General features: G+C 67.1%; 233 protein-coding genes, 2 tRNA genes, 2 pseudogenes and 1 riboswitch (2 of these 238 cut by a window edge). Of the genes and pseudogenes, 132 read left to right on the top strand and 105 right to left on the bottom strand.

Annotation, left to right across the window (positions count from 1 at the left end; all coding sequences use genetic code 11):
• The 6 genes in view from OG976_RS11165 to OG976_RS11140 are tightly spaced (at most 60 nt apart) and all read left to right on the top strand, a layout consistent with a single transcriptional unit that may run on beyond the window.
• On the top strand, window positions 1-262 hold the end of the coding sequence (locus OG976_RS11165) for a TadA family conjugal transfer-associated ATPase (protein ID WP_328361897.1). 905 nt of this gene lie to the left of the window's left edge; 262 of the gene's 1,167 nt are visible here — the last part of the coding sequence; its start codon lies off the left edge, out of view; the stop codon is at window positions 260-262.
• A gap of 14 nt (window positions 263-276) precedes the next feature.
• Window positions 277-1,032, top strand: a complete 756-nt coding sequence (locus OG976_RS11160) for a type II secretion system F family protein (RefSeq protein WP_328363422.1) — start codon at window positions 277-279, stop codon at window positions 1,030-1,032.
• Complete coding sequence (locus OG976_RS11155) at window positions 1,029-1,607, top strand: type II secretion system F family protein (protein ID WP_328361894.1); 579 nt, start codon at window positions 1,029-1,031, stop codon at window positions 1,605-1,607. Before OG976_RS11160 ends, OG976_RS11155 begins: the two co-directional genes overlap by 4 nt.
• Before the next feature lie 60 nt (window positions 1,608-1,667).
• Entirely contained in the window at window positions 1,668-1,826 is a 159-nt protein-coding gene (locus OG976_RS11150) for a DUF4244 domain-containing protein (protein WP_328363419.1), read from the top strand.
• 32 nt (window positions 1,827-1,858) lie between these two features.
• A complete protein-coding gene (locus tag OG976_RS11145; protein ID WP_328363416.1) occupies window positions 1,859-2,149 on the top strand; it encodes a TadE family type IV pilus minor pilin in 291 nt (96 codons plus the stop codon).
• Window positions 2,150-2,180: 31 nt separating this feature from the next.
• The gene (locus OG976_RS11140) at window positions 2,181-2,459 is read left to right on the top strand and encodes an Rv3654c family TadE-like protein (protein WP_442930525.1); all 279 of its coding nucleotides are present in this window, start codon (window positions 2,181-2,183) and stop codon (window positions 2,457-2,459) included.
• Here the strand turns inward: OG976_RS11140 and OG976_RS11135 are convergent.
• Together OG976_RS11135 and OG976_RS11130 are read right to left on the bottom strand one after the other, a co-directional pair.
• Entirely contained in the window at window positions 2,452-3,477 is a 1,026-nt protein-coding gene (locus OG976_RS11135; RefSeq protein ID WP_328361888.1) for a PAS domain-containing protein, read from the bottom strand. The two genes, OG976_RS11140 and OG976_RS11135, sit on opposite strands and share 8 nt — an antisense overlap.
• A gap of 303 nt (window positions 3,478-3,780) precedes the next feature.
• Window positions 3,781-6,120: a DEAD/DEAH box helicase gene (locus OG976_RS11130; RefSeq protein ID WP_328361885.1), complete on the bottom strand. Its 2,340-nt coding sequence runs from the start codon at window positions 6,118-6,120 to the stop codon at window positions 3,781-3,783.
• 297 nt (window positions 6,121-6,417) lie between these two features.
• On the opposite strand from OG976_RS11130, the gene OG976_RS11125 reads away from it, so the two are divergent.
• The 3 genes from OG976_RS11125 (at window position 6,418) to topA (ending at window position 10,251) form a co-directional block, all read left to right on the top strand.
• Window positions 6,418-6,621, top strand: a complete 204-nt coding sequence (locus tag OG976_RS11125; protein WP_003925183.1) for a cold-shock protein — start codon at window positions 6,418-6,420, stop codon at window positions 6,619-6,621.
• Between the two features lie 127 nt (window positions 6,622-6,748).
• The gene (locus OG976_RS11120) at window positions 6,749-7,327 is read left to right on the top strand and encodes a hypothetical protein (RefSeq protein WP_328361866.1); all 579 of its coding nucleotides are present in this window, start codon (window positions 6,749-6,751) and stop codon (window positions 7,325-7,327) included.
• Between the two features lie 113 nt (window positions 7,328-7,440).
• Window positions 7,441-10,251 carry a type I DNA topoisomerase gene (gene topA / locus OG976_RS11115; RefSeq protein WP_328361863.1) on the top strand — a complete coding sequence of 937 codons (2,811 nt, stop codon included), beginning with the start codon at window positions 7,441-7,443 and terminating at the stop codon, window positions 10,249-10,251.
• 79 nt (window positions 10,252-10,330) lie between these two features.
• Here topA and OG976_RS11110 read toward each other — a convergent pair whose 3' ends face one another.
• Complete coding sequence (locus tag OG976_RS11110) at window positions 10,331-11,950, bottom strand: adenylate/guanylate cyclase domain-containing protein (protein WP_328363413.1); 1,620 nt, start codon at window positions 11,948-11,950, stop codon at window positions 10,331-10,333.
• Between the two features lie 73 nt (window positions 11,951-12,023).
• Here OG976_RS11110 and OG976_RS11105 point away from each other — a divergent pair, with 73 nt between their 5' ends.
• Window positions 12,024-13,235, top strand: coding sequence for a DNA polymerase III subunit delta' (locus tag OG976_RS11105; protein ID WP_328361860.1), 1,212 nt, complete (start codon window positions 12,024-12,026; stop codon window positions 13,233-13,235).
• Window positions 13,236-13,294: 59 nt separating this feature from the next.
• Window positions 13,295-13,370, top strand: a tRNA-Thr gene (locus OG976_RS11100).
• Between the two features lie 377 nt (window positions 13,371-13,747).
• Here OG976_RS11100 and OG976_RS11095 read toward each other — a convergent pair.
• Window positions 13,748-14,116, bottom strand: a complete 369-nt coding sequence (locus OG976_RS11095) for a carboxymuconolactone decarboxylase family protein (RefSeq protein ID WP_328361857.1) — start codon at window positions 14,114-14,116, stop codon at window positions 13,748-13,750.
• A 30-nt stretch (window positions 14,117-14,146) separates the two neighbouring features.
• Window positions 14,147-15,943: a hypothetical protein gene (locus tag OG976_RS11090; protein ID WP_328361854.1), complete on the bottom strand. Its 1,797-nt coding sequence runs from the start codon at window positions 15,941-15,943 to the stop codon at window positions 14,147-14,149.
• A gap of 37 nt (window positions 15,944-15,980) precedes the next feature.
• On the opposite strand from OG976_RS11090, the gene OG976_RS11085 reads away from it, so the two are divergent.
• Window positions 15,981-16,916, top strand: a complete 936-nt coding sequence (locus tag OG976_RS11085; RefSeq protein WP_328361851.1) for an NAD-dependent epimerase/dehydratase family protein — start codon at window positions 15,981-15,983, stop codon at window positions 16,914-16,916.
• Here the strand turns inward: OG976_RS11085 and OG976_RS11080 are convergent.
• Genes OG976_RS11080 through OG976_RS11060 form a run of 5 tightly spaced genes read right to left on the bottom strand, consistent with a single transcriptional unit; the run spans window position 16,913 to window position 24,479 of the window.
• Window positions 16,913-17,251, bottom strand: a complete 339-nt coding sequence (locus tag OG976_RS11080) for a DUF2304 domain-containing protein (RefSeq protein WP_328361848.1) — start codon at window positions 17,249-17,251, stop codon at window positions 16,913-16,915. The genes OG976_RS11085 and OG976_RS11080 overlap by 4 nt on opposite strands.
• Window positions 17,248-17,949, bottom strand: coding sequence for a glycosyltransferase family 2 protein (locus OG976_RS11075; protein ID WP_328361845.1), 702 nt, complete (start codon window positions 17,947-17,949; stop codon window positions 17,248-17,250). The genes OG976_RS11080 and OG976_RS11075 overlap by 4 nt, the downstream gene beginning before the upstream one ends.
• A 25-nt stretch (window positions 17,950-17,974) precedes the next feature.
• Complete coding sequence (locus OG976_RS11070; RefSeq protein WP_328361842.1) at window positions 17,975-19,255, bottom strand: lipopolysaccharide biosynthesis protein; 1,281 nt, start codon at window positions 19,253-19,255, stop codon at window positions 17,975-17,977.
• The gene (locus OG976_RS11065) at window positions 19,252-20,589 is read right to left on the bottom strand and encodes a M1 family metallopeptidase (RefSeq protein WP_328361838.1); all 1,338 of its coding nucleotides are present in this window, start codon (window positions 20,587-20,589) and stop codon (window positions 19,252-19,254) included. Before OG976_RS11065 ends, OG976_RS11070 begins: the two co-directional genes overlap by 4 nt.
• Window positions 20,586-24,479 carry a Pls/PosA family non-ribosomal peptide synthetase gene (locus OG976_RS11060; RefSeq protein WP_328361835.1) on the bottom strand — a complete coding sequence of 1,298 codons (3,894 nt, stop codon included), beginning with the start codon at window positions 24,477-24,479 and terminating at the stop codon, window positions 20,586-20,588. The genes OG976_RS11065 and OG976_RS11060 overlap by 4 nt, the downstream gene beginning before the upstream one ends.
• A 216-nt stretch (window positions 24,480-24,695) precedes the next feature.
• Here OG976_RS11060 and OG976_RS11055 point away from each other — a divergent pair, with 216 nt between their 5' ends.
• Window positions 24,696-25,664, top strand: a complete 969-nt coding sequence (locus OG976_RS11055; RefSeq protein WP_328361832.1) for a TerC family protein — start codon at window positions 24,696-24,698, stop codon at window positions 25,662-25,664.
• Window positions 25,665-25,730: 66 nt separating this feature from the next.
• Entirely contained in the window at window positions 25,731-26,147 is a 417-nt protein-coding gene (locus OG976_RS11050; RefSeq protein WP_328361829.1) for a hypothetical protein, read from the top strand.
• Between the two features lie 15 nt (window positions 26,148-26,162).
• Here OG976_RS11050 and OG976_RS11045 read toward each other — a convergent pair whose 3' ends face one another.
• From OG976_RS11045 to OG976_RS11030, 4 genes are all read right to left on the bottom strand, one after another.
• The gene (locus OG976_RS11045; RefSeq protein ID WP_328361826.1) at window positions 26,163-27,125 is read right to left on the bottom strand and encodes an alpha/beta hydrolase; all 963 of its coding nucleotides are present in this window, start codon (window positions 27,123-27,125) and stop codon (window positions 26,163-26,165) included.
• A gap of 10 nt (window positions 27,126-27,135) precedes the next feature.
• On the bottom strand, window positions 27,136-28,155 hold the full coding sequence (gene alc, locus OG976_RS11040; RefSeq protein WP_328361823.1) for an allantoicase: 1,020 nt from the start codon (window positions 28,153-28,155) through the stop codon (window positions 27,136-27,138).
• A 54-nt stretch (window positions 28,156-28,209) separates the two neighbouring features.
• Complete coding sequence (locus tag OG976_RS11035) at window positions 28,210-28,746, bottom strand: 2-oxo-4-hydroxy-4-carboxy-5-ureidoimidazoline decarboxylase (RefSeq protein WP_328361820.1); 537 nt, start codon at window positions 28,744-28,746, stop codon at window positions 28,210-28,212.
• A 79-nt stretch (window positions 28,747-28,825) separates the two neighbouring features.
• Window positions 28,826-29,314, bottom strand: coding sequence for an inorganic diphosphatase (locus OG976_RS11030; protein WP_167097186.1), 489 nt, complete (start codon window positions 29,312-29,314; stop codon window positions 28,826-28,828).
• 160 nt (window positions 29,315-29,474) lie between these two features.
• Between OG976_RS11030 and dacB the strand changes: the two genes are divergently transcribed.
• The 5 genes from dacB (at window position 29,475) to OG976_RS11005 (ending at window position 33,930) form a co-directional block, all read left to right on the top strand.
• Window positions 29,475-30,860 carry a D-alanyl-D-alanine carboxypeptidase/D-alanyl-D-alanine endopeptidase gene (gene dacB, locus OG976_RS11025; RefSeq protein ID WP_328361813.1) on the top strand — a complete coding sequence of 462 codons (1,386 nt, stop codon included), beginning with the start codon at window positions 29,475-29,477 and terminating at the stop codon, window positions 30,858-30,860.
• A complete protein-coding gene (locus OG976_RS11020) occupies window positions 30,857-31,918 on the top strand; it encodes a zinc-dependent metalloprotease (RefSeq protein ID WP_328361810.1) in 1,062 nt (353 codons plus the stop codon). Before dacB ends, OG976_RS11020 begins: the two co-directional genes overlap by 4 nt.
• On the top strand, window positions 31,897-32,859 hold the full coding sequence (gene tilS, locus OG976_RS11015; RefSeq protein WP_328361807.1) for a tRNA lysidine(34) synthetase TilS: 963 nt from the start codon (window positions 31,897-31,899) through the stop codon (window positions 32,857-32,859). Before OG976_RS11020 ends, tilS begins: the two co-directional genes overlap by 22 nt.
• 30 nt (window positions 32,860-32,889) lie before the next feature.
• Window positions 32,890-33,465, top strand: a complete 576-nt coding sequence (hpt, locus tag OG976_RS11010; protein WP_328361804.1) for a hypoxanthine phosphoribosyltransferase — start codon at window positions 32,890-32,892, stop codon at window positions 33,463-33,465.
• A gap of 75 nt (window positions 33,466-33,540) precedes the next feature.
• Complete coding sequence (locus OG976_RS11005; protein ID WP_328361801.1) at window positions 33,541-33,930, top strand: MmpS family transport accessory protein; 390 nt, start codon at window positions 33,541-33,543, stop codon at window positions 33,928-33,930.
• Between the two features lie 9 nt (window positions 33,931-33,939).
• Here OG976_RS11005 and OG976_RS11000 read toward each other — a convergent pair whose 3' ends face one another.
• Complete coding sequence (locus OG976_RS11000; RefSeq protein ID WP_328361798.1) at window positions 33,940-34,665, bottom strand: SIMPL domain-containing protein; 726 nt, start codon at window positions 34,663-34,665, stop codon at window positions 33,940-33,942.
• A 34-nt stretch (window positions 34,666-34,699) separates the two neighbouring features.
• On the opposite strand from OG976_RS11000, the gene OG976_RS10995 reads away from it, so the two are divergent.
• Window positions 34,700-35,488, top strand: coding sequence for an MBL fold metallo-hydrolase (locus tag OG976_RS10995; RefSeq protein ID WP_328361795.1), 789 nt, complete (start codon window positions 34,700-34,702; stop codon window positions 35,486-35,488).
• Here OG976_RS10995 and OG976_RS10990 read toward each other — a convergent pair.
• Window positions 35,485-36,660, bottom strand: a complete 1,176-nt coding sequence (locus OG976_RS10990; RefSeq protein ID WP_328363410.1) for an LLM class flavin-dependent oxidoreductase — start codon at window positions 36,658-36,660, stop codon at window positions 35,485-35,487. The two genes, OG976_RS10995 and OG976_RS10990, sit on opposite strands and share 4 nt — an antisense overlap.
• Window positions 36,661-36,662: 2 nt before the next feature.
• Window positions 36,663-37,628, bottom strand: a complete 966-nt coding sequence (locus OG976_RS10985; RefSeq protein WP_328361792.1) for an alpha/beta fold hydrolase — start codon at window positions 37,626-37,628, stop codon at window positions 36,663-36,665.
• Window positions 37,629-37,803: 175 nt separating this feature from the next.
• On the opposite strand from OG976_RS10985, the gene ftsH reads away from it, so the two are divergent.
• The 12 genes from ftsH to OG976_RS10925 all read left to right on the top strand — a co-directional run bounded on the left by ftsH (window position 37,804) and on the right by OG976_RS10925 (window position 48,923).
• Entirely contained in the window at window positions 37,804-40,116 is a 2,313-nt protein-coding gene (gene ftsH / locus OG976_RS10980; RefSeq protein WP_328361789.1) for an ATP-dependent zinc metalloprotease FtsH, read from the top strand.
• Between the two features lie 18 nt (window positions 40,117-40,134).
• The gene (gene folE, locus OG976_RS10975; RefSeq protein WP_328361784.1) at window positions 40,135-40,737 is read left to right on the top strand and encodes a GTP cyclohydrolase I FolE; all 603 of its coding nucleotides are present in this window, start codon (window positions 40,135-40,137) and stop codon (window positions 40,735-40,737) included.
• A 29-nt stretch (window positions 40,738-40,766) separates the two neighbouring features.
• Window positions 40,767-41,594: a dihydropteroate synthase gene (folP, locus tag OG976_RS10970; RefSeq protein WP_442930524.1), complete on the top strand. Its 828-nt coding sequence runs from the start codon at window positions 40,767-40,769 to the stop codon at window positions 41,592-41,594.
• Window positions 41,587-41,988 carry a dihydroneopterin aldolase gene (folB, locus tag OG976_RS10965; protein WP_328361781.1) on the top strand — a complete coding sequence of 134 codons (402 nt, stop codon included), beginning with the start codon at window positions 41,587-41,589 and terminating at the stop codon, window positions 41,986-41,988. The genes folP and folB overlap by 8 nt, the downstream gene beginning before the upstream one ends.
• The gene (gene folK, locus OG976_RS10960) at window positions 41,985-42,536 is read left to right on the top strand and encodes a 2-amino-4-hydroxy-6-hydroxymethyldihydropteridine diphosphokinase (protein WP_328361776.1); all 552 of its coding nucleotides are present in this window, start codon (window positions 41,985-41,987) and stop codon (window positions 42,534-42,536) included. Before folB ends, folK begins: the two co-directional genes overlap by 4 nt.
• On the top strand, window positions 42,536-43,006 hold the full coding sequence (locus OG976_RS10955) for a DUF3180 domain-containing protein (RefSeq protein ID WP_328361773.1): 471 nt from the start codon (window positions 42,536-42,538) through the stop codon (window positions 43,004-43,006). The genes folK and OG976_RS10955 overlap by 1 nt, the downstream gene beginning before the upstream one ends.
• 65 nt (window positions 43,007-43,071) lie before the next feature.
• On the top strand, window positions 43,072-44,295 hold the full coding sequence (locus OG976_RS10950) for a DUF6779 domain-containing protein (RefSeq protein WP_328361770.1): 1,224 nt from the start codon (window positions 43,072-43,074) through the stop codon (window positions 44,293-44,295).
• Between the two features lie 92 nt (window positions 44,296-44,387).
• Window positions 44,388-45,326 (top strand): Rossmann-like and DUF2520 domain-containing protein, encoded by a 939-nt coding sequence (locus OG976_RS10945; protein ID WP_328361767.1) that lies wholly within the window; start codon window positions 44,388-44,390, stop codon window positions 45,324-45,326.
• Complete coding sequence (gene panC, locus OG976_RS10940; RefSeq protein WP_442930523.1) at window positions 45,326-46,255, top strand: pantoate--beta-alanine ligase; 930 nt, start codon at window positions 45,326-45,328, stop codon at window positions 46,253-46,255. Before OG976_RS10945 ends, panC begins: the two co-directional genes overlap by 1 nt.
• A complete protein-coding gene (gene panD, locus OG976_RS10935; protein ID WP_328361761.1) occupies window positions 46,255-46,671 on the top strand; it encodes an aspartate 1-decarboxylase in 417 nt (138 codons plus the stop codon). The genes panC and panD overlap by 1 nt, the downstream gene beginning before the upstream one ends.
• A 2-nt stretch (window positions 46,672-46,673) precedes the next feature.
• Window positions 46,674-47,489, top strand: a complete 816-nt coding sequence (locus tag OG976_RS10930) for a type III pantothenate kinase (protein WP_328361759.1) — start codon at window positions 46,674-46,676, stop codon at window positions 47,487-47,489.
• A 21-nt stretch (window positions 47,490-47,510) separates the two neighbouring features.
• Window positions 47,511-48,923 carry an MFS transporter gene (locus tag OG976_RS10925; protein WP_328361757.1) on the top strand — a complete coding sequence of 471 codons (1,413 nt, stop codon included), beginning with the start codon at window positions 47,511-47,513 and terminating at the stop codon, window positions 48,921-48,923.
• Here the strand turns inward: OG976_RS10925 and OG976_RS10920 are convergent.
• Complete coding sequence (locus OG976_RS10920) at window positions 48,834-50,243, bottom strand: hypothetical protein (RefSeq protein ID WP_328361754.1); 1,410 nt, start codon at window positions 50,241-50,243, stop codon at window positions 48,834-48,836. The two genes, OG976_RS10925 and OG976_RS10920, sit on opposite strands and share 90 nt — an antisense overlap.
• A gap of 33 nt (window positions 50,244-50,276) precedes the next feature.
• Complete coding sequence (locus tag OG976_RS10915) at window positions 50,277-51,557, bottom strand: alanine racemase (RefSeq protein WP_328361752.1); 1,281 nt, start codon at window positions 51,555-51,557, stop codon at window positions 50,277-50,279.
• A 23-nt stretch (window positions 51,558-51,580) separates the two neighbouring features.
• Between OG976_RS10915 and lysS the strand changes: the two genes are divergently transcribed.
• The 7 genes from lysS (at window position 51,581) to OG976_RS10880 (ending at window position 58,608) form a co-directional block, all read left to right on the top strand.
• Entirely contained in the window at window positions 51,581-53,116 is a 1,536-nt protein-coding gene (lysS, locus tag OG976_RS10910; RefSeq protein ID WP_328361749.1) for a lysine--tRNA ligase, read from the top strand.
• Window positions 53,117-53,232: 116 nt separating this feature from the next.
• Window positions 53,233-53,574, top strand: a complete 342-nt coding sequence (gene lsr2 / locus OG976_RS10905; RefSeq protein ID WP_328361746.1) for a histone-like nucleoid-structuring protein Lsr2 — start codon at window positions 53,233-53,235, stop codon at window positions 53,572-53,574.
• 254 nt (window positions 53,575-53,828) lie between these two features.
• Complete coding sequence (clpC1, locus tag OG976_RS10900; protein ID WP_328361744.1) at window positions 53,829-56,357, top strand: ATP-dependent protease ATP-binding subunit ClpC; 2,529 nt, start codon at window positions 53,829-53,831, stop codon at window positions 56,355-56,357.
• Window positions 56,358-56,507: 150 nt separating this feature from the next.
• Complete coding sequence (locus tag OG976_RS10895) at window positions 56,508-56,876, top strand: YbjQ family protein (protein WP_328361741.1); 369 nt, start codon at window positions 56,508-56,510, stop codon at window positions 56,874-56,876.
• Window positions 56,877-57,076: riboswitch (cobalamin riboswitch) on the top strand.
• 7 nt (window positions 57,077-57,083) lie between these two features.
• Entirely contained in the window at window positions 57,084-57,236 is a 153-nt protein-coding gene (locus OG976_RS10890) for a CbtB domain-containing protein (RefSeq protein WP_442930453.1), read from the top strand.
• Between the two features lie 23 nt (window positions 57,237-57,259).
• A complete protein-coding gene (locus OG976_RS10885; RefSeq protein ID WP_328361736.1) occupies window positions 57,260-58,060 on the top strand; it encodes a CbtA family protein in 801 nt (266 codons plus the stop codon).
• Complete coding sequence (locus tag OG976_RS10880) at window positions 58,057-58,608, top strand: histidine phosphatase family protein (protein WP_328361733.1); 552 nt, start codon at window positions 58,057-58,059, stop codon at window positions 58,606-58,608. Before OG976_RS10885 ends, OG976_RS10880 begins: the two co-directional genes overlap by 4 nt.
• On the opposite strand, the gene OG976_RS10875 is transcribed toward OG976_RS10880, so the two are convergent.
• Both OG976_RS10875 and mhuD read right to left on the bottom strand, forming a co-directional pair.
• On the bottom strand, window positions 58,599-59,978 hold the full coding sequence (locus tag OG976_RS10875; protein WP_328361730.1) for a serine hydrolase: 1,380 nt from the start codon (window positions 59,976-59,978) through the stop codon (window positions 58,599-58,601). The genes OG976_RS10880 and OG976_RS10875 overlap by 10 nt on opposite strands.
• A complete protein-coding gene (mhuD, locus tag OG976_RS10870; protein ID WP_328361727.1) occupies window positions 59,953-60,270 on the bottom strand; it encodes a mycobilin-forming heme oxygenase MhuD in 318 nt (105 codons plus the stop codon). Before mhuD ends, OG976_RS10875 begins: the two co-directional genes overlap by 26 nt.
• 55 nt (window positions 60,271-60,325) lie before the next feature.
• On the opposite strand from mhuD, the gene OG976_RS10865 reads away from it, so the two are divergent.
• A complete protein-coding gene (locus OG976_RS10865; protein ID WP_328361724.1) occupies window positions 60,326-61,102 on the top strand; it encodes an alpha/beta fold hydrolase in 777 nt (258 codons plus the stop codon).
• Here the strand turns inward: OG976_RS10865 and OG976_RS10860 are convergent.
• Window positions 61,073-61,345 carry a hypothetical protein gene (locus OG976_RS10860; RefSeq protein ID WP_328361722.1) on the bottom strand — a complete coding sequence of 91 codons (273 nt, stop codon included), beginning with the start codon at window positions 61,343-61,345 and terminating at the stop codon, window positions 61,073-61,075. The genes OG976_RS10865 and OG976_RS10860 overlap by 30 nt on opposite strands.
• 71 nt (window positions 61,346-61,416) lie before the next feature.
• Between OG976_RS10860 and OG976_RS10855 the strand changes: the two genes are divergently transcribed.
• Window positions 61,417-62,376 carry a helix-turn-helix domain-containing protein gene (locus OG976_RS10855; RefSeq protein WP_328361719.1) on the top strand — a complete coding sequence of 320 codons (960 nt, stop codon included), beginning with the start codon at window positions 61,417-61,419 and terminating at the stop codon, window positions 62,374-62,376.
• Between the two features lie 3 nt (window positions 62,377-62,379).
• Here OG976_RS10855 and OG976_RS10850 read toward each other — a convergent pair whose 3' ends face one another.
• Complete coding sequence (locus tag OG976_RS10850; protein ID WP_442930452.1) at window positions 62,380-63,306, bottom strand: A/G-specific adenine glycosylase; 927 nt, start codon at window positions 63,304-63,306, stop codon at window positions 62,380-62,382.
• Between OG976_RS10850 and OG976_RS10845 the strand changes: the two genes are divergently transcribed.
• Both OG976_RS10845 and OG976_RS10840 read left to right on the top strand, forming a co-directional pair.
• Entirely contained in the window at window positions 63,305-63,922 is a 618-nt protein-coding gene (locus OG976_RS10845) for a carbonic anhydrase (RefSeq protein WP_328361713.1), read from the top strand. The genes OG976_RS10850 and OG976_RS10845 overlap by 2 nt on opposite strands.
• Window positions 63,923-64,002: 80 nt before the next feature.
• Window positions 64,003-64,755, top strand: a complete 753-nt coding sequence (locus tag OG976_RS10840) for a hypothetical protein (protein WP_328361710.1) — start codon at window positions 64,003-64,005, stop codon at window positions 64,753-64,755.
• Here OG976_RS10840 and disA read toward each other — a convergent pair.
• From disA to OG976_RS10825, 3 genes are all read right to left on the bottom strand, one after another.
• A complete protein-coding gene (disA, locus tag OG976_RS10835; protein WP_328361707.1) occupies window positions 64,752-65,867 on the bottom strand; it encodes a DNA integrity scanning diadenylate cyclase DisA in 1,116 nt (371 codons plus the stop codon). The two genes, OG976_RS10840 and disA, sit on opposite strands and share 4 nt — an antisense overlap.
• On the bottom strand, window positions 65,858-67,306 hold the full coding sequence (gene radA / locus OG976_RS10830) for a DNA repair protein RadA (protein ID WP_328361704.1): 1,449 nt from the start codon (window positions 67,304-67,306) through the stop codon (window positions 65,858-65,860). Before radA ends, disA begins: the two co-directional genes overlap by 10 nt.
• A gap of 63 nt (window positions 67,307-67,369) precedes the next feature.
• Window positions 67,370-67,927, bottom strand: a complete 558-nt coding sequence (locus OG976_RS10825) for a hypothetical protein (protein WP_328361701.1) — start codon at window positions 67,925-67,927, stop codon at window positions 67,370-67,372.
• A 283-nt stretch (window positions 67,928-68,210) separates the two neighbouring features.
• Between OG976_RS10825 and carD the strand changes: the two genes are divergently transcribed.
• Genes carD through rlmB form a run of 5 tightly spaced genes read left to right on the top strand, consistent with a single transcriptional unit; the run spans window position 68,211 to window position 72,242 of the window.
• Window positions 68,211-68,699 carry an RNA polymerase-binding transcription factor CarD gene (carD, locus tag OG976_RS10820; protein WP_046362860.1) on the top strand — a complete coding sequence of 163 codons (489 nt, stop codon included), beginning with the start codon at window positions 68,211-68,213 and terminating at the stop codon, window positions 68,697-68,699.
• A 5-nt stretch (window positions 68,700-68,704) separates the two neighbouring features.
• Window positions 68,705-69,379, top strand: a complete 675-nt coding sequence (gene ispD / locus OG976_RS10815; RefSeq protein WP_442930522.1) for a 2-C-methyl-D-erythritol 4-phosphate cytidylyltransferase — start codon at window positions 68,705-68,707, stop codon at window positions 69,377-69,379.
• Window positions 69,376-69,876, top strand: a complete 501-nt coding sequence (ispF, locus tag OG976_RS10810) for a 2-C-methyl-D-erythritol 2,4-cyclodiphosphate synthase (RefSeq protein ID WP_328361695.1) — start codon at window positions 69,376-69,378, stop codon at window positions 69,874-69,876. Before ispD ends, ispF begins: the two co-directional genes overlap by 4 nt.
• Window positions 69,877-69,895: 19 nt before the next feature.
• Entirely contained in the window at window positions 69,896-71,314 is a 1,419-nt protein-coding gene (gene cysS / locus OG976_RS10805) for a cysteine--tRNA ligase (protein WP_328361693.1), read from the top strand.
• On the top strand, window positions 71,304-72,242 hold the full coding sequence (gene rlmB, locus OG976_RS10800; RefSeq protein WP_328361691.1) for a 23S rRNA (guanosine(2251)-2'-O)-methyltransferase RlmB: 939 nt from the start codon (window positions 71,304-71,306) through the stop codon (window positions 72,240-72,242). Before cysS ends, rlmB begins: the two co-directional genes overlap by 11 nt.
• 28 nt (window positions 72,243-72,270) lie before the next feature.
• Here rlmB and OG976_RS10795 read toward each other — a convergent pair whose 3' ends face one another.
• The 6 genes from OG976_RS10795 to OG976_RS10770 are packed head-to-tail and all read right to left on the bottom strand — an operon-like array spanning window position 72,271 to window position 77,827.
• Window positions 72,271-73,500 (bottom strand): SLC13 family permease, encoded by a 1,230-nt coding sequence (locus OG976_RS10795; RefSeq protein WP_328363398.1) that lies wholly within the window; start codon window positions 73,498-73,500, stop codon window positions 72,271-72,273.
• 12 nt (window positions 73,501-73,512) lie between these two features.
• Window positions 73,513-74,433 (bottom strand): MBL fold metallo-hydrolase, encoded by a 921-nt coding sequence (locus OG976_RS10790; protein ID WP_328361688.1) that lies wholly within the window; start codon window positions 74,431-74,433, stop codon window positions 73,513-73,515.
• Complete coding sequence (locus OG976_RS10785) at window positions 74,433-75,191, bottom strand: LamB/YcsF family protein (protein WP_328361685.1); 759 nt, start codon at window positions 75,189-75,191, stop codon at window positions 74,433-74,435. Before OG976_RS10785 ends, OG976_RS10790 begins: the two co-directional genes overlap by 1 nt.
• A 40-nt stretch (window positions 75,192-75,231) precedes the next feature.
• Window positions 75,232-76,098, bottom strand: a complete 867-nt coding sequence (locus tag OG976_RS10780; protein ID WP_328361682.1) for a metal ABC transporter permease — start codon at window positions 76,096-76,098, stop codon at window positions 75,232-75,234.
• Window positions 76,091-76,903, bottom strand: coding sequence for a metal ABC transporter ATP-binding protein (locus OG976_RS10775; RefSeq protein ID WP_328361679.1), 813 nt, complete (start codon window positions 76,901-76,903; stop codon window positions 76,091-76,093). The genes OG976_RS10780 and OG976_RS10775 overlap by 8 nt, the downstream gene beginning before the upstream one ends.
• A 9-nt stretch (window positions 76,904-76,912) precedes the next feature.
• Window positions 76,913-77,827 carry a metal ABC transporter solute-binding protein, Zn/Mn family gene (locus OG976_RS10770; protein WP_442930521.1) on the bottom strand — a complete coding sequence of 305 codons (915 nt, stop codon included), beginning with the start codon at window positions 77,825-77,827 and terminating at the stop codon, window positions 76,913-76,915.
• A 92-nt stretch (window positions 77,828-77,919) separates the two neighbouring features.
• Here OG976_RS10770 and OG976_RS10765 point away from each other — a divergent pair, with 92 nt between their 5' ends.
• The gene (locus OG976_RS10765) at window positions 77,920-79,020 is read left to right on the top strand and encodes a LacI family DNA-binding transcriptional regulator (protein WP_328361673.1); all 1,101 of its coding nucleotides are present in this window, start codon (window positions 77,920-77,922) and stop codon (window positions 79,018-79,020) included.
• Here the strand turns inward: OG976_RS10765 and otsB are convergent.
• Window positions 79,020-79,784, bottom strand: a pseudogene (gene otsB, locus OG976_RS10760) (trehalose-phosphatase); the annotation flags it as partial. The gene OG976_RS10765 and the pseudogene otsB overlap by 1 nt on opposite strands.
• Before the next feature lie 5 nt (window positions 79,785-79,789).
• Entirely contained in the window at window positions 79,790-80,389 is a 600-nt protein-coding gene (gene kstR, locus OG976_RS10755) for a cholesterol catabolism transcriptional regulator KstR (protein ID WP_328363395.1), read from the bottom strand.
• Between the two features lie 270 nt (window positions 80,390-80,659).
• Between kstR and OG976_RS10750 the strand changes: the two genes are divergently transcribed.
• On the top strand, window positions 80,660-82,768 hold the full coding sequence (locus OG976_RS10750) for an acyl-CoA dehydrogenase (RefSeq protein ID WP_328361670.1): 2,109 nt from the start codon (window positions 80,660-80,662) through the stop codon (window positions 82,766-82,768).
• A gap of 9 nt (window positions 82,769-82,777) precedes the next feature.
• Here the strand turns inward: OG976_RS10750 and OG976_RS10745 are convergent, their stop codons facing one another.
• Window positions 82,778-83,845 carry a ferredoxin--NADP reductase gene (locus OG976_RS10745; protein WP_328361667.1) on the bottom strand — a complete coding sequence of 356 codons (1,068 nt, stop codon included), beginning with the start codon at window positions 83,843-83,845 and terminating at the stop codon, window positions 82,778-82,780.
• Between the two features lie 145 nt (window positions 83,846-83,990).
• Here OG976_RS10745 and hsaA point away from each other — a divergent pair, with 145 nt between their 5' ends.
• The 3 genes from hsaA to hsaB all read left to right on the top strand — a co-directional run bounded on the left by hsaA (window position 83,991) and on the right by hsaB (window position 86,715).
• Window positions 83,991-85,181, top strand: a complete 1,191-nt coding sequence (gene hsaA, locus OG976_RS10740; RefSeq protein ID WP_328361664.1) for a 3-hydroxy-9,10-secoandrosta-1,3,5(10)-triene-9,17-dione monooxygenase oxygenase subunit — start codon at window positions 83,991-83,993, stop codon at window positions 85,179-85,181.
• Window positions 85,182-85,270: 89 nt separating this feature from the next.
• Window positions 85,271-86,146, top strand: coding sequence for an iron-dependent extradiol dioxygenase HsaC (hsaC, locus tag OG976_RS10735; protein ID WP_328363392.1), 876 nt, complete (start codon window positions 85,271-85,273; stop codon window positions 86,144-86,146).
• Between the two features lie 2 nt (window positions 86,147-86,148).
• On the top strand, window positions 86,149-86,715 hold the full coding sequence (gene hsaB, locus OG976_RS10730; protein WP_328361661.1) for a 3-hydroxy-9,10-secoandrosta-1,3,5(10)-triene-9,17-dione monooxygenase reductase subunit: 567 nt from the start codon (window positions 86,149-86,151) through the stop codon (window positions 86,713-86,715).
• On the opposite strand, the gene OG976_RS10725 is transcribed toward hsaB, so the two are convergent.
• Window positions 86,712-87,485, bottom strand: coding sequence for an alpha/beta fold hydrolase (locus OG976_RS10725; protein ID WP_328361658.1), 774 nt, complete (start codon window positions 87,483-87,485; stop codon window positions 86,712-86,714). The two genes, hsaB and OG976_RS10725, sit on opposite strands and share 4 nt — an antisense overlap.
• Window positions 87,486-87,636: 151 nt before the next feature.
• Between OG976_RS10725 and OG976_RS10720 the strand changes: the two genes are divergently transcribed.
• Both OG976_RS10720 and OG976_RS10715 read left to right on the top strand, forming a co-directional pair.
• Complete coding sequence (locus OG976_RS10720) at window positions 87,637-87,999, top strand: nuclear transport factor 2 family protein (RefSeq protein ID WP_328361655.1); 363 nt, start codon at window positions 87,637-87,639, stop codon at window positions 87,997-87,999.
• A 3-nt stretch (window positions 88,000-88,002) separates the two neighbouring features.
• On the top strand, window positions 88,003-88,848 hold the full coding sequence (locus tag OG976_RS10715) for an SDR family NAD(P)-dependent oxidoreductase (RefSeq protein ID WP_328361651.1): 846 nt from the start codon (window positions 88,003-88,005) through the stop codon (window positions 88,846-88,848).
• A 7-nt stretch (window positions 88,849-88,855) separates the two neighbouring features.
• Here OG976_RS10715 and OG976_RS10710 read toward each other — a convergent pair whose 3' ends face one another.
• Together OG976_RS10710 and OG976_RS10705 are read right to left on the bottom strand one after the other, a co-directional pair.
• Window positions 88,856-89,674, bottom strand: coding sequence for a MerR family transcriptional regulator (locus OG976_RS10710; RefSeq protein WP_328361648.1), 819 nt, complete (start codon window positions 89,672-89,674; stop codon window positions 88,856-88,858).
• Between the two features lie 132 nt (window positions 89,675-89,806).
• Window positions 89,807-90,196 (bottom strand): hypothetical protein, encoded by a 390-nt coding sequence (locus OG976_RS10705; RefSeq protein ID WP_328361645.1) that lies wholly within the window; start codon window positions 90,194-90,196, stop codon window positions 89,807-89,809.
• A gap of 72 nt (window positions 90,197-90,268) precedes the next feature.
• On the opposite strand from OG976_RS10705, the gene OG976_RS10700 reads away from it, so the two are divergent.
• Window positions 90,269-90,805, top strand: coding sequence for a TetR/AcrR family transcriptional regulator (locus OG976_RS10700; protein WP_328361643.1), 537 nt, complete (start codon window positions 90,269-90,271; stop codon window positions 90,803-90,805).
• Window positions 90,806-90,821: 16 nt separating this feature from the next.
• Here OG976_RS10700 and OG976_RS10695 read toward each other — a convergent pair whose 3' ends face one another.
• Genes OG976_RS10695 through fadD3 form a run of 6 tightly spaced genes read right to left on the bottom strand, consistent with a single transcriptional unit; the run spans window position 90,822 to window position 97,490 of the window.
• A complete protein-coding gene (locus OG976_RS10695; RefSeq protein ID WP_328361640.1) occupies window positions 90,822-91,985 on the bottom strand; it encodes a pyridoxal phosphate-dependent aminotransferase in 1,164 nt (387 codons plus the stop codon).
• Between the two features lie 5 nt (window positions 91,986-91,990).
• Window positions 91,991-92,875, bottom strand: coding sequence for a patatin-like phospholipase family protein (locus tag OG976_RS10690; RefSeq protein ID WP_328361637.1), 885 nt, complete (start codon window positions 92,873-92,875; stop codon window positions 91,991-91,993).
• 10 nt (window positions 92,876-92,885) lie between these two features.
• Window positions 92,886-93,845, bottom strand: coding sequence for an acyl-CoA dehydrogenase IpdE2 (gene ipdE2, locus OG976_RS10685; RefSeq protein WP_328361634.1), 960 nt, complete (start codon window positions 93,843-93,845; stop codon window positions 92,886-92,888).
• On the bottom strand, window positions 93,842-94,798 hold the full coding sequence (locus OG976_RS10680; protein WP_328361631.1) for an acyl-CoA dehydrogenase: 957 nt from the start codon (window positions 94,796-94,798) through the stop codon (window positions 93,842-93,844). The genes ipdE2 and OG976_RS10680 overlap by 4 nt, the downstream gene beginning before the upstream one ends.
• Window positions 94,795-95,949 carry an acyl-CoA dehydrogenase family protein gene (locus tag OG976_RS10675; protein ID WP_328361628.1) on the bottom strand — a complete coding sequence of 385 codons (1,155 nt, stop codon included), beginning with the start codon at window positions 95,947-95,949 and terminating at the stop codon, window positions 94,795-94,797. Before OG976_RS10675 ends, OG976_RS10680 begins: the two co-directional genes overlap by 4 nt.
• Window positions 95,949-97,490 (bottom strand): 3-((3aS,4S,7aS)-7a-methyl-1,5-dioxo-octahydro-1H-inden-4-yl)propanoate--CoA ligase FadD3, encoded by a 1,542-nt coding sequence (gene fadD3, locus OG976_RS10670; RefSeq protein WP_328361625.1) that lies wholly within the window; start codon window positions 97,488-97,490, stop codon window positions 95,949-95,951. Before fadD3 ends, OG976_RS10675 begins: the two co-directional genes overlap by 1 nt.
• A gap of 91 nt (window positions 97,491-97,581) precedes the next feature.
• Here fadD3 and ipdE1 point away from each other — a divergent pair, with 91 nt between their 5' ends.
• From ipdE1 to fadA6, 4 genes are read left to right on the top strand one after another with little or no spacing between them, the layout of a single operon-like run.
• A complete protein-coding gene (gene ipdE1 / locus OG976_RS10665) occupies window positions 97,582-98,730 on the top strand; it encodes an acyl-CoA dehydrogenase IpdE1 (RefSeq protein ID WP_328361622.1) in 1,149 nt (382 codons plus the stop codon).
• 8 nt (window positions 98,731-98,738) lie between these two features.
• Window positions 98,739-99,521, top strand: coding sequence for a (5R,7aS)-5-hydroxy-7a-methyl-1-oxo-2,3,5,6,7,7a-hexahydro-1H-indene-carboxyl-CoA reductase (ipdF, locus tag OG976_RS10660; RefSeq protein ID WP_442930519.1), 783 nt, complete (start codon window positions 98,739-98,741; stop codon window positions 99,519-99,521).
• Window positions 99,518-100,108, top strand: a complete 591-nt coding sequence (kstR2, locus tag OG976_RS10655; protein ID WP_328361616.1) for a TetR family transcriptional regulator KstR2 — start codon at window positions 99,518-99,520, stop codon at window positions 100,106-100,108. The genes ipdF and kstR2 overlap by 4 nt, the downstream gene beginning before the upstream one ends.
• Window positions 100,109-100,118: 10 nt before the next feature.
• Entirely contained in the window at window positions 100,119-101,276 is a 1,158-nt protein-coding gene (gene fadA6 / locus OG976_RS10650; RefSeq protein WP_328361613.1) for a steroid 3-ketoacyl-CoA thiolase FadA6, read from the top strand.
• A 113-nt stretch (window positions 101,277-101,389) separates the two neighbouring features.
• On the opposite strand, the gene OG976_RS10645 is transcribed toward fadA6, so the two are convergent.
• Genes OG976_RS10645 through echA20 form a run of 7 tightly spaced genes read right to left on the bottom strand, consistent with a single transcriptional unit; the run spans window position 101,390 to window position 106,734 of the window.
• A complete protein-coding gene (locus OG976_RS10645; RefSeq protein ID WP_328361610.1) occupies window positions 101,390-102,130 on the bottom strand; it encodes a hypothetical protein in 741 nt (246 codons plus the stop codon).
• On the bottom strand, window positions 102,130-102,774 hold the full coding sequence (locus OG976_RS10640) for a SatD family protein (protein ID WP_328361607.1): 645 nt from the start codon (window positions 102,772-102,774) through the stop codon (window positions 102,130-102,132). The genes OG976_RS10645 and OG976_RS10640 overlap by 1 nt, the downstream gene beginning before the upstream one ends.
• Window positions 102,775-102,820: 46 nt before the next feature.
• Window positions 102,821-103,231, bottom strand: coding sequence for a nitroreductase/quinone reductase family protein (locus tag OG976_RS10635; RefSeq protein WP_328361604.1), 411 nt, complete (start codon window positions 103,229-103,231; stop codon window positions 102,821-102,823).
• 41 nt (window positions 103,232-103,272) lie between these two features.
• Window positions 103,273-104,331 carry a (3aS,4S,5R,7aS)-5-hydroxy-7a-methyl-1-oxo-octahydro-1H-indene-4-carboxyl-CoA dehydrogenase gene (gene ipdC, locus OG976_RS10630; protein WP_328361601.1) on the bottom strand — a complete coding sequence of 353 codons (1,059 nt, stop codon included), beginning with the start codon at window positions 104,329-104,331 and terminating at the stop codon, window positions 103,273-103,275.
• The gene (gene ipdB / locus OG976_RS10625; protein WP_328361598.1) at window positions 104,328-105,077 is read right to left on the bottom strand and encodes a cholesterol ring-cleaving hydrolase subunit IpdB; all 750 of its coding nucleotides are present in this window, start codon (window positions 105,075-105,077) and stop codon (window positions 104,328-104,330) included. Before ipdB ends, ipdC begins: the two co-directional genes overlap by 4 nt.
• Window positions 105,074-105,955: a cholesterol ring-cleaving hydrolase subunit IpdA gene (ipdA, locus tag OG976_RS10620; protein ID WP_328361595.1), complete on the bottom strand. Its 882-nt coding sequence runs from the start codon at window positions 105,953-105,955 to the stop codon at window positions 105,074-105,076. The genes ipdB and ipdA overlap by 4 nt, the downstream gene beginning before the upstream one ends.
• Window positions 105,956-105,969: 14 nt before the next feature.
• Entirely contained in the window at window positions 105,970-106,734 is a 765-nt protein-coding gene (gene echA20 / locus OG976_RS10615; protein ID WP_328361594.1) for a (7aS)-7a-methyl-1,5-dioxo-2,3,5,6,7,7a-hexahydro-1H-indene-carboxyl-CoA hydrolase, read from the bottom strand.
• A gap of 33 nt (window positions 106,735-106,767) precedes the next feature.
• On the opposite strand from echA20, the gene OG976_RS10610 reads away from it, so the two are divergent.
• Together OG976_RS10610 and OG976_RS10605 are read left to right on the top strand one after the other, a co-directional pair.
• Complete coding sequence (locus OG976_RS10610) at window positions 106,768-107,586, top strand: SDR family oxidoreductase (RefSeq protein WP_328363389.1); 819 nt, start codon at window positions 106,768-106,770, stop codon at window positions 107,584-107,586.
• A 12-nt stretch (window positions 107,587-107,598) separates the two neighbouring features.
• Window positions 107,599-108,504, top strand: coding sequence for an SDR family oxidoreductase (locus OG976_RS10605; RefSeq protein ID WP_328361592.1), 906 nt, complete (start codon window positions 107,599-107,601; stop codon window positions 108,502-108,504).
• Here the strand turns inward: OG976_RS10605 and OG976_RS10600 are convergent.
• From OG976_RS10600 to OG976_RS10585, 4 genes are all read right to left on the bottom strand, one after another.
• Entirely contained in the window at window positions 108,501-108,896 is a 396-nt protein-coding gene (locus tag OG976_RS10600) for a nitroreductase family deazaflavin-dependent oxidoreductase (protein WP_328363387.1), read from the bottom strand. The two genes, OG976_RS10605 and OG976_RS10600, sit on opposite strands and share 4 nt — an antisense overlap.
• 88 nt (window positions 108,897-108,984) lie before the next feature.
• Complete coding sequence (locus OG976_RS10595) at window positions 108,985-109,440, bottom strand: nitroreductase family deazaflavin-dependent oxidoreductase (RefSeq protein WP_328361589.1); 456 nt, start codon at window positions 109,438-109,440, stop codon at window positions 108,985-108,987.
• 15 nt (window positions 109,441-109,455) lie between these two features.
• On the bottom strand, window positions 109,456-109,836 hold the full coding sequence (locus OG976_RS10590; protein WP_328361586.1) for a hypothetical protein: 381 nt from the start codon (window positions 109,834-109,836) through the stop codon (window positions 109,456-109,458).
• A gap of 43 nt (window positions 109,837-109,879) precedes the next feature.
• Window positions 109,880-111,043, bottom strand: a complete 1,164-nt coding sequence (locus tag OG976_RS10585; RefSeq protein ID WP_328361583.1) for a steroid 3-ketoacyl-CoA thiolase — start codon at window positions 111,041-111,043, stop codon at window positions 109,880-109,882.
• A gap of 121 nt (window positions 111,044-111,164) precedes the next feature.
• Here OG976_RS10585 and OG976_RS10580 point away from each other — a divergent pair, with 121 nt between their 5' ends.
• The 7 genes from OG976_RS10580 to OG976_RS10550 all read left to right on the top strand — a co-directional run bounded on the left by OG976_RS10580 (window position 111,165) and on the right by OG976_RS10550 (window position 118,145).
• Window positions 111,165-112,409 (top strand): cytochrome P450, encoded by a 1,245-nt coding sequence (locus OG976_RS10580; RefSeq protein ID WP_328361580.1) that lies wholly within the window; start codon window positions 111,165-111,167, stop codon window positions 112,407-112,409.
• Window positions 112,410-112,452: 43 nt separating this feature from the next.
• Complete coding sequence (locus OG976_RS10575; RefSeq protein WP_328361577.1) at window positions 112,453-113,472, top strand: acyl-CoA dehydrogenase family protein; 1,020 nt, start codon at window positions 112,453-112,455, stop codon at window positions 113,470-113,472.
• Entirely contained in the window at window positions 113,457-114,620 is a 1,164-nt protein-coding gene (fadE29, locus tag OG976_RS10570) for an acyl-CoA dehydrogenase FadE29 (protein ID WP_328361574.1), read from the top strand. The genes OG976_RS10575 and fadE29 overlap by 16 nt, the downstream gene beginning before the upstream one ends.
• Window positions 114,617-115,579 (top strand): bifunctional MaoC family dehydratase N-terminal/OB-fold nucleic acid binding domain-containing protein, encoded by a 963-nt coding sequence (locus tag OG976_RS10565; RefSeq protein ID WP_328361571.1) that lies wholly within the window; start codon window positions 114,617-114,619, stop codon window positions 115,577-115,579. The genes fadE29 and OG976_RS10565 overlap by 4 nt, the downstream gene beginning before the upstream one ends.
• Complete coding sequence (locus OG976_RS10560) at window positions 115,576-116,013, top strand: MaoC family dehydratase (RefSeq protein WP_328361568.1); 438 nt, start codon at window positions 115,576-115,578, stop codon at window positions 116,011-116,013. The genes OG976_RS10565 and OG976_RS10560 overlap by 4 nt, the downstream gene beginning before the upstream one ends.
• Window positions 116,013-117,182 carry a lipid-transfer protein gene (locus OG976_RS10555; RefSeq protein ID WP_328361566.1) on the top strand — a complete coding sequence of 390 codons (1,170 nt, stop codon included), beginning with the start codon at window positions 116,013-116,015 and terminating at the stop codon, window positions 117,180-117,182. Before OG976_RS10560 ends, OG976_RS10555 begins: the two co-directional genes overlap by 1 nt.
• Before the next feature lie 201 nt (window positions 117,183-117,383).
• A complete protein-coding gene (locus tag OG976_RS10550) occupies window positions 117,384-118,145 on the top strand; it encodes a 2-keto-4-pentenoate hydratase (RefSeq protein WP_328361563.1) in 762 nt (253 codons plus the stop codon).
• A 61-nt stretch (window positions 118,146-118,206) separates the two neighbouring features.
• On the opposite strand, the gene OG976_RS10545 is transcribed toward OG976_RS10550, so the two are convergent.
• The 6 genes from OG976_RS10545 to OG976_RS10520 are packed head-to-tail and all read right to left on the bottom strand — an operon-like array spanning window position 118,207 to window position 123,115.
• Window positions 118,207-119,559, bottom strand: coding sequence for a lipase family protein (locus OG976_RS10545; protein ID WP_442930451.1), 1,353 nt, complete (start codon window positions 119,557-119,559; stop codon window positions 118,207-118,209).
• Between the two features lie 31 nt (window positions 119,560-119,590).
• On the bottom strand, window positions 119,591-120,637 hold the full coding sequence (locus tag OG976_RS10540) for a toluene hydroxylase (RefSeq protein ID WP_328361560.1): 1,047 nt from the start codon (window positions 120,635-120,637) through the stop codon (window positions 119,591-119,593).
• The gene (locus tag OG976_RS10535) at window positions 120,634-120,942 is read right to left on the bottom strand and encodes an MmoB/DmpM family protein (protein WP_328361557.1); all 309 of its coding nucleotides are present in this window, start codon (window positions 120,940-120,942) and stop codon (window positions 120,634-120,636) included. Before OG976_RS10535 ends, OG976_RS10540 begins: the two co-directional genes overlap by 4 nt.
• On the bottom strand, window positions 120,939-121,334 hold the full coding sequence (locus OG976_RS10530) for a Rieske 2Fe-2S domain-containing protein (RefSeq protein WP_328361554.1): 396 nt from the start codon (window positions 121,332-121,334) through the stop codon (window positions 120,939-120,941). The genes OG976_RS10535 and OG976_RS10530 overlap by 4 nt, the downstream gene beginning before the upstream one ends.
• Window positions 121,331-121,588, bottom strand: coding sequence for a toluene-4-monooxygenase system B family protein (locus OG976_RS10525; protein ID WP_328361551.1), 258 nt, complete (start codon window positions 121,586-121,588; stop codon window positions 121,331-121,333). The genes OG976_RS10530 and OG976_RS10525 overlap by 4 nt, the downstream gene beginning before the upstream one ends.
• 15 nt (window positions 121,589-121,603) lie before the next feature.
• Window positions 121,604-123,115 (bottom strand): aromatic/alkene/methane monooxygenase hydroxylase/oxygenase subunit alpha, encoded by a 1,512-nt coding sequence (locus tag OG976_RS10520; RefSeq protein ID WP_328361548.1) that lies wholly within the window; start codon window positions 123,113-123,115, stop codon window positions 121,604-121,606.
• Window positions 123,116-123,336: 221 nt separating this feature from the next.
• On the opposite strand from OG976_RS10520, the gene OG976_RS10515 reads away from it, so the two are divergent.
• The 17 genes from OG976_RS10515 to OG976_RS10435 all read left to right on the top strand — a co-directional run bounded on the left by OG976_RS10515 (window position 123,337) and on the right by OG976_RS10435 (window position 137,561).
• A complete protein-coding gene (locus OG976_RS10515) occupies window positions 123,337-123,783 on the top strand; it encodes a hypothetical protein (RefSeq protein ID WP_328361545.1) in 447 nt (148 codons plus the stop codon).
• A 65-nt stretch (window positions 123,784-123,848) separates the two neighbouring features.
• Window positions 123,849-124,859 carry a phenol 2-monooxygenase gene (locus OG976_RS10510; protein ID WP_328361543.1) on the top strand — a complete coding sequence of 337 codons (1,011 nt, stop codon included), beginning with the start codon at window positions 123,849-123,851 and terminating at the stop codon, window positions 124,857-124,859.
• 1 nt (window position 124,860) lies between these two features.
• A complete protein-coding gene (locus tag OG976_RS10505; protein ID WP_328361541.1) occupies window positions 124,861-125,145 on the top strand; it encodes an MmoB/DmpM family protein in 285 nt (94 codons plus the stop codon).
• A 44-nt stretch (window positions 125,146-125,189) separates the two neighbouring features.
• On the top strand, window positions 125,190-126,710 hold the full coding sequence (locus OG976_RS10500) for a YHS domain-containing protein (protein WP_328361540.1): 1,521 nt from the start codon (window positions 125,190-125,192) through the stop codon (window positions 126,708-126,710).
• A 1-nt stretch (window position 126,711) separates the two neighbouring features.
• Window positions 126,712-127,035, top strand: a complete 324-nt coding sequence (locus OG976_RS10495; RefSeq protein ID WP_328361538.1) for a phenol hydroxylase subunit P4 — start codon at window positions 126,712-126,714, stop codon at window positions 127,033-127,035.
• A 1-nt stretch (window position 127,036) separates the two neighbouring features.
• Window positions 127,037-127,378 (top strand): 2Fe-2S iron-sulfur cluster-binding protein, encoded by a 342-nt coding sequence (locus OG976_RS10490; protein WP_328361535.1) that lies wholly within the window; start codon window positions 127,037-127,039, stop codon window positions 127,376-127,378.
• 16 nt (window positions 127,379-127,394) lie between these two features.
• The gene (locus OG976_RS10485) at window positions 127,395-128,303 is read left to right on the top strand and encodes a catechol 2,3-dioxygenase (RefSeq protein ID WP_328361532.1); all 909 of its coding nucleotides are present in this window, start codon (window positions 127,395-127,397) and stop codon (window positions 128,301-128,303) included.
• Between the two features lie 3 nt (window positions 128,304-128,306).
• Window positions 128,307-128,741 carry a GlcG/HbpS family heme-binding protein gene (locus tag OG976_RS10480; protein ID WP_328361529.1) on the top strand — a complete coding sequence of 145 codons (435 nt, stop codon included), beginning with the start codon at window positions 128,307-128,309 and terminating at the stop codon, window positions 128,739-128,741.
• A gap of 71 nt (window positions 128,742-128,812) precedes the next feature.
• On the top strand, window positions 128,813-129,874 hold the full coding sequence (locus tag OG976_RS10475) for an NADH:ubiquinone reductase (Na(+)-transporting) subunit F (protein ID WP_328361526.1): 1,062 nt from the start codon (window positions 128,813-128,815) through the stop codon (window positions 129,872-129,874).
• Between the two features lie 2 nt (window positions 129,875-129,876).
• Window positions 129,877-130,704 (top strand): alpha/beta fold hydrolase, encoded by an 828-nt coding sequence (locus OG976_RS10470; RefSeq protein WP_328363381.1) that lies wholly within the window; start codon window positions 129,877-129,879, stop codon window positions 130,702-130,704.
• Between the two features lie 77 nt (window positions 130,705-130,781).
• The gene (locus OG976_RS10465) at window positions 130,782-131,585 is read left to right on the top strand and encodes an IclR family transcriptional regulator (RefSeq protein WP_328361523.1); all 804 of its coding nucleotides are present in this window, start codon (window positions 130,782-130,784) and stop codon (window positions 131,583-131,585) included.
• 18 nt (window positions 131,586-131,603) lie between these two features.
• The gene (locus OG976_RS10460; protein ID WP_328361520.1) at window positions 131,604-133,328 is read left to right on the top strand and encodes a PEP-utilizing enzyme; all 1,725 of its coding nucleotides are present in this window, start codon (window positions 131,604-131,606) and stop codon (window positions 133,326-133,328) included.
• Window positions 133,325-134,224 (top strand): PEP/pyruvate-binding domain-containing protein, encoded by a 900-nt coding sequence (locus OG976_RS10455; protein WP_328361517.1) that lies wholly within the window; start codon window positions 133,325-133,327, stop codon window positions 134,222-134,224. The genes OG976_RS10460 and OG976_RS10455 overlap by 4 nt, the downstream gene beginning before the upstream one ends.
• Window positions 134,225-134,342: 118 nt before the next feature.
• Entirely contained in the window at window positions 134,343-135,128 is a 786-nt protein-coding gene (locus OG976_RS10450) for a 2-keto-4-pentenoate hydratase (protein ID WP_328363378.1), read from the top strand.
• Entirely contained in the window at window positions 135,125-135,913 is a 789-nt protein-coding gene (locus OG976_RS10445) for a 2-keto-4-pentenoate hydratase (protein WP_442930450.1), read from the top strand. The genes OG976_RS10450 and OG976_RS10445 overlap by 4 nt, the downstream gene beginning before the upstream one ends.
• Complete coding sequence (locus OG976_RS10440) at window positions 135,913-136,116, top strand: 2-hydroxymuconate tautomerase (protein ID WP_328361514.1); 204 nt, start codon at window positions 135,913-135,915, stop codon at window positions 136,114-136,116. Before OG976_RS10445 ends, OG976_RS10440 begins: the two co-directional genes overlap by 1 nt.
• Window positions 136,113-137,561: an aldehyde dehydrogenase gene (locus tag OG976_RS10435; protein ID WP_328361511.1), complete on the top strand. Its 1,449-nt coding sequence runs from the start codon at window positions 136,113-136,115 to the stop codon at window positions 137,559-137,561. The genes OG976_RS10440 and OG976_RS10435 overlap by 4 nt, the downstream gene beginning before the upstream one ends.
• Window positions 137,562-137,569: 8 nt before the next feature.
• Here the strand turns inward: OG976_RS10435 and OG976_RS10430 are convergent, their stop codons facing one another.
• The 3 genes from OG976_RS10430 to kstD all read right to left on the bottom strand — a co-directional run bounded on the left by OG976_RS10430 (window position 137,570) and on the right by kstD (window position 141,218).
• Window positions 137,570-138,568: a 2Fe-2S iron-sulfur cluster binding domain-containing protein gene (locus OG976_RS10430; protein WP_328361508.1), complete on the bottom strand. Its 999-nt coding sequence runs from the start codon at window positions 138,566-138,568 to the stop codon at window positions 137,570-137,572.
• Window positions 138,569-138,643: 75 nt separating this feature from the next.
• Window positions 138,644-139,504, bottom strand: a complete 861-nt coding sequence (locus OG976_RS10425) for a MaoC/PaaZ C-terminal domain-containing protein (protein ID WP_328361505.1) — start codon at window positions 139,502-139,504, stop codon at window positions 138,644-138,646.
• A gap of 1 nt (window position 139,505) precedes the next feature.
• On the bottom strand, window positions 139,506-141,218 hold the full coding sequence (gene kstD, locus OG976_RS10420) for a 3-oxosteroid 1-dehydrogenase (RefSeq protein WP_328361502.1): 1,713 nt from the start codon (window positions 141,216-141,218) through the stop codon (window positions 139,506-139,508).
• A 154-nt stretch (window positions 141,219-141,372) separates the two neighbouring features.
• Here kstD and OG976_RS10415 point away from each other — a divergent pair, with 154 nt between their 5' ends.
• The 4 genes from OG976_RS10415 to OG976_RS10400 are packed head-to-tail and all read left to right on the top strand — an operon-like array spanning window position 141,373 to window position 146,298.
• Entirely contained in the window at window positions 141,373-142,158 is a 786-nt protein-coding gene (locus OG976_RS10415) for a 2-keto-4-pentenoate hydratase (RefSeq protein WP_328361499.1), read from the top strand.
• A gap of 13 nt (window positions 142,159-142,171) precedes the next feature.
• Window positions 142,172-143,104 (top strand): acetaldehyde dehydrogenase (acetylating), encoded by a 933-nt coding sequence (locus OG976_RS10410; protein ID WP_328361496.1) that lies wholly within the window; start codon window positions 142,172-142,174, stop codon window positions 143,102-143,104.
• The gene (dmpG, locus tag OG976_RS10405; protein WP_328361489.1) at window positions 143,101-144,156 is read left to right on the top strand and encodes a 4-hydroxy-2-oxovalerate aldolase; all 1,056 of its coding nucleotides are present in this window, start codon (window positions 143,101-143,103) and stop codon (window positions 144,154-144,156) included. The genes OG976_RS10410 and dmpG overlap by 4 nt, the downstream gene beginning before the upstream one ends.
• Before the next feature lie 54 nt (window positions 144,157-144,210).
• Window positions 144,211-146,298: a RecQ family ATP-dependent DNA helicase gene (locus OG976_RS10400; protein WP_328363372.1), complete on the top strand. Its 2,088-nt coding sequence runs from the start codon at window positions 144,211-144,213 to the stop codon at window positions 146,296-146,298.
• Between the two features lie 13 nt (window positions 146,299-146,311).
• Here OG976_RS10400 and OG976_RS10395 read toward each other — a convergent pair whose 3' ends face one another.
• The gene (locus OG976_RS10395) at window positions 146,312-147,223 is read right to left on the bottom strand and encodes an IclR family transcriptional regulator (RefSeq protein WP_328361486.1); all 912 of its coding nucleotides are present in this window, start codon (window positions 147,221-147,223) and stop codon (window positions 146,312-146,314) included.
• Window positions 147,224-147,349: 126 nt separating this feature from the next.
• Between OG976_RS10395 and OG976_RS10390 the strand changes: the two genes are divergently transcribed.
• The 3 genes from OG976_RS10390 to OG976_RS10380 are packed head-to-tail and all read left to right on the top strand — an operon-like array spanning window position 147,350 to window position 150,399.
• A complete protein-coding gene (locus OG976_RS10390) occupies window positions 147,350-148,477 on the top strand; it encodes a hypothetical protein (protein ID WP_328361483.1) in 1,128 nt (375 codons plus the stop codon).
• A 3-nt stretch (window positions 148,478-148,480) separates the two neighbouring features.
• On the top strand, window positions 148,481-149,263 hold the full coding sequence (locus OG976_RS10385; RefSeq protein WP_328361480.1) for an SDR family oxidoreductase: 783 nt from the start codon (window positions 148,481-148,483) through the stop codon (window positions 149,261-149,263).
• Window positions 149,263-150,399 carry a sulfotransferase family protein gene (locus OG976_RS10380; protein WP_328361477.1) on the top strand — a complete coding sequence of 379 codons (1,137 nt, stop codon included), beginning with the start codon at window positions 149,263-149,265 and terminating at the stop codon, window positions 150,397-150,399. The genes OG976_RS10385 and OG976_RS10380 overlap by 1 nt, the downstream gene beginning before the upstream one ends.
• 16 nt (window positions 150,400-150,415) lie before the next feature.
• On the opposite strand, the gene OG976_RS10375 is transcribed toward OG976_RS10380, so the two are convergent.
• Window positions 150,416-150,880: a hypothetical protein gene (locus OG976_RS10375; protein ID WP_328361474.1), complete on the bottom strand. Its 465-nt coding sequence runs from the start codon at window positions 150,878-150,880 to the stop codon at window positions 150,416-150,418.
• Window positions 150,877-152,016 (bottom strand): Rieske 2Fe-2S domain-containing protein, encoded by a 1,140-nt coding sequence (locus OG976_RS10370; RefSeq protein ID WP_328361471.1) that lies wholly within the window; start codon window positions 152,014-152,016, stop codon window positions 150,877-150,879. Before OG976_RS10370 ends, OG976_RS10375 begins: the two co-directional genes overlap by 4 nt.
• 116 nt (window positions 152,017-152,132) lie before the next feature.
• Here OG976_RS10370 and OG976_RS10365 point away from each other — a divergent pair, with 116 nt between their 5' ends.
• A complete protein-coding gene (locus OG976_RS10365; protein ID WP_328363369.1) occupies window positions 152,133-152,657 on the top strand; it encodes a gamma carbonic anhydrase family protein in 525 nt (174 codons plus the stop codon).
• 83 nt (window positions 152,658-152,740) lie between these two features.
• Here OG976_RS10365 and OG976_RS10360 read toward each other — a convergent pair whose 3' ends face one another.
• Genes OG976_RS10360 through OG976_RS10340 form a run of 5 tightly spaced genes read right to left on the bottom strand, consistent with a single transcriptional unit; the run spans window position 152,741 to window position 157,271 of the window.
• Window positions 152,741-153,142: a nuclear transport factor 2 family protein gene (locus tag OG976_RS10360; protein ID WP_328361468.1), complete on the bottom strand. Its 402-nt coding sequence runs from the start codon at window positions 153,140-153,142 to the stop codon at window positions 152,741-152,743.
• Window positions 153,139-154,020, bottom strand: a complete 882-nt coding sequence (locus OG976_RS10355) for a TIGR03619 family F420-dependent LLM class oxidoreductase (protein WP_328361465.1) — start codon at window positions 154,018-154,020, stop codon at window positions 153,139-153,141. The genes OG976_RS10360 and OG976_RS10355 overlap by 4 nt, the downstream gene beginning before the upstream one ends.
• Before the next feature lie 5 nt (window positions 154,021-154,025).
• Entirely contained in the window at window positions 154,026-155,207 is a 1,182-nt protein-coding gene (locus OG976_RS10350; protein WP_328361462.1) for a thiolase domain-containing protein, read from the bottom strand.
• Window positions 155,207-156,274, bottom strand: a complete 1,068-nt coding sequence (locus OG976_RS10345) for a thiolase domain-containing protein (RefSeq protein WP_328361459.1) — start codon at window positions 156,272-156,274, stop codon at window positions 155,207-155,209. Before OG976_RS10345 ends, OG976_RS10350 begins: the two co-directional genes overlap by 1 nt.
• A gap of 16 nt (window positions 156,275-156,290) precedes the next feature.
• Window positions 156,291-157,271 (bottom strand): Zn-ribbon domain-containing OB-fold protein, encoded by a 981-nt coding sequence (locus tag OG976_RS10340; RefSeq protein WP_328361456.1) that lies wholly within the window; start codon window positions 157,269-157,271, stop codon window positions 156,291-156,293.
• A 67-nt stretch (window positions 157,272-157,338) separates the two neighbouring features.
• Between OG976_RS10340 and OG976_RS10335 the strand changes: the two genes are divergently transcribed.
• A complete protein-coding gene (locus tag OG976_RS10335; RefSeq protein ID WP_328361453.1) occupies window positions 157,339-158,370 on the top strand; it encodes an LLM class F420-dependent oxidoreductase in 1,032 nt (343 codons plus the stop codon).
• Between the two features lie 58 nt (window positions 158,371-158,428).
• On the opposite strand, the gene OG976_RS10330 is transcribed toward OG976_RS10335, so the two are convergent.
• Window positions 158,429-159,148 carry an acetoacetate decarboxylase family protein gene (locus OG976_RS10330; protein ID WP_328361450.1) on the bottom strand — a complete coding sequence of 240 codons (720 nt, stop codon included), beginning with the start codon at window positions 159,146-159,148 and terminating at the stop codon, window positions 158,429-158,431.
• A gap of 44 nt (window positions 159,149-159,192) precedes the next feature.
• Here OG976_RS10330 and OG976_RS10325 point away from each other — a divergent pair, with 44 nt between their 5' ends.
• Window positions 159,193-160,404 (top strand): cytochrome P450, encoded by a 1,212-nt coding sequence (locus OG976_RS10325; RefSeq protein ID WP_328361447.1) that lies wholly within the window; start codon window positions 159,193-159,195, stop codon window positions 160,402-160,404.
• 18 nt (window positions 160,405-160,422) lie between these two features.
• Here the strand turns inward: OG976_RS10325 and OG976_RS10320 are convergent, their stop codons facing one another.
• On the bottom strand, window positions 160,423-161,223 hold the full coding sequence (locus OG976_RS10320; RefSeq protein ID WP_328361444.1) for a crotonase/enoyl-CoA hydratase family protein: 801 nt from the start codon (window positions 161,221-161,223) through the stop codon (window positions 160,423-160,425).
• 68 nt (window positions 161,224-161,291) lie between these two features.
• On the opposite strand from OG976_RS10320, the gene OG976_RS10315 reads away from it, so the two are divergent.
• From OG976_RS10315 to OG976_RS10305, 3 genes are read left to right on the top strand one after another with little or no spacing between them, the layout of a single operon-like run.
• Window positions 161,292-162,935 (top strand): acyl-CoA synthetase, encoded by a 1,644-nt coding sequence (locus OG976_RS10315; protein ID WP_328361441.1) that lies wholly within the window; start codon window positions 161,292-161,294, stop codon window positions 162,933-162,935.
• Complete coding sequence (locus OG976_RS10310; RefSeq protein ID WP_328361438.1) at window positions 162,935-164,056, top strand: NAD(P)H-dependent flavin oxidoreductase; 1,122 nt, start codon at window positions 162,935-162,937, stop codon at window positions 164,054-164,056. Before OG976_RS10315 ends, OG976_RS10310 begins: the two co-directional genes overlap by 1 nt.
• A 40-nt stretch (window positions 164,057-164,096) precedes the next feature.
• Window positions 164,097-165,659 carry an acetolactate synthase large subunit gene (locus OG976_RS10305; RefSeq protein WP_328363366.1) on the top strand — a complete coding sequence of 521 codons (1,563 nt, stop codon included), beginning with the start codon at window positions 164,097-164,099 and terminating at the stop codon, window positions 165,657-165,659.
• Here OG976_RS10305 and OG976_RS10300 read toward each other — a convergent pair.
• From OG976_RS10300 to OG976_RS10285, 4 genes are read right to left on the bottom strand one after another with little or no spacing between them, the layout of a single operon-like run.
• Window positions 165,656-166,324, bottom strand: coding sequence for a cutinase family protein (locus OG976_RS10300; RefSeq protein WP_328361435.1), 669 nt, complete (start codon window positions 166,322-166,324; stop codon window positions 165,656-165,658). The two genes, OG976_RS10305 and OG976_RS10300, sit on opposite strands and share 4 nt — an antisense overlap.
• A 16-nt stretch (window positions 166,325-166,340) precedes the next feature.
• Window positions 166,341-167,864, bottom strand: a complete 1,524-nt coding sequence (gene fadD17, locus OG976_RS10295) for a long-chain-fatty-acid--CoA ligase FadD17 (RefSeq protein ID WP_328361432.1) — start codon at window positions 167,862-167,864, stop codon at window positions 166,341-166,343.
• An 8-nt stretch (window positions 167,865-167,872) separates the two neighbouring features.
• Window positions 167,873-168,970 carry an acyl-CoA dehydrogenase family protein gene (locus OG976_RS10290; protein ID WP_328361429.1) on the bottom strand — a complete coding sequence of 366 codons (1,098 nt, stop codon included), beginning with the start codon at window positions 168,968-168,970 and terminating at the stop codon, window positions 167,873-167,875.
• 32 nt (window positions 168,971-169,002) lie between these two features.
• Complete coding sequence (locus tag OG976_RS10285) at window positions 169,003-170,190, bottom strand: acyl-CoA dehydrogenase family protein (protein ID WP_328361427.1); 1,188 nt, start codon at window positions 170,188-170,190, stop codon at window positions 169,003-169,005.
• 176 nt (window positions 170,191-170,366) lie between these two features.
• Between OG976_RS10285 and OG976_RS10280 the strand changes: the two genes are divergently transcribed.
• Together OG976_RS10280 and OG976_RS10275 are read left to right on the top strand one after the other, a co-directional pair.
• On the top strand, window positions 170,367-170,558 hold the full coding sequence (locus OG976_RS10280) for a ferredoxin (protein ID WP_059016686.1): 192 nt from the start codon (window positions 170,367-170,369) through the stop codon (window positions 170,556-170,558).
• A gap of 24 nt (window positions 170,559-170,582) precedes the next feature.
• Window positions 170,583-171,497, top strand: a complete 915-nt coding sequence (locus tag OG976_RS10275; RefSeq protein ID WP_328361421.1) for a 3-oxoacyl-ACP reductase — start codon at window positions 170,583-170,585, stop codon at window positions 171,495-171,497.
• A gap of 17 nt (window positions 171,498-171,514) precedes the next feature.
• On the opposite strand, the gene OG976_RS10270 is transcribed toward OG976_RS10275, so the two are convergent.
• The 4 genes from OG976_RS10270 to OG976_RS10255 are packed head-to-tail and all read right to left on the bottom strand — an operon-like array spanning window position 171,515 to window position 174,073.
• Window positions 171,515-172,984 carry an alpha,alpha-trehalose-phosphate synthase (UDP-forming) gene (locus tag OG976_RS10270; RefSeq protein ID WP_328361418.1) on the bottom strand — a complete coding sequence of 490 codons (1,470 nt, stop codon included), beginning with the start codon at window positions 172,982-172,984 and terminating at the stop codon, window positions 171,515-171,517.
• A gap of 3 nt (window positions 172,985-172,987) precedes the next feature.
• A complete protein-coding gene (locus tag OG976_RS10265; RefSeq protein WP_156432713.1) occupies window positions 172,988-173,152 on the bottom strand; it encodes a hypothetical protein in 165 nt (54 codons plus the stop codon).
• 32 nt (window positions 173,153-173,184) lie between these two features.
• A complete protein-coding gene (locus OG976_RS10260; protein WP_328361415.1) occupies window positions 173,185-173,661 on the bottom strand; it encodes a hypothetical protein in 477 nt (158 codons plus the stop codon).
• A 25-nt stretch (window positions 173,662-173,686) separates the two neighbouring features.
• Entirely contained in the window at window positions 173,687-174,073 is a 387-nt protein-coding gene (locus OG976_RS10255) for an intersectin-EH binding protein Ibp1 (protein WP_328361412.1), read from the bottom strand.
• Between the two features lie 941 nt (window positions 174,074-175,014).
• Between OG976_RS10255 and OG976_RS10250 the strand changes: the two genes are divergently transcribed.
• Complete coding sequence (locus tag OG976_RS10250; protein WP_328361409.1) at window positions 175,015-175,851, top strand: SDR family oxidoreductase; 837 nt, start codon at window positions 175,015-175,017, stop codon at window positions 175,849-175,851.
• Here the strand turns inward: OG976_RS10250 and OG976_RS10245 are convergent.
• Window positions 175,844-177,418, bottom strand: coding sequence for an LCP family protein (locus OG976_RS10245; RefSeq protein ID WP_328361406.1), 1,575 nt, complete (start codon window positions 177,416-177,418; stop codon window positions 175,844-175,846). The two genes, OG976_RS10250 and OG976_RS10245, sit on opposite strands and share 8 nt — an antisense overlap.
• Window positions 177,419-177,558: 140 nt before the next feature.
• Between OG976_RS10245 and OG976_RS10240 the strand changes: the two genes are divergently transcribed.
• Genes OG976_RS10240 through OG976_RS10230 form a run of 3 tightly spaced genes read left to right on the top strand, consistent with a single transcriptional unit; the run spans window position 177,559 to window position 179,122 of the window.
• On the top strand, window positions 177,559-177,714 hold the full coding sequence (locus OG976_RS10240) for a hypothetical protein (protein ID WP_328361403.1): 156 nt from the start codon (window positions 177,559-177,561) through the stop codon (window positions 177,712-177,714).
• Between the two features lie 57 nt (window positions 177,715-177,771).
• Complete coding sequence (locus OG976_RS10235; protein ID WP_328361401.1) at window positions 177,772-178,647, top strand: FAD binding domain-containing protein; 876 nt, start codon at window positions 177,772-177,774, stop codon at window positions 178,645-178,647.
• Entirely contained in the window at window positions 178,640-179,122 is a 483-nt protein-coding gene (locus OG976_RS10230) for a (2Fe-2S)-binding protein (RefSeq protein ID WP_328361399.1), read from the top strand. Before OG976_RS10235 ends, OG976_RS10230 begins: the two co-directional genes overlap by 8 nt.
• Here OG976_RS10230 and OG976_RS10225 read toward each other — a convergent pair.
• Together OG976_RS10225 and OG976_RS10220 are read right to left on the bottom strand one after the other, a co-directional pair.
• A complete protein-coding gene (locus tag OG976_RS10225) occupies window positions 179,119-181,437 on the bottom strand; it encodes a xanthine dehydrogenase family protein molybdopterin-binding subunit (protein WP_328361396.1) in 2,319 nt (772 codons plus the stop codon). The two genes, OG976_RS10230 and OG976_RS10225, sit on opposite strands and share 4 nt — an antisense overlap.
• Before the next feature lie 95 nt (window positions 181,438-181,532).
• A complete protein-coding gene (locus OG976_RS10220; protein WP_328361393.1) occupies window positions 181,533-181,949 on the bottom strand; it encodes a YkvA family protein in 417 nt (138 codons plus the stop codon).
• Between the two features lie 26 nt (window positions 181,950-181,975).
• Here OG976_RS10220 and OG976_RS10215 point away from each other — a divergent pair, with 26 nt between their 5' ends.
• The gene (locus tag OG976_RS10215) at window positions 181,976-182,476 is read left to right on the top strand and encodes a DUF427 domain-containing protein (protein ID WP_328361390.1); all 501 of its coding nucleotides are present in this window, start codon (window positions 181,976-181,978) and stop codon (window positions 182,474-182,476) included.
• Window positions 182,477-182,571: 95 nt separating this feature from the next.
• A complete protein-coding gene (locus tag OG976_RS10210) occupies window positions 182,572-183,873 on the top strand; it encodes an ammonium transporter (protein WP_328361387.1) in 1,302 nt (433 codons plus the stop codon).
• A gap of 114 nt (window positions 183,874-183,987) precedes the next feature.
• On the opposite strand, the gene OG976_RS10205 is transcribed toward OG976_RS10210, so the two are convergent.
• Window positions 183,988-184,776: an enoyl-CoA hydratase/isomerase family protein gene (locus tag OG976_RS10205; protein ID WP_328361384.1), complete on the bottom strand. Its 789-nt coding sequence runs from the start codon at window positions 184,774-184,776 to the stop codon at window positions 183,988-183,990.
• Complete coding sequence (locus OG976_RS10200) at window positions 184,776-186,161, bottom strand: Ig-like domain-containing protein (protein WP_328361381.1); 1,386 nt, start codon at window positions 186,159-186,161, stop codon at window positions 184,776-184,778. The genes OG976_RS10205 and OG976_RS10200 overlap by 1 nt, the downstream gene beginning before the upstream one ends.
• Here OG976_RS10200 and OG976_RS10195 point away from each other — a divergent pair.
• The 6 genes from OG976_RS10195 (at window position 186,124) to OG976_RS10170 (ending at window position 191,880) form a co-directional block, all read left to right on the top strand.
• Window positions 186,124-186,609 carry a hypothetical protein gene (locus OG976_RS10195; RefSeq protein WP_328361378.1) on the top strand — a complete coding sequence of 162 codons (486 nt, stop codon included), beginning with the start codon at window positions 186,124-186,126 and terminating at the stop codon, window positions 186,607-186,609. The genes OG976_RS10200 and OG976_RS10195 overlap by 38 nt on opposite strands.
• Before the next feature lie 372 nt (window positions 186,610-186,981).
• Window positions 186,982-187,866 carry a TIGR03619 family F420-dependent LLM class oxidoreductase gene (locus OG976_RS10190; protein WP_328361375.1) on the top strand — a complete coding sequence of 295 codons (885 nt, stop codon included), beginning with the start codon at window positions 186,982-186,984 and terminating at the stop codon, window positions 187,864-187,866.
• Complete coding sequence (locus tag OG976_RS10185; RefSeq protein ID WP_328361372.1) at window positions 187,863-189,017, top strand: sulfotransferase family protein; 1,155 nt, start codon at window positions 187,863-187,865, stop codon at window positions 189,015-189,017. Before OG976_RS10190 ends, OG976_RS10185 begins: the two co-directional genes overlap by 4 nt.
• The gene (locus tag OG976_RS10180; RefSeq protein WP_328361369.1) at window positions 189,007-190,365 is read left to right on the top strand and encodes a hypothetical protein; all 1,359 of its coding nucleotides are present in this window, start codon (window positions 189,007-189,009) and stop codon (window positions 190,363-190,365) included. The genes OG976_RS10185 and OG976_RS10180 overlap by 11 nt, the downstream gene beginning before the upstream one ends.
• Before the next feature lie 43 nt (window positions 190,366-190,408).
• Complete coding sequence (locus OG976_RS10175) at window positions 190,409-191,023, top strand: nuclear transport factor 2 family protein (protein WP_328361366.1); 615 nt, start codon at window positions 190,409-190,411, stop codon at window positions 191,021-191,023.
• A 35-nt stretch (window positions 191,024-191,058) separates the two neighbouring features.
• Window positions 191,059-191,880, top strand: a complete 822-nt coding sequence (locus tag OG976_RS10170; protein ID WP_328361363.1) for an SDR family NAD(P)-dependent oxidoreductase — start codon at window positions 191,059-191,061, stop codon at window positions 191,878-191,880.
• Here OG976_RS10170 and OG976_RS10165 read toward each other — a convergent pair.
• Both OG976_RS10165 and OG976_RS10160 read right to left on the bottom strand, forming a co-directional pair.
• Window positions 191,862-191,933 (bottom strand) — tRNA-Thr (locus OG976_RS10165). The two genes, OG976_RS10170 and OG976_RS10165, sit on opposite strands and share 19 nt — an antisense overlap.
• 44 nt (window positions 191,934-191,977) lie before the next feature.
• Window positions 191,978-192,721: a hypothetical protein gene (locus OG976_RS10160; RefSeq protein ID WP_328361360.1), complete on the bottom strand. Its 744-nt coding sequence runs from the start codon at window positions 192,719-192,721 to the stop codon at window positions 191,978-191,980.
• 127 nt (window positions 192,722-192,848) lie between these two features.
• On the opposite strand from OG976_RS10160, the gene OG976_RS10155 reads away from it, so the two are divergent.
• Window positions 192,849-193,568 carry a response regulator transcription factor gene (locus tag OG976_RS10155; RefSeq protein ID WP_328361357.1) on the top strand — a complete coding sequence of 240 codons (720 nt, stop codon included), beginning with the start codon at window positions 192,849-192,851 and terminating at the stop codon, window positions 193,566-193,568.
• A gap of 38 nt (window positions 193,569-193,606) precedes the next feature.
• The gene (locus OG976_RS10150; protein ID WP_328361354.1) at window positions 193,607-195,040 is read left to right on the top strand and encodes a sensor histidine kinase; all 1,434 of its coding nucleotides are present in this window, start codon (window positions 193,607-193,609) and stop codon (window positions 195,038-195,040) included.
• Between the two features lie 4 nt (window positions 195,041-195,044).
• Here OG976_RS10150 and OG976_RS10145 read toward each other — a convergent pair whose 3' ends face one another.
• Complete coding sequence (locus OG976_RS10145; RefSeq protein WP_328361351.1) at window positions 195,045-195,449, bottom strand: HIT family protein; 405 nt, start codon at window positions 195,447-195,449, stop codon at window positions 195,045-195,047.
• 117 nt (window positions 195,450-195,566) lie between these two features.
• On the opposite strand from OG976_RS10145, the gene OG976_RS10140 reads away from it, so the two are divergent.
• Both OG976_RS10140 and OG976_RS10135 read left to right on the top strand, forming a co-directional pair.
• Window positions 195,567-196,796, top strand: a complete 1,230-nt coding sequence (locus OG976_RS10140; RefSeq protein ID WP_328361348.1) for a glycosyltransferase — start codon at window positions 195,567-195,569, stop codon at window positions 196,794-196,796.
• Window positions 196,793-198,781: a glycosyltransferase family 39 protein gene (locus OG976_RS10135; protein WP_328361345.1), complete on the top strand. Its 1,989-nt coding sequence runs from the start codon at window positions 196,793-196,795 to the stop codon at window positions 198,779-198,781. The genes OG976_RS10140 and OG976_RS10135 overlap by 4 nt, the downstream gene beginning before the upstream one ends.
• Before the next feature lies 1 nt (window position 198,782).
• Here OG976_RS10135 and OG976_RS10130 read toward each other — a convergent pair whose 3' ends face one another.
• From OG976_RS10130 to OG976_RS10090, 9 genes are all read right to left on the bottom strand, one after another.
• On the bottom strand, window positions 198,783-199,652 hold the full coding sequence (locus OG976_RS10130) for an SDR family NAD(P)-dependent oxidoreductase (RefSeq protein WP_328361342.1): 870 nt from the start codon (window positions 199,650-199,652) through the stop codon (window positions 198,783-198,785).
• Window positions 199,645-200,082 (bottom strand): nuclear transport factor 2 family protein, encoded by a 438-nt coding sequence (locus OG976_RS10125; protein ID WP_328361339.1) that lies wholly within the window; start codon window positions 200,080-200,082, stop codon window positions 199,645-199,647. Before OG976_RS10125 ends, OG976_RS10130 begins: the two co-directional genes overlap by 8 nt.
• A gap of 11 nt (window positions 200,083-200,093) precedes the next feature.
• A complete protein-coding gene (locus OG976_RS10120; protein ID WP_328361336.1) occupies window positions 200,094-201,224 on the bottom strand; it encodes an NDMA-dependent alcohol dehydrogenase in 1,131 nt (376 codons plus the stop codon).
• A 168-nt stretch (window positions 201,225-201,392) separates the two neighbouring features.
• Window positions 201,393-201,938, bottom strand: coding sequence for a nuclear transport factor 2 family protein (locus tag OG976_RS10115; RefSeq protein WP_328361334.1), 546 nt, complete (start codon window positions 201,936-201,938; stop codon window positions 201,393-201,395).
• A 2-nt stretch (window positions 201,939-201,940) separates the two neighbouring features.
• Window positions 201,941-202,147 carry a ferredoxin gene (locus tag OG976_RS10110; RefSeq protein WP_167097472.1) on the bottom strand — a complete coding sequence of 69 codons (207 nt, stop codon included), beginning with the start codon at window positions 202,145-202,147 and terminating at the stop codon, window positions 201,941-201,943.
• Window positions 202,148-202,157: 10 nt separating this feature from the next.
• Complete coding sequence (locus OG976_RS10105) at window positions 202,158-203,519, bottom strand: cytochrome P450 (RefSeq protein WP_328361329.1); 1,362 nt, start codon at window positions 203,517-203,519, stop codon at window positions 202,158-202,160.
• Window positions 203,516-204,334 carry an SDR family oxidoreductase gene (locus tag OG976_RS10100; RefSeq protein WP_328361326.1) on the bottom strand — a complete coding sequence of 273 codons (819 nt, stop codon included), beginning with the start codon at window positions 204,332-204,334 and terminating at the stop codon, window positions 203,516-203,518. The genes OG976_RS10105 and OG976_RS10100 overlap by 4 nt, the downstream gene beginning before the upstream one ends.
• On the bottom strand, window positions 204,334-205,548 hold the full coding sequence (locus OG976_RS10095) for a cytochrome P450 (RefSeq protein WP_328361323.1): 1,215 nt from the start codon (window positions 205,546-205,548) through the stop codon (window positions 204,334-204,336). Before OG976_RS10095 ends, OG976_RS10100 begins: the two co-directional genes overlap by 1 nt.
• Entirely contained in the window at window positions 205,548-206,141 is a 594-nt protein-coding gene (locus OG976_RS10090; RefSeq protein WP_328361320.1) for a TetR family transcriptional regulator, read from the bottom strand. Before OG976_RS10090 ends, OG976_RS10095 begins: the two co-directional genes overlap by 1 nt.
• Before the next feature lie 174 nt (window positions 206,142-206,315).
• Between OG976_RS10090 and OG976_RS10085 the strand changes: the two genes are divergently transcribed.
• The 5 genes from OG976_RS10085 to OG976_RS10065 all read left to right on the top strand — a co-directional run bounded on the left by OG976_RS10085 (window position 206,316) and on the right by OG976_RS10065 (window position 210,367).
• Window positions 206,316-207,782: an aldehyde dehydrogenase gene (locus OG976_RS10085; protein WP_328361317.1), complete on the top strand. Its 1,467-nt coding sequence runs from the start codon at window positions 206,316-206,318 to the stop codon at window positions 207,780-207,782.
• An 81-nt stretch (window positions 207,783-207,863) separates the two neighbouring features.
• Window positions 207,864-208,613 (top strand): SDR family oxidoreductase, encoded by a 750-nt coding sequence (locus tag OG976_RS10080; RefSeq protein WP_328361314.1) that lies wholly within the window; start codon window positions 207,864-207,866, stop codon window positions 208,611-208,613.
• Between the two features lie 40 nt (window positions 208,614-208,653).
• Window positions 208,654-209,502: an NAD(P)-dependent oxidoreductase gene (locus tag OG976_RS10075; RefSeq protein ID WP_328363363.1), complete on the top strand. Its 849-nt coding sequence runs from the start codon at window positions 208,654-208,656 to the stop codon at window positions 209,500-209,502.
• A gap of 2 nt (window positions 209,503-209,504) precedes the next feature.
• Window positions 209,505-209,945: a carboxymuconolactone decarboxylase family protein gene (locus OG976_RS10070; RefSeq protein WP_328361311.1), complete on the top strand. Its 441-nt coding sequence runs from the start codon at window positions 209,505-209,507 to the stop codon at window positions 209,943-209,945.
• A 158-nt stretch (window positions 209,946-210,103) separates the two neighbouring features.
• A complete protein-coding gene (locus tag OG976_RS10065; protein WP_328361308.1) occupies window positions 210,104-210,367 on the top strand; it encodes a hypothetical protein in 264 nt (87 codons plus the stop codon).
• Here the strand turns inward: OG976_RS10065 and OG976_RS10060 are convergent.
• From OG976_RS10060 to OG976_RS10050, 3 genes are read right to left on the bottom strand one after another with little or no spacing between them, the layout of a single operon-like run.
• On the bottom strand, window positions 210,324-210,965 hold the full coding sequence (locus tag OG976_RS10060; protein ID WP_328361305.1) for a TetR/AcrR family transcriptional regulator: 642 nt from the start codon (window positions 210,963-210,965) through the stop codon (window positions 210,324-210,326). The genes OG976_RS10065 and OG976_RS10060 overlap by 44 nt on opposite strands.
• A 1-nt stretch (window position 210,966) precedes the next feature.
• Window positions 210,967-211,365, bottom strand: coding sequence for a hypothetical protein (locus tag OG976_RS10055; protein ID WP_328361302.1), 399 nt, complete (start codon window positions 211,363-211,365; stop codon window positions 210,967-210,969).
• 28 nt (window positions 211,366-211,393) lie between these two features.
• Window positions 211,394-212,635 (bottom strand): cytochrome P450, encoded by a 1,242-nt coding sequence (locus OG976_RS10050; RefSeq protein ID WP_328361299.1) that lies wholly within the window; start codon window positions 212,633-212,635, stop codon window positions 211,394-211,396.
• A 234-nt stretch (window positions 212,636-212,869) separates the two neighbouring features.
• Here OG976_RS10050 and OG976_RS10045 point away from each other — a divergent pair.
• From OG976_RS10045 to OG976_RS10035, 3 genes and pseudogenes are all read left to right on the top strand, one after another.
• Window positions 212,870-214,293 (top strand): annotated as a pseudogene (locus tag OG976_RS10045) (acyl-CoA carboxylase subunit beta).
• Between the two features lie 14 nt (window positions 214,294-214,307).
• The gene (gene purD / locus OG976_RS10040) at window positions 214,308-215,582 is read left to right on the top strand and encodes a phosphoribosylamine--glycine ligase (protein WP_328361296.1); all 1,275 of its coding nucleotides are present in this window, start codon (window positions 214,308-214,310) and stop codon (window positions 215,580-215,582) included.
• Complete coding sequence (locus tag OG976_RS10035) at window positions 215,579-216,358, top strand: maleylpyruvate isomerase family mycothiol-dependent enzyme (protein WP_328361293.1); 780 nt, start codon at window positions 215,579-215,581, stop codon at window positions 216,356-216,358. Before purD ends, OG976_RS10035 begins: the two co-directional genes overlap by 4 nt.
• Window positions 216,359-216,361: 3 nt before the next feature.
• Here OG976_RS10035 and OG976_RS10030 read toward each other — a convergent pair whose 3' ends face one another.
• A complete protein-coding gene (locus OG976_RS10030; protein ID WP_328361290.1) occupies window positions 216,362-217,273 on the bottom strand; it encodes an alpha/beta hydrolase in 912 nt (303 codons plus the stop codon).
• A gap of 151 nt (window positions 217,274-217,424) precedes the next feature.
• On the opposite strand from OG976_RS10030, the gene OG976_RS10025 reads away from it, so the two are divergent.
• Window positions 217,425-218,084, top strand: coding sequence for a TetR/AcrR family transcriptional regulator (locus OG976_RS10025; RefSeq protein WP_328361287.1), 660 nt, complete (start codon window positions 217,425-217,427; stop codon window positions 218,082-218,084).
• 9 nt (window positions 218,085-218,093) lie between these two features.
• Here OG976_RS10025 and OG976_RS10020 read toward each other — a convergent pair whose 3' ends face one another.
• Together OG976_RS10020 and OG976_RS10015 are read right to left on the bottom strand one after the other, a co-directional pair.
• Window positions 218,094-218,510: a hypothetical protein gene (locus OG976_RS10020; protein ID WP_328361284.1), complete on the bottom strand. Its 417-nt coding sequence runs from the start codon at window positions 218,508-218,510 to the stop codon at window positions 218,094-218,096.
• Complete coding sequence (locus tag OG976_RS10015) at window positions 218,507-218,860, bottom strand: DUF732 domain-containing protein (RefSeq protein WP_442930449.1); 354 nt, start codon at window positions 218,858-218,860, stop codon at window positions 218,507-218,509. Before OG976_RS10015 ends, OG976_RS10020 begins: the two co-directional genes overlap by 4 nt.
• 535 nt (window positions 218,861-219,395) lie before the next feature.
• Between OG976_RS10015 and OG976_RS10010 the strand changes: the two genes are divergently transcribed.
• The 6 genes in view from OG976_RS10010 to OG976_RS09985 are tightly spaced (at most 47 nt apart) and all read left to right on the top strand, a layout consistent with a single transcriptional unit that may run on beyond the window.
• Complete coding sequence (locus OG976_RS10010; RefSeq protein WP_328363357.1) at window positions 219,396-220,130, top strand: MlaE family ABC transporter permease; 735 nt, start codon at window positions 219,396-219,398, stop codon at window positions 220,128-220,130.
• A gap of 47 nt (window positions 220,131-220,177) precedes the next feature.
• Window positions 220,178-220,987 carry an ABC transporter permease gene (locus OG976_RS10005; RefSeq protein ID WP_328363354.1) on the top strand — a complete coding sequence of 270 codons (810 nt, stop codon included), beginning with the start codon at window positions 220,178-220,180 and terminating at the stop codon, window positions 220,985-220,987.
• Window positions 220,988-220,991: 4 nt separating this feature from the next.
• Window positions 220,992-222,452: an MCE family protein gene (locus tag OG976_RS10000; protein WP_328361281.1), complete on the top strand. Its 1,461-nt coding sequence runs from the start codon at window positions 220,992-220,994 to the stop codon at window positions 222,450-222,452.
• A gap of 28 nt (window positions 222,453-222,480) precedes the next feature.
• Entirely contained in the window at window positions 222,481-223,509 is a 1,029-nt protein-coding gene (locus OG976_RS09995) for a virulence factor Mce family protein (RefSeq protein ID WP_328361278.1), read from the top strand.
• Window positions 223,506-224,813, top strand: a complete 1,308-nt coding sequence (locus tag OG976_RS09990; protein ID WP_328361276.1) for an MCE family protein — start codon at window positions 223,506-223,508, stop codon at window positions 224,811-224,813. The genes OG976_RS09995 and OG976_RS09990 overlap by 4 nt, the downstream gene beginning before the upstream one ends.
• Window positions 224,810-225,549 carry the 5' portion of an MCE family protein gene (locus tag OG976_RS09985; protein WP_328361273.1) on the top strand. The gene runs 601 nt beyond the window's last position, so only the first 740 of its 1,341 coding nucleotides appear in the window; the start codon lies at window positions 224,810-224,812; the stop codon falls past the right edge of the window. Before OG976_RS09990 ends, OG976_RS09985 begins: the two co-directional genes overlap by 4 nt.

The following is a 225,549-nucleotide window of genomic DNA, read 5'->3' as shown; positions in this document are numbered from 1 at the left end:
GGTGCCTGCCCGGCTCGAGGCACTGGCCGCCCTCGGCGGCCTCGACCGTGCCGCGCTGCACAGCCAGCTCGCCGCAGCCGTTCAGGTGGTGATGCATGTCAGCCGAGGCCGTGACGGCACACGCAGGCTCAGCGAGATCGCGGTATTGCAGCGCGCCGAGGACGGCCGGGTCCACGTGCGGTCGGCATGGCACATAGACCGCGGATTCGGTTGCGGAGCAGACGAATTACACCAGGCTATCGCCGATCGAGGGTTGCGGTGAGCGCCGCCGCGGCCATGCTCTTGGCGGCGGCACTGGTGACTGCACCCGCACCGGCGCGCAGTCGGATCGGCCTGTCGAGTGCGCGCGTGGCCGTGAAACTCCCGTTGCTCGCCGCCCTCGTCGGCGTCGCGGTGCTCCTGCTGCCGCCCGCGGTGGTGCTGGCCACCGCCATCCTGGCGGCAACGGTGGTCGCACGTCGGCGGCGGCTGCTCCGGGCACGGCAACGCCACCATGACGGGCAGGCGCTGGCCGCGGCCCTGGAGGTCCTCGTCGGCGAACTGCGTGTCGGCGCGCATCCGGTGCGCGCCCTCGCCGTCGCGGCGTCCGAGTGCGACGGTGCGATCGGTGGATCGCTGCGCGCGGTCGCGGCCCGGGCGGGCCTGGGCGCTGACGTCGCCGGCGGGATGCGCGCGGTGGCGGCGCAGTCAACGGTCGCCGAGCAGTGGGGCCGGCTCGCGGTGTGCTGGCAGCTCGCTGCCGAGCACGGGCTGGCGATGTCAGCGCTGATGCGGGCGGCCCAACGCGACATCGTCGAGCGGCAGCGGTTCACCGCGCGCGTCGAGGCGGGATTGGCCGGAGCCCGCGCCACCGCAGTCATCCTTGCCGGGCTACCGGTCCTCGGCATGCTGCTGGGTCAGCTGATCGGGGCGCAGCCCATCGCCTTCCTGGCCGGCGGTGGGGTCGGCGGCCTGCTCCTGGTAGCCGGCGTCGTGCTGATCTGCCTCGGTCTGTTGTGGGCAGATCGCATCACCGAACGGACGCTGACATGATCACCGCGGCAATGCTTCTGGCAGCGGCACTGCTGACCGGAGCGGGCCCGCTGCTGGTCCGGCACCGCGCAGGATTGCCCGTCGAACGCCGCAGGCGCCTCCGGCGTCGCGACCGGGGCCGTGATCCGCTCGCTGCCGCCTCGGCGCTGGACGTACTGGCGGTGTGCCTCGCGGCGGGCATGTCGGTTCCTGCCGCTGCCGTGGCCACCGCACCGTCGGCGCCTCCTCAACTCGCCGCGGTCCTGCGCCGTGCCGCCGACCTTCTCGCACTCGGCGCGGGGGCCGATGTGGCGTGGTCGATCCCGAAGGGTGCGTCTGACGGTGTGGGTGACTCGTTGGCGCGACTTGCCCGGCGGTCGGCGGCCTCCGGCAGTGCACTGGCCCAGGGGGTCGCAGAACTGGCTGAGCAGTCCCGCCAGGACGCCACCCATGCCGCTGCGGCCGCTGCCGAACGGGCTTCGGTGCTGATCGCCGGCCCGCTGGGTCTGTGCTTCCTGCCCGCATTCATCTGCCTGGGCATCGTGCCTGTGGTGGCCGGCCTGGCCGGTGACGTGTTCTCGACGGGAATACTGTGAGTGAAAGGAAAACAATTGGCTACCAGACTGTTTCGAGAGATCCGGCTACGGTTGGCGGTGATGGCGGTCGACGAGGCAGGCATGTCCACCGTCGAATACGCAATCGGGACCATCGCAGCGGCGGCATTCGGCGCCATCCTCTACAGCGTGGTCACCGGCGACTCGATCGTCGGCGCGCTGACCAACATCATCAACCGGGCACTGAACACGAACGTGTAGCCGATGCCGGGTTCAGCACCGTCGAAGCCGCGCTGGCCATCTCGGCTCTGGTGGTGGTGCTCGCGGTCTGCGTCGGTGGCCTCACGGCGGTCTCCGCACAGGTCCGCTGTGTCGACGCCGCCAGGGAGGCGGCCAGGTTGGCCGCGCGCGGGGACACGGCGGGCGCTGATGCGGTGGCCCGTGGCGTCGCGCCCCCGGGTGCGGCGGTGGAGTTCCGCAGGAGTGGCGACTTCGTCGAGGTCAGGGTCAGCACCCGATCGCGCCTTCTGCCGGGCATCGTCATCTCGGCCGGTGCTCTGGCGGCGGCCGAACCCGATCACTGACGAAGCCGGGTCTGCAACGGTTTTGGGCGCATTGCTGATCGCCGTGCTGGTGGTGATCGCGCTCGCGGGGGTGCAACTGGGCGGCGCCGTGGTGGCCAGGCACCGGGCCCAGGCGGCGGCCGACCTCGCCGCCCTGGCAGCGGCGGCCGCACTACCGGAGGGACCTGCCGCCGCATGCAGACAGGCGCTCGCCGTGACCGGTGCGATGGGTGCGGTGCTGCAGGGCTGCGGCGTCGACCATCTCGACGTGGTCCTCACGGTGGGCCTCGGGCGGGCGCGGGCCGTGGCGCGGGCAGGGCCGGTTATGTAGTGACGTCGTCCGCGGTCAGCAGCTTGGCCTCGCTCAGTTCGGCATCGGTGGGCAACCGCAGCGTGATGAGGCCGGCAAATATGCCGTTGTCCAACTCGACGCGGTTGACGCTGACGTGCATCGGCACCCAACCCTCTTCCACACCTGGAAGCCGCAAAACCCTACTGGTCGAACCGGTTTCGAATTCCTTGGCCATCGGTTCCAGCTGCCCTTTATCGGCAGGGTGGAACTGGACACCCTGGCGCCAGTCGTAGTGCGGGCACGGGTCATCGAGCCACTTCAGTAGATTCCAGCTGCCGAGGTCGACGATCGCCCGGTACACCCCCGGCTGCGAGAGACCCTTGAGGATCCGCTGGGCCAGCAGATCGGTCGGCGCCTCCGACGGGTCGAGTTCCCCGACGAGGTTCATGGCCCTGGCGATAAGGTGCTCGGCGCCGTCTTCAGTGGGTTCCATGGCAGTGCGAGCGACGAATCCGACCCGCCGGCGGCCGCCCTGTTTGTCGGTGAAATCCCAGCTGGTGCAATACGTACGGCCGGGGCCGGGGTCGACCGCCAGCGCCAGCACACGGGCTTCGTCCCGGTTGAGATCTCGGCTGGGCAGATCCTCGACGAACGCCCGCCCGTGGGTGCGTTCCTCGGACGGGTCCATTCCGGCGTTGGTCAGCGACTCGACGGTGTCAGTCGCCTCCCCGGTGGTCATGTCCCACTTCAGCGGTCCGGGAATCGGCCGTTCCGGGGGCTCGGCATCAGCCGGTCCGATCCACACGTGCACGCCGTGCACCTTGCCGTCGGACATCTGGACAGCCTCGGTGCGGATGACCCGGTCGCTCTTCGGGGTGATGCTCGCAAGGCTCGTGCCGGTGGAGACCGTCTCGGTGATGGCGGTCTGGATCGCGGCGAGGTGCGGGTTCCGTCGCAGAAACGCGGTGATCGGCACGAGGTTCTTCATCTGGCGGCCCTGCGCGACGACGACGGGCTCGGAGCCGAGTGTCTCCACCAGCAGCCAGTCGTGGTTCATGGCTGGGAGTTTAACGGTGCACCCGGGGCGCGGCTCACAGGAAACTGCAGGTGAGCGCGACACGCCAGGGTGGCGAGGCGTGGTCTACCTGCTGAATTCCTTGCGCCGACCGGGCTATTTGGGTACTTTTCGGCTACGTCCGATTCCGTCGGACCTGAGAGCGGATCGAGTTGTCCGACCGTCTTTCATAGGCGATTCGTATCGCCCTGGGCCTCCAGCAAAGCGGGGCGCGGACCACCTTGTGGCGTGATGTGGCCGATTCTCGGTGGTCGACCGTTTGAGGGGTCGGTCGGCGACCGACCATCACATGTGGCCGGCGGCAAGCTCGGCCAGCACGAGTCTGAGCACCCTCACCGCGCCCGCTTTGTCCAGCGGATCGTTGCCACTTCCACACTTCGGGGACTGCACACACGACGGGCAGCCCTGCGGGCACTCGCACGATTCGATCGCCTCCACCGTGGCGCCCAGCCAGGTAGCCGCCATCCGGTAGCCCTGCTCGGCGAAACCTGCGCCACCAGGGTGACCGTCATAGACGAACACCGTGGGCAGGCCCCCCTCCCCGATGGCGGTCGACAGGCCGCCGATGTCGCCCCGATCGCAGCTGGCGACCAGCGGCAGCAGCCCGATTGCAGCGTGCTCCGCGGCATGCAGCGATCCGGGTATCCTGGTTAGCGCGATTCCACTGTCCAGCAATGCTTCTGGTCGGATCGTGTACATCACCGCGGTGGTGGGCAGCGACTGCTCGGGCATATCGAGTTCGACGAAGTCGATGACCTCACCGGAGAAGCGGCGGCGCAGGTAACCGATCACCCGGTGGGTCACCGACACCGGCACCAGGCCCAGTTCCACCGCATCCAAGCGCACCCGCTCGCCTGTTCCGGTCACAGTGATGTCGGTGATCTCGCGGGCATAGGTCGAATACCCCGGATCCTCGGCATGGACGAATGCAACGCCGTCCTCGAGGCGGAGGGAGTCCACGACATAACTCTCACCCTGATGCAAATACACCGCGCCGGGGTGAACGGTGGCCGGTGCCTGCCCGGCCCCGGTGCTGCCGAGCATGCGGCCGGTGTCCTCCTCGACGATGGCCACCTGCCCGCCCGCCGACCCGCGGATGTCGACGGCCGGATGCGGGTCCAGCCCGGCTGCCGGGAAGTACCGGCCGGAGCGGCGCCGCAACAGCCCGTCGTCGACCAGTTCCGCTGCCACCGGCTCGGCCTCCCACCGCCGCACCTCGGCCTCGTCTAACGGCATTTCGGTTGCCGCACAGAGTAATTGAGGGCCAAGAACATACGGGTTGGTGGGGTCGATGACCACCCGCTCGACGGGCTTGTCCAGCAGGGCGGCGGGATGGTGCACCAGGTAGGTGTCCAGCGGGTCGTCGCGCGCGATCAGCACCACCAGCGCACCTTGGCCGCGACGCCCGGATCGTCCGGCCTGTTGCCAGAACGACGCGACCGTGCCGGGAAAGCCGGCCAGCAGGACCGCGTCCAGGCCGGCGATGTCGATGCCCAACTCCAAGGCGTTCGTCGTTGCCAGACCGCGTAATTCACCGTCGGCCAGGGCCTGCTCGAGTGCCCGCCGGTCCTCGGCCAGGTAACCAGCCCGGTAGGACGCCACCGTGTCGACCAGTTGCGGCGCGATGTCCTCCAGGCGTGCCCGTGCCCCCAGTGCCGTCAGTTCCGCCCCGCGACGTGATCGCACGAACGTCAGCGTCCGGGCTCCCTCGGCGACCAGGTCGGCCATCATCCGCGCCGCCTCGGCTCCCGCGGAACGTCGCACCGGCGCGCCGTTCTCGCCGAGCAGATCCGCACGCAACTCCGGCTCCCACAGCGCCACGGTGCGCGCGCCGTGCGGTGAACCGTCCTCGGTGACCGCCTCGACGGTCTGCCCGATCAACTGGGATGCCGTCTCCCCGGGGGCTGCCGTGGTGGCACTGGCGAAGATCACGGTGGGGCTTGTCCAGACCCCCGGTCCCGACGCCGGTGCGTAACGCTCGCACAGGCGAAGCAGCCGGCGCAGGACCATCGCCACGTTCGAACCGAAAATTCCACGGTAGTAATGGCATTCGTCGACCACGATGTAGCGCAGGCCGCGCAGGAATACCGCCCACCGGGCGTGGTTGCGCAGCAGGGACAGATGAATCATGTCCGGGTTGGAGAACAGCCACCTCGAGCGTTCGCGGGCGAATCTGCGGACCTCGGTCGGGGTGTCGCCGTCATAGGAGGTGGGTGCTACATCAGCCAGTGCCGGCACCGCGGTGGTCAGCGAGTGGGCGGCCCGCAACTGGTCGTGGCCAAGCGCTTTCGTCGGCGATAAATACAGTGCCCGGGCTCGCGGATCGCGGGATAGAGCATCCATGATCGGCAGCTGGAACGCCATCGATTTGCCGGAGGCAGTGCCGGTGCTGACGACGACGTGACGACCGGCATGGGCCAGGTCGGCGGCACGAACCTGATGAGACCACGGGGTGGTGATGCCGTGATCATGGAACGCGCGGAGCACATCTGGCTCTACCCAGGCCGGCCATGCGGCGGTGACGGCGCCGCGGGCGGCGATGTCCGCGACGTGCCGTAGTGCCTCCGGCGAGGATTCGGCGCCCGCGACGGCCGCGGCCAGGAGCTCGCTCCCGAAGCTCGTCATCTCCCGACCCCCTTTCCGGTTTCGCGACTCCGCGACGTAACGCTTGTATCGAATTGTTCATCAGTTGGTAGCACCGAGACTGTCGCAAGTGCGCTGAACGTGATTGGATAAGGGCGGTCGCAGCTTCTGTGTTCGTGTCTTCACATCGCAGGATCGACGTTGCGATCGCGGTTCCTGCGAGGGTCTGTAGGTCGGGTGAGTTCCGACAACTCCACGAAGGATGGCGGTCGGAACGGGCCCGGTCTGCCGAAAACTCGGCCGGCCGCACCCGGTAGCAAGTAAAGGAAAGTACGAAAGATGCCACAGGGAACTGTGAAGTGGTTCAACGCGGAAAAGGGCTTCGGGTTCATTGCACCCGAGGACGGTTCGGCGGATGTGTTCGTCCACTACACGGAAATTCAGGGGTCGGGCTTCCGCACCCTTGAGGAGAACCAGAGGGTCGAGTTCGAGGTCGGTCAGAGCCCCAAGGGACCGCAGGCCACAGGCGTGCGCTCTATCTGATCAACAGCGACATACAGGAATCACCCCCGTGCGTCCCGGTGACGGGCACCGCCGGGGGTGCTTCGTTTTCTGGCCCCATACGGCTCGGCTGCATCGCGCTTTCCGCCAACTGCCCTAGTGTCGAGTCGTGAGCCAGCTGTCGTTCTTCTCGGCTGAGTCGGTGCCGCCTGCGGTCGCCGACCTCACCGGGGTGCTCGCAGCAGGCGGTCAGGTGGTGATGGTCGGGGGCGGCGCCCGGCTATCGGTGGTGGTCGAGGATCTGTGGCGGGCGACGGCCCTCGCCGAGATGATGACCGAGGCGAGGCTGGAGCCCGAGATCACCCGCACCGAGGAGGAGACCCCTCTGGTGCGTACCGCAGTCGACGTTCGGTTGGTGAATATCGCCTCCGACTGGACGCGTGGGGCGGTCAAGACGGTGCCGCCGCAGTGGTTGCCCGGGCCGCGGGAACTGAGGGCCTGGACGCTGGCTGCGGGCATACCCGAGGCCGACCGCTATCTTCTTGGTCTAGACCCGCACGCACCGGATACCCATTCGCCGCTCGCGTCGGCGTTGATGAGGGTGGGAATCGCACCGACATTGATCGGGACCAGAGGGTCTCGGCCGGCGTTGCGAATCAGTGGCCGCAGGCGGTTATCACGCCTGGTAGAGAACGTGGGGGAACCGCCGGATGACACCGAAGCGTTGTCAGCGTGGCCAAGGATCTGACACATTCCGTGTGGGGGGCCGGTTTGCGTCGGCCCGTCCGGAGTGCGAAATTGTCAGTTGCCCGCATGGCCGGGGGTACCTGTGGGCAAGACAGAAGTGGAGCGTAAGCGCAGTTGGCTGACGACGAAACCCGCGACAGCGGCGGCGGCAATGGTCGCGTCCGACGGCTCGTCATCGTCGAGTCGCCGACAAAAGCGCGCAAAATCGCGGGCTACCTGGGCTCCAATTACATTGTCGAGTCGTCCCGCGGGCACATCCGTGACCTGCCGCGCAACGCTGCTGACGTGCCCGCCAAGTACAAATCCGAGCCGTGGGCCCGGCTCGGGGTCAATGTCGAGGAGAACTTCGAGCCGCTCTACATCATCAGCCCGGAGAAGAAGAGCACCGTCAGCGAGCTCAAGGACCTGCTGAAGAACGTCGACGAGCTCTATCTGGCCACTGACGGTGACCGCGAAGGCGAGGCTATCGCCTGGCATCTGCTGGAAACCCTCAAACCACGCGTGCCGGTCAAGCGGATGGTCTTCCACGAGATCACCGAACCGGCCATTCGCGCGGCCGCCGAACATCCCCGCGACCTGGACAACGACCTGGTCGACGCGCAGGAGACCCGCCGCATCCTGGACCGGCTGTATGGCTACGAGGTCAGCCCGGTGCTGTGGAAGAAGGTCGCGCCGCGACTGTCGGCCGGCCGTGTCCAGTCGGTGGCCACGCGGATCATCGTGCAGCGGGAACGCGACCGGATGGCGTTCCGCAGCGCGTCCTACTGGGACGTGCTGGCCGAGCTCGACGCCAGCGTGTCCGACCCGAATGCCGCGCCGCCGCGCTTCACCGCCCGCCTGGTCAGTGTGGACGGCAAGCGGGTGGCCGCCGGCCGCGACTTCGACTCGCTGGGTGTGGTTCGCAAGCCCGACGAGGTTGTCGTGCTCGACGAGGCCTCGGCCGGCTCGCTGGCTACCGGGCTCCGGGGCGCCAGCCTGTCGGTGGCGTCCGTGGAGGACAAGCCCTACACCCGGCGGCCATACCCGCCTTTCATGACCTCTACGTTGCAGCAGGAGGCCGGGCGCAAGCTGCGCTTCACCTCGGAGCGCACGATGAGCGTCGCCCAGCGGTTGTACGAAAACGGCCACATCACCTACATGCGTACCGACTCGACCACGCTGTCGGAGTCGGCTATCAACGCCGCCCGTAACCAGGCGCGCCAGCTCTACGGCGACGAGTACGTGCACCCGTCGCCGCGGCAGTACACCCGCAAGGTCAAGAACGCCCAGGAGGCGCACGAGGCGATCCGCCCCGCCGGTGACACCTTCGCCACCCCGGGTGCGCTGCACCGTGAACTCGACGGCGACGAGTTCCGCCTCTACGAGCTGATCTGGCAGCGGACGGTGGCCTCGCAGATGGCCGATGCGCGGGGAACCACGCTGAGCCTGCGGATCGCCGGCACTGAGCCCGACGGCCGCGAGGTGGTGTTCAGCGCCAGCGGGCGCACCATCACCTTCCCCGGGTTCATGAAGGCGTACGTCGAGACCGTCGACGAGCTCGCCGGCGGTGAGGCCGATGACGCCGAGAGCCGCCTGCCGCAGCTGCGGCAGGGCCAGCGGGTGGACGCCACCGCGCTGACCCCCGACGGGCACAACACCAACCCGCCGGCCCGCTACACCGAGGCCTCACTGATCAAGGCGCTCGAAGAGCTCGGAATCGGCCGTCCTTCAACGTATTCCTCGATCATCAAGACGATCCAGGACCGCGGCTACGTCCACAAGAAGGGCAGCGCGCTGGTGCCGTCCTGGGTGGCGTTCGCGGTGACCGGCCTGCTCGAACAGCATTTCGGCCGGCTGGTGGACTATGACTTCACCGCGGCCATGGAAGACGAGCTCGACGAGATCGCCTCCGGCAACGAACGCCGCACCAACTGGCTGTCCAATTTCTACTTCGGCGGTGAGCACGGGGTCGCCGACTCGATCGCCCGCGCCGGCGGCCTCAAGAAACTGGTCGGGGTCAACCTTGAGGGCATCGATGCCCGAGAAGTCAACTCCATCAAGCTTTTTGACGACGACCAGGGCCGTCCGATCGTGGTGCGCGTCGGCAAGAATGGCCCGTACCTGGAGCGGATGATCACCGGCGACGACGGTGAGCCCACCCCGCAGCGGGCCAACCTGAGCGACGAGATCACCCCGGACGAGTTGACGTTGGAGCTCGCCGAAACCCTCTATGCGACACCGCAGGAGGGCCGGGTGCTCGGTGTCGACCCGGAGAGCGGGCACGAGATCGTCGCCCGCGACGGCCGCTACGGCCCCTATGTCACCGAGGTGCTGCCGCCGCCCCCCGAGGAGGACGGTGGCGTCACCGCCAAGAAGGGCAAGAAGCCGACCGGCCCCAAGCCGCGCACCGGGTCACTGTTCCGGTCGATGGACCTGCAGACCGTCACCCTCGAGGACGCTCTCAAGCTGCTGTCGCTACCCCGCCTGGTCGGAGTGGACCCCGCCACGAACGAGGAGATCACCTCGCAGAATGGGCGCTACGGCCCATATCTGAAGCGGGGCACAGATTCTCGCTCGTTGGCCACCGAGGATCAGATCTTCGACATCACCCTGGACGAGGCGTTGAAGATCTACGCCGAGCCCAAACGTCGCGGCGGGCAAGGTGCCGCTGCCCCGCCGCTGCGCGAGCTGGGCACCGATACCGCGTCGGGCAAGCCGATGGTCATCAAGGACGGCCGGTTCGGTCCCTACGTCACCGACGGTGAGACCAACGCCAGCCTGCGCAAGGGCGACGACGTTCTGAGCATCACCGACGAGCGCGCCTCTGAACTGCTCGCGGACCGCCGTGCCCGCGGGCCGGTGAAGAAGGTGGCCCGCAAGAAGGCTCCGGCGAAGAAGGCTCCGGCCAAGAAGGCGCCGGCCAAGAAGGCCGCCAAAAAAGCCTGAGCCCGCTATCGCCCAAACCGACAAATGGGCGTGAAAAATCAGGTGCGGCACACCTTTTCGTCGATCTCGGCGAGTGGAGCTAGCCCGCCACGTCGCTGGTGAGTTCCGGCCGTTGCGCCGGCACGGCCAGCTTGGCCGGTCGGGCCAGCTGAGTCGGTGCCGTGCGGCCACGCAGTTCGACGATCTCGCCGACGTTCCAGCACAGCGCCTCGGCGTCCAGGGCGCCGCTGACCGCGATCGCCGAGGCGAGCACGTGGCCGTTCTCCAGCTTGGCCAGCTCGGTGAGCCGGGCCGCCTCGTTGACCGGATCGCCGATCACGGTGTACTCGAAGCGGGCTTGGGCACCGATGTGGCCGGCGATCGCCCGCCCGGCCGATACCCCGATGCCAAATTCGGTCTGGCCGAGTACCTCGACGAGTTCGTCGTGCAATTCGCGGGAGGCGGCCAGCGCCGCTCCAGAGGCGTCCGGGTGCTCGATGGGGGCGCCGAAGATGCATAGTGCCGCGTCGCCCTGGAACTTGTTGACGAACCCGCCGTGTTTCTTGACCGTGTCGACAACGACCCGGAAGAACTCGTTGAGCAGGCCGACGACCTCGCTGGGCGGCCGGGTGGACGCCAGCTGGGTCGAGCCGACCAGGTCGACGAACAGCACCGCGACGTCGCGTTCCTGGCCGCCGAGTTCGGTGCCCCGTTCCAGGGCGCGGCGGGCCACGTCCTCGCCGACGTAACGGCCGAACAGGTCGCGCAGCCGCTGCCGCTCGGAGAGGTCCCGGACCATGTCGTTGAAGCCGGCTTGCAGCAGGCCGAGCTCGCTGGCGTCGTAGATCTGCATATGGGCGTTGTAGTTACCGCGCTGGACTTCCCCGAGCGCCCAGCGCAGCTGGCGTAGCGGGTCGGCGATCGACATCGCAGCCAGCAGATTGCCGGCCAGTCCGATGACCAGAGCGGCGATCGCCATCAACAGGATCGGGGTGAACAGCTGGTCGGCGGATGCCTGTAGCAGCGAGAACTTGGCGGCCACCACCGACAGCACGATGGCCAGCAGGGGCACACCGGTGGACAGCAGCCAGGTCAACAGCAGGCGCAGGATGACGCCCGGCCTGCGGAACTTCTCCGGCGGTCCGCCGCGCAGGGCCGCCACGGCGACCGGCCGCAGCACCCGCTCGGCCTGCAGATAACCGATGATCGAGGTGGCGGCTGCGCCGAGCAGGGTGGCGACCGCCATCACGGGGGCCGCGTGACTGGCCACCGGCCAACTGGCCGCGATGAACACGATCGCGCCCAGCACCCAGTTCGTCATGCTGATCATCGAGCGGTAGACCGGCATCCGCAGCGCGCGCAGCCGGGCCGCCTCCGTCGTCTCCGGGTCCTCGTCGGCCAGCAGGGCGTCACGCCGTTGCCAGCGGAACACCGGCACCAGCAGCTTGAGGCTCACGAAGGCGCCAACCCCGAACGAGATGAACAGATAGCTCAGGAAGATCGCCAGGTTCACCGTCGGAAGGTCCTGGAGCATGATGCGATCCGCAGGCGGCAACCCGAACCGGAGGAACCCCAGCACGAGCAGCGCGCCGATGATGTCGGCCTGCAGCATGCCCAGCGAGAACACCGGCCACGGCGTGCGGGCGACCCAGCGGATGAATCCGCTGATTCGCCCGGTGCTGGTCGGCGCGGTGCTCACGCACCCACCGTATCGGTCCAGAGCGACGGATCTGCACCTTAAGGAGCCACCGCGGAACGGATGTGTCGTGGCTGCGCACTAGGGTCTGGAGGTGATGTCCGGGGTATTTACGCGGCTGGTGGGCCAAACTGCGGTGGAAGCCGAGCTGGTCGCCACGGCCCGCGCTGCCCGGGGTGATTCCGCTCACGATGTCTCCGCGACCGGCACCATGACACATGCCTGGCTGATCACCGGCCCGCCCGGTTCGGGCCGGTCAATCGCGGCGCTGTGTTTCGCCGCGGCGCTGCAGTGCACGTCCGAGGGCACGCCGGGATGCGGCGAGTGCCGGGCGTGCACGACGACGATGGCCGGAACCCACGGTGACGTGCGTCGCATCATCCCCGAGGGCCTTTCGATCGGCGTCGACGAGATGCGGGCCATCGTTCAGATCGCCTCGCGGCGGCCCAGCACCGGGCGATGGCAGATCGTCGTGGTCGAAGATGCCGACCGGCTCACTGAAGGCGCGGCGAACGCGCTGCTGAAAGTGGTCGAGGAGCCGCCGCCGTCGACGGTCTTTCTGCTCTGTGCGCCGTCGGTGGACCCCGAGGACATCGCGATCACCCTGCGGTCGCGGTGCCGGCATGTGCCGTTGGTGACGCCCCCGACGGCGGCGATCGCGCAGGTTCTCATCGACACCGACGGCCTGGACCCCGAGGATGCACAGTGGGCGGCCTCGGTCAGTGGCGGCCATGTCGGGCGGGCCCGTCGCTTGGCCACTGATTCAGAGGCGCGGGAGCGCCGGACCCGCGCACTGAGCCTGGCGCGGGACGCGGCGACGCCGTCGCGGGCGTATGCCGCCGCCGAGGAGTTGGTGGCCACCGCAGAGGCTGAGTCCCGTGCCCTTACCGGCGGGCGCGATGAAGCCGAAGCCGAGGAGTTGCGCACGGCACTGGGGGCCGGCGGCACCGGCAAGGGCACGGCAGGCGCGTTGCGGGGGTCTGCGGGGGCGATCAAGGACCTCGAGCGTCGCCAGAAGTCCCGGCAGACCCGGGCATCGCGGGACGCCCTGGACCGCGCGCTGATCGACCTCGCGACCTACTTCCGCGATGCGCTGTTGCTGGCCGAGGGCGCTACGGTCGCGCCGAATCACCCCGATATGGCCGACAAAGTCGCGGCCATGGCCGCGCACGCCTCCCCAGAACGGTTACTGCGCTGCATCGAGGCGGTGCTCGAGTGCCGGGAGGCGCTCGCGATGAACGTCAAGCCCAAGTTCGCCGTCGATGCCCTGGTGGCCACCGTGGGTCAGGCGTTGCGCTCGGACCTGTAGACTCACTGCTCGGTCCGTGACGGGATGCTCTTCGCGCAAGCGCTCATCGCCACGGCCACGCCGCCTTAGCTCAGTCGGTAGAGCGATTCACTCGTAATGAATAGGTCGGGGGTTCGATTCCCCCAGGCGGCTCCATGTTCACCCCAACACCGCTGCCCGGGCGTTCCGGGAAGTCGCACGACTACCAAATGGTGTCGTCAAAATCGACCGGGTCGTTGTCACGGTCGCGTCGATAGCGGGCGTACGCCCACATTGCTAGGACGAGCCAGGACGCAGCGGCCGCAGCGAGAGTCATCAGGCCCGCAGCGCAGACCCGCTCATCAGCGCATTGCCGATGCCCCGGGCATTTCTTTGCATGGTCACCTGATCCCCGCCTCGCTCCGCATTCCAATATCGCCATATTGTCACGGTGCGGGACCGGGTGAAACTGTTTCCGGCGAGTGGCCACCTATGACACGCATTCGACCCGATCACGTGTCATAACTGGCCACTCGGCGAGGGTGCGGTGACCGTCAGCCCGGGAAGAGCGCCTCGATCGCGATGTTCTTGGCGGTGGACGCCGCCGGGAATCCTGCGTAGCCGCTGGCGTGGTAGATCACCTCAGCCAGCTCGTCATCAGACAGGCCGTTCTGCCGGGCGATCTTGAAGTGCGCCTTGAGCTCGTCGCTCGCGCGCAGCGCGATCAGGATGCCCAGGGTGACCAGGCTGCGGTCGCGGCGGCTGAGCCCCTCGCGGGTCCACAGCTGGCCGAACACGTTCTCCAGGCCGATATCCATGAACTCACCGGCGAACCCGCCGCTGAAGTCGACGTCACCGTCGGGTATCACGCCCGGCAGCATCTCCCGCATCACCTGCAGGCCATCCTCACGCAACTTAGACATGCAAACTACTTTCCCACACCCCGAGGGGGCTTACCGGCTGGGCGCTAGATAGCCCACCGGGCCTGAGGCCAGGCACAGCGACAGCGCGGCCGTCGTCGCTCGCACCGTGATCGCGTCACCGGCACCGGGCAACCGGACGAACACCCGGTTGAGGCCGGGATGCACCGTCACCTTGGTCTCCGGACCCTCGGAGAGCGCCATCGTCATCGAACCGTCGCTGTTGGCCAGATAGTTGATCTCGGCCGTCCAGTCCGCGGGCAGCATCGGCCCGTCCAGCGGCATCCGTACCGGGACGCCCGGCTGGACGAAATAGCCGCAACCCGCCTGGGGTCCTGGTGTGATCGTGCGCACCCACGTCACATTGGCGTCGACCAACCGACCGCTGGTGTCCAGCATTCGCAATTGAGTTGTTGATGAGGCGAATTCGGGCCGATCCCGGATGAGCGCGAACATGTGGCTTGCCAAATTCTCGGGGTAGGCGACGCGCTGCAACACCAGCGGGTCCACCTCCTGATCCAGCAGGGGGGCCGACGAGGACGCTCGGGCGTCAGCCAGTCCGCGGATTGCGTTGCGCAGGTAGGGCTGCGCCGGGTTGTCCTTCCAGCTGGTCAGGAACGTCGACGTCGAGTACAGGCTGCTGGCCAGGAACGCCACCGCGACTCCGGCCACCACCACGGTGCGCGCGAGCGACGCGTCCAGCCAGCCCGAGGACGGCCGGTTCGGTGCGCACAGGCCGACCGCGGCCAGTAGTGCCAGCACGACGACGAGATCGGGGAAATAGCGCAGGGTTTGGGCCAACTCCAAAGCGGTGAATCGCGAGGAGCGCATCAGATAGATCGGAATCTGGCAGGCCACCGCATAGGCCAGCGCCACCAGCCACACCGGGCCGAGGCGCTGTTTGCGCGCCAGCGTCACGGAGAGCGTCGCGGCCAGCGCCAGCCAACCGAGGATCATCACCGACGTCGGCGGCACCCCCCACGGCGAGGCGGGCGCCCACCGCTGCCACTGCCACGGGCCGCCGGCCAGCCCAGGCACGATCCCGTGAGTGAAGGAGCGGCGCAACAGATCCCACGTCATCGCCAGGTCCGAACTCCACCGCTGTTGATCCACCACGAGCAGATAGACCCCGATCCACGCCGCGGTCAGCGCCAGCGCCGGTGCCCACAGCCGCACACCACCGCGCCACGCCGTGCGTATTGCGAGCGGATCACCCGCAACGTGCAACAGCAAAGCGACCATGATGAAGGCCACGTACGGAATCACAGCGGCCTTCTCGAAGAACAGCAGACCGCCGAAGAACACCAGCACACCGCTGACCGCGTACCGCCGATTTCCGGTGCGCACCAACAAGATTGCGTCACCGCAGACCCATGCCAGCGCCGCCAGCATCGGCAGTGAGTTCAGTGCGGCAGCCCACCAGGCGAAACCCGGCACGCCCAGCGGGGTGAACAGTGCAAAGGTCAGCGGGACCAGCAGCACTGGGCGCCAGCCCAGGATCACGTGCAGAGCCCGTAGTAACGACAGCGACACCAGCAGTTGCAACACGATCAGGCTCACCGCCGGCCACGTCCACACCAGTGGGGCCAACCGGGTGATCAGCCCGGCCACCAGGAAGGCCCCGGGCATCACGTGACCGTCGTGGTCGTCGAAGAGGTACGACGGCGACAGCAGGCCCTGTGTCCCGGCCCGTCCCACCAGGATCAGGTCGTCCCAGTAGAAATAGCCTTCGACCGCGAGCACGGCGCGTACCACCAGCTGCAGCGCGATCAGAACGACGGCCGCCACTGCGACCGGTGACACACGCGCCACCTGTGCCGGAACTGCCATCGCCTCGACTGTACGTCCTCTCGGTAGGCTGGCAGGAATGCAGGTACTAGTCACCGGAGCTGCCGGGTTCATCGGATCGGCGCTGGTGGATCGGCTGCTTGCCGACGGCCACACCGTCGTCGGCATCGACGATCTGAGTTCCGGCCGGGCCGCCAACCTCGACGACGCCCACGCGCACGGCGGTCTGCACTTCGTTGAGACCGACATCGTCACGGCCGATCTGGCGGCCCTGCTCGACGAGCACAAGCCCGAGGTGGTCTACCACCTGGCCGCCCAGATCGACGTCCGGCGTTCGGTCGCCGACCCCCAGTTCGACGCGACTGTCAACGTCATCGGCACCGTGCGCCTGGCGGAGGCGGCGCGGCGCGCCGGGGTGCGCAAAGTGGTGTTCACCTCCTCGGGCGGCTCCGTCTACGGTGTGCCCAAGAACTACCCGACCAACGAGACCGCGCCCACCAATCCCGAATCACCCTATGCGGCAAGCAAAGTCGCCGGGGAAACCTATCTCAACACGTTCCGCCACCTCTACGGTCTGGAGTGCTCGCACATCGCACCGTCCAATGTCTACGGCCCGCGGCAGAATCCGCACGGTGAGGCCGGGGTGGTCGCGATCTTCGCCACCGCGCTCCTGGAGGGCCGGCCCACCAAGGTGTTCGGCGGGTCCAACACCCGCGACTACGTCTTCGTCGACGACGTGGTCGACGCCTTCGTGCGGGCCTCCGGTGCGGCGGGCGGCGGCCAGCGGTTCAACATCGGCACCGGTGTCGAGACGTCCGACCGCGCGTTGCACACCGCGGTCGCCAAGGCCGTCGGCGCCCCCGACGCACCCGAGACGGCACCCGCGCGGCTGGGTGATCTGAGCCGGTCGTGCCTGGATGTCCGCAAGGCCCAGATGGTGCTCGGCTGGCATCCGCAGGTGCACCTCGACGAGGGCGTCCAGCGCACCGTCGAGTACTTCCGAAAACTGGGCTAGGCGTCCGGGACGCGGGCGCCGTCGAGGGCTACCGCCCGGGCCAGCCGGGCATAGCGCAGCTCGAGTTCCTTGAACCGCAGATACGTGCTCAGCGTCGTGAACACGAAGGCGATGATCAACGCATAGGTGATCAGGTCGGCGCCGCGCCGCACACCGAGCCAATTGGCCAGCACAGTCGTGTCATCGGGTCGCAGGATGGCGTAGACCGCTGCGATCACGAACACCACGTAGCCGACCTTCACCCAGGCTTTCGCCTTGGCGTTGGTGCGGGAGCGCAGCAGGTACACCAGCAGCGCGATGACGGCCGCGATCAGCAGCACCTGAATCCAGTTCATCGGCGCATCCTTCCGCGCAGGAAACCGTCGAAGACGATGTTCACCCCGTTGAGCAGCGGCTGGCCCTTCGACATCGAGTAGTCGGTGTAGAGGATCTCAACCGGCTCCTCGGCCACTCGCCAGTCGTTCTCGACGATGAGCTGGACGAACTCGCTGGCATGGCTCATCCCGTTCATCGTCAGGTTCAGGTTGTCGGCCACCGTTTTGTTGAACACCCGCAGCCCGTTGTGGGCGTCGGTGAGCCCGAGTCGACGGCTGCTGGGACTGAGCAACGCCGCCGTACGCAGGATCAGCTTCTTCAGCGGCGGGGTGTGGCTGACCGTGGACCCGGAGAACCGGGTTCCGACGACGACGTCGACGTCACCGGCGGACAGCCGCTCGATCATCGCCAGGACATCCTTGACCCGGTGCTGGCCGTCGGCGTCGAACGTGACGAACACCGCCGCCCCGGGCTGACGGCGGGCGTACTCCACGCCGGTCTGGATGGCCGCTCCCTGGCCGAGGTTGACCGGGTGGCGCACCACGTGGGCACCGGCGCGCAGCGCGATCTCGGCGGTGTCGTCACGACTGCCGTCGTCGACGCACACGACGTGAGCGAAGGTCTGGCGCAGGTCGGTGATGACGTCGCCGATGACCTTCGCTTCGTTGAACGCCGGGACGATGATCCAGGCGTCGGGGCAGGGCGTTTCGATGCCCACAACGTACACGCTGATTCTGGCCGGTTCAGTGTCCGGCGCGAGACAGTGCGGCCAGGTGGACGGCGATGCCGACCAGCGGACCGCACAGCAGGGCGATCACGGTGCGATCCTCCAAATTCAGCGGCAGTGTCAGCAGCAGACCTGAGGCCACCGTGGCCCCGACCCAGCCGATCGAGTAGGCCCGGTGCAGGGCAGCGGCCACCGTCGCGGCACCGGTCAGCGTCAGCAGGGCGATCGCCACCGCGCCCGCGGTCAGCCAGCCGAGTAGCGCCCCGCCCGGGGTGTACTCGTCACCGAAGGCGACCCGGATCAGCCATGGTCCGGCCAGCCAGGCCCCCAGCACACCGACGGTGCCCAGCGCCAGCACCGCCGCGGCCGGGGCGATCAGCGACTTGAGGCGGTGGCCGCGGTGGTCGACGAAGTGGGCGATCAGGTTGCCCTGCATCGCGGTCAGCGGCACCAGCAGCGGCGCACGGGTCAGCGTCACCGCCAGGATCACCACCCCGCCTGCGGCACCCAGCTCACCGGAGGTCGCCTTCAGCAGGACCGGGAAACCCATCACCAGGATCGCGCTGGCGCCCGCGGCGGCGATCGAATGCGCCGCGCCGCGCAGGAAGGTCGACGTCCCGCCCGGGGTGCGAAGCTTGGCCGCCTCGCGCGCGGTCGGCGACACCGTCAACAGCAGCAGCCAGCCCACCGCGCCGCCGACGGTCGCCCACAGGAACCCCACCAGACCCCAGCCGAACAGGAACGCCGCACCGGCCACCGCTACCCGGATGACGGCATCGGCGACCATCAGCGCGCCGTACTGACCCCACTGCCCGATCCCGGCGAGCAGTCCGAGCAGCGTGGCGTGCAGGCAGAAGCCGGCCAGCCCGGCGCTCAGCAGCGCCACCGACAGCGTGCCGGCCTCGCTGAAGACGTGCGGAGCCCACAGCGGCGACGTCGCCGCCATCAGCAGCGCCCCGGCCACCCCGAGCCCGGCACTGACCCGCATCGGGTGGGTGCGCGGCCCCTCGGCGACGTCGATGTAACCGGCGGTCCGGACTTCCCGGGTCGCCTCCTGCAGCAGCCCGTAGGCCGCGCCGCCCACCAGGCCGAAGGCACCCCAGAACACCCCGAACACCGAGAAACCGGCCGGGTCGAGGTCGCGGGCGGCCAGGTACAGCACGGCGTAGCCGCACAGCGCGGAGATCGCCGTGGCCACCCCGACGCGGGCGACGCTGCCTCGGCTGATCGCCGCGGAACGCACCTGGTCCGGTCCTGCCGCGCTCAGCGCGTCGAACGACGCGCCGGCGTCGGTCATAGCCGCGGTACTTCGGTCGAGAACAGCCACGCACTCCACAGCGGGCGCAGTGATACGTCGGCGTAGTTGGCGGCCAGGCCGGTGAAATCGTCGGTGACCACGGTCGCGTGCCGGTGCCGGGTGGTCCAGTCCCGCAGCAGTGCGAAGAACTTCTCGTCGCCGATGGTGGTGCGCAGTACGTGCAACGTCAACGCCCCGCGCTTGTAGACGCGGTCGTCGAACATGTCCCGTGGGCCGGGGTCGGCCAGCAGCAGATTCTGCGGGGATGCGGCCAGCTTCTGGTGGTAGTGCCGGGCCCACTGATCGGCGGTCAGACCGCCGGAGTGTTCCGACCACAACCATTCGGCGTAACAGGCGAATCCCTCGTGCAGCCAGATGTCGCGCCAGCGGCGCGCGGTCACGCTGTTGCCGAACCACTGGTGTGCCAGCTCGTGAGCGATCAGCCGTTCCGAGCCGCGGGAACCGTCGCAGTGGTTGGCACCGAAGATCGAAATACCCTGGGCTTCAAGGGGAATCTCAAGATCATCGTCGGTGACGACGACGGTGTAGCCGTTGGCCAGCGGATAGGGGCCGAACAGTTTGACGAACAGCTTCATCATCTGCGGCTGGCGGCCGAAGTCGTGATCGAAGTTGGCCCGCAACCGATCCGGCAGCAGCGCCTGCATCTGTACCGGCGCCTTGGGGAACTTCTGCACGCCGTACATGCCGATCTGCAGGGTCACCAGGTAGGTCGACGTCGGCTCGGGCTGGTCGTAGGTCCACACCGTGTGCGCCGCCCGAACCCGCCGCGACACCAACTCGCCGTTGGCCAGCGCCCGGTACGGGGTGTCGGTGCTGATCTGGATGCGGTAGCTGGCCTTGGCGCTGGGGTGGTCGTCACACGGGAACCACGATGCGGCACCGTTGGGCTGACCGGCGACTAGCACTCCGTTGGACAGCTCCTCGAAACCGACTTCACCCCAATAGGTTCGGATGGGGCGCGGTGATCCGCCGTAGCGCACCTCGATGGACATCGCGGCCCCGGCGGGCAACGCGGCGCCCAGGGTGATGTGCAGCTTGCCGCCCGAGGTTCGGAAGTTCGCCGGCCTGCGCCCGTTGACCGTCACCTTGGTGACCGACAGCGTGGCGGCCAGGTCGAGTGTGAACGTCTTCAACGACGCCAGCGTGGCGGCGGTGATGGTGGCGGTTCCGGTCAGCCGGTTGATGGCGACCTTGTACTCCAGTTCGAGTTCGTAACGCGACACCCGGTAGCCGAAGTTGCCGTTGTTGGGCAGGTAAGGGTCGATCACAGGGACACCGCCTTTCTTGGCGGCTTTCTTGGCGGGCCGTTTCATGCCGCCGCGTCCCCCGACTGCCGGTCTCGGGACTTCTTGCGTGAAACAACCCATGGTGCAATGGGATTGCCCTGCCAGCGGCTGGACGGGGGAACCTCGTCGCCGCGCATGACCAGGGAGGCGGGACCGACGGTCGCCCCGGCGCCCAGTTTGGCGGCGGGCAAGGCGACGCAATGCGGGCCCAGTGTCGCGCCCTCGGCGAGAATCACCGTGTCCATCCGCATGATCCGGTCGTGGAACAGGTGGGTCTGCACCACGCATCCGCGGTTGACGGTGCTGCCGCGCTGCAAGGTCACCAGGTCCGCCTCGGGTAGCCAATAGGTTTCGCACCACACGCCGCGGCCGATCTTGGCGCCCAGTGCCCGCAGCCACAGGTTCATCACCGGTGTGCCGCTCGCGGCGCGGGCAAACCACGGTGCGGCCACCGTCTCGACGAAGGTGTCCGACACCTCGTTGCGCCAGACGAACGACGACCACAGCGGGTACTCGACGGCCCGGATACGGCCAACCACAAGCCATTTGGCGGCCACTGCTGTTCCACCGGCGACCGCGCCGGCCACCAGCAGGATGACCCCGCACGCCAGCGCGGCCCAGCCGTAGCCGAAACGCAGCGCCAGAGCCTGCAGGGTCACCAGCACGGCCACCCCGATCGCGAACGTCACCACGACCGGAATCAGCCGGCACGTCTCGACGGCGGAACGCATGATCTTCAACCGCATCGGCGGCTGGTAGGTCAGTGCGGCGTCGGCCTGGTCGGCGTGCCGGCGCAACCGGATCGGTGGACTTCCAAGCCACGACGAACCGGCCTTGGCCTTGTGCGGCGCGGCGGACAGCACCGCCACCAGGCCGTCGTCGGGGACTCGCCGTCCCGGCTGGGTGATACCGGAGTTGCCCAGGAACGCCCGCTTGCCGACAGTGGCCTTGGCGGCGTGGATCCACCCGCCACCGAGTTCGTAGGACGCCACCATGGTGTCGTCGGCCAGGAACGCGCCGTCCTCGATGACGGTGAACTTCGGTGTCAGCAGGGCGGTCGAAATCTCGGTATTGCGGCCGACTTTCGCACCCAGCGCGCGCAGCCACCACGGGGTGAGCAGGCTGGCATAAATCGGGAACAGGTAGTTGCGGGCGGCGTCCATCAACCGCTCGGTGGCCCACATCTGCCAGCCGGTGCGGCTGCGGACCGGGTGGTAGCCCTCTCGCAGGCCGAGGGAGAGCACCCGCACCTTGATGACGGTCAGCAGTGCGTACACGGCCATCGCGACCAGGGCTGCCACCGGAATCCACGGCGCGGCAATCACAATCGCGGACTCCAACGTCGCGGCGTGTCGGGCCTTCCAGGCCGGGACGGCAAGGCCGGCGGCCAGCGCGGCCAGCGGCAGGGCACTGAGCAGGATCGAGGTCAGCCCGTAGATCGCCACCCACTGCAGGGCCCGCGGCGGCCGATGCTGCGGCCACGGATGACGGGCCTTGCCGGACTTCACCGCCGGTGAACCCTTCCAGTACTGGCCGTTCTTGACCTTGCCGACCACCCCGGAGCCGGGCGCGACGTCGGCGTCCTTGCCGATCACCGACCCGGGAAACAGGGTGGTGCGTGCCCCGATCGTCGCGTCGTTGCCGACGGTGATCGGTCCGACGTGGAACAGGTCGCCGTCGATCCAGTGCCCGGTCAGGTCCACCTCCGGCTCGATGGAGCAGCGGTGACCCAGCTTGAGCATCCCGGTCACCGGAGGCGCCGAATGCAGGTCCACGCCTTTGCCGACGGTGTTACCCAGCGCGCGGGCGTAGTACACCAGCCACGGCGCCCCGGCCAGGTTCTCCGCACCACTGGCGTCGGCCAGTCGCTCCGCCAGCCACACCCGCAGGTGTTCGGGCCCGCCGCGGCGGTAGGTGCCGGGTTGCAGTCCGGACAGCAGCATGCGCGCGCCCAGCACCGCGATGCCCATCCGTCCGATCGGGGTGATGAACGCGACGAAGGCCACCGCCACCACCCACCAGCTCACCGGCGCCAGCCACGGCAGTGGGTGTACGGCGGCGGTGATGTTGTTGATCAACATCAGCCAGGTCAGCCATTGCAGTCCGGTCAGTGTGGCCAGCGGAACCGACAGCAGGACCTGGGCGATCTGGGTGCTGACCGGGGTGGGCTTGACGACGCGCGGAGTCACCGCGACCGCGGGCGCCTGCTCGTCGAGGAACTCGGCCAGCGACCCCAGCCGCGGATGGTCGTAGAGCTGGGCGACTGTCAGCTGCGGGAAGCGATCGCGCAGTGCTGCCACCAGCTGGGCCGCGGACAGCGACCCGCCGCCCAGGGCGAAGAAGTCGGCTTCCGGCCCGTCGACGACCGCGCCGAGGACGTCGCGCCACAACCCGGCCAGCCAGCCCATCGTGCCGCCGAGGTCGGGTTCGGACTCCTGATATCCCGGCGGCGGCCAGGGCAGTGCGTTGCGGTCCACCTTCCCGGAGGTGCGGGTGGGCAATTCATCGAGCAGCACCAGCCGGGGCACCAGCGCGGCGGGCAGCGCCTGCGCCAGGTGGGCGCGGGCAGCGGTCAGATCGAAGTCCGGATTGGCGCTCGCGATGTAGCCGACCAGCATCGGGGTGCCGCTGGCGGTGCGCCGCACGGCCGCTGCGCCGCCGCTGACCCCGGGGAGATGCACCAGCGCGGAGTCCACCTCGCCGAGTTCGATGCGCCGCCCGCCGACCTTCACCTGGTCGTCGGCGCGGCCCTGGAAGTACAGCCCATCGGCTTCCAGCCGCACCAGGTCTCCGCTGCGGTAGGCCCGCGCCCAGTCCAGCGACGGCATCGGCGCGTACTTTTCGGCGTCCTTGTCCGGGTCGAGGTAGCGGGCCAGCCCGACGCCCCCGATGACCAGCTCACCCACACTTCCGAGGGGCACCGGGTTGCCCTCGGCGTCGACTACCGCCAGATCCCAGCCGGGCAGCGGGCGCCCGATGCTGACCGGGCTGTGCCCGTCCAGCTTGGCGGCGCTGGCCACCACGGTCGCCTCGGTGGGCCCGTAGGTGTTCCACACCTCGCGACCCTCCACCGCCAGGCGCTCGGCGAGCTCCGGAGGGCAGGCCTCGCCGCCGAAGATCAGCAGCCGCACCGCCTCGAGCGCTTCGGCGGGCCACAGCGAGGCCAGGGTGGGCACCGTCGAGACCACGGTGATGTCGCGGGCCACCAGCCACGGGCCCAGGTCCATGCCGCTGCGCACCAGGGCGCGCGGTGCGGGCACCAGGCAGGCGCCGTGGCGCCACGCCAGCCACATCTCCTCGCACGAGGCGTCGAAAGCCACCGACAGTCCGGCCAGCACCCGATCGCCGGGCCCAATGGGATTGTCCTGCAGGAACATCTGCGCTTCGGCGTCGACGAATGCGGCGGCGTTGCGGTGCGTGACGGCTACGCCTTTGGGGGTTCCGGTGGACCCGGAGGTGAAGATGATCCAGGCATCGTCGCGGCCCAGCGGGGCGGTCGCGCGCCAGCCGCGAGACGAACCGTGGCCGCGGGTCAGCCCTGCCTCGGTGATGACGCCGACGACCTCGGCCTCACCGAACACCAGATGCGCCCGTTCCTCGGGATCGTCGGCGTCCACCGGCACATACGCCGCACCTGCGGCCAGGGTCGACAGGATCGCCACGTACAGCGCGTAGCTGCCCGACGGCATCCGGATCCCGATGCGGTCGCCGCGGCCGATGCCGCGCGCGCCGAGCCATTCCACACTGTCCTCGATGTCGGCGATCAGCTCCGAATAGGTGAGCACCACCTCACCGTCGTCGAGGGCCGCGGCGTCGGGGTAGCGGGCGGCGGTGTCGTAGAGGATGTCGATCAGGGTGCGCGGCGCCGGTGCACGGTCGGATAGCAGGTACTGAGCGGGAATTTCCGGCGTCGCCACGACTGTGGATACTAGGCGTCCCTGATTACGGGAGAGCGTCCGACGCGGTCGGTTTGTGCTGTCCTGTGACTACTGACAGACTGCTCGCAGAGGGGAGTATTCCTTCGTCGCGGTGTCGTCACCACGGCGGCCGTCATCGGCCGTCCGGTGCCGCGGGCCGCGAGTTGTATGCGGCGGAAGAGACCTCGGACGTTTTGTGACGCCCGGAGGTCTGTTGTGAATGTTTCCCAGCTCGAGTGGCTGATCACCCTCGGGGTGACGGTGGCCATCCTGCTGTTCGACGTGATCGTCATCGCCCGCCGGCCGCACGAGCCGACCATGCGCGAATGCGCCATCTATCTGTCGTTCTACGTGGGCCTGGCCATCGCGTTCGGGATCTGGGTGTGGAACTTCCACGGCAGCCAGTTCGGCCTGGAGTTCTTCGCGGGCTGGCTCACCGAGTACAGCCTGTCGGTGGACAACCTGTTCATCTTCATCATCATCATGGCCAGCTTCGGCGTGCCCAAGGTGTACCAGCAGCAGGCGCTGCTGGTCGGCATCGTGCTCGCACTGGTGTTCCGCGGCATCTTCATCGCGCTGGGAGCCGTTGCGATCACGAAGTTTTCGTGGATCTTCTACATCTTCGGCGCGTTCCTGGTGGTCACCGCGGTCAAGCTGGTCCGTGACACCGACCACGACGACGACGCCGAGAACGCGGTGGTGCGCTTCGCCCGGACCTACCTCAACACCACTGACAAGTGGGACGGACTCAAGCTGTACATCAAGGACGGCGGCAAGCGCCTGATGACCCCGATGTTTCTGGTCATCGTCGCGTTGGGCACCACCGATCTGTTGTTCGCGCTCGACTCGATCCCGGCGATCTACGGGCTGACCAGCGAGCCGTATCTGGTGTTCACCGCCAACCTGTTCGCGCTGATGGGGTTGCGCCAGCTGTACTTCCTGCTCGGCGACCTGCTGAACCGCCTGGTGTACCTGTCGCAGGGCCTGGCGTTCATCCTGTTCTTCATCGGCGTCAAGCTGGTGCTGCACGCATTGCACGAGAACACCGTGCCGTTCATCAACGGCGGCGAGCACGTCAACGTGCCCGAGATTCCGACCCTGCTGAGCCTGGCGGTCATCATCTTGACGTTGTTCCTGACGATGGTGGCCAGCCTGCTCAAGACCCGGGCAACCAACAAGGGCTGAGGTTCTTTCGCGTCCGGCTGAGTGCAACCGTTGGCGGACCGGACCGGCGTCCCTAGCGTGGCGACTATGCCGGAATCACGCGGGCGCAGTCCACGGGTGTTCATCACCGACGCGGTGGGGGAGTGGACGGAGCTCACCGCAGGCGGTCACCCGGTGGTGCGCCTGCGAGCAGCCAATCTCCAAGAGGCCCAGCGCCGCCGCCGCCGGCTGCCCGCCGACGTCCCGGTGGTCCTCGACGTCGCCGTCGCGGTCGCCGAGGACTCCCGCATCGCGCTCACCGCGATCTCCGGACATGCCGGTGAGTCGACGGTGCACTACGCGGGCACGGTGGACGGCCTGGCCGGAATGGTCGCCGACCTGTTCGTCGCCGGGGTGGCCGACGGGGTGACGCTGATCCCGCTGTCACCGCAGGAGGACCTGCGGCCCCAGGCTCAGGATGCGCTGCGCCGGATCCGTAGCCGGCTTCGCATCTCGGCTGCCTGACCGCGTCTGCAACGCCTACAGCGCCCGCAGCCGGCGCACCCGGTCGGCGATCACCCGCTGGGACACATCAGCCGCGGGTGCCAGCGCCTCGAAGGCGTGCGGGCAGCCCGGGTGCACATGTAGTTCGGTGGGCACCCCGGCCGCTAAGAGCCGCTGCGCATAGCGAACATCCTCGTCGCGGAAGATGTCCAGATCGCCGGTGTCGAGGTAGGTCGGTGGCAGGCCGGCCAGGTCCTGCGCCCGTGCGGGCGCACAGTAGGCCGACACCTCGGCACCACCGGCCGCGTCGCCGAGCAGCGCACCCCAGCCGGTGACGTTGTCTTCGTAGGTCCAGGTCAGAAATTCCGGGGGCAGTGCAGGATCCGGCGTAGTGGTGCGGTCGTCGAGCATCGGGTAGATCAGCAGCTGCAGCGCCAGGTTCGGGCCGCCGCGGTCGCGGGCCAGCAGGCTCACCCCGGCGGCCAGCCCGCCACCTGCGCTGTCGCCGGCCACCCCCAGCCGGGACGGGTCGACACCGAGCTCACCGGCGTGCTCGGCCAGCCAGCACAGCGCGGCGTAGCAGTCCTCGACCGGCGTTAGGCCCGAATGTTCAGGTGCCACACGGTAATCCACCATCAGCATCGGCACCCCGGAGGCGGCGACGTAGGCGCGCACGCCGGTGTCGTAGGCCGGCGAGGTTTCGGCCAGGCTGTAGATCATGCCGCCGCCGTGCAGGTAGAGAACCGCGCTGCCCGGCGGGGCGGAGTCCGGGACGTACCAGGTCAGCGGCAGCTCGGCACCGTCGGAGGCGGTGACGGTGTAGTGGTGGGCCTGCACGCCACTGACCGGTGGGCGGCCCGCGGCGAGCACCTCGAAGAACGGCACAGCGCGTTCCCGGCGGGTGGCGACGTCCCCCACGGCGGGCGGCTCGAGCTGGGCGGCGGCTTCCATCAAGGGCTGCAGGAAACCGAGGACTTGAGGATCCATCGATAGGGCCACGATCGCCAATCTAGGCGCTGGCGTCCCACCTGTGGTGCACCGTGCGCAGCCCGTCGTCGGTCAACCGACCGAAGAGTCGCAGCCGGGCCATCCCGCCGTCGGGGTAGATGTCCAGGCGGGCGTCGGTGACCGGGGGTGCGTCGTCGAGCAGGAAACGGTGCCGGGTATCGGGCCGCAGGTCCGTCACGGGCAGCACCTCGAACCAGTCACCGGAGCCGTCGCGGCCCATCAGCCGTCCCTGTCCGGGGCTGTTGCCCAGAAAGTACGAGGTGTCCAGTTCGGCGCCGGTGAGCACGCCCTGCCCGGCCAATCGCACCTGCACCCAGTCGTTTCCGGCGTCACGTCGCCGCGAGGTCTCCCAGCCGTCGCCCATCGTGCGCGCTGTGCCGGGCAGCAGCAGGTTGTTCGGCGAGCCGTAGAACATGTTGGAGCAGGCGGTGACTCGGCCGCCGTTCTCCAGCGCGGCGAGATCCAGCGGGGTGCCCTGGGCGAAGCGGGGGTCCAGTAGCGCCTCGCCGTGCACCCGAAATCGCGCCACGCCGCCGTCGGGGTAGATCGATAGCCGGACGTGCGTCCAGCGGCGAGATGAGTTGACCTTGAAGGGGTTTCGGGTGTCGCCGTTGACACCTGTGCGCTCGACGACGGTGGTCCACGGGGTCACCTCGAGCAACTCCCCGACGCCGGGGTAGCCCTCGACGAAGGCGGCTTCGACGGAGATCTGCGGGGGATAGTTTCCGGTGAACCAGGCCGTGTCGATCACGACGCCGTGCACGACGGCCGGCACGCCGAGGCGCACGATCGCCTGATCACAGTCGTCGGCCGTGACTCCCCGGCGCCTGCGGGTCTCCCAGCCGTCGTAGATCTGGCCCTTGTGGCCGAAGGTCGCCGGGCGGAACTCCGCCGGCTGCGGCTTGATCAGGTTCTCCCGCTCGGCGAACAGGTCGTCGTTGGCCCACACCACCGAACCGCCGGCCGGGCGCGCCGCCAGATCGGGAAACGACAGAAATTGTGGGGTCGCGGCGCCGGTCACCGGGCAAGCCTAAGTGTCGGGCCGCATCTCGGCCGGACGGACGGCGTTGGGGTGTCAGCCCCAGTTGTCGTAGCCGCCCTCGGGGCCCAGCATCCGCTCGAGGCGGCTGCGGTTGATCCGGGCCAACTCGTTGCGCACCACTTTGCGCTCCGTCTCGGGATCGTGGTGCATCCGGTCGCGGACCATGCCAATGACCGACTCGGCGCAGCAGTCAGGTGCCAGCCCGCCGACGTGCATGACGAAGTCGTAGCCGAAGCGTTCGGAGTAGTCCTGCACCACGGCGTTGAGTTCCGCCATCACCTCGGGGCGCTCATCCCACACCGAGCAGTGCTCGGCCTGCGACTTGGTGCTGCGCGGCCGGCTGCCGACATGCGGATAGGCCTGCAGGATGTCGTCGATCGAGGTCTCCGAGAGCGAGAACAGCAGCGCGTCGGCACGCCGGAACAACGCATTGTGGTCGGCATACGGGCGTCCCCTGGCCAAATCCCTGGCCAGCGTCACGCTGTTGCAGCACTCGTAGAGAGCGTGCACGGCCTTGCGATCCGGCAGCTCGTTGAAAGCCTGCAGACCGATGCCCTGATGCAACAACACGTGTTCATCATGGGAAACCCAAACCACAACCGGGTTACCGGATGTTACGGGCAGGCTAAATCCTGCACCGCGCTCTCAATCAGTGACCTTCGGCGGCGAACCGCTCCCGTGAGCGTTCCACCTCGGCCTCGGCCTCGGCGCGGCCGACGAAGTCGGCGGCCTTGACGTACTTGCCGGGCTCGAGGTCCTTGTAGTGCACGAAGAAGTGCTTGATCGACTCCAGTTCGAAGCTCGACACGTCGCCGATGTCCTGGATGTGGTCCCAGCGCGGGTCGCCGGCGGGCACGCAGAGCACCTTGTCGTCGCCGCCGGCCTCGTCGACCATCTTGAACATGCCGACCGGGCGGGCCTCGACGATCACTCCGGGGAACACCGACTGCGGCAGCAGCACCAGGGCGTCGAGCGGATCGCCGTCTTCGCCGAGGGTGTCCTCGATGAAGCCGTAGTCCGCGGGGTAGGCCATCGGGGTGTAGAGGTAGCGATCGAGCCGCACCCGGCCGGTTTCGTGGTCGACCTCGTACTTGTTGCGCTGGCCCTTGGGGATCTCGATCGTGACGTCGAATTCCACCGCGCGACTCCTTTTTTCGATGGTTCTGCTCGCCCGAGCTGATCCCGGGTCGCTTCGTTCCTGCCCGCCGGCGCCGCCGACGGCGCCTAACCCTAACGCCACCGATACCGCGGTCTACAGGGTGGTTGGGCACAATGAAGCCAATGCAGTCAGGAAAGTCATGAATCCCTCGCGGTGGCGGCGCTCCACCCACGCGATGGTCGCCGCGGCGGTCATCGCGCTGGTCGCCGTGGTCGTCGCGGCCGTGGCTTTCCTGACCACGGGCGCGGACAGCAGTACCGCGCAGCTGCCCGCCGCGCCACCGCCGGCCACCGCGAACCCGGCGGTCGTGCCGGTGTCGGACTCGGCGGGTGCGCCCACCACGGCGGGCCTGGCCGCCGCCCTCGCCGCGCCCGTCGCCGACCCCAACCTGGGCAACATCACCGGACGGATCACCGACGCCGACACCGGCGAGCAGCTCTGGGAGCAGCGATCCGGGGTTCCGATGCAGCCGGCATCGACCAACAAGGTGCTCACCGCCGGTGCCGCACTGCTCACCCTGGACCGCGACGAGCGGGTCACCACCACCGTGGTCGCCGCCGACCAGACCCGCCAGCCCGGCGTAGTGGTGCTCGTCGGCGGCGGTGACGCCACGCTGTCGGCGGCCCCGGCCGACGAGGACACCTGGTATCGCGGTGCCGCCCGCATCAGCGACCTGGCCGACCAGGTCCGCAAGAGCGGCATCAGCGTGAGCGCCGTGCAGGTGGACGGATCGCTGTTCAGCGGACCCGACTTCGCGCCGGGCTGGGATCCCGCCGACATCGCCGGCGGCGATATCGCACCCCTGCAGGCGGTGATGGTCGACGCCGGCCGCACCCAACCGACCACGGTCGAGTCGCGGCGCTCCACCACACCGGCGCTGGATGCCGGGAGGGCGCTGGCCGCGGCGCTGGGCGTCGACCCGGCGACCGTCACCTTCGCGGCCACCGCGCCGACCGGACGTCAGCTGGCCGCGGTGCAGTCGGCGCCGCTGATCGAACGGCTCCGGCAGATGATGAACGCCTCGGACAACGTGATGGCCGAAACGATCGCCCGTGAAGTGGCCAAAGCGACCGGCCGTCCGCTCAGCTTCGCCGGCGGCGTCGACGCCGTCACCAGCACCCTGGCCTCGGCGGGCGTCGACATGACCGGCGCCACCCTGTTCGATTCCAGCGGGTTGTCGGTGTTCGACCGGCTGACCGCCACGACCCTCGACGAGGTGGTCGGCGTGGCCGCCGGCCGCGACCATCCCGCGCTGCGGCCCCTGGTGGATCTGCTGCCGATCGCCGGCGGCAGCGGCACCCTGTCGGATCGTTTCCTGGGCGGTGATCCGAGGACATCGTCGGCTGGCTGGCTACGCGCCAAGACCGGCTCGCTGACCGGAACCAACTCGCTGGCCGGGATCGTCACCGACGCCGGCGGCAAGGTCCTCACCTTCGCGTTCATCTCCAACGACGCCGGCCCGATGGGCCGGGTTGCGATCGACACCCTGGCCGCGACGCTGCGCACCTGCGGGTGCGGCGCATGAGCAAAACACCGGATGACCTGACCGTCGGTCGGGCCGTGGACTGGCAGTTCGCCGGAACCGTCGGCGCCTGGCTGACCCGGCCCGGACCGCCGGCCACCGACTACACCCGCCGTCAGGCCATCGACGAGCTGGCCAGCGCATCACGCGCGGCTGAAGGGCCGGTGCGTGACGTCACCCATCTGGGCACAGATGCGGCCGTACCCGACGCCCGAATCGTGGACCGCGAGCAGTGGATCCGCGCCGCGGCCGACTCGATGCGGGTGATGACGGGCGGCACGGACAAGGCGGCCAACCCGATCACCGGCCGCATCACCGGAGCGCAGACCGGCGCGGTGCTGGCGTTCGTCTCCTCGGGCATCCTCGGCCAGTTCGACCCGTTCGCCGTCGGGGCGCAGGCCGGCGGGCAGCTGCTGCTGGTCTACCCCAACGTCATCGCCGTCGAACGCCAACTTCGGGTTTCGCCCTCGGACTTCCGGCTCTGGGTATGCCTGCACGAAGTGACACACCGCGTGCAGTTCAACGCCAATCCCTGGCTGGCGCAACACATGTCACGCGCGCTCGGCGTACTGACGTCGGACGCGGGTGACGACGTCGCGACCGTGGTGGCCCGGCTGGCCGAGTTCGTCAAGGACCGGCGCTCGGGCAGCAAGCCGCCCGACCCCAACAGCGAGGGCATCCTCGGCTTCATGCGCGCGGTGCAGTCCGAGCCGCAGCGTCAGGCGATGGATCAACTGCTCGTCCTGGGCACTCTGCTGGAGGGCCACGCCGATCACGTGATGGACGCCGTGGGCCCGGCCGTCGTGCCGTCGGTACACACCATCCGCAACCGCTTCGACCAACGCCGGCAACGGCACCAGCCGCCGCTGCAACGCCTGCTGCGTGCGCTACTCGGACTGGACGCCAAGATGAGCCAGTACACCCGCGGCAAGGCGTTCGTCGACCACGTCGTGACCAAGGTCGGCATGGACCGGTTCAACACCGTGTGGTCAGGCCCCGACACCCTGCCGCTGCCCGACGAGATCGAAGATCCGCAGCGGTGGATCGACCGGGTGCTGTAGTCCGGCTGCGGGCCACCCTGGCCGGGTTCGCGGCGGATCACCTGCCCGCCGCGGCCGGTTGGTGCGTGGCGCTGTCCGGCGGGCCCGACTCGCTGGCCCTGACCGCGGCCGCCGCCGCGACGCTGCCGACCACCGCGTTGATCGTCGACCACCAACTACAACCCGGCTCGGCGGACGTGGCCGAGGCGGCGCGGGTTCAGGCACTGCAACTGGGCTGCGTCGACGCCACGGTGCTCGCGGTCCGGGTCGGCACCGAAGGCGGGCCCGAGGCCGCCGCCCGCACCGCCCGCTACACCGCCCTGGACGCTGCCCGGGCGCAGGCCCCGGTGCTGCTCGCCCACACCCTCGACGATCAGGCCGAGACCGTCCTGCTCGGTCTGGGCCGCGGATCCGGTGCGCGGTCCATCGCCGGGATGCGGGCCTGCGACCCACCCTGGTATCGGCCCCTGCTCGGCGAACGCCGCAGCCTCACCCACGCGGCGTGCGCCGAACTCGGCCTTGCCGCATGGGACGACCCGCACAACCACGACTCGCGGTACACCCGTGTCCGGCTGCGCGGCGAGGTGCTCCCGCTACTCGAAGACGTCCTCGGCGGCGGTGTTGCCGAGGCGCTGGCGCGTACCGCGGCGGCACTGCGCGAGGACACCGAGGCACTCGACGCGCTGGCCGAGGCCGCGCTGGCCGAAGCCGGCGGCGGTGACGCCCTGCCGGTGGCGGCGCTGACGGATCTACCGGCGGCGGTCCGGCGGCGGGTGATCCGCGGGTGGCTGCTGCGCGGCGGAGCCAGCGGACTCACCGACAAGCAGATTCGCGCGGTAGACGCGCTGGTCACCGCGTGGCGGGGCCAGGGCGGGGTGGCCGTCGGCTCGGATCTGCGCCACCAGAGACTGTTCGCGGGCCGCCGTGACGGCGGGCTCGTGTTGTACGTCCAGCCCGTCTAATTGGTTGTGGGGGCCTGAGCGTGGGACAGTGTGCTCGTGTCGGACCACGACCTATATCCCGGGGACATCAAATCGGTCCTGTTGTCCCAAGACCAGATTCATGTCCGAACCGGGGAGCTGGCGGCCCTGGTCGCCAAGGACTACGGCGATTCGCTCGACGGTCAGGACCTGTTACTGGTCACCGTCCTCAAGGGCGCGGTCATGTTCGTCACCGACCTGGCGCGGGCGATCCCGCTGCCCACCCAGCTGGAGTTCATGGCCGTCAGCTCGTACGGGTCGTCCACGTCGTCGTCCGGTGTGGTGCGAATCCTCAAGGATCTCGACCGCGATATCCACGACCGTGACGTGCTCATCGTCGAGGACATCGTCGACTCGGGCCTGACGCTGTCCTGGCTGCTGCGCAATCTGGCCTCCCGCCACCCCAAGTCGCTGCGGGTATGCACGCTGCTGCGCAAGCCCGACGCCGTGCGCGCCGACGTCGAGATCTCCTACGTCGGCTTCGACATCCCCAACGAGTTCGTCGTCGGCTACGGGCTGGACTACGCCGAGCGGTACCGCGACCTGCCCTACATCGGCACGCTGGACCCGAAGGTCTATCAGCACTGAGCTGCCCATCCGCGAAATTCACTGATCACAGGTAGTGTCCTCGCTTCTATACACGCCTGACTGAGATGGGGACTCATGACTTCGATGACGCGCCGGCTGCCGCAAGCCACCTGGGGGCGCGTCGCGCTCGCGGCGACCGTCATATTCGGTGCTGGGCTCGTCGTGGCGCCGGACGCCGTGGCTGACGGGGATGTGGTCGTCTACTCGGTCACCAGCGACGGAACGTTGTCGAACGTCACCTATCTCGATGCGGACGGAAATCGCCAGCAGCTCAACAACGTTTCAGCGCCCTGGACGACGACGTTCGTGGGACAGCAGATCAATCCGTCCTACGGCGTGACGGCCCGATCCACCGGCTCGCAGGTGTTGTGCACCATCACCGTCAACGGAAAGGTGATCGACCGGGATTCCGACAACGACGGCACGGCCGATGTCGACTGCCACGAAGATTTCGGCGACGACTGAGCGCGAGCCTCAGCCGAGTTCCCAGACCGCCGTCACCGCGAAGCCGACGGTCTGTTCGCCCGGCTGCAGCGGCACCTCGGAGGCCATCGCCCCGCGCGGCATCGGTGCCGGCATCGGCTGAGGCGGGGCCGGGCTACCCGGCGCCTCGCTGATCGAGATGATCGTGCCCAACGACAACCCGGACAAATCCGCGTACTGCTGCGCACGCTCCTTGGCGTTGTTGAACGCGCGCGCCCGGGCATCGTTGACCAGCTTCGAGTCGTCCTCGATCGAGTAGCTCACCGAGTTGATCCTGGTGGCGTCCCCGCCGGCGCTGACGACGTTGGCCAGCACCTGCGACGCGGTGTCGAGCTTGCGGATCTTGATCTGGATCGAATTGCTGGCCCGGTAGCCGGAGATCACCGAATTGTCGCTGTACTGCGGCGCCAGGCTGACCTGTGTGGTGCTGATGTCCTTGGCGTCGACACCGCTGGCGTTCAGCGCGTTGAGCACCGCTTTTTGCCGGTCGTTGGTCTGGTTCATCGCGGTGGTCACGTCCGGGGCGCTCGCCTCGATGGTGACATCGGCGGTCAGCGTGTCGGGAACGCCCTTGACTTCACCGGAGCCGACGACCGTCACCTGTCGCGGGCTGCCGCCGGCAGGTGCGCTGCCCGCGGCGTCGCAGCCGCTGAGAACCGCGGCAGTGACACCCGCAGCGGCTACGAGACCAGTGAGTCGACGTCCGGCGATCGGCATCCTGCCACCGTACCGGCGGCACTACAGTCGTTGGATGCCTCGGCCCCGGCTCACCCACCTCGGCGGTCCCACCACTCTGATCGAGCTCGACGGTTGGCGCATCCTCACCGACCCGACCTTCGACCCGCCCGGGCGGCGGTACACCTTCGGATGGGGTACCTCCTCGCGCAAGATCGCCGGCCCGGCGCAACCGCCGGCCGACGTGTTCCCGGTCGATGCCGTGCTGCTCAGCCACGACCATCACGCCGACAACCTCGACGACTCCGGCCGCGGGCTGCTGCGCCAGGCGACAACGGTGCTCACCACCGTGCCGGGCGCGCGGCGGCTCTCTGGCGCCGCGCCAGACGTGCGTGGTCTGGCCGACTGGGAGTCGACGACGCTGACCGCCCCTGGCCGGGCGCCGCTGACCATCACCGCCACTCCGGCCCGGCACGGCCCGAAGTTCAGTAGGCCCATCGCCGGAAAGGTGATCGGCTTCGCCCTGCACCGCGAAGGTGAGCAGGCCGCAGCGCTGTGGATGTCCGGTGACTCGGTCCTCTATGACGGTCTACGCCAAGTGGCTCAACGGTTTCCGGTCGACGTGGCGCTGCTGCACCTGGGTGGCGTGCGGTTCTGGTTCACCGGCCCGGTGCGCTTCACGATGACGGCCGCAGAGGCCGTCGAACTGATCCGGCTCATGCGGCCCGATGTCGCGGTGCCCGTGCACTACGGCGGGTGGACCCACTTCCGCGAGCCGGAAAGCGTTATGCGTCAAACACTGTCGGACTCGGACGTGAGTGACCGCATCCGCTGGCTGGCCCCGGGCGCGCCTACCGAGGTCTAGGCCCGGCCGCCGGTGTGCTCGCCGATCGCCTTGACGATCGCCTCGCCCACTCGGCCGAACAGGTCACCGCGCATGTCCCGGGCCCATTCGTGCGAGGCCTCGGCCGCGCGGAGCTGGCCTTTGAAGTGCGGGATGACCTTACGGGCGAACAGGTCGTAGGAGTGATAGGTGGCCTTTGGGTCGGCCCAGTCGTGGCCGAGCATCAGGAATGTGCCGAACCCGCCGGACTTTTCCAGGAGATCGGTGATGTAGGCGATCGCGTCGTCGGGGGTGCCGATGCAGCAGTTGCCCTGCGCCGCATAGTCGGCCACGAACTCGCGCGGTGTCTTCGCGGGTTCGGAGACATCGTTGGACAGCGGCACGAACCCGGCAGCGCCGAAGTAGTTCGCGAAGTCCTGCAGCCCGTAGGTGCAGTCGTCGATGGCCTGCTCGCGGGTGTCGGCCAGGTGCACGATACCCAGCACCCGCCAGTTGGCCCGGTCGGGTTCGGCACGGCCGGCCTCGTTGGCCTTGTCCACCACGATCTGCCAGGCATTGTCCAGCGCCGCGTACCCGCCGGGAACCGACATCGACAGCGACAGCAGCGAGGTTCCCAGCGTCCCGGCCAGCCGCGGACCCGATGGGGAAACCATTGCTGCCGTTGATATTTCGGGATACGGCCAGGTGTACGGCCGGATGTGCAACTGCGCGTCGCGCAGGGTGAACCAGTCGCAGTGCCTGCTGATGCGTTCGTCGGGGCCCGCCCGGAACAGGGCGAGGATCGCCTCCAGCGACTCCTGCATCATCTGTCGCTGCTCGACCGGGTCGATGCCCATCATGTAAGCGTCCGAAGGCAGCGCGCCGGGACCGGTCCCGAACATCACCCGGCCCCGGGTCAGGTGGTCGAGCAGCACCCATCGGTCGGCGACCATCAACGGGTGGTGATAGGGCAGCGAGACCACGCCGGTGCCCAGCCGGATGTGTTTGGTGCGCTCGGCGGCTGCGGCGATGAACACCTCGGGGCAGGCGATCAGCTCGTAGCCGCCCGAGTGGTGCTCGCCGAACCACACCTCGTCGTAGCCAAGGCGATCCAGCGCCACGGTCCGTTCAAGATCGTATTCGAGTGCGACAGTGGGGGATTGGCCGACAGGGTGAAACGGCGTGACGAACACGCCGAAGTTGAGGGGTCGCATTGTCACCACTCCAATCCGGATAGGAAATCCACTAGCTCGCGGTTGATCTCGTCGGGTCGTTCCTGCTGAATCCAGTGCCCGGCGCCATCTAGCAGCACCTGCCGGTACGGGCCTTTGACCACCTCGGTCGCCCGGTCGACGCGGGTGAAGCCGAGCGTGGGATCGTCGGTGCCGCCGACGAACAGCGCTGGGACAGTGATGGTTTCGCTCACCGGCCGGCCCAGGATGTGCCAGTTGCGGTCGAAACAGCGATACCAGTTGAGCGCCCCGGTGAACCCGGTGCGACCGAACTCGGCGGCATAGTGCTGCACTTCCTCGGCGTCCAGCCAGTCCGGCAGTCCCTCGGGCTGGGCCAGCCGGTCGAGGAAGCCCTCGGGCCCCGGTGTCAGCATCCGCTGTGCGGCGTCCTCGCTCCTGGGTGTGCGCATGCCGCCCAGCAGCAGGCGCATGGTCCGCAGCGGATCTCTGGCCAGTTCGGCGTCGGCGGGGCCGGGCTGCTGGAAGTAGAGGATGTAGAAGAAGTTGTCGCCGAAGATCCGCCGGAACGCCTCGGTCGGCGGTGTCTGCGGCCGCGGTATCGGCGGCACCGACAGACCGGCGACCCCAGCGACCCGATCGGGGTGCAGCAGCGGCATGTTCCAGGCCACCACGGCGCCGAAGTCGTGCCCGACGATCGCGGCGCGCTGTGCGCCCACGTCGTCGAGCAGTGCGGCCACGTCGCCGGTCAGTGCGGCGATGTCGTAGTCCTCGATCGCGCCGGGGCGCGACGATCCGCCATACCCGCGCTGGTCGGGCGCCAGCACGTGGTATCCCGCCTGCGCCAGCACCGGGATCTGGTGGCGCCAGGAGTAGGCCAGCTCGGGGAAACCATGGGTCAGGACCACCACCGGGGCACCCCGCTCACCCGCCTCGACCACCCGTAACCGAACACCGTTGACGTCAACTAACCGTTCGGTTGAGGCGGCCACCGTGGTAGCCAAGCACAGCAGCCAGTCCGTCGGAAGAGGCGTGTTCGCTCACGGGTGAACACGAACCAATCCCTGACGGAAACCGCCGGGGCACTTCCCTACGTTGGTGTAGCGGTAGCCTGAACTATTCCAGCTGCGCATATCGGAAGGATCTGGCCGGACACGGCCTATGTAGATGAACCGGAAAAACGTGATCCGCACACTGACGGTGGTGGCCGTGGTGTTGCTGCTCGGCTGGTCGTTCTTCTATTTCAGTGACGACACCCGTGGCTTCAAACCCGTCGACACCTCGGTGGCGATGGCCCAGATCAACGGCGAGAACGTCAAGAGCGCCCAGATCGACGACCGCGAACAGCAGCTGCGCCTGGAGCTCAAGAACGGCAACGGCGACACCGAGAACTCCAACAAGGTCATCGCCAAGTACCCGACCGGGTACGGCGTCGACCTGTTCAACGCGCTTCAGGCCAAGAACGTCAAGACCAACACTGTGGTCAACCAGGGCAGCGTCCTGGGCTCGCTGCTGGTCTACATGCTGCCGCTGCTGCTTCTCGTCGGCCTGTTCGTGCTGTTCTCCAGGATGCAGACCGGCGGGCGGATGGGCTTCGGCTTCGGTAAGTCGAAGGCCAAACAGCTCTCCAAGGACATGCCGAAGACGACGTTCGCCGACGTGGCCGGCGTCGACGAGGCCGTCGAAGAGCTCTACGAGATCAAGGACTTCCTGCAGAATCCGTCGCGGTATCAGGCGCTCGGCGCCAAGATCCCGAAGGGCGTGCTGCTCTACGGGCCGCCCGGCACCGGCAAGACGCTGTTGGCCCGCGCCGTCGCCGGCGAGGCCGGGGTCCCGTTCTTCACCATCTCGGGTTCGGACTTCGTAGAGATGTTCGTCGGCGTCGGCGCATCCCGGGTGCGTGACCTGTTCGAACAGGCCAAGCAGAACAGCCCCTGCATCATCTTCGTCGACGAGATCGACGCCGTCGGCCGCCAGCGCGGCGCCGGCCTGGGCGGCGGCCACGACGAACGCGAGCAGACGCTCAACCAGCTCCTCGTCGAGATGGACGGTTTCGGCGAACGCCAGGGCGTCATTCTGATCGCGGCCACCAACCGGCCCGACATCCTCGACCCGGCGCTGCTGCGCCCCGGCCGCTTCGACCGCCAGATCCCGGTCACCAGCCCCGACCTGGCCGGCCGCAAGGCCGTGCTGAGGGTGCACTCGGCGGGCAAGCCGATGGCCCCCGACGCCGATCTCGACGGTCTGGCCAAGCGCACCGTCGGCATGTCCGGTGCCGACCTGGCCAACGTCATCAACGAGGCCGCGCTGCTCACCGCCCGCGAGAACGGCACCGTCATCACCGCCGCGGCCATGGAAGAGGCCGTCGACCGGGTGATCGGCGGCCCGCGCCGCAAGGGCCGCGTCATCAGCGAGCTGGAAAAGAAGATCACCGCCTACCACGAAGGCGGTCACACGCTGGCGGCGTGGGCGATGCCCGACATCGAGCCGATCTACAAGGTCACGATCCTGGCGCGCGGACGTACCGGCGGCCATGCCGTCTCGGTGCCCGAGGACGACAAGGGCCTGATGACCCGCTCGGAGATGATCTCCCGGCTGGTGTTCGCGATGGGTGGTCGCGCCGCCGAGGAACTGGTGTTCCGCGAGCCGACCACCGGTGCGGTCTCCGACATCGACCAGGCCACCAAGATCGCCCGTGCGATGGTCACCGAGTACGGCATGAGCTCCAAGCTCGGCGCGGTCAAGTACGGCACCGAGCACGGCGACCCGTTCCTGGGCCGCACCATGGGCACCCAGTCGGACTACAGCCACGAGGTCGCCCGCGACATCGACGACGAGGTCCGCAAGCTGATCGAGGCGGCACACACCGAGGCCTGGACGATCCTCACCGAGTACCGCGACGTGCTCGACATCCTCGCCGGTGAGCTGCTGGAGAAGGAAACCCTGCACCGCAAGGAGCTGGAAGCGATCTTCGGTGATGTGAAGAAGCGCCCCCGGTTGACGGTGTTCGATGACTTCGGCGGCCGCATCCCGTCTGACAAGCCCCCGATCAAGACCCCGGGTGAGCTGGCCATCGAACGCGGCGAGCCGTGGCCCAAGCCGATGCCCGAGCCGGCCTTCAAGAAGGCGATCGCGCAGGCCTCGGCGCAAGCGTCAGCGGCCGCCCAGGCCCAGCCCAACGGCGGCAACGGCAACGGCGCCCACCACGGTGCACCGCCGCAGCAGCCCGGTACCAATCAGCCGGATTACGGTGCGCCCGCCGGCTGGCACGCTCCCGGCTGGCCTCCGCCAGGCCAGCAGGGTGGCGGTGGCTACTGGTATCCGCCGCCGCCCGGATGGGGACAGCCGCCGCAGCAACACGGGCAGCCATACCCGCCGTATCAGCCCTACCCTGCGCCCAGCCATGCCGGGCCCGGGTCGGCTCCGCAGGACGACGCCGGTGACGACGGCAACCGGCCCAACCCGCCGGCTAACGGTTGATTGACGAACGGAGCCCCAATGGCGCAACCGACCTCGATAACTCTCGAGACGCCGGTTTTTGACCAAGAGCGTGCCGAGGCGGCAGTGCGTGAACTGCTGCTTGCGGTCGGGGAGGATCCCGAGCGACCAGGTCTGCTCGACACCCCGGCCCGCGTTGCGCGGGCCTTCCGGGAGATGTTCGCCGGCCTCTACACCGACCCCGACGCCGTGCTGGAGACCACCTTCGACGAGCAGCACGACGAACTCGTCCTGGTCAAGAACATCCCGATGTACTCGACCTGCGAGCACCACCTGGTGGCGTTCCACGGTGTCGCGCACGTCGGCTACATCCCCGGCGACGACGGCCGGGTGACCGGGCTGTCGAAACTGGCCCGGGTGGTCGACCTCTATGCCAAGCGTCCTCAGGTGCAGGAGCGGCTCACCACACAGGTCGCCGACGGGATCATGCGGAAGCTGAAGCCGCGCGGGGTCATCGTGGTGATCGAGGCCGAGCATCTCTGCATGGCGATGCGCGGAGTCCGCAAGCCCGGCGCCACCACCACGACGTCGGCCGTGCGCGGACAGTTCAAGACCGACAAAGCATCCCGAGCAGAGGCGCTGGAACTCATCCTGCGGAAGTGAACAGATTCCCTCCCCGGGTCGCTGCGCTCGTGCCCGCCGGCCCCGTGCAGGTGATGGGAGTCGTCAACGTCACCGATGACTCCTTCTCCGACGGCGGACGCTACCTCGATCCAGGTCGTGCCGTCGAGCATGGGATTCAACTGGCCGCCCAGGGTGCGGCGATCGTGGATGTCGGTGGCGAGTCGACCCGTCCAGGCGCGGTGCGAATCGACGCGGCAGTCGAGACCGCCAGAGTGGTTCCGGTGGTCAAAGGACTTGCCGCCCAAGGGATCACCGTGAGCATCGACACCATGCATGCGGCGGTCGCCGCTGCCGCCCTGGAGGCCGGCGCCAGTATCGTCAACGACGTCTCGGGCGGACGAGCCGACCCGGCGATGGCGCCCTTGCTCGCCGACGCGAAAGTGCCATGGGTGCTGATGCATTGGCGCTCGGTGGGCGCCCAACGCCCACACGAGGCACCCGACTACCGCGACGTGGTGGCCGAGGTGCGCGACGAACTGCTGGCCAGCGTGGACGCCGCCGTCGCCGCGGGTGTGGAGACCGCCAATCTGATCATCGATCCCGGGCTCGGTTTCGCAAAGACGGCACAACATAATTGGGCTCTGCTGAACGCACTGCCCGAGTTCGTCGCGACCGGCATCCCGGTTCTCGTCGGAGCCTCCCGGAAGCGTTTTCTCGGCGCGCTGCTGGCCGACCGGGACGGCACCCCCCGCCCCCCGAACGGCCGCGAAACCGCCACCGCTGTGATCTCGGCACTGGCCGGCGTGCACGGTGCGTGGGGGGTCCGGGTGCACGACGTGCGGGCGAGCGTGGACGCGCTCGCCGTCCTTGATGCGTGGGAGGGTGGCGGTGGCTGACCGAATCGAATTGCGCGGGTTGACCGTTCGTGGCAATCACGGCGTCTTCGACCATGAGCGGCGCGACGGGCAGGACTTCGTCGTCGACATCACGGTGTGGATCGACCTGGCCGACGCCGCCGCCAGCGACGACCTGGCCGACACCTTCGATTACGGCGTACTGGCCCAGCGGGCGGCCGCCGTGATCGGTGGCCCGGCACGCAACCTCATCGAGACCGTCTCCGCCGAGATCGCCGAGGACGTCATGACCGACCCGCGGGTGCACGCCGTCGAGGTTGTGCTCCACAAGCCACATGCGCCGATCCCGTTGGCCTTCGCCGATGTGGCCGTCGTCGCCCGCCGATCCCGGCGCGGTGGCCGGGGCCAGATCGTTCCCGCCGGGGATGTGACATGACCCGGGTGGTGCTGTCGATCGGCTCGAACCTCGGTGACCGGATGGCCCGACTGCAGTCTGCCGTCGACGGGCTCGGCACCTCGGTGCGGGCACTGTCGCCCATCTACGAAACCGCTGCGTGGGGTGGTGTCGAGCAGGGCCCGTTCCTCAACGCCATCGTCGTCGCCGACGACGACGGGCTCGACGGCCACGGCTGGCTGGCCCGGGCCCAGGCGCTGGAACAGGCCAACGAGCGGGTCCGCGAGCAGAGGTGGGGTCCGCGCACCCTCGACGTCGACCTGGTCTGCTGCCATCACACCTCGCCTGCTGGTGACACCGAGATCTTCTCCCGCGACGAGGGGCTGACCCTGCCGCATCCGATGGCGCACCTGCGGGCGTTCGTCATGATCCCGTGGCTGGCGGTGGACCCCGCGGCGACGCTGACCGTGGCCGGCGAGCGGCAGCCGGTCCGGCGGCTGCTCGAGGAGCTGGATCCCGTCGAGCGCGACGGGGTGCGGCTGACCGACCTCATCCTGAACCTGCCGCCCGACGAAGCCGCCGGCCACTGATGGGTCTGACACGTAAACGCGACCTGCTGGCCGCGATCGTCGGCGTTGCGATCCTGGCCTGCCTACTGCTGCGCATCCTCTACAGCTACTTCCCGCCGATCACGGTATGGACCGGGCTGTCGCTGTTGGCGGTCGCCGCGGCCGAAGCGGTCTGGGGCTGGTCGGTACGAAGCAGGATCCGGGACGGTCAGATCGGCGTCGGCGGTGGCCGGCTGCATCCGCTGGCCGTCGCCCGCAGTCTGGTGATCGCGAAGGCCTCCGCCTGGGTTGGTGCGACGGTCGCGGGGTGGTGGATCGGCGTGCTGGTCTATCTGTTGATCATCCGCACCGACCATGCGCGGGCGGACATCCCGGGCGTGGTGGTGGCGGCGATCAGCGCCGTGGCACTCGTGATCGCGGCGTTGTGGCTCCAGAATTGCTGCAAGTCGCCCGGCGAGCCGACCGACGATCCCGACCGCGTAGCCGAGTAGCCGCCGGGGCGAATCGCCGCAGCTTGCGGACACGTGCACGGACATTGCCCAGGTACAGTCACCCCATGACCGTTCTGTCCCGCGGCAGCCGTAATCGGCGCGGCGGCCGCAGGCCGGGTTGGCTGCTCTTGACGACGTTGCTAGTCCTGGCCATCATCGCCAGTTCTGCTTTGGTCTTCACCAACCGCATCGAGCTGCTCAAGCTGGCGGTCGTGCTGTCGCTGTGGGCGGCTGTCGTCGCCGCCTTCGTCTCGGTCATCTACCGCCGCCAGAGCGATGTCGATGCCGCCCGGGCCCGCGATCTGAAGCTGGTCTACGACCTGCAACTCGACCGGGAGATCTCCGCGCGCCGTGAGTACGAGCTGAGCGTCGAGTCGCATCTGCGCCGCGAACTGGCCACCGAGTTGCGCGCCCAGGCCGCCGACGAGGTCGCGGCCCTGCGGGCCGAACTGACCGCGCTGCGCGCCAACCTCGAGGTCCTGTTCGACGCCGATCTCGGCGACCGGCCCGCGCTGGAGGGCGATCGCGCCGCTGCCGGCTACGGCGATTGGACCCGCGACACCACCACATTGCCGCCCACCCCGGGCCGGGTGCAGAGCAGCCGCATCATGCCGGTCAACGCCGAGGAAGCCGCCAGCCGCACCACTGAGAACCCGATCATCGACGTACCGGAGGAACCTCTGGTCGCCCCGGCGCCCCAGCAGCAGCCACCGTATGCGCCGCCACCTCCGCGGCGCCGCCAGGAGGAACCCCAGGTTCCCGACGACTACCGCGGATCGCACCGCAGGCCGTCGGACAACGGTGCCCGCCCGGCACCGGCTCCCCAGCGACCGTTCACGCCGCCGCCGCCCGAGCCCGCGCCGCCCGAGCCCGCGCCGGTGCCCCCCGCCGAGCACTCCGAGTGGAAGCCGGTGGAAGCCGACGGCCGCTGGCTGCCGCCGGGCGACGAGGCCGCCCGGGGCAGGCACTGGACCGGGCCGCAGGCGCCGGAAGCCCAGCCAACTCCGCAGCCCCGCCCTGAGCCGGCGATGCAGCCGGCCCCCGAACCAGCGACCCCGCGCGCCCGGCATTCCGTCGAGCCCGCGTCCTCCGGCCAGGCCCCGCCGGCCATGTCCACCCCGCCGCCGCCCGAGCCTGCCTCAAGGCATCGCGGCGACGACGCCGAGGACGATCAGCCGGAGGGCCCGAGGGGCCAGCACACCGGCGGCCAGTCCGTCGCCGAGTTACTGGCGCGGCTGGAGGCCAACGGCAACAAGGGCGGCGGCCGGCGCCGCAGGCGCGAGGACTAGGGCCCGGCCTGCCGGGTAAAGTTGACCCGACCGTCCGGTACCGGCAGCGCAGGACCGGAACGAAATCCAACGACGTCAGCGAGGTCGTCCAGGTGGGGACCCCCAACGGCTTGCGCCCGGCACGCCTCAAAGTGGGCGTCGTCTCGGCCGGACGGGTAGGCACCGCGCTCGGATTGGCACTCGAGCGCGCCGAACACGTCGTCGTCGCCTGCAGCGCGATCTCGAACGCATCCCTGCGGCTGGCGGAGCGGCGGCTCCCCGACACCCCGGTGCTGCCGGTCCCCGATGTGGCCGACAATGCAGAGCTGTTGCTGCTCACCGTGCCTGACTCGGAGCTCGCCGGACTGGTCAAGGGCCTGGCCGCCACGGGGGCGGTGCGGCGCGGAACCATCGTCGTGCACACCTCGGGTGCCAACGGCATCGGCGTGCTCGCCCCGCTGACCGCGCAGGGGTGCGTTCCGCTGGCCATCCACCCGGCGATGACGTTCACCGGTTCCGACGAAGACGTGGTACGTCTGGGTGAGACCTGCTTCGGAATCACCGCCGCCGACGAGATCGGCTACGCCATCGGCCAGTCGCTGGTCCTGGAGATCGGCGGTGAGCCGTTCCGGGTCAGCGAGGATGCGCGCACGCTCTATCACGCGGCCCTGGCGCATGCGAGCAACCACATCGTCACCGTGGTAGCCGACGCACTCGATGCGCTGCGCGCCGCGCTGGCCGGGCAGGAGCTGCTCGGACAGGAACTCGTCGGCACCACACCCGGCGGGCTGGCCGAGCGGATCGTGGGCCCGCTGGCCCGGGCCGCGCTGGAGAACACCCTGCGACGCGGCCAGTCGGCGCTGACCGGGCCGGTGGCCCGCGGTGACGCGTCCGCTGTCGCCGGTCACCTCGTCGCGCTCAACGAGGTGGACTCCCAACTGGCGCAAGCCTATTGCGCGAACTCCCTGCGTACCGCCCAGCGGGCGCGGGCTCCCAAGGAGGTCATTGAGGTGTTGACGGACTGGTCGGCCGGTCAAGGACGGGCACAGTGATCAAGGCGGGGCCGCAGTTCAGCGCCGGGCAACTCAACGTCTATCCGACTCCGCAGTCGATTGCCGACGTCACCCGGGCGCTGCGGCACACCGGACGGCGGGTGATGTTCGTACCGACCATGGGCGCGCTGCACGACGGTCATCTGGCTCTGGTCCGGGCCGCCAAGCGGGTGCCCGGTGCCGTCGTGGTGGTGTCGATCTTCGTCAACCCCTTGCAGTTCGGCGCCAACGAGGATCTCGACGCCTATCCGCGCACCCTGGACTCCGATCTGGACTTGCTGCGCGGCGAAGACGTCGAGGTGGTGTTCGCACCGGCCGCGTCGGCGATGTATCCCGACGGGCAACGCACCACCGTCCATCCCGGCCCGCTCGGGGCGGAACTGGAAGGCGCGGTACGCCCGACACATTTCGCCGGAATGCTCACCGTGGTACTCAAACTGCTGCAGATCGTGCGTCCGGACCGGGCGTTCTTCGGCGAGAAGGACTACCAGCAACTGGTTCTCATCCGGCAGATGGTCGCCGACCTCAACGTCGATGTACGCATCGTCGGGGTGCCGACCGTGCGGGAAGCCGACGGTTTGGCGATGTCGTCGCGCAACCGCTATCTGAATCCCGAAGAGCGCGAACAGGCTTGCGCATTATCCTCGGCACTGTTGGCCGGTATGTACGCCGCATCGGGTGGGGTCGAGCCGGCACTGGATGCCGCACGCGCGGTGCTCGACGAAGTGCCTGCCATCGAGGTCGACTACCTCGAGGTGCGCGGTCCGCAGCTGGAGCCCGCGCCGTTGTACGGCCCGGCCCGCATGCTGATCGCCGCCCGCCTCGGCGGCACCCGGCTGCTGGACAACATCGCCATCGACCTGTCGACCAACGCGGCCCCGCCCGGTGTCGGTCACGATGAGAACAACGAAATCAGTTGGAGAAATTGATGTTCCGGACGATGTTGAAGTCCAAGATCCACCGGGCGACGGTGACGCATGCCGATCTGCACTATGTGGGCTCGGTGACCATCGACGCCGACCTGATGGAGGCGGCCGACCTGCTGGAGGGTGAGCAGGTCACCATCGTCGACATCGACAACGGCAACCGTCTGGTCACCTACGCCATCACCGGTCAGCGCGGCTCAGGGGTCATCGGAATCAACGGTGCGGCAGCTCATCTCGTACATCCCGGCGATCTCGTCATCCTGATCGCCTACGGAACCATGGACGACGCACAGGCCCGCGAGTACCGGCCGCGCATCGTGTTCGTCGACGCCGAAAATCGGCAGATCGACCTCGGTGACGACCCGGCGCACATTCCCGACGACGTCACCGGTCTGCTGTCGCCGCGGGCTGTGCGGTAGTCGTGCTGCTCGCTATCGACGTCCGCAACACCCACACCGTCGTCGGGTTGATCTCCGGCTCGGGTGACCACGCGAAAGTGTCTCAGCAGTGGCGAATCCGAACGGAGTCCGAGGTCACCGCCGACGAGCTGGCGCTGACCATCGAAGGGCTCATCGGTGATGACTCCGAGCTGCTGACCGGAGCCACCGGCCTGTCCACGGTGCCGTCGGTGCTGCACGAGGTTCGGCTGATGCTCGAGCAGTACTGGCCGACAGTGCCGCATGTGCTCATCGAACCGGGGGTGCGCACCGGCATTCCGCTGCTCGTCGACAATCCCAAAGAGGTTGGCGCCGATCGCATCGTGAACTGCCTGGCCGCCTACGCCAAGTTCGCATCGCCGGCCATCGTGGTGGACTTCGGCTCGTCGATATGTGTCGACGTGGTATCGGCCAAGGGCGAATTCCTCGGCGGCGCAATAGCCCCCGGCGTCCAGGTGTCCTCCGATGCAGCAGCGGCCAGATCAGCGGCGCTGCGGCGGGTGGAGATGACGCGGCCGCGGTCGGTGATCGGCAAGAACACCGTCGAGTGCATGCAGGCCGGTGCGGTGTTCGGGTTCGCCGGTCTGGTCGACGGTCTGGTGGCCCGAATCCGTGAGGACGTCGACGGATTCGGTGGCGATGACGTCTCGGTCGTGGCCACCGGTCACACCGCCCCGCTGCTGCTGCCCGACCTGCGTACGGTCGCCCACTACGACAAGCACCTGACCCTCGACGGGCTGCGGATGGTCTACGAACGAAACCGGGACAACCAGCGCGGCAAGCTCAAGCCCGCGCGCTAACGCCGGGGCTAGCATGAGTTCGTGAACCCGGCGGTCAGGAATCCCCGTCTGGTCCTGTCCGTCGTCACGATGGCGGCCTTCTTCCTGTCCATCGACCTGACGTTCGTCAATGTCGCGCTCCCGGATATCGGGCGGCAATTCCACGCGTCCGCGCCCGATCTGGCCTGGGTCGTGGACGCCTATACCGTGGCGCTTACGAGCCTTCTGATCCCCGGGGCCGCGGTGGCCGAGCGGTTCGGCCGCAAGGCGGTATTCATCTGCGGCATGGGCTTTTTCGCCGCGGCATCACTGGCAGGCGGGCTGGCGGAATCGCTTCCTCTCCTGCTCGCGGCGCGCGCGCTGATGGGTATCGGGGCCGGCATGATGCTGGCACCGGCGATGGCGATCACCGCGATGTCCTTTCCTGCAGCTGATCGCCCCCGCGCACTGGCCGTGTGGGCCTCGGCTGGAGCGCTGGGTATGGCGCTCGGCCCGGTAGTGGGAGGTTTGGTCGTCGGTGCGTTGGGCTGGCGATGGGCGTTCCTGCTGCCGGTGCCGGTTCTGGTGGTCGGACTGGCGATCGGGACGATGGCACTACCCCGTGGCCGCGGGCCCGATGGTATTGCCCTCGACGGCTGGGGAACGGTGCTGGCGCTGGTTGCCTTGCCGCCGTTGGTGGCAGGTCTCATCGAGGCGCCCATCCTGGGATGGTCCAGCCCGTGGACAGTCGGACTGCTCGCGCTCGGCGCGGCGCTGCTGGCACTGTTCGTGTTCTATGAACGGCGCGTGCCTGCGCCGGCGTTCGACGTCCGGGTGTTCAGTCGGCCAGCAGTGGCCGGGGCGTCGCTACTGCTATTCGCCTCCTACGTCTCATTTATGGGCGTGCTGTTCCTCGTCACTATCGAGCTGCAGGACATCGCGGGTCTCGGCCCGGTCCGCTACGGTCTCGTCCTGGTTCCCATGTCGGCCGCGTACTGGCTGATGTCGCGGGTGGGCGCGCGCGTTGCACGTGCCGGAGGCGCACGGCATGCGATCGGGTGGGGCCTGGCCGCGACAGTCGCCGCGTTCACGATTCCGGCGTTGGCGCCGAACACCGTGCCGTGGACCCTGCCCGCTCTTGTCCTGATGGGCATTGGCAACGGCCTGCTGGTGCCGGTGGCTGCGGCCGCAGTGCTCAACGCATTACCTGACCGTGCCCTGGGCACGTCGAGTGCGCTGTCGGTGATCGCCAGGTTCGCGGGCGGCGCCGTGGGCGTGGCAGCCATCGCCTCGGCCGTGGCCTCGGCTCCGACGCTGGACGCGGGGCTCACCTTGGGGTACTGGGTGGGCGCTGTTGCGCTGCTGGCGCTGGCAGTCGCCGCCGGGCTACAGCTGACCCGGACCAGGCGCCGCACCATGGGCGAACGCGGAGCCCTCGACGGGGGCGGCCGCTCCTGGGAGCCGGGCCAAGTCTGAGGCCCGCACGGAAAAGTCGGGTGTGCGGGTGATGGCGTCACCGTCGATCAGCTCAGTGTGTACCGGCGCGCAGCCCAGGTTCTCCAACAGCACGTGCAGAAGTAGGCCGCGCTCTGCCGGCGAGCAGCACCCGCGCCCCAGCACCTCGTCGGGCAGTGCAAGCCGCGAGGGGTCACCGAGCGCCGGCGCGTCCGCCGGCCCGCCCGCCAAGGCCAGCGCGTCGTCCACCGATCGCAGCCCGGCGGCCCGCGCGGTCACCAGGGGACCCCGCCGGGCCGCAGCCAGGTAGGGCATGAGGTCGTCGACCTCCAGTGATCGGAATGCCAGCAACGCCTGTGTGGCAGCCGAGACCGTCCCCCCGGCCGCCGTCACGTGGCTGCGCACCACCTGCTGTACCTCGGCCGCCGATGCGCACCGGACCGCCTCATCGAAGAGGATGTCGTGCGGTGAGGGTGCGACGAACTGCAAGTCGCCAGGCGAAGCCTCGAACCCGTGCGGGAGGTGGCCGAAGAAGTCCACGATCATCGCCAAGGTGCGCTCGATCTCCTCGGGAGGCAAGGAACTCACCCCGGTGCGAAAGTCGACGTGCCCACGCCGACTGATCAAGCGCCGGAAGGGGGCCGCCATCACCGATGTGACGGCGGCGCCGGGGTCTCCACCGTGCTGGTGGATGACCTTCTCGCGGAACAACTCTCGCGTATAGAGATTTCGTTTGCTCCAGAACCACCACGGCTGGCCACCAGTCCATCCGAACACGGTGTAGTGCAGGCTCGATGCCAGTATGGCGATCCCATCGAGCGCGGCGGTCAGCGCGGGCGCCGTCATCACCAGAGCGGCGAACAACCCGGCCTCATCGAGGCATGACGTAAGTCCGCGTGGGCGCTGGGCGCCCCCGGAAGTAGTCCGCCGCGCTGCATTGATCACGTCGACATTGGCATAGGCGTATGCGGGGAACCGGCCGGCCGCGATCGACTCCTGCAGATCGTCATCCGGCGCCAGCAGTCCGGCGCGTCGCCGATCGTCCCAACCGTGGTTGATATCGGCGATGGCCTGGTCGATCACTGCGGCGCCGAGGCGCCCACGCTCGGCATCGAGGTCCAGTACGCCGCTCACTTCTGCCACGCGATCGGGAAGCGCGTGGGTGAAGGACGTATCCACCACTCGGCGGGCGGCTTCCAGCGGATCGGGGGCGGCGGCCACCTTTCGTCCCAGCCGCCACAGTCGGGGTGACATGGCGTTGGCCATCACCAATGGCAGCAACACATCAGGCTCGGCAATGGCGTCGAACATATTCGGGGCCACCAGCTGCGATGGTTCCATCTCCCCACTCTCCTGAGATTCGACGCCAACCAGCTAGAAGAACGTCCGGACCAGATCGACCACCCGATCGTCCTCGTCGAGCACCGGGATCAGCTGCCACTTGTCGAACACGGTGCACGGATGCGACACCCCGAGCTCGATCCAGTCGCCGACCTCCACGGCCCCGTCGGCCGCGGGGGTCAGCGCAACGAAGGCGTGCTGGTCGTTGAGCTTGGTGACCTCGCAGCCCGTCAGCACGTCACTGCGCCAGCCCGCACCCTGCCGAAGGCGTTGCGGCACAGGCATATCCTGATCGAAGGACACGTCGCGGCGGCCCATCGTCAACAGCGCCAGCCCCGGCTCGGGTCGTGAACACACCTGGGCCCACACGTGTAGCGCCGCCAGGAAGCCGTCCGCGGGCGCGCCGGGCCTTGTCAGTGGCGAGGTTCGCAGGTAGAGCCCGTCGTCGTTGGTCAGGTACGCCCCGCTGCGCACGATCGTGCGCCAGTCGCCGGTGAGTTCCTCGGCCACCAGGTCGAAATGTGTACTGCCGCCTGCGGTCACGATCATGTCGCCCGTTTCGCACAGTGCTGCCAGCCGTTGCGCGGTGTTCCTGAGTCTGGTGAGGTATGCCCGCACCGGGGCTACCGCGGTGGCCGAGATGTCGTGGCCCAGTGCGGCCTCGTAGCCGGCCACCCCGGCCAGCCGCAGTCGCGGGCTGGCCACCACCGCGCCGGCCACCGCGTCGGCGACGGTGTCGTCACGGCAGCCCGTTCTCGTCCCGGGCGCACCGAGTTCCACGCACACGTCGACCGGCCGGCGGGCTCCGGCGGCGTCGAGCGCTTCGGTCATCAACTCCACACCGCGGACCGAGTCGGCCCAGCAGATCAGCCGGAAGTCCGGGTCGGCGTCGAGGTCACCGGCCAGCCAGGCCAGCCCGGCCGCATCCACCAGCTCGTTGGCCAGCACCACCTCGCGGATGCCGAACGCACGGAAGGTCCGCACCTGGCTGATCGTCGCGGCCGTCACCGCGCACGCCCCGGCGTCGAACTGGCGTGCCACCAGCTGCGGTGCCATGTGCGTCTTGCCGTGCGGGGCGAGTTCGACGCCGTGCCGGGTACACCAGCGGGCCATCGTCGACAGGTTGTGGTCGAGCGCGTCGGCGCGCAGCACGCACACCGGGCCCAGGGGCCCCGCGGCGAACAGATCGGGCCGTTGTGCGCGGATCTGAGCCGGGGTCCGACCCGACCACGATGCCGGCAGTCCCTTGAAGCGCCAGTCCACCGCCTCGTCGGCCAGGGCTGCTACAGCTGCGGCGTTGATGAGTGGCGTCATGGACTCATTTAAGCTGGCACGTCGTGAGCTCTGCTGATGCCCCGGACGATGACCTACACCTCGAGACTGAGGGATCTGAGGTCCCCGAGCAGTTCCGCATCCGGCAGGGCAAGCGAGAACGCCTGCTGGCCGAGGGCAAGGACCCGTACCCGGTGGCGGTGCCCCGCACCCATTCGCTGGCCGAGATCAGGGCCGCCTACCCGGACCTGCCCGCCGATGCCACCACCGGTGACATCGTCGGCGTCACCGGCCGGGTGGTCTTCGCCCGCAACTCGGGCAAGTTGTGCTTCGCCACGCTGCAGGAGGGTGACGGCACCCAGCTGCAGGCGATGATCAGCCTGGCCGGTGTCGGCGAGGAAGCCCTCGAGCAGTGGAAGGCCGATGTCGACCTCGGCGACATCGTGTTCGTGCGCGGTGAGGTGATCAGCTCGCGCCGCGGTGAGCTGTCGGTGCTTGCCGATTCCTGGCTGATGGCGGCCAAGGCGCTGCGCCCGCTGCCCGTCGCGCACAAGGAGATGAGCGAGGAATCGCGGGTCCGCCAGCGGTACGTCGACCTGATCGTGCGCCCGCAGGCGCGCACAGTGGCCCGCCAGCGCATCGCGGTGGTGCGGGCGGTGCGCAACGCCCTGGACCGGCGCGGCTTCCTCGAGGTGGAGACGCCGATGCTGCAGACGCTGGCCGGGGGAGCGGCAGCCCGGCCATTCGTCACGCATTCCAATGCGCTCGACACCGACCTCTACCTGCGAATCGCGCCGGAATTGTTCCTCAAGCGCTGTGTGGTGGGTGGTCTCGAGAAAGTTTTCGAGCTCAATCGCAACTTCCGTAACGAAGGTGCGGATTCGACACATTCGCCGGAATTCGCCATGTTGGAGACATATCAGGCGTGGGGAACCTACGACGATTCCGCGGTCGTCACCAGGGAACTTATTCAGGAAGTCGCTGACGAGGCGGTCGGTACGCGTCAGGTGCCATTGCCTGATGGCACAATCTTTGATCTTGACGGGGAATGGCCCTCGATTCAAATGTATCCATCGCTGTCGGAAGCTCTCGGCGAAGAGATCACGCCCGACACATCGCTGGATTACCTACTCGCTATTGCCGACCGGCTCGAAGTCGAGATCCCGCGTGATCGCGGCTACGGACACGGCAAGCTCGTCGAAGAACTGTGGGAACACACAGTCGGTGACACTTTGTGGGCTCCGACATTCGTGAGGGATTTTCCGGTGGAGACCACACCGCTGACCCGGCAGCACCGCAGCATCCCGGGCGTCACCGAAAAATGGGATCTCTACGTGCGCGGAGTGGAACTGGCCACCGGGTACTCCGAACTGGTCGACCCGGTCATCCAGCGGGAACGCTTCGAGGCCCAGGCCAGGGCGGCCGCCGCCGGCGATGACGAGGCGATGGCCCTCGACGAGGATTTCCTGGCGGCGATGGAGTACGCGATGCCACCGACCACCGGAACCGGAATGGGTATCGATCGATTGCTAATGGTTCTCACAGGATTGTCAATTCGGGAGACGGTATTGTTCCCGATTGTTCGTCGGCACGGCAACTGAAGTGGCCTGACACGCAAGCCGGTTGAATGCCCTGCGGCAATGTGGCACATTAGTTGGCAAGGGGAGGCGTTTCATCAATCGCTTGTAGTGAACAAGCAGAAGGACCACGTGAGCTGATGGCCAAGAAAGTTACCGTCACCCTCGTCGATGATTTCGACGGTGAAGGTGCGGCCGACGAAACAGTTGAATTCTCGCTCGACGGCGTGAGCTATGAGATCGATCTTTCCGCCAAGAATGCGCAGAAACTTCGCAACGAGCTGAAGCCGTGGCTCGAGGCGGGCCGCCGTGTCGGTGGCCGCCGTCGTGGCCGCTCCGGCCCGCCGGGACGGGGCCGCGCGTCCATCGATCGCGAGCAGAGCGCTGCCATTCGCGACTGGGCCCGCCGCAACGGCCACAAGGTGTCGACCCGCGGCCGTATTCCGGCCGACATCATCGACGCGTTCCACGCGGCGACCTGAAACGGCGACCTTTATCGGGGAGCCGGTCGGCCCCCGTCATCGTCTCGTCAGCCACTTTCGCTCGCGGCGAAGCCAAGGCCGCTGATTACCGGAAACGAATCGGCGTTCTCCTGCGTTGATGTGCTGTGTCTACCGCTGTGATGCGGAATGGGTGGGCAAGGGAGGGCACCTCCTGGAGCCGCCCATTAGAGTGGACGACAGGCGCGCGGTGCCTACCGTCGTACCTAATCGTGATGGAGAGCAGGTAACCACCGATGTTCGAGAGATTTACCGACCGTGCCCGCAGGGTCGTCGTCCTGGCGCAAGAAGAAGCCCGGATGCTCAACCACAACTACATCGGGACCGAGCACATCCTGTTGGGTCTTATTCACGAGGGTGAAGGCGTAGCCGCCAAGTCCCTGGAGTCGCTGGGCATTTCCCTCGAGGGTGTCCGCAGCCAGGTCGAGGAGATCATCGGCCAGGGCCAGCAGGCGCCCTCGGGACACATCCCGTTCACCCCTCGTGCCAAGAAGGTTCTCGAGCTGTCCCTGCGCGAAGCGCTGCAGCTCGGCCACAACTACATCGGCACCGAGCACATCCTGCTCGGCCTCATCCGTGAGGGCGAAGGCGTCGCGGCCCAGGTGCTGGTCAAGCTGGGCGCCGAGCTCACACGCGTGCGCCAGCAGGTGATCCAGCTGCTGTCGGGCTACCAGGGCAAGGAAACCGCGGAAGCCGGCACCGGCGGCCGCGGCGGCGAGTCCGGCAACCCGTCCACCTCGCTGGTCCTCGACCAGTTCGGCCGCAACCTGACCGCCGCCGCCATGGAGGGCAAGCTCGACCCGGTCATCGGCCGGGAGAAGGAAATCGAGCGGGTCATGCAGGTGCTGAGCCGGCGCACCAAGAACAACCCGGTGCTGATCGGCGAGCCCGGCGTCGGCAAGACCGCCGTCGTCGAGGGCCTGGCCCAGGCCATCGTGCACGGCGAGGTCCCCGAGACGCTGAAGGACAAGCAGCTCTACACCCTCGACCTAGGTTCACTGGTCGCAGGTAGCCGCTACCGCGGTGACTTCGAGGAACGCCTCAAGAAGGTGCTCAAGGAGATCAACACCCGCGGCGACATCATCCTGTTCATCGACGAGCTGCACACGCTCGTCGGCGCAGGAGCCGCCGAAGGTGCGATCGACGCCGCCTCGATCCTCAAGCCCAAGTTGGCCCGCGGTGAGTTGCAGACGATCGGTGCGACCACGCTCGACGAGTACCGCAAGTACATCGAGAAGGATGCCGCCCTGGAGCGCCGGTTCCAGCCGGTCCAGGTCGGTGAGCCGACGGTGGCGCACACCATCGAGATCCTCAAGGGTCTGCGCGACCGGTACGAGGCCCATCACCGGGTGTCGATCACCGACGCCGCCGTGGTGGCTGCGGCGACCCTGGCCGACCGCTACATCAACGACCGGTTCCTGCCGGACAAGGCGATCGACCTGATCGACGAGGCCGGTGCCCGGATGCGCATCCGCCGGATGACCGCTCCGCCAGACCTGCGTGAGTTCGACGAGAAGATCGCCGACGCACGCCGGGAGAAGGAAAGCGCCATCGACGCGCAGGACTTCGAGAAGGCGGCATCGTTGCGCGATCGCGAGAAGCAGCTGGTCGCCCAGCGTGCCGAGCGTGAAAAGCAGTGGCGGTCAGGTGATCTCGATGTCGTGGCTGAGGTCGACGACGAGCAGATCGCCGAGGTTCTCGGCAACTGGACCGGTATCCCCGTGTTCAAGCTGACCGAGGAGGAGACCACTCGGCTGCTGCGCATGGAGGATGAGCTGCACAAGCGGATCATCGGGCAGGAAGACGCCGTTCGCGCCGTCTCCAAGGCCATCCGCCGCACCCGTGCCGGCCTGAAGGACCCCAAGCGCCCGTCGGGTTCGTTCATCTTCGCCGGCCCGTCCGGTGTCGGTAAGACCGAGCTGTCCAAGGCGTTGGCGGAGTTCCTGTTCGGCGACGACGACGCGCTCATCCAGATCGACATGGGCGAGTTCCACGACCGGTTCACCGCATCGCGGCTCTTCGGCGCGCCGCCCGGATACGTCGGCTACGAAGAGGGCGGCCAGCTCACGGAAAAGGTGCGGCGCAAGCCGTTCTCGGTGGTGCTGTTCGACGAGATCGAGAAGGCACACCAGGAGATCTACAACACCCTGTTGCAGGTCCTCGAGGACGGCCGTCTGACCGACGGCCAGGGACGCACGGTCGACTTCAAGAACACCGTGCTGATCTTCACCTCGAACCTGGGTACCTCCGACATCTCCAAGGCGGTCGGCCTGGGCTTCACCCAGGGTGGCGGCGAGAACAACTACGAGCGGATGAAGCAGAAGGTCAACGACGAGCTCAAGAAGCACTTCCGCCCGGAGTTCCTCAACCGCATCGACGACATCATCGTCTTCCACCAGCTCACCCGCGAAGAGATCATCACGATGGTCGACCTGATGGTGGGCCGGGTGTCCAAGCAGCTCAAGGCCAAGGACATGACGATGGAGCTGACCGACAAGGCCAAGTCTCTGCTGGCCAAGCGCGGCTTCGATCCGGTACTGGGTGCCCGGCCGCTGCGCCGGACCATTCAGCGCGAGATCGAGGACGCCTTGAGCGAGAAGATCCTCTTCGAGGAGGTCGGTCCCGGCCAGATGGTCACCGTCGACGTGGACAACTGGGACGGCGAGGGCGCCGGCGAGGATGCGGTGTTCACCTTCGTCGGTGGGCCCAAGCGGCCCGAGTCGGCTGAGCCCGACCTGGCCAGCGCAGGCACGGCCAGCGAGTAGAAGTTTCAGGCGAAGGCCCCCCGGCACCTGCCGGGGGGCCTTTCGTATGTCCGCCGGCGGTTGCGGCCCCACGGCGAGCGTGCCGTTTCGTACGGGACTCGCCGCGGCTTGCGTATCCACGCGCACACTCGCGAGCGCTAACCTCTGCTCATGCTTGTAGTGACAACGAACGACCTCCCGGGCTGGGAGATTCAGCGGGTGTGCGGCGAGGTCTTCGGACTGACCGTCCGCTCGCGCAACGCCTTCGCGCAGATGGGCGCCGGCTTCAAGAGCATGTTCGGCGGGGAACTGCAGGGCATGACGAAGAATCTGGCCGAGAGCCGCAACGAGGCCATGGCCAGGCTGATCACCGAAGCCCGCAACCGGGGCGGCAACGCGATCGTCGCGATGCGGTTCGACACCACCGAGCTCGGCGACGTCTGGACCGAGATCTGTGCCTACGGCACCGCGGTTCAGGCCGCGCCCATCACCGAGGCTGCGAAGTACACCGCTCAACAATTGGGGTACGGGTCGGGCTAATCCGGCTCAGGGGTTTACGATTCTCGATGTAATAGACGAGTCGAGGAATCTGGTGAGAGTCCAGAACGGTCGCGCCACTGTTGACAGTCAGACCCGACGCTCGTCATCGACCTATCCGGGACGCGAAGATTCCGGGAAAGGACTGATATGACGTCTCCCGAGGCACGCAAGTCCACTCGCGCCGTCGATCTCTCGGCGGCCAAGGCCGTGGTGTGGTTGTCCGCAACGGCCTTCTTTGCGCTACTGGTGTTGTATTTCGTGGGAGTGGATCAGGGTGCCACGTCGGTCTTCGGCGACAACATGTACATCCATGAGTTCGTGCACGACGCCCGCCATCTGCTCGGCTTCCCCTGCCACTGAGGCAACGGGACCCGACTAAGCACATGGAAAAGAAAATAATCTGGCGCGGCATACTTGCCGGCGCCGCCGCTGGCGTGTTCGCGTTCATCTGGTCGAAGATCTTCATCGAGCCGATCGTCGGCCGGGCTATCGATTTCGAGGACGGTACCTCCGCAGCTCATGAGGCCATGGAGATGGCAGACGGCCACGGCCACGGCCACGGCGGCGGTGTGGAGCTCTTCACCCGCACCGTGCAGTCGAATATCGGTATGGGCCTTGGTGTCTTTGCGTTCAGCGTCGCTCTCGGGGCGTTGTTCGCAGTGGTGTTCTGCGTCGCTTACAGCCGGATCGATCACGTCTCGGCCCGAAAGTTGGCAGTTATAGTCGCCGCCGCGATGCTCCTTGCCCTGTGGGTGGTGCCCGCACTCAAGTACCCGCCCAATCCGCCGGCTACGAGCCTGGAGGAGACCATCAAGCAACGTGCACTGCTGTACCTGCTGATGGTCGCGCTGTCCGCACTTCTGATGGTCGCGGCGGTCTACCTGGCCTTCCAGCTTCACCCGAAACTGGGCACCTGGAATGCGACTCTCGCGGCAGGCGGCGCCTATATCGTCGCGGTCGTCGTCGTGATGCTCATCCTGCCGACCATCAACGAGACGCCGGGTCCGATCGTCAACGACGCCGGCATGATCGTGTTCCCCGGCTTTCCCGCGGCGGACCTCTATGAGTTCCGGTTGTACGCCTTGGGCACGCAGGTGATTGTCTGGACGACGATCGGCCTGCTCGGTGCGTCCATGTTCTCTCGGTTGCTTGACAGCAAGGAGAAGGAAGCCATCCCGGTGTGAGTGACATCGTTCGGCTGACTCTGGTATCCCACGCCATGACCGATGCCATGGCAGCCGGACGATTCGCCGCCGACGAGCCGCTGAACGCACTGGGCTACAACCAGATTGACGCCGCCGCAGATATCGGCCCGGTCGATGTGGCGCTCAGCGGGCCGGAGGTACGAGCCCGTCAGACCGCCGAAGGGTTCGGTCTGAACCCAACGGTGGACGGCCGGCTCGCCGACCTCGATGTCGGGCGCTGGCGGGGCTGTCAGCTCAGTGACCCGCCGCCCGCCGACCTCGCCACCTGGCTGAGCCGGCCGGACGGCGCGCCACACGGAGGCGAGTCCGTCGAGGCACTGATCGCCCGGGTGGGCGACTGGATGGACGACATCAGCGGCACACCGGTGCGGCTGGCTGCCGTCACCCATCCGGCCGTGGTGCGCGCGGCGATCCTGGTCGCCCTTGACGCCCCGCCGGAGTCGTTCTGGCGCATCGATATTGCCCCGGCCAGCCGTACGCTGATGCACTTTCGCGGCCGGTGGACCGTGCGCTGGGGTCAGCGGTAGCGGGGCAGCAGCCCGAACACCTGCTTGATGATCGTCATCACCCAGCCGCCGGCGTTCGGGCTGTGGTAGCGCGGCCAGTTCAGCTGAAAGCTGACCACCCACGCCTGCCCGGTCCGGTCTACGGCGTACCAGCTGAACGTGTAGTCGCCGGGCAGGTTACCGGCCTTCGCTCCGATATATGGCCACTCGGTGCGGTCGAGGTCGATACCGGCGATCTCCGACATGATGTCCTTGACCGGGGCCGCGGGCCCGACGGCGTTGTGCTGCAGGGCGGCGTGCACGCGGCAGATGTCCTCCGCGCTGCCGTACCACTCCGCGCCGTATGCCGAACCCGGTGCGTGGGTACGCTGTGGATCCGGTTCGTAGGGCCGGGAATTGGCTTCCTGCAACAGGATTGCCCGGCGCTGCGGGGTGGCCGTCTTCCACTGGTCGCGGACGTCGGGGTTGCCCCACCCGACGGCGAAGATCTCCCGCATGGTCGGGAACGGCACCATGCTGGCGGGGTCGTGGTGACCGGCGTCGACCAGTGCCTGCTCGATGGCGTGCGTGCCCAGGCGGTTGATCAGCATGTCGGTGGCCATATTGTCGCTGGTCGAGATCATCTTGCCGGCCGCCTGCCGCACGGTGATCTGCGATCCCGGTGGCAGCTTGTCGAACCCGGAGGAGCCCAGCTTCTTGCCCTCGGCGGTGATGGTCAGCGTGTCGTCCCACGTCAGGGTGCCGGCCCGCACCGCAGTCTCCACCGCGAACAGGACATAGGTCTTGAAAATCGATGCCAGCGGCAAGGATTGGGAGGTGTTGGTGCCTGCGACCTTGTCGCACTGCCCGTCGCGGACCTTCGAGACCTGCCACGAGTAGCGCGCACCTGTGCGGCTGAGCGCGGTGTCGACGTCCTGCCACGAGTTGATGACGGGCTTCTCGGTTGTCACCTCGAAGCGGCGGACGAAAGTGTCGTCGCCGGTGCGCAATTCGATGTCCTGGCGGGCACCGTAGGACGTGAGCAGGTGCAGCGTGGCCACGCCGGCGCCGATGTCCACTCCGGCCAGGGTGTAGGGCCGGTCCCACCACAGCGAGTCCATGGTGGCGGCGACCGCGTTGACCATGTCAGGCGCGGCGAGGGTCTTGACGCTGGCTGTTCCGATGGGCCAGTCGGAATTGAGCATGTCCATGACCTGCTGGGCGCGCACCCCCTGCGGGGTGTTGATCTCGATGCGGACACCTGCACCGGCGTTGGCCGGTGGCGCAGGTGCCGGTGCGCAACTTGTCGCCAGGGCAGCGGCGCAGAGGATCGCGGTGGTCAGGCTGAGTGCGCTGGCCACCGTGCGCCGGGCCGCCCGGCGTGCGCTACGCCTGGGTGCCGGTCCCGGCAACGTCCAGCACAACCTCGAACTCCAGCAGGTGAGCACCCTTGGCCACCGGGTTGGCCCGTTCCCCGGCGTGGGCGTGGATCGCGGGGCCGCTGGCCCAGGCCTGGAAGGCCTCTTCGCTCTCCCATGTGGTCACCACGAAATAGCGGTCCTCACCCTTGACCGGTCGCAGCAATTGGAACCCGAGAAAGCCCGGCTGATTGTCGACGGCGTGCGCGCGGTTGGCGAACCGCTTCTCCAATTCTGGGCCGGCACCCGGGGGTATCTCGATTGCATTGATCTTCACCACGGACATGGCGCAAGGCTACCGCGCGCACCTGAGTCGGTGGCCCACCGCGCAAGATGAAGCGGTGAACTCCGAGCTGCTGACCCACCGCGGTGGAGCGGGCCGCCCGCTGGTGTTGGTACACGGCCTGATGGGCCGCGGCAGTACCTGGTCTCGGCAGGTGTCGTGGCTCTCCCGCTTCGGCGCCGTCTACACCTATGACGCCCCCTGGCACCGCGGCCGCGATGTCGAGGACGTGGCCGAGGTCAGCACCGAGCGGTTCGTCGAAGAGTTGGGTGAGGCGGTCGACGGGCTGGGCTGCCCGGCGATCCTGATCGGGCACTCGATGGGAGGCCTGCATTCCTGGTGCCTGGCCGCGCAGCGGCCCGATCTGGTCAGTGCGCTGGTGGTTGAGGACATGGCGCCGGACTTCGTCGGCCGCACCACAGGACCCTGGGAGCCCTGGGTGCACGCGTTGCCCGTCGAATATGGCTCGGCGGAGCAGGTTTTCGAGGAGTTCGGTCCGGTGGCCGGGCGATACTTCCTGGAGGCGTTCGACCGCACCGCCACCGGCTGGCGACTGCACGGGCAACCGGCCCGCTGGATCGAGATCGCTGCCGAGTGGGGCACCCGCGACTACTGGGATCAGTGGCGATCGGTTCGTGCACCCGTGCTGTTGGTCGAGGCGGGTGATTCCGTGGCGCCGCCTGGCCAGATGCTGCGGATGCACGAACTGGCGGGGGACCGCTCGACGTACGTCCACGTAACTGGCGCGGGACATCTGGTGCACGACGACGCCCCTGACCGATACCGCGACGCCGTCGAGAGGTTTCTAGCGGCGCTCGCCGAGCACGCCGGGTGACGGCCACACCGGGTGCTCCTCGAAGCGGGTGCGGATGGCATCGAGGTCGTGGTTGATGCGGCGGGCGTCGGCGTCGTGATCGTCGTGGTAGAGCCGGCCGACCAGAGGGGCGGCGACCATGAAGTCTGCGCCGTGCCAACCCAGGGTGCCGTCGCGGTGCGACACCACTGCGACGGCGGCGATGATGCCGAATGGTGCGAGCAGAAGCACTGTCAGGAGCAGGAAGACGATGATTGCGGTCATGGCAGTAATTCTTTGCACGGTTATATCCAGCCAACAGTGGCAGTACTGACCATATGAGATAAAATGCTGCCATGGCACTGCGCAGCGTCTCGGCCCTCGTCCTCGACGGCGTCGCGCCATTCGAGTTCGGGGTGATCTGCGAGGTCTTCGGCATCGACCGCTCCGCCGACGGCGTGCCGAACTTCGATTTCAAGGTCTGCGGGCCGGAGGCCGGTAAGACCCTGCGCACCAGCGTTGGCGCGCAGCTGATTCCCGATCACGGGCTCGACGACCTGATGGGTGTCGACGTCGTGGCGGTTCCCGCGGTCGGCGGCCCGCCGGAGAACTACCCGCCCGAGGCTCTCGAAGCGTTGCGCGCCGCACACGCGGCCGGCTCGACGGTGCTGACGGTCTGCTCGGGGGTGTTCGTCGCCGGTGCCGCGGGTCTCATCGACGGCCGCCGGGTGACGACGCACTGGATGCACGCCGACGAACTAGCCCGGCAGTTCCCCTCTGCCATCGTCGACCGCAACGTCCTCTTCGTCGACGACGGCGATCTGGTCACCAGCGCAGGCACCGCTGCGGGCATCGACGCCAGCCTGCACCTGGTGCGGCGTGAGCTCGGCAGCGCGGTCACCAACCTGATCGCCCGCCGGATGGTGGTTCCCCCGCAACGCGACGGCGGCCAGCGTCAGTACATCGACCAGCCGATACCGGCGCGATGTTCGGAAGGTTTTGCCCCGCAACTGGATTGGATACTCTCCAACCTCGGTGCACCCCATACGGTTGCCAGCCTGGCGCGCCGTGCGAGCATGTCGGCCCGCACGTTCGCCCGCCGCTTCGTCGAGGAAACCGGCACCACGCCCATGCAGTGGGTGACCGACCAGCGGGTGCTCTACGCGCGCCGGATGCTCGAGGAAACCGACCTCGACGTCGACCGCATCGCCGAGCGGGCCGGCTTCGGTAACGCGACCCTGCTGCGCCACCACTTCCGCCGGATTGTCGGAGTCACGCCCTCGGACTACCGGCGCCGCTTCGCCCGCGCCTCCTAGTCGCTACGCTCCCGCATCGTCGCCTTCGCCCGCCAGGGCGAACCGGCCGTCAGCCGTCTGCTCCACCAATCCATCGACCAGCAGTGAGTCCAGCGCGCGGTCGCGCTGGGCGGGATCGGTCAGCCACACCACGTCGAGCCGGGCCCGTTCCACCGGCGAGGCACTGGCCCGCAACACATCCATAAGCCGGCCGCGGACCTGCCGGTCGGTGCCTGCGTAGCGCTGTGTGGGCCGGGCCGGGCCGGTGCCGGCCGGGAAACCGGCCGCCCGCCACGCGCAGACGCTCAGCGGGCAGATGCCGCACTTCGGTGATCGCGCCGTGCATACCGTGGCGCCCAGCTCCATGAGCGCCGCGGAAAACGTTGCGGCACTGGGATCGTCGGGCAACAGCGCCTCGACGTCGGCCATATCGCGGGTCGCCGACGGGCTCCCGGCGTCGGCCAGGCCGTGCACCGCCCGCGCGACCACCCGACGCACATTGGTGTCCACGACCGGCACCCGCTTGCGATAGGCGAAGCACGCCACCGCCCGCGCCGTGTAGGCACCTACGCCCGGCAGAGTCAGCAGCACGTCGACGTCGTCGGGCACCACATCGCCGTGGTCGGTCGCGATCACTGTGGCGCACTCGTGCAGACGCTTGGCGCGCCGCGGGTAGCCCAGCTTTCCCCACGCCCGCAATACGTCGGCGGCACCGGCAGCCGCGGTCGCCGACGGGGTGGGCCAGCGCGCCACCCAGTCCAGCCAGATCGGCGCCACCCGCGCCACCGGGGTCTGCTGGAGCATGAACTCGCTGACCAGAATCTGCCAGGCCGTCACCTCGGGATCACGCCAGGGAAGCTCGCGGCGAGCCACGCCGAACCAGTCGAGGAGTTCCCTCGAGGAGATGCTCACGGCGTGCCCTGCTCGTGCGCAGTGCAGAATGGGCGCCATGCCAAACAGCACCCCGGTGACAGCGTGGAAGGCACTCAAGGAGGGTAACGAGCGTTTCGTCGCTGGTGAGCCCGAGCATCCCAGCCAGAGCATCGAGTATCGCGCCAGCCTGGCGGAGGAGCAGCGGCCGACCGCCGTGGTGTTCGGGTGCGCTGACAGCCGGGTCGCCGCCGAGATCATCTTCGACCAGGGCCTCGGGGACATGTTCGTGGTGCGCACCGCGGGCCATGTCATCGACTCCGCTGTGCTCGGCTCGATCGAATACGCCGTCACCGTGCTGAGCGTGCCGCTGATCGCCGTGCTCGGCCATGACAGCTGCGGCGCGGTCAAGGCCACCCTGGCCGCACTCGACGAAGGACAGGTTCCGCCCGGGTTCGTCCGGGACGTCGTCGAACGGGTGACGCCGTCGATCCTGCTGGGCCGTCGCGACGGCCTGACCCGGGTCGATGAGTTCGAGGCCCGCCACGTCACCGAGACCGCCGCACAGCTGATGTCGCGGTCGTCGGCCATCGCCGACAAGATCAACGACGGATCGCTGGCCATCGTCGGGCTCACTTACCACCTCGCTGACGGCGTGGTCGCGCTCCGCAAACACATCGGTGATATCGGCGAGTAATCACCGATCCGGCTGGCGAACAAGGCGACACGCCGAGTGAGGTCGGACAGCTCGCGGTGACCTGGGCTTACCGTGAGAACGTGTTGGATCTAGAACCGCGTGGACCTCTGCCCTCGCAAATCTACTGGCGACGCCGTGGACTGGCGATCGGCATCGGGGCGCTGGTTCTGGCCATCGTCATCGGGGTGGCCTTCGCGGTGTTCGGCGGCGGCTCGGACTCCAAGAGCTCGGTCAAGACCGCAGCCTCGCAGTCGCAGAACCCGCAGCCGGAGAACAAGACCCCCGTCGTGGCGCCGCCGCCGTCCGAGTCGGCCCCGCCGCCGACCCCGACGCCGACCGAAGCCGTGGTACCACCGCCGGTGCTGGCAGAAGGTGACGACTGCCCCGACTCGACGCTGGCGGTCAAGGGCATCACCAACGCGCCCCAGTACGTCATCGGCGACCAGCCGAAGTTCACCATGGTCGTCACCAATATCGGCCTGGTCGCCTGCAAGCGCGACGTGGGCGCCGCTGTGCTGGCCGCCTACGTGTACTCGCTGGACAACAAGCGGCTGTGGTCCAACCTCGACTGCGCGCCGTCCAACGAGACGCTGGTCAAGACGTTCAACCCGGGCGAACAGGTGACCACTGAAGTCACCTGGACGGGCATGGGTTCCGCGCCGCAGTGCCCGCTGCCTCGTCAGCCCATCGGACCCGGTACCTACAACCTGGTGGTCCAGCTGGGCAACCTGCGCTCGGCGTCGGTGCCATTCATCCTCGCCGAAGCCCCGCCGCCAGGTGCCGAGCCCGCGGCCCCGGTTCCGGCCGAGGCCCCGCCGGCTCCCGGCGGCTAGACCAGCCGGTCGGCGATCGTCGACTCCGCCAGTTGAGACAGTCCTTCACGGACGTGGCGTGCCCACATGGCGCCGATGCCGTCGACTGACTGAAGATCCGTCGCGCTGGCAGCGAGCAGGCCCTGCAGTGAACCGAAGTTCCGCACGAGCAGGTCGACATGGGCGAACTGCAGTCGGGGAATTCCGGCCATCGCGCGGTACCCCCGTGCGCTGAGCGCCGAATCCTGCGCCTCCGCGGTGGAGGGATACCCGAACACCCGCGAGAGCGCGGTGAAGTCCAGCAGCTCGGTGTCCGACAGCCCGTCGAGTTCGGACAGGGTTGCGCTGACCTGAGCCTTCGTCGGGGGATCCGGGTTGGCGTGGTAGTCGAGCACCACCAGCTCACGGGCCGTGTCATTGCCGCCAAGCAGTTCTTCGAGCTGCAACCGCAGCTGGCGGCCGTCGGTGCCGAGTTCCACCGCGTCCGCGTCGATCTCCAGCCCGATCCGGCGCACCATCTCCAGCCGCTGCACCACGGTCATCACGTCGCGCAGCGTGACGAAGTCCTCGATCTCGGCGGTCGACAGCTGCCGGGACACCTCGTCGAGGCGGGCCTTGTAGCGCTCCAGCGTGGCGATCGCCTGGTTGGCGCGCGACAGGATGGTGGCCGAGTCGGCGACCACGTGGCGCTCGCCAGCGACGTAGACGGTGACGATGTTCATCGAATGGCTGACCGAGATCACCGGATAGCCGGTCTGGATGGCCGTGCGTTCCGCGGAGCGATGCCGGGTTCCCGACTCATCCGTCGGAATCGTCGGATCCGGCACCACCTGCACGTTCGCCCGCACGATGCGGCTGCCGTCGGTCGACAGCACCACCGCACCGTCCATCTTCGACAGCTCCCGGAGCCGGGTCGGCGCAAACCGGACGTCCAGCGAGAAGCCGCCGTCGCAGATGGCCTCGACCCGTTCGTCGTAGCCCAGCACGATCAGCGCGCCGGTCCGGCCGCGCAGAATGCGTTCCAGGCCGTCGCGCAGGGCGGTACCGGGCGCCAGCCGCCCGAGCGTCTCGCGCAGCGTGGCGACCGTCGGCGGTGCCGATCCATTCGACCGGTTGACGGTGCTCACAGCCACTTATTGTCCACTGCGTCGCCGTCGTTACTCGACCTGTCCCGCCGAATCTGCGTGACGACGTTGTCGTACTGCGATTTCGCCATGGTCAGCATCGAGCGCAGCGCGTCGCCGATCGTTGCCGATTCGATCGCCCGAAATCCCTTTGGCACCGTTCCGCAGCCGACCGGGACCAGCGCGGTGGTGAAGCCGAGGCGGGCCGCCTCGGCCAGTCTGCGGTCCATCCCGGTGACCTTGCGCAGGTCCCCGGCCAGGCCCACTTCGCCGATCACCACGGTGGTGCTGGGCAGCGGTGTGTCGGCGTAGGCCGAGGCCATGGCCATCGCCACGGCGAGATCCGAGGACGGGTCCATCAGCCGCATACCGCCGACGGTCGACAGGTAGATGTCGGTCGCGCTGACCTTGAGCCCGGCTCGCCGCTCGAGCACCGCGGCGATCATCGCCGCCCGGGAGTTGTCGATGCCGCTGACCGCGCGCCGCGGCTGCGCATGTTCGCCCCGCACCGCCAGCAGTGCCTGGATTTCCCCGATCAGCGGACGCTTACCGTCGAGTGTCACCGTCACCGCGGTACCCGAGACAGGGGCGGGACGCTCGTCGAGGAACAACCCCGACGGGTCGGCAACTCCCTCGATTCCGTTGTCGTGCAACAGGAAACAGCCGACCTCGTCAGCGGCGCCGAACCTGTTCTTGACGCCGCGCACCATGCGCAGAGCCGAGTTGCGGTCACCTTCGAAGTGCAGGACCACGTCGACCAGATGTTCCAGGGAACGCGGCCCGGCGATCGCCCCGTCCTTGGTGACATGCCCGACGAGCATCATCGCGACACCGGTGGACTTGGCGGTCGCGGTCAGGGCGGTGGTCACCGCGCGAACCTGGGTGACCCCGCCGACCACGCCGTCGGTGTCACCGGCGCTCATCGTCTGCACGGAGTCGACGACCACCAGGCTGGGCTGCACCGCATCGATATGCCCGAGCACGGTGTTGACGTCCGATTCGGCGGCCAGGAAGACCTCGTCGTGGGTACATCCGGTGCGCTCGGCGCGCATCCTGATCTGCCCCGCGGACTCCTCGGCGGACACGTACAGCGCGCGCCGGCCGGCCTCGGCCCACCGGTTGACCACGTCGAGCAGCAGCGTCGACTTGCCGACCCCCGGATCACCGGCGAGCAGGCTCACCGAGCCGGGAACCACACCGCCGCCCAGGACCCGGTCGAGTTCACTCACTCCGGTGGGGAAGTGCCGGGTGTGGTCGGGGTTGATCGAACTGATCGGCACCGCGGGCGACGACGGCACCACGGCGCGCTGCGACGTCCCACTCGCAAGTGGCGGCGCGGCTAGTTCCTCGACTGTTCCCCAGGTTCCGCATTCGGTGCAGCGGCCGACCCATTTACCGGTGACATGACGGCATTCCGAGCATCGATACTGCACTCGCGCCTTGGCCACCCTGTGACGCTATCGGGTGGGTACGACAGAACCTGATCAACCCGCCGGGCTGATCGGCCGGGCTCAGCCGTGCCCGCCGCCGCTGCCCACTTCGTCGCGGCGAGGAGCCTCGCCCGCCGAGATCGGCACGGCGACCGTGGCCTGGCCGGCCTTCTCGAATTCGAAGGTGAATTTGTACGTCAGTCCGTTGGTGATCGGCTCGCTCAGGGTCACCTCTGCGGTGGTGGCCTGTGCACTGCTCAGCGCGGTGACCTCATCCTGACCGTCGGCCACACCGACGAGCAGCCGCGAGGACGCCGGGATCGCGGTCGGACCGCTCACCTCGACCGAACCCACGTCGCTGGTGATGCCCACCAGTTTGTCGTTGACATCGGGAGAGTTGTTCGCTGCCAGGAAGATCAGCTGAACCGTGCGGCCGGGCTTGAGGAAGTCGCCGGTCTGCACAGCCTGCAGGTGAACATTGCGCAGCGAGATGTTCTTGACGTTGGCGGTACTGCCGTTGACCGCGGACTCCTGGCTTGCGGTCTGCGAGATCTGACCCGATCCGCAGCCGGTGAGGAGCAGGCCGCCGGCGGCCAGGGCCGCGGTTGCCACCACAAGGCGGTTAGACAAGCGGTTCACAGCAGCCTCCTGCTTGGCCGGTGCGGTCGGCAGGATCTCGCCGCCGCGGTTCGACTATGTAGCGTAGTAGGTACTGCGGCCGGGCGGTAGCCAAGGGTTGTTCTACCTCGTCGGCAACGTCCCAAACCGTTGCCAGAGGGGGCGCGAATAGGCCCGCTCGTTGCACGCTTTCGTCACCGTGTCAACCCCCCGTCTTCACCTGCGGTGCCCCTGACCTGCACCGTTGATCCGCACGCTATTCAGCGCCGTGCTAGTATTGAGGAGTGAAAGGGGCTCGAATCTGATGATTTTCAAGGTCGGAGACACCGTTGTCTATCCACACCACGGTGCTGCATTGATCGAAGCGATCGAAACCCGGACCATCAAAGGCGAACAGAGGGAATACCTCGTCTTGAAGGTCGCCCAGGGAGACCTGACCGTTCGAGTACCAGCCGATAACGCAGAGTACGTCGGCGTGCGTGACGTGGTTGGCCAGGAGGGCCTGGACAAGGTCTTCCAGGTGTTGCGTGCACCGCACACCGAAGAGCCCACCAACTGGTCGCGCCGCTACAAGGCCAACCTTGAGAAGCTCGCCTCCGGCGACGTCAACAAGGTTGCCGAAGTGGTTCGCGATCTGTGGCGCCGGGACCAGGAGCGCGGCCTGTCCGCCGGTGAGAAGCGGATGCTGGCCAAGGCCCGTCAGATCCTCGTCGGTGAGCTCGCTCTGGCTGAGAACACCGACGACGCCAAGGCGTCGATCATTCTCGACGAGGTCCTGGCCGCCGCGTCCTGACTGCCCTGAGGGGATCAGTGTCGGAGACTGTCGCGGTCGTTACCGCCGCGGGTTCCGGTGAGCGACTCGGCGCAGGCATTCCTAAAGCTTTCGTCGATCTCGGCGGGCGCACCATGCTCGAACGCGCCGTGGACGGGCTTCTCGACTCCGGTGTCGTCGATCGGGTCGTCGTGGCCGCGCCCGAAGACCGGGTCGACGCGACCAAACTCATTCTGGGTGATCGGGCCACCGTGGTGGCCGGCGGTCCGGAACGTCCGGAGACCGTGCGCCGAGCGCTGGCCGCGGTAGGAGATCCGGACTTCGTCCTCGTCCACGACGCTGCCCGTCCGCTGACCCCGGTCGGGCAGATCCAGCGGGTGGTTGCCGCACTGCGCGACGGACTTCGCGCCGTGGTCCCGGTGCTCCCCGTCATCGACACCATCAAGGCCGTCGACGCCAACGGCGTGGTTCTGGGGACACCCGAACGCGCCGGACTTCGCGCAGTACAGACCCCACAAGGCTTCGAAACCGAACTGCTGCGCCGCGCGTACGGCGGGGCAGGCACGGCGGTCGTCACCGACGACGCCTCGCTGGTGGAGTTTCTGGGGACCCCGGTACACACCGTTGCCGGCGACACGCTGGCCTTCAAGATCACCACACCGCTGGATCTGCGGCTCGCTCAGGCGGTGCTGGGCGCATGACGATTCCTCGGGTCGGGCTGGGCACCGACGTTCACCCGATCGAAGCCGGCCGGCCCTGTTGGCTGCTCGGCCTGTTGTTCGACGGCGCCGACGGCTGCTCAGGGCATTCCGACGGCGACGTCGCCGTGCACGCGTTGTGCGACGCACTCCTGTCGGCGGCCGGGCTGGGCGACCTGGGGGCGGTATTCGGTGTCGACCAGCCGCAGTGGCGGGGCGTCACCGGCGCCCAGATGCTGGCGCACGTCCGTGAGCTGGTGGCCGAGGCCGGTTTCGTGGTCGGCAACGCTGCGGTGCAGGTGATCGGCAATCGGCCCAAAATCGGGCCGCGTCGCCAGGAGGCTCAGCGGCTGCTCACCGAACTGCTCGGCGCGCCGGTGTCGGTATCGGCGACGACGACCGACGGGTTGGGCCTGACGGGTCGCGGTGAGGGGCTGGCGGCCGTGGCGACCGCTCTGGTGGTGGCCGGTTCCGCCTCGGTGCCAGATAACGCCGATTAGGCCGGTAAGCTGGCGCGTCGTGACCAGCACCAGTTTGCGATTGCACGACACCTATACGGGTGCCGTGCGCGAATTCGTGCCTATTCGCCCCGGTCATGCCTCGATCTATCTGTGCGGTGCGACGGTGCAGGGCCTGCCCCACATCGGGCACGTCCGCAGCGGCGTTGCCTTCGACGTCCTTCGGCGCTGGCTGATGGCCAAGGGTTTCGACGTCGCCTTCATCCGCAACGTGACCGACATCGACGACAAGATCCTCACCAAGGCTGCCGACGCGGGCCGGCCGTGGTGGGAGTGGGCGGCGACCCACGAGCGCGAATTCTCTGCCGCGTATGACGCGCTGGGAGTGTTGCCGCCCTCGGCCGAGCCGCGGGCGACCGGACACATCACCCAGATCGTCGAGCTCATCGAGCGCCTGATCGACACCGGCCACGCCTACACCGGATCCGGCGACGTCTACTTCGACGTCGTCAGCTTCCCCGAATACGGCAAGCTGTCCGGGCACCGCATCGACGACGTGCACCAGGGCGAGGGGGCCGGCGAGGGTAAACGCGACCAGCGCGACTTCACGTTGTGGAAGGGCGCCAAGCCCGGCGAGCCGTCGTGGCCCACGCCGTGGGGTCGCGGCCGGCCCGGCTGGCATTCCGAGTGCGTGGCCATGGCCCACGAATACCTTGGTGCCGAGTTTGATATCCACTGCGGTGGAATGGATCTGGTGTTCCCGCACCACGAGAACGAGATCGCCCAGGCGCGCGCCGCCGGCGACGGCTTCGCCAGGTACTGGCTGCACAATGGCTGGGTCACCATGGGCGGGGAGAAGATGAGCAAGTCGCTGGGCAACGTGCTCGCGATTCCCGCTGTGCTGCAACGGGTTCGGCCCGCCGAGCTGCGTTACTACCTGGGCAGCGCGCACTACCGGTCGATGCTGGAGTTTTCCGAGAACGCTCTTCAGGATGCCGTCAAGGCGTACACCGGCATCGAGGATTTCCTGCACCGGGTGCGTATTCGGGTCGGAACCGTGGTGCCGGGAACTTGGACCGAGAAGTTCGGCGCCGCACTCGACGACGACCTCGCCGTTCCTGTTGCACTCTCGGAGGTGCACAACGCGCGTGCCGACGGAAACCGGGCGCTCGAGTCCGGCGACCACGAGACCGCGATGGTCAAGGCCAGCGAAATCCGATCCATGATGGGCATTCTCGGCTGCGACCCGCTCGACGAGCGGTGGGAGACGCGCGACGAGACGACGGCCGCACTCGGCGCGGTCGACGTCCTGGTGCGTGCGGAACTGCACCGCCGCGACGACGCCCGCCAGACCCGCGACTGGGCGCAAGCCGACGAAATCCGGGACCGCCTCAAAGAGGCCGGAATCGAAGTCACCGACACTGCAGACGGCCCGCAATGGGCGCTGCGCGACGAAGGCAGCAAAGCAGATGGCGGGTAACTCCCAGCGCCGCGGCGCAATTCGCAAGGCGGGCAGCAAGAAGGGGCCGACCGTCGGCTCCGGTGGCCAGCGCAGGCGCGGGCTCGAAGGGCGTGGCGCCACGCCGCCGGCGCACATGCGTCCGGGTCATCCGGCCAACAAGCGCGCCGCCAAACCGGCGCGGAAGCCGGCCACCAAGCCCACTGACGAAACCGAAATGGTCCTCGGCCGAAACCCGGTCGTCGAATGCCTGCGGGCAGATGCCCCGGCGAACGCGCTGTACGTCGCGTTGGGCGCCGAGGCCGACGAGCGCCTGACCGAGTCGGTGACCCTGGCCGCCGACCGCGGCATCCCGATCCTCGAGGTGCCGCGCACCGACCTGGACCGGATGAGCTCCAACGGCCTGCATCAGGGCATCGCTCTTCAGGTGCCGCCCTACCGCTACACCCATCCCGATGACCTGCTGGCCTCGGCGACGCGAGACGTCGAACCGGCTCTGCTGGTCGCGCTCGACAACATCTCCGACCCGCGCAACCTGGGTGCGATCGTGCGCTCGGTGGCGGCGTTCGCCGGACACGGTGTGCTCATCCCGCAACGGCGTTCGGCGTCGGTGACGGCGGTGGCATGGCGTACCAGTGCCGGTGCAGCAGCGCGGGTTCCGGTCGCCCGGGCCACCAACCTCACCCGCACGCTCAAAGAGTGGGCGGACGCGGGCCTGCAGGTGGTCGGCCTCGACGCCGAGGGTGACACCGAACTGGACGAGTTCGATGCCGCCGGCCCGTTGGTCGTGGTGGTTGGATCCGAAGGCAAGGGTCTGTCGCGGCTGGTGCGGCAGACCTGCCATGCAGTGGTGTCCATCCCGATGGCGGGGCCGATGGAGTCGTTGAACGCTTCGGTCGCCGCCGGTGTGGTGCTCGCCGAAGTGGCCCGTCAGCGCCGCCGCCGCTAGGGCCCGCGCGCCGGGGCGCGGCTGACGATCACGCGCCGATCAACCGAATTCCCGCCCAGAGTGCCACCACGGCGAGGACAAGGCACAGGGGCACGGTCAGCAGTCCCAGCCAGGTGAACTCCCGCACGCCGGTCGGCTCGCCATGCTGGTGCAGAATCCGTCGCCACAGCAGGTTGGCCAGCGAGCCCACATAGGTCAGGTTCGGTCCGATGTTGACCCCGATCAGCACCGCGAGCACCGCGGCCGGGCCACTCACCAGGGGAAGCAGCACCAGGACCGCGGGAAGGTTGTTCACGACATTGGACAGCACCGCGGCCAGCACCGCGATACCGAGCAGTGCCGCCAGGCCGTCCCCCGACGGCAGCAGATCGCCGGCGGCGGTATCCAGTCCGTTGACCATGACAGCCTTGACCACCACGGCCAGCGCGAGGACGAATACACAGAACGGCAGGTTCAGCGAGCGGACAATGCCGCCAATTGAGCTGCGCCGCTGAGCAAGTGACCGTATACCCAGCACCAGTATGCCGGCGAGTGCGGCCCAGGCCGGAGACAGTCCGGCGAACGACGTCACGGCGAAACCCACCAGGGTCAATCCCAGCACCACCAACACGAACACCGGGCGCGCCGCGGGCTCGGGAGCCTCGACGGCGGGCAACTCGGCAAGGTCGCGGCGGAACACCAGGCGCAGCACCGCGTACTCGGCGGCCACCGCCACCAGCCACGGTGCCGCCATCAGCGCGCTGAACCGGGTGAACGACAGCCCCGCCGCGCTGAACGCCAGCAGATTGGTCAGGTTGGAGACCGGCAGCAGCAGCGAGGCGGTGTTGGACAGGTGTGCGGTGGCGTACAGGTGGGGGCGTGCCGGCACCCGCAGCATCCGCACGGTCGCCAGCACGACCGGTGTCAACAGCACCACCGTGGCGTCGAGGCTCAGAATCGCCGTCGTCGCCGCAGCGACCACGAACACCTGGCCCAAAAGGCGGCGCGGCCTGCCCGTGCTGGTGCGCGCCATCCACGACCCGGCGGCCTCGAACAGGCCCTCGTCGTCACAGAGGCTGGCCAGTGCAAGCACGGCGGCCAGGAACGCCACCACCGGGAGCATCCGGCTCATCTCGGTGAGCGCGTCGTGCGGTGTCACCGCGCCGATACCGATGACGATGGCCGCCGCCGGAATCGCCACCACCGCCTCCGACCACCCGGCCGGCCGCGCGATCGCGAACACCAATACGACCGCCAACAGCAGCAGCGAGATGATCAGGTCGGTCAAGGCTCAGGCCCACGGATCGGTGCGTTGCCACACCGTCGGCAGGTGCAATCCCACGCCGTCACGGTCGGCCAGGCGTGACAGCACCCGCATCGTGACATCGAGATCGTCCGCGGCGTAGGGCAGCGCCCGAAGCGGCTCGGACAGTGGCCGGAAGAAGTCGTCCCAGTGGATCAGGATAACTTGTTGTGCACCAACGGCTCCGACCGTGTGCTGCCAGTACTCGGTGATGTAGTCCTCGGGTTGCACGCCGAGCTGACCGATGCCGAGGTAGACCACCTCGGCACGCCGGCCCTCGAGTGCCCCGGGCACGAATCCGGCGCTGCCCTGGATCAGAAGCCTGCGGTCGCTGGCTGCGTGGTGGATGAGCGTGGACCACGCCTCTCCGCAGCGGTACGCCGAGGCCTTGGCCGGCGGGACGACGGGTTCGGTGATCTCACCGGGGAAGCGATCCGGTGGGCAGTGGTGCGATTCGATCAGCGTGATGTCGTAGGGTCCGATGCTCATCGGCTCACCGGGATGGGCGACGACAACGCTGCCCGAGGAAAGACCCTGTCCGCGAGCGACATTGGCGGCTGACTCGCCGCCGATCAGCTGTGCCCCGGTCCGCTGGGCGACCACCGCGGAGTCCATGACGTGGTCGAAGTGGGTGTGCACGGGCAGCACCGCGGCAAGCCGGGTGATCTTGGCCCGGTTCAGGCAGTAGTCAATCCGCGACTCCGACGGGGTGAGCCGCCGCAATCCCACCTCGAGCAGGCTCGGGCGGGAGAAGAAGCCGTCGGTGAGCACCGCGGTCGTGCCGTCGTCGACCAGTAGCGTCGACACGCCCAGCCAGGTGATGGCCAGTGCTGCATCCGGTTCGGCGGCGGTCAGGTCGAAACGGCCGCGGTAGTCGCCGATGTCGGGACGGCCGAGCTTGAGTCGCATCAGGCGAATGCCGTCAACTCGACGCCCGCGGCAAGCAGGCGTTCCCGAACCGCCGTGGCGATTCCCACCGCACCCGGTGAATCGCCATGTACACAAACAGATTCCACCTCGACGTTGATCGTGGTCCCGTCTATCGCCGTGACCTGCCCGGCGGTGACCATCGTGGAGACACGGTCGGCGATCTGAACCGGGTCACGCAGTACCGCGCCCGTGTCGCGCCGGGACACCAGCTGGCCGTCGGGCTGGTATGCGCGATCGGCGAAAGCCTCGGCGACGGTGCGGAGGCCCAGTGTGCGTGCTTCTTCGAAGAACACCGACCCGGCCAGACCGAGCACCGGAAGACCTGGGTCGACGGCGTGGACTGCCTGCGCGACGGCGCGGGCCTGCCCGCGGTCGTTGACGATCGTGTTGTACAGCGCGCCATGAGGTTTGACGTAGCCGACGCTTGCCCCCGCGGCCTGGGCCAGGGCCCGGAGCGCACCGATCTGGTAGATGATGTCGGCGGTCAGCTCGGCGGGCTCGACGTCGATGTAGCGGCGGCCGAAGCCGGCCAGGTCGAAGTAGCCGACCTGTGCCCCGATCCGCACACCGGACCGCGCCGCCGACTCACACGTGCGGGCCAGGCGCACCGGATTGCCCGCGTGGAAGCCGCACGCGAGGTTCGCGCTGGTGACGATGCCGAGCATGGCGTCGTCGTCGCCGAGTTCCCAGACGCCGAAGCCCTCACCCAGGTCTGCATTGAGATCCACCGATGGCACCAGCCCAGCCTATGGGTCGCCGGGTGGCACCGGAAAGCGCCTACGCCGCCGCCGGGTCATGCTGGCGCCGGCTGATCGCCCAGCACACCAGGTAGATCACGAACGAGATCGTCGTGACGAACACCGACACCGGAACGCCGGGCGCCAGCGATAACACGATGCCCGCGACCGCCGAGACTTCGGCGAAGACCACCGAGGCCGCGATCACCGCCACCGGTGAGCTGAACACCCGCGCCGCGGCAGCCGCCGGGGTGATCAGCAGCGACATCACCAGCAGGGCACCGACGATCTGCACGCCCTGGGCGGCGACCACCCCGACCAGCGCGGCGAACACGATGCCCAGCGCCCGTACCGGCACGCCCCGCGCCGCGGCCACCTCGGGGTCGGCCGTCGCGAACAGCAGCGGGCGGTAGCTGACCGCCAACACCACGATCACCGCCACCGTCACACCCACCAACAGCGCGAGCCCGGAATAGCCGACCCCCACGATCTGGCCCGTCAGCAGCGCGAAGCTGGTTCCGGTCCGGCCCGGGTAGAGGTGGATGAACAACACCGCCAGACCGAGGCCGAAGGCCAGCACCACACCGATCGCGGAGTCCCGCTCGCGGGCTCGCTGGCCCAGCACCCCGAACAGGATCGCCGCCAGCCCGCAGCCCAGCAGTGCGCCGAGGCCGACGTTGAAGCCGGCCAGCAGTGCGAAGGCCGCGCCGGTCAGTGACAGCTCACTGGACCCGTGTACCGCGAACGACATCTGGCGCATCACGATGAACGGGCCGATCAGTCCGGCCACCAAGGCCAGCAGTGCGGCCGCGATCAGGGCCTGCTGGACGAAGTCGCGGCCGATGAGGTCCGCGGTCACGTCGAACGCGAACAGGTGGCCCAGCAGGTGGGAGAGCTCGTCACTCATGGGTGTGGCCCTGGGTGTGCCCGGAGTGGTCGAAGTGTTCGCCGACGACCACGTAACGATTGCCGACCTGGACCACCTGAATGTCGGCGCGGTAGAGCTCTGAGAGCGTCTCGGAGGTCATCACCTCGGCCACGGTGCCGATCCGGAACCGGCCGTCGACCAGATAGATGACCCGGTCGACGTAGGGCAGCACCGGGTTGACCTCGTGGGTGACGAACAGCACCGCAGTACCGAACTGCCGGCGCCGGTCGATGAGCTGGGCGACCAGCCGGGCGTTGGCCGGGTCGAGGTTGAGCAGCGGCTCGTCGCACAGCAGCAGCACCGGGTCGCTGGCCAACGCCTGGGCGACCCGGACCCGCTGCAATTCACCTCCGGACATCACCCCGACCGCCACCTTCGCCAGCTTCAGCGCGTGCACCTGGGCCAGCGCCCGGTCGACGGCCTCGCGGCGATGGTGCCGTGCGGCGCGATTCAGCGGCGCTACGCCCCAGCGGTGTCCGTCGATACCGAGGCCGACGAGGTCACGGCCGCGCAGGCTCAGCCCGCGGTCGACGGCACGGTGCTGGGGCACGTACCCGATCTTCTCGCTTCCGGCCTCGACGGGGCGGCCCTGGATCGTCGCGGTGCCTGCCGACAGCGGCAGCTGGCCGAGCAGAACCTTGAGCAGCGACGTCTTGCCGGTTCCGTTCGGCCCGAGGACCGCGATGAATTCACCGGCGGACACCGTCAGGTCGAGGTGATCCCACAGCACCCGGTCGCCGAAGGCCAACCGGGCACCGCTCAACGACACGACCTCGGCAGCCACAAGCAGTGATTATCGGTTCTGCTGCAATGCGCCCGCCAACCGGTTGGCGGTATCGCGCTGCCAGGACAGATAAGTGCTGCCTGCGGGCAGGGTCTCGGTGACCCCCACGATCGGCACTCCGGCGCTCTGGGCGGCCGCCTGGACCTGCTTGGTTACCGGGGTGATGGTCTGTTCGTTGAACACCACGGCAGCGACCTGGCGGTTGTTGATCAGGTCGAGCATGGCGGCGACGTCGACGGGAGCCGGGTCGGTGTCCTGCTCGACGGCGCTGGCGAATCCCTCCGGCGTCTTGTCGGTCAGCCCGGCGGCCTCCAGCAGGTAGTGCGCGACGGGTTCGGTGGCCACCACGGCCGCGCCGGGGTGGGTGGTGCGGATCGACTTCTCGGTCTGTTCGATGGCGTCGGCGTCGCGGTTGAAGTTCGCGACGTTGGTCTTGTAGTCGGCGGCGTGTGCCGGGTCGTCCTGCGCGAGCTTGTCGCCGATCGAGGTGGCCACCGCTTTGACGGTGCCGAGGTCGTAGAAGACGTGTTCGTTGGCGGGGTTGGGTTCACCGGTGGCGCTGAGCAGTTTGTAGGCGTCGATCGAGGCGACGCCGGGATGGCCGACCAGCACATCGTCGACCCAGTGGTCGTAGCCGCCGCCGTTGTAGACCACCAGGGAGGCATCGACGATCGAGGCCGCATCCGACGGGCTGGCCTCGAAGGAATGCGGATCGGCTGCCGGGTCGGTGATGATCGAGCTCACCTTGGCGTGGTCTCCGGCGACGGCCTGCGCGACGCTGCCCCACACGTTGGTCGAGGCGACGACGGTCGGGGTCGCGGACTTGGCTTCTGCCCCGCCGGTGTTCTTGTCACCGCCGCACGCGCTCAGCCCGATTGACAACACCAACGCCGACACTGCGACAACCGCACCTGCGCGCACGATCACTCCTTCTAATACAAATGAAAACCGTTTCCAATAAAGTCTAGAGTACCGATGCGGGGTTAGCGCAAGTCGATCCGCTAGCCTCACAGAGCATGTCCAGAAGTCCTGCGCCGCGGCGCCGGGCGACGTTGGCTTCATTGGCCGCCGAACTCAAGGTTTCGCGCACCACGATCTCCAATGCCTACAACCGTCCCGACCAGTTGTCGGCCGATCTGCGCGAGCGTGTGCTGGACACCGCCAAGCGCCTCGGCTATCCCGGCCCCGACCCGGTGGCGCGCTCACTGCGAACCCGTAAGGCCGGCGCGGTGGGGTTGCTGATCACCGAACCTCTGACGTACTCGTTCAACGACCCGGCGGCACTCAATTTCGTTGCCGGACTGGCAGAATCGTGCGAAGAGGTTGGGCAGGGCCTGCTTCTGGTCGCGGCCGGTCCGGGCCGCAGTGTCACCGACGGCACCAATGCGGTGTTGTCGGCAGGAGTGGACGGGTTCGTCATCTATGCCGCCTCCGACGACGACCCCTACCTGCAGACCGTGTTGCAACGGCACCTGCCGCTCGTCGTCGTCGATCAACCCAAGGACGTCCCGGGGGCGTCGCGCGTGTGCATCGACGACCGGGCCGCGATGCGCGGGATGGCCGAGTATGTGATCGGCCTGGGTCACCATGAGATCGGTCTGCTGACAATGCGACTGGGCAGGGAGCCCGGCCCGGACGGCCAGGGAATCGGACTGGTGACTCCGGATCGGTTGCGGCATTCACACTTTCACGTTCAGAGCGAGCGTATCGCCGGGGTTCTCGACGCCATGGCGTCGGCGGGTCTGGATCCGGGAACCCTGACGATCGTCGAGAGCTACGAACACCTACCGGCCTCCGGCGCCGCGGCCGCCGAACGCGCTCTGCAGGCGAACCCGCACCTGTCCGCACTGATGTGCACCACGGACGTGCTGGCCATCTCGGCGATGGATTACCTACGCGCCCATGGCATTTACGTCCCCGGCCAGATGACCGTGACAGGCTTCGACGGAATTCCCGACGCTCTGAACCGGGGGTTGACCACGGTGTCACAGCCCAGCCTGGAGAAGGGCAAGCGCGCCGGGCGCCTGCTGCACAGCCCACCGCGCGACGGGCTGCCCGTCATCGACGTGCTGCCGACCGAACTGGTCCGCGGCCGCACCGCCGGACCGGCGGCCTAACCCACCAGCCAGTCGCGGCGGATCTCGTGTAACACCTGCAAGGCCAGCGCCACGTCGTCGGGCGTCTCGACCCGGTACCCGGCGCGGGTGTCGCCCGGGCCCACCTTGACCCCGACGTCGGTTCCGCCCAGCCGGCTGAAGGCCTTCTCGTCGGTGACGTCGTCGCCGAAGAACACGGTCGCGTCGGCCTCGCCGCGCCGCCGCAGCAACTCCAGCGCCTCGCCCTTATCGGTGTCGATCACCGCGAACTCCCGGACCGCCTTTCCCTCGGTGACGTGGACGTCCCAGCCCTCGACAGCTGCCAGCGCGGCGTCGAGCGCCTGCTGGGCGTGTTCAGGAGCCGCGTTTCGGACGTGGAAGGCGACGCTGACGGGCTTGGTCTCGAGGGTCGCGCCCGGATACCGGGCGACGACGGCGGCCATCGTCTGCTCGAGGTCGACCAGCAGCGCCTTGGCCGAATCGTCGACGGCGTCGAGGAAGTCGGCGTCGAACTCCGAACCATGGCTGCCCACCAGGTGCACGTCCGACGGTGCGCCGGAGAGCACGGCCAGGTCGCGGCGCGCCCGACCGGAGATCAGCGCGGCCGAGGTCGCCCGCAGGGTGGCCAGCGCTGCCAAGGCTTGTGCTGCAGCCGGGATGGCACGCGCATCGGCGGGGTTGGACACGATCGGTGCGATGGTGCCGTCGAAGTCGGACGCCACCAAGAGTCGGGGAACCCGCGCGACGTCGGTCAGCGCACGGTGCAGATCGTCGGGGACGGCCACCGGCTCTAGGGCGCGCCCTCGTCGCCGATCAACAGCCGCACCGCGAGATCCAGACGTTTGCTGACGTCGGTGGCCGAGGCGCGCCGCGTCAGCCAGGCGAGCAGGTTCGACAACCACACATCGGAGATGACGCGGGCGATGTGGTACTGGTCTTCGGTCGGTTCGCCATCGCTCATCGCCCTGGCGAACATGCTGTCGATGATCTTCTCGACGTGATCAACTTCACCGGCCGCCGAGGCGTCGGCGAACACGTAGGCCCGGGTCATCGCCTCGGTCAGCAGCGGGTTGCGCTGCATCGCCCGGTTGAGCTTGCCCACCATGAAATTCAGCCGGTGGAAGGGCGTGCCACCGGAGACGGTGGACCGGTCGGTCTTGGCGTCGATGCGCTCGAACTCGCGGGCCAGGGCCGACACGAGCAGATGCACCTTCGACGGGAAGTAGCGGTAGAGCGTTCCGACGGCCACGTCGGCGCGGTCGGCGACCGCGCGCATCTGCACGGCCTCGTAACCGCCCTTGGAGGCGATCGCCATGGTGGCGTCGAGGATGCGCTTGCGACGCTCGCGCTGCGCCTCGGAGCCGAGCTCCGATTCGGCGAGCACCGACACCGGCATCACCTCACGCGGCTGCGACCCGGATCCGGCCGAGGATTTTTGCGCGGGCGATGACATGGCTGGACGGCTCCTTCCGTGCGCGGTCGTGGAGAAACGATACGCATTGCTACGGTGCGCGGCGCTTCTGTTCATCCCCCACGTCGGCCGCGTGTCCTGCTGGTTAGGCGGTCGACTTGACGGTTGATCGCTGGCACTATTAGAACACGTTCTAGTGGGCCGAGAAGTTATTCAGCGGCCCTTCTTTGTCAAACCTAGGAGCCGACGGTGTCAGCGACCATCACCGACGAACAGTTTGCCGCCCGCGAGTTGGTTCGCAGCTGGGCCTCGTCAGCGACAGCGCACGCCGCGGTGCGGGAGGTCGAGCAGGGCAGTCCCGACGCCTGGCGGCCGGTCTACTCGGGGCTGGCCGAGCTCGGGCTGTTCGGAGTGGCGGTACCCGAGGAGGCCGGCGGCGCCGGCGGATCGCTTCAGGATTTGACCGCCATGGTCGAGGAGGCGGCCCGTGCGCTGATCCCCGGACCCGTGGTGACGACTGCTCTGGCCACCTTGGTGGTGACCGACCCGGAACTGCTCGACGCCCTCGCCTCGGGACAACGGACGGCCGGCGCGGCGCTGCGCGCCGATCTGCGCGACGAGGGTGGGCGGGTGTCGGGCACCGTCGAGGCGGTGCTGGGTGCCGACGCGGCTGGTGTGCTGCTGCTGCCGGTCGGTGACGCTGTCGTCCTGGTCGACGCCGCCGGTGACGGTGTGGCGGTCGAGCTACTGGAGGCCACCGACTTCTCCCGTCCGCTGGCCAGGGTGTCGTTGACCTCTGCCCCGGCCACCACCCTGCCGGTCTCGCGCAGGCGGTTCGAGGATCTGGCTGCGACGCTGTTGGCGGCCGAGGCGGCCGGGGTGGCGCAATGGGCCCTGGAGACCGCCACCGAATACGCCAAGGTGCGGGAGCAGTTCGGCAAGCCGATCGGCAGCTTCCAGGCGATCAAGCACATGTGCGCCGAGATGCTGCTGCGCTCGCAGCAGGCCGCGGTGGCCGCAACCGACGCGGCGGTGGCAGCGTCAAGCGCCGATGACGAGGACCAGCTTGCGATCGCCGCCGCCATCGCCGCGGCCATCGGAATCGGCTCGGCCCAGACCAATGCCAAAGACTGCATCCAGGTGCTCGGTGGCATCGGGATCACCTGGGAGCACGACGCTCACCTCTATCTGCGGCGCGCCTACGGCATCGGGCATTTCCTGGGTGGCCGGCCGGCATGGCTGCGCCGCGTCGCCGCGCTGACGCTGCAGGGGGTGCGCCGCGAACTGCACGTCGATCTGGAGTCGGTGGCGCACCTGCAGCCCGAGATCGCCGCCGCCGTCGCCGAGGTGGCGGCGTTGCCGCTCGAGCAGCGCCAGCCGGCGTTGGCAGGCAGTGGCCTGCTCGCCCCGCACTGGCCGAAGCCCTACGGCCGCAACGCTTCTCCGGCCGAGCAGCTGTTGATCGACCAGGAATTGGCTGCCGCGGGTGTGCAACGCCCCGATCTGGTGATCGGCTGGTGGGCGCTTCCGACCGTCCTCGACGCCGGCACCGCCGAACAGATCGAGCGGTTCGTGTCGCCGACGCTGCGTGGCGAGCTCATCTGGTGTCAGCTGTTCAGCGAGCCGGGCGCAGGCTCGGACCTCGCCGCGCTGCGAATGAAAGCTGTTCGGGCCGAGGGGGGTTGGCGCCTGACCGGACAGAAGGTGTGGAACTCCGCTGCGCAGAAGGCGCATTACGGGGTGTGCCTGGCCAGAACGGACCCGGACGCGCCCAAGCACAAGGGCATCACCTACTTCATCGTCGACATGAAGACCCCGGGCATCGTGGTGCGCCCGCTGCGTGAGATCACCGGCGATGAACTGTTCAACGAGGTCTTCTTCGACGACGTGTTCGTGCCCGACGAGCTGGTGGTCGGCGCGGTCAACGACGGCTGGCGGCTGGCCCGCACCACTCTGGCCAACGAGCGTGTCGCGATGGCCGGTGGCACCGCCCTGGGCAACCCGGTGGAGGAGATGTTGCGGGCGGTGGCGCAGAGCGAACTCGACACCGCACTGCAGGACCGGGTGGCTGAGCTCATCCTGTCCGCGCAGGCCGGTTCACTGCTGGATCAGCGCATCGCCCAGCTTGCGGTCGGCGGTAAGGACACCGGTGCAGAAGCCAGTGCCCGCAAGCTGATCGGTGTTCGGCACCGCCAGGAGCTGGCTGAATTCCGGATGGAACTGTCCGAGTCCGCAGGTGCCGTCGTCGACAAGCGAGTGCACGACTTCCTCAACACCCGGTGCCTGTCCATCGCCGGCGGTACCGAGCAGATCCTGCTCACCATGGCCGGTGAACGGCTACTCGGCCTGCCCCGCTGACCGGACGGGCTACTCGTCGTAGGTGACTTCGACCGAATCGGTCTTCGGCAGTGCCTGGCAGGCCAGGATCAGGCCGTCGGCGATGTCATCGGGCTCCAGGACGTCGTTGATGTCCATCTCCACGTCGCCGGAACGCATCACCACCGCGCATGCGCCGCAATGGCCTTCGCGGCACGAGAACGGCACGTCGAGCCCCTTGTCGATGAGGACGTCGAGCAGTTTGGCGCTGCGCGGCCACGACACGGTGTGCGTCTTCCCGTCGAGTTCGACAACCGCGGTCGCCGGCGGCTCGTCGCCCTCGTCGGTGATCTTGACGGCGGCGAACGGGTCGGTGTCCAGCGACCGGAACACCTCGACGTGCACCTGTTTGGCGGGGACCTTCAGCGACTCCAGTGCGTCCTGGGCGGCCTGCATGAACGGACCGGGACCACAGATGAAGGCCTGCCGGTCGGTGTACGGCGACATCAGCTTGCTCAGCGCGGGCGTGCTCGGCAGTCCCTGAACGGACTCCAGCCAGTGCACGACCGTCAACCGGTCGGGGTACTTGGCGGCGAGCTCGCGCAGCGCGGCGGCGAAGATGACGTTGTTCTCGTCGCGGTTGGCATAGAGCAGCGTGACCTGGCCGCCACCCTGTGAGAGTGCCGACTTGCAGATCGCCAGCATGGGGGTGATGCCGCTGCCGGCGGCGATCAGCAGGAAGTCATCGTCGAGCGTCTTGGGCACGAAGGTTCCGGACGGCGCCAGCACATGAATCCGCATGCCCTTGTGTGCGTGGTCGCACAACCAGTTCGAGGCGTATCCGTCGACGGTGCGCTTGACCGTCACGGTCAGGGCGTCGTCGGTGAACGGCGAGCTGGACAGCGAATAGCAACGGGCCACCGAACCGGTGCGGTCGCTGGGGATACGCAACGTCAGGAACTGGCCGGGTGCGTAGCGCAGCCGCTCGGCGGGAACGTCGGCACCCGCAGGCACGCCGAACACCAGCGAGCGCGCGTCGCTTGTCTCGGCGACGACGTCGGTCACTTCCAGTTCGAGGACGTGGCTGCCCAAGGGCTCGTCCGGCGGCACCTGCGTCACGTTGCTTAGCCTTCCCTTTCGCAGAACTAGAACAGGTTACAGAAATGACCATCCATACCGCCACCAGCCCCAGTACCGGCCTGCTCGACACAAATCGTAACGTGTTCTAGTCTGGGTGCAGTAACGCATTTCTGGGAGGCATGCAGTGACGTCCATTCAACAGCGTGACGCGCAATCGGTCCTAGCCGGTATCGACGAGTTGCTCCCGAGGCTGCGGGGGCGGGCCGAGGCGACCGAGGATTTGCGCCGGGTAACCGACGCGACGGTCGCCGAACTCGACGAGGTCGGGTTCTTCAAGCTGGTACAGCCCGAACAGTGGGGCGGCCTGCAGGCCGACCCGACGCTGTTCTTCGAGGCGGTGCGCCGGTTGGCCAGCGCCTGTGGGTCCACCGGCTGGGCGATGGGCATCCTCGGTGTACACAACTGGCACCTGGCCCAGTTCGAGCAGCAGGCCCAGGAGGACGTCTGGGGTGACGATCCGACCGTGCGGATCTCGTCGTCCTACGCCCCGATGGGCGCCGGCGTGGTGACCGAGTCCGGCGATGGCTACATCGTCAACGGCGCCTGGCGCTGGTCGTCGGGATGCGATCACGCCAGCTGGACGTTCGTCGGTGGCCCGGTGATCAAGGACGGCCGGCCCGTCGACTTCGGCAGCTTCCTGATTCCGATCAGTGACTACAAGATCATCGACGACTGGTATGTGGTCGGGCTCAAGGGCACCGGTTCCAAGACGTTGGAAATCAAGGACGTCTTCGTGCCACGGCACCGCTTCCAGTCGTTCAAAGCAATGAGCGACGGCACCGCGCCCGGCCTCAAGACCAATACCGCGCCGGTGTACAAGATGCCGTGGGGCACAATGCATCCCACCACCATCTCGACTCCGATCGTCGGTATGGCCTTCGGCGCCTACGACGCTCACATCGAGCACCAGGGCAAGCGGTTGCGTGCCGCCTACGCCGGCGAGAAGGCCAAGGACGACCCGTTCGCCAAGGTCCGGATCGCCGAGGCGGGAAGCGATATCGACGCGGCCTGGCTCCAGCTGAAGGGCAACCTCGCCGACGAGTACGCCCTGCTGCTGGCGGGCAAGGAAGTTCCGCTGGAGCTTCGCGCCAAGGCTCGCCGCGATCAGGTGCGTGCCAGCCAGCGTGCGATCGCGGCGATCGACCGACTCTTCGAGGCAGCCGGCGCCACCGCCCTGCAGACCGAGACTGCGCTGCAGCGGTTCTGGCGTGATGCGCACGCCGGCCGGGTGCACGCCGCCAACGATGCCGAGCGGGCCTACGTGATGTTCGGCAACCAGGAGTTCGGTCTGCCTCTCGGCGACACCATGGTGTAGCCGGTCGCAGCGGTTCGGCGAGTTCGACAAGTTCGACAAATCGACTTCCTCGGAGGGGCGCACCCGTGAGCATCAAGGCACTCGGCTACATGCGAATCGAGGCCACCGACGTGGCGGCCTGGCGTGAATTCGCGCTCAAGGTTCTCGGCATGGTGGAAGGCGACGGGGCCACCCCCGATGCTCTCTATCTGCGCATGGACGACTTCGCGGCCCGCCTGGTGATCGTGCCCGGCGAGCAGGACCGGTTGCTGGTCTCGGGCTGGGAGGTCGCCGATGCGACCGCGCTGCAGGGTCTGCGGGAAACCTTGGCCAAGGCCGGTGTCGACTTCGTCGAAGGCACTCGCGAGGACAAGTCGGAACGACGCGTCGAGGGGCTGATCCGGTTCTCCGATCCGGCCGGCAACGTTCTCGAGGCGTTCCACGGTGCGCAGTACCTGGGCCGCCGCTTCGTCAGCCCGTACGGGCACAAGTTCGTCACCGCCGAACAGGGCCTTGGGCACGTCGTGCTCACCTGTGACGACGATGCCGCCGCGCAGGCCTTCTATCAGGATGTGCTGGGCTTCCGGTTGCGGGATTCGATGAGCCTGCCGCCCCAGATCGCCGGGCGCCCGGCCGACGGTGATCCGGTCTGGCTGCGGTTCTACGGCTGCAACCCGCGCCACCACGCGCTGGCCTTCATGCCGATGCCCAACCCGACCGGCATTGTGCACCTGATGGTCGAGGTCGAGAACTCCGACGACGTCGGCCTGTGCCTGGACCGTGCGCTGCGCCGCAAGGTGAAGATGTCGGCGACGCTCGGCAGGCACACCAATGACAAGATGCTGTCCTTCTACATCAAGACTCCGGGTGGCTTCGACATCGAATTCGGCTGTGAGGGTTTGCAAGTCGAAGATCAGGGCTGGGTCGCCCGGGAGAGCACAGCTGTCAGCCTGTGGGGGCACGACTTCTCGGTGGGCTTCAAGTAGCGATGTCCGCCACCGAGATCGACCCGCGCACGTTCCGGCACGTGCTCGGCCAGTTCTGTACTGGCATCACCATCATCACCACGATGCACGACGATGTGCCCAACGGCTTTGCGTGCCAATCGTTTGCGGCGCTGTCGCTGGAACCGCCGCTGGTGTTGTTCTGCCCGACCAAGGTGTCGCGGTCGTGGCAGGCCATCGAGGCCAGCGGCAAGTTCTGCGTCAACGTGCTGACCGAAAAGCAGCGAGACACCTGCGCGCGGTTCGGATCCCGGGAGCCGGACAAGTTCGCCGGGGTGGATTGGCATCTGTCCAAACTCGGTTCCCCGGTGCTGGACAACTCGCTGGCCCACATCGACTGCACTGTGCATTCGGTGCACGACGGGGGCGACCATTTCGTGGTCTTCGGTCTGGTGCACTCGCTGTCTGAGGTGCCGAAGGTCAAACCGCGTCCGCTGCTGTTCTATCGCGGCGAGTACACCGGCATCGAGCCGGACAAGAACACCCCCGCACAGTGGCGCGATGACCTCGAGGCCTTCCTGACCACCACCACCAACGACACCTGGCTCTAGGCCCGCGTCTGCTCGTCGATGAATTCGACGATCGTCGACGCCACCGCCCGGTGCACCGATTCGTTGAGGACATCGTGGCGCGCCTCGGCGAACTCGGCCAGTCGCAGGGCCGGTATCTGCTCGGAGTACGCGCGGACCGCTCCGATCGGGGCGATTGGATCGTTGGACCCGTGCACCGCCAGCGTCGGGACGGTCAGGGCGGGCAGTTCGGCGCCGAACCGGTCCCAGGCCCGGTCCAGCTCCCTGGTCAGCGCCGTACCGTCGGACTCCACGAATGCCAGCGGGTCGTTCTCCAGCGAGTCGACGTAGAACGGGTCGCTGGACAGCCAGCTCGGATCGAGTTCGAACGAGGAGTCGGTGTCGAGCAGCTCGGGAACCGCTACCACCGGCGCGCCGGAGATCACGCCGGCCCGGTAGCGGTTCGGCTGCTCCAGGAGCCGGAACAACGTGACGATCGATCCGAACGAATGTCCTTGAGCGACAAGCGGTATGCCGGGGGTGGACTGCTCGGCCAACTCGGTGAGCGACTCGGCGAGTGCCGAGCTGTCCTCGATGGTGCCGAAGTTGCCGCGGGGGCCGGGGGACAGGCCGTGGCCGATCTGGTCGACCGCCCACAGGTCGATCCCGGCGGCGTTGAGGGCGAAGCCGTAGCGGTGGTAGAGGCCGGTGTGTTCACCGAAGCCGTGCAGGAAGATCACCGCGGCCCGCGGATCGGCCGCGGCCCAATGCCGGTAGTAGATGCGCTCGCCGTTGTGCTCGATGAAGGGCATGTGATGACTGCACCAGCTGAGGCGGTGCACCGCAACATTTTCGCTCAGCGCGCGCCGGTTTCCAGCCAGGGCGCCGGCCATGTCAGCCATCCGAATCGTGATCGCCTCGACGGCTTGACCCTCTCCCTGGGGGAAGGCGCAGGGTGGCGGTATGACAACGGACAACACCGAAAGCACCATGGCCTGGAACGCGCTTCCCGCTGTGGTCAGGACGTACCTCACCGCACACCGGTCCGGTGACGTCGCCGCAGCGATCGACACCTTCACAACCGACGCCGCAGTAACCGACGAAGGCCACACCGAGCATGGCCGCGAGGCGATCGAGAAGTGGCTGGGTAGTGCGGGCAGCGAGTACACCTTCACGACCGAGTTCACCGGAGCCACCGCGACGGATGCCGCACACATCGACGCGCTCCAGCGCCTGGTTGGAAACTTCCCCGGCGGGGTCGCCGACCTGCACTACCGGTTCACGCTGGAAGACGACCTCATCACCCGACTCGTCATCGAGCCCTGAACGATGACGAAGAACTGGTTCATCACCGGCGGCACCCCGGGTGGATTCGGGATGGCCTACGCCGAGGCCGCACTGGAGATCGGCGACCGGGTGGTGCTCACGGCACGGCGGCCCGCGGAACTGGAAGGCTGGGCCGGGGCATACGGCGACCGGGTGTTGGTTGTGCCGCTCGACGTCACCGATGCAGGGCAGGTGCAGACCGCGGTCGGAACTGCCGAGCAGCACTTCGGCGGCATCGACGTGCTGGTCAATAACGCCGGACGCGGGCAGTACGGGTCGATCGAAGGCATGGCGGACACCGATGTCCGCGCGATGTTCGAGCTGAATTTCTTCGCGCTGCTCGCCGTCATCCGGACTGTGCTTCCGGGTATGCGCGCCCGCAGAAACGGGTGGATCGTCAATATGTCCTCGGTGGCGGGGCGTAGTGGCGTCACCGGATTCGGCTACTACAGTGCGACCAAGTTCGCCGTCGAGGCCGTCACCGAGGTACTCCGCGACGAGGTCGCGCCGCTCGGTATTCAGGTGATCGCGGTCGAGCCGGGAGCCTTCCGCACCCAGGCCTACGCCGGCTTCGCCGACGAGCCGATCGCCGAATCCATCGCCGCCTACCGGCCGATGTTGGAGCAGGTCCGCTCGGCGATGGTGGAGCAGGACGGCACTCAGCCCGGTGACCCGCAGCGCGGGGTTCGTGCGGTGATCGCCGCCATGGCACAGGATCCGGCTCCTCGACGGCTGGTCCTCGGCAGCAGCGGGGTCGACGCGGTCGTCGCAATGCTCGAGAGTTCGCTCGCAGAGGTCCGCGCCAACGAGGCGCTGTCCCGCGCCGCGGACTTCCCGTCGGCGAACTGACCTGGAACTACCCCGGTGCGGGGGCGAGTTGAAACACCGGCCAGCCGATCTCGGTCCGCCAGCTGGTCGAGTCTTCGGTGTCACGAGGCCCGACTGCGTAGGTCTCGTGAATCGGTCCGTCGACGGCCAACGCGTGGCTGACGACCCACGCGCCGAGGCGGCCGTAGGTCACGTCGATGTCGTCGTGCGATCCCGGATGGACGGCGACGGCGAGGTCCGCCGCCGGAAGTTCGACGACGTCGATGCGGCCGGATCGCCGCGGGGTATGCACCGACCGGAAAACCGTCATCGCTCCGGCGCCGTGGGTGAACAGCGCATTCGCGTAGTGCCCACCGGGCGGTCCGGTGCGTTCCCCGGGTGGGAAGGCCTCATCCAGCTCGGCCATCGCAGCGTCGTACCAGCGCAGCGAATCACCAACGCGCACTTGATCGGTGATCGCGGCGACGGTGCGGGCAGGCACTGAGCGCAGCTCGACGTGAACTTCGGCCGGGTCCGGGCGCAGCAGCCGTCGCAGCGACACGACGGCCGCCTGGGTGCGGGTCAACTCGGCCTCCAGTCGCTGCAAGTGACCCGCGATCACCTCAGCCCGTTCCTGCGGATCGTCGGTGGAGAGGATCGACCGGACCTCGGCTAGTGGCAGATCAAGCCGGCGGAGTTGGTGGATCACCTGAGCGGTGGGAATCTGCTCGGGCGAGTAGTACCGGTAGCCCGAGATCGAGTCGACCGATGCCGGCTCGAGTAGTCCGGCCTCGTGGTAGCGCCGCAGCGTCCGCACACTCAGGTGTGTCACCGTGGCGAACTCGCCGATCGTCAGTTGGGAACGCACGCCCTATCCCTCCTCGAACTGCCTCGACCCTCCGCCGGAGAGCGACAACACCCGAACCGCAATCTATAGCGCTGGTGCTCGCCGTGTCCTACACCATGGACGGTGGGTGGAGCACCCGGCTGAGATTGCTATTCAGCGTGAGCTTTTGAGGGCACTCGCGCCAAGCGCAACAAACAGAGCAGCGCCCGCCGTAGCGCCGAGCAGCGTGGTCTTGGGCGCGCCGGCCCGCACTGCGATCAGGGAGGCGACGACGTCAGCGGAGTCGCAAACGATCCCGGCCTGCAGGACGGCTTTGCGCACGCTGGGGTCCGGATGGTGTACCGCCGCGCCCAGGACGAAGTCGCGGATCCCGAAGAGCCGGGCCACCAATCCGGGGCTGCCGCCGGCTGCGATCGGTCCGAGGCCGAATGCGCGTGACGACAGCGCGGGGCTGACCCAGCTGATCGCGCCGGCGAACATCCGGATGACCGACATGGCAGTTGCGCCGGGGTGTTTCTGAGGTGCTGTCGACAGTGCGGTCATGGCCCACCTTCCAGTGGTTTGTAGTGGTTACTACGAACCATAAATGTAGTTACTACTACAATCAAGACCCTGATGGGGCACAAATTCACGCGCGAGCAGCTTCTCGAAGGCGCCGTAGGACTGGCATTGACCGACGGACTGGGTGCGCTGACCTTCGGGCGACTCGCCAAACGGATGGCAACCAGCGACCGCGTTGTCGTCTACTACTTTCCCAGCAAGACAACGCTTGTCAGCGACGTTCTGATCGAGATCGGCAACCGCCTGCAGGCAGTACTGGCCACCGCGTTCACCGGACCGGCAGCGGGCCACCGCCAGCTGGCGAAGACCGCCTACGCGGTTCTGGCCGATGAGGACACCGATGCCATCTTCGCCGTCTACTTCGAGGCCTGCGGGCTGGCGGCGGCGGGCGTGCAACCGTTCCAGGAGCTGGCCGCAGCACTGGTCGACGGGTGGGTCGGCTGGCTGTCCGGGTTCTTCCGCGGCACCCCCAAGCAGCGCCGTGCCGAGGCGGAGGCCACGCTGGTCCTGATCGACGGTGTGCTGCTCATGCGGCAGTTGGGCGGCGCGCAGGCTGCCGACCGCGCGGCCAAGGTGCTGGGCTTGCTGTGAATGCGCGGGTTCCGGCCTAACCGGCCAGCCACGGCCCCAACCGGCGCAGTGCCTCGTCGATATCGGTGGCCGGGCCGGCGAAGGACAGCCGGACGAACGAGTTGCCGCTGACGGTGTCGAAGTCAACCCCCGGTGCGATCGCCAAACCGGTATCAGCCAAAAGCTTCTCGCAGAACCTCAGCGAGTCCGAGGTGAAGTCCGAGACGTCGGCGTAGACGTAGAACGCACCATCGGTCGGAGCCAGCCGGGTGATGCCGATCTGGCGTAGCCCACTGAGCAGGGTCTCGCGGTTGAGGGCGTACTGGTTCAGGTGCCCCTGCGCCTCGGCGATGGCCTCCGGGGTGAACGCGGCCACCGCGGCGTACTGCGGCAGCACCGGCGGGCAGATGGTGAAATTGCCCGTCAGGCAGTCCACTGCCCGGCGCAGCTCGGCGGGCACCAGTAGCCAGCCCAGCCGCCATCCCGTCATCGCGAAGTACTTCGAAAAGCTGTTCGCCACAATGGCATTGCGGGAGGTCTGCCAGGCGCACGAGGTCGGCGGGGCACCCGGGTAGACCAGACCGTGATACACCTCGTCGCTGATCAGCCGCACTCCGGTCTGGTCACACCACGTCGCGATCGCGGCCAGTTCCGAGGGGTCGATGACCGTCCCGGTCGGGTTGGCCGGGCTGGCCACGATCACACCCTGCACCGGCGGGTCGAGTTCGGCGAGCATCTGCGCGGTCGGCTGGAAGCGAGTCTCGGGACCGCAGGCGATCTCGACCACCTCGCACCCCAGGGCCGACAGGATGTTGCGGTAGCAGGGGTAGCCGGGGCTGGCGATCGCGACCCGGTCGCCGACGTCGAAACAGGCCAGGAACGCCAACAGGAATCCACCCGAGGAGCCGGTGGTCAGCACCACGTCGTCGAGGCTGACGTCGATGCCGTAACGGTCGGCGTAGGAGCCGGCGATGGCCTCGCGCAGTTCAGGGATCCCCAGCGCGACGGTGTAGCCGAGCTGATTGGCTTGCAGTGCAGCCATTGCGGCTGCGCGAACCGGCTCCGGAGCGCCCGCCTTCGGCTGGCCGGCCGACAGGTTGACCAGATCGCCGTGGGTGCGCTGTCGCTCGGCGGCGGCCAGCCACACGTCCATGACGTAGAACGGCGGAATTCCGGCCCGGAGCGCAACGCGATCGTTCACCGGATTCACGCTAGAGCACCCTTCTCCGGCAGAGGCTGACGGTACAGCCCGGGTCCGTCGACGCGAAGCTCGTCGAGGAACCGCCGCGCCGACAGGTACGCGTCCTCGATCAGCTCGGCGGTGTGGGTGAAGTCCAGCGGCGAGACCAGCCGCGGCGCGGGACCGGGCAGGTACACCACCGGCATGCTCTCCGCCAGCAGCGTCGCCTCGGACACCGATTGCGAATGCATGGTCACCAGTGCGGTGTACAGGATGATGTCGGCGATGGTGTCGGTCGAGCTCGGCAGCTGACCGGGAAAGAAGCAGTCCAGCACCACCAGCGAGCGGGCGCCCATCGCGACTGCCTGGCGCATCGGCACGTTGGCCACCACGCCGCCGTCGTAGAGACGATGCCCAGCGTGGTCGACGGGTGGATAGATGCCCGGGATGGCGGCGCTGGCCAGCAGCGCGGGCAGCAGCGGGCCTTCTTGGAGTACATAGGGCTGCGCGGTGGCGACATCAACGGTGACGGCCGCGAACGGCAGCACTAGATCAGCGAAATCCGTTGTTGGACCGAGAAAGTCGGCGATGACGGCGGCGAGTCCGGTGTTGGGGAACAGGTGGGTCTTGACCCGCTGCAACAGCAGCGCCTGGGCGATCAGACCGCCGGGAAACACTTCCTCCCGTGTCATCCTTGCCCACGCGTGGGACAACCGGTGGGCGGCCCCGACCGGGTCGGACGCCAGCACGGCCCCATTGATCGATCCGACCGAGGTACCGGCCACCAGGTCGGGATCGATGTCTCGCTCGCTGAGCGCCTGCAGCATGCCGACCTGGACCGCCCCCAGGCTGCCACCCCCGCCGAGGACGTACCCGATCGGACGGGGCAGGTTCACCGCGGTGGACTTCACCTAAGTCAGGCTAGAACACCTCGGATTCGAGCCTGCGCAATTGGTCGCGCGGTGGCCCGAACAGCTGGGCGCTGCCGTGCGCCCGCTTGAAGTACAGCTGGATGTCGTGCTCCCAGGTGATGGCGATGCCGCCGTGCAACTGGATGGCCTCGCCGGCGACCGTGGTGAACGCCTCGCTCGCCGACAACCGGGCCAGGGCCGCCGACACCGGCGTGGGGTCGGCAACCGCGTCACCGACCAGTGCCCGTGCCGATTGCACCAACACGTACAGGTCGGCCATCCGGTGCTTGAGCGCCTGGAAACTGCCGATCGGCCTGCCGAACTGCACCCGCTCCTTGGTGTAGGCCACCGTCAGCTCCAGACAGCGCGCGGCCGCGCCGACCTGTTCGGCGGCCAGCAGGATCGCGGCGATGTCGGCCAGGCCGGGATCGTTGCCGATCGGCTCGGTCGATCCGGGGGTGACCCGGGCCAGCCGGCGCGTCGGATCGACGGTCGGTGTCACCTCGGCGGTGACGTCGTTCCAGCGTTCCAGGCGGGCGCCCGCTGTGTCCGTTTCCAAGCCCACCACCACGTCGGCGATATCGCCGTTGACCACAAAGTCGGGATCGAGCGCGACGGCGCCGATCGCCGCGCCTGCGGCCAGTTGTTCGAGCAGCTCGCCGTCGGGTTCGTCGGCCGCCAACAGTGCGAGCTCGGCCAGTGTGGTCCCCAGCAGTGGTGTCGGCACCAGGGCGCGGCCCAGTTCCTCGAGAACCGCTGCTGCGTCGGCCAATTCACCGCCAGCACCGCCGAGCTCCTCGGGCACCACAAGCGCGGCGACACCGACCTGCTCGCACAGCAGCGTCCACAGCGACTCGTCGTACCCGCGGGGTGACTGCATCGCCTCACGCACTGCAGCCGACGATGCGTGCTTGTCGATCAGGGCTACGACGGTGTCGCGCAGCATCTGCCGTTCTTCCAGCGACGTCATGCCAGTGCCTCCAGTACGCGACGGCGGTGGGTGGTGGGGTCGCCCCAGGCTGAATGCAGCGCCTGTACCCGCAGCAGCCACAGCGACAGGTCGTGTTCGGAGGTGAACCCGATGGCACCGTGGGTCTGCAGCGACGAGCGCGCGGCCAGCAGGGCGGCCTCGGAGGCGGCCGCTTTGGCCGCGCTGACGTCGCGGGCGGTATCGGCTGATCCGTCGGCCAGCGACAGGGCGGCTCCGTAGACCAGCGGACGGGCGAGTTCCAGGGCGATGTGCACGTCGGCCAGCTTGTGCTTGATGGCCTGGTAGCTGCCGATGATGCGGCCGAACTGGCTGCGCTGCTTGGCGTACTGGACCGACAGGTCCAGCATCGCCTGGCCCGCTCCGACCAGCTGAGCGGCGGTGGCCAACGCCCCGTACTCGAACGCCTTCGCCACGTCGGCGGCTCTCTGGTCGCCTGTTCCGGTGACGTCGAACAACTTTCGGGACGGGTCGACGGACTCGTGGGCACCACCGGCGGTGGCGTCGGCGACTTTGCCGTCGTGAGCCAGCAGCACGAGTCCGGCGAAGTCGGCGTCCGCGGCGCGGGGCACCACCGGCGGCAGTGCCACCGTGGCGATGAGCTCACCGGCGGCCAGCGCCGCAGACCGCTCGTCGTCAGCAAGCAGAACCGGTGCGACCGCGATGGATTCGGCCACCGGGCCCGGCACGGCCCAGCGGCCCAGTGCCTCCAGCGCCACCACCAGGTCCACCGGGTGGGCCTCGATGCCGTCGAACTTCTCCGCAACGGCCAGGGCGGTGACGCCGAGGTCGGTCAGCGTCGCCCAGACCTTGCGGCCCGGGGCGGTGTCGCCCTGCGCCCAGGCCCGCACCGCGCTGGGTACGTCGGCGGCCCCCAGGGCGGCGTCGATGCTCGCCGCGAAGTCATGCTGCTGTTCGTCGAGTGCGAATTTCATTTCGTCTTCCCGGAGCTCGCGGAGGGTTCCTTGGGCAGCCCGAGCAGTCGCTCGGCGATGATGTTGCGCTGAATCTCGTTGGTGCCGGCGTAGATCGGGCCGCCCAGCGCGAACAGCAGACCGTCAGTCCATGAGCCCGCGAGTTCGGCGTCCGCGCCGCGAAGCTCCAGGGCGGTCTGGTGGAGTGCCACGTCGAGATCCGACCAGAACACCTTGGTGACCGATGACTCGGCGCCCAGCTCGCCGCCCTCGGAGAGCCTGGTCACGGTCCCGAACGTGTGCAGTCGATATGCCTGCGCCTTGATCCAGGCGTCGGCCACCCGGTCGGCGTAGGCGGGGTCGGAGCCGTGTGACGTCCACGCCTGAACCAGCCGCTCGGCCGGCGCCAGGAAGCGCGCCGGGCTGCGCAACGACATGCCGCGCTCGTTGCTGGTGGTGCTCATCGCCGCCCGCCAGCCTTCGTGTACCGAGCCGATCACGTCATGGTCGGGCACGAACACGTTGTCCAGGAAGATCTCGCCGAACCCGGTGTCGCCGCCCAGCTGCGCGATCGGGCGCACCGTCACGCCGTCGGCCTTGAGGTCGAACATGAAGTAGGTCAGCCCGCGGTGGCGCTCGGCGGTCGGGTCGGACCGGAACAACCCGAATCCGCGGTCGCCGAACGGCGCCCGGCTGCTCCAGATCTTCTGGCCGTTGAGCAGCCAGCCGCCGTCGGTCTGGGTCGCGGTCGAGCGCAGCGAGGCCAGGTCGCTGCCGGACTCCGGCTCGGACCAGGCCTGGGCCCAGATCTCCTCGCCGCTGGCCATTTTCGGCAAAACGCGGTCCAGCTGCTCCTCAGAGCCGTGCGCGAACAGCGTCGGCGCCAGCATGGAGGTGCCGTTGGCGCTGGCGCGCCCTGGGGCTCCGGCGCGGAAGTATTCCTCCTCGTAGACCACCCATTGCAGCAGGCTCGCGTCGCGGCCGCCGTATTTCTTCGGCCAGGTGATCACCGACAGCCCGGCGTCGAACAGCACCCGGTCCCATTGCCGGTGCTGCTTGAAACCCTCTGCGGTGTCATAGGACTTGGTCGGCAGCGACGCCTTGTTGGCTTCCAGGAAGTCGCGCACCTCGTCGCGGAATTCTCGGGTGGCGTCGTCGTAACTGAGATCCATCAGACCATCTCTCGCAGTGTGGGTTTGACCACTTTTCCGCCGGGGTTGCGGGGCAGTGCTGCCAGGAACACCACCGAGCGTGGTGCCTTGAAGTTCGCCAGATGCTGTCGGGTGTAGTCGATGACGGCCTGCTCATCGAGGTCGCTGTCGGGCCGCCGCACGATGAACGCCCTACCGACCTCGCCGAGCCGCTCGTCGGGTACTCCGATCACCGCGGCGTCGGCGACACCGTCGAGGCGGGCCAGCACCTGCTCGATCTCGGCGGGGTAGACGTTGAAGCCGCCGCAGATGTACATGTCCTTGAGGCGGTCGGTGATGCGCAGATTGCCTGCGGCGTCGACTGTTCCGATATCGCCGGTGTGCAGCCAGCCGTCGGCGTCGATGGCGGCGTCGGTGGCGGCCGGATCGTCGAGGTAGCCGAGCATGACGTTGGGCCCGCGCAGCAGCACCTCGCCGGCTCCGGTCTGCTCAGGGGAGTCGATCCGTAGCTCGAAGTCGGCGATCGGGCGTCCGCAGGTGGTCGCCACGGTCACCGCGTCGTCGTCGGCGCGGCACATGGTGCCGAATCCGCTTGCCTCCGTGAGGCCGTAGGCGGTCAGCACGATGTCGAAGTCGAGTTCGGCCTGCATGCGTTCGATGAGCACCACCGGGACGGTTGCCGCGCCGGTGACCGCAAACCGTAGTGAGCTCAGGTCGTAATCCTTGCGGGCCGGGTGGTCGAGCAGTGTCTGGAAGATTGTCGGCGGCCCGGGCAGCACCGTCACCCGGTGTTCTTCGACGATCCGGAAGGCCTGCTCCGGGTCGAAGGTCAGCTGCGGGATCAGCGCGGCGCCGGTCTGCAGGCAGGCCAGGATGGCGGCCTTGAAGCCGAAGTTATGGAAGAACGGGTTGATGCACAGATAGCGGTCGGAGCGGGTGAGCTGACCGCACGCCGCCCACGCGGCCGGTGCCGCCAGCGACTGCCGATGCGCGCACAGGACACCTTTGCTGCGGCCCGTGGTGCCCGAGGTGAACAGGATGTCGGAGACGTCGTCGCCGGACAGCGCTGCGGCTCGGCTGTCGACCTCCGACGGCGGCGCCGTGGGGCCCGCCATGAAGTCGTCCCACGTTCCGTCGTCGGTATCGAGGGGGACCCGGACGATGTCCCGCAGATCGGGCAGCGCGGCGCGGTCGAGGTCGGCCACCCGGTCGGTGTCCAGGAAACGTCCCATCGCGATCAGCAGCGGGGCCTGAGTGCGGGCCAGGATGTCGGACGCTTCCGCGGCGGTGTAGCGGGTGTTCAGCGGAACCACCACGGCGCCGGCGTAATGGGTGGCCAGGCAGGCAACCACCCAGTGCCACGTGTTCGGCGACCAGATCGCCACCCGGTCGCCGACGTCGACCCCGAGCCCGATCATTGCCGCGGCGGCGCGGCGCACTTCCTCGCGCAGTTCGGCGAAGGTGAAGGTGCGCTCCTCGGTTATCAACGCCTCACGGTCGCCCAGTTCGCGGGCCATCCGGTCCAGCACCGCGGGCGTCGTGCGCGGGTCGCTGCGCTCCATCGATGCTCCTTTGGTCTTGCTCACAAGGGTCTCGCGCCGTCATCACCGACCGGGCTAACAAAGCAAGTGCTTGGTAGGTTAGCCTACAGGGGTGATAACGGTCGAGGAGTTCCGGGCCGAGGTCCGCGGGTGGCTGGCCGACAACCTGGTCGGCGAATACGCCGCACTCAAGGGTCTCGGTGGCCCCGGGCGCGAGCACGAAGCCTTCGAAGAGCGACTGGCCTGGAACCGCCATCTGGCGGCTGCCGGCCTGACCTGTCTGGGCTGGCCCGTCGAGCACGGCGGCCGCGGTCTGTCGGTGGCGCACCGCGTCGCCTTCTACGAGGAGTACGCCAAGGCCGACGCCCCGGACAAGGTGAACCACCTGGGTGAGGAACTGCTCGGGCCCACCCTGATCGCCTTCGGCACGCCCGAGCAGCAGCAGCGGTTCCTGCCGCACATCCTCGATGTCACCGAACTGTGGTCACAGGGCTACTCCGAGCCCGGCGCGGGTAGCGACCTGGCCAATGTCGCGACGTCGGCGGTGCTCGACGGCGATCACTGGGTCATCAACGGCCAGAAGGTGTGGACGTCGCTGGCGCACTGGGCGCAATGGTGTTTCGTGGTGGCCCGCACCGAGAAGGGCTCCAAGCGGCACGCCGGTCTGTCCTTCCTGCTGGTGCCGCTCGATCAGCCCGGCGTGGAGATCCGCCCGATCATCCAGCTCACCGGCGACTCGGAGTTCAACGAGGTGTTCTTCACCGATGCCCGCGCCGACGCCGGCCTGGTGGTCGGCGAGCCGGGCGACGGCTGGCGGGTGGCCATGGGGGTGCTGACGTTCGAGCGCGGTGTCTCGACGCTGGGCCAGCAGATCCGTTATGCGCGTGAGCTTTCCGGTGTCGTCGAGTTGGCCAAGGCCAACGGAGCGATCGACGATCCGCTGATCCGGGAGCGGCTCACCCGGGCCTGGGCGGGTCTGCAGACAATGCGGTCCTACGCGTTGGCGACCATGGATGTGGAGCAACCGGGCCAGGACAACGTGTCCAAGCTGCTCTGGGCCAACTGGCACCGCGACCTCGGCGAACTCGCCATGGACATCCAGGGCAAATCCGGGCTGCTCAAGCACGACGACGAGTTCGACGAGTGGCAGCGGCTGTTCCTGTTCTCCCGCGCCGATACCATTTACGGCGGCTCCAACGAGATCCAGCGCAACATCATCGCCGAGCGGGTGCTCGGCCTACCCCGGGAGGCGAAGGGCTAGTGGGCTCATTGGCGGATGTACCGCAGGAGGTCGCCGGCCACGGTCTGCTGACCGGCAAGGTGGTCGTGGTCACCGCGGCGGCCGGCACCGGAATCGGTTCGGCGACGGCGCGGCGCGCGCTGGCCGAGGGCGCCGACGTCGTCATCTCCGATCACCACGAACGCCGCCTCGGTGAAACCCGCGACCAGCTCGCTGAACTCGGCCTCGGCCGGGTGGAGAGCGTCGTGTGCGACGTCACGTCGACCGCCCAGGTGGATGCCCTGATCGCCTCGACCACCGCCCGGCTGGGGCGACTCGACGTGCTGGTCAACAACGCCGGCCTCGGTGGCGAGACCCCGGTGGTCGACATGACCGACGAAGAGTGGGACCGGGTTCTCAACGTCACCCTGACCTCGGTGATGCGGGCGACGCGGGCGGCATTGCGGTACTTCCGCGAGGCCGGGCACGGCGGCGCGATCGTCAACAACGCCAGCGTGCTGGGCTGGCGCGCGCAGCACTCGCAGTCGCACTACGCGGCGGCCAAGGCCGGTGTGATGGCCTTGACCCGTTGCAGCGCAATCGAAGCCGTCGAATTCGGAGTACGGATCAACGCGGTGTCCCCGAGCATCGCCCGGCACAAGTTCCTCGAGAAGGTCAGCTCGACCGACCTACTGGATCGGCTGTCGGAGGGCGAGGCGTTCGGTCGGGCGGCCGAGCCGTGGGAGATCGCCTCGACGATCGCCTTCCTGGCCAGTGACTACTCCAGTTACCTCACCGGCGAAGTGATTTCGGTATCGAGCCAGCACCCATGACAGAACAGCCGGTCAGCCGTCGCGACGAGCTTCTCGATCTCGCCGCGACGATGTTCGCCGAACGCGGGTTGCGCGCAACCACCGTGCGCGACATCGCTGATTCGGCGGGCATCCTGTCCGGCAGCCTCTATCACCACTTCAAGAGCAAAGAGCAGATGGTCGAGGAGGTATTGCGCGACTTCCTGGACTGGCTGTTCGGCCGCTACCAGGAAATCGTCGAGTCCGAACCCAATCCGCTGGAACGGCTCAAGGGGCTGTTCATGACATCGTTCGAAGCCATCGAGGACCGGCACGCCCAGGTGGTCATCTACCAGGACGAGGCCAAGCGGCTCTCCTCGCTGCCGCAGTTCGGCTTCGTCGACACCCGCAACAAAGAGCAGCGCAAGATGTGGCTTGATCTGCTCAACGAGGGCATCGAGCAGGGCTGCTTCCGGCCTGATATCGACGTCGACGTGGTCTACCGCTTCATCCGGGATACCACCTGGGTTTCCGTGCGCTGGTATCAGCCCGGCGGACCGCTGACAGCTGAAGAGGTTGGCCGCCAATACCTTTCCATCGTCCTCGGCGGAATAGCCGCCCCAAAGTAAGGAGATCGACATGGCTCCCGCCTCACAGGCCTACGTCATCGACGCCGTGCGCACCGCGGTGGGCAAGCGCAACGGATCGCTGGCCGGCATGCACCCGATCGACCTGGGTGCCGCCGCCTGGCAGGGGCTGCTGGGCCGCCAGGATGTCGACCCGGACGCCGTCGATGACGTGATCGCCGGGTGTGTCGACGCGATCGGTGGGCAGGCAGGCAACATCGGACGGCTGTCGTGGTTGGCCGCCGGGTATTCCGAAGCCGTGCCCGGAGTGACCGTGGATCGTCAGTGCGGGTCGAGCCAGCAGGCGATTTCGTTCGGGGCGCAGGCCATCATGGCCGGCACCGCGGACCTCATCGTGGCCGGTGGCGTGCAGAACATGAGCCAGATCCCGATCTCCTCGGCGATGATCGTCGGCGAGCAGTTCGGCTTCACCTCGCCCACGAACGAGTCGAAGGCGTGGCTGAAACGCTATGGCGACCAGGAGGTTTCACAGTTTCGTGGCGCGGAGATGATCGCCGAACGGTGGGGGATCACCCGCGAGGAGATGGAACGGTTCGCACTGGCCAGCAATGAGCGCGCGTTCGCCGCGATCCGTGGCGGGCACTTCGACAACGAGATCCTGCCGATCGACGGCTTCGCCGTCGACGAGTGCCCGCGCGAGACCACCCTGGAGAAGATGGCCGGCCTCAAGACGCTGGTGGAAGGCGGTCGGCTGACCGCCGCCATGGCGAGCCAGATCTGCGACGGCGCAAGCGCGGTGCTGCTGGCTTCCGAGCAGGCGGTCAAGGATCACAATCTGACTCCGCGGGCCCGCATCCACCACATCAGCGCCCGCGGCGACGATCCCGTGATCATGCTGACCGGCCCGATTCCGGCCACCAAGTACGCACTGGACAAAGCGGGTCTGACAATCGACGACATCGACGTCGTGGAGATCAACGAGGCGTTCGCGTCAGTCGTGCTCGCCTGGCTCAAGGAGACGAAGGCCGACCCGGCGAGGGTCAACCCGAACGGCGGCGGGATCGCGCTCGGCCACCCGTTGGGCGCCACCGGGGCCAAACTGTTCACCACGCTGCTCAACGAGCTTGAGCGCACCGGCGGCCGCTACGGCCTGCAGACGATGTGTGAGGGTGGCGGTACCGCCAACGTCACCATCATCGAAAGGCTCTGAGCGGCTTCGATTCTCGTCGAGTGTGCGGTTTCATCCGCGACGCGCCGTCGCGGGCGTATGAGATCGCACATTCGGCGAGCAGTCAGTGGTCGTGCAGGACGTGAGACAGCGGACTACTGGGCGAGTGCGAGGCCGCCGAGCGCGACGATCCAGCTGGCGAAGCTGCCGACCAGGAAGTACTCGGTGACGTCGTCGATGCCGATGCCACCGTTCTCCCGGACCTTCTGGGCATTGATCTCGGGGAATCGGATGATGCTCTTGGCTGCCACCACCGCGGTCGCCGCGGCGAGCTGACCGGCGAGGCTGAGTCCGACGATGAGCAGCCGCTCCATCGGGCCAAGGAGCCGGCCGCCCTTGAGGCGATCGGACGCCTGCGGCTGGCCGGCCGGTTTGACCGAGCCGACCGACCCGAGCAGCAGCCGCACCAATTGGTTTCCGGTCACCAGTTGCAGCAGCACCACACCGATCACCATGACGAGACGGCCGGGATCCACGCTGTGCAGTCCGGGCAGCACAGCCCAGTTGACCCAGGCCGCCACCGGACCGCCCACCGGGGAGCCCAGCCCGGACAGCAGGATCAGAACCAGGACAGCCACCCCGAGCAACACAAGCGGCCAGATCTGCCAGCGGCCACCGACGCGCTCGGCGCGGGTACAGGCCAGTTCCCAGGCCGCCGCCGCGGCGGCGGCGATCCCGACCAGGACGAGGTCGCCGAGGTGCCACAACCCGCACAGCGCAGCGGCTCCCGTCGCGATCAGGGGGCCGGCCAGTACCGCGAGCCAGGCCCGTGACGACAGCCGCCGCACGATGTCGGCGCATCCCACGGCGATCAGGAAGATGGCGACACCGGTCATCAGATGGCCCGCAGTTGCCCGCTGGCCAGGACCAGTAGATCGAGTCCGTCGCGTGCCGCCCGCTGGGACACCGCCGAGGCGCTGATGCCTTCCATTACCGCCAGATCCTTCTTCGTCTTGTGCTCGAGGAGCCCCTGCAACAGCCGCAGGGATCGTGCATCCATCGATCCAAGCAGGTGGTCCCGACACAACAGGGCGGCGTTGACGGCATCCGGATCGGGGCCGTCGGTGTCGGCGCGGCGGTAGGCGGTGCGGACGTGGGCCAGGCCGGGTTGTTGTTGGGCGCCGGCGATCCACTCGATGGACTCTCTCGCCGACCACCAGCCGGCCCCGTCCTGGATGCCGGTGCCCGGGTCGAGGATGGTGACTTCGCCCCAGCCGATGCCGAAGCGGACGTCGACGTCGGGCACCAGTGCCAACCGCACCCACAACGCGGCGTCGATCGCCGCACCGACAGTGGGGTAGCTGCCCTGGAATTCGTCACCGACCGTGAACGCGGGCGGGTCGATGGCGGTCGAGGCGACATCGTCGAGAGCGCGGGTCACCCGGCGGTGCAGGCGCGCGCGGTCAGGCGTCTGCCGGGAGCCGACGACATCGCCGATCATCGTCGCCCGTGATGAAGATATTGACTTCATACCAGACATATGAAGATTATAGCTTCATTTGTTAGTAATGCAGTCTAGCGCTTAACTATGTGATCCGGACCTGCAGGAAGTGCTCGATGCCGGTCCGCTCGAAGGTCCGCCGCCGGTCGCGGGGCAACAGGGGCAGCGCTTCGGTAGCGTCGATGATCGTCGGCGCGACGACCTCGTAGGTTTCACCCCGGCTGGAGATGCGGGCTCGGCCTGCGGACAGGACATTGCGCAGCCAGTCCACCTGGGTGCCGTAGGGCAGCGGGACGATGAAGCGGTCACCGACCCGGTCCGCGACGACCGGCGTCGCATAGTGCTTTCCGGACCGGCGCCCGGTGTGCCGGATCACCGAGGCGTACCAGTACTTCGTTCCGGCCAGGCGCAGCATGGCCGGATTCAGCAGATATTTGTTGGACAGCCGGATCAGATCGCGGAACTGCCGCGGCCAACTGTCTGGTGCCAGTGCCATCGCTTCCCCCCGGAATCAGGCTTACTAGCCCAGGGTACGCATCATTCGACGAGCGCGGCGGCTGCCTGCAGGTGCTTGATGGCGTCGCCGACGATGGTCTCGACCAGCTCTGCGCATGACGGCAGATCCTCGATGATGCCGGCCACCTGACCCGAGGCCAGCACACCGGCGTTGGTGTTGCCCTCGACCAGACCGGCCTTGAGCAGCATCGGGGTGTTGGCCGCCATCAGAACCTGCGACCAGGTGAGGTCCTTGCCGTGCCGCATCGCCAGGCCGTCGCGGATCATCGATGCCCAGCTCATCTGCGACATCTTCTTGAATTTCGCGGCATTGCCGACAGCCGCCGTGAATCCCCTGAGGCGGGAGCCGCTTTCCAGCTTCTCGACCAGACCGGTGCGCAGAACCCGGTGCGGCATGCCATCCACCCGGGTGGACACCACGGTGCCGTCGAGCGCGGCTTGCAGATAACGCTGCTTGATCTCGTCGGGCACCGTGGAATCAGACGTCAGCAGGAACCGGGTGCCCATCGCAACGCCGGCCGCACCGTAGGACAGTGCGGCGGCAAGACCGCGGCCGTCGAAGAATCCACCGGCTGCGATGACGGGGATGTCGACCGCGTCGAGAACCGAGGGCAACAGCAGCGTGGTGGCCACCGGGCCGGTGTGTCCGCCGCCCTCGCCGCCCTGAACGATCACCGCATCGGCACCCCAGCCGGCCACCTTGCGGGCATGCTTGGCCGCACCCACCGACGGAACCACAACGGAGCCTGCCTCTTTGAGGCGTGCGATCAGCTCCTGCTTGGGGGCCAGCGCGAACGAGGCCACCTTGACTCCCTCGCGGATCATCAGATCCACGCGGTCACCGGCATCGGCTGCATCGGCGCGGATGTTCACCCCGAACGGCTTGTCGGTGGCGGACTTCACCTTGGCGATCGCGGTGGCGAGCTCGTCGATGGTCATCGTCGCCGAGGCCAGGATGCCAAGGCCGCCGGCGTTGGAGGTGGCCGAGACCAGCCTGGCACCGGCGACCCAGCCCATGCCGGTCTGGACCACCGGGTGCTCGATGCCGACCAGTTCGGTCAGCGGCGTACGCAGCCTCATGCTTTTACTTCCTTGTCGCGCAGCCCTTTCGGGTCGATTCGCTCGCGGATGAGCGTCTGCTCCTCACCGCTGGGCAGTCGGGTCCGGTCGGCGTCGTCGAGCCCATGGACCTCGAAGGCGGTGTTCTCCCGGACCTCGTCGGGCTCGACACCGGGATGCAGCGACAACGCCCGCATGGTGCGGTCGGGTCCGCCGAAGTCGAACACGCCGAGGTTGGTGACCACGCGGTAGACGTTGACGAAGCGGTACGCCGGATTGTCCGGATCGACCTTGTCCCAGCCGATTCCGGAGACGATGTCGACGGCGTCGCAGAACACCCGCTTGGAGTGGTTGCCCACCCAGTAGCTGGTGGCGTGGTTGATGGTGTTGCCGGGTGCGCCGCGGACCCCGAACATCTGCCGGGTGGGGTGTTGCAGCGGGCCGAAGGCCGACAGGTTCTGATTGCCGTGACGGTCGATCTGGTTGGCGCCCATCACGACATGGCGCCGTCCCCAGGCCAGCGTCTCGAAGACGCGGCCGAAGGGCATCCAGCCCTCGATCGTTCCCTGGGCCCCGATCGCCGGTGTGTCGGCGAGTAATCGGGCCTCGCCGTCGGTGAGCAGGATGTCGGGCGCGAAGGTCAAACGCGCGAGACGGGCGCCGATGGAGACGACGTTCGTCATGGGGCTGACCATGATCTCGCCGGCATCGCGGAACAGTTCGGCACAGGCGATGACGCACACCTCGGCACGGCTGACCTGGATCATTTGGCCTCCTGCTCTGAGAAGCGACGCACTGCGGCTTGGTAGTCGGCTTCACTGCCCGACAGGTAGGTGTCGACGAACTCCTGCCACGTGGCATCCTCGGCGGCCGCCGCGGCGTAGTGGCGCTGGAACTTCTCGTCGCGCGGGTAGTCCGGCTCGGCGGTGGTGAAGTGCGCCCCGTTGGGCGCTTCGACCACCTGGTCGACCATCATGCGATTGACCAACAGTGCCTGTGACGGAACGGATTTCACCAGCTCCTCGGTGGATACCACCTTTTCGACCGACAGGTAGCGGCGATCGGCGGCCATCAGGAACAGGTCGTCGAAGTACGGGTCGATACCGGTGTAGGCGGCATTACCGTGCTTGTCACCGAGATTCAGGTGCGCGAAGGCGGCGTCCAGGCGCAGGGCCGGCATCGCGACGAGCTCCTCGTGGTGATCCCCGCTCGGGTAGGGCGAGCGGACGGTCTTGAGCTCACCATCCCAGAAGTCGATGACCGAACTGCCCAGTCCGGCGCGGATCGGCAGGAACGGCAACCGTTGCGCGGCGGCCTGCAAACCGCACCGCAGCATGCCCTCGTCCATCTCGCGGGCGATGATGGCTCCGGTCGTGCGGGCCTTGGAGAACCACGGGTCGTAGAACGGCGGGGAGTCCAGCGAGACGAAGCCGTAGTAGACCTTGCTGACCTTGCCCGCTGAGCACAGCAGCCCGAGGTCGGGCCCACCGTAGGTGACCACCGTCAGGTCGGTGACGTCGGTGCGCAGCAGTGCGCGCACGAAGGCCATCGGCTTACGTCGCGATCCCCAGCCGGCGATGCCGATGGTCATGCCGCTCTCGATGCCGGCGACTGCCTCGTCGAGTGTCGTTCGCTTGTCTCTCATCTTCGCCCCGTCGGTCATTTCGCCGCCTTCTCGCCCTTCGCGGTGCCCGCAAAGGCGTCGCGGTGCTCGTCGGCGACCCCGGAGAGGTTCAACTCGAATGTGAAGCCCTGCTCCATGCGGTAACTGGAGTTGACGCGCTGGACGTCGATGAGGTTCAGCGCTTCCTTGGCGGCGCGGATCACCCGGGTGTCTTTGTTGGCGATATTGCGGGCCACCCGCAGTGCCGCCTCGTCGAGGTCGGCTCGGGGCACCACCTCGTGCACCGACCCGAAGTGGTGCAGCGTCTCGGCGTCGACCGTTGCCGCGGTGTAGAACAGCCGCCGCATCATGTGCTGAGGCACCAACCGGGACAGGTGGGTGGCCGCACCGAGTGCGCCGCGTTCGACCTCGGGCAGCCCGAACTTCGCATCGTCGGAGGCGACGATCACGTCGGCGTTGCCGACCAGGCCGATGCCGCCGCCGACGCAGAAGCCGTTGACCGCGGCAACCACCGGCACCTCGCACTCGTAGACCGCCTTGAACGCGGCAAAGCAGCCCCGGTTGGCGTCGATGAGGGCGGTGAAACCCTCGGTATTCTGCATCTCCTTGATGTCCACGCCGGCGTTGAAGCCGCGGCCCTCGGCCCGCAGGATGACCACGTGGGTCGTCATATCGCGCCCGGCGGCGGTGATGGTGTCGGCGAGTTCGAACCAGCCGCGGGAGGGCAGTGCGTTGACTGGCGGGTGGTCCACCGTGACAGCGACGATGCCGGGTTCGACGGTGCGTGACGTGATGGTCATCTTCAGTTCCTGGGCCACTTCCTGACGGGGCGAATACCTAAGCAAGCACTTGCTTGGTACGCTAGCACAGTGATTGAGGCGGCTGACACTCCCGGGACGCTGGACCTGGGCCTACGAGGTCGTGTAGTCCTCGTGACCGGTGGTGTTCGAGGAGTCGGCGCGGGAATCAGTGCGGTGTTCGCCGAGCAGGGCGCCACCGTCATCACCTGCGCCCGGCGCCCCGTCGAGGGACTGCCCTACGAATTTCACAGCTGCGACGTCCGCGACCCGGAAGCCGTCGCCGCCCTGATCGACGCGATCGTCGACAAGCACGGCCGCCTGGACGTGGTGGTCAACAACGCCGGTGGCTCACCGTACGCGCTGGCCGCCGAGGCTTCGCCGAAGTTCCACCAGAAGATTATCGAGCTGAATTTGCTTGGCATGCTTCATGTCTCACAGGCCGCGAACGCGGTGATGCAGAATCAGCCGCAAGGCGGCTCCATCGTGTCGATCTCGTCGGTGAGCGCGGGTCGCCCATCGCCCGGCACCGCCGCCTACAGTGCGGCCAAAGCGGGAGTCGAGAGCCTGACCACCACACTGGCGGTGGAATGGGCGCCCAAGGTCCGGGTCAATGCCCTCATCGTCGGCATGGTCGAAACCGAACAGGTCGAACTGTTCTACGGCGACGCCGAGTCGCAAGCGGCCGTCGCGGCCACCGTGCCGCTGGGCCGGCTGGCCAAGCCAGCCGATATCGGTTGGGCTGCGGCATTTCTGGCATCTGACGCAGCCTCATACATCAGTGGGGCGAAGATGGCGGTGCACGGTGGCGGAGAGCCGCCTGCGTATCTGTCCGCATCGAGTGCAAACAAGTAAGGAGACAAGTCAATGGGTTTGCTCGACGGCCGGGTGGTCATCGTCACGGGTGCCGGTGGCGGCATTGGGCGTGCGCACGCACTAGCGTTCGCCGCCGAAGGTGCACGTGTGGTGGTCAACGACATCGGTGTCGGGCTCGACGGATCTCCCGCCGGCGGTGGTAGCGCGGCGCAGTCGGTGGTCGACGAAATCACCGCAGCCGGTGGGGAAGCCGTCGCCAACGGATCCAACGTCGCCGACTGGGGTCAGGCCGCCGAACTCATCCAGACTGCCGTGGACTCCTTCGGCGGGCTCGACGTCCTGGTGAACAATGCCGGCATCGTGCGCGACCGGATGTTCGTCAACACCTCCGAAGAGGAGTTCGACGCCGTCATCGCCGTCCACCTCAAGGGCCACTTCGCCACCATGAAACATGCCGGCGCGTACTGGCGGGCCAAGTCCAAGGCGGGCGAGGCCGTCGATGCCCGCATCATCAACACCAGCTCGGGCGCAGGACTTCAGGGCAGCGTCGGGCAGGCCAACTACAGCGCAGCCAAGGCGGGTATCGCCGCGCTGACCCTGGTGGCCTCGGCCGAGATGAGCCGCATCGGTGTGACCGTCAACGCGATCGCTCCGTCGGCGCGTACCCGGATGACCGAGACCGTCTTCGCCGACATGATGTCAACGCAGGGTAAGGATTTCGACGCGATGGCACCGGAGAACGTCTCGCCGCTGGTGGTGTGGCTTGGCAGTGTCGAGTCGCGCGACGTCACCGGCCGGGTATTCGAGGTCGAGGGCGGCATCGTGCGGGTTGCCGAGGGTTGGGCGCGCGGCGCGGAGATCGACAAGGGCGAGCGGTGGGATCCCGCCGAGTTGGGGCCCGTCGTCACCGATCTGCTGGCCAAGTCCCGCGAACCGATGCCGGTGTTCGGCGCCTAGGTTCCGGCTACCGGCTCGCACACCACCAAGGGGATGCGCCGATCGGCGGCATCCTGATATCCCTTGTAGGGCGGGTAGATTCGCGTCAGCTTGCGCCAGTACAGCCGTCGCTCGTCGTCGGTCGCGTCACGTGCGGTCATCTCCATCACGTGTTCGCGAATCTGAACGCGTACCTGCGGGTCGGCCGCCAGATTCAGGTACCACGCCGGATGACTGTCACGTCCGCCGTAGGACGCAGGCAGCACGATGCGCTGACCGTCGCGCAGATACAACGTCGGGGTGGTTCTCGGTTGGCCCGTCCGGCGACCCGTGGTGGTGACCAGCGCGGCGGGAAACCACAGCAGCTTGGCGCCGAGGCGGCCACCGGTGCGGCGATACAGCCAGATGTGCATGCGGGCGAACCGCTTGAGCGCAACTCTCAGGAGGCCGGAATTGCGGACGGGGTGGGCTGTTTCGGACACAGCCCATGAATAGCCCGCTTTACGGGTCGCAAATCACAATGGGGATGACGCGGTCGGTCCACGACTTGTAGTCCTCGAAACCGGTGTAGAACGCCGTCATCTTGGGCCAGTACTCGGCGCGCTCGGCCTCGGTGGCATCGCGCGCGGTCAGCTCGAGGACCTCGTCCTTGATCTGGACCTTCACCTTCGGGTTCGCCTTGAGGTTGAGATACCACAACGGGTGCTTGTCGCTGCCGCCCTGGGAAGCGACCAGCACAATCCGATTGCCTTCGCGCAGGAACAGCAGCGGCGCGACCCGCGGCTCACCGCTCTTGCGTCCGATCGTCGTCAGCAGCGCCACCGGCGCGCCCTCGAGGAAACTGCCGCCGAGCTTGCCCTTGCTGGCCTTGTAGACCGCGGTCTGTGCTTTTGACATCCACTTGATGATGAACTTCGTCGTCGGTGTGTCGAGGCCCTTGGGGCGCGGTTTGGGCAAGACAAGCTCCTCGGGCTAGCGCTTGATGAACGGGCGGATGTGGGCCCGGATGTGATGGATCTTGCCATCGACGACGGGGATCAGGAACGTCTCGTCGACGTGGGCGCACACCTTCGCACCGCCCAGCGACGGTTTGGTGATGACGTCGAATCGGGCCCGGATCTCGTCGCCGTCCACGCTGAACTCCGGTGCCGTCGTCGCGGAGATGATGCGGTATTGCGGGCCGCGATTGAGGCTGCGGCGCAAGTGATCTCCGGAGAAGCCGGTCTTGAGGCCGACCTCGATGCGGGTGCAGCCCGGCGCGAACGGCACCTGGTCAGCCTGGTGACTGGCCAGTGCGCTGATGTAGGCCTGGGCCGCCGCGATCCGGGCGTCGTCCGACACAGGTTGGGTCACCGCCCGGTTTTCCCCAGGTCGCTGCGCTCCTGCCCGCCGGTCACTAGATCCGCTCGATGATGGTGCCGGTCGACAGCGCACCGCCGGCGCACATCGTGATGAGCGCGGTGCTCTGGTCGGTGCGCTCGAGTTCATGCAGCGCGGTGGTGATCAACCGGCTACCGGTGCTGCCGACCGGGTGGCCCAACGCGATGGCGCCGCCGTTGACGTTCACCTTGTCCATGTCGGCGCCGTGGACCTGAGCCCAGGACAGGACCACCGACGCGAACGCCTCGTTGATCTCCACCAGGTCGATGTCGCCCAGCTTCATGCCCGCCTTCTCCAGCACGCGGGCAGTGGACTGCACCGGGCCGTCGAGGTGGTAGTAGGTCTCGGAGCCGACAAGAGCCTGGCTGACGATGCGGGCCCGCGGCTTCAAACCGAGTGCCTTGGCTTTGTCTTCGTCCATCCACAGCACCGCGGCGGCGCCGTCGGAGATCTGCGACGAGGTGCCTGCGGTGTGCATGGCGCCTTCCATCACCGGCTTGAGGCCGGCGAGCCCCTCCATGGTGGTCTCCCGCAGACCTTGGTCGCGGCTGACCAGATGCCGCTCAGAGGTGGGTTGCTTGTTCTCGTCGAGAACGGGTGCCTCGATCGGGGAGATCTCGCGGTCGAAGCGGCCCTCGTCCCAGGCGCGCTTGGCTTTTTGCTGGGAGATGAAGCCAAGATGGTCGAGGTCTTCGCGGGTGATGCCGCGGCGCTTGGCGATGCGCTCAGCGGCGGTGAACTGGTCGGGCATGTCGATGTCCCACGAGGCGGCGCGGATCTTGGAGCGGTCCGGGCCGGCGTTGGCGCCCAGGCCGACGCGGCTCATCGCCTCGATCCCGCAGGCGATACCGACATCGATGGCCCCGACTGAGATCAGGCCGGCGATGAGGTGGTTGGCCTGCTGGGCGCTGCCGCACTGGCAGTCCACCGTCGTCGCGCCGATCTGCTCGGGCAGGCCGGCCGTCAGCCAGGCCACCCGGGTGATGTTGTTGGACTGCTCGCCGTACTGGGTGACGCAACCACCGATGGCCTGCTCGACCTCGTTCGGGTCGATACCGGCTTTCTCCACTACAGCTCGCTGGACCGCGCCCAGCAGTTCGGTGGCGTGCAGACCGGACAACCAGCCGCCCCGCTTTCCGATCGGGCTGCGGGTGGCTTCGACGATGACAGGATTACCCATGCGGTCAGGCTAGAACACGTTTCATTACTCTGACAAGCGAGGATGCCTTAGTGCCTTTTGTCTGCGGTGGAGCCGTGTTTTACTGGCACTAGAACACGTTATAGTCGAGGAGCGCATGAACATGCCAAGCCCCAACCTGCCGCACGGATTCGACTTCCTGGATCCGGACCGCAACGTCCGAAAATTGCCGGTCGAGGAGCTCGCTGAGCTCCGCGAGGTAGCGCCGATCTGGTGGTGCGAGCAGCCTATCGGCAAGGGCGGATTCAACGACGGCGGTTATTGGGTCGTCACCAAGCACAAGGACGTCAAAGAGGTCTCGCGTCGCAACGACGTCTTCTCCAGCTGGGAGAACGGCGCCATCCCGCAGTTCCCCGACGACATGTCGCGCGATGACATCGATCTGCAGCGCTTCGTCATGCTCAACATGGACGGCGAGCACCACGACCGGCTGCGCCGCATCATCTCCAAGGGCTTCACGCCGCGAGCGGTGGGCCGGTTGAAGGATGAGCTCACCGAGCGCGCCCAGGCCATCGCCAAGGCAGCCGCCGCGGAGGGGTCCGGCGACTTCGTCGAGCAGGTGTCGTGCGAGCTTCCGCTGCAGGCGATCGCCGGTCTGCTCGGGGTGCCCCAGGAGGATCGCGAGAAGCTGTTCCGCTGGTCCAACGAGATGACCGGTGGGGAGGATCCGGAGTTCGCTGACGTCGACCCCAAGCAGTCGTCGATGGAGGTGCTGGCCTACTCGATGCACATGGCGGCGGTCAAGACCGCGAACCCCGGCGACGACATCGTCACCGCACTGGTCAACGCCGACATCGACGGCGAGAAGCTCTCCGAGGACGAGTTCGGCTTCTTCGTGATGATGCTGGCCGTCGCCGGCAACGAGACCACCCGCAACTCGATCACCCACGGAATGATCGCCTTCGCCAACAATCCCGATCAGTGGGAGTTGTACAAGAAGGACCGTCCCGAAACCGCTGCGGACGAGATCGTCCGGTGGGCGACCCCGGTCACGGCGTTCCAGCGCACCGCGCTCGAGGACGTCGAGCTCGGTGGCGTGCCGATCAAGAAGGGCCAGCGAGTGGCGATCTTCTATCGCTCGGCCAACTTCGACGAAGAAGTGTTCGACGATCCGCACTCCTTCAACATCCTGCGCGACCCCAACCCGCACGTCGGCTTCGGCGGCACCGGGGTGCACTACTGCATCGGGGCGAACCTGGCCAGGATGACCATCAACCTCATGTTCAATGCGATCGCTGACCACATGCCCGATCTCACGTCGGTGGGCACACCCGAGCGGCTACGTTCGGGGTGGCTCAACGGAATCAAGCACTGGCAGGTCGACTACGCCGGCACGTCGGCGAACTAAACCTGACGCTTCCGTCTCAACCACAACACCAAGGAGGATTCGGGTGGATTTCACTCCGGACCCGGAACAGCAGGCTGTCGCCGATGTGGTGACCTCGGTCCTGGATCGCGACAACAGTTGGGACGCCTTGGTTTCGGGCGGTGTCACGGCACTGGGCGTTCCCGAGCGGCTCGGGGGAGACGGTGTCGGACTGTCCGAGATCACGACGGCGCTGACCGAGATCGGTCGGCACGGGACAATCTCGCCCGCGTTGGCGACGTTAGGTCTCGGCCTGATTCCGTTGCTCGATCTCGCCTCGGAGGCCCAGCAGGACCGCTTCCTCGCTGGTGTCGCCAAGGGCGCGATCCTCTCGGCCGCACTCAACGAGCCGGGCGCGTCGCTGCCCGATCGCCCGGCGACCACGGTGGCCGGCGGAAAGCTCAACGGCACCAAGGTCGCGGTGCCCTACGCGGAGCAGGCTGACTGGCTGATCGTCACGGCGGACACCGCGGTAGTGGTGGTCTCGCCCAATGCCGAGGGCGTGCAGTTGACCAAGACGCCCGCCTCCACCGGCGGTGACGAATATGCCGTCACCTTCACAGACGTCGCCGTCGAGCCCGACGATGTGCTCGACGGCGCGACCTCGCACCGGGTCAATCAGCTGGCATCGGCGGCTATCGGTGCATTCGCTGCGGGACTGGTGGCTGGTGCGCTGACCCTGACGGCGGGCTACGTGGCCAGCCGGGAGCAGTTCGGCAGGCCGCTGTCCACCTTCCAGACCGTGGCCGCACAGCTGGCCGAGGTCTACATCGCTTCGCGCACACTGGCGTTGGCGGCGAACTCGGTGATCTGGCGTCTCGCCGAAGGGCGGGACGCCGATGACGACATCGACGTGCTCGGCTACTGGCTGACGGCCCAGGCGCCGCCGGCGATGCAGACCTGTCATCACCTGCATGGCGGCATGGGTATGGACATCACCTACCCGATGCACCGCTACTACTCCACGATCAAGGACCTCACCCGGTTGCTGGGTGGCCCCTCTTATCGACTCGACCTGGTGGGAGCGCAATGTTCATCGAACTGACCCCCGAGCAGCGGCACTTACAAGCCGAAATGCGGCAGTACTTTGCCAATCTCATCTCGCCCGAGGAACGCGCCGAGATGGAGATCGATCGACACGGCAAGGCCTACCGGGCGATCATCAAGCGGATGGGCTCCGACGGCAAGCTCGGTGTGGGTTGGCCAAAAGAGTTCGGTGGCCATGGCTTCGGACCGATCGAGCAGTCGATCTTCGTCAACGAGGCCGCGCGCGCCGACGTGCCGCTGCCCGCGGTGACGTTGCAGACGGTCGGCCCCACGCTGCAGGTGTACGGCACCGAGGTGCAGAAGAAGAAGTTCCTGCCCGCGATCCTGGCTGGTGAAGTCCACTTCGCGATCGGGTACTCCGAGCCAGAGGCCGGGACCGACCTCGCCTCGTTGCGCACCTCCGCGGTGCGCCACGGTGACGAGTACATCATCAACGGTCAGAAGATCTGGACCACCGGCGGCCACGACGCCGACTATGTGTGGCTGGCCTGCCGCACCGATCCGGATGCGGTGAAGCACAAGGGGATCTCGATCCTCATCGTGGACACCACCGATCCGGGTTACTCGTGGACGCCGATCATCCTGTCCGACGGTGCGCATCACACGAACGCGACGTACTACAACGACGTTCGGGTTCCCGCCGACATGCTGGTCGGCGAGGAGAACGCCGGCTGGCGGCTCATCACCACCCAGCTCAATCACGAGCGGGTGATGCTCGGACCGGCGGGCAAGATCGCCGGGCTTTACGACCGAGTGCACGAATGGGCGTCGAAGCCGGGCGGCAACGGTGTGACCCCGCTCGACCACGACGACGTGCGTCGCCTGCTCGGCGAGATCAAGGCAATCTGGCGGATCAACGAGCTGCTCAACTGGCAGGTCGCGGCCTCCGGCGAGGTCATCGACATCGCCGATGCCGCTGCCACCAAAGTCTTTTCGACCGAGCGCATTCAGCGGATCGGCCGGCTGGCCGAGGAGATCGTCGGCAAGTACGGCAACCCGGGCGAGCCGCAGACCGCCGAACTGCTGGACTGGCTGGACTCGCAGACCAAGCGCAACCTCGTCATCACCTTCGGCGGTGGTGTCAACGAGGTCATGCGCGAACAGGTTGCAGCGTCGGGCCTGAAGGTGCCGAGGGTGCCCAGGTGAGTATCGACGACATCCGGACAGCCGCGGAGAAGGTCAAGTCCGAGGGAAAGAGCAAGCCGCGCACCGGTCGCCATCCGGTCAACCAGCCGATGGTCGACCACTGGCTGGATGCGCTCGGCGACCAGAACCCGATCTACGTGGACGAGGCCGCAGCCAAGGATGCCGGCCATCCCGGCAAGGTTGCGCCGCCGGCCATGATCCAGGTGTGGACGATGATGGGGCTCGGCGGTGTCCGACCTGACGACGACCCGCTGGGCAAGATCATCACCTTGTTCGACGAGGCCGGCTACATCGGCGTGGTCGCGACGAACTGCGAGCAGACCTACCACCGTTACCTGCGCGAGGGCGAGGACGTCAGTGTCAGTGCCGAGCTGACTGACGTCATCGGACCCAAGCTGACAGCGCTGGGTGAAGGGTTCTTCATCACACAGAAGATCACCTGGTCGGTCGGCGACGAGGATGTCGCCGAAATGATGTGGCGCATCATGAAATTCAAGCCTGCCGATCAATCGCAGGCGGCGCCATCTTCGGTTCCGGACGATCTGGACCCGGCATTCATGATGCGGCCGGCGCCGTCGAGAGACACCCAGTTCTTCTGGGACGGCGTCAACGCCCACGAGTTGCGGCTGCAGAAGCGGCCGGACGGGACGCTGCAGCACCCACCGGTACCCGCACTGTGGCAGGACAAACAACTGCCGACCGAGTACGTGGTCGCCAGCGGCAAGGGCACGGTGTTCAGCTTCGTCGTGCACCATGCGCCGAAGGTGCCCGGCCGTACGCTGCCGTTCGTGATCGCGCTCGTCGAACTCGACGAAGGCGTACGGATGCTCGGCGAGCTGCGTGGCGTCGACCCGGCGGCCGTGGAGATCGGAATGCCGGTTCAGGCAACCTATATCGACTTTCCTGATGGTGAAGACGGGCCGGCCTGGACCCTGTACGCATGGGAGCCGCAAGCATGAGTGCACCGACTGTCGAGGTGGGCACCAAGCTGCCTGAACTCGCCCTCTATGGCGATCCGACGTTCATCGTCTCGACCGCCATCGCGACGCGCGACTACCAGGACGTGCACCACGACCGGGACAAGGCGCAGGCCAAGGGGTCCAAGGACATCTTCGTCAACATCCTCACCGACACCGGTCTGGTGCAGCGCTACGTCACCGACTGGGCGGGGCCCAACGCGGTCATCAAGACGATCGGGCTGCGCCTGGGAGTGCCGTGGTACGCCTACGACACGGTGACCTTCAGAGGTGAGGTGACCGCTGTCGAGGACGGTCTGATCACCGTGAAAGTTGTTGGCAGCAATAGTCTCGGCGACCATGTGATCGCGACGTCGACCCTGACCATCGGTTCTTCGCGCGAGCGCTCATCACAGACCCTCGGAGGAAACGCCTGATGCCCGGTGAGCTCTCGGGAAAAGCAGCCATCGCAGGTATCGGTGCCACGGACTTCTCCAAGGATTCCGGACGCAGCGAGCTCCGCTTGGCAGCCGAGGCGGTAACAGCCGCCCTTGACGACGCGGGTCTGACACCCGCTGACGTCGACGGCATGGTGACGTTCACGATGGACACCAACACCGAGGTGGCCGTAGCGCGGGCTACCGGTATCGGGGATCTGAAGTTCTTCTCCAAGATCCACCATGGTGGCGGCGCGGCGTGTGCAACCGTCCAGCAGGCGGCCATCGCGGTGGCGACCGGTGTCGCGGATTGTGTTGTGGCATATCGCGCTTTCAACGAGCGCTCGGGTATGCGGTTCGGTCAGGTTCAGCTGCGGCTGATCCAGGGTGCGGACTCCACCAGCGTGGACAACTCGTTCTCCTACCCGCACGGGTTGTCGACGCCGGCCGCGCAGGTGGCGATGATCGCCAAGCGCTACATGCACCTCTCCGGTGCCACCAGCCGTGACTTCGGTGCGATTTCGGTGGCCGACCGCAAGCATGCGGCCAACAACCCGAAGGCCTACTTCTACGGCAAGCCGATCACCATCGAGGATCACCAGAATTCGCGGTGGATCGCCGAGCCGCTGCGGCTGCTGGACTGCTGCCAGGAGACCGACGGCGGCGTGGCGATCGTGGTTGTTTCAGCAGAGAGAGCACGCGATCTCAAGCATCGTCCGGCCGTCATCGAAGCTGCCGCGCAGGGCTCGAGCCCGAACCAGTACTCGATGGTGAGCTACTACCGCCCGGAGTTGGACGGCCTGCCGGAGATGGGTCTGGTCGGCAAGCAGCTGTGGTCGCAGTCCGGTCTGAAGCCGACCGATATCCAGACGGCCATCCTCTATGACCACTTCACTCCGTTCACGCTGATCCAGCTGGAGGAGTTGGGGTTCTGCGGCTGGGGTGAGGCCAAGGACTTCATCGCCGACGGCGCGATCGAGATCGGCGGACGGTTGCCGATCAACACCCACGGCGGACAGTTGGGCGAGGCCTACATCCACGGGATGAACGGCATTGCTGAGGGTGTGCGCCAGCTGCGCGGCACTTCGGTGAACCAGGTGCCCGATGTCGAGCATGTGCTCGTCACCGCCGGCACCGGCGTACCGACCTCAGGTCTGATCCTGGGCTGACCTCCAACTGGCCGTACAGGCGGACGCCAGTTCCGCGGGTTGCGCCTTCGATCCGTCCGGTGAGGTGACAACGGCTTGACGGCGGGAGTTGACTCGCCCGTTCCCTCCGATGGAGTGCACTGAGTTGCTGGAACCGACGTACAGTCGGCGAACCTGCGAGGACACTGCAGTATCGTCCACGCAACACGAGGAACTGCAACGATGGACACTGATCAGATCGCCGCCGCTATCCTGTCCGCGCGCGCCCGCCGACAGCCACTCCCACCTATCACCGACAGCTTTTCGATGACAATGCGGCAGGCGTACGAGGTTCAGGCGGCCGTCACAGCCCACCGCATCGCGGCGGGACAGAAGGTCATCGGCTGGAAGCTCGGGTATACCTCCCGCGCTATGCGAGAGCAGATGGGCATCAGCGAGATGAACTTTGGCCCATTGACGGACTCGATGCTGTTGGCCAACAACTCCCAAGTACCTGCAACCACTGTGCAGCCAATGGTTGAACCCGAAATTGCGGTGGTGCTGTCGGATGCTCCGGTACCGCCGTTCACCCCTGATGCGGTTCGTGCGGTAATCAAATCGGCCCACTCCTGTCTGGAGATCGTCGATCCGATATGGGCCGGCCGGCGGTTCAGGATAGAAGACAACACGGCCGACGGATCGTCGGCGGCCTTCTTCGTGCTGGGTGGGGAGATAGCCACCCGCGATCTCCCCGCAGTCGAGGTGAGGCTGGCTCACGACGACAGCTTCGTGGCAGCTGCCACCGGAGAAGCGGCGGATGGCGATCCGAGTGGCGGGATCGCCTGGCTCGCATACCAACTCGCCGCTCTCGGCGAGTCGCTACGTGGTGGAGACATCGTGTTGACCGGCGGTCTCACCAGGGCAGTTCCAATCGACCCTGGGCACCGCGTCAGTGCGGTGTTTCGCCACGACGGGCACACATCAGCGGTGATGGTGCGTCGGTAGTCCTGCTCGCCGTCTGGGTTGGCGGGCGTCTCTCGGCCGGCCCGCCAACCCAGACGACCGGTCAGTTGGAGTCCACGTGTCCGCAGTTCGGTGTGGTCGGTACGCCGTTGAACCGGTCGGCCACCCACTGCATGGAGCGTTCCCCGTCGACGAAGTACGGCAGCAGCGTGTTCACCGAGACCTTGTTGAGGAATGGTGGCTCCTCGTTTGTCCACAGCTGCACGTCGCCACCAAGCGAGCACCATTGGTTGGCTACGTCCACCGAGGCCTGGTACGGGTTGAAGGTGTCGAACCTGTTCGTCGAGATATACACCGGTCCAGTCGGTTTCAGTGATCCCAAATTCTGTGCCAGCAGCAGGCTCTTGACCGGATCGTTGCCGAACAGATCGGCCGGGTTCACGTTGAACCACCCGGTGTTGTCCGGGAAGTAGAAATGCCGGAACCCGAAGTCGGCCACCGACTGCACCAGGCAGATGTAGCTCGACCACTGCACGAAGTGCATACCCCGATCGGTCAGCGTGCCCATCAACAGCTGTGCGGTTTCGGGGTAGGCGTTCACGATGCCGTTGAGCACGTAACCCAGCGCGCCGACCAGCAGGTTGCCGTCGAGGAACGGAGGCATCAATGAGAGATTGGCTACCGGGGTGTTCAGCGCCGCGCCGACGATGTTGAGCTCGGGGGCGTACGCCGCCGCCTGTTCCACTGCAGAACCCGCGGCCTGTCCGCCGGTGAGCCAGCCCCAGAAGGCCACCGGCCCGTGGGGATCCAGAGACGTACCCGGCAACTGCATGGCTGCACGCGCCGCGTCCAGGAGTCCGGTGCCGGCCGAGAGACGGTTCGCGAACTCCGGCCCGCCCGGAATGTGCACCCCCATGCCGACGCCGTCAGCGATGACGACGGCGTACCCGCGGGCGACCATCGTGGCCAGGAAGGTCTCCTCGTAGTTGAACGTCAGGTCGAAGCCTTGGGAGAAGTGGATGCCCTGATCCATCAGCCGCGACGGTGCACACTGCTCGCCGATGCCATACGGACCCGGTGCGTAGGCGATCAGCGGGCGCGGCCCCTTCCCGGGCCAGGGGTTGTCCGGCTCCAGGTACACCCCGGTCGCGACCACCGGCTGCCCCTTGGCGTTGGTGGTGCGATACATGATCCGCGTCCCGGTCGCGACCCAGCTGCCGAGCTGACCCGACGGCTCGTACACCAGGTTCATCGGCTCGGACCTGACCACGTCACCCGGCTTACCCGCGGGCAGCGGGTCCGGTGGCGTGTAGAACGCCAGGTACTTGGTCTCGTCGGCCGACGCCGATGGCTGGGGCACGATGGCCGGCAGCACCAGCGCGACGGCCAGCGCCGCGGTCAGCAGCCGCAGCACCGCCCGTGAGGCGCGTCGCGCGTCGTGGAGCGTTCGGGTCACAGACTTACTCACTTTCTCCCCGGCGTCGGGGTCAGGCCGGTGTCTGGGTGTGGACGGTCAACCCGCACTCATCGACGAAATTCGTGTAGCGGTTCGCCACGTTGTCCGACACCGTCTGCGGGGCCAGTGGGTTGGGTGCACCGCCGAACAGCGGTGCCAGCGCGTCGATCCCGGCCTTGGCCGCGGGCTGCCAGCGGGCCAGCCACCCATCGAGGACATCGTGCAGGGCAGTGTCGCGGTCGACCGAGTAGGCCACCAACGCCTGCGTCCAGTCCTGGCTGCGCCTGCTGTCGAGTTCGAACTCGGTGAGCAGCGACGACAGGAACGCATCTGAGTTGGCCGCTGCCAGACTCGCGAGCTGTTCGTTCACCAGCGCGTCGATCATCGGCTTGACGGTGAGGTTCAGTGCTGTGAACGCCTCGCCCCAGTCGTAGGCGATCAGCATCTCCTCGAGTGCTTTTCGCAGCGGCTGCCAGTGCGGCGCCGATTCCCACGGCCCACGAGCGGTCGCGGTCTCAGCCAGTCCGTCGCCGTGGGAGATCGACAGCACCTTGGTCCAGTAGGCGAGTCGCTGAATGCGGCGCAGCTCGTCGGAGGCCTGGAAGTAGGCGCAGTTGGTGATGAACGACGACGGCGCCACCTGCCCGACGTAGAGCGCGGTCATCTGCAGTACATGCAGCGGGAACCGCAGCGGGACAAGGATGTCCCGCAGTGTGGCGATCCAGCCGGGGCTCAGCTGGCTGGCGACATGCGCCGCCTCTGCCTGGTCGATGAGCCCGTCGACAAACGTCTCCCGGTCCTTCTGAGTGGCGACGTAATCCTTGTAGGTCAGCTTGTGCGGATCCCGGAACTGCTCCCAGTCGTCGACCTGCAACGGCGAACCCTCGCGGTGACGCAGATACCACTTGTTGATCGGGGTTTCCGGATCCATCTCGAATGGGGCGGGGTCGCGCCGAAAGTGGTAGTGGAACTTGGCGGTGACCGCCTCATAGGGGCTCGGCTTGCGCTTGACGTCGCCGAGCAGACTCCAGGTTTTGGTAGCGCGCCGGTTCCTGCCGGTGTTGGTGGCCACGATCATGCCTCTCTATCCAGATGCCAGACGATCTCGTCGTCGCCGACGAGGATTCGGCCGGCGAACCCGGCCAGGTTGATTTCGATGTCGGCCAGCCGGAATGGTCGACCGAGTTCGCGCTCGAGTGACTCACGGGTCAGCCGGCAGTGCCACGGAGTGGTGATCTTGACGTAGCCGACCTGATCGTCGACCTCGACATCGGAATCGGGGTTGTCGTCCTCGATCGCGTTGATCACAGCGTCGCACAACTCGCCGTCGACGCCACGCATGATGGGTCCGACCCGTTTCACGTGTTCATCGGTCGTTGTCATTGGCTCTCCTCGCGAGCGCTGGTGGTGTTGACGGTGTCTCGGTTGTAGTGGCGTCGGCCGTCTTGCGGGACACCGACCTGGATCTTGTCGTCGGCAACGCGCACGGCGTACTGGAACAGCTGGCAACCGGCGGGGTTGACACCCTTGCCGGTCCGCAGATCGAACACCCAGGCATGCCCGCCGCAGGTCAATTCGCTTGTATCGGCGTCCCATTCGCCGTCGAGCAGCGAGATCTCCTGGTGTGGGCACATCCCTTGGAAGGCCCGCAGGTCACCACCGAGCAGATGAGCGACCATCACCTCCTCGCCGCCGACCTCGAAGTCGAGGACCTCGCCCTCCCACACCTCGTCGGCGTCGGCGACGTCGTACCAGCGCAGGTCGGCCTCGCTCACGGGGCACCGTCGAAGTAAAACGCCTCGAGGTAGTCCAGCGGCGCCACCCCGGCGGTTTCCGGGGTGGCATCCGCGGGCAGAACGCGCCCGTGGTGACGTACTCGTAATGACTTGTCCTGCTTGGCGACACGTCGATTCACCGAGTGGTAGGCGATCTTCTCGGCCACCACGGCCATGGTGTCTTCACTGTCGATAGGCACCAGGTTGATGACGAAGTCACCCAGCACCTGGCCCTGTACTGGCATCAATGCCATTTCCGAAATCCCTTCTTACCGAGTGATGATCAGTGGCGCCGGCTGGTGGGCCCACGCGAAGTCCGTCGCGTCCACGCCGGCCTCTTCGGGCGAGATGCCCATGTAGGCCAGCGCTCCGTTGAGGTCCGGCGGCTGGATCATTCCCGCCAGGAATCGGTCGACGATGCCGAGGTGACCCTGGAAGCGGTGCGGGCTCTCGGTGAAGATCCACTTGCATGGTTCCGAGCAGAAGGTGTAGCGCCGACCGTTGTGGTCGTGGATCAACGGTGCCGGACTGTCCAGATACCCGGCGTTGAAGCCGGCCGGGGTGCAGACCGGCACGTGGCAGATGTTGCACACCATCGGCAGGGTCTCCGGGTAGGTCATCGCGATGTTGCCGGAGCGGGCATTCTCGGTGATGACGTCCCAGTACTTGCCGAAGGAGTCATTCCAGCCGGGGTACTTCTCCTCCAGCCAATCCCGCTCCTGGGGCGAGACGCCTGCGTCGGGGTTCCACCACACGGTCGGACGCCAGAACCAGACACCGAGGTGATAGGCGTGGTGCAGCCAGTCGATTTCCTTCTGGTAGTGGTCATTCCAGTACCAGGGCAGCTCGAGCCCGAAATCGGTGAACTGGTCAACGAACTGCTTGTTGATCCACTCGGCCATGAACTCCTTGAAGGAATGCCTGCGGTGCTCGAGCGGGGTGTAGTAGTCCATCGACAACCCGGTCAACAGGGCGAAGATCTTCCACGAGCGCCAGAACATGTGGTCGATCAGCTTCTGGGCGACGTCCTTGCGGCCGTTCTCGATGAGGATCTTCATCGTCGGCTCGCCCTGCTGGGCGTGGCGGGCCTCGTCGGTTTGGATCGAGGAGATCAACGAGCTGAACTCGATGTCGCCAACGCCCATCGCGTCTGCGGCCATCCCCAGGAACTGGAGATTGGTGAAGCCGGTTTCGAAGCAGAAGGTGAGCTGGATGGCAGTGGACACCGCGTCGTTGCCGGCGAACATGTCGTCGAAGAGCGACCGCGCGGCGAGCACGCCCCACTCATTGGTGTGGTAAGCCTTGTGCGCCCAGTCCGCCTTGGGCTCCTTGGCCAGCAGCGTGTAGGGGAAGTAGGTCTGGATCTGGCCGTGCCGGGTCTCGTCCAAAGTCCCGTACATCGCCATGTTGCGCCACGCGGCCGCCCGGCCGAAACGCCCCATCCGGGCTTCGCCCATGCCGGCGGTGTACTCGGCCACCGCGATGGCGCCGTAGTGCGCCAGGATCGCCGACTTCCAGCCCGGGTCGAGCTGCTCATAGAGCTTGGAGCGGTTCACCACCGAGTTGATGGCGTACACACTGGTGTCCTTGCCGGCCTGGATGTGCACGTACTCCGGGTAGGTGATCTTGTAGGGCTCGTCCCACGTCCACCAGGATTCCTTGGGCACGCCGAAGCTCTCCGACATCTCCTGCGGGAAGACCTGCTCGTCGGTGACGTAGGACAGATTCCAGTTCATATCCCGCGTCAGGTCGTACCAATCGGATCGGGCTAATTGGGGCATCGTTACTGCCTTCCTGTGTGTTTCTGCTGCTCGCCGCGTCGGCGACCCGCATGGTGGTTCGGATCACAGTTCGTGATCGGGACTATTTCAGCCACATCTCGAGAACCGACAAACGTTCCGGCTGGAGGAACAGATGAGTGGTCCCGGCAAGGTCGGAAACCGACGTTCCGCAACACGGAACCGCCGCCGGGCAGTGTCCTGGATCACCACAGAATCAGCGAATGACCCCCTTTATGCTGCTGGTGGGCGAGGCAATCGACCTTCCCTTCGATATCGACCTGCCTGACATTCAGGCCAGTCGGCAACAGCCGGCCGCGCTCGGCGCCAATGACCACGTCGAATGCCGTTCATTGGCAGAGCAACTGGTGTGCGAGGCCAACGTGGTGCTGACGGCCAACGACCGCGAGCGCATCGAGCTGACCGACGACGTGAACGTCGGACAGCTCTCCTTCTCCATGTCCTATGGGCAGCGCGAGGCCCGGATCGTCACCAACATCGGTCACGACGTCGCCGTCGGTCACCTCTACGGGATCGGCTCACGGCATCTGGGCAACGTCGAGCTCACCGGTGCGGACCAGGTGGAGAAGCTGATCCTGCTGCTCATCGGAGACGGCCGGGAAGACGCCGATGACGTGGCCGTTCCGGAACCCGGAACGTTGGCACTGTGATCGCCGTCGCATCGACATTCTTTTGCTAATCCACCCGAGCCACCACTAGGAACCGGAGGCCGTTCGTGCAGTTCGAGCTTCGCCAGCAGGTCATCGAGCCTGTCCGCCAGACGTTCACACCCTTGATCAAGCGCTACGGCGATCGACCGGCAACCCGCTACGAGGAAGGTTCGGTCGGCATTCAGTCCACCGAGCACTTCCATTACCGGCCGTTGTGGGATCCGCAGCATGACATCTACGACGCCGACTACTCGGCGCTCAAGCTCGCCGACCCGGACGCCTACACCGACCCGCGGCAGTTCTACTACACACCGTATGTGGTGAACCGTGCCACGCTGCACGAGGCGTTCGGCCGCAATCTGAGCTATGTCGTGGACCGCGAACTGCTCACCAAAATGCCGCAGTCGTGGCAGGACCTCGTCACGAAAACGATTCTGCCACTGCGCTATTACGAGTCGGGCGCACAGCTGCTCAATGTCGAGGGCGGCCGGTTCGCCTACGGCACCACCATCGAACAGGTCTTCACCTACGCCTCGTTCGATCGGATCGGCAACGCCCAGATCCTCAGCCGGATCGGCATCGCGCTCGGCGAGAACTCCGATACGGTGCTGGCCACCACCAAGCCCGCATGGATCGACGACGCCAGCCTGCAGGGCCTGCGCCGGTTGATCGAGGAGCTGCTGGTCGAGCCGGACTGGGCGCTGTCGAACGTCGGCCTGGATCTGGCCGACCGGTTGATCTTCCCCTTGCTCACTGCGCATCTCGACGAGGCGGCCCTGTTGGGCGGCGCCGGCGCCTACAGCCTGCTGATCCAGCAGTTCGGTGTCTGGTGGAAAGACCAGCGCAAGTGGCTCGATCCGTTGATCAGCGCATGGGTCAACGATCCCGAGTACGGCAAGTCCAACACCGAGGTGCTGCAGGCGACGGTCGCCAAGCGCCTGCCGCAGATCGCCGCCGCCGTCATCGACCTGGCCCAAGAGATGGACTCCATCGCCGATGTGGGGGCCGAGAAGTTCGTCGCCAGCACTGTCGACTCCGTCAATGAGACGCTGCGCGCCAGCGGAATTGAGGCGTGACGTGACCACTGCGCGTGAGGTCGGCGTCGACTTGCAGGAGTCCGGCGAGGACGTCCGGCGCATGGTGGGGGCCATCGAGAAGGACAACCCCGGCATGCGGGTGACACATCTTCCCGGGCTGATCAAGGTGAACTCGCCGGGCAAACTCGTGATCAAGCGGGAGACCATCGAGGACGAACTGGGCCGCGAGTGGGAGACCCACGAGTTCCAGCTGTCGATTGTCTCCTACTACGGCAACATCAGCGACTACGACGACGACGAGATCGTCATCAGCTGGGATCACTAGGCACCAATGACCAACCTATTCAACGAATCTCGAAGGACATAGTGATGGCAAAGATGTCAATGAAGGCGCGATACTCGGCGCTGACCCGCGATCTGTCATGGGATCCCACCTACGTGGGCGAGGACGACATGTTCCCGCACACAACCTTTGAGGGCATCAAGGTTCACGACTGGTCGAAGTGGGAGGATCCGTTCCGCCTCACGGTGGACTCCTATTTCAAGTACCAGGCCGAGAAGGACAAGCGGCTCTACGCTGTGCTCGACGGGTTCGCCCAGTCGCAGGGGCACCTGAGCCTGACCGACGCCCGCTACCTCAACGCGATGAAGCTGTTCCTCCAGGGCGTGACCTCGCTGGAGTACACCGCGCATCGGCACTTCGCCTACCTCGGACGCGAACTCAACGGTGCGGGACCGCGTTTCGCGGCGCTGTGCCAGTCGCTCGACGAGATGCGGCACGCCCAAACCCAGATCCACACGCTATCGAACTACAACAAGTACTACAGCGGACTGCATAACGCCTTCGAGCAGTTCGACCGCGTCTGGTACCTGTCGGTGCCCAAGTCGTTCTTCGAGGATGCCGTCACGGCCGGGCCGTTCGAGTTCTTGATCGCCATCGGGTTCTCGTTCGAGTACCTGCTGACCAACTTGTTGTTCGTCCCGTTCATGAGCGGCGCGAGCTTCAATGGTGACCTGTCGACCATGACATTCGGCTTCTCCGCGCAGAGCGACGAGAGCCGGCACATGACATTCGGTTTGGAGGCCATCAAGTTCCTGCTCGAGCAGGACGAAGCCAACGTGCCTATTGTCCAGGCCTGGATCGACAAGTGGTTCTGGCGCGGGTATCGGCTGACGTCGCTGATCGCCGGAATGATGGATTACATGCTGCCCAAGAAGGTCATCAGCTGGAAAGAGGCCTTCGAGCTGTACTTCGAAAAGCAAATGTTGAACGGGCTTTTCCCGGATCTGGCGTACTACGGCATCAAGCCGCCCCGCCACGTCGAGCACGCGATCGCGGAGAAGGACATCTACAGCCATCAGGTGTACTGGACGCTCTATCAGTTCTCCTTCGCAGCTGCGTTCACGACCACCATCCCCGAACCCGAGGAGATGGCGTGGTTCTCCGAGCAGTACCCGGGAACGTTTGATTCCATCTACCGGCCCAAGTGGGAGAAGGCCGCTCGCATCGCAGAGGACGGCGGCCGGTTCTTCTTCCAGGGATTGCCGCAACTGTGCCAGGTGTGCCAACTCCCGATGTTCATGACCGAGCCCGGTGATCCGAACAAGGTGTGCCAGCGCGGCAGCGACTTCGAGGGTGAGCATTACAACTTCTGCTCGGACGGTTGCCAGTGGATCTTCGAGCGAGAGCCGGAGAAGTACGTTCAGGCCTGGTTGCCGGTTCACCAGATATTCCAAGGTAATTGCGGCGGTCCGAGCGTCCCGGAGGTCCTCGAGTGGTACGGCCTCCAAGACGGGGACGGCGGCGAGTATCTGGGTTCCGTCGACAACCAGAACTGGGTCGGCTGGCACAGCGGTTCCGGTGTCGAGACCGCGAAAGTGGTTGGCTGACATGAGTGTGCGGGCAATCGGTGAATACAAGTTCCCGTCGCGCTCACGCGCCGAGTTGTATGGCGACGACCAACTTGTCCACGTCTGGTGGCGTGACAACACCTTCCTCGCATCGGCCGCGACCTTCCGGGTTCCCAAGGCGATGCCGTTCGGCGAGTTCGTCACCGGCGTCGTGGAGCCCTGGGCCGCATCCGATCCCGATTTCGAACCGGGCTCCGAACGTGACTGGTTCATCGACGACAACCCGGTGCGGGTCCGTGCCGATGCGTCGTTGACCGAACTCGGTATCGGCCACAAACACACCGTGTCGTTTCAGGTCGGCTGACGTGCCTGCGGTGTCGGTCGAGGGCTACGACGTGGAGGTCGAGACCCGCCCGGGTGAGCCCATTCTCGGAGCTCTCTGTCGGCGGGGTTACACCTACAAGTTCGGCTGCCGGCGCGGAGGCTGCGGGGTGTGCAAAGTGCACCTCGTCTCGGGCGAGGTGGCCTACCCCAAGACCGTAGCCGAAACCGTTCTCCCTGATAGCGATCGAGACGGCGGTGTGTGTCTGAGCTGCCGGGCAGTTCCCGTCACCGACGTTGTCATCCGACTCGACGCCGAGGACCAACTTCGCCGAGTCGGAATCCTGCCATTCCTCAGCGGAATCAAGTCAGCACCAGGTCAGTGAAAGGAACCACAGTCCAATGAGCGTCATGCGTCTGGGATATGTCCATGCCCGAGTCACCGATATGGACGACGCACTCAGTCATTACTGCCACACCTTGGGCATGCAGAAAGTCGCCGAGCAGCCCGGGAAGGTGTTCCTGAAGGCCTGGGACGAGTACGACCATCACTCGGTGGTCCTCGAGGACGGCGGCGTCGGCTTGGTCAAGCTCGGCTACAAGGTCGAACGCCCCGAGGACATCGAGATCTATGAGAAGCGCGCCCAGGCGTTCGGGGTCATCACCGAACGGATGAGCAAGGGCGAGAACCTCGCTGTCAGTGACGGATTGCGTATCGTGCTGCCGTCCGACCACGTTGTGGAGCTGTATCACGAGGCCGAACAAACCGGCACCGCCACCGGGGTCCTCAATCCGGAGGCCTGGCCGCGCGACCTCGTCGGTGTCGGTGTTCCCCGGATCGACCACGCTCTGCTGACTGCCGAGGAGCCCGACACCGTCGAGCGCTTCTTCAAAGAGGTGCTCGACTTCCGGCCCGCGGAGCGGTGGTTGACCGACCACTCCGACGATGGCCAGCTGCTCGGCACGTGGCTGTTCTGCTCGAACACCCCGCATGACATCGCCATCATCAAGGGGCCGAACAGCAAGCTCCACCACTTCGCCTTCCAGTTGGGCGATTGGAATGAGATTCTGCGGGCCGGCGACCTGTTCTCGATGGACGACGTGTCGGTCGACATGGGGCCGACTCGGCACGGCATCACCCGCGGCCAGACGATCTACTTCTTCGATCCCTCTGGCAATCGCAATGAGGTCTTCGCGGGCGGCTATCTGACCTACCCGGACTTCCCGACGATCACCTGGACCAACGCCGAAAAAGGAATCTTCTATCACGGCCGCGAGATCAACGAGCGCTTCACCACCGTGGTCACCTAGAGCGTGGCCGTCGATGCGGCAGCCGTCGTCGCTGTCCCAACACTCACTCTGTCCGGCGCACAGCGGGTGCTCGACGCAAGCCTGAGGGCGGCCGACGAACTCGCAGTGGCGGTGTGCGTGGCCGTCACCGACCGGGCGGGTCATCTACTTGCTTTCGCCCGGATGGACGGCGCGGCCCTGTTGTCGGTGTCCATCGCGCAGGACAAGGCCTACACGGTGGCGGCATTCGGCGGCCTGGCCACCCATGAGTGGTTCAGCGTGATCGAGGACGAGCCGGCGCTGCTGCACGGCATCGTCAAGACCGACCGGCTGATCGTCTTTGCCGGCGGTGTCCCGGTGCGCTCGGGCGGCCTCCTCGCCGGTGCGGTCGGGGTCAGCGGTGGAAGTGCAGAGCAGGACCGCGCCATCGCCGAGTCCGGCGCAGCCGCACTTCACTAGGGCTTTCGGAGCCCGGTCCGTATAGCGGAACGCTGCTATGAGCCAGGCCGGTCCGGCCGGACGATCGTGAGGTGACCCACACCCACACGATCACCGTCGAACCGCTCGGAGTCGAGGTGTCCTGCCGGGAGGACCAATCCATCCTCGAGGCGTGCCTGCGCCAGGGGGTCAACCTGCCCCACGCCTGTACCCACGGCACCTGCGCCACCTGCAAGGTCGAGGTCGTCGAAGGAGACGTCGATCTCGGCGAAGCGTCGGCGTTCGCGCTGCTGGACTCCGAGCGCGCCGAGGGTAAGGCGCTGATCTGCACCGCACGCCCCAAGAGCGACGTCACCATCGAGGCCGATGTCGAAGAGGAAGACGGTGTGGTCTTCCACTCGGTGCGCGACTTCAACGCGACTGTCACGCTGCTCGAGGACTGCGCCAACGACATTCGCCGCGTCGAACTTGCACTCGACGGCACAATCGAGCTCAACCCCGGTCAGTACGTCCAGGTACGGATCCCGGGGCATGCGGTGACCCGCAGCTGGTCGGTGGCCACACCGCCGGCGAGCAAGGACAAGCTCGAACTCCACATCCGGCGTACGGCCGGTGGGCTGGCCACCGACGGCTGGGTGTTCGCAGGGCTCGCCGAGGGCGACGAGGTCACACTGTCCGGGCCGTACGGCCGATTCTTCCTGCGCGAGCAGCGCGCCGAACCGGCCATCCTGATCGGCGGCGGTACCGGTCTCGCGCCGCTGAAGGCCATGGTGCGCCACGTTCTGGAAACCGGTGCCCCGCAGCGCTTGTACCTCTATCACGGCGCCCGGACCCAGGCCGACCTCTACGACGTCGACTACTTCACCGAGCTGGCGGCAGGCTCCGGCGGGCAGTTCAGCTATCGGCCGGTGCTGTCGCAGGAGGAGGTGCACGGTATCCGACACGGTAACGTGACCGAGGCGGTCGACGTCGACTTCGAGACCTGCGCGGGCCATGTCGCCTATCTGTGTGGGCCGCCACCGATGGTGGAAGCGGCCCTGAAGATGCTGATGGGTAAGCGGCTGTTTCCCCGTGACATCTACCGCGAGGACTTCTTCGACAGCTCCGACAAGTCCGGCGGCGGCATACGCAGCCCCCTGCTGAGGACCTCGTGACCATGCTCGCGGCACCGGAGATCGGAAAAGCCGTTGTCGCGAACGGCATTTCGACGAACTACCTGGAAGTCGGCACCGGCGAACCCGTGGTGTTCGTCCACGGCTCCGGGCCTGGTGTGACGGCCTACGCCAACTGGCGACAGACGCTTTCCGCCCTGGCCGACCGGTTCCACTGTTATGCCCCCGACATGGTCGGCTTCGGGTTCACCGACCGTCCCGTCGGGTTCAGCTACACCCTGCAGAACTGGGTCGACCAACTGGCGGGCTTTCTCGACGCCCTCGGGCTCGAGAACGTGTCAGTCGTTGGAAACAGCTTCGGCGGGGCGGTGGCGCTCCGGCTGGCGGTAACCCACCCGGAGCGGGTCAAGCGTCTGGTCCTGATGGGCAGCGTCGGCGTTGCGTTCCCCATCACCGAAGCGCTGGAGGCGGTATGGGGCTACCAGCCGTCGCCGGACGCCATGCGCCGGATGCTCGACTACTTCGCCTACTCCCGTGAACTCGTCACCGACGAGTTGGCCCAGGTGCGCTACGAGGCCAGTATCCGGCCGGGATTCCAGGAGTCGTTCGCCGCGATGTTCCCCGCTCCCCGGCAGCGCTGGGTGGACGCGCTGAGCACCCCGCAGGAGCAGATCGCCGCGCTGACGTTGCCGACTCTGATCGTGCACGGTCGCGACGACAAGGTCATTCCGCTGGCGACTTCGCTGCGGCTGCATGAACTGATCGATGACTCCGAGCTGCACGTGTTCGGCCGGTGCGGCCACTGGACCCAGATCGAGCGGTCGGGACCGTTTGCCGCGCTGGTGGCGGACTTCCTGTCCCGAGTTCCGTGAGCGATCAACGCCAAACCCGTATGGAGGTAATTCACGTGGTTCATACTTTGCACGCAAGTCACGCGACGGGAGCAGGTATGAGCATTGCCGACCGAGCTCGGCCCGGACCGCTGGTGACCCCCCGGCATCGTGACGATGCTCTGAAGTCGGTTGCCAACGCGCTCGACGTACTCGACTGCTTCATGAGCGACGACGAGCTCGGCGTGTCCGAATTGGCGCGCAGCCTGGGAGTCGCCAAGAGCAGCGCCCACCGGATGCTGTCCACCTTGGCCGGCCGCGGGTTCGTCGAGCAGAACCCCGACACCGGCCGCTACCGGCTGGGCCTGCATCTCTATGAGCTCGGCCAGCTCTCGGTGAGCCGCAGCCGACTGCGCCAGGCCGCCCTGCCGATCATGGAGGACTTGCGGCAGCGCACCGGCCACACCATCCACCTCGGTATCGCCGACGGCTGCGATGTGGTTCACCTGGAACGCCTGCAGTCCCGCGAGGGCCTCGACATCTTCGACACCCTGCCCGAGCGTCGGTTCCCCACGCATTGCTCGGCCACGGGCAAGGTGCTGGCGGCCTTTGACCCCGCCGTCGCCGAGGCGCGGCGCCGTGCCTCGTTCCCGCCGATCACACCCAACTCGGTCCGCAGCGTCGAGGAGTGGGACGCCACGCTGGCCAAGATCCGGCGGGCTGGGGTGGCCATCAACCGTGACGAGGTCGCCAGCGGCGCCATGTCGGTGGCGGCCCCGATCTACGACGGCACCGGGCGGGCCCGGGCCGCGCTGTCGATCGTGGGCCGCACCGAGGTGATGGACCGCTGCGAGCAACAGTTCACCCGCCTGGTGGTGGAGGCCGCGCGCCGATTGGGCCGCCTCGTGCCGTGGGGGACCTAGGCGCGAGTCGACGTCGCCATGTTGAGCATCGAGGACTTCTTCACCGACGAGTGGTATCCGGGCTTCACCCCGTCATTCGGCCACTCGCCCTACATCGTCGAACCGTTCCGCAGCTTCACCGCCGCCGACAAGGACCGATTCTGGTTCCTTGACTTTCACTGGGCGCGCGGCCTCACGCCGCTCGGGATGATCTGGAACGAGGACGGCTATTCCTGGGGCACTCAGTGGGCGGCTGAGCAGATGCCCTTGCCGCAGGGCCGCGGGATGACACAGCGGATCGCGGGCACCCACACCTACGCCGCGGTCGTGCCGGTTCGCAACAAGCGGGAGATCGCCGCCAGGGACCGGCGCATGCGGGCCTACCTGCCGGGCTTTCTGGACCGATTCGACCTGATCTGGCGTCAGCGGCGCGCTGAGATCGAAATAGGTTGGCAGTCAATGGCTTCCCGCGACATATCGGCGCTCTCCGACGACGAACTCGCGATGATGCTGGTGGAGGCGCGCTGCTACTACCGGCGCCTCTTCGAGATCCATTTCGAGATGATGTACCCCCTGCTGTCCAATTATCTCGGGTTCCGCGGTGTGTGCCGCGAGCTTGGTTTCGACGCGGGTACCGTCGCCAGGTTCCTACAGGGCTACGAAACCAAGATCAGCGAAACCGACAGGGCGCTGTGGCAACTCGCGGCTGACGCCCGGTCCGGTGGGTTGGACATGGTGTTCGCCGCGACCCCGCCCGACGGGTTGGCCGTCGCGCTCGGACGTTCCGACGCCGGGCGAGCTTGGCTGGGCCGGCTCTCCGATTTCCTCGGTGTCTACGGTTACCGCACGGCAGGCACCGCTGATGTCGCTCTGCCGAGCTGGATGGAAGACCCGACGCCGGTGCTGGGCACTGTCGCGGAGTTCTTGCGCCAGGATCATCCCCACGACTTCGACGCCGCGCATGCGGCTGCTGTGGAGGAACGCGAGACCGCGATCGACGAGGCGCGTGGCCGGCTGACCCGCCGGGAGCAGCAGGTGTTCGACGCCGGCTTGATCTCGGTGCAGCATGCGAACTTTCCGTGGTGGCAGGACGACCACAACTACTACATCGACCTGCGTGCTTCTCTTCCGGTGCGCTGGGTGGCGCTGGAACTGGCCGAGCGGTTGGGCACCGATTGCTACGACGACACGATGTTCCTGTTCTGGCCGGAGTTACTCGACATCGCCGAACGGCAGCGCGGCTACTACGGGATGCAGAAGACGATCGAGGCGCGCAGGCAGTACTTCGACCACTGGCATGGCCGTCGTGCGGAGATGCCGAAGATGCTGGGCGCGGTGCCCGAAGCCATCGATGACCCGCTGTTGATCGAAATCTATGGACTGGATCGCGGTTACATGGAGGCAGTGCGGGCCGAGGCCGCCGGTGTGCGGGTCACCACGTTGCACGGCATACCCGCCGCGCGGGGCACCGCACGCGGCCGTGCCAAGGTCATCCGTGAAGCGGGTGATCTCGACAAGCTCAGTTCAGGTGACATCCTGGTCTGTGAATCAACCTCGGCTAGTTGGACATTGGCGTTCAGCTGGATTGCCGGGTGTGTATGCGACAGCGGCGGCACCCTGTCGCATGCGGCAATCGTCGGCCGCGAATACGGCGTGCCGACCGTGACCGCGTGCGGCGTGGCCACTTCCACCATCCGAGATGGCGACGACGTTCAAGTCGACGGTGCGACGGGCACCGTCACAATCCTGAGGGGCGCGCAATGAGCACCGTTATCAACCTCGCGCAGGCCAACACCGACAACGCCGGACCGAAGATGGGCAGGCTGGGGGAGCTCATCCGGCAAGGCATCGACGTGCCGCCGGGATTCGTGGTGACTCCGTCGGCATACGAGGGCAGCTCCGACGGAGTGGGTGAGAGCCTGGCCGCCGAGATCGCCGCCGCCTATGAGGGATTGTGCGGTGGGACCGACAGGCCTGTGGTTGTCCGCAGTTCAGCGGTCGACGAGGACGGGGCCAAGGCCAGCTTCGCCGGGATCTACGAGAGCTTCCTGGGGGTGCGGGGTGCTGATCAGGTCGTGGCCACGGTAGAGGCGTGCTGGTCGGGTCTGCACAGTGAACGTGCGGTGGCCTACCGTGAGCGGCTGGGCGCGAATCACCCGAATCCGTCGATGGCCGTCGGGGTGATGCTGATGGTGCCTGCCCGCAGCTCGGGGGTCGCGTTCACCGTCGACCCCGTCACCGGTCGTGACGACCGGTTGGTCATCGAAGGCAGCTGGGGCTTCGGGGAGCCCGTGGTTCAGGGTGTGGTCAATCCGGACCGGATCGAAATTGCCGATGATGGCCGCGTTCTGCGCTACGAGACCGGCGACAAGAAGATCGCCCTGGTGTACAGCGAAGACCGGCGGATGCAACACGTCGAGTTGCCCGCTGACCAAGCGCTGACCGCGGCCCTGACCACCGATGAGGCCGTCGCGCTGGCGGATCGGGTGCGTGCCGTCGCGGACTTGGCCGGCCAGCCGGTCGATTGCGAATGGGTCCTCGACGACTCGGCCCGGGTGTGGATCGTGCAGTGGCGCTCGATCACCGCGCTACCGGTCACCGGTGCCCCGTTGTGGGACCCCGCGGAATACGCGGCCCGATACGCGTTCAGGTCGGCCTGAGCGAGTAGGGCGAGCGTTCCGCGGCTCGGAACACGTCGCCTGGGTGGCCTGCGGGCTGCATAGAGTCCGTTGCGTGCAGTACGCCGGAACCGGGCTCGTCCCCGGCACAGCCGAGGCCATCGACGAATCGGTTCGAGCCCTGTTGGCGGCCTACCGAACCGGTGAGCCTGTCGCCCCGCTCGTGTCGAGCTTCCCCGGGCTGACCATCGACGACGCCTACCGGATCCAGCTGGCCCAGGTCGCTGTCTGGGTGGGTGGGGGTCGTCGAGTGCTGGGCCGCAAGGTGGGGCTGACCAGCCCGGCCATGCAGACCCAGATGAACGTGGCACAGCCGGATTTCGGGCATCTGATGGATGACATGTTCTTCCCCGAGCACGTCCCGATTCCCGCCGCCCGTTTTCTGCAGCCTCGGGCTGAACCTGAGGTCGCTTTCGTGCTCGGCCGCGACCTAGCCGGGCCGGGGGTGACCGTGGCGGCCGCCGCTGCGGCTGTCGCTTTCGCGCTGCCCGCGCTCGAGATCATCGACTCGCGAATCGCCGAGTGGCAGATCGGAATCGTCGACACCATCTCCGACAACGCCTCGAGTGGCGGCGTGGTGCTGGGTAGTACAGCTCGCCGAATCGGGGAGGTTGACTTGCGGCTGGGAGGGTGTGTCCTGCACCGCAACGGTGAAATCGCCGGAACCGGGGCCGGCGGTGCGGTGTTGGGTTCACCGCTGAACTCCCTTGCCTGGCTGGCCAATACGCTCGGCGAACGAGGCGAGGCCCTGCACGCCGGCCAAGTGATCCTGCCCGGGTCTATCACGGCGTCCATTCCGTTCCAACCTGGCGATGTCATCACCGCGACGTTGGCCGGTCTGGGCTCGGTCACCGCGGTCATCGCCGCAGATGGGGAGCAGTCGTGACCACAGCGTGGTCGGTCGAGCGGGCCGCAGCCGAACTGTTGGCCGCCGAGGACGGCCGGTTCGATCGCGATCCGATCACCGACGAGTGGCCCGACCTAGACGTCGGCACCGCCTACGCCATCCAGAACGAGACCCTGCGCCGGCGCGAGGCGCGCGGCGAGAAACTGATCGGTGTGAAGCTCGGGCTGACCAGCCGGGCTAAGCAGCGTCGGATGAACGTCGACGCGCCGCTGGTCGCCTGGCTGACCGACGCGATGATTCTGCCTGCGGGGGAGCCGGTTCGGCAGGATCTGCTGATACACCCGCGGGTCGAGCCCGAGATCGTCTTCGTCATGAAGAGCCGGCTCAGCGGGCCGGGTGTGACCGCGGCGCAGGCACTGACGGCGGTCGAGGCGGTCTACGCCGGCGCGGAGGTCATCGACTCGCGTTACCGGGATTTCCGCTTCACCCTCACCGATGTCATCGCCGACAATGCCTCGTCGGGCGCCTTCATCCTCGGTCCTGTAGCCCGTGACCCGTACGACATCGACCTGGCTTTGGAAGCTGTCCTCGTGGAAGCTGATGGCAAGGTGGTCGATTCGGCGACCGGCGCTGCGGTACAGAACCATCCGGCCGAAGCACTCGCCCTGGCTGCCAATGACCTTGGCCGCCGCGGCAAGGCCATCGAGCCGGGGCAGATTGTGCTGACCGGGGGGATGACCGACGCGCTGCCCGCCGGTCCGGGGAGCCGCACGGCATTCCACTTCACCACGCTGGGTTCAATCTTCATCTCCGGAGGACAGTGATGCCACTCGTGCAGGTCACCTTGGCGCAGGGCAGAAGCCCTGAGCAGCTTCGGGCATTGATCAGCAAGATCACCGCCGCAGTGTCAGAGGCGGTCGACGCGCCGCAACAGAACATCCGCGTCGTGCTCTACGAGGTGCCCAAGACCCATTGGGCGGCAGGCGATGTGACGTTGCAGGAGCGCGCGAACCAGGAGAAGTCATGACGGATCTGCCGTTCTTCGGCCATGTGATCGACGGCGTCGAATCCTCACCGGACGCCGGGGAGTATTTCGACTCCATCAATCCCTGGACACGTAAGCCATGGGCTCACATCGCCCTGGGGGGTAGGCCGGAGGCTGACGCCGCCGTGGCCGCCGCCCGCCGCGCCTTCGACGAAGGCCCCTGGCCCCATATGGGTTTCGCGCAGCGGGGACGACTGCTCAACCGGCTTGCCGACCTGCTCGAAGAGCACACCGACGAGCTTGCCCTGGCCGACTCCCGCGATATGGGCAAGCCTGTCACCCAGGCCCGCCACGACGTCGCGCGTTCGGCAATGAACTTCCGGTTCTTCGCCGACCACGCGCGGCTCTCCACCGGGGAGACTCTGCCGATGGATTCGGGCCACCACAGTTACACCCGCTTCGAGCCGGCCGGTGTGGTGTCGGCCATCGCGCCGTGGAACTTCCCGCTGATGCTGGAGACCTGGAAGATCGCCCCGGCGCTGGCATGGGGGAACACCGTCGTCCTCAAACCGGCCGAGGACACCCCCGCCTCGGCGACGATCATGGCCCGGTTGGCACAGGAGGCCGGGCTGCCCCCCGGCGTGCTCAATGTGGTGCACGGGTTCGGGCCGGACTCGGCCGGGCAGGCGCTCACCGAGAACCCGGACGTCAACCGGATCACCTTCACCGGCGAGTCGGGCACTGGGCGCATCATCGCCAAAGCTGCTGCCACCAATCTGATTCCGATCAGTCTGGAACTCGGCGGCAAGGGTGCCAACATCGTGTTCGCCGACGCAGACATCGACAACGCCGTGTCCTGGTCGATTCAGGCGATCTTCCGCAATGCCGGTCAGGTCTGTCTGGCCGGCAGCCGGCTGTTCGTGCACCGCGACATCTACGACGAGTTCCTCGAGCGCTACGTCGGGGCCGCCGAGAAGATGGTGATCGGCGACCCGGCCGACGACGGCACCGAGTTCGGACCGCTTGCCTCCGAGGAGCATTACACGAAGGTCTGCCGCTACCTGGACCTGGTGGAGAGCGAGGGCGGCAAGATCCGGACCGGTGGCCGCGGCGAGGGCTGGGTGGTCAAGCCGACCGTCGTGACCGACCTCACCGACACTTCGCGGCTGGTCTGTGAAGAGATCTTCGGCCCCGTCGTGGCGGTGTTGCCGTTCGACACCGAACGCGAGGCCGTCGCCCGCGCCAACAGCACCCACTACGGTCTCAACGCGATGATCTTCACCGAGAACCTCAACCGTGCGCACCGGGTGTCGGCCCAGCTGAGCGCCGGAACCGTCTGGGTGAACTGCTTTTTCATCCGCGACCTGCGTGCCCCGTTCGGCGGGGTCGGAGATTCCGGTATCGGACGCGAGGGCGGAAACTTCAGCCGGGAGTTCTTCACCGAACCCAAGGCGGTTGTCATGCAAATCGACACCGACGCCGGATAGGCGTCAGGTCAGCCGAAGCTGTCGTACCGGATCCGGTCGAGCTGGACGCCGGCCGCCTTGAGCTGGCCGGTGACGGCGTTGGTCATCACCGGGGGCCCTGCGACGTAGAAGTCGGCGTTGGACAGACCCTCGAGCATCGGCTCGAGCGCGTGGGTCACCAGTCCCTCGACGCCTGACCACCCCTGGTGAGCGGTCGTCAGTGCACCGATCAGTTCGGCGTCGGGAAGTTCGAGAACCAGATCGGCCAGCTCCTGCCAGCACACCAGTTCGTCGCGGATGCTGGCGCCGTACACCACCCGCACCGGCCGGCTGTCGTGATCGGCGGCCAGGCGGCGCAACATGCCCAGAATCGGTGCGATCCCGGTGCCTCCGGCGACCAAACACGCCGGAGCCGTGGAGTCGCGAATCCACATGTCGCCGTATGGCATTTCGAGTTGCACCACCGCTCCCGTCGGCAGCGCGGAGACTGCTTCGCTGCCGGCGCGTCCGGCGTAACGCTTCATGATGAACTCGACCTGCTGTGAGCCCGGTCGGTTCGACATCGAGTAACAACGGCGCAGGCTATTCCCGACGTCGATCACGGCGTGCTGGCCTTCGTGGAATGCCACCGGCCGGTCGGTGGTGAACCGGAGGCGGAAGATCGCGGGGCCGATCTCGTCGCGATCGGTGAGCACGGCCGCGTGGCGCCCGGTCTCGCGTCCCTTGCGGGGGCTGGTCTCGACCCACGTCGGCTTGACCACCAGGTCGGACTTTGCGGTGCTCTGGCAGGCCAGGATCCGGGATCGCCGCGCATCGCGCGGACTGATCGAGGGGGCTTCGCTGAACAGCGTCTCGGCCTCGCCCTCGACGAGGGTCATCTTGCAGGTGCCGCAGCTTCCCCAGCCGCACTCGAACGGAACCCAGACCCCGGCTCGTAGTGCCGCGCCCAGAATTCGCTCGCCCTCGAGGACCTCGAAGCACGTGTCGGTGCCGGCAACGGAGACGCGGTGGACAACATCGTCTGCCATCCCAAAACTCTGGCAAGCCGCGGTAGGTGGCCGGGCGATCGTTCCGCTACCCGGAACGCTCGGCGGCGACGCCCACTAAACCGGGACGAACTCCACGTCGGAGAGCGCCACGGCATCATCGCGCGACGGAACGGTGACGACACCGACGAAGCGGCCGTCCTCTTTCCAGATGCTGGCCTTGATGGTCTCGCCCGGCAACACCACGCCGGCGAAGCGGGCCCCATAGGTCTTCACCTGGGTCGCGTCACCGTCCACGAGCGTGTCGACCAGCGCCTTGCAGGTCATGCCGTAGGTGCACAGTCCGTGCAGGATAGGCCGCGGAAAGCCTGCGGCCGCGGCGAATTCGGGGTCGGAGTGCAGCGGATTGCGATCGCCACACATCCGGTACAGCAGCGCCTGCTGCGGCGACACCGGGATCGAGATCTCGTAGTCCGGTGCACGATCCGGTGCGGCCACCGACGTCGACGGTCCGCGCTCGCCGCCAAACCCGCCCTCGCCGCGGGCGAAGATCGACCGCTTGCTGGTCCACAGCAGACTGCCCGCCGGGTCGGTCACCGTCATCTCGCTGACGATGACCGCGGCCTTGCCCTTGTCCCAGATCTCGGTGAACTTCTGCACCGACCGACCGGTGCCACTCGGCGGAATCGGAGCTGCCACCGTCACCGCCTCGCTGGCGTGCAGCACCTTGCTCAGCTCGATGTCGATACCGGGGAACTTCACCGTCGGCGCCTCGGTCATGTGGAAGCTGGCCGCCACACTGCTGAACGTCGGCAGCACCTGCGGGGTGCCGTCGGTCAGATAGCGCAACTCGCGCGGGTCCATCGGATCGGAGCCCGCGCCCAGGCCGAGGTGATAGAGCTGCACGTCGCTGCTCGTCCAGGAGAACTCGATGGGGTCCAGCTCGGCGCCGAGCGCCACGTCGAGATCGATTGGCATGTCAGCCCTTTCTTGTGCCCGATGTCGCCGGCCCGGCGGCTCCGGCAATGTCGAGTGCGGCCAGGTAGCCGAAGGTCATCGCGGGACCGATGGTGCCACCCGGGCCGGGATAGGTGTGACCCATCACCGGCGAGCTGACATTACCGGCAGCATAGAGGCCTTCGATGACCGAGCCGTCGTCTCGCAACGCACGGCCGTTGACGTCGGTGCGGATACCGCCCTTGGTGCCCAGATCGCCGGGCACCATCTTCGCCGCGTAGAACGGTCCGTGCTTGATCTCACCCAGGTTCGGATTGGGCTTGTTGGTCGGGTCGCCGTAGTAGCGGTCGTAGGCGCTCTCGCCGCGGTGGAAGTCCTCGTCGACGCCGGAGCGGGCGAAGCCGTTGAACCGCTCGACCGTGCCCAGGAACGAATCGGCCGGCAGGCCGGTCTTCTCGGCCAGCTCAGCGAGGGTGTCGGCCTTGACGATCACACCCGATTCCATCCACTTCTTCGGAATGCGCTGTCCGGGTTGCAGTCCGGCGAAGATGAACCGATCGCGGTACTGCTGGTCGAACACCAGCCACGCCGGGACGTTCTCGCCGGGGCCGGCTCCCTGGCCGTACTCGCCGCCGTACATGTGATGGCAGGCCTCGACGTAGGGCATCGACTCGTTCATGAACCGCTTGCCCGACAGGTTGACGATGATCGAACCGGGGGAGTTGCGTTCCGAGAGTGCGAACCAGGGGGAGCCGACCAGCGGAACCGTCGGCCCCCACCAGGCGTCTTCCATCAATTCCAGTGCGGCGCCGAGCTTCTCGGCGGCAGCGATGCCGTCGCCGGTGTTGGCGACCGCGCCGACGGTCCATTCCGTGGTGATCGGCGCGCGCTGGTACTTGATGCGCATCTGCTCGTTGTGCTCGAAGCCGCCGCTGCCCAGGATGACCGCGCGGCGGGCCCGGATCAGCTGCGGGTCAGCGGCTTCCGGCCCGGTCATGTCGCGGACATAGATACCCCGGACCACGCCGTCCTCGACGTAGAGGTCGGTCAGGGCGGTGTTCAGCAGAACCGGCACGCCGGCTTTCTGCAGACCGATCCGCAGCGGTGCGATCAGTGCCCGGCCCATGCCCACGAGGTTCTTGCCACGCGCCGAGGCCCACATGGTGCGCGCACCGACCTTCAGACTGCGCAGCACGCCGCGGGGATGGCGCTTGAGCTGATTGAGGCGGACATAATCCTGTTGCATGACAACGACGTTGAGGGGCACCTTGCCGTACGCCGGCTCCAGTAACTTCTCGTCGGCGCCGAGCTTCTTGGCATCGAAGGGCTTGGGCTCGATCGAGCGTCCACCCGGGCGTCCTCCCGGGGCCTCGGGGTAGTAGTCCGAGTAGCCCGGCACCCAGCACATCTTGAGCGGGGTGTGCTTGAGCACGAACGACATCATCTCCGGACCGCGATCCAGGTACGTATCGATGCGCTCGGGCTCGACCACGTCACCGATGATGTGGTGCAGGTAGGTGCGGGCAGCTTCTCGCGTATCGGTCACGCCGTCACGCTTGAGGATCTCGTTGTTCGGAATCCACACCCCGCCGCCCGAGCGCGCGGTTGAGCCACCGAAGTGTGCGGCCTTCTCCACGAGGACCGTGGATAGTCCCTGGTGGGCCGCGGTAAGGGCGGCCACCATGCCGGCGGCACCGCTTCCGACGACGACGACGTCGAACTCCTGAGCTGTCATACTAGAACACGTTATAGAATTGCCCCGTCCGGGCGCTACTGACCCCGCCTTTCCGGTCAGCGGAACGCTTAGCCCATGGGGTTCCGGACGGCACTAGAATCGCCTGCACCGGGCGTCGTTCGCCCCGGTCATACCAATGAGGGGACAGCCGGGAATGCTGAGTGTTGCCACGCGCGCAGAACTTGCCGCAGAGCTGGCCGAGGCGGAGCGCAGCCGTGTGCCGATGACACCACTGACCGCCAATCACCCCGATATCGACGTCGTCGACGCCTACGAGATCCAGCTCATCAACATCCGCCAGCGCATCGCCGAGGGCGCCCGGGTGGTCGGCCACAAGGTGGGCCTCTCCTCGGAGGCGATGCAGAAGATGATGGGCGTCGACGAGCCGGACTACGGCCATCTGCTCGCCGACATGGAGGTCTTCGAGGACAAGCCGGTGCCGGCCGGACGCTTCCTGTTCCCGCGCGTCGAGGTCGAGGTCGGGTTCATCCTCGCCGACGACCTGCCCGGTGAGGGGTGCACGGAGGACGATGTGCTGGCCGCCACCGCGGCGTTCGCCCCGTCCATCGAACTGATCGACACCCGGATCAAGGACTGGAAGATCGCCCTGTGCGACACGATCGCCGACAACGCGTCCTCGGCCGGTTTCGTGCTCGGCAAGGGGCGCGTCTCGCCCAAGGACATCGATATTCAGGGCATCGACGCGGTGCTCACCCGCAATGGTGAGGTGGTGGCCGAGGGCCGCAGCGATGCCGTTCTCGGCAACCCGGTCACCGCCGTGGCGTGGCTGGCCCGCAAGGTCGACAGCTTCGGCGTGCGCCTCAAAGCCGGCGACATCGTGTTGCCGGGATCGTGCACCAGGGCCATCGACTGCCGCCCTGGCGACCAGTTCGTCGCCGACTTCGCTGGGCTGGGTTCAGTCCGGCTGTCATTCGAGTAAGAGGAGCGTCCACATGGGCCAGAAAAGCTCGGTAGCCATCGTCGGGTCAGGCAATATCAGCACCGATCTGCTGTACAAGCTCCTTCGCTCGGAGTGGCTCGAGCCGCGGTGGATGATCGGCATCGACCCGGACAGCGAAGGCCTGGCGCGGGCCCGCAAGCTCGGGCTGGAGACCAGCCACGAAGGTGTCGACTGGCTGCTCGCCCAGTCGGAGAAGCCGGATCTGGTGTTCGAGGCCACCAGTGCCTACGTGCACAAGGCCGCCGCGCCGCGCTACGCCGAGGCCGGCATCCGGGCGATCGACCTGACGCCGGCCGCCGTCGGCCCCGGTGTCATCCCGCCGGCGAATCTGCGCGCGCACCTGGATGCCCCCAACGTCAACATGGTCACCTGCGGTGGCCAGGCCACCATCCCGATGGTCTACGCGGTGAGCCGCGTCGTGGACGTGCCGTACGCGGAGATCGTCGCCTCGGTGTCGTCGGCGTCGGCCGGTCCGGGCACCCGGGCCAACATCGACGAGTTCACCAAGACAACCAGCGCCGGCGTCGAGGTCATCGGTGGCGCCAAGCGCGGCAAGGCGATCATCATCCTGAACCCGGCCGATCCGCCGATGATCATGCGCGACACCATCTTCTGCGCCATTCCCGAGGACGCCGACCACGACGCGATCACGCAGTCGATCAAGGATGTCGTCGCCGAGGTGCAGACCTATGTGCCCGGCTACCGGTTGCTCAACGAGCCGCAGTTCGACGAGCCGACGGTCTACAACGGTGGCAACCACCTCGTCACCACGTTCGTGGAAGTGGAGGGTGCGGGCGACTACCTGCCGCCCTACGCTGGAAATCTGGACATCATGACCGCGGCGGCCACCAAGGTCGGCGAAGAAATCGCCAGAGAGATGCTGGGCGCGGGTTCCGTGTCTTCATCCGGAGGAGCGCAGGCATGAGCACTGACGAGATCTACTTCAACCCGATGTGGGACGTCCGGATGACGGACACCTCCCTGCGTGACGGCAGCCACCACAAGCGCCATCAGTTCACCAAGGAAGAAGTCGGCGCTATCGTCGCTGCGCTCGACACCGCGGGCGTCCCGGTCATCGAGGTGACCCACGGCGACGGGCTGGGCGGCTCGAGCTTCAACTACGGGTTCTCCAAGACTCCCGAGCAGGAGCTGATCAAGCTGGCCGCCCAGACGGCCAAGGAAGCCAAGATCGCCTTCCTGATGCTGCCGGGCGTGGGCACCAAGGAAGACATCAAGGAAGCCCAGAACAACGGCGGCTCGATCTGCCGGATCGCCACCCACTGCACCGAGGCCGACGTCTCGATCCAGCACTTCGGGCTGGCCCGGGAACTGGGTCTGGAGACCGTTGGCTTCCTGATGATGAGCCACACCATCAGCCCGGAGAAGCTGGCCAAACAGGCCCGGATCATGGCCGACGCGGGCTGCCAGTGCGTCTACGTCGTCGACTCGGCGGGCGCGCTGGTTCTCGAAGGCGTGGCCGACCGGGTGGCGGCGCTGGTCGCCGAGCTCGGTGACGACGCGCAGGTGGGCTTCCATGGCCACGAGAACCTCGGCCTCGGCGTGGCCAACTCGATCGAGGCCGTGCGCGCCGGCGCCAAGCAGATCGACGGCTCCTGCCGCCGGTTCGGCGCCGGGGCCGGTAATGCGCCCGTCGAGGCGCTGATCGGGGTCTTCGACAAGATCGGTGTCAAGACCGGCATCGACTTCTTCGAGATCGCCGACGCCGCCGAAGAGGTCGTCGCACCGGCGATGCCCGCCGAATGCCTGCTGGATCGCAATGCGCTGATCATGGGCTACTCGGGGGTGTACTCCAGCTTCCTCAAGCACGCCATCCGCCAGTCGGAGCGCTACGGCGTGCCTGCGCACCAGCTGCTGCACCGGGCCGGGCAGCGCAAGCTGATCGGCGGCCAGGAGGACCAGCTGATCGACATCGCGCTGGAGATCAAGCGCGAGCAGGAAGCGGCGGCGGCCGGTTAGGCAGCCGGCGCGCTGTCGGGGCCACAGGGCACCATGGTGCCCATGACCCAGCCGGTGGCGACCCGTGAGCAGGCCCAGGCCATCCTGGAGCAGTTGGCAGGCCCTACCGCTGTGTTGCGCGACGACCAGTGGACGGCCATCGAAGCGCTGGTGGTGCAGCGCCGCCAGGCCCTGGTTGTGCAGCGCACCGGCTGGGGCAAGTCGGCGGTGTACTTCATCGCCGCCAAGCTGCTGCGCGAACGCGGGCACGGTGCGACGGTCATCGTCTCGCCGCTGCTGGCGCTGATGCGCAACCAGGTCGCCGCCGCGCAACGCGCGGGCGTTCGTGCGGCCACCATCAACTCCGGCAATGTCACCGAGTGGGACGAGATCCACCAGCGGATCAACGGCGGCGACCTCGACGTCCTGCTGGTCAGCCCGGAACGGCTGAACAACCCGGAATTTCGCGACACCGTGCTACCCGCGCTGGCCGCCGGTGCCGGGCTCGTGGTGGTCGACGAGGCGCACTGCGTCTCGGACTGGGGTCACGACTTTCGGCCCGACTACCGGCGGATCCGCACCTTGATCGCCGAACTCGGTTCGGACGTACCGGTTTTGGCGACCACCGCCACCGCCAACGATCGTGTCGTCAACGACGTCGCGGCCCAGCTGGGCGTCGGTGGGCGGGACACACTGGTGCTGCGCGGCGGGCTCGACCGCGAGTCGTTGCGGTTGTCGGTGGTCCAGGCCGGCGGCGGGGCGCAGCGCACGGCCTGGCTGGCCGAACACCTGGATTCGCTGCCGGGTTCGGGGATCGTCTACACGCTGACCGTCGCCCAGGCGCACGACGTGGCGGCGTTGCTGCGCGAGCGCGGCCACGAGGTGGCCGCCTACACCGGGTCGACGGACACCGCTGAACGCGAACAACTCGAGGCGGATCTCCTGGGCAACCGGGTGAAAGCGCTGATCGCCACCTCGGCGCTGGGGATGGGATTCGACAAGCCGGATCTCGGCTTCGTCGTGCACCTCGGTGCGCCGTCCTCGCCGATCGCGTACTACCAGCAGGTCGGTCGCGCGGGCCGCTCGACGGACAGCGCCGAGGTGGTGCTGTTGCCCGGACGTGAAGACCAGGACGTCTGGCGTTATTTCGCATCGGTGGCATTCCCCTCGGAGGCCATGGTGCGCAACGTGATTGGTGCGTTGGAGCCTGATCGCCCACAGTCGACGCCCGCCCTGGAGCCGCAGGTGGATCTCGGCCGCACCCGGCTGGAGATGGTGCTGAAGGTGCTCGACGTCGACGGCGCGGTGCGGCGGGTCAAAGGCGGGTGGGTGGGCACCGGCCAACCGTGGGACTACGACGAGGCCCGTTACCGCCAGCTCGACGAGGCCCGCCGCCGTGAGCAGCAGGCGATGCTCGACTACCAGAGCACCGACGAGTGCCGAATGACGTTCCTGCGCAGGCAACTCGACGATCCGGACCTCGCCGACGGCGAGCGGTGCGGCCGGTGCGACAACTGCGCGGGCGCCCACTTCGGTGCCGCGGTGAACGAGGACGCGACGGCGCTGGTCCAGGAGCGGCTGATGCGTCCCGGCGTGGAGATCACCCCGCGCAAGCAGTGGCCGTCGGGGCTGGGCAAGCTGGGCGTCACCCTCAGTGGCCGCATCGGTGACGGCCCGGAGCCGGGCCGCGCGATCGGGCGACTGACCGACCTGGGCTGGGGCCCGCGCCTGCGCCGCCTGCTCGACGAGCCCGACGGCGAAGTGCCCCAGGACGTGGTGCAGGCGGCAGTCAAGGTGCTCGCCGCCTGGGGCTGGGCCACCCGTCCGAGCGCCGTACTGGCGCTGGATTCGGATTCCCATCCGGTCCTGATCGCCTCCTTTGCGCGTGAAGTGGCCCGGCTCGGCAGACTGACCGATCTCGGGGTGCTGCGATACGCCGCCGGGCGGCGGCCGGTCAGCGCGGCCAACTCCGCCTATCGCGTTGCCGCCCTTGACGGATCGTGGTCGGCGCCGGATCCGTCTGCCATCGCTGCCGCGGGTGGACCGGTGCTGCTCGTCGATGATCTGACCGACACGGGGTGGACGTTGACGATGGCCGCGCGGGTGGTGCGCCACGCCGGTGCGCAGGCGGTGTTGCCGCTTGCGCTCGCGGCCACCAGCTGACGGCGCGCTGTGCTCACCAGAGCGGTTTGGACCCGCCGAGCTGTGCGGTGAGCGCGTCGGCGCTGGCGACGACGCCACGGGCATGCTTGGCGATCTCGGTGTCGGTCAGCGCACGCCCGATCTGCAGTGACACCGTCATCGCCTGCCGGTGGTGCTGGTCGTAGACGGGTGCGGAGATGACACTCACGTCGTGGCGCTGGCGCGGGCCTGATGTCCCGGGCTCGCCCCGCAGGTGCACCCGCTCGCCGACGTCGGAGATCAGTTCGCCCAACAGGGCTCGCAATTCGTCGGGCAGCGTGCTCGACATGCCGGCCATCAGGGCGTAGAGGCGTCGCCCTGCCGGGGTGAGCCGCTCGACGAGGTAGCCCGACGTGCGGCACTCCGCGATGACGCGTTCGAGCCGGCGGCTGTCGGTGCGCAGCGGAATGGTGGGCGTCTTGGCCAACCAGGCCCGCATCGCGTCGTCGTCCCACAGCACGAACATCAGACCGACCGGGGGCGCGAACGGGTAGCTCTCGCCGACGCGCACTCCGACGTCCGAACCGGGTGGGCCCACGAGTTCCAGCAGGGTGATGCGGTCGTCGACCACACCGGCCAGCGCCGCCGTCGTGTTGAACGTCCTCGACAGCCGGCCCAGTTCGGCACGGGCCGCCGGATTGACCCGCATCGACTCCTGCGCGATCTGACCCAGGGTGATCAGGCTGGGCCCCAGCCGGTAGGTCTTGTCCTTGGGGTCGCGCACCAGGTAGCCGGCCTCGGTCAGCGTGGTGACGATGCCCAGACACGTCGGCTTCGACAGATCGAGCCGACGGGCCAGCTGCGACAGGCCGAATTGGTCGTGCGGGTGCTTGGCGAGGAAGTCGAGAATCGCCACCACGCGCTGCGTCGGGGGAGAGGAGCGACTGGACGACTCACCGTTGACCATTGCAGAATCGTACCTTCTCGTTCCAGATATGGACCGAGAAACAGGTTGACTCGATGTAGAACACGTTCTAGTGTCGGTCCAGCAGACGTACCGGTGCGGTCGAATATTGAAACGCGAGGGCAGTCGATGTACACACAACCTCTGGCGGACGCCATTGCCGAGGCCGAGCGCCTCGTCACGGAAGCCGACTTCATCGAGAGCGAGGCCGACCTTCTGGAGGGCCTGCAGTATCTGGCCGGCTGCATCGCGGCCTGCACGCACGTCGCCTTCGACTACGATCGCGATCATCCCTTCCTGCACTCCGGAACCGGGCCGTTCACCAAGATGGGCCTGGACAATCCCGACACTATGTACTTCGGCACCCGCGTGGTGGCCGGCCAGGAATACGTCGTCACCGGGACGCGCGGCACCACCACCGACGTCAGCTTCCAGTTGCTCGGTGGCGAGTACACCGACGCAGTCGTCCCCGACAGCGAGACCGCGTTCGACGACCGCAAGCTCGACATCGCCGCCGACGGCACCTTCGAATGGCGCTTCACCCCGGACACCAACGCGCAGCTGGTGATTCGCGAGGTCTATAACGACTGGGCCGCCCAGCGCGGCAGCTTTGCGATCGCCCGAACCGACACCGAGGGCACCGCGCCGCCGGCGCTGACCAAAGAGCTGATCGAAAAGCGCTATGCGACCGCGGGCAAGCAGCTGGTTCAGCGGGTCAAAACCTGGCTGCAGTTCCCGAAGTGGTTCTACGACAACCTGCCGGTCAACACACTGACCGCCCCGCGGCTCACCCCCGGTGGACTGGCCACCCAGTATTCGTCGGTGGGCCACTATGACATCACCTCCGACCAGGCGCTGATCCTCACCCTGCCGGTCTCCGATGCGCCCTACCTCGGGTTCCAACTCGGCAGCCTCTGGTACATCTCGCTGGACTACATCAACCACCAGACCTCGCTCAACGGCGCTCAGGCACAGGCTGATCCGGACGGCAAGATCCGGATCGTCGTCTCCGACCGCAGCCCGGGAGTGACCAACTGGGTCGAGACACTCGGCCACGGCAAGGGCTACCTGCAGTTCCGCTGGCAGCGCGTCTCGCGTGAGCTGACTGCTGCCGACGGCCCCACCCTGGAACTGGTCGACCTCGACGAGGTTGCGGGCAAGCTGCCTTACTACGAGCACAACAAGATCTCCGAAGACGGCTGGCGGGAGCGAATCGCACTGCGCCAGAAACTCATTGGCAACAGGATGGTGGGATAGGTCATGGCGGGCTTACTCGAGAACAAAGTCGTGGTGATCAGCGGTGTGGGTCCCGCACTGGGCACCACGCTGGCACGCCGATGTGCCGAGGCCGGCGCGGACGTGGTCCTGGCGGCGCGCACCGTCGGGCGGCTCGACGATGTCGCCAAGGAAGTCACCGCACTCGGCCGTCGCGCGTTGTCGGTCGGCACCGACATCACCGACGACGAGCAGGTTGACAACCTGGTCAAGCAGACCCTGGACACCTACGGCAAAGTCGACGTCCTGGTCAACAATGCGTTCAAGGTCCCGTCGATGAAGCCGTTCGCCAACACCACGTTCGAGCACATCCGCGAGACATTGGAGCTCACCGTGCTCGGTGCGCTGCGGCTGATCCAGGGCTTCACCCCGGCGCTGACCGAGGCCAAGGGGTCCATCGTGAACGTCAACTCGATGGTCGTCCGCCATTCCGACCCCAAGCAGGGCGCCTACAAGATGGCCAAGGCTGCGCTGCTGGCTATGTCGGAGTCGCTGGCCAGTGAGCTCGGAGGGCAGGGTATCCGGGTGAATTCCGTTCTGCCTGGCTACATCTGGGGTGGAACGCTGCAGGGCTACTTCGAGCACCAGGCCAGCAAGTACGGAACCACCGTCGATGAGATCTACAAGGCGGCTGCGGTGAACTCCGATCTCAAGCGGCTGCCCACCGAGGACGAGGTCGCCTCGGCCATCCTGTTCATGGCCAGCGATCTGTCGAACGGCATCACCGGCCAGACCCTCGACGTCAACTGCGGGGAGTACCACAACTGATGAGCGATTTCCTGAGCGTCGAGAGCCTGCTCGCCTCGGCCACTAAAGCCACCGGGATGGACGACTTCGGCGTCGACGACGACAACTACCGAGAAGCGCTGGGGGTGCTGCTCGAAGCGTTCCGCAGCGAGGCCGACCTCACCGAACTCGGCAGCAAGATGCAGCGGTTCTTCGTGCGCAATGCGTTGGTGGCCAGGCTCCTGTCCGAGTCCGCTTTCAAGCAGTACCCGCAGCACGTGGACGTGCCGATCGAGCGGCCGATCTTCGTCACCGGGCTGCCGCGCACCGGTACCACCGCCCTGCACCGACTGTTGTGCGGCGATCCCCGTCACCAGGGATTGGAGCTGTGGCTGGCGGAGTTCCCGCAGCCCAGGCCGCCGCGCGAAACCTGGCCGCAGAACCCGGTTTTCGCTGAGCTCGATGCCCGGTTCAAGAAGGCCCACGACGAGAATCCCGACTACACCGGCCTGCACTACATGACCGCCGACGAGGTGGAGGAGTGCTGGCAGTTGCTGCGCCAGTCGCTGCACTCGGTGTCCTACGAGACGCTGGCGCATGTGCCGACATATGCGCAGTGGCTGGCCCGCCAGGACTGGACCAAGTCCTACCTCCGGCATCGCAAGAACCTGCAACTGATCGGGCTCAACGAACCCGAGAAGCGTTGGGTGCTCAAGAATCCCAGCCACCTGTTCGCGCTCGATGCGGTGTTCGCGGCCTACCCCGATGCGCTGATCCTGCAGTGCCACCGGCCGGCCGAGACGATCATGGCCTCGATGTGCTCGCTGGCCCAGCACACCACCGATGGCTGGTCGAACACGTTCACGGGTGACGTCATCGGTGCTGACGCGCTCGAGACGTGGTCGCGCGGGCTGGAGCGGTTCAACGCCGTGCGCCGCGAACACGACGAGGCGCAGTTCTATGACGTCGACTACTTCCAGCTCATCCGCGAGCCGATCCGTACGGTGGAGAACATCTACTCGCACTTCGGTATCGAGATGACCGACGATGCGCGCGCGGCGATCCAGGCCACCGACGAGGAGAGCAAGCAGGGGCCGCGAGCCCCCAAGCACACCTACTCGCTGTCGGACTACGGGTTGACCGAGGAACAGGTCAAGGAGCGCTTCAAGGGGCTGTAGTCCTGGGTGTCAGGGCTCAGCCGTCGCCGGGGGCGGGGGCGCTGGAGTACTCCTCCAGGCAGCCCTCCGCGACAGCGTGTTTGATGCTGTCGGACATCTTCTGGCAGCCGCGGGTTCGCGCGCTACTACCGCCGCCGGCGCGTACTTCGGCGAAGTAGGCACACCGCTGCTGGGCCTCGGTGTTCCACTGCACCAGCGTGTGTGCGGCGCCGAGCTTCTTCACCCGCACCGAGACGTGGCAGAACCGGCAGTCCACCTCAGCCAGCCCGGCCGACAGATAGCGCTCGCGGTCCAAGCGGGTTGCCTCGTGGATTGCCGCCGCGCGCTGCGGGTCGCCGGCGAAATCAGGTGCCTTCGCCCACGACGTGGGAGTGCTCCCGTCGTCGACGGGGTGCGGCTCGTCGTGCTCGTGCACGCCGAGCAGATCCATCATGGACCGCGCCAGGTCGTCGACGTCAGGCGGTTGGTCCCCTGCGGTCATGTCGCCGGCTGCCCTGCCTGGTCGGCCTGGCGCTTGAGGTTCTCCTCGACTTCGACCTTCCACTTCTCGTTGGCCGGGGTGGTGTCGATCTCGAGTTCGAAGCGGTCGACCATGTCGGGGCTGACGTCGGCGACGTCGACGTAGAACTGCTGATACCAGCGGCGCATCTGGTAGACCGCGCCGTCCTCCTCGACCAGCAACGGATTCTCGATGCGCGTCTTGTGCTTCCAGATCTCCACGTCCTGCAGGAAGCCCTTGCTGACACCGGTGACCATCGCGTCGGAGAGCTTGTCGCTCATCTTCTCGTCGAGGCCCTTAGGCTTCTCGACGATCACACCCCACTGGAGCATGAACGAGTCCTGCGTCACTGGGTAGTGGCAGTTGATCAGGATCGACTCGGCCTTGAAGCCGCCGTAGACGTTGTGCAGCCAGTTGATCATGAACGACGGACCGAAGTACGACGCCTCCGAATCGAGATGGGACTCAACGTAGGCCGTGCCCATGTCGTTGATGTCGGGGCGCCCGACGTTGTGCAGGTACTGCGAGGCGATATGGCCTTCGAAGACGTTCTTGAAGTACGTCGGCAGGCCGAAGTGGATGTAGTAGAAGTGCGCCATGTCGGTGACGTTGTCCACGATCTCGCGGCAGTTCGAGCCCTCGATCAGCATCGAGTTCCACTTCCAGTCGGTCCACTCGCCGCCCGCCCACTCGGGGATCTCCGGGATGCGGACCTCGGGCTGCGGCGGATTGCCCTCATGGTCGTGCCAGACGAACAGCAGCCCGCTGCGCACGTCGGTCTCCCAGGACCGGGTGCGGGCCAGCCGCGGGGTGCGCTTGGCGTAGGGCACCAGCCGGCAGCGGCCGTCGCCACCCCAGCGCCAGTCGTGGAACGGGCAGGCGATCGCATCACCCTTGACGGTGCCCTGCGACAGGTCACCACCGAGGTGGCGGCAGTAGGCGTCCAGCACGTGCACCGCGCCGGAATCGTCGGCGAAGACCACCAGTTTGGTGCCGAACGCGTTGATCGCGTGCGGCTTGCCGTCCAGGTAATCTCTGACCGGGCCAAGGCAGTGCCATCCTCTGGCATACCGGTCCGGCAGGGTTCCGGTGTCGATCTCGCGAACGCCGCTTGTCACCAGGTGCCTCCACTTCTAGTCTCTAACTAGAACACGTTACAGTTTCTCGGGCGGCTCTTGCAATATCAATGCAGCTAGCTGCGGATTACCCGAATGACATGGGGTATATCTGGACGATGCCGATGTACTCGTTCGAAGGCCGGTCACCAAAGGTGGACCCCACCGCGTTCGTGGCGCCCACCGCGGTCCTGATTGGTGACGTGACCGTGGAGGCCGGCGCATCGGTGTGGTTCAACGCCGTCCTGCGTGGCGACTTCGCGCCCATCGTCATCCGCGAGGGCGCCAATGTGCAGGACGGTTCGGTGCTGCACGCACCGCCGGGAATCCCGGTCGACCTCGGACCCGGCGCGACGATCGCGCACATGTGCACCATCCACGGCGCCCACATCGGCGCGGAGGCACTGATCGCCAACCACTGCACGGTCCTCGACGGCGCGGTGATCGGGGCCCGCAGCATGATCGCCGCACACTCGCTGGTGGTCGGCGGCACCCACATACCCGACGAGGTGCTGGTCACGGGTGCGCCGGCGAAGGTCAAGGGCCCGATCGCCGGAACCGGCGCCGAGGTGTGGGTGAACCTCAACCCGAAGGCCTACCAGGATCTGGCGCAGCGCTATCTGACCGGCTTCGAGGAGATCTGACTTCGGCGCCGAATGGCCACTTGTGACACGCGAATCGGCCGGCGATGTGGCGTGCGTAAGTGGCCACTCGCCGAGCAGCTACCTCAGAGCTTCTCGGCGCTCTTGGCGGCCTGGTCGAGTTCCCAAAAGGCGCGCAGCGCAACCATTTTGCCCTCGTCGTTCACCTTGTAGGTGAATACGCCCTCGGCCAACACCCGGTATCCCGCGGACTCGATCACGATGTGGCCGACGTTGGCCTCTTCGTTGCCGCACTGATAGGTCTTCTCGAAATGGAAGGCGAGCTTGCTGGGCGCGATCGCCATGTCGTAGAACTTCGCGATCGCCTCCTTGCCCCGGTGTCCCTTGCCCTCAGGATCGAAGTGCGACGGACCGATCGGGTCCTCGATGATCGCGTCATCGGCGAATACCGCGAGCCAGGCCTCTTTGTCCCGCGCCATGGCCGCCTCGCGGGAGCGTCGGCCCGCCTCGTGCGCCGGGGTGCTCACTGCTCCTGCCAGCCGGAATGGATGTAGGTCTCGGCGAAACGCTTCATCGAGTCGATCTTCTTGTCCACCGGGGCGTCGAAGGCGAGGCCTTCGAACACCCACGGGATACCGATGTAGTCCGTGACTCCAGCCGCCACCAGGTCGCGATGCCCGTCGACACCGAACTTGTCGATACAGACCGCCTGGTATTCGAAAGGATCACCGGCGCGGCCATTGTCGGCCAGCAGCCGCTTGAGCGTGCTGATGGTCTCGGCCAACTGGTCACAGGTCATCATGGCGCTGGTCCAGCCGTCGCTGACGCGTGCGGCGCGTTTGAGTGCCACGTCGGTGTGCCCGCCGACGTAGAACGGCACCGGCGTGGACGGCGCCGGGCTCATCTGCAGCCGCTCGAAATCGTAGAACTCACCGTGGAACTCCACCATGCCGCCGGCCAGCACCAGCTTGATGACGTCGATCATCTCGTCGACGCGCTTGCCGCGCTTGGCGTAGGGAACCCCGCACCACTCGAACTCTTCAGGAGCCCAACCGATTCCCACGCCGAAGCCGAACCGGTTGTTGGTCAGATTGGCGACCGAGCCGACCTGACGCGCCAGCAGCAGCGGATTGCGGGAGCCCAACTTCATCACGTTGGTGTAGAAGCGGATCTTCGACGTCACCGCCCCCATCGCACCGGCGAGGATGAGCGGATCCACCCACGGCGAGGTCTCGTCGAACATCCGCTTGCCGTCGGCGGTGTAGGGATAGTCAACGGACTGCTTCTCGAAATAGAAGATCGAGTCCGGCAGCGCGATGCTGTCGAACCCGAGCTCCTCTGCCGCCTTGGCGATCTCGATCAGCTGATCCAGTGGGCTGAATGCGATGCTGACCGTGTACTTCATCCGCGTCACTGCTTGGCGGGTTTGTCGCTGCCGACCACCCACATCGAGTAGTACTGCGACCCACCGCCGTACGCGTGGCCGAGCGCCTTACGGGCGTTCTTGACCTGATGATCGCCGGCCTTGCCCATCACCTGGATCGCCGACTCGGCGAAGCGGATCATGCCCGAGGCGCCGATCGGGTTCGACGAGAGCACACCACCGGAGGCGTTGACCGGCAGCTTGCCGCCGATCGCCGTCTCGCCGGCCTCGGTGAGCTTCCAGCCCTCGCCTTCGGCGGCAAACCCGAGGTTCTCCAACCACATCGGCTCGAACCAGGAGAACGGCACGTAGATCTCGGCGACGTCGATCTCGTCGATCGGACTCGTGATGCCGGCGGCTTTCCACAGGGCTGCCGCGGCGTCGCGGCCCGCCTGCGGGCTGACCTGGTCACGGCCTGCGTAGGCCAGCGGTTCGGTGCGCAGCGCGGTGGCGTGCACCCAGGCGACGGTGTTGCCCTCGGCCACCCACTGGTCGGCGATCTCCTCGTTGCCGATCACGATCGCGCACGCGCCGTCGGAGGACGGGCACGTCTCGTCGTAGCGGATCGGATCCCACAGCATCGGCGACTCCATCACCTTCTCGACGGTGATGTCGGGCTGATGCAGATGCGCAAGCGGATTCTTCGCGCCGTTGAGCCGGTCCTTGACCGCGACGATCGCGCCGATGTGCTTGGGTGCGCCGGAGCGGTTGATATAGGCGCGGACGTGCGGCGCGAAGTAGCCGCCGGCACCGGCGCCGACCGGCTTGGTGAACGGCACCGGAATCGACAGCCCCCACATGGCATTCGACTCAGACTGCTTCTCCCAGGCCATCGCCAGCACGCGCCGGTACTTGCCGGACTGCACCAGGCTGGCGGCCACGATCGCGGTCGATCCGCCCACCGAACCGGCGGTGTGCACGCGGATCAGCGGCTTGCCCGTCGCGCCCACGGCGTCGGCCATGAACAGCTCGGGCATCATGACGCCCTCGAAGAAGTCGGGTGCCTTGCCGACGACCACGGCGTCGATGTCGTCGAACGTCGAGCCGGAGTCGGCGAGAGCGCGGTCAATGGCTTCGCGCACCAGGCCGTTCATCGACACGTCTTTGCGCTTGGCGACGTACTTGGTCTGCCCGGTGCCTAGCACCGCGGCCAGATGCTTGCCGGCCATCAGGCGTCCTTCCCTTCGAGCACGGCCACCAGGTTCTGTTGCAGCGCAGGCCCACTGGTGGCGTGTGCCAGCACCCGCTGCGCCGACCCCTCGAAAATGTGCCGGGCAGCGAAGCCGATGCGTTCCAGCCCCGCCGAGAACATCGGGTTGGCTGCCAGCGCACCGCCGGACGGGTTGATCTTGGTCGAGTCCGGCAATCCGATCGCTTCGGTGAGGATCAGCTGCTGGTGGCTGAACGGCGCGTAGATCTCGGCGACCTCGATCGACCCGGCATCACCATTGGTGGCCGCCTTGGCCGACGCGGCCGTCGATGGGGAGGTGGTCAGGTCGCGTGCCCCGAGCACCGGGGTTTCGATGCGGTGCTCGAAACCGGTGATCCAGGCCGGCCTTTCGCGCAGTTCCTTCGCGCGGTCACCTCTAGCCAACACGATGGCCGAGGCGCCGTCGGTGATCGGCGCAATGTCGTGCTTGCGCAACGGATCAGCGAAGTACGGGCGCGACAGCAGTTCCTCGATGCTGGTCGCGGGCTTCTCGGCATCCGTGCGCGGGGCGGCGGCCAGCGCATCGAGCGCAACCTGCGCCATCTGCTCTTCGGTCCACTTGCCGGCATCGAGACCGAACCGCGCCTGCAGCCCGGCCATCGACACCGAGTCCGGCCACAGCGGCGCGACCGTGTAGGGGTCGGTCTGCAGCGCGAGCACGCGGCGCAAGGTGCCTGCCGAGGACTTGCCGAAGCCGTACACCAGCGCGGTGTCGATCTCGCCGGTCAGCAGCTTGATGTAGGCCTCGTAGAGCGCCCACGCCGCGTCCATCTCAACGTGCGACTCGTTGATCGGCGGCACTGCGCCGATCGAGTCGATCGCCGAGATGAACGAAAAGGCACGTCCGGCAAGGTAATCGGAGGATCCCGAGCACCAGAAGCCGATGTCGGTCTGCTTGAGCCCGAGCTCGTCGTAGAGCTGGGCGAAGCATGGCATCAGCATTTCGACGCCGTTGGTGGTGCCGTCGGTGCGCCGCACGTGTGGTGCGTGTGCGAACCCGACGACAGCTACATCGCGGTCAGACATGGATGTCGTTGTCCCTTTACAGGTGGTGCTTGTAGGTGTCGTATTCGGCGTCCGGTTCACCGGTTGGCCGGAAGTACTCGATGTTGTCGATGCCCAGGCCCCATTCCTCCTGGGGCTTCCACACCGCCTCGACCCGCATGCCCATCCGGACGTCGGCGGCATCGATATCCGAAACCAGGTGCAGGAACGGGATATCGGCCCCGTCGAGCAGGATGTAGGCCGCGACGTAGGGCGGCTTGATGCGCTGCCCGGCGAACGGGATGTTGATGATCGCGAACGTCGTCACCGTGCCCTTGTCAGGCAGTTCGGCGAAGGTGTCGAGTTCCTTGCCGGTGGCCGGGTCGGCTTCACGCGGCGGGAAGTACACCTTGCCGTTCTCGCCGGTGCGGCCGCCGAGCAACTTGCCGGCCTGCAGCGCACGCAGGTACGCGCTCTCCGGGGCAGAGGCCGTGTGCTGGATCTCGATGCGGGTCGGAACCACCAGCATGGTCACCGGGTCCCGGTCGTCGTCGACCTCGGGGGTGTCCTCGGGCTCCTCGCCGGGTACGAAGTAGGCGATGTCGGTGATCGATCCGGTCGGCTCGTCGACCCAGTGCGCGTGCACGCGGTCACCGGTCTTGATCCGGCCGTCGACGGCGTGCAGCAGGGCGGTGTCGGCGCCGTCGAGTTTGATCAGTGCAAAGGCGAACGGCCGGTCGAGCGGCTGGCCGTCGAGAGGTTCCGGCTGCCACGTCCAGGACACCACGGTTCCGACACTCGCCACCGGTACGATCTCCGTCAGCGGCTCGTAGGTGACCGGGTCGTATTCGGCGGCCGGCACGAGTACCCGTCCATCGGACCCGCGTACACCGACGATGCGGCGCTCGCGGAGTGCGGTGAAGAAGGCGCTGAGGGTCGTTCCGACTGAACGGGTGTAGTCGAACGACAGTTCCAGCGGCGCCGAAAGGGGCGGCTCGTGCGAATCGGTCAAGGCAGGGCTGCTTTGGCTGGCTGTCACACCATCGAGTAGAACAGGTTCTAAGAATCGTGGCAAGGATCCTGTCCCGGACAGAAAGGCGGCACCGATGAAGCTCGGACTTCAGCTCGGGTATTGGAGCGCTCAGCCCCCAACGAACCACGCCGAACTCGTGGCCGCCGCCGAGGAAGCCGGTTTCGACACGGTATTCACGGCAGAGGCATGGGGTTCGGATGCGTTCACCCCGCTGGCCTGGTGGGGCCGGGAAACCACGCGCATGCGCCTGGGTACCTCGGTCGTGCAGCTCTCGGCGCGCACCCCCACCGCATGCGCGATGGCCTCGCTGACCATCGACCACCTCTCCGGCGGCCGCCACATCCTGGGGCTGGGCGTCTCCGGACCGCAGGTCGTCGAAGGCTGGTACGGCCAGAAGTTCCCCAAGCCGCTGGCGCGCACGCGCGAGTACATCGACATCGTGCGCCAGGTGTGGGCGCGCCAGGGCCCCGTCACCAGCGACGGCCCGCACTACCCGCTGCCGCTGACCGGGGAGGGCACCACCGGGCTGGGCAAGCCGCTCAAGCCGATCGTGCACCCGCTACGTGCTGACATCCCGATCATGCTCGGTGCCGAAGGGCCCAAGAACGTGGCCCTGGCCGCCGAGATCTGCGACGGCTGGCTGCCGATCTTCTACTCGCCTCGCATCGCCAGCATGTACAACGAGTGGCTCGACGAGGGCTTCGCCCGGCCAGGGGCGCGGCGCTCCCGGGAGGACTTCGAAATCTGCGCCACCGCTCAGCTGATCGTCACCGAGGACCGCCCGGCGGTCATGGAGCTGATGAAGCCGCACCTGGCGCTCTACATGGGTGGCATGGGTGCTGAGGACACCAACTTCCACGCCGACGTCTACCGGCGGATGGGGTACTCCGAGGTCGTCGACGACGTCACCCGCCTGTTCCGCAGCGACCGCAAGGACGAAGCGGCCAAGGCCATCCCCGACGAACTCGTCGACGACTCCGCGATCGTCGGCGACATCGACTACGTCCGCAAGCAGATCCCGCTGTGGGAAGCCAGTGGCGTGACGATGATGGTCATCGGCGCCCGCAGCGTCGAGCAGATCACGGAAGCCGCCGCCCTGCTGTAGACACTTCTTGCAAGGTGTATACCCCGCGCCCTAGATTGTCCGGATGACGACCGGCGGCTCAGCTGAGGATGGTTGCGTCGCCGAAGACCATCGCGACGTTGGCCACCGACGTGGCCATCATCGCCCGCTTGGGCAGGTCCAGCGACGCCAGCTCCTTGGCGTAGGGGTGGTCGCCGAGCGTGAGACGGACTCCGGCCGGGCGCATCCGCAGCCCGGAGTTGGTCATCTCCGAGTGCACTTCACGCAGCGTGCCGTTGCTGGAGGTGTAGGACGTCAACGCCTGGGCGCGCTGGCGGAACGACGGGATCGGCAGTCCGCGGCTGAACTCCATTGCGGCGATCAGCGATCCGCCTTCGCTGACCTCGAAGGAGAACGGGTTGGCGTCGCGCACCTTGAACTCGGCCATGATCTTCGGATAGCCCCAAATCGTCCGGCCTGCTTCCAAAGTGAAGGACTGGTCGACCGGCAGGTGGTGGATGAACGCCGCGGCGTCGCCGAGCGCCTTGAGGCCATGAGCGTTCGAGCCGGGTGGGTTGACCATCACGCTCGTGCCGAACTCGTGGTACTTGCCCAGGTCGCCGTCGATGTAGCGGGCGAGCATCAAGTTGACCATGGCGCGGCCGGGACGGAACTGGCAGACCTGAAGCCCGCTGTAGTCAATGAGCTTCTGGGCGGCCTCGGCAGGCACCGAGAACATCGCATTGTGGACGTCGGCTTTGCGAATACGTACGGGCATGGTCAGAACCGTGCCGGCGATGGTGTGCTGCGAATCAGACATGCGGTCACTGTAATCCGCAGTAACGGAAATGTGGAAGGTAAGAAATGACGGGCACTTTGGCCGGCACCAAGCCGGACGTTGATCTCACCAACGGCAACTTCTACTCCGACCGTAACGCCCACGAGGTGTACAGCTGGATGCGGGCGAACGAGCCGGTGTTCCGCGACCGCAACGGGTTGGCTGCTGCGGCAACGTATCAGGCCGTCATCGACGCGGAGCGCGACCCGGAGACGTTCTCCAACACCGGCGGGATCCGACCGGACCAGCCCGGTATGCCGTACATGATCGACATGGATGACCCGTCACATCTGTTGCGCCGCAAGCTTGTCAACGCGGGCTTCACCCGCAAGCGGGTGATGGACAAGCTGGCCGGCATCGATGTTCTGTGCGACTCGCTGATCGATGCGGTGTGCGAGCAGGGTGAGTGCGATTTCGTCCGCGACATCGCCGCGCCGCTGCCGATGGCCGTCATCGGCGACATGCTCGGAGTGCTTCCGGCCGAACGCGCGACTCTGCTGAAGTGGTCCGACGACCTGGTGTGCGGGTTGAACTCGGCCGCCGACGAAGAGACCCTGCAGGCGGTGATGGACGCGTTCGCCGGATACTCCGCCTACGCCATCGAGACGATCGCCAAGCGGCGCACCGAGCCCACCGACGACCTGTTCTCGATCCTGGTCAACTCCGAGGTCGAGGGCCAGCGGATGGACGACCAGGAAATCATCATGGAGACGCTGCTGATCCTCATCGGCGGTGACGAGACCACTCGGCACACCCTGTCGGGCGGGACGGAACAGCTTCTGCGCCATGAGGATCAGTGGGAGCAGCTGATCGCCGATGACGCCAAGGTGGCCGGGGCGATCGAGGAGATGCTGCGCTGGACCTCGCCGGTGAAGAACATGGCCAGGACTGCGATGCGTGACGTCGAGTTCCACGGCACCGAGCTGCGCCAGGGCGAGAAGATGCTGCTGATGTTCGAGTCGGCCAACTTCGACGAGGCGGTGTTCGGCGACCCGGAGAGCTTCCGGATCGACCGTAACCCGAACAGCCACTTGGCATTCGGCTTCGGAACCCACTTCTGCCTCGGCAATCAGCTGGCCCGCCTGGAGCTGAGCACCATGCTGCGCAAGCTGCTGACGCGGCTGCCCGATCTGCGGCTGGCCGATGGTGTGACGGTGCCGTTGCGGCCGGCGAACTTCGTCAGCGGCCCGGAGGCCATGCCGGTGGTGTTCACCCCGACCAAGCGGGTACTGGACTAGACGCCGCTCGGCGGTGAGTCAGCGCATCTTGAACTGCGGTGCGCGCTTCTCCTTGAAGGCCAGCGGCCCTTCCTTGGCGTCCTCGCTCAAGAACACCTCGATACCGATCTTGGTGTCGATCTTGAACGCATCGTTCTCGTGCAGGCCCTCGGTCTCGTGGATCGAACGCAGGATGGCCTGCACCGCCAGCGGCCCGTTGTTGGAGATCACCTCGGCGATCTCGAGAGCTTTCTCCAGCGCGGTGCCGTCCGGTACGACGTATCCGATCAGCCCGTACTCCAAGGCCTCGGCCGCGGTGATGTGGCGTCCGGTCAGCAGCAGGTCGCAGGCGATGGTGTAAGGAATCTGGCGAACCAGCCGCACCGCGGAGCCGCCCATCGGGTAGAGGCTCCACTTCGCTTCGGAAATACCGAATTTCGCGCTCTCGCCGGCCACCCGGATATCGGTGCCCTGCAGGATCTCAGTGCCGCCCGCGATCGCCGGGCCCTCCACGGCGGCGATCAGCGGCTTGGTGAGCCGCCGGCCCTTGAGTAGACCGTCGATTCGGGTCGGGTCGTAGCCGCCACTCTTGAACGAGTCTCCCGGCGGTGCCTTGGTCGCGGCCTTGAGGTCCATCCCGGCGCAGAAGTAGCCACCGGCACCGGTCAGGATGCACACCCGGATGTCGGGATCGTTGTCGACGCGGTCCCACGCCTCGACCATGATCGAGAGCATCTCGGTGGAAAGCGCGTTTCGCGCCTCGGGCCGGTTGAGCGTGACGATCAGGGTGTGTCCGCGCTGCTCAATGAGGGCGTCGGGGCCTTTCGCGGGCTCGCTCACAGATGCCTGCCTTTCTTCGTCGAGACCACAGACTTGTGTGGAAATGTAACAGGTTCTAATTTGGGTCTGTGGCCCTGAACATAGCTGATCTAGCCGAGCATGCCATTGACGCCGTACCTGACCGCGTCGCCCTCATCTGTGGCGACGAGCAGATCACGTACGCCGAGTTGGAGGAGAAGGCGAATCGTTTCGCCCACTACCTCATCGACCATGGTGTGAAGAAGGACGACAAGGTCGGGCTGTACTGCCGCAACCGCATCGAGATCGTCATCGCGATGCTGGGCATCATCAAGGCCGGTGCGGTCATGGTGAACATCAACTTCCGCTACGTCGAGGCGGAGTTGAAGTACATGTTCGAGAACTCCGACATGGTTGCCCTGGTGCATGAGCGCCAGTACGCCGACCGGGTGGCCAACGTGCTGCCCGAGACCCCCAACGTCAAGACGGTTCTAGTAGTCGAGGATGGGACGGATAAGGACTTCACCCGCTACGGCGGCGTGGAGTTCTCCGAGGCCATCGCGCAGGGCTCGCCCGAGCGGGACTTCCCCGAGCGCAGCGCCGACGACGTCTACCTGCTCTACACCGGCGGCACCACCGGCTTCCCCAAGGGCGTGATGTGGCGCCACGAGGATATCTATCGAGTGTTGCTGGGCGGCACCGACTTTGCCACCGGCGAGTACATCAAGGACGAGTTCGACCTGTCCAAGCAGGCCGCCGCCGGTCCGCCACTGATCCGCTTCCCGATCCCGCCGATGATCCACGGCGCCACCCAGTCGGCGACCTGGGGCGCGTTGTTCACCGGCTCGACGACCATCCTGGCTCCGGAGTTCGACGCCGAAGAAGTCTGGAACATCATCGAGAAGCACAAGGCGAACCTGTTGTTCTTCACCGGCGACGCGATGGGCCGGCCGCTGCTGGACGCACTGGAGACCAGTGTGGGCGACCGTGACCTGTCGTCGCTGTTCCTGCTGGCCAGCACGGCCGCGCTGTTCTCGCCGAGCCTCAAGGAGAAGTTCCTCGAGCTGCTGCCCAACCGCATCATCACCGACTCGATCGGCTCCTCGGAGACCGGCTTCGGCGGCAGCAGCGTGGTGGCAAAGGGCGAGTCCCATGCCAGCGGCCCGCGGGTGACCATCGACAAGAACGTGAAGGTGCTCGACGAGGAGGGCAACGAGGTCAAGCCGGGATCGGGCGTGCGCGGCATCATCGCCAAGAGCGGCCACATCCCGCTCGGTTACTACAAGGACGAGAAGAAGACCGCCGAGACGTTCCGCACCATCAACGGCGTGCGCTACGCGATCCCGGGCGACTACGCCACCGTCGAGGAAGACGGCACGGTGACGATGCTGGGCCGCGGCTCGGTGTCGATCAATACCGGCGGCGAGAAGGTCTACCCCGAAGAGGTCGAGGCCGCACTCAAGGGCCACCCGGACGTGTTCGACGCACTGGTGGTCGGCGTGCCCGATGCCCGGTTCGGAAATCACGTCGCCGCGGTGGTCGCGCCCCGCGAGGGTTCCCGGCCGACCCTGTCGGATCTGGATGCGTTCGTGCGCAAGGAGATCGCCGGTTACAAGGTGCCGCGCAGCCTGTGGCTCGTCGATCAGGTGAAGCGTTCTCCGGCAGGCAAGCCCGATTACAAATGGGCCAAGGAGCAGACCGAGCTGCGTCCGGCTGACGATGTGCACGCCAAGCATGCGGGGGCCACCAGCTGATGCGTACCGAGCTGTGCGACCGGTTCGGCATCGACTACCCGATCTTCGCCTTCACCCCCTCGGAGAAGGTCGCCGCGGCGGTCACCCGGGCCGGTGGCATGGGCGTGCTCGGCTGCGTCCGGTTCAACCACCCCGATGAGCTCGAGGCCACCCTGCAGTGGATGGACGAGAACACTCTTGGCAAGCCCTACGGCGTGGACATCGTGATGCCGGCCAAGATCCCCACCGAGGGCACGGCCGTCGACATCGACAAGCTCATCCCGCAGGCGCACCGCGAATTCGTCGACAAGACCCTTGCCGACCTCGGTGTGCCGCCACTGCCCGCCGACCTCGCCCGCAACGAGGGCACGCTGGGGTGGCTGCATTCGGTGGCCCGCTCGCACGTCGACGTCGCCCTCAAGCACCCCATCAAGCTGATCGCCAACGCGTTGGGCTCGCCGCCCAAGGACGTCATCGACCAGTCGCATGCGGCCGGTGTCGCGGTGGCTGCGCTGGCCGGTTCGGCCAAGCACGCTCGGCGGCATGTGGACAACGGCGTCGACATCGTCATCGCGCAGGGTCACGAAGCAGGCGGGCACACCGGGGAGATCGGCTCGGTGGTGCTGTGGCCGGAGATCGTCGACGCTGTCGGTGACACCGCCTCGGTCCTGGCGGCCGGTGGCATCGGAACCGGGCGGCAGATGGCCGCCGCGCTGGCACTCGGTGCCGCGGGCGTGTGGATGGGATCGGCATGGCTCACCGCCGCCGAATACGACCTCGGGGTGCGCCAGGACGGCGGGCCGTCGGTCATCCAGAAAGGTCTGCTCGCGGCGACGTCGAGTGACACCGTGCGCCGGCGGATCTACTCGGGCAAGCCGGCTCGGCTGCTCAAGAGCCGCTGGACCGAGGCGTGGGATACCGAGGGTGCACCGGATCCGCTGCCGATGCCGCTGCAGAACGTTCTCGTCGCCGAGGCGCATCAGCGGATGAACATCTCGGCGGACCCCACCGCCGTCGCCATGCCGGTCGGGCAGATCGTGGGCCAGATGAACGAGATCCGGCCGGTGGCCGACATCGTCGCCGAGTTGGTAGCCGGCTTCGAAGCGGCGACCCGCGCACTGGACGACATTCGCGACAGCTGAGCACGAGCCGCGTCTACAGTCGTACGCGATGACGATCGGCATGAACGGCGCGCAGGCACTGATCACCACACTGGTCTCCGACGGTGTGCGGATCTGTTTCGCCAACCCGGGTACTTCGGAGATGCACTTCGTGGCGGCACTGGACACGGTGCCGCAGATGCGTGGTGTGCTCACCCTGTTCGAGGGTGTCGCCACCGGCGCCGCCGACGGGTATGCCCGCATCTCCGGCGACCCGGCCGCGGTCCTGCTGCACCTGGGACCGGGATTGGGCAACGGGCTGGCCAACCTGCACAACGCGCGGCGCGCGGTCGTGCCGATGCTGGTGGTCATCGGTGATCACGCCACCTACCACAAGAAGTACGACGCTCCGCTGGAGTCCGACATCGATTCGGTTGCCGGAACGGTATCGGGCTGGCTGCGGCGCACCGGCGCGGTCGCCGACGTGGCCGCCGACGCCACCGAGGCTATCGCCTCGGCGCGCGCCCACCGCCACATCTCGACGCTGATCCTGCCGGCCGACGTCTCCTGGGGTGACGGTGCGGAACTGGCGAAACCCGCTGTGACGCAGCAGTCCCCGGGTTCGGCCGGCCTCGACGAGGTTGCGGCGGTGTTGGCCTCCGGTGAGCCGACGGTGCTCCTGATCGGTGGGGACGCGACCCGTGCGCCCGGCCTGGCCGCCGCGGTCCGGCTTGCACAAGCGTGCGGCACCCGGGTCATCTGCGAGACGTTCCCGACGCGCCTCGAACGTGGCGCCGGGCTACCCGCGGTCGAGCGGCTGGCCTACTTCGCCGAAGCGGCCACGGCACAACTCGAGGGCGCCCGCCACATCATCCTCGCCGGCGCGCCGCACCCGGTGTCGTTCTTCGCCTATCCGGACAAACCCAGCGACCTGGTGCCCGAGGGCGCTGCGGTGCACACCCTGTCCGGGCCGGTGGGAGCGGTTGGGGCGCTGAGTGAATTGGCCGACCGGCTGGCCAGCAACGAGATCGCCGCGACGGCACCCCTGTCGCGTCCGGCGCTGCCCACCGGTCCGTTGACGGTCCAGACGTCGGCCGACGTGATCGGCGCACTGCTGCCCGAACAGGCGATCGTGGTCGATGAGTCGAACACGTCGGGATTCCTTCTGCCCCAGGCGACTTCCGGAGCCCCGGCGCACGACTGGCTCACCCTGACCGGTGGGGCGATCGGATACGCGCTGCCGGTGTCGATCGGTGCGGCTCTGGCCGCACCCGAGCGGCCGGTGCTGTGCCTGGAGTCCGACGGCTCGGCGATGTACACCATCTCCGCGCTGTGGACCCAGGCCCGCGAGCATCTCGACATCACCACCGTCGTCTACGCCAACCGGGCCTACGACATCTTGCGCATCGAATTGCAGCGTGTCGGCGCCCAGACCGGATCGGCGGCCGACGGTCCGGGACCGAAGGCCGAGTCACTTCTGGACTTGACCCGTCCCACATTGGATTTCGTGCAGATCGCCGCGGGGATGGGCGTGCCGGCGCGGCGGGTGAGCACCGCCGAGGAACTCGCCGAGGCGCTGGAGTGGGCCTTCGGGGAACCGGGCCCGCACCTGATCGAGGCGATCATGCCCTCGATCGCGGGTTAGACGGCTACCGCCTGTTTGACCGCGAACTGGGCGGCCTGACCGACCATGCCGTTGGCCGCATACATGCCGTGCGCGGCGCCGTTGCCACCGCCGTCCGAGCAGATCGGATCGTCGGTCAGGCACATGTCGATCGTCTTGGCCGCATACAGCGGACCGATGGCGATCGGCGGTGCACCGATCGTGTTCAAGAACCCTGTGGACGGTTTCCCGAACAGGGCGATGGCGGCGACGTGGTCGGCGATGTCGTTGGGCATCGGGCCGGTCAGCCCCGCCGGCGCGACGAACCCGTCGGGTACCGCGTTGGCCGTCACGAAGCCCATCACCGCCGCGCCCTGCGAGTAGCCGCCGAGAACCATCTTCGTCTTCGGGCAGTCCAGTGCCATCGCGCGAATGTGGTTGCTGGCGTCCATCACTCCGTCGACGGCCCGCTGAAAGTCGGTGCTCGCCGGGTAGTTGACCGGGTAGACGCTGACAGATTTCCCGGCAGCGTCCGAGGTCACCGCGTCGACGAAGGCCTGGCCGATGTTGCCGACGCCGGGCGGCTCCCAGGTGCCGCGGGCGAAGACCACGTTGATGTCGGGGCAGTCGGCGGCCTGGGCTTGGGGCGCGACGAGTAGGGCCGATGCGGCGGCCGCGACCGCGAAGAGCACGTTCGGGAGTTTCACTGAAAAGCGGTAGCCATCACCGCGCGATTTCAAACACCGGATCGCTGCAGTCGAGGGCTTCGGCCGAGAGCCGCCGCTTGATGATCTTGAACGTCTCGGTGCGCGGCAGGCTGATACCGACCCGCACGAACCGGGGCCATTGCTTAGGTCCGAGGTCGGGCTGGTCGGCGAGGAACTCCCGGAACTTGATCGGGTCGAACCTCGCGGTGTCCGGCAGCACCAGGGCCGCCATCACCCGGTCGCCGACGTCCGGGTCCGGGATGGCATAGACCGCCGCCTCGGTGACGTCCGGATACCGCATCAGCACCCGCTCGATCGGGGCAGTGCCCAAATTCTCCCCGTCGACCCGCATCCAGTCGCCGAGCCGTCCGGCGAAGTGGACGTAGCCGGCCTCGTCCAGGAACGCGAGGTCACCACTGTGGTAGACGCCGCCTGCCATCCGCTCGGACTCGGCGTCGGGATCCTTGTAGTAGCCCCGAAAGTTGCCCGCCCCGTTGAGGTTCACCAGTTCGCCGACCACACCGGGTGGGCAGGGCAGGCCGGTGTCGACGTCGATGACGCCGAGACCCTCGGGCAGCGGGCCGAGCGCGCCTTCCGGAGTGTCGGGAGTACGCGCGATGTTCACCCCGCCCTCGGTGGAGCCGAACCCGTCGACCACGGTGACCCCGAACCGGGTGGCGAACCTGGTGATATCGCGCGGCGCGGCCTCGTTGCCGTAGACGATGCGCAGCGGATTATCGGCATCGTCGGGCTTGGGCGGGGTGGCCAGGATGTAGGACATCGGTTTGCCGACGTAGTTGGCGTAGGTGGCGTTGTAGCGGCGGACATCGGGGAAGAACTGCGACGCCGAGAACCTGCGGCGCAACGCAATCGACGCGCCGGCGGCCACGGCGGGCGACCAGCCCGCCATCACCGCATTGGAGTGGAACAACGGCATCGACAGGTAGCACACATCCGTCGCGCCCAAGCCGAACCGCTCGGCGAGCATCACCCCGGGTCCGGCGACCTTCTCGTGGGTGCACCGGACCGCCTTGGGCTCGCCACTGGTCCCGGAGGTGAAGATGAGCATGAACAGATCGTCGAAACCGCTGTCGGTGAACGTGATCGGGGACCCGCCGTACGATGCGAGTTCGTCCGCCCACCCGGCCGAGGTGACGTCGAGGACCGTCGTGGTCTCCGGGGCGAAGCCCTCGCCGTATCCGGTGGCCATGTCGTCGGCGAGAACCAGCTGACAGTCGGCGTGTTCGATGTCGCGCCGCAGCGCCGCACCGCGACGGGTCGGGTTGAGTCCGACGGTGACCAGTCCGCTCAGTCCGGCGGCGACCAGCATCCGCGAGAAGAACGGCGTATTGCCCAGCAGCACGCCGACGTGCGGCGGCTTGTCGGGGTCGAGACGCGCCTTCAGCGCCGCAGCCAGGTCGGCGGCGTCCTGGACGTGCTCGCGCCAGGTCGAGTGCGAGCCGTCGTCGGCGCTGATACCGCGATCGTCGACGTCGGCCAGCGTCACCAGCAGGCTGGTGACGGTCGGCTCACCGCTCACGAAGCCGGTCAGGCCGGGGTCTCGGCCAGTTCGCGGCCGATCTGGCGCAACTGTGCGGTGGCACCGCCGAGGGCGAACTCGACTTCCTTGGCGGTGATGAAGTAGCGGTGCACCTGGTGGTCCATGTCGATGCCGACACCGCCGTGCACGTGCACGGTGGTGTGGGCGACCCGGTGGCCGGCCTCGGCAGCCCAGAACGCCGCGGTGGCGACCTCGATGTCGGCGGGCAGATCCTCCGACAGCCGCCAGGCGGCCTGGACGAGTGCCAGCCGCAGACCCTTGATGTCGATGTAGTCGTCGGCCAGCCGCGCGGAGACGGCCTGGAAGCTGCCGATCGGACGGTCGAACTGTTCGCGGGTCCGGGCGTACTCGGCGGTCAGCTCGAGCGCGCGTTCGAGCACACCGAGCTGAAACGCGCTGTAGCCCAACGTCTTGTGGATCGCCAACCAGGCCAGTGCCTCCGCGTCGCCGACCACCCGGTCGGCGCCCACCTCGACACCGGACAGGTCCAGCTCACCTGAGCTGTTCTTGCCGGTGGTCAGCAGCGGGGTCACCGTCACCCCCGGCTCACCGGCAGCGACGAGGAAGACCTTTGTGCCGGAGTCGGTTTCAGCGGGAACGAGGAACGCGTCAGCCACCGGTGCGAAGGGCACCAGGGTGCGAGCCCCGGTCAGGCGGAATCCGTCGCCGGCGGCTGTCGCCTGGACCGGTCCCTGGCCGAACTCACCGTCGAGTGCCACGGTGAGGATCTTCTCACCGGACACTGCCGGAACCGCCCACTGCTGCTGCAGCTCCGCTGACCCGAAACGGGCCAGCGCTCCGGCCGCCAGCACCACCGACTCCAGGAACGGCACCGCCGCGATCTGACGGCCCAGCGCGGTCAGGATGGCGGTCTGCTCCAGCACTCCGAACCCGCCGCCGCCCACCGATTCCGGTGCGGCAGTGCTCAAGATGTCGGCGTCGATCAGCTTGCGCCACAGCTCGGTGTCCAGGCGCTGGTCGAGGCCGTCGAGCTCGCGCTGGTGCTGCGGGGTGCACACCGAGTCGACGATCGTGCCGACCAGGCCCGAAAGATCCTGTGCAGCTTCTGTTCTGGTGAAATCCATGTCAGTCTAAATTCTCTCAGGTCTCGGGTGGTCTAGCGGTTGACTCGGGGCAGGCCCAGGGCCACCATGCCGATGATGTCGCGTTGGATCTCGTTGGTGCCGCCACCGAAGGTCAGGATCAGAGCGGCGCGGTGCATCCGCTCCACCCGGCCGCGCAGCAGGACGCCGTGCGAATCCTGGCGCAGCGTTGCCGAGGGGCCGAGGATCTCCATCAGCAGCCGGTAGGCCTCGGTGGCCAGCTCGGTACCGAAGACCTTGGCCGCCGAGGCGTCGGCGGGGTTCAGCTCCCCCTCCTTGGCCGAGGCCAACTCCCAGTTGATCAGCTTGAGGTACTCCGCCTTGGCGTGCACCCGCGCCAGGTTGAGCTGCACCCACTCGGAGTCGATCAGGCGCGCCCCGCGGGCGTCCTTGGTGTTCTGCGCCCACTCCCGAACTTGGTTGAGCGCCACAAAAATCGGCTGCGAGGAGACCAAGGCGACGCGCTCGTGGTTGAGCTGGTTGGTCACCAGCTTCCAGCCCCCGTTCTCCTCACCGACCCGGCTGGAGACCGGAACCCGCACGTCCTGGTAGTAGGTGGCGCTGGTGCCCACGCCGGCCATCGTGTGGACGGGAGTCCAGGAGAAGCCTTCGGCGGTGGTCGGCACGATCAGCACCGAGATGCCGCGGTGTTTCTTGGCTTCGGTGTTCGTGCGCACCGCCAGCCACACGTAGTCGGCGTACTGGATCAGGCTGGTCCACATCTTCTGGCCGTTGACGACGTAGTCGTCACCGTCGCGGACGGCGGTGGTCCGCAGCGCGGCCAGGTCGGTACCGGCGCCAGGCTCGGAGTAGCCGATCGAGAAGTGCAGGTCACCGGCGGCGATCTTGGGCAGGAAGAACTTCTTCTGCTCCTCGGTGCCGTACGCCATGATCGTCGGCGCGACGCTGTTGATCGTCAGGAACGGCACGGGCGCGCCTGCGATGGCCGCCTCGTCGGTGAAGATCAGCGAATCCATCGGGGAGCGATCCTGGCCGCCGTACTCCTTGGGCCAGTTCAGCGTCAGCCAGCCGTCCTTGCCCATCTGGGAGACGGTGTCGCGGTAGATGGTGCCGGTGCCGATTTCGCCACCACCGGCGGTCGAGCTGAGCGCTTCCTGCCGCTCGGGGGTCATCAACTTGGTGAAATAGGCCCGGAGCTCGCGGCGCAGCTCCTCTTGTTCAGGGGTGTAACTGATCCGCATGCGCTGGTCCTTCAGCTCGATTTTCGGCAGTGTCGGCAACCCGCCGACACTCCTCGTTGTAACACGTTCTAGTCTTGGGGTCCAGCGCCCGTAAGAGCCGGGTAATAGTTGATCTGGCCTATCGTGGTGCTGCTAGTACCCCGGGGTGTCGGGGTCTGTCGGGCAAGGAGGTTGTCATGCGTGTTGAAGTCGACCGTGATCGTTGTGAAGGTAACGCTGTCTGCGTGGGAATCGCGCCGGACCTGTTCGAACTCGACGACGAGGACTACGTCTACGTGACGAAGGATCCCATCCCTGCCGACCAGGAGGAGTTGGCCGAACAGGCCATCGCCGAGTGCCCGCGCGCAGCGTTGACCCGCCGCGACTGACCGAACGTTAGAGGTATTCATAAGTTGACTGCACAAGACGGGTCTGACTCGATCGATCTCTCCGGGCGCGTCGCGGTGGTGACGGGCGCCGCCGCGGGCCTGGGCCGGGCCGAGGCTATCGGCCTGGCGAAGGCCGGAGCGACGGTGGTCGTCAATGACATGCACAAAGCCCTGGACGCCTCCGACGTGCTGGACGAGATCAGCGCTGCCGGTTCCAAGGGTGTCGCCGTCGCCGGTGACATCAGCGCACGCTCGACAGCCGACGAACTGGTCGAGTGCGCCGACGGACTGGGCGGGCTGAGCATCGTTGTGAACAACGCCGGCATCACCCGGGACCGGATGTTGTTCAACATGAGCGACGAGGACTGGGACGCGGTGATCGCCGTCCACCTGCGAGGCCACTTCCTGCTGACCCGCAACGCGGCGACGTACTGGCGTAACAAGGCCAAGGACAACGATGGATCGGTCTACGGCCGGATCATCAACACCTCCTCGGAGGCCGGCCTGTCCGGTCCGGTCGGCCAGGCGAATTACGGTGCCGCCAAGGCCGGCATCACCGCGCTGACCCTCACCGCCTCGCGGGCGCTGGGACGCTACGGGGTGACGGCCAATGCGATCGCCCCGCGGGCTCGCACCGCGATGACCGCCGGTGTGTTCGGTGAAGCACCCCCCGAGGGTGAGACCGATCCGCTCTCACCCGACCACGTGGTCACCCTGGTGCGCTACCTCGCGTCCCCGGCGTCGCAGAAGGTCAGTGGGCAGATCTTCATCGTCTACGGGCCCACGGTGACACTGGTTGCCGCACCGACCGCAGAGCACCGTTTCCACGCCGAGGGCGCCGCGTGGGATCCGTCCGCGCTCAGCGCCTCCATGAGCGGCTATTTCGCTGATCGCGACCCGGAGCGCACGTTCGGCGTGATGGGACTGATGGGCGACTGAGTCACGGCGGCAACCGATCAGTCGATCGCGGACCCGCTGTCGGTGCCGGACTTGGCATCGGCCAATGCTTCGAGGAATGACCGCGCCCAGCGGTCGACATCGTGAGCCAGAACCTGACGCCGTAGTGCACGCATACGCCGCCGGCCTTCTTCCGGAGTCTGACTGAGAGCTGCCTCGATGGTGTCCTTGACGCCTTCGAGGTCGTGCGGGTTGGTCAGATACGCCTGCCTCAATTCGGCTGCCGCACCGGTGAACTCGCTGAGTACCAGCGCGCCGCCGAGATCACTGCGGCAGGCGACGTATTCCTTGGCCACCAGGTTCATCCCGTCCCGCAGCGGGGTGACGAGCATGACGTCGGCGGCCACGAAGAACGCGATCAGCTCGTCGCGCGGCACCGGGCGATGCAGATAGTGCACCACCGGGTGGCCCACCTCGCCGTACTCGCCGTTGATGTGGCCGACCTGCTGTTCGATCTCGTTGCGCAGGATGCGGTAGCTCTCGACGCGCTCGCGGCTCGGTGTCGCCAGCTGGACCAGGACGGTGTCGTCGCGTTTGGCGCGCCCCTCGGCGAGTAGGTCCGAGAACGCTCTGAGCCGAACGTCGATACCTTTGGTGTAGTCCAGCCGGTCCACCCCGAGCAGGATTTTGCGCGGGTTGCCGAGTTCGGCGCGGATCTCGCGGGCGCGGCGCCGGATCTCCCGGCCGCGGGCGGTGCGGTCGAGGTCGGCGGAGTCGATCGAGATGGGGAACGCGCCCACCTTGACCGTCCGCAGGCCGAGCTGAACCTCACCGAACCGGGACCGGACACCGACCGAGGCGCGGGAAGTGTTGGCGCCCACCAGTCTTCGCGACAGGAACAGGAAGTTCTGTGCCCCACCAGGCAGGTGGAAACCGACCAGATCGGCGCCCAGCAGTCCTTCGATGATCTCGGTGCGCCAGGGCATCTGCATGAACAGTTCGACCGGCGGGAAGGGGATGTGCAGAAAGAAGCCGATGGTCAGATCGGGGCGCAGCAGGCGCAGCATCTTGGGCACCAGTTGCAGCTGGTAGTCCTGCACCCAGACGGTGGCACCCTCGGCGGCCGCACGTGAGGTCGCCTCGGCGAAGCGGCGGTTGACGTCGACGTAGCGATCCCACCACTCGCGGTGATAGATCGGCTTGACGATCACGTCGTGGTACAGCGGCCACAGGGTGGCGTTGGAGAAGCCCTCGTAATACTCGGCGAACTCCTCGGCGCTCAGCCGCACCGGGTAGAGCTGCAGACCGTCTTCGACGATCGGGTCCTCGGGGCCGTCGACGACGCCCGGCCATCCGATCCAGGCGCCGCGATGGCGGCGCAGCAGCGGTTCCAGCGCGGTGACCAGGCCTCCTGGACTGCGCTTCCAGGCGACAGTGCCGTCCGGCAACCGCTCCATGTCGATCGGGAGGCGGTTGGCGACAACGACGAACTCAGAGTTTCCGGAGCTGGTCTTCTTGCCTCCGGACACCGTCTAGGCCTCGAGCTTTGACGGTCCAATACCGAGCATCGACAGGAAGACGCGGCACTCATCGGCGTCAGTGGCGTAGGCGGCGACGACACGGCGGGCCTGGCGGGCTGTGCTGTCGGCCAGGGGTTCCACGTCGTCGATGTCCGCGGGGTCTGATTTAGCAGGCATAACTCAACTCTAGGTGAAGGTCTGATCGGTGGTTACGGGCTGGAGGAGATCGTCGATTTCGGTTCGACGGGTGGACCCTCGGTTTGGCTGACCGCGTAGCAGGCAGCGGACTCCCAGTAGCCGGTGCACGGATAGCCGTTGATGTTGGGCACCAGGTTGGCGGGATCACCGGTGACCTCGCTGCTGGTCTCGGCGCCGGTCTGCGGCGGCGGGGCAGCGTCGGGTTGCGGCTGGTCACCCTGGGTCGATTCCAGCGGCGTCATGGTCGGCACGCAGTTACCGGTCGAGGCGTCCAGGGATTCGCCGGACTGGCAGCCCGCCGAGTTGCCCGGCTGATCGGCCACGGGTGCCGGAACCGGCACCGGCTGCGGGTCGGGCACGCCGCCCTCGCCTTCAGCCAGTGCCTGCGGCGCGGCGTAGAGAAGCCCGGCGGCAGGCGCCAGTGCGACCGCGAGCGCGAACGCGCCCGCGGTCAGCAGCTTGACTGTGTGACTGGAATGGATCGGCATCGTTGCCCTCCTGGTCCGACCGGTCTTACGGGCTGGACGAAATGCTCGTGCGAGGCTGGACGACCGGGGCAGGCTGATCCTCTTCCAGGCCGATGCACTGGCCGCTGTTGGCGCCGGTGCACGGAATGCCTTGGACCTCAGGCACACTGCCGGGATCGCCCGGGGTCGAGAAGGAGACGCCGCCGCCACTGCTAGTGGGTGTGGGGTAGTTGCCGCCAGGTGCGTTCGGCACCAACTCGGGCGTGCACTCACCGATGTAGATGTCCTCGACCTCGCCGGCGGGGCACGCCAGCGCCGGACCTGCCGGGTGCGAAGGCAGAGCCACGAACGCAGCCGCCGGGGCGGCTGCGATCGCGATGCTCAACCCTCCCGCGAGGAGGATGCGTCGGCCGACAGAGGGGGAGTTCGCCATACTTCACACTTCCTAGAGAAGGACGACGGAGCACCGCTGCCGGCACTCCGCACTACGGACTGGACGAGATGGTCGAGTGGGGCTCCACAAGCGGAGCCTGCTGCTCTTCCTGCAATCCTATGCACTGACCGGTGTTTGCGCCTGTGCAAGGTATGCCCTGAACCTCGGGAACACTGCCCGGGTCGCCCGGAGTGGAGAAGGAGGTCTCGCCCGGGTTGGTCTCGACCGGCGCGGGCAGGCAGCCGACGCCCTCGGTGTTCACGACCTCCCCGGGGGCGCATTCGGCGACAGCCGGGGCAGCCCCGGTGGACGGAACGGTGAAAGCGGCCACCGCAGGCGCGGCCGCAACTGCGAGCGCGAAACCGCCGGCCAAGGCCAGACGTCGCGCCGAATTCTTCAAACTAGCCATGATGGTGCTTTCTACTCGGTTTGCTGAGCGGCTGTGTGAACGCAGTGTATGGCTGCCTTCCCCCGACCGCAGTTGTTCGGGAGTTTTATCGCCCGTAACCTGCCGTGCGTTACACCGGAGTCAATCAATTATGCAGCCATTGTCGAGCGGGCTTTACGCCCGTCCCAAGCCAGGCTGACCTGGATCAAAGGCTCCGACTGTCCATCAATCGCTGTTCTTGTGTGACGGTCCAATTGTGTCTGCTGCTATGGAGAAATGTTTAGGCGGCGCCATTTGCGGCGCCATTTCCGGGGTGTGACTCTCGATGTGAAGGTGGCCGGAGGGACTGTTGGGGCCGGGCTGTTGGGCGCTCAGGGATGTTCGCTGTGGGCGATTAAGACCGCCGGTGCGGCGGCCCGTGGCCGGCACTGGATTCCCGCGTGTGCCCCTGGTGCAGGTGCCGGGTCTCGTGACCGGAACCGGCCCTTTGCGTCGACGGCCCGCCGTGGTTCTATACGTAGAACCTGTTTCAGTTTTGTGTGAGGAGTGCGGCGTGCAGCTCTCGTTCGAGGACCGGACTTACCTGGTCACCGGTGGTGGTAGCGGAATCGGCAAGGGGGTCGCGGAGGGTTTGGCCAAGGCGGGCGCCCGCGTCGTCATCGTCGGCCGCGGTGCCGACCGGTTGGCCGCGACCGTCGACGAGATCAAGGCCGCCGCCCCGGCCGGTGACGTCCGGTACGAACCCGCCGACGTGACCAACGAGGACCAGGTCGCCGCCGTCGTGGACGCTGCCACGGCGTGGAACGGCCGCCTGCACGGTGTCGTGCACTGTGCGGGCGGATCGCAGACCATCGGACCGATCACCCAGATGGATTCCGACGGGTGGCGCGCCACCGTCGACCTCAACATCAACGGCTCGATGTACGTGCTGAAGCACTCGGCCCGCGAAATGGTCCGTGGCGGCGGGGGCTCGTTCGTCGCCATCTCCTCGATCGCCTCCAGTAACACCCACCGCTGGTTCGGGCCGTACGGCGTCACCAAAGCCGGCCTGGATCACCTCGTGCAGCTGGCCGCCGACGAGCTCGGCCCATCCTGGGTGCGGGTCAACGGCATTCGACCCGGACTGATCCGAACCGAGCTGGTTCAGATGGTGCTCGACTCACCCGAAATCAGCGGGGACTACGCCGAGTGCACGCCGCTGCCGCGGCCCGGTGAGGTCGACGATGTCGCCAACACCGCGCTGTTCCTGCTCAGTGATGCCGCCCAGTGGGTCACCGGGCAGATCATCGGGGTCGACGGTGGGCAAAGCCTGCGGCGCGGCCCCGATTACTCAGCCATGCTGGAACCCGCCTTCGGCGCGGACGGATTGCGCGGCGTCGTCACTAGTTGACGCAGGGAATCCCGCCGCCGTCGATCGGCTTGCCCTGATCAGGTGTCGGAGTCGTCGTCATGCCGTACCAGCCTTGCGCCGGCGTGGTTTCGACGACCTCCTCGGTTGCGGGCTGCTCGGTCGGCACGTCATATCCGTCGCCGAGGATGACCCGGATGTGGCCGGCGGGCAGTGCGATGTTGGCCTGCGGCGCGTTGTCGATGCCCAGCAGTGTGGCCACTGACTGCGCGTCGGTCTGGGCTCCCGATCCGTAGGTGATGACGGTGTCGACCGGCTCGCCGGACTCCCGGTCGCGGACCTCCTCGACGGTGAAGTCCTTCCTGCCCAGCACGGCTGCCGCCTGCGATGCCAGGCCGCCGGTCTCGCTGGCGTTGACCACCGTAATAGCGGTCAGCGGGTTCATCGGCGGAAGTGGCTGTGCCGCAGTGCTCGTCGCGACCGTGGTGGTTGTCGTACCGGTACCGATCGCGCTCGCGATCTCGGCGCGAATCTTCGCCGGATCGATGATGTTGACGTCTTGGCCGTTGATGTTGTCGTAGCGGACCACAGGCAGAGTGCGGAACTCGACGTCTCCGCCCGCCAGTGCGGCCATCCGGCGGAACTGGTCCTCGCCCCAGCCCTCGGACAGCACGATGTCCTTGCGGGCCACGTCCATCAATCGGCGGAACTTGGCGATATCGGTGAACGAGCCCGACTGCTGCAGTTCGTGCATCACCGACAACAGGAAAGCCTGCTGGCGGTGTGTGCGGTCGAGGTCACCGTTCTCCAGGCCGTGCCGTTGCCGGACGAAGGCCAGCGCCTGTGCGGCATCGAGGCGCTGGCGCCCGGCCGGGAAATCCGCACCCGAATAGTCGTCGTGCACGGCATGGTTCAGGCAAACCTCCACGCCACCAAGGCTTTCGGCAAGGTCGTAGAAGCCTGCGAGGTTCACCTCGGCGAAATAGTCGATGGGTTGGCCGGTGAGGTTGCGCACCGCCCGCAGCGTGGCCTTGCGGCCGGCCTCCCGGCCCGCCTTCTCCAACTCGGCCCGGTCACTGACACCTGCGTCGACGAGTTTCTGCTCGGTCTCGAACTTGGTCAGCCCGTAGGCCTCTTTGATCTTGATGTGGTCGTAGCCCTTGATTCCGCTGACGGCGACGTAGTCGTCACGGGGAATGGAGAACGCGACCACCCGATCGTCGGCACCGATGTGCACGAGAATCAGCGTGTTGGTGTTGTAGCCGCCCGCCTCGGAGTCGCCGGCGTGCAACTTGTCGAGCACCTCGTCGGGCAGCTCATTGCCGTCCTGATCTTTGCGGGAGTCCAGACCGATCAGCAGGATGTTCATCGCACCGCCGCTGGACCTCGGCTCGTCGGAGCCCAGCGCCCGCGAGATGGTGATCCCGCCAAGCAGTCCGTGCGCCTGCGAGTAGGCGACACCGGTGGCCATGACGACGAGGACCGACACCAGCCCAACCAGCGTCCGGCGCAGGATGCGGGCCGCGCGCCGGGCTCGTTGCGGTCGCCCCCGGTGGCGGCCGTGGCGGATTTCCGCAGCGGTCGCCGGCGCGGGGGGCGTCGGATTCATGATCGTCAGTATGCGGTCATTTGCTGTACGTGGCCCAGCCGGTCCTGGGTGCCCGCGGGCGGGAACGCCCGCCGCGGGTGTGCCTCTGATGCACGCTCCAGCCCAGATCATCGCGTTGCGGACGACGGGAAGGCGCAGCTATGAGACCCGGCGTGGTGCGCTGGACAGTGGGATTGCTCACCGGTGCACTGGCCACCGCGGGCCTGGTCGCAGCGACACCGGCCCAGGCCGAATGCGTCAATTCCGGCGGTGGCTGGAACAACGGGCCGAACCGGCCCACACCGCGGTCGAACTGATCGGACATCCCGCTATGCTGAGCGTGTGCTTAGCATGACGTGCCAAGGCGTGCACCGGTGAAGCCGGCACCCTTCGACTACCACCGGCCCGACAGTGCGGCCGAGGCCGCCCAGATGCTCGCCGACTTCGGTGACGACGCGAAGCTGCTCGGTGGCGGCCAGAGTCTGGTGCCGATGCTCGCCATGCGGCTGGCGTTCTTCGACCACCTGATCGACATCTCCCGGCTCGAGGAGATGAAGGGCATCCGGCGCGACGGCGACCAGCTCTGGATCGGCGGCGGCACCACCCACGCCGTGGTCGGCTCCGACCAGCAGGTCCGGTCGGCGGTCCCGCTGCTCACCCGCGCCACACCGTTGATCGGGCACTTCCAGATCCGCAGCCGGGGAACGTTGGGCGGGTCGATCGCCCACGCCGACCCGGCGGCCGAGTATCCCGCCGTCGCGCTGGCGCTGGATGCCGAGATGGAGGCCCTCTCGCCGTCCGGTGTCCGGACTATCGCGGCCGCCGAATTCTTCAACGGTGTGTGGGAGACGACCATGATGCCCGACGAAGTCCTGGTCGGGGTGCGGTTCCCGGTGTGGTCGGGCCGGTGCGGCTTCGCCGTGCAGGAGTTCGCACGCCGTCATGGAGACTTCGCGATCGCCGGTGCGGTCGTGGGAGTCGAACTCGGCGGTGACGACGTGATCCGGCGCTGCGCGATCGGACTGCTGGCGCTCAGCGCGACGCCGCGGCGGGCCGCCGCAGCCGAAGCCGCAGTCGCGGGGCGGTCGGTCGCTGACGTCAGCCCCGAGGAACTCGGTGAGCTCGCGATGGCCGGTCTCGACGATGTGCCCGCCGACCTCCAGGGCTCGGCGGACTACCGGCGACGGGTCGGCGCGGCGATGGTGGCACAAGCGTGGAAGGCTGCAGTAAAGGAGGCACTCGATGCATGAACATCCGGTTCGGTTGTCTGTCAACGGAACTCCCACCGAGGCGATCGTCGAGCCGCGGATGACACTTGCGGACTTTCTGCGCGAACGGTGCGGACTCACCGGTACCCACCTCGGTTGTGAACACGGGGTGTGCGGTGCGTGCACGGTGCTGCTGGACGGCGCCGCGGTGCGGTCCTGCCTGGTGTTCGCCGTCCAGGCTGACGGCGCCGACGTCGCGACCGTCGAAGGTGTCGCCGGGGCCGACGGTGAGCTGTCGGCCGTGCAGGCGGCGCTGCGCGACTGCCACGGACTGCAGTGCGGCTTCTGCACGCCGGGGTTCGTCATGTCGATCACGGCGCTGTTGCGTGACAACTCGCACCCCAGCGACGAGGAGATCCGGGAGGGACTCTCCGGTAACTTCTGCCGTTGCACGGGCTATCAGGGCATCGTCAATGCCGTTCGGCTGGCGTCGAATTCGTCAGAATCGACGTCCTAGGACCGGGCAGCTTCCTCGATCAGCGCGACGATCCGGGCCGGTGTGGCAGGTAGCGTGGTGATCGTCACCCCCAGCGGTGCCAGGGCGTCGTTGATCGCGTTGATCACTGCCGGCGTCGAGCCGATGGCACCACCCTCGCCACAGCCCTTGTAGCCGCCGACGCCGGGACCCGGTACCTCCACGTGGCCGTACTCGATGGGCGGCACGTCGGTCGCGGTTGGCAGCAGGTAGTCGACGAACGTGGTGGACAAGGGATTTCCATCGTCGTCGTAGACGAGGTGTTCGAGCAGTGCCCCGCCGATGCCCTGCACGGTGCCGCCGGCGATCTGACCCTCGACGACGTTCGGGTTGATCATCGGGCCGACGTCCTCGCTGACGATGTAGCGGGTCAATGTCACCCGTCCGGTGGTGATGTCCACCTCGCAGGTGCAGGCGTGGGTGGCGTTGGCCCAGTGGATCGGGGTCTGCGAGGTGAAGCGGGTCGTCGCCTCCAGGGTGGCCGACATGCCCGGCGGCAACTGCTGGGGTTCGTAGTGGGCGCGGTACGCCAGATCGGCGAACGTGATGCTCTTGGTGGGGTCGTCGACTGAGCTTGCGCGAGAACCGGATAGCGCGATGCGCTCGGCGTCGACGCCCAGAATGTGTGCGGCCATCGCGACGAGTCGTTGCCGCAGGATCGTTGCGGCCTCGTCGACGGCACCGGCGGTCATCGGTCCGCTGCGGCTGCCCTGGGTGCCCGCGCCGTACGGGGTGACGGCGGTGTCGCCCTGGATCGTGGCGACGTCGTCGATGTCCGCGCCGAGTGCGTCGGCGGTGAGTTGCACCACCGTGGTCTCGATGCTGTTGCCGCTCGAGCCCCCGTTGACGTAGACGTTGATCTTGCCGGTCGGCTCGATCCGGATCGTCGCGCCCTCGGTGGCCAGGTGTCCGGTGGCCGCCCCCGTCGGTTCGATGTAGGCCGAGAAGCCCAGCCCGATGTAGCGGCCCTGTGCCAGGGCCTCGGCCTGCTCCTTCCGGAATCCTTCGTGGTCAAGGATTTTTACGGCCTGCTCGAAGGTCTCCATCGGCGCGACGTGGTCGTACGGCATGCCGTTGGGGTTGAAGTACGGCATCTCGTCACGGCGCAACAGATTCTTGCGGCGCAGATCGACCGGATCAACACCCATTGCGCGCGCGGCGATGTCGAGAAGTATTTCGCGGGTGAGGGTTTCGTACTGCCACGGTCCGCGATAGGCGGCCAGGCCGCTGGTGTTGGTGAACACCGTCTTGTAGCTGAAGCTGGCCTTGGGCACCCGGTAGGGGCCAGGGAAGAACATGCCGATAGCAGCGGTGGTCAACACCGGGTACGGCGTGGGGTAGGCGCCGACATCCTGGATGAAGTCGATGTCGACGGCGGTGATGGACCCGGCGGTGTCGAAGGCCATCCTGGCGGTGCCGTCGACGTGGCGGGCCTGCCCCGCCGACATCAGGTTCTCCCGGCGGTCCTCGATCCACTTCAGTGCGGCGGGCACCTTGCGGGCAGCCAGCAGGATGGCCATGTCCTCACGCATCGGCACCACCTTCTGGCCGAAGCCACCGCCGGTGTCGCGGGCGATGACGCGCACTCGCTGCGCTGGGATGCCGAGCAGCCGGGCTGCGAACGCGCGCAGTTCGTGCGGGGTCTGGGTGGACGCCCACAACGTCAATTCCTGTGCGGCAGCGACCCATTCGACCACCAGGCCGCGGGTCTCGATCGGCACGGGTACGTGGGTCTGCTGATAGACGTGCTCGGCGACCACCAAGGCCGACGCGGCGAAGACGGCCTCGTCCGGTGGTGCCCCGGCCAGGCCGCCGGCGACGTTATCGGGGTAGGCGTCGTGCACCACGGCCTCGCAGCCGATCGCCCGGGTGACATCTGCGATGGCCGGCAGCGGGTCGTAGTCGACGTCGACGAGCTCGATGGCATCTTCTGCGATGTAGCGGTTCTCGGCCACGACCAGGGCCACCGGGTCGCCGACGAACTTCACCGTCCCCTCGGCCATGGGCGGGCGCGGGGTGTCGGCAATGTCCTTGCCGGCCACCGCGTGCCAGGCCTCTTTCACCTCGGGGTTGAGGTCGCCGGCGGTGAAGACGGCGTGGACGCCGGGCAGGGCCAGGGCGGCCGAGGTGTCGATGCTGTTGATCCGGGCGTGAGCGAACGGGCTGCGAACGAAGCAGGCGTGCAACATGCCGGGGCGTGTGACGTCGTCGACGAACGTGCCGTGCCCGGTGAGCAGGCGGCTGTCCTCGACCCGCGGGACCCGGGTACCCGCGTACCGGGCGACAGGTGCGGCCATGGCGATGACTCCAATACCTCGGGGGCGGGCGGCCCATGCTAAGCAGTCGCACAGCAGAGCGTACCGAACGGTGCGGCGCGATCGCACCGGACTGGTCAGGCGGCGTCGGTCAGCCCGCACAGCCGGCGCAGCGCCGCCAGGCCGTCGGGGGTTCCCGGCCAGTGTTCGGCGAGTGCGTCGCCCCCCGCGGTGCGTGAGACCCACCGCAACACCAGGGCGGTGATGATGACGTCGTCGGCGTAGCCGAGGACGGGGATGAAGTCGGGGATCAGGTCGATCGGCGACGCGATGAAGGCGAGCAACACGATCAGCACGATGCGGATACGCCGGGGCAGGTGCGGATCGGTGGCCAGCCGTTTGAGCAGGCGCAGCACGTCGGGCAGCAGCCGCAGCATGTCCTGGATGCCGACGTCGTCGGGTTTGGCGATCCACAGCGTCACCCCGAGCGCCAGCCAGATGAACACCAGCGCCGCGGCGATCCCGACCGGGATCATCCACCACTGCTCGGCCACGCCGCCCGTCCTCGTATCGTCGAGTGATGAGCGTACGGCCGACACCAGAGAAACCCGGCACAGGTCAGGAGTCGGTGTGGGATTACCCCCGGCCGCCCCGGCTGGAGGCGTTCGACGGCAGGATCACCGTCGAACTCGGCGGCCAGGTGATCGCCTCGACCGACAGCGGCTGGCGGGTGCTGGAGACCAGTCACCCGCCGACCTACTACCTGCCGCCCGAGGCGTTCGCCGACGGGTCGTTGCGGGATGCGCCCGGCTCGTCGTGGTGTGAATGGAAGGGGCAGGCCCGCTACTACGACCTGGTGAGCCAGACCACGATCGCACCGAAGGCCGCCTGGACCTATCCGAGCCCCACCCGGGGATTCGAACCGATCGCGGGCGCGATCGCCGTTATGGCCGCCCAGGTCGACCGCTGCACCGTCAACGGGGAGACGGTGCTTCCGCAGCCCGGCGGCTTCTACGGAGGCTGGATCACCAGCCGGGTCGTCGGCCCCTTCAAGGGCATCCCCGGCTCAATGGGCTGGTGATCGCCCGCGCGGTCTGAAACATGGCAGAAACATGAATGCCGCGTGTTGGAAACACCGCGCCGACATCCTCGTCGGGACCGTCGAAGGAGCCGGACTTGGATTCGATCGATCCCGCCGCCACCGCGTGGCTGCTGACCAGCACCGCACTGGTTCTCTTGATGACACCCGGGCTCGCCATCTTCTACGGCGGCATGGTCCGGACCACCGGCGTGCTCAACATGATCATGATGAGCTTCATCGCCATCCCACTGGTGACGGTCACCTGGTTGCTCGTGGGCTATTCGCTGGCGTTCTCCGGCAACAGCCTCGGCGGCGTGATCGGCGACCTCTCCCACATCGGGATGGCCGGGATCGGCCCAGACACCGTCCACGGCTCGGTCCCTGAGCTGCTCTACGCCACATTCCAGCTCAGCTTCGCGATCATCACCGCAGCCCTGGTCAGCGGTGCGATAGCCGACCGGGCCAGGTTCGCCGCCTGGATGGTGTTCGTCCCGCTCTGGGCGGTATTGGTGTATTCGGTTGTGGCCCATTGGGTCTGGGCCCCCGGCGGCTGGTTGTTCAAGCTTGGGGTCCTCGACTATGCCGGTGGCCTCGTGGTCGAAATCGTCTCCGGGGCCTCGGCGCTGGCCCTGGCGCTGGTACTCGGCCCGCGCATCGGGTTCAAAGTCGACGCAATGCGCCCGCACAATCTCCCGTTCGTCTTGCTCGGCGTCGGGTTGCTGTGGTTCGGATGGTTCGGTTTCAACGCCGGGTCCGCCCTGGCGGCCAACGGCGCGGCGGCCGCCATCTTCCTCAACACGCTGGTGGCGGGATGTCTCGGGATGCTGGGCTGGTTGTCGGTTGAGCAGATCCGCGACGGCAGGCCGACGACGTTCGGCGCGGCCTCGGGAGTCGTGGCGGGCCTGGTGGCCATCACCCCGTCCTGTGGAACGGTGAACACCCTCGGCGCCGCCGTGGTCGGAGTCGCAGCCGGCATCGTCTGCTCGTTCGCGATCGGGCTGAAGTTCCGGTTCGGCTATGACGACTCTCTCGACGTGGTCGGCGTGCACTTCGTCGGTGGCGTGGTCGGTGTGCTGCTGATCGGTTTCCTGGCCACCGCGGTAATGACGGGCGGTCCCGAAGGGCTGTTCTTCGGCGGCGGCTTGGCGCAACTGGGCAAACAGGCGCTGGCGATGGTGGTCGTCGCCGCGTACGCCTTCGCGATGTCCTTCGGTCTGGCCAAGCTGATCGACCGGATCATGGGCTTTCGGCTCAGTCCCGAGGATGAGATGGCCGGCGTGGACTTCACCCAGCACGCCGAGACCGCCTACGCCGAAGGCGTGCACGGCCATCAGCCGCTGCGCCGACCGCTGTTCGGCGACAATCGTCCGCGATCCGGCACCGCTGACGAGGACTGAGTCGCCGCCCTCTCGTCTGGCACTCACCCGCCGGGCCCGCTGCCCAGCGGGCAGTTCCAGACGGTCTATGTCGATATGTCCTGCCCGCCCAGCAACAACAGCCCCACGGAGTAGTCAGCCGCGGTTGAACACCGGCGGACGTTTCTCGAGGAAGGCCTGCAACCCCTCGGCCATATCGGGAGTGCCCAGCGTGGCGTGGAAGGCGGCGCGCTCGTCGCGCAAGGACTCCTCGAGCGTCTTCTCCTCGCCGGTCACCAGGCAGCGAAGAATCGATGCCACCGCGGTGCGCGGCATGGCGGCCAGTTCCTGCGCGAGGTCGACGGCGCGGCCTTTGAGTTCCGCGAGGGGCCAGACCTCGTTGACGAGGCCGAGGGCCAGCGCCTGGGGACCGGTCAGCGTCTTGGCGCGCAGAATGAGGTCGACGGCCCGGTCGCGGCCGATGCGCCGGGCCAGCCGTGCGCTCCCACCCCACGCCGGCACCGAACCGAGGTGCAACTCGGGCAGCCCGATGCGGGCACCCTCCTCGGCGGCGAGCCGGAAGTGACAGGCCAGGGGGAGTTCCAGACCGCCGCCGAGACAGTTTCCGAAAAGTGTTGCGATCCAGGGCTTGTCCATGTTCTCCACAGCGGCCAGCACACGCAGGCGCTGGTCGAGGATCGCGTCGACCCTGGCGGGATCACCCAGATTGGCGACGAGTTCCTTGAGGTTCATGCCCACCGAAAAGTTCTGCTCACCGGCGGCGGTCAAGACGACAGCACGTACGCCCGGGTCGGCCGCGATGTCGGTCACGAGCGGCTCGAATGCGTCCATGAACGCGAGGTTCATCGCGTTGTGCGGAGCCGCGTCGATGGACACGACGGCGACCGCGTCCCGGCGTTCGTAGGCCAGGGTGCTGCCGCTCATCAGGACTGCGAGACGAGGCTGTCGACGCGCTTGCGGCGCCGGATGAACACGAAACCGATGACGAACAGCGCCACGTTCTGGGGCGGAACGGACGCGTCGTAGCCGAGGTCCTTGAGAATGCCGATCTCGATGGCGCTCAACGTCCGGACGCCGAGGCCCGTGTCGGTCGAGGCGTTCATCAGTTTGGCGTTCGAGCCGGTGAACTTCGTGTCGTCCAGATGCGACATCGAGCTACCTGATTGCCACGGGTTGGGGGTGAACAGGGGCACCGGATGGCCGTTGTTGGCGGCCATCGCGTTCGTGCCGCCGAAGTACAGGCCCAGGCCGCCGCCGGTCAAGTTGGAGTCGTAGCTCGAGAGCCAGTTGTAGCTGCCGTTGATCGGGTGCGTGCCGGTCGATGTCACCACGAAGCCGTCGAAGGTGGTCCAGTTGTTGCCGGTGTTGTTGCCGGCGCTGTCGATGACAGACAGGAACCCCAGGGTGTGCACCAGTTCGTGCAACGCGGTGGACTGGAAGTCGTACTGGCCGGCGGCCACCGAATCGCCAAAGGCCCAGGAGTACTTGAAGTTCCAGGTGATCTGGCCGTCGGCGGCCGCGCCGTTGCTGTCTACGCCGGTCTGGATCTTCTTCTGCACCACGGTGTTGTAGAAGCCGGGATCGGTAGAGACGAGGTCGCTTCCCGCCGACGCCAGCGTCGAGGTGAAGAACGAATACTCACCGGTGACGTCGTAGGTGATGGTCACCGCCGCCGGGGCGTTGATGTAGGACGACAGGTAGATCGCCGTCGACTGCAGTGCTGCGCGGGCGGCACTGGACCAGTACTGCGCACCTGAGCCGAAGATGAAGTTGAAGGCCACCCGGATTGCGGTGTCATTCTGCGTCACCGAGACCAGAGCGCCCGTGCTCGCCGACCGCAGCGGGTCCAGCAGGTTGATGTGAAGACCAGTGTCGGCGGCTGCAATGGTGAAAGCGTCGACCCCGTCGAATCCGCTGCCCGGCGTGTAGGTGTAGTTGCCTGCGGAATCGACTGTCACGCTGCCGTAGTGGGGATTCTGGGTCACGCTGTAGACGATCGGGTCGCCCTCGGGATCGACCGCGTTGAGGCTGCCGCTGATCACTCCACTGCTCTGGCCGGTGGTCTGCACCGGTGCGACGGTCGGTGCCTGGTTGAAGAATGTGCGACGCACCAGGAGTCCGATGCCCTCGAAGAAGGAGCCCACCGAGTTCAGCAGATTCGTGAAGACGTCGGTGATCGCCGACGCCGATGCGTCGGCGGCCGGCACCCGCAGGGCATTGATGTCGTCCGGAGTTGCGGCGACGACGGCGGCTGTCGGAGTCGAGGAGATCGTGACGACGCTCGTGGAACTGTCCGGTGCGGTGCTCAAACGGGTCACCACGGATTGCAGGTCCGCCGTGGGGTCGGTGACGGCCGTGACGGTGACCGGCGTGCGGCGGGTGTGGCCGGTGGCCGGCAGGCTGCCGACCACGGTGCGGGCGCTGACGGTCGTCGAGGTGGTGCGTGCCGACTGGGCGCTGCCGGAGCCGGCCGCCGCGGTGCTCGCCGCCCCGCTCGGCGACGTCGCTATACCGGTGTGGGCCGATCGTGCCGACCGGCCGGTCGACGCGGTACCGGACTTCGCCGGTGCGTCCGAGGCGGAGCTGGAACCTTGGTCGGGTCCGTCGGCCCAGGCGATGCCCAGGGACTGGGGCCCGGCCAGTGACAAACCAACGACGAACGCAGCTGCGCCGAATCGCGCGCTGACCCGGGGTGTCGACATCGCAGTACCCGCCTTCCCCCGAATCCGCGCAGACCGATATCTGCGGTGGCGTTGATTTTAGGGTGCCGAGCCAGCAAACCTGACCAAGACTGCGATAACGGTGGCTAACGCAGCCCGATGAGGGCGGCCGCCATTACTACGGCGGTAATGCCCATGACCAGACCGGTGCTCACAAGAGCCATTGTCTGGGCGTGGCCGCCGGTGCGTCAGGGCAGCGACGAGGTGTTCATCCAACGGCCAACTGCAGGCCACCGAGGTGGTCGGCAAAGCGGTGCGTGCCGAGCCGGACATCTGTGCGGATTCATGCTCCTGCCGGTTCGTCATTGCGTCGGGATAGGACCCTTGCCCAGCTCGTGGGACACCGCTAATCTGAACAAGTGTCCGGAAAACGCATCGTGGCACACGTCGACGTAGACAAGTGGGTTTGATGCGCTTCACCTTCTCGGATTCGATGACGCGGACGGAATACCTGCCGCGACTCGCGGTAGCGGCCGAGGCGGCCGGCTATGACGGATTCGCGATCCCGGACTCGATCGGCTACCCCGAGCGGTCCGACGCGGTCTACCCCTACACGGCTGACGGCGACCGCAGCTTCCTCGAAGGCAAGGAGTTCATCGAACCCTTCGTGCTCGCGGGCTATCTGGGCGCGCTCACCGAACGCATCAGGTTCAACACCTTCGTGGTGAAGTTCCCGGTGCGCTCCCCGGTACTCGCCGCAAAGGAGGCGTTCTCGGTCGCCGCACTGACCGGCAACCGACTGGGCTTGGGCATCGGCATCGGCAGCAGCCCCTACCCCGACGACTATCTGATGGCCGGTGTCGACCCGGCCCATAAGGGCGCCCGGCTCGACGAGGCGATCGAGGTCTTCCGCGGGCTGGAGTCCGGGGCGTTCTTCTCCCACCACGGCCGGTTCTATGACGTCCCATCGATGAAGGTCTGCCCGGTGCCGACCACCCCGATCCCATTGCTGATCGGTGGTCATTCCGACGCCGCGCTGCGCCGGGCCGCCACCAAGGCCAACGGATGGATGCACGCAGGCGGCCCCAACGACGTCCTGGCGGCGATCCTGGGCAAACTGCAGGCCTATCGGGCCGAGGCGGGAAAATCTCACGAGCCCTTCGAGATTCACGCAGCCAGCCCCGACGGCCGCACCGTCGACGGGTGCAAGCGGCTGGCGGACATGGGTGTCACCGACGTCATCGTCGGCTTCCGCAACCCCTACATCACGGGTGAGGATCGGCAACCGCTGGAGGACAAGCTGGCCCGGTTGCGACGATTCGCTGACGAGGTCATCAGCAAGGTCCGCTCTTGAGGGACGTCATGAAGAACGTCTTCTATTTCGACTGGCGCAGCTGGTGGACGCTGGTCCGGCTGATCCGCGAGGAACCCGACGCCGGGCGTCGTCGTAAGCAGTACCGCACGCTGTGCCTCGTCGTACCGGCGCTGGCGGTGCTGCACACGGTGACGTTCGCGCTCGACCCGATCGTCTTTCCGGCTCTGCGCCGCAGCGAGATTCGCACACCCGTCTTCGTGGTGGGTCACGCCCGAAGCGGCACCACTTATCTGCACCGGATGATGGCCAACGACCCCCGCTTCTCCTACGTGCTGTTGTGGGAGATGTTCTTTCCCTCGCTCATCGAGAAGAAGGTGCTGCGGGCCGTCCTGCAGTGGGATCGGCGTCTCGGCGGTCACCTGCGCAAGCGCCTCGACATCGTCGATGCGCGGATGTTCGCCAAGAGCAACACCGTCCACGAGTCCGGGTTGTTCGCCCCGGAGGAGGACGAATTCCTGCTGACGACGTCGTGCGCCTCGGGATTCTGGGTGTTGCAGTATCCGCAAGCCCAGCATCTGGACTTCTACTACGTCGACGACCGCTGGCCCGACCGCAAGCGCCGGCGGGCCCTGCAGTTCTACCGGGAGTGTGTGCGCCGTCAACTGGTCCTCAACGGCCCTGACGTCATTCACCTGTCGAAGGCGCCGATTCACTGCGGCAGGGTGCAGAGCCTCATCGACACCTTCCCGGACGCCAGATTCGTGGTTCCGGTGCGTAATCCGTACGAGACGATTCCCAGCTTCCTCAAGCTCATGCAGTTCGCCTGGTCGGCGCGCAAGCGTTCGGAGGCCGACATGCGGGAGTCGTTCGCGTCGTTCGTCGAGTCGTCCTATCACTACTACCAACATCCGCTGGACGTCCTGGACGCTCATCCGGAGGTGCCCAGTGTGATCCTGAACTACGCCGATCTAGTGACCGATCCCGCCGCAACGATGCGGCGGCTGTACGACGAGATCGGACTCGACATGGTGCCCGAGCAGGCCAGGGCGCTGGCCAACGAGAAGGGCCGCGAGTACCGGTCGGGGCACACCTACAGCCTCGAGGAATTCGGACTCCAAGCCGACGGGATCCGGACCCGCCTGGCACCGCTGTTTGATCGGTTCGGTTGGGAGGCAGACCGTGTCGGCTGATCCGTCGGGGGAGTTGCGTGCGGCATGGGATGACATGATCGAACGGCTGGGCCGGGCCCGGGATGCCCTCGAGGCGCCGGAGTTGCATGCCCCGCCGCAGTCCGGGCCGCGCGATCTGGCCGAGGGGTACCGCTACCTGCTCGGCTTCGTGCACTCGGCGGTCGAGCGGGCGTTCTTCGGTGACCCCGAGTTCCCCTACTTCCGCCGCAGTATCCAGGTGCTGGACAAGGCCACCATCGACAACGCCGACGCGATGTACCTCTCGGCCCCCATCGACGGCCGCTTCACCTACCGGATCACCGGCCGGGTGGCCGACAGCCGCCACTGGGGTGGCGGGCCGTCGGCGCCGTCGGGTCCCATTGCGCCGCAATACCTCATCGTCGAAGCCCATACCGGTTACGCCGGTGACAGCGGCGACCTGGCCGAGTTGCAGCCGGGCGTTCGGGGCAACACCGGCAAGCTGGACTCCGCTGAGTTGGCGGTCGGGGAGGACGGCCGGTTCGAGATCATCCTGGCTCCCGAGCGGCCGGTGGACTTCACTGGCAATTTCATCTCCACCCGACGTGTGTCCCAGCGCAGCGGCAAGACCTTCCACGCGGAATTCGTCACTGCGCGAGCGCTGTATCACGATTGGGAGCGCGAGCAGGCCCCCGAACTTTTGATCGCGCGCCTCGACAAGATCGGCGCGCACCCGCCGGCACTGGATGCCACGACAGCGGCGAACGCTCTGCGCCGCGTCGGTGAGATCGTCGACAACCAGACCAGGTTCTGGAACACGTTCTACGACGTGGTGTTGGAGGCGCACGGCGACAGCAACGGTGACGGCCAGACGTTCATGCCGCGCAACGATTTCAACGCGCCAGCCGGGGCGTCGCTGGCCACCGGAGGCGGGCAGAGCACCAACGTCTACTCCGGCGGCATGTACGACCTGGGGCCCGACGAGGTACTGCTCGTGGACACCGAGGTGTTCGAGCCACCGGCCTACATGGGTTTTCACCTTGCCAACCTCTGGGGCGAATCGCACGACTACGCCAACCACGTCAGCAGTCTCAACGGCGTTCAGGCCCGCCGCGACCAGGACGGTCACTATCGCTACGTCGTCGCCCACCGCGACCCCGGTGTGCCCAACTGGCTGGACACCACCGGGCTGCCGATCGGCTTCATGACCATGCGCTGGACTTATCCCGCTCCCACGCAACGACTTCCGGCGGTAGCGGTGCACAAGCTGCCGTTCGGCGAACTCGGCGAGCACCTACCCGCGTCGACCCCGCGGGTGTCACCCGATGAGCGCCGCGAACAGATTCGCATTCGTGCCGAACATGTCCAGCGCCGATACCGGCAGTACTAAAAACAACTGAATATCAACAGTTTCCGCAGATGAAAGGAAGATGATGAGCGAGACGTTCACCCGGGCCGAGATCAAGGGTTTCTGGGCGGAGTGGCTGGAGGCCAACCGGGAAGCCGAGCGGGCCGGTGACTGGGGCGGCATGGCTGACCTCTACCTCGAAGACGCCACCTACGGCTGGATGTTCACCCCCGACGAACACTTCATGGCCATCGGTCGTGACGAGATCCGAAAATGGGCGCTCGGGACCGAGATGTCGGGCCTGGACGGCTGGCATTACGACTACATGGCGACCGTGATGGACGAGGAGAACGCCATGATCGTCGGCTTCTGGCGGCAGATGTCCGGTGTCCCCGACGAGGACGGCAAGGAGTACGAGATCCGCGGCATCGGCGGCAGTTGGTTCGGCGTGGCCCGCGACAAGACGGACGGCAAGATCCGCATCGAGTGGCAGCGCGACTGGTTCGATCTCGGGTCGACCGCCCATACCTTCATCGCGGTCGCCAAGTCCGGCAAGGCACCCAAGCCGTTCCTGGACCGGATCGGTATCCCCATGATGGACATGCCGGGCCGCTACAACTACGCGGATCTGCCGTCGACGCTGTGGCCGCCACCGGTCGCCGCGGGCCGCTACATCACCCAGAAGCCACTGGAGAGGTAGTGCCGGCACAACCGCTTTCGGGCAAGGTGGCCCTGGTGACCGGTGCGAGCCGGGGGATCGGGGCCGCCATCGCCAGGAGGTTCGCCGCCGAGGGCGCCACCGTCGCCGTCGCCGCGCGCAGTCTGGACGAGCCCGCGCAGGGCGATGTGGGGGGCACACTTGCGCAGACGGTCGCTCAGATCGAGGCGGCCGGCGGACGCGCGGCGGCCTATCGGGTGGACCTCACCTCCCCGGAGTCGCGGGCCGAGATGCACGAACGTGTCGTTGCCGAGCTGGGGCCCGTCGACGTCCTGGTCAACAACGCGGCCACGTCGCTGTTCGCCCCGTTCACCACCATCTCCGAGAAACGGCTGGGGCTGATCATGACGATCAACTTCGTCGCCCCATTCGACCTCTGTCAGAGGGTGATTCCGGCGATGCAGGAGCGGGGCGGGGGCACCATCCTGAACCTCACCTCGCTGTCCGGGGATATCCCGACGACACCCCCGCCCGATCCGATCTATCACCTGCAGGGCACTGCCTACGGACCCTCGAAGGCGGCACTGAATCGCCTCAGCGAGGGGCTTGCGTCGGAGTATTACGCGGACTCGATCGTGGTCAATGCGCTGGCGCCGCGCAAGGCTGTGCTCACCGAAGGGGTCAAGGCGACGATCGCGCGCGACGCCGTAGCCGCGGAAGGCGTGCTCGAACCGGTTGAGGCGATGGCCGAGGCCGCACTGGCGCTGTGCACCAGTCACCGCGACGGCCTCAACGGTGGTGTGTACAAATCGCTGCCGCTTCTGGAGAAGCTCGGCCGTGCGGTCCGCACACTTGACGGCCGGAAACTGCTGGAGGTCGGAGCCCCCTGTCAGGATTGAACTGACGACCTACGCTTTACAAGAGCGTTGCTCTACCACTGAGCTAAGGAGGCGTGGCGGGCCCAGTTGGCCCCGCGCCGCCTAACAGACTATCGGGTCACGACTCGTCGTCGTCGTGGACCAAGCGGTCGCTGCGGACGCGTTCTGAGGACACCGGGCGCGGCGGGCTATAGCGCCGGCGACCCGGGATCGGGATCCGATCGGCGATGTTGCTCAACGGGTTGACCACCAGGCTCAGCGTGGTCACCGCCTCGCGCAGCGTCTCGATGGTCGGCGCCAGCGCCTCCAGTCCGGGGGTCAGCCGGTTGAGGGTGTCGGCGACGTCGGCCAGCTGCTCCAGCGGCCCGTTGCGGGCGGTCAGCTTGTCGATGAGCCCGTCCTCGGCCAGCAGCCGGTCGGCCAACCCCTCCTCGCCCAGCACCCGCTCGAACAGGCCGTCCTCGTCGAGAAGCTGGTCCACCAGGCCGCCGGGCGCCAGCGCCCGCTCGAGGCCACCGCCCTCGGCGGTCAACCGGTCCAGGACACCGTCCGGGGCCGTGATCCGGTCGATCAGCCCGCCCGGGCGCATCAGCCGGTCTAACGGACCGTCGGGTGCCAGGGCGCGACCCAGGGGAGCGTCGTCATCGAGCAGCTGCGCGATCTTGTTGGCGCGGGACACCGCGTCCTCGAGCCCGAACATCTGGGCCACCGAGTTCGGGGAGGCCGGCATGCCCGCCTCGCCCAGAGTGCGTCTGGTGAGGTCAAGGCCGGCCCTGGCGACGTCCAGCCCGGCCTCCGCGGCGGCCAGGCCGACCCGAACCGGAGTGGTAGCCATCCCAACCAGCGCCTTCGCCAGGTCCATCAGGCAAGTGTATGGGCGTCCGGATGGCGTTACCGGCGGTATCGCGGAAGTGCCCGCGACACGACTCACAGGAAGCTCACAGTGCCCTGGCAGCTTGAATTCATCATCGTAGGAGGAAATTGACAGCATGGCCGCTCCCGCATTACCTGACAGCAAGCCCGAGGCACGAGTCCTCGTAGTCGACGACGAGACGAACATCGTCGAACTGCTCTCGGTGAGCCTGAAGTTCCAGGGCTTCGAGGTCCACACCGCCTCCAGCGGGCCCGCCGCGCTGGACCGCGCGCGAGAGGTCCGCCCCGACGCGGTGATCCTCGACGTGATGATGCCCGGCATGGACGGCTTCGGTGTGCTGCGGCGACTGCGGGCCGACGGCATCGACGCACCGGCGCTGTTTCTCACTGCACGCGACAGCCTGCAGGACAAGATCGCCGGGCTCACCCTCGGCGGCGACGATTACGTCACCAAGCCCTTCAGCCTCGAAGAGGTCGTCGCCCGGTTGCGGGTCATCCTGCGCCGGGCAGGCAAGGGTGTGGAGGAGCCGCGAAACTCCCGGCTGGTGTTCGCCGACATCGAACTCGACGAGGACACCCACGAGGTGTGGAAGGCCGGCGAACCCGTCTCGCTGTCGCCGACCGAGTTCACCTTGCTGCGCTACTTCGTCATCAACGCCGGCACCGTGTTGAGCAAGCCGAAGATTCTCGACCACGTCTGGCGCTACGACTTCGGTGGCGACGTCAACGTCGTCGAGTCTTACGTGTCCTACCTGCGCCGCAAGATCGACACCGGCGACAAGCGGCTGCTGCACACGCTGCGTGGCGTGGGATACGTCCTGCGGGAGCCGCGATAATCCGGCGCAGCGCGCTACCGCGCGCCGACAATACGACGATGCCGTCCGCCTATCGCCGAGCGCTGCCACTGAGGGTCAGCCTGGTCGCGGCGATGCTGCTGTTGGTCGGCCTCGGATTGTTGGCCTCCGGCGTCGCGGTCACCTCCACGTTGCGTCACGACCTCATCGACCGCGCCGACCAGACGCTGATCGACGCCTCCCGCGGCTGGGCACAGGCCCCGCGGCGCAACATGCCGCCCCCCGACGAAGGCCCCAACCCGGCTCGCCCGCCGTCGAACTTCTACGTCCGCGGCGTCGACGCCGACGGCAACGTGTGGATGGCCGTCAACGACCGTGACGCCGAACCCGCACTGCCCGACGACAACAACGTCGGGCCCGTTCCGGTGACCATCGGCTCGCTGGACGGCTCGGCAGTGCAGTGGCGCGCGGTGTCCGTTCGCGGGCCCAGCGGCGAGCTGACCACCGTCGCGATCGACCTGTCCGACGTGCAGTCCACCGTCCGTTCGCTGGCCTGGTCACAGGTCGCCATCGGCACGGCTGTGCTGGTGATTCTCGGCGTGGTGGGCTACTGGGTGGTGCACCGCAGCCTGCGTCCGCTGGTGGAGGTCGAGCGTACTGCCGCGGCGATCGCCGCCGGAGAGCTGGATCGCCGTGTGCCAGAACGGGATCCGCGAACCGAAGTTGGCCGGCTGTCGTTGGCGCTCAACGGCATGCTGGCTCAGATCCAGAGCGCGATGGCGTCCTCGGCGGCCTCGGCCGACCACGCACGCATGTCCGAGGAACGGATGCGGCGGTTCATCACCGACGCCAGTCACGAGTTGCGCACACCGCTGACCACGATCCGTGGCTTTGCCGAGCTGTACCGCCAGGGCGCGGCCAAGGACGTCGAGATGCTGATGTCGCGGATCGAAAGTGAATCCCGCCGGATGGGTCTGCTCGTCGACGATCTGTTGCTGCTGGCACGCCTGGATGCCCAGCGGCCGCTGGAACGCCGCCGCGTCGATCTGCTGGCACTGGCCAGCGACGCCGTGCACGACGCGCAGTCCATCGCCCCAAAGCGCACCATCACGATGGAGGTCTTCGACGGCCCCGGCATACCGGAGGTGCTCGGCGACGAGGCCCGGCTGCGCCAGGTTCTGGGCAACCTGATGGCCAACGCCCTGCAGCACACTCCCGAGTCGGCGCGGATCACCGTGCGGGTCGGTACCGCCGACGACGATGCGGTGCTCGAGGTCGCCGACGAGGGCCCCGGTATGACGCAGGAGGACGCTCAGCGGGTCTTCGAGCGGTTCTACCGCACCGACTCATCGCGCGCCCGGGCCAGCGGTGGCACCGGGCTGGGCCTGTCGATCGTCGACTCGCTGGTGTACGCCCACGGCGGCCGGGTCACCGTGACCACCGCCCCCGGCCAGGGTTGTTGCTTCCGGGTGAGTCTGCCGCGTATCGCCGACGTACCCGCACCGATCGGGTGAGGAGCTAACCCAGTTCGGCGAGTGCCGCCTTGATCCTGGCCTGCGCCTCGTCCAGCGACTCCGGCGACGGATTGCGGTCGACGTGGGCGAACCCGAAGTCGGCGAGGTCACGGGCGGGGAACACGTGCACGTGCAGGTGCGGCACTTCCAGGCCGGCGATGATCAGCCCGGCGCGCTGCGCTCCGAAGGCTGAGCACACGGCCTTGCCGATCTTCTGCGACACCGCCATCACCGAGTTGAATACGGCCGGTTCGAGGTCCTGCCACTGGTCGACCTCGGCGCGCGGCACCACCAGGGTGTGCCCGTGGGTCATCGGTTCGATCGTCAGGAAGGCGACGACGTCGTCGTCCTCGTAGACGAAACGTCCGGGCAGTTCGCGGTTGATGATCATGCTGAAGACCGACGCCATGGCGCCCAGCATAGGAGAGAGCACCGAGGTGTCTGCCGGGGAGCGCACGGCTGGCTCACAGCAAGTCCTCAGATGGGGCCCAGTGTGGTGGCAGCTGGGGGCGACAGCATCGTCGACATGACCGACACCCTGCCGGGTGAGTTGACGACTGCTCAAAACCGCCCCGCAGGGGGCGAATCCGTCCACTACGTCCTCGATATCGTCATCCCCGTCTACAACGAGGAACACGATCTGCCGGCATGCGTGCACCGGTTGCACGACTACCTGGCCGCCCAGGTGCCCTACCGGGCGCGAATTCTCATCGCGGACAACGCAAGTACCGACTCCACCCTGGCGGTGGCGCATCGACTGGCCGCCGAGCTTGCCGATGTCGCCGTGCTGCACCTGGACGCCAAAGGACGCGGTGGTGCGCTGGCGGCGGCGTGGCAGTCCTCGCCAGCCGATGTGGTGGCGTACATGGACGTCGACCTGTCAACGGATCTGTCGGCACTGATGCCGTTGGTGGCACCGCTGGTCTCCGGCCACTCCGACATCGCGATCGGCTCGCGGCTGGCGGCTTCGTCACGGGTGGTGCGCGGCATCAAACGCGAATTCATCTCCCGCGGATACAACTTGCTGCTCCGCGGGGCTTTGGGCGCCCGGTTCTCCGACGCCCAGTGCGGGTTCAAAGCCATGCGCTCCGAGGTCGCGCGCCGGCTGCTGCCGCTGGTGGTCGACACCGGCTGGTTCTTCGACACCGAACTGCTGGTGATCGCCGAGCGCGCCGGGCTGCGCATCCACGAGGTGCCCGTCGACTGGGTGGACGATGCGGACTCCCGGGTGGACATCGTGGGCACGGCGGTCGAAGACCTCCGCGGCTGTTGGCGGGTCGGGCGTGCGTTGGCCTGCGGTGCGCTGCCGCTGCGCGAGCTGCAGCATGCGCTGGGCCGCGAACCCCTGGTGCCCGGGGTGCCCCGAGGCATGGTCGGCCAGCTGCTGCGGTTCGGACTGATCGGCATCGCCAGCACCATCGCCTATGCGCTGCTGTATCTTTCGCTGCACGAAGAGCTCAAGGCCCAAGCCGCCAACCTCACGGCGCTGCTGCTGACGGCCCTGGTCAACACCGCCGCCAACCGGGCCTTCACCTTCGGCATCCGGGGCCGGGCCGGTGCCGCCCGCCATCATCTGCACGGGCTGCTGGTGTTCGGATTCGGGCTGGCGATCACCAGTGGCTCGCTATACCTACTGCATCGGTTCGACCCCACCGTGGACAAGGTCGTCGAACTGTCGGTGCTCGTGGTCGCCAACCTCATCGCGACCGTCGCCCGGTTCCTGGCTTTGCGTCAGGTGTTCGGGCGGTCCCGGTGACCGTCACCGCCGAGCCGGCACACCTGACGGACGCCGAGGAGCCCGTCGAGCGTGCCCGGGTGCCCTGGCAGCGGTGGGCGCTGGTGCTGTTGCTGGCGGGTACCGCGGTGCTCTATGTGTGGGACCTGGACCGCTCCGGTTGGGCCAATGCGTTCTATTCGGCTGCAGTGCAGGCCGGTTCGGTGTCGTGGAAGGCCTTTCTGTTCGGGTCGTCGGATGCCGCGAACTCGATCACCGTCGACAAGCCACCGTTGTCGCTGTGGCTGCCTTCGCTGGCCGTACGCGCGTTCGGGCTCAACTCGTGGAGCATCCTGGTTCCGCAGGCGTTGATGGGTGTCGCGTCGGTGGCGCTGCTGTGGGATGCGGTCCGCCGCCGCTTCGGTGAGACAGCCGGGCTGACGGCCGGTCTGGTGCTGGCGCTCACGCCCGTGGCCGTCTCGATCTTCCGCTTCAACAACCCTGACGCGCTGCTCGTCCTGCTGATGCTCACCGCCGTATGGGCGATGCTGCGTGCGCTCGACGACGGCCGGTTGCGCTGGCTGCTGCTGTGCGGCGGGTGCGTGGGTCTGGGGTATCTCACCAAGCAACTCGAAGTCGCGCTGGTGTTGCCGGCGTTGGCAATCGGCTACCTGGGCGCCGGGCCGCGGTCGCTGCTGATCCGGGTCGGACACCTGGTTGCCGCGCTGGGAGCGGCCGTCGTTGCGGCGGGGTGGTGGGTGCTGTTGGTGGAGCTGTGGCCAGCCGGTGACCGGCCGTGGATCGGTGGCACGCAGCACAACTCCATCCTCGAACTGACGTTGGGCTACAACGGTATCGGTCGCCTCAACGGCGACGAGCCCGGCAGCGTCCGGGCGCTCGGCGTGAGCTCGCCGATCCACCTCGGCGGGCGAACCGCGGCCCATCCGTGGGGCCAGCCGGGCATCGGCCGGCTCTTCGAGCAGGCCCAGATCGGCGGTATCGGATGGCTGCTGCCCGCCGCCCTTGTTCTCGCGGCAGCGATGCTGATCTGGCGGGCCCGTGCACCCCGCCGCGACCTTGCCCGCGCCGAGGTCCTGGTGTGGACGCTGTGGATGGTGACCACCGCGACGGTGTTCAGTTTCATGGCCGGAATCTTCCATCCGTACTACACCGTGGCGCTGGCCCCGTCGATCGCAGCGATCGTCGGCATCGGCACGTCGGTGTGCTGGCAGAACCGTCAGAGGCGCTGGGCTGCAGTCACATTGGCAGTCGTCGCCGGACTGAACGCACTCACGGCGTACGTGACACTCGCCGGGTACCCCGATTATCTTCCGTGGCTGCGGTGGCTGATCCTCGCCGGTGGTGTCGCCGTGGTGTGCTGGTTGGCGGGCGGCGCCCGGGGCACCGGCCGGCCGGTGCTGCGATACGTGATGCCGGCACTGGCCGCCGTGGTCGCCCTTGGCGGCCCCGTCGCCTTCAGCGTCACGACGGTCGCGCACGGCAACTCCGGTGCCCTGCCGATCGCCGGGCCGGTGCCGCATTTCGTGACCGCGATGACCAAGGGTGTCGGCCCTGCTGCGCGTGCCGAGATCACCGCCGCCAAGGGACCCGGCTTTCTGCTGCCCGCCGGGGTTCCGGGGCACACCACCACTCATCTGGTGGGCTGCTCGCTGCTGGATTCCGGTGTGCCCGATCCGCAGATCGTCGGACTCCTCAACGCGCACGCCGAGGCCTACACCTGGGTCGCGGCCACCGTCGGATCAACCTGTGCCGCAGGCTATCAGCTGTCCACCGGGCACCCGGTCATGCCGATCGGCGGATTCAACGGCACCGACCCGGCCCCGGCACCGGATCAGTTCCTCCGGTTGGCGCTGTCCAAGCGGATCCACTACTTCATCATCACCAACCCGATCCACGAGGACAAATGGGGTCACCTCGACACCAATGCCCTGATCCAGCAATGGGTTCAGCGCAATTTCACCCCGATGCGGGTGGGGCGCGTGGAGATCTATGACCTGACCCGCTAGGTCAGGTGAGCATCGCGGCGATCTCGTCGAGCGACCATGGCGGCGAGTCGTGGTGGTCGCGGTAGCCCAGCAGGCTCGGTGACGGCCGGTCGAACCGGCCGACGAAACCGCCTGCGGCGATGAAGATCTGACCCGTCACCGCGGCCGCTAGATCGCTGCACAGATAGGCGTACATCGGTGCCACATACTCCGGCGGTGCGGCGTCGAGTGCCCCTTGTGCGCTGACCTCGTCGAGCATGCCGCGCCGGCGGAGGGTGGCGATCTGCTCCTCGTACTCGGCTCCGGTGGACAGCCGGGTCTTGGCTCCCGGGCACACCACATTGGCGCGCACGCCGTGCTCGGCCAGCTCGGCGGCGATCGCCACGGTCAGGGCGTTCACCGCACCCTTACCCGCCGGGTAGCCGGTACCGCCGTAGTCGCCGAGGAACGCGAACGAACTGGTGTTCACGATCGATCCGCGGCCGCGTGCGACCATCTTCGGCGCGGCGGCCCGGCAGGTGGCGAACACAGTGCCCAGGTGTACATCGATGAGGTCGCGGAACTGCTCGGGTGTCACGTCGAGGATCGACGAACCCGGTGGCTCCGCGGTCCCCGCGCAGTTCACCAGAGCATCGATCGCGCCGAACTCGTTCTCGCACAGGGCGATGAGATGTTCGGCCACCGAACCGTCCGAGGCGGATCCGGCGTGGGCGACGGCCCGGCCGCCGGCTTCGGTGATGGCCGCCACGGTGGTGGCCACGGCGTCGGTGTCGCGGCCGTTGACCACGACACCGGCACCGCACTCGGCGAGCTTGGCCGAGATGGCGGCGCCGATCCCGCGTGACCCACCGGCGACGACGACACCGAAGCCGGCTAGCGGCCCGTCACTCACCGTCAGCGGGGGCCTGACCGAACTGCATTCCGTCCATGTTCCAGTAGCCGCGCATATTGGCGATCAGACCCTCGTCGTTGACGCGGTAGGTGAACACCCCGCGCACCGTGCTGGTCAGACCACCCTCGAACAGGCTGCGCAGCACCAGGATGTGCGCGACCTCCTGCGGCGAACTCGACGGGAACGTCTCCTCGCAGGTGACCCGCAGGTTGTTCACTGCGATGTTGGCGTCGTAGAACGCCGCGACGGCCTCCTTGCCGCGAACGCCCAGGCCATCGGGGTTGGTGATGGCCTGGCCGATCGGATCCTCGATCACCACGTCCTGGGCCATCAGCGCCAGCCAGCCCTCGCGGTCGTGCGACTGAACGCAGCGCCACGAGGCCTGGGATGCCGCCAGAGCCGGAGAAACGTCAGATGTCTTCTGCGACATGGCTACTCGGATCAGCGATCTTCGTCGGTGTAGCGGATGACGCCGCGGATGTTGCGGCCCTCCAGCATGTCCTGGTAGCCCTCGTTGATCTGCTCCAGGCGGTACTGCCGGGTCACCATGTCGTCGAGGTTGATCCTGCCCGCCTTGTACATCGACAGGATCTGCGGGATGTCGTAGTGCGGGTTGCCGCCACCGAAGATGGTGCCCTGCAGGTTCTTCTGCATCAGGGTCAGCATCGCCAGGTTCAGGGTGACGTTGGTGTCGAGCATGCTGCCGATCGCCGTCATCACGCAGGTGCCGGACTTGGCGGTGATGTTCATGTAGTTGTCGACGTCGGCGCCGTGCACCTCACCGACCGTGACGATCACCTTCTTGGCCATGAAGCCCTGGGTGACGTCGGCGATCCCGCCCATGGCCGACTCGATGTCGGGGTAGACGTGGGTGGCGCCGAACTTCAGCGCCTGATCGCGCTTCCATTCCACCGGGTCGATGACGAAGATGTGGCGGGCACCGCTGACGACCGCGCCCTGCAGCGCCGACATGCCGACGCCGCCGACACCGATGACCGCGACGTCTTCGCCGGGCTTGATCTGTGCGGTGTGGGTGGCCGAACCGTAGCCCGTGGTGACGCCGCAGCCCACCAGGCAGGCCACCTCGAACGGGATCGAGGGATCGATCTTCACCACCGAGGACTCGTGCACCACCATGTAGGGCGAGAACGTGCCCAGCAGCGTCATCGGGAAGACCGGCAGACCGTCGGCGGTGTGGATGCGGTGGGTGCCGTCTGAGATGGCCGTGCCGGCCAGCAGGCCCGCACCCAGGTCGCACAGGTTGCGCAGCCCGGCCTGACACGACGGGCATTTGCCGCAGGACGGGATGAAGGACAGCACGACGTGGTCGCCCACGGCGACGTCCTCGACACCCTCGCCGACCTCGACGACGACGCCGGCGCCCTCATGGCCGCCGAGCACCGGGAAGCCGAACATCGGGATGCCGCCGGTCACCAGATGGTGATCGGAGTGGCACATGCCCGAGGCTTCCATCTGGATCTTGACCTCGCCTTTAGCCGGGTCACCGATCTCGATTTCCTCGATCGCCCATGGCTGGTTGAACTCACGGATGAGTGCACCTTTTGTCTTCACTGCGAACCTCCACTCGCAAACCCATCCCGGTGAATTCCGAGGATGCCGGCGTGGCCGGATGGTCAATCAAGGACAAGTTAGAACGTGTTCCTGTTCTGCGGTCCATTATGACCTGTGTCACGCCCGCGGTGTACCGCGGGTCGGGATACTTGACAGGTGTCGAGAAAATTACCAGATCGGGACGGGAGCCTCGCCGATCGGGTAATAGCCCGGGAGCTTCTCGCCGGCCAGGCTGCGCTCGATGCGCTCGGACATTCCCTTGGACAGCTTGCCGTCCTGCATCAGCTTCAAATACAGCTTCTGCACGTGGCCGAAGTCGAAGAAGTCGCGCTGCCATTCGATCTTGCCCTGGGCGTCGAGCCGGAACCAGCTTCCGCCGATGCCGTAGATCTCCGAGGAGTTGCCATCGGCGTCTGTGGCGACCTGCTTCCAGAAGCCGACGACCTCGCCGATCTTGTCGTCGATGATCACCTTCTGATACGGATAACTCCAGCCGTCCAGGCCGAACATCTCCAGACCCAATGCGATGTCGCGGATCTCGTCGAGACCGACGCACATCACGTCTTCCTTCGGGCCGATGTTCCAGCCGTAGGTGGCGTCGGCGGTGTAGAAGTCAGCCAGGCCGGTCCAGTCGCCCTTTTCCTCGGCAACGCGGTTGGCCTCGAGCCAGCGCTCGATGAAATCTTCCAGCACCTCACGGGGCAATGACGGCATTGTCAGTCCTTCTCTCGAATGGATAGTGCACGGGTGGGACACATTTCGACGGCAAGCTCGATCTGCGCGCGTGCCTCGTCGGGGGGTTCGTTGTCGAGGATCTCGACCGGGCCGCGCTTGGGCACCCGGAAGTAGTCGGGTGCTTCCAGCTCACACATCGCATGCCCCTGGCACAGGTCCTCATCGAGTTCCACGCGGTAACTGCCCATCGTCTGACTCCTAGGAGGTGCGCTTGCGGTAGCGGACGCGGGCCGGGCGGGCCAGCTGGACCACCATCTTGGAGTGATCGTTCTGGTAGCTGTCCGCGTCCTGCGCCATCTCGAACTCGTACTCGCGCAACAGGACCGAGAAGATCGCCTTGATCTGCATCTGCGCGAATGCCGCACCGACACAGCGGTGCCTACCGGCGCCGAATGGAATCCACGTCCAGCGGTGCAGGACGTCGGCCTCCATCGGCTTGTCGTAGCGGGTCGGGTCGAAGCCGTCCGGATCGGGAAAGTCCTCCGGGATCCGGTTCGAGATGGACGGTGAGGCCGCCACCAGGTCACCCTGGTGGATCGGATAGCCCTCGACCTCGAACTCGCCCTTGGCCACCCGCATCAGGATGATCAGCGGGGGGTGCAGCCGCAGTGTCTCCTTGAGCACGTTCTCCAGCTTGGGAATCTGGCGCAGCGCATGGAAACTCACCTCTTGACCGTCGGAGTAGAGGTCGTCGAGTTCCTGCTGTACCTGGCCGTACACCTCGGGGTGGCGCAGCAGCTCGATCAGCGTCCACGACGAGGTTCCCGAGCTGGTGTGGTGCCCGGCGAACATCAGCGAGATGAACATGCCGGTGATCTCGTTCGCCGTGAACTGGGCGTTGCCGTCGCTGTCCTTGATCGACACCAGGACGTCGAGCAGGTCACGGTCGCTCTTGTCCTTGGGCGGGTTGGCGATCCGCTGGTCCATCACGCCCTGCACCAGCTCGACCAGTCCCGCGCGGGCCTCGTCGCGGATGCGGAAGCTCTCGATGTCCAGGTACGGGTCGACGTAGCAGAGCGGGTCGGTGCCTCGCTCGAGCAGGTGGTAGTAGTTGGCGAAGCGCGAGTCCAGCTGGTTGCGGAACTTGGGGCCGATGAGGCAGGCCGTGGAGGTGTAGATGGTCAGCTCCGCGAAGAACTCCAGCAGGTCGATTTCGCCGGAGTCGCCCCAGTTTTCGATCATCTTGCGCACTTCGCGCTCGATCGTGACGGCGTGGCCCTTCATGTGGTCACCGCGCAGTGCGGTGTTGTGCAGCATCTCCGCACGCCGCTCGGGGCTGGCGTCGAACACGACGCCCTCACCGAAGATCGGCGTCATGAACGGGTAGGCCTCGGCCTGGTCGAGATCCTCGTCGGAGGACCGGAAGAAGAACTCGTTGGCCTCGGCACCGGTCAGCAGGATGACCTTCTTGCCGGCCAACTGGAACCAGCCGACATCCCCGCACTCCTCACGGATCCGCTTCATCAGGCCGATCGGGTCGGTGCGGAACTCCTCGAGATGGCCGTGTTCCTCCTCGCCACCCGAAACGCGGGGAACTTCCTTAAGAGAGCTGCTGGTCACGATTCCTCCGAGTACTTCAGCTGTTGACGTTCCTTGGGCGCGTCGGACAACGGCGCCTCCGGTTGCACTTCGATGGACACGATGAACCCGCCGCGCGGGGTCTCGGCGACGAACGAGATCGCGCGGGCCAGATCGGCTGCGCGCAGGAAATAGTCGTGGCGGGCCTGGCCCCACTTGGCCCAGTCCTCCAAGGCCGGGCCGATCAGCTCGCCGGGAAGGCTCCAGCCCATCGAGGTCTTGGTCGGGCCGGGGTGCACGATCGACGCGCGAACGCCGGTGCCCTCCAGTTCCATCTGCAGGTTGGTGACCATCGCCACCAGGCCGGCCTTGGCCGCGCCGTAGGCGCCCATGTGCGGGCGCTGCCGCAGCGACACGTCGGAACCCACGAAGATGACGTCACCGCGCTGCCGCTCGATCATGCCGGGCAGCACCGCGTTCGCCAGCCGGAAGGCGCCGACGAGGTGGATCTGCAGCTGGGAGTCGAAGTCGTCGGGGCTGATCTCGTAGAGCCGGCCGAAGTAGGTGTCACCGGCGCCGGCCACGAGCAGTTCGATGTCACCGAGTGCCTCGGTGGCCCCGTGGACGAATCCCTTGACAGAGTCGGCATCGGTGACGTCGAGCGGAAGCGCCACGGCCTCACCGCCATTCGAGCGGATCTGCTCGACGAGCTCCTGGCACTTCTCGACGCGGCGGGCGCCGAGGGCGACGGGGAAGCCACGCGAGGCCAACTCGAGCGCGGTCGCCGCGCCGATGCCGGACGACGCACCGGCGACGAGCGCGGGCCGGCGGGCTGGGTTCGGTTCGAAACGGGGCATCAGGCCTTCTTCACGGTGATGGGCAGGTTCGCGAATCCGCGGACGTTGCTGGAGTGGACACGGACGGCGTTGGCTTCGTCGATCTCATAGGAGCGGATGCGTTTGAAGAACTCCTCCAGCGCCATCCGGGCCTCCATCCGGGCCAGATGCGCCCCGAGGCAGAAGTGCGCGCCGGACCCGAAACTGAGCAGCTTGGAACCGATGTCGCGGCCGATCTGGAAGGCGTCGGGCTCGTCGAACACCCGCTCGTCACGATGGGCGGCACCCGGCACCAGCAGCAGCACGTCACCGTCATGCAGTGTGGTGCCGTAGTACTCGATGTCCTTGACAACCGTGCGGGCCAGGATCTGGCTAGAGGTGTCGTAGCGCAGTGTCTCCTCGACCCACAGCGGAACCCGCGAGTGGTCGGCGTGGACGCCTGCCAGCTGGTCGGGATTCTTCGCGCCCCAGAAGGCGGCGTTGCCAAGCAGTTTGGTGGTCGTCTCGTTGCCGGCGACGACCATCAGGAACAGGAACGCCATGATCTCGTCGTCGGTGAGTCGGTCGCCGTCGATCTCGGCTTCGATCAGGGCGGTCGTCAGATCGTCGTGCGGCTTCTTGCGGCGCTGGGCCACCATGTCGGCGTAGTAGACGAACAGGTTGATCGAGGCCTCGATCGCGGCGGGGGGGACGTCGGCCACCCCGTCGTCGCGGTGCATCACGCCGTCGGCCAGCGCGCGCAGGTGCTGACGGTCCTCCTTGGGCACGCCGACCAGCTCCGAGATCACGTCCATCGGCAGCTTGCCGGCGAATTCGGTGATGAAGTCGAAGCTTTCGTTCTCCAGGGCGGCGTCGAGGTGCTCGGTGGTCAGCTGCAGCACCCGGGGCTCGAGCTCGCGGATGCGCCGCGGTGTGAACCCTTTCGACACCAGTGTGCGCAGGCGCAGATGGGCGGGATCGTCCATGGCCAGAAACGACATGGTGCGGTGCGCCTCGGGCGTGCGCGAGATCGGGTCCAGCGACACTCCGAGCTTGTTCGACAGCGCGGCTGTCTCACGAAAAGCTTTGTGCACGTCGGCATGCCGAGTCAGTGCCCAGAAGTTGCGTTCGTCGTTGCGGTACAGCGGCGCCTCATCACGCAGCCGCTTGTAGTACGGATACGGGTCCTCGTGGAAGTCGTAGTCGTACGGGTCGAGGACCAGCTCGACGGGTCGTTCTCCGGTCGCAGCGGGCATCAGTTGTGGTCTCCCAGAATCAAGCCGACCACATACGACATCCGGTCGGCAACTTGGTGATAGGTCAGGGTGCCGCTGCCGGCGTGCACCAGCGCGCCGTAGTACGTCATCTCCAGCGCCGAGACGATCCGCGGATCGGAGTCCGGGCCGAGCGCGGACTTGATCCGTTTGTGGATCTCGGCGCCGATACGGTCACGCGCCGGGCGCACCCCGGCTTCGTTGGACAGCACGGCGGTGGTGCACGCGACCGCCACCTCGGGTTCGTCGGCGATCACCAGAGCCAGGCTGCGCAGCGCCTGTTCGACCCGGCTGAGTCTGGTGTCATTGACATCGGTGAAGTACGGCGCCTGCTTGACCAGGTCGAGGTACACCTCGGCGATCAGGTGGTTCTTCGACGAGAAGTAGGTGTAGGCGGTTGCCGGTGCGACCTTGGCCCGCGCCGCGACCGCACGCACGGTCAGGTCGGAGTAGGACGTTTCCCGCAGCATCTCGACGCCGGCGCGCAGCACCTTGCGAAATGTCTCTTCCTGGCGGCGATTGCGCGGAACGTCAGCACCGTCCGGTGTGACGGCTACCACGGCATCGCTGGACACATGTCCAAGATATCCGTCCAGCCGGGGGATACGCAAGCGCGGGGGATGAACTACCTGTTCACGGTGCACATATCGGCTTTGGCGCTAAGGACCTTGCACCGCGACGGGGTGTGCGACTAAGGTTCGACTGACAAAATCTCGGACATGTGTCCAACGAAAAGGCGGGAGTCGCGGATGGCGATAGCGGCCGACAACAGCAGCGATCTCTTCATCGACGGGAAGTTTGTCGCGGGCGGCAACGGCAGGTATCCGACCATCAACCCGGCCACCGAAGAGGTGCTGGGCACGGCCGCTGACGCCGACGCCGAGGACATGAGCCGGGCCATCGACGCCGCGCGCCGCGCCTTCGACACCACCGACTGGTCGATCAACACCGAGCTGAGGGTGCGTGGCATCCGGCAGTTGCGCGATGCGCTCAAGGCCAACATCGAGCAGGTACGTGAGCTGACGATCGCCGAGGTGGGCGCCCCGCGGATGCTGACCTCGATGGCCCAGTTGGAGGGCCCGGTCGAGGACCTGTCGTTCAGCGCCGATACCGCCGAGGCCTACGAATGGCGCCAGGATCTCGGGGTCGCCGCCCCGATGGGCATCAAGACCCAGCGCACCATTGCCCGTGAGGCCGTTGGCGTCGTCGGTGCGATCACGCCGTGGAACTTCCCGCACCAGATCAACCTGGCCAAGCTGGGCCCCGCACTGGCGGCGGGCAACACCATCGTTCTCAAGCCCGCACCCGATACCCCCTGGTGCGCAGCGGTTCTCGGTGAGCTGATCGCCGAGCACACCGACATACCGCCCGGCGTGGTCAACATCGTCACCTCCAACGACCACTCAGTGGGCGCGCTGCTGTCCAGCGACCCGCGGGTGGACATGGTGTCGTTCACCGGATCCACCAACACCGGCCGCGCCGTGATGGCCGCCGGCGCGGCCACCATCAAGAAGGTGTTCCTGGAACTCGGCGGCAAGTCGGCGTTCCTGGTACTCGACGACGCCGATCTGGCCGGGGCGTGCTCGATGTCGGCATTCACGGCCTCGATGCACGCCGGGCAGGGCTGCGCGATCACCACCCGCCTGGTCGTCCCGCGGGCCCGCTACGACGAGGCCGTCGAGGCCGCCGCCGCGACCATGGCCGGCCTGGCTCCCGGCGATCCCAATGATCCCGGAACCATCTGCGGCCCGGTCATTTCCGAGCGACAGCGCGACCGGGTGCAGTCCTACCTCGATCTGGCGATCCAAGAGGGTGGCCGATTCGCCTGTGGTGGCGGCCGCCCTGCCGGCCGGGACAGGGGCTTCTTCATCGAGCCCACGGTCATCGCCGGACTGGACAACAATGCCCGGGTGGCGCGCGAGGAGATCTTCGGGCCGGTGCTGACGGTGATCGCTCACGACGGCGACGACGACGCCATCCGGATCGCCAACGACTCGCCGTTCGGCCTGTCGGGAACGGTGTTCAGCGCCGACCCCGAGCGTGCCCAGGCGGCTGCTGCCCGGCTGCGGGTCGGCACCGTCAACGTCAACGGCGGGGTGTGGTACTCCGCCGACGCGCCATTCGGCGGTTACAAGCAGTCCGGCGTCGGCCGGGAGATGGGATTGGCCGGTTTCGAGGAGTACCTCGAACTGAAGGTCATCGCCACAGCGGTCTAGTTACGCCGACCGGCCACTTGTGGCACGCGAATCCGCTTGATGCGTGCGCCAATTGGCCACTCGAACCGAGAGAGGAACACCATGGGACAGTTCGACCAGAAGGTGGCCATCGTCACCGGAGCAGGCGGCGGTATCGGCCAGGCCTACGCCGAGGCGCTCGCCCGCGAGGGTGCGGCCGTTGTGGTCGCCGACATCAACACCGAAGGCGCGCAGAAGGTGGCCGACGGCATCAAGGGCGAGGGCGGTACGGCGCTGGCCCTGCCTGTCGATGTCAGTGACCCGGTCTCGGCCAAGGCGATGGCCGATGCGACGCTGGCCGAGTTCGGCGGCATCGACTACCTGGTCAACAATGCCGCGATCTTCGGTGGGATGAAGCTGGACTTCCTCATCACCGTCGACTGGGACTACTACAAGAAGTTCATGAGCGTGAACCTCGACGGCGCGCTGGTGTGCACCCGTGCGGTCTACCGCAAGATGGCCAAGCGCGGCGGCGGCGCGATCATCAACCAGTCCTCGACGGCGGCATGGCTGTACTCGAACTTCTACGGGCTGGCCAAGGCCGGGGTCAACAGCCTCACCCAGCAGCTGGCCACCGAACTCGGCGGCCAGAACATCCGGATCAACGCGATCGCGCCTGGCCCGATCAACACCGAGGCCAACCGCACCACCACGCCGCAGGAGATGGTCGCCGACATCGTCAAGGGAATTCCGTTGTCGCGCATGGGTGAAGTCGACGACCTGGTGGGCATGTGTCTGTTCCTGCTGTCCGATCAGGCCAAGTGGATCACCGGCCAGATCTTCAATGTCGACGGCGGACAGATCTTCCGATGAGCGCTTGCGCGAAGAGTATCGGGCGGCGCTCGTGAGCAGTGTGAGTGACCTCAAGGTCGGCTACATCGGGTTGGGAAACCAGGGCGCACCGATGGCCAAACGGCTCGCCGGGTGGCCGGGCGGGCTCATCGTCTTCGACGTGCGGACCGAGGCCATGACGCCGCTGGCCGAACTCGGGGCCACGCTTGCCGACAGCATCGCTGACGTCGGGAAGGCCGACGTCATCGAGGTGACCGTGCTCAATGACGACCAGGTGCGCGATGTGGTGGCCCAGCTTGCCGAGCACGCCAAGCCTGGAACCGTCATCGCCATCCACTCCACGATCGAGCCGAATACGGCTGCCGAGCTCGCTGAGCAGCTGCGGCCCAGGGGCATTCACATCGTCGACGCTCCGGTCAGCGGCGGGGCAGGGGCCGCCGACAAGGGTGAGCTGGCCGTCATGGTCGGCGCGGACGACGACGCGTACGAACTCGTCAAGCCGGTCTTCAAACAGTGGGCCTCACTGGTGGTCCGCGCCGGTGAGCCGGGAGCCGGCACTCGGATGAAGCTGGCCCGCAACATGCTGACCTTCATCGGATTCGCCGCTGCCTGCGAGGCGTCCAGGCTCGCCGAGGCTTCCGGGATCGACCTGCAGAAGCTCGGCCGGGTGGTCCGGCACAGCGACGCCCAGAGCGGCGGGCCCGGCGCCATCATGGTCCGCGACGACACCGCACCGCTGGAGTCCGATCACTTCATCTACAACATGTTCATCCACACCCGCGGGCTGGCCGAGAAGGATCTGAAGTTGGCCCTCGGCCTGGGCGAAGCCACCGGCGTGGAACTGCCGCTGGCCGAGACCGCGCTACGAGACCTGGCCGCCGGGCTCGGCGTCCCCCACCCGAAGGAGTGACGATGGACGAATTGCGCCGCAAGGGCCTGGAGAAGATGAACGAGGTCTACGGCTGGGAGATGCCCGATATCGAGGGCAACCCGTACTTCGACCTGACCGTTGAGCATCTCTTCGGAAGTATCTGGACGCGACCGGGTCTGTCGATGCGCGACAAGCGGATCATGACGCTGACCGCGGTGGCCGCCCTGGGCATCGACGATCTCGCCGAGATCCAGTCCAACGCCGCGTTGCACAACGACGAACTCACCGCCGACGAACTCAAGGAGATGGCGATCTTCTTGACCCACTACCTCGGCTTCCCGCTGGGCTCGAAGTTCGACGGGGCGGTGGGCCGCGTCGTTGCCAAGCGCGCCAAGGCCGCCGAAAAGGGCGAGGGCGAGAACAAGAAGGCCAACGTCAACGCCGCGGTCAAGATGCACAGCGGCAAGAATCTCGAGGACTGAGACCGACGTTAGATAACACCACGTCGGTTAAGGCAACGGTAAGGAAACGCCCAGATCGCAAACCTTTATCGGGCCGTGTCCTAAATGTGACATCTGTAGACCACTGTTACCAAAGTGAAATGGAGACCTATCCGGTCTCGTGACGGTAGGAGTGGCGGATGACTTCACTGGCGTATGACTCGTGGACTTGCCCGACCATGCTCAGCCTCTGGGAAGAGCCACCCACCAAGCGTTCCAATGTCGTTCAGCGCGTGTCGAACTGGGTCGGCTTCGTCGACACCACGGTCCGGATGTCCTATCCGCTGGTGGCCACCGCGGCGGTCATCTTCGCCGTGTTGATGTGGCCCGCAGAGTCGGCGCCGTCGCACCCGGCCACCGTCAACGCGACGACGCCGAGTTCCGCCCCACTACCGCAGCCGTAGACGCGCCGCGGGTCAATGCCCCGCCGATCCAGCGGCGCAGGTATCGCCGCAACTGCGCGCCGTGGCGAGGCGGGCGCCCGGGATCGAGGGTGAACGACTGGATGGTCCTGAGCAGATGCTCGGCCAGTTCAGTCAGATCCTCATCGCCGAATCCCGCTGCGGCCCAATCGACGTCGAAACGGCCCAGCATCGACACACCGAATGCCAGTGCGATGTCGGAGGTGATCTCCGCGCTGAACGCACCCGCGCGTTCGGGCCCCAGCAGCAGGCCCATGTGCTTGTCCTGGGGCAGTGCCTCCACCGCCGTCGCAATCGCTTCGGTCACCGCCTCGGCCGGATCGGTCATGCCGGCCACGCATGCTGCGATCCGGTCCAGGAATCCGGTGGTGGCCTGCATGGCCGCGGCCTGCAGCAGCGCGTCGGTGCTGGGGAAGTAGCGGTACACGGTTTGGCGGGTGACGCCCAGGGTGCGTGCGACGTCGGCGATGCTCAGATCGGCGCCGTGGGTGTCGATGGCCTTGTTCGCGGCCGCCAGGATCCGCGCGACGGCCTCGTCATCGGTGGCCGGTGCCGATCCGGACCAGCCGTGGGTGCGCACCTCAGCCGCCCACTGCCGCCGAGTAGCCCACCACGCCGAAGAACAGCACGAGGATGCACAAGCCAAGGGTTCCCACGGCGAACGGCCAGGCGCGCTTGCGCCGGGTGAGCGCGATGATGGTCACGATCATGCCGGCCAGGCCGACCACGGCGGCCACGCCGAGCGCCGTCACCACGGCCGTGACGGCGCCTTCTGCGCTGCACGTCGCCGGCGGGCAGTAGTCGAGGAAGGCCAGCGAGAAGATCCCGAGAAACACCGCCGCCGCGCCCATCAGGATCGTGACCACCATGACGATGATCGAGATCGTCACGTCTGTGGTGGACCGTTGCGGCGCGGCAGGCGGGGGATACCCCGGGTACGGCGGGTAACCGGGAGGAGGCGGATAGCCGGGATAGCCCATGACCGGGCATCGTATCGGCGAGCGGACCTCAGTGATACGAGACAGGCAGATCCTTGACGCCGTTGACGAATCCCGACCGCAGCCGTTCGGGCTCCCCGAGCTTGCTGATGTCGGGGATCTGGTTGGCGATCTCGTCGAAGATCAGCTTGATCTCCATGCGCGCCAGGTTCGCCCCGACGCAGAAGTGGGCGCCATTGCCGCCGAAGCTCATATGCGGATTGGGGTCGCGCAGGATGTTGAACCGGAAGGGGTCCTCGAACACGTCCTCGTCGTAGTTGGCCGAACTGTAGAACAGGCCGGCGCGCTGGCCCTTGCTGATCGTCACGCCACCGAGTTCCACGTCGGTGAGCGCGGTGCGCTGGAAGCAATGGATCGGCGTGGCCCAGCGGATGATCTCGTCGACCGCGGTCGCCGGGCGCTCACGGGTGAACAGCTCCCATTGATCGGGGTTGTCGAAGAACGCATTGATGCCGTGCGTCATGGCATTTCGGGTCGTCTCATTGCCGGCCACCGCGAGCAGGATGACGAAGAACGCGAACTCGACCTCGGTTAAGGCCTCGCCGCCCCCGTCTTCCAAGTCGGCCTGGACGAGGCGGGTGACGATATCGTCGGCCGGGCATTGCCGCCGTTGCTCGGCCATCGTGTAGGCGTAGCCCATCAATTCGGCGTTCGACACCGTCGGGTCGTTGTCGAAGTCGGGGTCTTCGCTGTTCATGATGCTGTTGGTCCAGTGGAACAGCTTCTGCCGGTCCTCTTCGGGAACCCCGATCAGGTCGGCAATCGCCATGAGCGGCAACGGCATCGCGATGTCGTCGACGAAGTTCCCGGAGCCCTTCTCGGCGGCGGCAGCCACGATGTCGCGGGCCGCGACCGCTAGCTTTTCCTCCAGGGCGGCCACCGAGCGCGGGGTGAACAGTCGCGACACCAGCTTGCGCAGCCGGGTGTGTTCGGGGGCGTCGTGATTGATCAGCAATGCCTTGGTGAGCTCGAGGCCTTCTTTGGGGGTGCCTTCAGGGAACCGCATGATGACGCCCTGGGCGTTGGTGGACCACAGGTGGCTGTCGCGGGAGATGGCCTTGATATCGCGGTGCTTGCTGATCACCCAGTAGCCGCCGTCGTCGAAGACGTTCGTACCCGCGGGCTGCTCGTTCCACCACACCGGCGCGGTCTTGCGCAGCTGCGCGAGCTGGGTGACCGGCATCCCCTCGAGGAGGACGTCGGGGTCGGTGAAATCAAAGCCCGGGCCGAATGGGCAGACACCTGCGGTCATGGCTTACCTCGCCGTTCGTGTGATGTAGGGCACTTCATTAGACCATACACTGCTGCGGAGTGTGTATGCCCAAGGTGGCCGTGGAGTCGACGCGCCCGCGGGTAGGTTCGGCTGATGGCCGACCGTCCAGAACTCGACGAACTGCTGGCGCGACGCGCGTTGACCGAGGATGCGGCGCGACCTGACGCGGTAGCTCGCAGGCATGCCGCCGGCGGGCGCACGGCCCGGGAGAACATCGCTGACCTGGTCGACGAGGGGACTTTCGTCGAGTACGGGCGCTTCGCCATCGCGGCGCAGCGCCAGCGCCGCGACGTCGAGGACCTGATCGCACGGACGCCCGCCGACGGGCTGGTGGCCGGCACGGCGCAGATCGACGGTCAGCCGTGCGCCGTGCTGTCCTACGACTACACCGTGCTGGCCGGCACCCAGGGGTGTACGGGCACCTCAAGAAGGACCGCCTCTTCGAGATCATCGAGCGCCTGCGGCTGCCCACGGTGTTCTTCGCCGAAGGCGGCGGTGGACGGCCCGGCGACACCGACCATCCGACGGTGTCCTCACTGGAGGTTCGGGCGTTCAAGCTGTGGGCGGCGTTGTCGGGGGTGGTGCCGCGCATCGCGATCGTCAAGGGCCGCTGCTTCGCCGGCAACGCGGTCATCGCCGGGTGCTCGGATCTGATTGTGGCCACCGCCGACACCTCGATCGGCATGGGTGGCCCGGCAATGATCGCGGGCGGCGGCCTGGGTGACGTCGCCCCCGACGCGGTGGGACCGATCTCGGTGCAGGCGCCCAACGGTGTCCTCGACGTCGTCGTCGCCGACGAGGCCGAAGCCGTCGCGGTCACCAAACGGTTGCTGGGTTACTTCCAGGGAGCGACCGAGCCCCGTCCGGGCGCCGCGGCGGACCAGACCGCTTTGCGCACAATCGTTCCCGAGCGGGCCCGCCGGGCTTACCCGGTCGCTCCGGTGATCCAGACGATCGCCGACCAGGATTCGGTGACGTTCCTTCGGGAGAAGTTCGCGCCCGAGATGGTGACGGCGCTGGCGCGCATCGACGGCCGGCCGGTCGGGGTCATCGCCAACAACACCATGGTGATGGCGGGTGCGATCACCGCCGCGGCGGCCGACAAGGCGGCCCGGTTCCTGCAGTTGTGCGACACGTTCGGCATCCCGATCGTCTCGCTCATCGACTGCCCCGGCTACATGGTGGGGCCGGCGGCCGAATCCGAGGCGCTGGTGCGGCGGGCCTCCCGGCTGCTGGTCGCCGGTGCCGCGTTGCGGGTGCCGATGGTGGCGGTGGTGCTGCGCCGCGGCTACGGGCTCGGCGCGCAGGCCATGACCGGCGGCAGCCTGCGTGAACCGCTGCTGTCGGTGGCCTGGGCCGGCGCGCACCTCGGCCCGATGGGGCTCGAGGGCGCGGTGCGGCTGGGGATGCGCAAGGAGCTGGAGGCCATCGCCGACGATGCCGAGCGTGAGGAGCGGGTGCGCCAGGCCACCGCCGCTGCCCAGGACAACGCCAAGGCGCTCAACGCCGCGGCGATCTTCGAGATCGACGACGTCATCGACCCCGCCGACACCCGCGGTCTGATCGCCGCGACCCTGGCCGCCGCCAGCGCGCGGGGCGAACTGCCGCCGCTGCGCCGGTTCGTCGACACCTGGTGATCTAGGGTGTGCGTGTGCGCGTCCTCGTGATCGGATCCGGTGCCCGCGAACATGCTCTCCTGTTGGGCCTCCGAAGAGACCCGCAGGTGGAGTTTCTGGCCGTTGCGCCGGGTAACGCGGGCACTGCCGCGGTCGCCGAGCAACATGACGTCGACATCACCTCAGCCGAAGCGGTCACCGCGCTGGCGCAGAAACTCGCCGTCGATCTGGTGGTCGTCGGTCCCGAGGTGCCGCTGGTGCTCGGCGTGGCCGACGCCGTGCGCGCCGCGGGCGTCGCCTGCTTCGGGCCGTCCAAGGATGCCGCCCGCATCGAAGGCTCCAAAGCATTCGCCAAAGACGTGATGGCCGCGGCGGGGGTCCGCACCGCCACCAGCGAGACCGTCGACAACCCCGCGCATCTCGACGGTGCGCTCGACCGGTTCGGTCCCGCAGTCGGGCAGCCGGCCTGGGTGGTCAAGGACGACGGTCTGGCGGCGGGCAAGGGTGTGGTGGTCAGCGCCGACCGCGACGCGGCGCGCGCCCATGCCGCTGAGCTGCTCGAGTCCGGGCATCCGGTACTGCTGGAGTCCTTCCTGGACGGCCCGGAGGTCTCGCTGTTCTGCCTCGTCGACGGTGCGACGGTGGTTCCGCTGTTGCCCGCCCAGGACTTCAAACGGGTCGGCGACAACGACGCCGGGCCCAATACCGGTGGGATGGGCGCCTATTCGCCGCTGCCGTGGCTTCCTGACGAGGTGCGGGCCGGCATCGTCAGCGAGGTCGTCGAACCCGTCGCCGCCGAACTGGTTCGCCGCGGCTGCCCGTTCTCCGGTCTGCTCTACGCCGGTCTGGCGATCACGTCCAACGGTCCCGCCGTCGTGGAATTCAACTGCCGTTTCGGCGATCCGGAGACCCAGGCGGTGCTGGCGCTGCTGGACTCCCCGCTGGGCCAGGTGCTGCACGCCACGGCAACCGGAACGCTGGCCGAGTTCGGCCCCCTGCAATGGCGCGACGGCTATGCCGTCGCGGTCGTGCTGGCCGCCGAGAACTATCCGGGCCGGCCGCGGGTCGGGGATGCGATCGCCGGGTCGGAGGCGCCCGGCGTGCTGCACGCCGGTACCGCGCGCCGCGACGACGGGGCCGTCGTCTCCTCCGGAGGCCGGGTGCTCTCGGTGGTCGGAACCGGCGTCGATCTGCCGGCCGCGCGTCAGGCTGCCTACGCCGTGATGTCGTCGATCAAGTTGCCGGGCAGCCACTTTCGCTCCGACATCGGCCTCGCCGCGGCCGAGGGCCGGATCGCGTTGCCTCGATGACAGTCGACCGCGGCGCCGCGTTCACCGCCGAGCGTGCCGAGGTGCTGGCCTTCTGCGCCACTCTCGCCCCGGCTGAATGGCGGATGAACAGCCGTGCCGAGGGCTGGCGTGTCCAGGACGTCGTCGCTCACATGGGCGCCGGGTTTCACGCTGTGCTCAGCCCGGCCGCATTGAAACTGATGCGGGGCAACGACATCGAGCGGGCCAACGACGTGATGGTCGACTCCCGCCGGGATTGGTCGTCGACCGATGTGCTGGCTGAGTACCGGCGCTGGAGCCGGGCGTTCGGTGCGGTGTTCAGCCGGCTGGACCGCACACCGCTGGGCGGGGTGCGGGCGCCACTGGCCGAGCTGGGGAAGTTCCCCGCACGGCTGTTCCTCAGCGCGCTGGTCTTCGACCAGCACACCCATCTGCGTTATGACATGGCGCCGGCTTTGGGGCGTCCCGCGCCGGGTACCGACGCCAACCGGATGGCCGTCGTCCTGGAGTGGATGATGGCGGTGCTGTCCAATCAGCTTCGAGCGCAACCGCTTCCGTTCCTGGATCGGCCGCTGTCGATCACCCTGACCGGACCCGGCGGTGGCGTCTGGCAGGTGACGCCCGACGGCTCGGTGAGCAGCGATGCCGCAGGCTCCACCGCGGCGCAGATCACCGGGGTTGCCCTCGAGTTCCCGCAGTGGGGAACTCGGCGGGCCAGCTGGCGAGACCGTGACGTGAACATCACCGGGGACTGCGACTACGCCGAGTCTTTCCTCGACGCCGTCAACATCGTCTGAGGCTCACGCCGTCAGAAGCGGTGCCATCCAGGCGAGTTCGGCGGGCAGCTGTGCACTCCAGAAGCCGGCGTCGTGGCCGCCGGGGGAGAAGCCACCGGCGGGCGGATTCGGCAACTGCGCGATGAACTGCTTGGTGGCCGCGTAGAACGGATCGCTGGTGCCGCAGTCGATGCGGATCGGGATCGACGCCAATGCCGGCAGCCCGAACACACTGTTGGCGGCAAAATCGCCGGGCCCGTCGAAGGCCCCGGACGCGGCCTCCCCCGAGGACAGCCACAGCGCCGGACTGACGGCGGTGATCGCCGCGGTGCGCGCCGGGCCCAGCCGGGCGCCGAGCAGCAGCGCCCCGTACCCACCCATCGACCAGCCGAGGAACGCCACCCGCGAGGTGTCCAGGCCCTTGTCGGCGAGCATGGGGATGAGTTCGTCGAGCACCATCGAACCGGCATGGTCACCGGAGGCACGGTCGTGCCAGTACGCCTCTCCGCCGTCGACCGAGACCACCGCGAACGGCGGGAGCCCGGCGTTGACCGCCTGGGCCAATCCCTGCTCGACGCCGCCGGCCATCACCGTCGCGGCATCACTCCACCGGCCGTGTAACGCGATGACGGGCCGCAGCGGTGCCGTCTGGCCGGGTGGGCGGGCGATCGCCCAGTTGGTCTGGATGCCACCGCGGGCCGCGGACACGAACGAGCCCGTCACCATCGTCGGGGCGGCCGCCCCGACGGGCGGCGGCTCCAGCGGGGCGGGCGGCAACAGCGGCGCACCCACGCCGGTCATCGAGACGTCGGGGCCCACGAGGCGGGTTGCCGACTCGAGCACCGTGCCGACCGCAAATGCCCCTGCGGCTCCGGCGGCTGCTCCGGCGCCGAGTCGCAGAATCGTCCGCCGGCTCAGGTTCGACATAGCGGTCATCTTGCCATTCGGGCAGGAACTCGGCCCAAACTCCGTCGCTGATCAAGTGCTGTGAGGACATCCCCGGTAATGATCCGGGCGCGGAATTGCGATTTCCCTCACATTTTATATAGTTATATAGTTTAGATGACAGGCAAGCTTAGGAGGTGACATGCCGGCGTACTCGGTGATCGAGGATCGGTCCTCACGTGTTGAATCGACAGACTGCTCGAACGCGCCACCTCATGTCGTGCGATCCGAGGTGGATTTACGGGGCAGATTCGTTGCCGCGGCCGACTGGGTATTGGTGACCGACGGGTTCGCCAAGTTCAAGATCCGAGAGGTGTGTCGGCGGGCGGGCCTGTCAACGCATTGTTTCTACGAGGTGTTCGAGAACAAGGACGACCTTCTCGCGGCGATGCTCGAGAAGCAGTTCCGAGTGGCCGCCGGTTACTTGTCCCGGATGATCGACCCCGGGTTACCCCCGGTGATGCGCGTCCGCGCTCACGTCGACGCGATGCTCGCGTTCGGATATGACCGCCGCCTGGACAAGCCGATGGCGCTGTTCGCGATGTACTGGCGAGCCCTGCTGCCGCATTTCCGTCATCTGACCGACCGCTGCGTCGAGGATTTCCTGAGTTCGCTCGTGACGGCACTGGCCGAAGGCGCCGCCGATGGCACCGTCCACAGTCCCGACCCGGCGGCCGACGCCAAGGCCGTCTTCAGTCTCATCGTTGCTCTGCTGTTCGATCAGCCGGCATCGTCTGCCCGGCGGGTCGAGGTGGAGCGCACGGTGCGGCGGTTCGTGGATCGATCACTTAGCCTGGCCTGATCCGGGGTGTCAAAAGACGGTGCTGAGCACTTGTGAAGTGCACAGCGGCTGCGACTGGCCGGGAGTGGAGTAGCACCCCCGCGCCTTGGCGATGTATTCGCCCCTGGGCGCCGTAGCCGCCGGGAAGGCAGCTTGTGCTGTAGTGAAGCCGTTCCGAGAGTCGCAGTAGCCGTTGGCGTCTGGCGTCGACACGCACACGGTTGTCGACGTCGGCCGCGCGAGGCCTGTGCATGACGTCGGCACCGCGGTCGCCACCACTGCCTGAGCGCCCCCGGTCAGCAGTGTCAGCGCTGGCTTGGTCACGCCGAACTGGCAGCTGTCTGGCGTACCGGTGCCGTCGGGAGCGGCCAATGCTGTTGCGGCACTGAGCACCGCCAGTACCGGCAGGGTCGAGATGAACGAAGCCTTGCGGCTGGGCCGGATCATGAGCCGACCGGACGATAGTGGGCAGCAGACTGACGGAGCTGCCAGATCGCGCCCGGACACAACTCCTGCGCCGCCTGGCTGATCAGGTAGGTGGCCTGGAACTCGTCCTGGGTGTTGAAGTCGGCCTTGATATCGCCGACGAGCTGATTGAAAGGCTCACCGGCAGAGACCTTGTCGCAGATTCCGTTGCCGTAGGCGAGAGCTTGGTCGGCGTTCGGAAAGTCGTATCCCGGCCGAACGGTGACGTTGACCAGGTAGCCGACCGCGTCGGCCTGCGCGGAGCCAGCCGTTGCGACCAGTGGCCAGCACAGGGCGATGGCGGTCACCGCCGGTATGGTTCGCCGCATCATGGGGTCAACATAGCGGTTCGGTGATGCCCCAATGGCGATTCGCCCAACTCCTCGCCAGAACCCCATTTGCGCTTGAGGCGCACTGATGAGCAAATCGTCCGGCCGGAGCGCGCTGAGCCGGGGCGTGACCGCGAAGGCGCTGCGATCGTGTGCTGGCGGACGACGCTGATCGGCTGGATGAGACACGAGAGCGCGATCTGTATCGCGCATGAAGCGATTGCCCGCCCGTTCGGCCGCTTGTCGGCTGGCCGCGGTCGTTCCGCCTCCGATGATGCAGGTCAGACCACTCTGTCGACGGACCGCAACCTGACGGGCAGGCCATGCTGCCCCGTTCCTGGCGACTCCACGGCGAGCCGACCGGTATCCGGTGAACGAAAACGCGGTTCTGAGCCCTAGGGGTGACACAAAGCACAGCAGCACCCCTAGGGTAATCGGGAACCTAGGCTTTCAGGAGGATCGTGTTGTCCGTGTCACCGCCAGCGAGCAAACAGTTGGAGGGGAATCTGTGACTGTGCCGAGTGGGCTGGTCAAGCCGATGCGCGGCATCGGCGAGTTCTATGCGATGACATTGGACACCCTGATGATGATTCCGCGACGTCCGTTCGCGCTGCACGAATTCATCACCCAGTGCTGGTTCATCGCCCGAGTCTCGCTGGCCCCATCGCTGCTGCTCGCGCTTCCGTTCACGGTCCTGTCCTCGTTCACCCTCAACGTCCTACTCGTCGACTTCGGTGCGTCCGACTTCGCAGGCGCCGCAACGGGTATCACGCTGGCTCAGCTCGGTCCGATCGTGACCGTCCTGGTCGTGGCAGGAGCGGCCTCGACCGCCATCTGCGCCGATCTCGGGTCACGGACCATCCGCGAGGAGCTCGATGCGCTGCGTGTTCTCGGAATCAATCCGATTCAATCATTGGTCGTTCCAAGGGTTTTGGCGGCCACTGTGGTGGCGACGCTGCTGGCGGCCATCGTTTCGGTGGCCACGTTGGCCGGGTCCTTCTGGTTCGCCGTGTTCGTTCAGAACGTCACGCCCGGCGCCTATGCCGCTGGACTGACCGTCATCACCGGCGCAACGGACATCGCCGTCGCGTTCATCAAAGCGGCACTGTTCGGCCTGGCGGCCAGCCTCATCGGCTGCTACAAGGGCATCTCGGTGGGCGGCGGACCGGCTGGCGTGGGCAATGCCGTCAACGAGACCGTCGTGTATTCGTTCATCTCGCTGTACGTCATCAACGTACTGATCACAGCAGTGCAGTTCGGAGGACCGCAGTGAGTAGCCAGGCAAGCGTTCCCTCCGCGACATTCGTCCGGGTCCGCCGCATGGTCGCCCCGGTTGTCGGCACCTGGAATCGGATCGGCACCCAAACAGCGTTCTACGGCAAGACCTTGCGGTCGATCGGTGATGCGCTGATCCACTACAAGTCTGAGATCGTCCGGTTGATCGCGCAGATGAGTATGGGCACCGGAGCCCTAGCTCTTGTCGGTGGCACGGTAGTGGTCATCGGCTTCCTCACTCTGTCCGCCGGTGCGCTGATCGCGGTTCAGGGCTACAACCAGTTGTCCGGAATCGGTGTCGAGGCGTTGACGGGATTCATCTCTGCCTACGCCAACGTCCGCCTGATCGCTCCGGTGACGGCAGGCATCGCGCTCGCCGCCACCATCGGGGCCGGTGCCACTGCTCAGCTGGGAGCGATGCGCATCTCCGAGGAGATCGACGCCCTCGAAGTGATGGGGGTGCGATCGATTGCCTACCTGGCTTCCACCCGGGTCTTCACTGGGGTGATCGTGGTGATCCCGCTGTACTGCGTGGCGGTGGTGATGTCATTCTTGGCGGCCCGGTTGGGGACCACCATGGTCTACGGCCAGTCGACCGGTGTCTACGACCACTACTTCAACACCTTCCTCATCCCCGCCGACCTGATGTGGTCCTTCGCTCAGGTCATCATCATGGCGATCGTGATCATGCTGATTCATACCTACTACGGCTACACGGCTTCCGGCGGACCGGCCGGCGTCGGCGAGGCCGTAGGCCGGGCGGTCCGCGCCTCGTTGGTGTCGCTGGTCTTCGTCAATCTGTTGACCTCGCTGGCCATCTACGGCCAGTCCGGCAACTTCCACCTGGCTTCGTAGCGCCATGGAACCCAGACCCGGAGAACGCACCCTCAAGTCAGGGTGGTGGACGCTCATCCTCGTGGTGGCCCTGGTGGCCGCAGTGGCGCTGACCGTAGCGCTCTATCGTGGATCATTCAATTCCGTTGTGCCAGTGACGTTGACCTCTGACCGCGCTGGCTTGGTCATGGAGCCGGGCGGCAAGGTGATGCTCAACGGTATACAGGTCGGTCAGGTGGCCGACGTCCAAGGTGGCTCCAAGAGCGTCGATCTCAAGCTCAATATTGCAGCCGACCAGATCAAGTTCATTCCGGCCAATGTGGGCGCACAGATCCGGGCCACCACCGCCTTCGGATCGAAGTTCGTCGACCTCGTCTATCCGGATGACCCCAGTGCGAAGCGACTGGCGGCTGGCGCGGTGCTGCGTTCGAGCAACGTCACCACCGAGGTCAACACCGTCTTCCAGAATCTAGTCGGGCTGTTGGATCAGGTGGATTCCTCGAAGCTCAATGCGGTGTTGACCACCCTTTCGGATGGCTTCCGCGGCCAGGGTGAACGAATTGGCCAGGCCATTACTGACGGCAACCAGCTTCTGCTACAACTCAATCCGCGTAGCGAGACCGTCAGGCAGGATTGGCAGGCTCTCAAAGGCTTCAGTGACGCCTATGGCGGAGCAGCCGACAACATCGTCCGCGTCCTAGACGCTGCCAGCACCACGAGTGCGACTATCGCGGGCCACGCCACCGCGCTGGATTCTCTGTTGCTCAGTACCATTGGGTTCGCAGACGTTGGGATCAACGTTCTGGGATCGAACAAGCAGAACTTCATCGATGCGATCAACACACTTGAGCCGACGACCGCATTGCTACTCAAGTACGACCCGGAGATCACCTGCACGCTGGTTGGCGCCTACAACGGCTTACCGGACTTCATGGCCTCCACCGGTGGAAACGGATACTCGCAGATCACGGACTCTGCCATCCTCCTGGGTGACGATCCCTACCAATATCCGGACAACCTGCCGATCGTGAAGGCCAAGGGCGGACCCGGTGGGAAGCCTGGCTGCGGTTCGCTGCCGGACGTCACCAAGATGTTCCCGGTACGCCAATTGATCACCAACACCGGCTTCGGAACCGGCCTTGACTGGCGCCCCAACCCCGGCCTTGGGCATCCGTGCTGGGTGGACTATCTGCCTGCGACACGGGCGGTTCCGCAGCCGCCCAGCATTCGCAAGTGCCTGCCAGGCCCTGCGCCGGGACCGGTGACCGCACCTGGCATGCCGCCATACGGTGCTGCACTGTACGGACCCGGCGGTGTCCCGCTGTGGCCCGGCATCCCACCGGCTGGTACCCCGCCTCCGGTCCCGGTTCCGGGAACACCGGTCGCGCCGGGGAAGATCCCACCGGGTGAGGCACCAGCTGTGTTCTCCGCGCCGCCGCCGCCAGGCCAGCCTGCAGCGCCTGACAGTTCAACCCCTACGCCGTGATGCGCCCGGCCAACGAAGGAATGACGTTGTGAGAGCCAGTCTGACGGGGACCCTATGGCGTCTCGGTATCTTCGCCTCCGCCTGCCTGTTCGGGATGTTCGCGTTGTTTGCCATCTTCGGACAGCTCCGCTTCGACGAGGGCAAGACCTACCGGGCGCTCTTCACCAATGTCACAGGACTCGCCGGTGGCAACTTCGTCCGTATCGGTGGTGTCGAGGTCGGCAAGGTGAAGAGCATTACGGTTCAGCCGGACGCAGTTGTCGACGTTGAGTTCTCGGCCGATCCGTCGGTAGTGCTGACCGAGGGAAGTCGAGCAGTGATCCGGTACGACAATCTTGCCGGCGGCCGCTATCTGGCGTTGGAGGAAGGCGCCGGGGGAACCAAGGTCCTGCCACCGGGCGGCACCATTGCGTTGTCGAATACCGCGCCTGCGCTGGATCTCGACTCGCTGATCGGTGGCTTCCGGCCGTTGTTCCGCGCGCTGAACCCCGACCAGGTCAATGAGCTCACCGGTCAACTGATATCCGCGTTCCAGGGTCAGGGCGACACCATTGGTTCGTTCTTGACCCAGACCGCATCGGTGACCAACACGCTGGCCGACCGCGATGAGTTGATCGGCCAGGTTATCTCCAATCTGAATACGGTGCTCGGATCACTGGGCGACCAGACCGATCAGTTCGACAAGGCGATCACGTCATTGTCAGATTTGGTCAAGGGGCTCGCGGATCGCCGCTCGGAGATCGCTGCCGGCTTGGCCTACACCAATGACGCCACCGGTACCTTTGCTGACCTACTCGAACAGTCGCGGTCGCCGTTGAAAGATGTTCTGAAGCAGACGGATCGGGCCTCGACACTGGTCGTTGCGGACCACGATTACGTGGACAACCTGATCAACAATCTGCCGGAGAAGTACCGGTTGCTCGGCCGGCAGGGACTCTACGGGGACTATTTCAGTTTCTATCTGTGTGACATCACTCTGAAAGTCAATGGCAAGGGTGGTCAGCCGGTGTATATCAAGGTTGCCGGTCAGACCACAGGACGGTGTGCGCCAAAGTGAAATCGTTCTCCGAACGCAATCCCATAGTGGTGGGCGCCATCGGCTTGGGCCTGACGCTGCTCGCGGTGTTGGTTGCACTGCAGTACCGCAACCTGCCGTTCGTGCATTCCGACAAGCAGTACACGGCGTACTTCTCGGAGGCGGGCGGGCTGAGCACCAATTCCGCCGTGCAGGTCTCCGGTTACAAGGTCGGTGAGGTCTCCAGTGTGAAACTCGATGGCAATCGGGTTGTGGTGAACTTCAAGGTGGACAAGTCGATTCGGCTGGGCGACCGAACCGAGGCGATCATCAAGACCAAGAGCCTGCTGGGGAGCAAGATCCTGGAAGTCGTTCCGCGCGGCGACGGTAACCTGTCCGGACCGATCCCGCTGGATCGCACCACGCCGCCGTATCAGTTGGCCGATGCCCTCGGTGATCTGAGTTCGACGGTCGAGGCAATCAACACCGACCAACTGTCCACCTCGTTGTCGACGCTGGCGGACACTTTCTCCAAGACACCGCCGGAGTTGCAGGTGGCGGTGCAGGGTTTGGCTCGATTCTCGACGTCGCTGAATAATCGCGACGAGCAGCTGCGCACATTGCTGGCCAATGCGAACAAGGCAACCAAAGTCCTTGCGGCACGCAGCGATCAGGTAGTGAGCCTGATCTCGGACAGCAACGCCCTGCTCGGCCAGTTGCGCAACGAGAGCGCCGCATTGGACCAGATCGCCGGCAACCTGTCGGCGGTCTCCAAGCAACTGTCCGGGTTTGTAGGCGAGAACCGTGAGACGTTCCGCCCGACGATCGATCGGCTCAACGGTGTTCTGGGCATTCTTGCGAACCGCAAGGAGCGGATTCAGCTCTCATTGCACCGCTTGAACTCCTACGCGCTAGCACTCGGTGAGTCGGTGTCGTCCGGGCCCTGGTTCAGTGCCTACATCGCCAACCTGATGCCTGGTCAGTTCGTGCAACCGTTCATCGACGCGGCGTTCTCCGATCTGGGGCTCGATCCGAGTGTGTTGCTGCCCAGTCAGCTTTCCGATCCCCACACCGGCCAGCCCGCCACACCCGCGTTGCCCATACCGTTCCCGCGGACCGGGCAGGGTGGCGAGCCGAATCTGAATCTGCCCGATGCCATCACCGGAAATCCTGGCGATCCCCGGTACCCGTATCGTGAGCCGTTGCCGGCGCCGCCACCAGGCGGGCCACCTCCTGGTCCGCCGGCCGTGCTGCCGGGCGGGCCGCCCGTCCCGGCGCCTACGCCGACCGCGGTGCAGCTTCCGGCGCCTGGTGAGGTTGCCCCGACCGCGGAGTCCGGCTCATGAGTCCGCGGCTGAAGCGGATCGCGTTGGCGGCATTGCTCGCGGTCGCGTTGGTTGCCGGTGTGGTGGTCGCGGTCCGATCGACGACCGGCGCCGGGAGAACGGAACTGACTGCGTACTTCGAGAACAGCAACGGCATCTACCCGGGTGACGAGGTTCGGATTCTCGGGGTGCCGGTGGGCGAGGTCGCCACCATCGAACCGCAGCCACGCCAGGCCAAGGTCACGTTCTGGGTGGACGACCAGTACAAGGTCCCGGCTGACGCCAAGGCGGTGATCCTGTCGCCGTCCGTGGTGTCTGCACGTGCGATTCAGTTGACCCCTGCCTACTCCGGCGGCCCTGCGCTGTCCGACCATGCCGTCATTCCCCGCGAGCGCACTGCGGTTCCGGTCGAGTGGGACGATCTGCGCACACAGCTGGACAAGTTGAGCCAGACATTGCAGCCGACGGAGCCCGGCGGAGTTTCCACGATGGGAAGCTTCGTCAACACGATCGCCGACAACCTGCGGGGCCAGGGAGCCGACATCCGGCAGACCGTGATCAAGCTGTCACAGTCGCTGTCCATCCTCGGCGATCACTCCGGCGACATCTTCGGCACAGTCAAGAACCTGGCGATCCTGGTCTCGGCCTTGCACGACAGTACCGATCTCATGCGGCAGCTGAATACGAACTTCGCCGCCGTCACCGCATTGCTCGCCGATGATCCCGGTGCGGTCGGCAGAGCAGTCTCCGACCTCAA

Origin of the sequence: Mycobacterium sp. NBC_00419 (assembly GCF_036023875.1) — a bacterium.
Classification (GTDB): domain Bacteria; phylum Actinomycetota; class Actinomycetes; order Mycobacteriales; family Mycobacteriaceae; genus Mycobacterium.
Note: the sequence above shows the minus strand (reverse complement) of the source record. Positions and strands in the feature narration are given on the sequence as shown.

Excerpts from the sequence above, each read along its gene's own strand:
- OG976_RS11160 (WP_328363422.1), top strand. The coding sequence starts at position 277 with ATGCTCTTGGCGGCGGCACTGGTGACTGCACCCGCACCGGCGCGCAGT.
- OG976_RS11155 (WP_328361894.1), top strand. The coding sequence starts at position 1,029 with ATGATCACCGCGGCAATGCTTCTGGCAGCGGCACTGCTGACCGGAGCG.
- OG976_RS11150 (WP_328363419.1), top strand. The coding sequence starts at position 1,668 with ATGGCGGTCGACGAGGCAGGCATGTCCACCGTCGAATACGCAATCGGG.
- OG976_RS11135 (WP_328361888.1), bottom strand. The coding sequence starts at position 3,477 with ATGAACCACGACTGGCTGCTGGTGGAGACACTCGGCTCCGAGCCCGTC.
- OG976_RS11130 (WP_328361885.1), bottom strand. The coding sequence starts at position 6,120 with ATGACGAGCTTCGGGAGCGAGCTCCTGGCCGCGGCCGTCGCGGGCGCC.
- OG976_RS11125 (WP_003925183.1), top strand. The coding sequence starts at position 6,418 with ATGCCACAGGGAACTGTGAAGTGGTTCAACGCGGAAAAGGGCTTCGGG.
- OG976_RS11105 (WP_328361860.1), top strand. The coding sequence starts at position 12,024 with ATGTCCGGGGTATTTACGCGGCTGGTGGGCCAAACTGCGGTGGAAGCC.
- OG976_RS11095 (WP_328361857.1), bottom strand. The coding sequence starts at position 14,116 with ATGTCTAAGTTGCGTGAGGATGGCCTGCAGGTGATGCGGGAGATGCTG.
- OG976_RS11090 (WP_328361854.1), bottom strand. The coding sequence starts at position 15,943 with ATGGCAGTTCCGGCACAGGTGGCGCGTGTGTCACCGGTCGCAGTGGCG.
- OG976_RS11085 (WP_328361851.1), top strand. The coding sequence starts at position 15,981 with ATGCAGGTACTAGTCACCGGAGCTGCCGGGTTCATCGGATCGGCGCTG.
- OG976_RS11080 (WP_328361848.1), bottom strand. The coding sequence starts at position 17,251 with ATGAACTGGATTCAGGTGCTGCTGATCGCGGCCGTCATCGCGCTGCTG.
- OG976_RS11070 (WP_328361842.1), bottom strand. The coding sequence starts at position 19,255 with ATGACCGACGCCGGCGCGTCGTTCGACGCGCTGAGCGCGGCAGGACCG.
- OG976_RS11065 (WP_328361838.1), bottom strand. The coding sequence starts at position 20,589 with ATGAAACGGCCCGCCAAGAAAGCCGCCAAGAAAGGCGGTGTCCCTGTG.
- OG976_RS11050 (WP_328361829.1), top strand. The coding sequence starts at position 25,731 with ATGCCGGAATCACGCGGGCGCAGTCCACGGGTGTTCATCACCGACGCG.
- dacB (WP_328361813.1), top strand. The coding sequence starts at position 29,475 with ATGAATCCCTCGCGGTGGCGGCGCTCCACCCACGCGATGGTCGCCGCG.
- OG976_RS11020 (WP_328361810.1), top strand. The coding sequence starts at position 30,857 with ATGAGCAAAACACCGGATGACCTGACCGTCGGTCGGGCCGTGGACTGG.
- OG976_RS11005 (WP_328361801.1), top strand. The coding sequence starts at position 33,541 with ATGACTTCGATGACGCGCCGGCTGCCGCAAGCCACCTGGGGGCGCGTC.
- OG976_RS11000 (WP_328361798.1), bottom strand. The coding sequence starts at position 34,665 with ATGCCGATCGCCGGACGTCGACTCACTGGTCTCGTAGCCGCTGCGGGT.
- OG976_RS10995 (WP_328361795.1), top strand. The coding sequence starts at position 34,700 with ATGCCTCGGCCCCGGCTCACCCACCTCGGCGGTCCCACCACTCTGATC.
- OG976_RS10990 (WP_328363410.1), bottom strand. The coding sequence starts at position 36,660 with ATGCGACCCCTCAACTTCGGCGTGTTCGTCACGCCGTTTCACCCTGTC.
- ftsH (WP_328361789.1), top strand. The coding sequence starts at position 37,804 with ATGAACCGGAAAAACGTGATCCGCACACTGACGGTGGTGGCCGTGGTG.
- folE (WP_328361784.1), top strand. The coding sequence starts at position 40,135 with ATGGCGCAACCGACCTCGATAACTCTCGAGACGCCGGTTTTTGACCAA.
- folK (WP_328361776.1), top strand. The coding sequence starts at position 41,985 with ATGACCCGGGTGGTGCTGTCGATCGGCTCGAACCTCGGTGACCGGATG.
- OG976_RS10955 (WP_328361773.1), top strand. The coding sequence starts at position 42,536 with ATGGGTCTGACACGTAAACGCGACCTGCTGGCCGCGATCGTCGGCGTT.
- OG976_RS10950 (WP_328361770.1), top strand. The coding sequence starts at position 43,072 with ATGACCGTTCTGTCCCGCGGCAGCCGTAATCGGCGCGGCGGCCGCAGG.
- panD (WP_328361761.1), top strand. The coding sequence starts at position 46,255 with ATGTTCCGGACGATGTTGAAGTCCAAGATCCACCGGGCGACGGTGACG.
- OG976_RS10920 (WP_328361754.1), bottom strand. The coding sequence starts at position 50,243 with ATGGAACCATCGCAGCTGGTGGCCCCGAATATGTTCGACGCCATTGCC.
- OG976_RS10915 (WP_328361752.1), bottom strand. The coding sequence starts at position 51,557 with ATGACGCCACTCATCAACGCCGCAGCTGTAGCAGCCCTGGCCGACGAG.
- lsr2 (WP_328361746.1), top strand. The coding sequence starts at position 53,233 with ATGGCCAAGAAAGTTACCGTCACCCTCGTCGATGATTTCGACGGTGAA.
- clpC1 (WP_328361744.1), top strand. The coding sequence starts at position 53,829 with ATGTTCGAGAGATTTACCGACCGTGCCCGCAGGGTCGTCGTCCTGGCG.
- OG976_RS10895 (WP_328361741.1), top strand. The coding sequence starts at position 56,508 with ATGCTTGTAGTGACAACGAACGACCTCCCGGGCTGGGAGATTCAGCGG.
- OG976_RS10885 (WP_328361736.1), top strand. The coding sequence starts at position 57,260 with ATGGAAAAGAAAATAATCTGGCGCGGCATACTTGCCGGCGCCGCCGCT.
- mhuD (WP_328361727.1), bottom strand. The coding sequence starts at position 60,270 with ATGTCCGTGGTGAAGATCAATGCAATCGAGATACCCCCGGGTGCCGGC.
- OG976_RS10860 (WP_328361722.1), bottom strand. The coding sequence starts at position 61,345 with ATGACCGCAATCATCGTCTTCCTGCTCCTGACAGTGCTTCTGCTCGCA.
- OG976_RS10855 (WP_328361719.1), top strand. The coding sequence starts at position 61,417 with ATGGCACTGCGCAGCGTCTCGGCCCTCGTCCTCGACGGCGTCGCGCCA.
- OG976_RS10845 (WP_328361713.1), top strand. The coding sequence starts at position 63,305 with ATGCCAAACAGCACCCCGGTGACAGCGTGGAAGGCACTCAAGGAGGGT.
- OG976_RS10850 (WP_442930452.1), bottom strand. The coding sequence starts at position 63,306 with ATGGCGCCCATTCTGCACTGCGCACGAGCAGGGCACGCCGTGAGCATC.
- carD (WP_046362860.1), top strand. The coding sequence starts at position 68,211 with ATGATTTTCAAGGTCGGAGACACCGTTGTCTATCCACACCACGGTGCT.
- ispF (WP_328361695.1), top strand. The coding sequence starts at position 69,376 with ATGACGATTCCTCGGGTCGGGCTGGGCACCGACGTTCACCCGATCGAA.
- rlmB (WP_328361691.1), top strand. The coding sequence starts at position 71,304 with ATGGCGGGTAACTCCCAGCGCCGCGGCGCAATTCGCAAGGCGGGCAGC.
- OG976_RS10790 (WP_328361688.1), bottom strand. The coding sequence starts at position 74,433 with ATGCGACTCAAGCTCGGCCGTCCCGACATCGGCGACTACCGCGGCCGT.
- OG976_RS10780 (WP_328361682.1), bottom strand. The coding sequence starts at position 76,098 with ATGAGTGACGAGCTCTCCCACCTGCTGGGCCACCTGTTCGCGTTCGAC.
- OG976_RS10765 (WP_328361673.1), top strand. The coding sequence starts at position 77,920 with ATGTCCAGAAGTCCTGCGCCGCGGCGCCGGGCGACGTTGGCTTCATTG.
- hsaC (WP_328363392.1), top strand. The coding sequence starts at position 85,271 with ATGCGAATCGAGGCCACCGACGTGGCGGCCTGGCGTGAATTCGCGCTC.
- hsaB (WP_328361661.1), top strand. The coding sequence starts at position 86,149 with ATGTCCGCCACCGAGATCGACCCGCGCACGTTCCGGCACGTGCTCGGC.
- OG976_RS10725 (WP_328361658.1), bottom strand. The coding sequence starts at position 87,485 with ATGCCCTTCATCGAGCACAACGGCGAGCGCATCTACTACCGGCATTGG.
- OG976_RS10720 (WP_328361655.1), top strand. The coding sequence starts at position 87,637 with ATGACAACGGACAACACCGAAAGCACCATGGCCTGGAACGCGCTTCCC.
- OG976_RS10715 (WP_328361651.1), top strand. The coding sequence starts at position 88,003 with ATGACGAAGAACTGGTTCATCACCGGCGGCACCCCGGGTGGATTCGGG.
- OG976_RS10705 (WP_328361645.1), bottom strand. The coding sequence starts at position 90,196 with ATGACCGCACTGTCGACAGCACCTCAGAAACACCCCGGCGCAACTGCC.
- OG976_RS10700 (WP_328361643.1), top strand. The coding sequence starts at position 90,269 with ATGGGGCACAAATTCACGCGCGAGCAGCTTCTCGAAGGCGCCGTAGGA.
- ipdE2 (WP_328361634.1), bottom strand. The coding sequence starts at position 93,845 with ATGACGTCGCTGGAAGAACGGCAGATGCTGCGCGACACCGTCGTAGCC.
- OG976_RS10680 (WP_328361631.1), bottom strand. The coding sequence starts at position 94,798 with ATGAAATTCGCACTCGACGAACAGCAGCATGACTTCGCGGCGAGCATC.
- OG976_RS10675 (WP_328361628.1), bottom strand. The coding sequence starts at position 95,949 with ATGGATCTCAGTTACGACGACGCCACCCGAGAATTCCGCGACGAGGTG.
- fadD3 (WP_328361625.1), bottom strand. The coding sequence starts at position 97,490 with ATGGAGCGCAGCGACCCGCGCACGACGCCCGCGGTGCTGGACCGGATG.
- kstR2 (WP_328361616.1), top strand. The coding sequence starts at position 99,518 with ATGACAGAACAGCCGGTCAGCCGTCGCGACGAGCTTCTCGATCTCGCC.
- fadA6 (WP_328361613.1), top strand. The coding sequence starts at position 100,119 with ATGGCTCCCGCCTCACAGGCCTACGTCATCGACGCCGTGCGCACCGCG.
- OG976_RS10645 (WP_328361610.1), bottom strand. The coding sequence starts at position 102,130 with ATGACCGGTGTCGCCATCTTCCTGATCGCCGTGGGATGCGCCGACATC.
- OG976_RS10640 (WP_328361607.1), bottom strand. The coding sequence starts at position 102,774 with ATGTCTGGTATGAAGTCAATATCTTCATCACGGGCGACGATGATCGGC.
- OG976_RS10635 (WP_328361604.1), bottom strand. The coding sequence starts at position 103,231 with ATGGCACTGGCACCAGACAGTTGGCCGCGGCAGTTCCGCGATCTGATC.
- ipdC (WP_328361601.1), bottom strand. The coding sequence starts at position 104,331 with ATGAGGCTGCGTACGCCGCTGACCGAACTGGTCGGCATCGAGCACCCG.
- ipdB (WP_328361598.1), bottom strand. The coding sequence starts at position 105,077 with ATGATCCAGGTCAGCCGTGCCGAGGTGTGCGTCATCGCCTGTGCCGAA.
- ipdA (WP_328361595.1), bottom strand. The coding sequence starts at position 105,955 with ATGAGAGACAAGCGAACGACACTCGACGAGGCAGTCGCCGGCATCGAG.
- echA20 (WP_328361594.1), bottom strand. The coding sequence starts at position 106,734 with ATGACCATCACGTCACGCACCGTCGAACCCGGCATCGTCGCTGTCACG.
- OG976_RS10605 (WP_328361592.1), top strand. The coding sequence starts at position 107,599 with ATGGGTTTGCTCGACGGCCGGGTGGTCATCGTCACGGGTGCCGGTGGC.
- OG976_RS10600 (WP_328363387.1), bottom strand. The coding sequence starts at position 108,896 with ATGCACATCTGGCTGTATCGCCGCACCGGTGGCCGCCTCGGCGCCAAG.
- OG976_RS10585 (WP_328361583.1), bottom strand. The coding sequence starts at position 111,043 with ATGGGTAATCCTGTCATCGTCGAAGCCACCCGCAGCCCGATCGGAAAG.
- OG976_RS10580 (WP_328361580.1), top strand. The coding sequence starts at position 111,165 with ATGCCAAGCCCCAACCTGCCGCACGGATTCGACTTCCTGGATCCGGAC.
- fadE29 (WP_328361574.1), top strand. The coding sequence starts at position 113,457 with ATGTTCATCGAACTGACCCCCGAGCAGCGGCACTTACAAGCCGAAATG.
- OG976_RS10560 (WP_328361568.1), top strand. The coding sequence starts at position 115,576 with ATGAGTGCACCGACTGTCGAGGTGGGCACCAAGCTGCCTGAACTCGCC.
- OG976_RS10555 (WP_328361566.1), top strand. The coding sequence starts at position 116,013 with ATGCCCGGTGAGCTCTCGGGAAAAGCAGCCATCGCAGGTATCGGTGCC.
- OG976_RS10550 (WP_328361563.1), top strand. The coding sequence starts at position 117,384 with ATGGACACTGATCAGATCGCCGCCGCTATCCTGTCCGCGCGCGCCCGC.
- OG976_RS10540 (WP_328361560.1), bottom strand. The coding sequence starts at position 120,637 with ATGATCGTGGCCACCAACACCGGCAGGAACCGGCGCGCTACCAAAACC.
- OG976_RS10535 (WP_328361557.1), bottom strand. The coding sequence starts at position 120,942 with ATGACAACGACCGATGAACACGTGAAACGGGTCGGACCCATCATGCGT.
- OG976_RS10525 (WP_328361551.1), bottom strand. The coding sequence starts at position 121,588 with ATGGCATTGATGCCAGTACAGGGCCAGGTGCTGGGTGACTTCGTCATC.
- OG976_RS10520 (WP_328361548.1), bottom strand. The coding sequence starts at position 123,115 with ATGCCCCAATTAGCCCGATCCGATTGGTACGACCTGACGCGGGATATG.
- OG976_RS10515 (WP_328361545.1), top strand. The coding sequence starts at position 123,337 with ATGACCCCCTTTATGCTGCTGGTGGGCGAGGCAATCGACCTTCCCTTC.
- OG976_RS10500 (WP_328361540.1), top strand. The coding sequence starts at position 125,190 with ATGGCAAAGATGTCAATGAAGGCGCGATACTCGGCGCTGACCCGCGAT.
- OG976_RS10495 (WP_328361538.1), top strand. The coding sequence starts at position 126,712 with ATGAGTGTGCGGGCAATCGGTGAATACAAGTTCCCGTCGCGCTCACGC.
- OG976_RS10485 (WP_328361532.1), top strand. The coding sequence starts at position 127,395 with ATGAGCGTCATGCGTCTGGGATATGTCCATGCCCGAGTCACCGATATG.
- OG976_RS10470 (WP_328363381.1), top strand. The coding sequence starts at position 129,877 with ATGCTCGCGGCACCGGAGATCGGAAAAGCCGTTGTCGCGAACGGCATT.
- OG976_RS10465 (WP_328361523.1), top strand. The coding sequence starts at position 130,782 with ATGAGCATTGCCGACCGAGCTCGGCCCGGACCGCTGGTGACCCCCCGG.
- OG976_RS10460 (WP_328361520.1), top strand. The coding sequence starts at position 131,604 with ATGTTGAGCATCGAGGACTTCTTCACCGACGAGTGGTATCCGGGCTTC.
- OG976_RS10455 (WP_328361517.1), top strand. The coding sequence starts at position 133,325 with ATGAGCACCGTTATCAACCTCGCGCAGGCCAACACCGACAACGCCGGA.
- OG976_RS10440 (WP_328361514.1), top strand. The coding sequence starts at position 135,913 with ATGCCACTCGTGCAGGTCACCTTGGCGCAGGGCAGAAGCCCTGAGCAG.
- OG976_RS10435 (WP_328361511.1), top strand. The coding sequence starts at position 136,113 with ATGACGGATCTGCCGTTCTTCGGCCATGTGATCGACGGCGTCGAATCC.
- OG976_RS10430 (WP_328361508.1), bottom strand. The coding sequence starts at position 138,568 with ATGGCAGACGATGTTGTCCACCGCGTCTCCGTTGCCGGCACCGACACG.
- OG976_RS10425 (WP_328361505.1), bottom strand. The coding sequence starts at position 139,504 with ATGCCAATCGATCTCGACGTGGCGCTCGGCGCCGAGCTGGACCCCATC.
- kstD (WP_328361502.1), bottom strand. The coding sequence starts at position 141,218 with ATGACAGCTCAGGAGTTCGACGTCGTCGTCGTCGGAAGCGGTGCCGCC.
- OG976_RS10415 (WP_328361499.1), top strand. The coding sequence starts at position 141,373 with ATGCTGAGTGTTGCCACGCGCGCAGAACTTGCCGCAGAGCTGGCCGAG.
- OG976_RS10410 (WP_328361496.1), top strand. The coding sequence starts at position 142,172 with ATGGGCCAGAAAAGCTCGGTAGCCATCGTCGGGTCAGGCAATATCAGC.
- dmpG (WP_328361489.1), top strand. The coding sequence starts at position 143,101 with ATGAGCACTGACGAGATCTACTTCAACCCGATGTGGGACGTCCGGATG.
- OG976_RS10395 (WP_328361486.1), bottom strand. The coding sequence starts at position 147,223 with ATGGTCAACGGTGAGTCGTCCAGTCGCTCCTCTCCCCCGACGCAGCGC.
- OG976_RS10390 (WP_328361483.1), top strand. The coding sequence starts at position 147,350 with ATGTACACACAACCTCTGGCGGACGCCATTGCCGAGGCCGAGCGCCTC.
- OG976_RS10385 (WP_328361480.1), top strand. The coding sequence starts at position 148,481 with ATGGCGGGCTTACTCGAGAACAAAGTCGTGGTGATCAGCGGTGTGGGT.
- OG976_RS10380 (WP_328361477.1), top strand. The coding sequence starts at position 149,263 with ATGAGCGATTTCCTGAGCGTCGAGAGCCTGCTCGCCTCGGCCACTAAA.
- OG976_RS10375 (WP_328361474.1), bottom strand. The coding sequence starts at position 150,880 with ATGACCGCAGGGGACCAACCGCCTGACGTCGACGACCTGGCGCGGTCC.
- OG976_RS10365 (WP_328363369.1), top strand. The coding sequence starts at position 152,133 with ATGCCGATGTACTCGTTCGAAGGCCGGTCACCAAAGGTGGACCCCACC.
- OG976_RS10355 (WP_328361465.1), bottom strand. The coding sequence starts at position 154,020 with ATGAAGTACACGGTCAGCATCGCATTCAGCCCACTGGATCAGCTGATC.
- OG976_RS10350 (WP_328361462.1), bottom strand. The coding sequence starts at position 155,207 with ATGGCCGGCAAGCATCTGGCCGCGGTGCTAGGCACCGGGCAGACCAAG.
- OG976_RS10345 (WP_328361459.1), bottom strand. The coding sequence starts at position 156,274 with ATGTCTGACCGCGATGTAGCTGTCGTCGGGTTCGCACACGCACCACAC.
- OG976_RS10335 (WP_328361453.1), top strand. The coding sequence starts at position 157,339 with ATGAAGCTCGGACTTCAGCTCGGGTATTGGAGCGCTCAGCCCCCAACG.
- OG976_RS10330 (WP_328361450.1), bottom strand. The coding sequence starts at position 159,148 with ATGTCTGATTCGCAGCACACCATCGCCGGCACGGTTCTGACCATGCCC.
- OG976_RS10325 (WP_328361447.1), top strand. The coding sequence starts at position 159,193 with ATGACGGGCACTTTGGCCGGCACCAAGCCGGACGTTGATCTCACCAAC.
- OG976_RS10310 (WP_328361438.1), top strand. The coding sequence starts at position 162,935 with ATGCGTACCGAGCTGTGCGACCGGTTCGGCATCGACTACCCGATCTTC.
- OG976_RS10305 (WP_328363366.1), top strand. The coding sequence starts at position 164,097 with ATGAACGGCGCGCAGGCACTGATCACCACACTGGTCTCCGACGGTGTG.
- OG976_RS10290 (WP_328361429.1), bottom strand. The coding sequence starts at position 168,970 with ATGGATTTCACCAGAACAGAAGCTGCACAGGATCTTTCGGGCCTGGTC.
- OG976_RS10285 (WP_328361427.1), bottom strand. The coding sequence starts at position 170,190 with ATGCGGATCAGTTACACCCCTGAACAAGAGGAGCTGCGCCGCGAGCTC.
- OG976_RS10280 (WP_059016686.1), top strand. The coding sequence starts at position 170,367 with ATGCGTGTTGAAGTCGACCGTGATCGTTGTGAAGGTAACGCTGTCTGC.
- OG976_RS10265 (WP_156432713.1), bottom strand. The coding sequence starts at position 173,152 with ATGCCTGCTAAATCAGACCCCGCGGACATCGACGACGTGGAACCCCTG.
- OG976_RS10260 (WP_328361415.1), bottom strand. The coding sequence starts at position 173,661 with ATGCCGATCCATTCCAGTCACACAGTCAAGCTGCTGACCGCGGGCGCG.
- OG976_RS10255 (WP_328361412.1), bottom strand. The coding sequence starts at position 174,073 with ATGGCGAACTCCCCCTCTGTCGGCCGACGCATCCTCCTCGCGGGAGGG.
- OG976_RS10245 (WP_328361406.1), bottom strand. The coding sequence starts at position 177,418 with ATGAATCCGACGCCCCCCGCGCCGGCGACCGCTGCGGAAATCCGCCAC.
- OG976_RS10240 (WP_328361403.1), top strand. The coding sequence starts at position 177,559 with ATGAGACCCGGCGTGGTGCGCTGGACAGTGGGATTGCTCACCGGTGCA.
- OG976_RS10230 (WP_328361399.1), top strand. The coding sequence starts at position 178,640 with ATGCATGAACATCCGGTTCGGTTGTCTGTCAACGGAACTCCCACCGAG.
- OG976_RS10225 (WP_328361396.1), bottom strand. The coding sequence starts at position 181,437 with ATGGCCGCACCTGTCGCCCGGTACGCGGGTACCCGGGTCCCGCGGGTC.
- OG976_RS10215 (WP_328361390.1), top strand. The coding sequence starts at position 181,976 with ATGAGCGTACGGCCGACACCAGAGAAACCCGGCACAGGTCAGGAGTCG.
- OG976_RS10205 (WP_328361384.1), bottom strand. The coding sequence starts at position 184,776 with ATGAGCGGCAGCACCCTGGCCTACGAACGCCGGGACGCGGTCGCCGTC.
- OG976_RS10190 (WP_328361375.1), top strand. The coding sequence starts at position 186,982 with ATGCGCTTCACCTTCTCGGATTCGATGACGCGGACGGAATACCTGCCG.
- OG976_RS10175 (WP_328361366.1), top strand. The coding sequence starts at position 190,409 with ATGAGCGAGACGTTCACCCGGGCCGAGATCAAGGGTTTCTGGGCGGAG.
- OG976_RS10160 (WP_328361360.1), bottom strand. The coding sequence starts at position 192,721 with ATGGACCTGGCGAAGGCGCTGGTTGGGATGGCTACCACTCCGGTTCGG.
- OG976_RS10155 (WP_328361357.1), top strand. The coding sequence starts at position 192,849 with ATGGCCGCTCCCGCATTACCTGACAGCAAGCCCGAGGCACGAGTCCTC.
- OG976_RS10150 (WP_328361354.1), top strand. The coding sequence starts at position 193,607 with ATGCCGTCCGCCTATCGCCGAGCGCTGCCACTGAGGGTCAGCCTGGTC.
- OG976_RS10145 (WP_328361351.1), bottom strand. The coding sequence starts at position 195,449 with ATGGCGTCGGTCTTCAGCATGATCATCAACCGCGAACTGCCCGGACGT.
- OG976_RS10140 (WP_328361348.1), top strand. The coding sequence starts at position 195,567 with ATGACCGACACCCTGCCGGGTGAGTTGACGACTGCTCAAAACCGCCCC.
- OG976_RS10125 (WP_328361339.1), bottom strand. The coding sequence starts at position 200,082 with ATGTCGCAGAAGACATCTGACGTTTCTCCGGCTCTGGCGGCATCCCAG.
- OG976_RS10115 (WP_328361334.1), bottom strand. The coding sequence starts at position 201,938 with ATGCCGTCATTGCCCCGTGAGGTGCTGGAAGATTTCATCGAGCGCTGG.
- OG976_RS10110 (WP_167097472.1), bottom strand. The coding sequence starts at position 202,147 with ATGGGCAGTTACCGCGTGGAACTCGATGAGGACCTGTGCCAGGGGCAT.
- OG976_RS10100 (WP_328361326.1), bottom strand. The coding sequence starts at position 204,334 with ATGCCCCGTTTCGAACCGAACCCAGCCCGCCGGCCCGCGCTCGTCGCC.
- OG976_RS10095 (WP_328361323.1), bottom strand. The coding sequence starts at position 205,548 with ATGCCCGCTGCGACCGGAGAACGACCCGTCGAGCTGGTCCTCGACCCG.
- OG976_RS10085 (WP_328361317.1), top strand. The coding sequence starts at position 206,316 with ATGGCGATAGCGGCCGACAACAGCAGCGATCTCTTCATCGACGGGAAG.
- OG976_RS10080 (WP_328361314.1), top strand. The coding sequence starts at position 207,864 with ATGGGACAGTTCGACCAGAAGGTGGCCATCGTCACCGGAGCAGGCGGC.
- OG976_RS10070 (WP_328361311.1), top strand. The coding sequence starts at position 209,505 with ATGGACGAATTGCGCCGCAAGGGCCTGGAGAAGATGAACGAGGTCTAC.
- OG976_RS10065 (WP_328361308.1), top strand. The coding sequence starts at position 210,104 with ATGACTTCACTGGCGTATGACTCGTGGACTTGCCCGACCATGCTCAGC.
- OG976_RS10055 (WP_328361302.1), bottom strand. The coding sequence starts at position 211,365 with ATGGGCTATCCCGGCTATCCGCCTCCTCCCGGTTACCCGCCGTACCCG.
- OG976_RS10050 (WP_328361299.1), bottom strand. The coding sequence starts at position 212,635 with ATGACCGCAGGTGTCTGCCCATTCGGCCCGGGCTTTGATTTCACCGAC.
- OG976_RS10035 (WP_328361293.1), top strand. The coding sequence starts at position 215,579 with ATGACAGTCGACCGCGGCGCCGCGTTCACCGCCGAGCGTGCCGAGGTG.
- OG976_RS10030 (WP_328361290.1), bottom strand. The coding sequence starts at position 217,273 with ATGACCGCTATGTCGAACCTGAGCCGGCGGACGATTCTGCGACTCGGC.
- OG976_RS10025 (WP_328361287.1), top strand. The coding sequence starts at position 217,425 with ATGCCGGCGTACTCGGTGATCGAGGATCGGTCCTCACGTGTTGAATCG.
- OG976_RS10020 (WP_328361284.1), bottom strand. The coding sequence starts at position 218,510 with ATGATCCGGCCCAGCCGCAAGGCTTCGTTCATCTCGACCCTGCCGGTA.
- OG976_RS10015 (WP_442930449.1), bottom strand. The coding sequence starts at position 218,860 with ATGATGCGGCGAACCATACCGGCGGTGACCGCCATCGCCCTGTGCTGG.
- OG976_RS10010 (WP_328363357.1), top strand. The coding sequence starts at position 219,396 with ATGCGCGGCATCGGCGAGTTCTATGCGATGACATTGGACACCCTGATG.
- OG976_RS10005 (WP_328363354.1), top strand. The coding sequence starts at position 220,178 with ATGGTCGCCCCGGTTGTCGGCACCTGGAATCGGATCGGCACCCAAACA.
- OG976_RS10000 (WP_328361281.1), top strand. The coding sequence starts at position 220,992 with ATGGAACCCAGACCCGGAGAACGCACCCTCAAGTCAGGGTGGTGGACG.